Source organism: Caballeronia sp. INDeC2, assembly GCF_023631325.1.
Lineage (GTDB): Bacteria > Pseudomonadota > Gammaproteobacteria > Burkholderiales > Burkholderiaceae > Caballeronia.
In genome coordinates this window covers 1-187,665 of the sequence record NZ_JALQDG010000026.1, presented here as the reverse complement: position 1 = coordinate 187,665, position 187,665 = coordinate 1, and the positions used below count along the sequence as shown (strand labels likewise).

Here is a 187,665-nt window from a genome sequence, read left to right as displayed (position 1 = left end):
ATCTAGCCGCTCCACCTGAGGCAATCCTGCGCCCAGGCGCGGACGCCTCTACACACGGCCTAGGCGAGCCGCTTACCCCTCTCGGCCCCTCTCATCAAGAGGATCACGGCACGATGTGGTGCATTTCGGCCCCCCCTTCCTGCGAGCAGGTGACAGTTTTGGCAGTGTTAAGAAGTCGTCGGCGCGGGTGGATATCCGCGATCGCAGATTAGAATGTGTGGCGCAATCCCGCCACGACACTGACCTGTTTGTAACCGTTGCTACCTGTAACCGCACCGTCGTAGTTGATCGCTGCCGTCGTTGCGTCTTTGGTTGCGAACTGAACAATCGTCGCCACGTGTAACAACGTCCTCTTCGACAAGAGGTATTCTGCTCCGAGATTTATTTGATGCCAGGACGGATGATTGCCGCTGGCGAACGGTTTAATGCTCATCCCGTCCTGCCCCGAGCCCGACGTATAGGTGTAGCCGATCCCTACCAGCACGGATGGCGTGAGAAACTTCTTCCCATTAATTTCGTAATTGCGTAGACGGAGGCGCGTGCCGTCGCCATAAATCAGTGTCGTATTGCTGTAGACGAACGCGAGCGTTGCGAACGAGAACGCGTATGCGCCCCCCGCTGCCACAACACTTTGCCGTGCGACCGGCGAATAATTATAGAAGATGCTCGACGCGCCGAGCGTGTACTGATTTGCGGCAACCGCGCCGTCCGGGTTCGTGTTGTTGGCCGCCGATGGATTGTCGAGCCGCATATAGCTGGCAGCAAGTCTGAGCGGACCTTGCACGTAGGACGCGCCGAAATTGTATTCGCGATTGTTGGCAAAGCCAACGCCGTTCTGTCCCGACGCCTGATTACTGAACCCGTAGATCGCGCCGAATGTCAGACCAGACACGACCGGTGACTGGTACTTGATCGAGTTGTTTGTTCGCACCGTCTGATAGAGATTGTCGTTATCGCCGACATGTGCGCCGAACGGCCCAATGAATTGGTTCCATGACAGCATGGGTTGGATCATTTCAGCGAAGTCGTACTGGCGTCCCATCGTGACGGTGCCGAAGCGGTCGCTGGACAAACCGACGAAAGCCTGCCTACCAAACTCCAGTCCGCCCTGTGCGAACTTTCCGTTCATGCTGTAAAAGCCATTTTCCAGCGTAAAAATCGCATTCAGTCCGGCGCCAAGCGCTTCGGTCCCCTTCAAGCCCCAGCGCTCTCCGCTCAGGCTGCCGGAAAGCATTCTAAATCGATGTTCTCCGGGTTTTCCGACCGCGGGCGCTTCGTTGGACGTGTACGCGAATCCCGCATCGATGATCCCGTACAGGACGACGCTCGACTGCGCTTGAGCGCTTCCCGACACACCCAATAGCGATATGGCAATACTGATTGTCTTTCTCACTGCGTTGTCTCCATAATTTCGTTATACTATTTATCTCAATTACGATCACTGGTCGTCGACCGATGCATCAGGTATCGTGCGAGCGCTCTCTACTCGCCCTCGATCGCTTTTGCGACCTCGGCTGCAACCGGAGCAGGGGCATTGCCATAGCCGGTCGCCGTATCGGCTTTCAACTTATCCAGCGCACCTTTCGGGAAGTACCTTCCCTTCACAAATACGCCCGAGATCCTATCGAGATTGGTGACGTCCACAATCGGGTTTGCGTCAAGCAGAACGAGATCTGCGTTTTTCCCCGTTTCGACCGTGCCCATCGTCGATTGCCGTCCTAGAAATTCCGCGCCGTTTAGCGTCGTCATCTGCAAGACTTTCAGCGGCGTCAGCCCGGCGGCCGCGAGTTCATGGAATTCGTCGTGAAGGCTGAAACCGGGAACCACCCAAATCGACGCGACACCGGAATCGGACCCTGCCATGAGTTTTACGCCGGCGTCACTCAGCAACTTCGTCACGGCCTGTTGAAGGACAAAAAGTTGCCGCAGATCCACCCTCTGCTGCTCGGGCTGCTTGGCAAACGTCTGCTCTATCTGCGCCCATGCGGCGGCGCGCGTCTTGTCGACGTAGGTCAGGTTCGGATCGCTGGCGAACGCTGGATCGTCGCTTGCGTCGAGCGCATGTACGCGACGCAGTGTCGGCACATTCCACGTCCCGTTTTGCACGAACACCTTGGCAAGGTTTGTGCATTTCTCATTGCTGTACGTATTGAGAATACGTTCGAGCGACGCGGCATCGGAAGGAAACGCTGGCGCAGCGTTGCCTGCGGTGCTCACGATCGCCGCGCGCAGCGCGGCCTCGTCGTTGGCGCAGTCGAGCAGAATGCCGATCCCGCTGCCAAGGTGTTCGATACTCTTCCACCCCGCTTGCGACGATTCTGTCGCGCTGACAGCGGGCGTCAGATGGCCTGCGAGCGGCAAGTCCTGACGCTTCGATTCCGACAGAAAGGCGAGCATGGCGTCACGGTTCGCCCCGATGACTTTGATGAAGTCCACACCCAGCGCTTTCTGTTGGTCAACGTTTTGGGTCGCTGTGGCCGCCGAGGTCGTACCGGAGTAAATGTCGCTAGGCGCGAGTAAGGCCTCCGGTGCATCGATACGTCCGGCAGCGATGTCTGCGTTCAGCTGGCGCACGCGCTTCACCATATCCGGAAACTGTCCCGGAAAGGCCCCCATTTCTCTGAAGCCGGTGATCCCGTTTGCCAGCATCAACGGAAAGTAACTCGGTTTTTCATCGACGTGGACCATTGCGTGCGCGTGCATGTCGAGAAATCCGGGCACAACATACTTGCCCGTACCGTCGACCGTCTGCGCCGTCCCGCTCGTATGAACCGAACCGTTAGAGGCAATCTTCACGATCTTCCCTCCGTCGATCACGATCGCCTGATCGGAAGCGAGAGAACCGTCGCGGGTATTGACGACCGTCGCGCTCCGGATGACGGTGCCTTGGGTTGCTTCATAAGTCTCACTGCTTTCGTGGCCGCACGCGACCACCAGCGCGCCTATCGCAGGCATGAAAAGCAATGCGGGCAGAAGCGTTCTGGTCGATCGACCGGATCTGGAAATAGGCTTGCGCATGAATGGGGAATTTGAATTGTCGAACAGCCGAACGGCTGGGTTCAAAGTGACTCGTGATTCGTCACGAAATCTGCGGGAACCGGCGGTCCCCAAACGTACAGTGCGTCCTCCGGCGGATGATCGGCTGCGGGCCAGCGCGTGCCCGCTGCGATGAAGTCGATATCAAAGGAATATTCAGCGTAGCTGCCCCAAGGATCGCGCACGTAGCGGAAGTAATTCGAGCCCAGCACATGCCGACCGAGACCCCATCCCTCCGCGAATCCCGCCCGCGCCATTTGCTCGCTGCCGAGCGCGACGTCATCGAGCGAAGACACATCCCAGCTCGTGTGGTGCAAGCCCGCTCCATCGGACTTGGCGAGCGCGATCAGATGGTGGTCGCTGCCATGCCGTCCGTGCATGAAGGCGATGATCGACCCCGAATGATCGGACAGGCGCAGGCCCATTACGTCCTCGTAAAAACGCCGGGCCGCATCAACGTCGCTCGTGAACAACAGCACGTGGGAAAGCCGGTTTGGCTGCACGGCGTGAACCTCGCTGCGATGCGGGGCTCGCCCGGCTGCCGACGTTTCAGGCGGAAACACCCGCTTCGACTTGATGTCCGGCGCGCATTTTTCGGCGACCACCAACTGGATTGGAACGCCGTCAGGACCGTCGATCCACCTGCCGTCCTCGCCCTCTGCTTCACGAGGCGGCGCAGCGCGACCGATACCGAGGGAGTGCAACTTGTCCTCGAAGGCGCCGCCATCTCCTTCAAAGATTCCGAGCGAAAGCCAGAGCAACTGCTTTCGCGCGCCGGCGTAGATCCGCGCCCATCGATGCGGATGACCGAAGGTGTACAGCGCGAGCGCAGCGCCCTCGTGTCGCACGTCTAGGCCGAACGCGCGATAGAAATACTCGGCCTCCGCCAGATCAGGCGCGCTGAAGACGACCTCGTGCACCGAGTGGATCGCCGGCCCTCCGTGTTCCGAATGCATTGAAGCGGACATGTCCGTCTCCTTTTGCGCTGATCATTAAACGATGCGCTGTGTCTGCGTACCCAATCCGTCGATCGCAAGCGTCACCACGTCGCCGCGTTTGAGGAACTGCGGCGGCTTCATTCCGAGACCGACGCCAGCAGGTGTTCCGGTAATCACGATGTCGCCGGGCAGCAGCGTCATGAACTGGCTCACGTAGGCGACAATCTCGGCGACCGGGAAGATCATGTCTTCCGTGTTGCTCTGCTGTCTGATTTCGCCGTTCACGCGCAACTCCATCGCGAGCGCCTGCGGGTTTGGAATTTCATCGCTCGTGACGAGCCACGGCCCGACCGGTCCGAACGTATCGAAGCTCTTGCCTTTGCCCCACTGGCCGTTACGCTTGATTTGCCAGTGTCGCTCCGACACATCGTTTGCGAGGCAATACCCGGCGACGTGATCGAGCGCATTCCCGACAGAAACATTTCGCGCAGTCTTCCCGATCACAAAACCAAGCTCGACTTCCCAGTCGCCTTCGAGTGCGCCCTCGGGCAAGACCGTGTCGTCGTTCGGGCCGCACAGCGACGTGATCGCTTTCATGAAAACGACTGGTTCCTTCGGAATGTCGAGTCCTGCCTCTTCGGCGTGTCTGCGATAGTTCAGGCCGATGGCGACGAACTGACGCGCGCCCGCGACCGGGACGCCGATTCGAGGCTCACCGTCGACACGCGGCAATGTCGATAAGTCGGTCATCGAGAGCGCCGCGAGGCGTTGCGGCGCGAGTTGATCGGGCGTCCAGTCGTCTACCAGTGAGGACAGATCGCGGAGGTTTCCGTGAACGTCGAGCGCGCCGGGTTTCTCTGCCCCTGCGGGGCCAAATCGTAGAAGTTTCACTGTGATTTCCTGTTGATGGTGGGTGCTTGCGGGCGTTGCGGCGAGTCTTGCGATCGGCGATGACGGTGCTTACGTCTGCCAGCGCGGCAACAGCGTGGCCGCATTCGAGCCGCGAATCTTGCGGCGCAAGTCGTCGGGAATGTCGAGCGCCTTGAACTGGTTGACCGCATGGGCGACCGGGAAATAGCTGTAATCCGAGCCGAACAGCAGGTGCGTCGAAGGCACAACCTTGCGCACGAGATCGAACGCTTCAGGCGCATAGGCTTGCGCGCATTCAAAGTACAGCTTTGAGAATTCGGCATAGATACCCTGCGGAAACAATTCTGCGAGTCGCTGTGGCCCCACGGACTTCCAGTCGTCGAAGCCCGCGATGCGCCCGAGCAGGATCGGCATGACGCCGCCACCGTGGCAGAAGATGAACTTGATATCGGGCATCCGCTGCGTGATGCGCGCATTCCACAGGCTGAGGATCGTCCGGGCCGTGTTGGTCGGGAATTCGACCCACGGTGCCGAAATCGAGCCCTTCTCGTACGTCAGCGTCGCAGGGGTACAGCATGGCGCTTGCGCCGGATGCACGTACACCACCGCCTTACGGCGGTTCAGCTCCACAAAGATCGGTTCGAACTTCGGATCACCAAGCCACGCGTCCTGATAGTTCGTGACAAGGCCGATACCGTCGGCCTTGAGCACATCGAATACGTAGGCAATCTCGGCAAGCGCGCCGTCGACATCGTTCATGGGCAGCGATGCGAAGAGACCGAAGCGTCCCGGATGATCGACGCAAAATTGCGTGCTCCACTCGTTTGTCTTGCGTGCACGCTTGCGAGCCTCGTGGGCGTTGGTCTCGGGGATCGCCCCCGCAAAGGCGATCGCAGTGTCAACGCCATTGAGATCCAGTTGATCGACCGCGGCCTGAATCGACCACGCACTGCCATCCACGTTCTTATAGGACGGCTCAAAATGATGATGCACGTCGATCATCCGCTGCCCTGCGGTCGCCGCAGATGCGAGTCGCGGCATCATCGCCGCAGCCGCGAGACCAGCGCTTCCGGCAAGGAACTGACGCCTTCCAGGCGCCGGAGCGGAACAGCACCCGCACTGATAAACGCCCGCGTGCTGGTTCGTTTTCTGCTTCATCTTGTCTCCGAGTTTTTTATATGAAGGTGAAGTCGGCTCGACGCGCTAGCGAAAGCGCGGAAACAGCGCGAGTGCGTTTTTCCGCATAACGTCCACGCGCATGCGCGGCGACATGAGTGCAGTGGCATCGAGCTTCTTCGCGAGATCGGCTACCAAAGGCTCCGGTGTATAAGGCCAGTCACTGCCGTAAAGAATGTGTTTCGGATCGGCGATCTCAAGCAACGGGCCGATCTGACGCGGCAGCGGAAAACCCGCAAGGTCGTAATAGAGACCGCGCAGCGTCTTGTAGAAGCGAGGGACGTCGAGCGGCTTTGGCAAACCGAGCGCCGGAGACAATCCCGCCACGCGGTCGGCCAGCACCGGAACAGTCGCGCCCGCATGCGGCACGATAACCTTCACATTCGGATAGCGATCGAGCGTGCCCGAGAGAATCAGATTGAAGACCGCGCGCGTGGTCTCGAACATGAATTCGATCATCGGGAACGGATAACCAATTGGCGGCAGCGCCGTCGGATCCTGGCAGCACGGGCAATGCGGGTTAGTCGGATGGATGAAAATTTTTGCGTGACGGCGGTTCAGTTCCTCAAACACGGGGTCGAGTTTGCGATCGCCCAGATAGACACCGTTGTGATTGCTCTCAACAACAACGCCGTCGCAGCCGAGTGTGTCGAAGGCGTACTCGATCTCGGCAAGCGACCCGTCGATGTCCGGCAATGGCAACGCAGCGAAAAGTCCAAAGCGGGTCGGATGCGCACGCATCGCCTCGGCGCCTTTCTCGTTCGTGTAGCGTGCCAGCTTGCGAGCGGCGGCATCGTCGCCGAAGTGCAAGCCGGGTGCGGAGATCGACAACACTGCCGCGTCGATATTCAGGCGATCCATCATCGCAATGGCCTGTTCGACGCTCCAGTTCGGGATCCCCGGCATGCCCGATGGCTTGGAGTGACCGGCCGCCGCCAGCGCGGACCGATAATGCTCCGGTAGAAAGTGCGCGTGAACATCGATACGCCCGTTCCGCGCTTCGCCGGCGATAGGCTCGTCTCTAGTGCTTTCAGCTTGAACGGCCTTGACGCCGGTTCCGCTTGCCATCATGCTGGCCGCGCCCAGGATCCCAAGCAGCGTACTGCGTCTACGCGGCCACAGTTCATCGGGGAATGAGCCCGCGCTGCATGTAACATGCGGCGCGGATCCGCGCGTCGGTACGGTGAGCGTTTTAGGGACGCCGTTAGCGTGCTCTCTATCGTTCATGGTATTTTCTTTATTGACACCATCGGGTTGCCTTGACATGGTCGGCCTACCAGCAATCAGCATTGACCGACCACCCGGCTGCAGGAGCGTGCGCTTCCACCTGCTTGTATTTCCCGCTAAAGAAAACGAGCGGCTTGCGTTGCTCGCCTAGTTGCAGGTGCTCGATGTGACCTACATAGAGCAGATGGTCGCCTGCCTCGTGAATCGCCGTCGTGCGCGCGACGATCTGTGCAAGACTTCCGTCGATCAACGGCGTCTCGCGGCGCCATAGATAGGGAACATTCAACTTTTCGTCGCGCCTACCGCCAAAATGAGCGCTAATGGCTTGTTGACTCTCGGCGAGAAAGCTCACGCCATAGCACGTGCCGGTTTTCATCGCTTCATTAAAGCGAGATTGCTTGCGCACCGAGATCAGCACAAGCGGTGGCTCCATCGAAACCGACATGAAGGCATTGGCCGTCATGCTGACCGGCTTTCCTTCCACGACATAGCTGATGACGGTCACCCCGGTCGCGAAAAGGCCCATTACGGAGCGGTAAAGTTTGGCGTCGATATCCATCGCGCGTACCTCGATCAGACCAGTGGTGTGACGGTATTCTCGACGCCGAGAAGCGCCTTGCCATACACTTCGATTCCCACGGCCGGGAGAACTACCGCATGTCGTGCAGCGGTGTTCGAGTCACGCCAGATTCGCTGCAGCGGACTGCTCTCGGCGAACGTGCCCGCGCCATGTGCCGAAACGAGAATGTTCAGCGCTTCGGTAATCGACGTCACGACGACACCGCAATCGGCACGCACGCGCGCTCGCGTCACGTAGTCGAGCTTCTCGTCCCGTCTTGCGGCATCGTCGATATCAGCGGCTGCGCGAAGCGCATGCAAATGCGCGGTATCGATCTTCAACGACGCCTGTGCGATCTGCGCCTGGAACATCACCGACGATGTCTGTTTCTCGAACGTCGTATAGGCGATGCTACGTTGCGGTGCTTTCTCTATCACGTACTTGAGCGCAGCGCGCCCCATGCCGAGTTGTGCACCTACCAACACCAGCGCCGCGACGGGCACGAACGGGCCGCGATACTCCGCCTCGTCCTTGAACTCGGTGGGATAGTCGCTGTTGACGGCGGCATTGATATCCAGCAGACGATGGCTCGGGACGAAAACCTCTTTTGCTACTACACAGTTGCTACCTGAGGCTCGCATACCCACCGTGAACCAGGTGTCTTCAATTGTGATCTCGGTCTTTGGGATCAAGGCGAGATACTGGCCAACGAAGGCGCCGTTACTGTCATGTTCCATGACGCCGACCGTGACCCAGTCGGCATGCAGACTTCCAGAAGACCAGTACCACTTTCCCGAGACAATCAGCCCGCCATCGGTGCGCCGTGCATCCGTCGATGGCGTGAACACGCCTGCGACGCGCGCATCGGGATTCGCGCCAAATACCTCTTCCTGCGCACGCGCCGGATAAAGGCCGACGAACCATGCGCAGACATTCGTCAGTGCAGTCACCCATGCGGTACCGGCGCACCCTTCGGCGAGTGCGGACGTGACCTCAAGATGCGACTTCATCGTGCCTTGATAACCGCCGAACCGCTTCGGCACCATGAGACGGAAAATGCCCGCGTCCTTGATCGCATCGATGTTTTCCTGATGCGCCCGCCGGTCCTGCTCGGATTTGACGGAATTTTTTGTGAGCAATGGCGCCAGCGCGCGCGCACGGGCGACAAGCTCTTGATCGACGGACTGCGGTTGCTGTTGGGGCATTGAGGTGAACTCGGCTTTCATCGAAGTCTCGCTGTTTGATGGACTTGCTCGTCGCGGAATCGGCTACGCGAACGGATAGTCATTAATTCGTTCTACTATATGGTATGCCAGAAAACGTAATCACGGCCGCAGCGTTCGATTAACCGAAAGGCTCTCGCTATTACGCGGTCGGGCGTCTTATCGCAATGAACGATGTGTTCATTTTATGATTCTGGGATGCGGCGTCAATCTAGGGCTTTCTCGCCCATCAGAGTGAACAAATATGCATTTTTACGGCGTTCTCCGGTGCGCGCGGCTAGCGCGGCAGCGACCAGCCTCGTGCGACTGCGTCTGCCTGCGACGCAAGGTAGGTACGTGAAAAGGCATTTGCGGATTCAGCCTTTTGCTTGGGTACGCCGACCCCTCGGAGCGTGATCCGGATCACGTCATCGATATACGCGAACGCGTCCGTGGTACGGTCAAGCATGATTGTGCGCATGCCCTCCACCGTCGCTCCCATAACAGAATCAGCGGCGGCCTGAAGATCCGAAAAATCAAGCTGCGCTTGCGCGGCGCCAATTCGCAAATCTCCGTAGATGTACTCGAGCAGGACGGATTCGTGCGGGATGAGTTCGGCGCGAACGACAAATCCGGCCCACCGGCGATCGATTAGGGCTCGAGTTAGGAAAAGGCGCATCCCCGTACTGATTCGTTGCACAGGATCCGTCAAGACATCGTAGACCGGCAGAATATCTATGGTCATTTGGTCCGTCACTTCACGGCCCAATGCGACGAACGCGTCATCCAACGAAGAAAAGTACTTATAGAACGTGCCGCGCGATATCTGGGCGGCCTCTACGATGTCTTCAATCGATGCCGACAGGTTTTTGCGCTCGGAGAACAGGTCCATTGTCGCGTGTAGTATGCGCGTACGCATGACATCGCGTTTCTTGCGGGCGCTGATCGTCCGATGATCTTCCCGAAGACGAGCGGCTTTTCTGGCAGTGGGCGATGTAGGCATGTCTTGAATGTCGGCGCCGCCGCGATTGTTCGCGCGAGGCAGGTTGACTTGGTCCCGCATCATACAATTAACAGAATATGTATTGTGCAGCACTGTTCGCCCTGACGCTCGATAGGACACTTCGTCCAGAGGCATTCGAGCCAGCATAAGTCACGACAAACACCAGCGGCGGACCCTTGCGACGCTTCGCCAACTTCCGTTTGGGCTTCAATGCGGCTGCGTCCTCTCGAAATCCCAAACGTCGGTCCCAGAAGGCGCTTTGTCTCACCCGCCCCATTCTCCCCGTCGATGCGGACGACCGAACTGTACAACGGCAGCGCAGCGACTTCGCAGCGCACGTCCGAACGGCCGAACGTCCGAACGTCCGAACGTCCGAACGTCCGAACGTCCAATAGAACCTTTCAGCTTCCTCCGAATTCCAACGCGCAGCAAAAATTTCGCGCGTGGAATGGATCGTAGGTTGTGGATGTTGAGAGGGTTTGAGCCTGTGATGGCTGCCACCGGAAGCGGCATCCGCTCATGATATGCTGAGTCTGTGCGCCAAGGCTCTCAATGGACAGCGCGACTACATCGCCCTGCTTGAGGAACTGCGGCGGCTTCCTGCGAAGTCCCACGCCCGAGGGTGCGACGGTAGTAACGATGTCGCTAGGCAGGAGCGTCATGAACTCGCTTGAGTATGAGTCGATATAGGCGACCGAGAAGATCACGTCTTCTGTATTGCTCTGCTTCTTAAGTTCGCCATTTACGAACAGTTCCATAGCGAGGGCCTGCGGGTTCGGTATTTCGTCGCGGGTGACGAAAGACTGATCTCGACTCATCGTACCAGTGCCGCCCGATCGCATTCACGGCGACGCTTGCCTGCATGCCCGCCTATTCGTCAACGACCGGCATGCGCCTCGCGCTCGAGTCGCTCTTGGTGACTCGGATCTGCAATCGCTATCAGGCACCTAACGCGTTCGGTCAGTGAACGGCCACGCAGATCCGCGATACCGTGTTCGGTCACGATCACCCCAGCGTCGCAGCGCACGGTGCTCGTGGGCCCGGACAACGAAGCAACAATACGTGACCGCCCCGCCGCCGTCGAACGCAGCGCGATTACCGGAACGCCCCCTCGGCTCAGATGCGCGGCGCGCAAAAAATCGGGCGCGCCCCCTACCGCCCCAAGATAGTCGCCATTTGCGACTTCAGAGTTTGCCTGGCCGGTCAAATCGACTTCAATTGCAGAGTTGATGGCGACGAAGCGCTCGATCGATCGCAACGCTTCCGCACCGTGCGTTTCATCCGTGCCGCGCAAGACGATGTCGGGATTTCGGTCGGCGTAGGCATAGAGCCGCTTCGTGCCCATCAGGACGCCCGCGACGCTCCTGCCGGTATTGCGCTTCTTACGCGCGTTGGTGAGCGCACCGGATTCGGCCAGATCAACCAGCGCATCGCCGATGATACCCGAGTGGATGCCCAAATCTTTACGATCAGTCAATCGTCTGAGGGTCGCTTCCGCAACGCCCCCGAGTCCGACCTGCAGCGTTGCTCCGTCCTCGACAAGCGATGCAACGTGCTCTGCAATGCGTTCTTCGGCGGGCGACGGCACGCTGTACGGTGCTTCAAGTGGCGCAAAAGCGGCAGGAACAAGCGCGTCGATCTCGTCCGGGTGTAATCGGCGCTCGCCGTATGTGCGCGGGACACCAGGGTTGACTTCGGCGATGACTACCCTCGCCTGCTCGATGGCCGCAATGAGGAGATCGTTCGCCACGCCAAGGCTGTACAAGCCGTCTTCATCGGCCTCGGAGACTTGCACGAGAACAACGTCGATACGTTTGCTCGCGCGGGCCATCTCGCGCAATAGAAGCGAATAGGGCGTGGGAACGATCTCGAGTAGCCCCGCTTTGCCAAGCGCCCGATTGCCGCCCGCTCCACAATAACTCATGAAGCGAAAGTGATCGGCGTGTTCCGGACGCACAGTGCCGCTCAGGTCAATTCCCAAAAAAAGATTCAGGCGCCCGAACTGCGCCCGTTGCGCGACTAGCGCCCGGGTGAGGGTCAAGGGTTCGGCGGTCGCCTGTCCCCACATGACGGTATTCCCTTCACGCAAATATGGCGTAAGGTCGGGCAGTAAATCGGTATGCAAGTCGGCTCCTTGCGCCTTCGTCTAATTGTGAGGCGCGTGCTGGAAATCGGAGAGTTAGAACGCGTATCAGGCCGGCGGGCGGCCCGCGATCTTGCGATCGATCAAGGAACCCAATTGCCCGCTCGACAGGCCGAGGACATCCGTGAGCACCTGTTCCGTGTGTTCGCCAAGGCGAGGCGCGGGTTGCGCTGGGGCGCGTGCGAGCGTCGAAAATGTAAGCGGCGAAGACGGTGCAAGTATCTCGCCGACGCCGGGCTGCTCGACAGCCGAAAAGAGCGGATTCGCCAACGAGCATTCGGGATCGGTTTCGACCAGTTCGCGTACGGTCTGGTATCGGCTCCAGCAAACAGCATGAGCATCGAATACGCAGGCAACTTCCGCCAACGTTCGCGCGCCGATCCACGGCTCAAAAAGCGCGGCAAGTTCGGCGCGTGCGATAAAGCGATTACCCTCACGCCGGAGGTCGAGACCAACCGAGCGGCCGAGCTCATCGACGCGCTCGGTGAGGCCAGTGGCCACGCAAAGCGACTTCCATTGCTTCGCGGTCAAACCCACAACCATGATGCGCTGCCCGTCCGCGGTCAGGAAGTCGCGGCCGAACGCGCCGAACAGGTGGTTGCCCACTCGTTCGCGCTGCTTTCCAAGCTGCGCTTCGGCGAGAAAGCCGAGGTGACCCATCACCGCGAGCGCCGCGTCCTCGAGCGCAAGTTTGACATGCTGTCCCGTACCGTTCTGCCGCCGACTACGTTCGGCCGCCAGGATACCGAGCGCAGCCAGGTTGCCAGTCACGAGATCCCACGCGGGCAGCACGTGATTGCAGACTGTGTCGGCGGTGCCGCTACCGGTGAGGTACGGTATGCCAATGCGCGGATTGACCGTGTAATCGACCGCCGAACGGCCGTGGCGGTCGCCGGTGATCGTCAACTGAATCAGGTCGGCGCGTCGTGCACTCAATGCGTCATAGTCGAGGAAGCCGCGCGGCGGAAAGTTGGTGAGCAGAATCCCGGCGTCCGGTCCCGGAGCGGTGACGAGCGCGGCGGCAAGCTCGCGCCCCTCAGCGGTCCCAAGATCGAGTATCACGGATTTCTTCGACTTGTTAAGGCCGCACCAGAAGAGGCTCGTATTATCCGCCGTGACCGGCCACCGCAGGTAATCCAAACCGCCTGCGAGCGGGTCGATGCGGATCACTTCGGCGCCCAGTTGCGCGAGCGTCATGCCGCCGAGCGGCGCCGCAACGAAGGCCGACGCCTCGACGATACGCATGCCTTTCAGAATCGCATCAGAGAGCATGGTTCGCCTCGGCTTGCCCTTCCGCAATGCGGGTCAGCGCGCGGTCATAAAGGGCGCGCGCGACAACCTTCAACGCAAGCGTTTCCTCGGCACCTTCGAAGATCGACAGCACGCGCGCGTCGACGAAATATCGGCTCACGGCGCTCTCTTCTGCGTAGCCCATGCCACCGTGGATCTGCAATGCTTCGCGCGTGACGATCTCGGCCGAGCGGCACGCCAGCAGCTTGACGAGGCTTGCTTCCATTTGCGCGCCCTCGCTCTCGAGGTGTCGTGCAATCGCGTAGGTCAGCTTGCGGCATGCAGCATAGCGCGCGGCCATGCGTGCAATCTTCACTTGCGTCAACGGATAGGCCGCGAGCGCTTTGCCGAACACTTTACGGTCGCCTGCATAGCGGATCGCCGCATCGAGCGCGGCACGCATGACGCCGGAAGCGCGGGCAGCGGTCTGCATGCGTCCCCCCGTCATGCCCTGCATAGTAAAATAAAAGCCCTTCCCGAGACCTCCTTCGCCGCCGAGCACGTGGGTGTCAGGCACGAAGAAGCGCTCGAAATGCAGGTCGAATGAGTGCATGCCGCGATAGCCGATGGTCGGAATCGCTCGTCCGGTGAGACGGCCTCCCTCCGGCTGCGCGAAGTCAAACTCGTGCGCGTCGCTCGACGGCTTTTCGACGAGCATGATCGACAGGCCGCGATGTCCGGCCGACCGGTTAGGGTCCGTGCGGGTTACCACCATCAACAAGTTCGCCATGCCGGCAAAAGTGCACCACGTCTTCGCACCATCAAGCAGCCAACCGCCATCCACACGAGTGCTCTTGAGGCTCAGGCTCGCAACATCGGAACCGAAGTCCGGCTCGGTGATCGCGATGCCGCACAGCGCTTCGCCTGATGCGATCGCGGGCAGCCAGCGCTGCTTTTGAGTATCCGTACCGCCCGTCAGCAGCGCGCGAGAGAGAATCTCTGGACGCGTGATGAGACTGCCCGCCGCGGCCAGCGACGCCTCCGACAGCGCCTCGGTGACGGCGACCATCATCAGCGTGTCGTTACCGGTTTCCGAAGCACTGCCGCCGAGTGACTCCGGTATTGACAGCCCGAAGGCGCCCATCTCGCGCATGCCATCCAGAATTTCTGTGGGTACCGTCAGATCATGACGATGAATGCGTTCGGCGAGCGGTGCGACCACTTCCTTGGCGAAGCGCCGGAACGCCTCTTGCGCCATTGCGACGTCCTCGGGCTGTTTGATGTCGGCGATCGACTCGGCCGAGGCGAGCGCCTCGCCGAGGTGCCCAAGCGCTTCGCTACTGCAAGCCGCCTGGCGCAAGCGCGCAAACTCCGCACTTTGCGTCACTTCATGGAGACCGGCGGCGGGAATGGCCAGGTCGACATACAAAGCATCGAGACGCTGCAGCACGCTCGTCGTCGCGTCGCCGGCAAAGGCGAGCGAGAGACCTATGTCCAGGTCGGTCGCGCAGTCCGCCGGATCGGTGCGGTCGCAGGCGGTTTCCGCAGCAAGCAGTTCCGCACTTGCCAGCGCGATTTCATAGCTGGCGAACTGAAATTCGTCGAGCCGTGCTGCATCGAGCCTGCCATCGACCACACATGAGCGGACGACCGCGAGTACTGCCTCGTCGAGCAACCAGCGAACACGACGCAGCACAGTAGTCGCGGCGGTAAAGCTTTCTGAAACAGATTGATAGAGCATTGTATGGTGTTGGATAGTGGGCCAGGACTGGCTGACTCGGGCGGCTACGCCATATGGCTGGGCTTGCCCGGACTTGTTAGATGCAGGATAGGCAAGCCGCGCCTGCGCCGGTAGCGGCAGGCGCGCATGGCCGACATGCGGTAGCGGTATGGCTGGGGACGATGCTTCAGGACCTGGGTCCGAGCGTTCCTTGTGCCGCGATGCGTCGCCTGCGATGCCGTTGAGTGTTGCCAGGTGCCTAGCTGCTGTGAGCTGCCAACACATGATCGACAAACTGGCGCAGCTTGAGGGTCATACGTCCCGACGGGAACACGATATGCATCGGACGGGCCGGCACGGCGAACGCCTCCAGCACACGTACGAGCGCGCCGCGCGCCAGATGGTCCCGCACCGCGATTTCCGGGGCCATCATGATGCCAAGTCCGTCTATCGCGGCGGTGATCAGGGCCCGGGTGTCGTTGGTGCGGAGACGAGAACGAATCGGTACGGCACTGGATTGTCCGCCGTGCGCAAAGTGCCATTCCGATGCCGGCGGGGACGCGCTGTAGGCGAAACTGAGACACTCGCGGCCCGCAAGCTCGGACGGATCCGATGGTGTGCCGTGCCGGGCGAGGTACGCGGGCGCGGCGCACGCTATCAGTCGGTAAGGCGCGAGTGCGCGCGCCACCAGCGATGAATCGACGAGCGGCCCGAGCCGGATCGCCGCGTCGAAACCCTCGCCGATCAGATCGACATAGCGATCAGTCAGCGTGAGGTCCATCTCGACCTCTGGACGATCCAGCAAGTAGGGCGCGACGAGCGGCGCGAGACCGAAAAGCCCGAAAGTGACCGGCGCGGTGAGCCGCAACCGTCCACGCGGAGTCGTCGAAAGCGTGCTCGCGATCGCCTCCGCCTCTTCGGCATCGGCGAGCAGCTGCTTGCAGCGTTCGTAGAACACCACACCGATCTCGGTCAGATTCTGGCGCCGCGTGGTCCGGTTGATCAGTTGGCCGCCAATGCGCGCTTCGAGCTCGGCCACATGCCGGCCTGCCATCTGTGCCGAGATGTTGAACGCTAGCGCGGCCGCGGCGAACGACCCGGTGTCGGCGGTCTTCACAAACACCGCCATGCTGGTGAGGCGATCCATCATTGCAAACTCCCGGTTTCGTCAGCCCACGCTCAATAGCTCTTTATCACGCCCGAGCTTCGAATCATAGTGCGTCAGGCGACGAACGTTGGAGGCGCTCGCTGAATCAAACTGACCGAAGGAGTCACTGCAATGAAGATCGGAATTATTGGAGCGGGGTACATTGGCCGCTCGCTGGCTACCCTTGGCATCCGCCAGGGGCACGAGGTGATGATCAGCAACTCGCGCGGACCGGCGACGCTTGGCAGCACCGTGTCTGCGATCGGTTGCAAAGCTGGCACAGCGGAACAGGCGGCGGTATTCGGCGACATTGTCGTGTTGGCCGTTCCGTTGCGCGGCATTAGCAACGTGCCTGCAGGGCCATTCGCGGGCAAAATCCTAATTGACACCTGTAACTACTACCCCGAACGCGACGGCCGAATCGAGGCGCTAGACCGCCACGAGACGACCACCTCGCAACTCGTGGCGACCCGCTTTCCGGGAGCGCGCGTCGTCAAGGCCTTCAATGCGATTCTGGCTAAGGACATCGAGACGACAGGACAGGCGGCCGGGACTCCCAACCGTCGCGCATTGCCGATCGCAGGCGATGATGCCGACTCTAAAAGAGTTGTCGCAGCGTGGCTCGACGAGTGTGGTTATGACGCGTTCGATGCAGGCCGGCTTGCCGACAGTTGGCGCTTCGAACGCGCGAAACCGGCATATTGCATCCCGCTCGACCAACCGAGTCTGAAAACAAAACTCGCGATGGCTGAGCGGGACGTCGAATTGCCGCATGGATCGTGGCGACGCTGATCCAGCAAGTGCAACGCCTTGCCGGCTGCGCGACCTACGGGATTGCCAAGCTCGCATTTGACATACCGGTTCGGCATGACGGTCATATAGCACGAGGACTGCCGCCGACACCTGCAATGCCCTATCGTTCATTCATCCGACACGCCGTGAGCGCATCACGGCGCGATGCGGCCTTTCAACGCAACGGAGCAGGATAGTGAAGATATTTGTTTCAGTGAAACGCGTCGTTGACTACAACGTGAAGGTTCGCGTGAAGTCGGACGGAAGCGGCGTCGATATCGGGAACGTGAAGATGTCGATGAATCCATTCGACGAAATCGCGGTAGAAGAAGCGGTGCGTTTGCGTGAAGCCGGCATTGCGACCGAGGTCGTGGCCGTGTCGTGCGGCGTGACGCAATGTCAGGAGACGCTACGCACCGCGATGGCGATCGGCGCGGATCGCGGGATTCTCGTTGAATCGGCTGATGAATTGCAGCCGCTGGCGGTCGCGAAGATTCTCAGGGCGTTGGTCGATAAGGAACAGCCGCAACTGATGATCCTCGGCAAGCAAGCCATCGACGACGATTCGAATCAGACGGGGCAGATGCTCGCCGCGCTAACTGGATTGCCGCAGGCGACGTTTGCATCGAAGGTCGTCGTGGCCGATGGCAAGGCGACCGTGTCGCGCGAAGTCGATGGCGGTTCTGAAACGCTTTCGCTCACGCTACCCGCGGTCGTCACCACCGACTTGCGCCTGAACGAGCCGCGCTATGTCACGCTGCCCAACATCATGAAGGCGAAGAAGAAGCCTCTTGAAATCTTGAAGCCGGCGGATCTCGGCGTCGATGTCGCGCCGCGTCTGAAGATGCTGAAGGTCGCCGAGCCGCCCAAGCGCTCCGCCGGCGTCATGGTGCCGGACGTGAAGACGCTCGTCGAGAAGCTCAAGACCGAAGCCAAAGTGCTGTAAGGGGAAAGGACATGACGATTCTGGTAATCTCAGAGCATGACAATGCATCGATCAAGGCAGCGACGCTGAACACGGTTGCCGCTGCTTCGAAGATCGGCGGCGATGTTCACGTGCTTGTGGCAGGTTCGAATGCGCAAGCCGCAGCCGATGCCGCCGCGAAAATCGCGGGTGTATCGAAAGTGCTGCTCGCCGATGCGCAGCAACTTGCGGACGGTCTGGCCGAAAACGTCGAAGGCACGGTGCTGACGATTGTGCGAGATACGAAGGATTATTCGCATATCCTTGCGCCCGCGACGGCTTATGGCAAGAACATCGCGCCGCGCATTGCCGCGCATCTCAACGTCGCGCAAATCAGCGATATCACCGCAGTCGATAGCGACGACACCTTCGAGCGTCCGATCTACGCGGGCAACGTTATTGCGACGGTGCAATCGAGCGATCCGATTAAGGTGATCACCGTCCGTTCGACGGGTTTCGATCCGGTCGCAACGGAAGGCGGCAGTGCAACGGTGGAAAGGATCGAAGCGTCTGCGGACGCTGGCATTTCGCGATTCGTGTCGCGTGAGCTGACGAAGCTGGATCGTCCGGAACTGACGTCGGCTTCGGTCATCGTGTCGGGCGGACGCGGCCTCGGCAACGGCGAGAACTATACGAAGGTGCTCGAACCGCTGGCGGACAAGCTCGGCGCGGCGCTCGGTGCATCGCGTGCGGCGGTCGATGCGGGCTTCGTCCCGAACGACTATCAGGTGGGTCAAACCGGCAAGATCGTCGCGCCGCAGTTGTACGTGGCAGTCGGCATCTCGGGCGCCATTCAGCATCTGGCCGGCATGAAGGACAGCAAGGTCATCGTCGCGATCAACAAGGACGCTGAAGCGCCGATCTTCGGTGTCGCCGATTATGGCCTCGTCGGCGATCTGTTTACGGTCGTGCCGGAACTGGTGAGCACCCTGCCCTAATGTGTGGCACCGGCACGCCGCTAAACGGAAAATACGCGATCTGCCGGTTCCTCTCCGATGGACGTGCGCAGTTCGCGCTTCCTGGCAAGTGAAAGCGCCGCGACCATCAAGTCACCGAATCGCGCGGTTCATCGGGCCTGGGCGGCAACCCGGCGCGCCTTCAGGAGTACCGGAAGATCGACCATTTTTCCATCGACCGCCACGGCTGCGCCATTACTCGCTTCCACGGCGAGCAATACTCGATGCGCCCAATCCTTCTCCGCTTCACTCCATGTATAGGCACGATGAACGGCATCGATCTGAGCCGGATGGATGCACAGCTTGCCGCCAAACCCGAAGCGTCTGCTACGCCGAGCCTCAGCTTCTATGACGGAAGAATCCGAGATCACGGTGGATATACCATCCACCGGTGCATCGATTCCCGCGAGCCGAGAGGCCAGGACGATCTGCGAGCGAAACAGGTTCAGTTCGTCTGCATCGCCTTCAATGCCAAGGTCGATCTGAAAATCGAGCGTTCCGAAAGCCAGCCGCTTGACACGCGGGGCCGCGCAAAGCGCCGAGAGATTTGCGATACCCCTAGCCGTCTCGATCATCGGAAAAAGCAGCAGATCCCGATGAGCCCTTTTAAGCACGGCGTGCAGTTGCTCCAGCCTCTCGGCCTTTGGAACCAGGATGCCGGCGACCCCGGGACACGCGGCAAGCGCGGCAACGTCTTCTTCAAACCATGGCGTGTCGAAGCCGTTGATGCGCACTAGCGCCGGCCGGAGTGCGTCGAGCCCAGCCAGCACGGAGAAGCGCGCGCCAGGTTTCGCGTCCGCCTGCACGGCGTCTTCGAGGTCGAAGATCACCTGGTCAGCGCCGGCCGTACGCGCCTTCTCGAATCGTTCCGGACGGTTTCCCGGCACGAACAGGTACGAGCGCGGGGCTAGAATATTTGGTTCGTCCAATCGAACTGCGCTATCTATGGTCATGTCCGCGTGGTGAAAAAATGGGGACGCAAAAAATATGAAGACTTCGCATCTGCGTCGCTCATATGCAGACGTTCAAGCGAACTCGGCGCTCGCGCGCATGGTCAAGAAACCTTCCTGATCCATCGCCCATAATTCGACTGCGTTCCCGTCGTCAGAAGGCCTTCCACAAAGCGTCAATGGCCGACCCGCGAAAGCCGGTCGCACGGCTTTGAAGGTGAAACGGCGGACCGTTACGTCGGGTAATTCGCGAGCGACCAGGTCGATCAATAGAGTCGCAACAAGGGGACCATGCACCACCAGATCGGAATATCCTTCGACCTCTGTCGCATAGGGTCGATCATAGTGAATTCGATGTCCATTAAAGGTCAGCGCCGAATACCGAAACAGCATGACCGGTCCCGTATCCACCACCCGTCGCCATACCTCACCGTGCGGAGCCCGTTCGGCCGGGGATGCAACCGCGTCGGCGCGAGGTGCATCTCGATAGACGATGTCTTGCTCTTCCTCGATCTTCAGCTTTCCGTCGGTTTCGATGGCGTGTCGAACGCTCACGAATACGAGCCGCCCGGAACGCCCAGTTTTGTCCTCCACGCGCTCGATTGTGGAGGTGCGTATCAACTGCTCGCCGACTGCCAGGGGAGTATGAAAGGTGAGCCGTCCGCCGGCCCACATGCGCCGCGGAAGCGGCACCGGCGGCAAGAAGCCGCCGCGTTTCGGATGTCCGTCAGAGTCGATGTCCGTCTGCGGAGCGACTGGTAGAAAGTAGAGCCAGTGCCACAGCGGCGGCACGCTCCTGCCGGGCTCCGTACGATCGAGCGTCGCAGCGAGGGCGGACAGCGGAAAAGCCGTCACGATGTCCCTCGTTACCTTCTGCTTTGAAAGCCACTCAGTCAGTGAAATATTTGATTCGGACATGATGTGCGCCCCTTTTTCGAGTATGTCGATCCAGTACTACCGGGCCGGCCTTGCCAACGGCGGGCCAAGTTCTACGGACCAATAGTGCCGTTTGTCGGCTCAGTCCGGTAGCCGGTTCAATGTATCGTTGCCATGCTAAAACGTCATCGCTGCCTGCTTTCTTCGATGGTGCCCGCAGCGAGGAGTCGGTCATCGTAATCAATCGACACGGCAATTTCCTGGTCAACAGCGACACGGCGAACCTCACACGCCTCGATACCATGCGACGCCATCCTCTGCCAGCGCCACAGACGCCTCGCCGCGCCGAATCAAGTAGTTGAGGTGTGCAACGCTTTCGCCGGTTGCGAGACTGAGCAGCGATGGATCGTCTTGCGTAATCGCCCGTGCAAATAGCGCACTGAAGACATCGACGACCCGCTTGGGCTGCTCGAGCGCAAGTCGTAGCCGCTCAAGCGCCTGTTTCTGGCTGCGCGCCAGATGATCGAGTCGCTCGTGCAGTCCGTAAAACGGCTCGTTATGGGAAGGCAGCACGAGGACATCCTCGGGCACCTCGCGCTTTATCTTTTCGAGCGAGGCCATCCACTCGCTAAGCGGATCGGCGTCGGGTTCAGTGGGGAAGACAGACACGTTCGAAGAAATGCGCGGCAACACCTGGTCACCGGAGATAAAGAGCTTACGGTCGGGACAGTACAGGCAAGCATGCTCCGGTGAATGTCCGCTTCCAACTACGACGCGCCAACGGTGCGAGCCGATCGTGAACAGATCCCTGTCCTCAATCCGACGATAACTGTCGGGCAGCGCGTAGGTCCGTCTTCTGAAGTTGCCAAAGCGCGCACGGTACTGCTCGATGGCGTCATCGTTCCACCCGGCGCGCCGGTAAAATCGAACTCCATCTTCCGGCACCTCGCAGCCCGTGTCGGCGGCAAGCGTACGGCAGCTCAGATACTCCAGCCGGGTCATCCACAATCGACAGTCGAATTTCCAGGTCAACCAACCGGCCATGCCGACATGATCGGAATGCATATGCGTCACTAGTACGCGTGTCGGCTTTAGACCATTCAGCGAACCAGCAAACAGGCTTCGCCATGCCGTTGCTGTCTCCTCGGTTTGCAATCCGGTATCGATGAGCGCCCAACCCTCGCTATCCTTGATTGCCCAAAGATTGATATGCGACAGCGCGAAGGGCAGCGGCATGCGAATCCAGAAAACACCGGGCGCGATCTCGAGCGCCACTCCCGCTTCAGGCGGTTCTCCGCATGGATAGATCAGACCGCCGAAACGGCTCCCACTTTGTTTGTTCGTTCGATCGTTCATCGTTTCTATGTCACCGACGCCGCCTCGTGTTCTGCCTTACTTGGATGACACGCGAAATCGTCACATGTTCGGATAGTTCGGCCCGCCGCCGCCCTCCGGCGTGACCCACACGATGTTCTGCGTAGGATCCTTGATGTCGCAGGTCTTGCAATGCACGCAGTTCTGCGCGTTGATCTGCAGCCGCTCACTGCCGTCGTCGGACTTGACGAACTCGTACACAGCCGCCGGACAGTAACGGCTCTCCGGGCCGGCGTAGGTGCGCAGGTTGACATTGACCGGCACGCCGGGATCCTTCAGTGTCAGATGCGCGGGCTGATTCTCCTCGTGATTCGTGTTCGAGATGAACACCGATGAAAGACGATCGAACGTGAGCTTGCCGTCGGGCTTCGGATATACGATTGGCTTGCACTGCGACGCGGGCTTCAGCATCTCGTGATCCCAGTGCTGATGATGCAGCGTCCACGGCACGTTGCCGCCCATCACCTTCTGCTCGAGGCCAACCATGAAAGTGCCGAGATAGAGGCCCTTGCTCATCCACTGCTTGAAATTGCGCGCGCGATAAAGCTCGGTCTTGAGCCATGAACTGTCGAACGCTTCGGGGTAGGCCGCCAGTTCGTCGTTCTGACGCCCCGCCTGCACCGCGTCGAACGCGGCTTCGGCCGCCATCTTGCCGGACTTGATCGCCGCATGGCTGCCCTTGATGCGCGACGCGTTCAGGAAACCCGCATCGTCGCCCGCGAGCGCGCCGCCGGGGAACGCGAGCTTCGGCAACGACATCAGACCGCCCGCCGTGATCGCGCGCGCGCCATAGGAAATGCGCTTGCCGCCTTCGAGGAACGGACGAATCGACGGATGCGTCTTGTAACGTTGAAATTCCTCGAACGGCGACAGATACGGGTTCGAATATCCGAGCCCGACCACGAAGCCGACCACTACCTGGTTGTTGTCCATGTGATAGAGGAACGAGCCGCCGTAGGTGTCGGGGTCGAGCGGCCAGCCCGCGGTATGGATCACGAGCCCGGGCTTGTGCTTGGCCGGATCGATCTCCCACAATTCCTTGATGCCGATGCCATACACCTGGGGATCGGCGTTCTGGTTGAGCTTGAACTTGTCGATCAGCTGACGGCCGAGGTGTCCGCGCGCGCCTTCGCAGAACAGCGTGTATTTCGCGTGCAGCTCCATGCCGAGCTGGAAGTTTTCGGTCGGCTGGCCATCTTTGCCTACGCCCATGTTACCCGTGACGACGCCTTTTACCGCGCCGTCGTCGCCATAGAGCACTTCGGCGGCCGGAAAACCCGGAAAGATTTCGACGCCGAGCGCCTCCGCCTGTTGCCCGAGCCATCGCGTGACGTTGGCAAGCGAAATGACGTAGTTGCCGTGATTCTTGAAGTTGTCGGGAAGCAGCCAGTTCGGCACCTGCTTCGCGTCGTTCTGCGTCAGGAAGAGGAACCGGTCCTCCGTGACTTCGACGTCGAGCGGCGCGCCTTTTTCCTTCCAGTCGGGGATGAGTTCGGACAGCCCGCGCGGGTCCATCACCGCGCCGGAGAGGATATGCGCGCCGATCTCGGAGCCTTTCTCCAGCACGCATACGCCGATCTCGACGCCTTTTTCCTCCGCCAGTTGCTTCAACCGGATGGCCGCCGACAAGCCGGCCGGCCCGCCGCCGACGATGACGACGTCGTATTCCATCGATTCGCGGGGATCGTAGTTCTCGTAACGAAGATCAAACTGTCTTGTCATTCAAATTCAATCTACCGTTGCGATCGACGATGTCCCTCGAACGGTGACTGGCCACTGGATATGGTGCGCCGGGCACGGCATGGTTTCCGGAGCTAAGATTCGCGAAGGGACAAAGGAATCGAGCGTCCGACTGACAGGTTTGATCTCAAGAGACCTCGATACAAAGATATTTGATTACGACGTAATCATCGATACCGTAGTGCGAGCCTTCGCGGCCGAGGCCCGATTGCTTTACACCGCCGAACGGCGCGACTTCGTTCGAAATCAGGCCGGTATTGATACCGACCATGCCGTATTCGAGCGCTTCGGCCACACGCCACGCGCGGCCGATATCGCGGCTGTAGAAGTACGCAGCGAGGCCGAACTCGGTGTCGTTCGCCATCTGCACGACTTCCTCGTCCGACGAGAACTTGAAGAGCGGTGCGAGCGGCCCGAACGTCTCTTCCTTTGCTACCTTCATGTCGGGCGTAACGCCCGTGAGCACCGTCGGCTCGAAGAAACCGTGGCCGAGCGCGTGACGCTTGCCGCCCGCGACGACCGAGGCGCCTTTGGTCAGCGCGTCTTCGATGTGCGATTCCACTTTCAGCACCGCCGCTTGGTTAATCAACGGTCCGAGCGCGACACCGCTGTGCGTGCCGCGTCCGACCTTGAGCTTGCCAACGGCGTCGGCGAGCTTGGCGGCGAACGCATCGTAGACCCGCTCGTGTACGTAGAACCGATTCGTGCACACGCAGGTCTGCCCGCTGTTCCGATACTTCGACGCCAACGCGCCTTCAACAGCCGCATCGATATCGGCATCGTCGAACACGATGAATGGCGCGTTGCCGCCCAGTTCTAGCGACACTTTCTTGACCGTCGACGCGCTTTGCGCTGCGAGCAAGCGGCCGATCTCCGTCGACCCTGTAAACGAAAGCTTACGCACGGTCTGATTGCTCGTCATTTCGCCGCCGATCGCTTTCGGATCGCCGGTGACGATGCTTAGAACGCCCTTCGGCACGCCCGCGCGTTCAGCTAAAACAGCCATCGCGAGAGCGGAAAACGGCGTCACTCCGGCCGGTTTTACGACGATCGGACACCCCGCCGCGAGCGCCGGGCCGACCTTGCGCGTGATCATCGCGGCCGGGAAATTCCACGGCGTGATCGCGGCGCACACGCCGATCGGCTCTTTCGTCACGACGATGCGCTTGTCGGCGGCGGGCGAGGCGAGCGTGTCGCCCGCGACGCGTTTTCCCTCTTCCGCGAACCATTCTATGAACGACGCGGCATAAACGATCTCGCCCTTCGCCTCGGCGAGCGGCTTGCCTTGCTCGGTCGTCAGAATCAGCGCCAGATCGTCGGCGTTTTCCACCATCAACTCGTACCATCGGCGCATGATCGCGGCGCGTTCCTTCGCCGTCTTCTTGCGCCACGCCGGCCACGCGGCGTTGGCAGCGTCGATCGCACGGCGCGTTTCGGCCGCCCCCATCATCGGCACAGTGCCGAGCGACGCGCCATTCGACGGATCGACGACGTCAAAGGTGGCGCCGTTGTCGGCGGACTGCCACTCGCCGTCAATATAGGCATCGTGACGCAGGAGCGTTTGATCGTGTAATAGGTTTTTCATCGATATCCCTTCGCTGATTTCCGAAAGATACAAACTGAGGCTTGCGTCCCGCCTGGACTGCCCTCCGGGCGCGAGTTCTCGCCGATCGTAACTGCGGCTCCGTTCCGAATCGTCAGAACTTGTGGCGGATCGCGATCCGGACAGCAGCCTGGTGGTTGGTTGACGACGGCGTGATCACATTGATCGCCGCAACAGCTGGTGCGCCGGTCGACTGCGTCCCTGATGCGCGCTGATAGACGGCCGTGAAGTAGACGTCGGTGCGCACCGAGAGGAAGTAATCCGCCGAAAGGTCGAGTTGGTTGTAGGCGGCCCCGCTTTTGCCATTGATTGAACTGCCGGTGGTGCGCTCGAACTGCGCGGCGGTAAAGAGTGCCGGCGTCCATTGGTATTTGAGCGCTGCCGCATAGTTGTTAAACGTCACGCTACCGCGCACGCCGCCCGGATTCAGCACCCCGACCGTGCCGCTTAGATCTTCGAACTGGACATTCGAATATGTGCCGGACAACGTAATCTGGCCAACCGTCCATGAAGCACCGGCCGCTGCGACTTGCTGCGTCTGTGCGGAGGCAAAGCCACGTGTCGCGACGGACGACATGTTGTTTGTCTCGGCTGTCGCACCTGACACGCTCGTGCCGTAGAACGACACGTTCGGGTTGTGGATGTTCATGTACGAGGCGCCGAGCTTGAACGGCCCATACGTATAGCCTGCGCCGACGCCCCATACCTGGTTGCGAGAGAAATCGCCGGCCACGCCACCCAGTGAATACATACCGCCGAACGTCAGTCCGCCGAGATTCGGGCTTGCATACTTGATGACGCTATTGACGCGATTGCCAATCGCAAAGTTGTCCATATCGCCAGGACTCGCCGTGATATAGCCTCCATTCGTGCCAGCAAATCCGAACGGCCCGACATAGTCAACCGTGGAGTCGAACTGCCGACCGAGCGTGAGCGTACCGAGGCGATCGCTGGACAAACCCACATAGGCCTGTCGACCGAACATCAGGCCGCCCTGCCCCAGCTTGCCACTATTGACATCGAAACCATTCTCGAGCGTGAAGATGGCTCGCAAGCCACTGCCAAGATCCTCTGCACCACGAAGCCCGAAGCGGCTACCACTCAGCACGCCCGAGGCGAGATAGTATTGCCGCGAGCCATTGGCGTTACTATTGAAGATCAATCCTTCGTCGATGATGCCGTACAGGGTGACACTGCTTTGCGCGTGGGCGATACCCGATAGCGCGCCGAGCGCTGAGAGCGCCCAAACCATCTTCTTCATTGTCGCTGTCTCCTGAATCCTATTCTTCTAACGGAGTTGACCGTACCGTGGCACGAACTCGCTCGCGGTAAGTACGACTATAAGGAGCAAGCCACGTCGGCAGTAGGAGCAAGATGACATGCCGGCCATAACGGACGCGCATACCTGACGCATAAGACGAGCAGAGACTTCGCCCGATCGAATACAGCGCTACGTCTGCTGACCCTGCCTCACAGCCATTCAAAGCGATCGTGTTCTAGGGAATTCCCTGGCGAAGGCGTGTCTGGGTGCGCTGCCGCGACGGGCCAACCATGGACACGCAGGGAAAGATTCGTTACGATGGCGGCTTCTTCCCGCGATACACTTTCGACATGACTACGAGCGGTGCACCGATCGGCGAACAGTCCATTGACTGCGACTTGCTGAAGATCTTCTGCAAGGTCGCCGAATTGGAAAATTTCTCGCGCGCGGCGGTGCAACTCGACCTCGCACAACCGGTCGTCACGCGCAAGATGAAGCGTCTTGAAGAGGAACTTGGCGTAGAGCTATTCGTGCGCACCAATCGCGGCTGCCAGCTCACGCGTTCAGGCAAGCTGCTGTCCGCCAAGGCGGCCGGCATCCTTACGCAACTCGCCCAATTGCGCGAAGAGGTGATGCATTCGGCTGAGGATGTGTCCGGCTCGATCGCGATCGGCATGACGCACACGGCGGGCTCCTATCTTGCGGCGCATGTCGTCTCCACAATCGCCTCGCACTGGCCGAAGCTCCACGTGAGCCTCGTTCAGGACGTGAGTCCCCTGCTGAGCGCACAACTGCTGAACAACGAACTTTCCATCGCCGTGCTCTTCGATCCGCCGACCGACTCCCGCGTCGTCGCGGTGCCCTTGCTAATGGAACGGCTCTATCTCGTAGGAAAGCCGAACGCCGATCTGCTCGACATTGAGCGGCCCACGATGGCCGATCTTGTCAACGCGCCATTGATCCTGCCCACGCGTGGCCAGGCGTTGAGGCTACTCGTGGACGAAGCGTTCGGAGAGATTGGCGCGCCGCTCGATCCAATCTACGAGACCAACAGCACGGCGCTCCTGAAGGCACTCGCCGCGCAAGGGCTCGGCTATACGCTGCTGACCTACGGCACGATCGCCCCAGAGGTCGCGGCCGGACAACTGTCCGCCCGCGCCATCGACCAGCCCGGCATGTCCATCTGCCTGACCCTTGCCACCACGCGGGAGCACCGTCGTCTCAAAACGGTCCGCTTTGTCGGCGAACTGATTCAGCGTGAAGTCCGCCGGCTCGTGCAAAGTGGCGTATGGCAAGGTGCGCCGATGGTCATGCGAGGCTAACCACCGACTGCATCGTTCGATTTTCATCAAATCCGGAATGCGTGCTCGGTCAGACCGGGAACCGGCGAAGCCGCCGCGAACACACATCCCGCGTACGGCTCGGTGGCGAAGTCAGCTTCGGACATGCCGTCGTTCCGTGTCGTGATGTACAGAGTCTTTCGGTCGGCGCCGCCGAACGAGACCGAAGTGGGCCGGCGGGTCGGTACCTGAACCACGCAATCGAGTTCGCCGTGCGGCGTGTAGCGCGCCACGCGCGAACGGTGCACCTCCGCAATCCACACGCAGCCATCGGTGTCAGTCGCCAGACCATCGGGCTTTACACCCGTATCGGTGTAATCGACGAGCAATCTGCGCTCGCCGACATGCCCGTCGTTCACATCGAACTCATACGCCCACAACTGCCCCGGACGCGAATCCGCGAAGTACATCGAACGCTCATCCGGACTCCATCGCAGTCCGTTGGCGAGCCGGATACCGTCGGCTTCACGAGATGCCTGATCGCCCTCGAAACGGTAGATGCCGCCGATCGGTGCTTTAAGATCGACGTCGTAGGTGCCAGTCCAGAAGCGGCCGCGCGAATCGCACGCCGCGTCGTTATACCGTTCCTGCGGCGAGATCAAGCCGCTCGCCGCAAATGGAACATAGTCGTCGCTCTCGTAAGTGCCGAACGCGAGGCCGCGCGTGAACGAGAACAACAAACGGCCATCGGCGCAGAGCGTGACGCGCGCACACCGATACGGCAGCGCCTTCGAGTCGACTTCGCCGGTTTGCGGATTGCCTCGATACAGGCGCTTTCCGATCAGATCAATCCAGTACAGCACGCCATCGGCGGGGCTCCAGACGGGGCCCTCGCCAAGTTTCGTGTCGCAGCGAAACGCGAGTTCAGCGTGAATTTCATTGGTCATGTCAGTCATGGCAATTGGCGAGAGTAAGGGTTTTATCGACGGCCAAGAATCAGTCCGCTCTTATTGCCGCCGCCGCCGCCACTCGTGATGAGACAGTGTCGAGCCCCATCGACCTGGGCGGTCGATTCGCCGCGCATCTGCCGCACGCCTTCGATCACGAGGTTCAAGCCGTGCAGATAAGCTTCGGACAACAAGCCCCCCGACGTATTGATCGGTAAGCGCCCGCCCGCACGAATTTCCCCCGCCTCGATGAACGCACCGGTATCACCGCGCTGGCAAAAACCGTAGTCCTCGAGCGCCATGGGGATCAGCCCGGTGAACGCGTCGTAGAACTGCGCGACGTCGATATCCGCCGGCGTCAGTCCGCTTTGCTCATAGAGCGCTGCGGCGACGTCCCGGGAATTAATGGTGGCGTATGTGTCGAGCGGCATGTTGTGCGAGCCCATCGGTCCAAGCGTCCAGCGTGCGCCGCTGGCCTGCGCTGCCGCAAGAATCGGAACCGCAGGCCGCTGCAGCTTCTCCGCCAACTCGGCCGACGTAATCAGCACCGCGCAGGCACCGTCCGTTTCGAGGCAGCAATCGTACAAGCGGAACGGGTCGGCGACCATTCGAGCGGCACGGTAATCGTCGTGCGTCATCGGGCGGCCGTGCATCACCGCTCGCGGGTTCTTTTGCGCGTTGCCGCGAATCGTGACAGCCAGTTCCGCGAGATGGTCTGCGTTCATGCCCGACTCTTCCAGATAGCGTCGATAGACGAGCGCCATCATCATCGCCGGCGACATCAGCCCGAACGGTGCGACGTATGAGCCCCACATCGGTCGCGCACGGTATTCGCCATAACGCTCATACTGCCCCTGGCAGATCGAACGATACGCGACCGCATACTGACACTGCCCGGTCGCGACGGCCGAGGCAGCTAGCATCACCGACGCCGAACAACCCCCCCCGCCACCACCCCACACCAGCGAGGAAAAGCGCAAGCGGGGCGCGGCGAGCGCGGCTTGCACCATCACGGGCTCGTGTCGTTCGAAACCGAACGATGCATACCCATCGATCTTGTTCGCCTCGATGCCGGCATCGGTGGCTGCATTGCGGATGGCCTCAAGGCACAGCTCGAACTCGGACTGGTCGTTATGTCCGCCGCGTTTGGCGTAGGCGGTCTCGCCCACCCCGACGATGCACGGCTGAAGGCGCTTGGGCGCGTCTGCGGTCGGAAAGCTCATTATTCTCCCCCTTTGTTTTGGTTTGATTCAACGCGCTTCTTAAAGCGCGGCAACTGAACTCCGTCCGCAACGGCATCCCAATACACCGTTACCGGCAATCCGATCTTCATGTCTTCAGGCGCCACGTCGACGACGTTGCTCACGAGCCGCACGTCGCCTGCGTCGTCGAGCAGTACCACCGAAACGTTGTATGCGCCGTGCCCCTTGAGCGCGGGGTGCGTCGGGTGATGGCTGATGGTGTACGTGTACACGGTGCCGTTGCCGCTCACCTCTTTCCAGTCCATCCGGGTGGACCCGCAGTGCGGGCAGCTGGGCATCGGCGGGTGAGAAAAGCGCTTGCACTCCGTGCAATGGCGAATCAGCAGGCGACTTTCATTGCAGGCGCTCCAGAACGGCGCGTCGTCGCGCGAGGGTTGCGGAGCGGGCATCGTGTCGGGCAAATAGGGCATAGGGTGTCTCCTCGATGAGCAAGCGCAGCTGCGCCAGTGGACGTCTTGCGCCCACTATAGGCAGATCGAACTGGCAGCAGTAGCAGCCGCTCGACATGGCAGACATGCAATCAAGGCATACCTGAAACAGGACCTCAGCGGAAGACGTTCAGACGACATGCATGGCATATAGAGAGACTAAGGAAACTAGGGCTAACCCGATGTTTGATGGTTGGAGGCCTCAACGTCGCGCTGTCATGCCGTGGCCGCATGGCGGCGATATGGGTGCGCTCCTACCTGACACCGCCAGCGCCTTCTATATTTCATTCGAACCTAGCGATTCCCAACGCATGAGCGCCACCGCCATCAGGCGTTGCGAGATGAAACCGAGTCAGGAACCATGAGCCTCCAAATCCCCTACGAAGAACGTATCCTCGGCAAGCTGCTCGCGCAGGCCGCCGAGCGTCACGGCGACAAGCCCTTTCTCAGCGTCGACGGAAGAACGTATTCATTTCGCGAAACGCATGCGATCAGTAAATCGGTCGCACGTGGACTGCGCTCGCTTGGTGTCGTGCCCCACGAGCCGGTAATGGTGATGCTGGACAACTCGGCTGAATTTGTTTTTTCTTGGTTTGCACTCAGCCTGCTGAACGCGGTCTGCGTACCGATCAACACTGCCTACACGGGCGACATGCTCGCTTACGTCACCTGCGACGTGAAATCGCGAGTCGTCGTCACCAGCGCGAATCTTGCGACGGCCTTTGGTAACTTGGCGGCGATTCAGCGTGGCTCGCTGGAAACGATCGTGATCTGCGGCGCGCATGACGGGATTCCCGGCATGAAGTCACTCAGTTGGGAAGCGCTGACCGTCGAAGACGGTGATCCGGTGTGCGCGCCGGCGACCCCTGCCGACACCGCGTTTATCTGTTACACGTCGGGTACTACGGGGCCCTCCAAAGGTGTGCTTCTGCCGCAGTCGCTGACCTTCCAGACCGCGCAAAGTTTTATTAACGCGGTCGGCATGACCGCTGACGATATTGTTTTTTCGCCGCTGCCGCTCTTTCACGGGATGTCCCGAACGATGGCGACGCTGCCCGCGCTGTTGCTGGGCGCTCAGGTGCATCTTGCACCGCGATTTAGCGCCACTACCTTCTGGCAAGACGTCCGCCTTGCAAACGCAACGATCAGCACCACCATTTTCACGATTCCACCGATCCTCAAGCACAAGCCGCCGTCGGATGACGACCGGGCGCATCGCGTGCGCGTCATGTTCAATGCCCATCACGATCCGGAGTTCGAGGCGCGCTTTAACGTGCGTCTGGTCGAGGCTCACGCGATGACCGAGACCGGCATGACCGTGTTCACCCCCTTCCCGGAACGCAAGCTCGGAGCATCGGGCCGCGCGGGAGGCGACTGGGACGCCGCGATCGTCGACGAGGCTGATCGGCCGGTGCCGACCGGTTCTGTCGGCGAACTGGTGCTGCGCCCCAAACAACCCGGGATCGTGATGAACGGGTACCTTAACAAGCCGGAGGCGACGGTCGGTGCGTGGCGCAATCTGTGGTTCCACACCGGAGATATGATGCGTGCCGACGACGAGGGGTATCTATACTTCTCCGGCCGCAAGAAGGAACGAATCCGTCGGCGAGGCGAGAACATCTCCGCCTACGAGGTCGAGACTATCGCGATCCAGCATCCTCAGCTGGTCGAATGCGCGGTGCTGGGCGTGCCCGCGGGCGACAACGAAGACGAAGTGTATCTCGTCGGCGTACTGCGCGAAGCGCGGTCGGTTACCGAAAGCGAATTACACGAATGGCTAAAGAGCCGCTTACCCAAGTTCATGGTTCCACGCTTTATCGAATTTCGTGAAGCGTTACCCAAGACGGGCTCAGCCAAGATCGAGCGGCACGTTTTGGAAAAATCCGTACCTTCCGTCTCGGCGTGGGACAGCGCGACTCAGTCTGAATCTGTGCCGTCCGTCGGCGCAAAGTAGTCACTTATCCGCCACGACAGGCAATATCGGAGACAGACATGATTCTCAGCATTGATGACGCGCGAGCGCTGATTCACTCGTGCATGGTCGCTATCGGCCACCCGGCAGCCGAGGCGGACATTATTAGCGACCATCTGATTGACTGCGAGTTACGCGGTCTCTCATTCGGCGGCCTACCTCGAGCACTTTCTGTCGTTGAACGTATTCACGCAACGCCGACGCCACGCAAGCCCATCGAGATTGTCAAGGAGTCGCCCGTCTCGGCGGCGCTCGACGGCGGCGATCAGGTCGGCTATCTGGTTGCTCATCGTGCTACGGAAATCGCGCTCAAGAAGGCACGTGCGACCGGCATCGCGGTCGTCACCGCAAATCAGACCTGGTACACCGGGATGTTCTCCTACTACCTCGAGAAGATTACGGCCGCGGGATTTATGGGTCTCGTAGCCGGTAGTGGCGGGCGCCGCGTCGCGCCGCACGGCGGCAGCGAAGGGCGCTTCTCGACCAACCCGATCGCTTTTGGCTTCCCAAGCGAGGGAACGCCGATCATCTGGGACATCGGCACGTCGGCGATTATGCTCGGCGAAGTCGTACTGGCCGAGCGCATGGGCGAGTTGCTGCCGGAAGGGCTGGCGTTCGCGCCTGATGGTAACCCTACGCGTGATCCGACTGCGGCTCTCGCCGGTGCGTTCGCAGTGTGGGGCGGCCACAAAGGATCGGGACTCGCCCTCGTCGTGCAGTTGCTCGGCATGATGAGCGGCGCATCGGCGGCGCCGCCTAAACTGCGTGACTGCGGCTTCTTCATGCTTTTGGTTGATCCGAAACTCCTCACAGACGCTGACGACTACGCGCAACGGGTGTGCGCGTTTGCGAACGACCTGCGCAGTACCCGCCCGCTTGATCCGACGAGACCGGTGCGCGTGCCGTTCGAACGATCCGTGGCGGAACGCGAAAAGCGGCGCGCCCGCAACAAAATCGAAGTGACGGACCAAATCTATGAGGCGTTGAAAGCGGTCGCTGCAGGCGCCTGACACACACGGTCGAGCCCGAGCAGCATCGCTCGGCGATCGAACGAATAAACTAGGAGACAAGCATGTCGAATCCGGCTTCAGGCGTTTTTCGAACTGAAAGCGATAGTGCATACCGAAAGATCACATTGCGCATTGTTCCGCTACTGTTCATCTGCTACATGTTGAACTACATGGACCGAGTCAACGTTGGCTACGCGCAGTTGCAAATGAAGCACGCGCTCAACTTCTCAGACGCCGTCTACGGACTCGGTGCGAGCATCTTCTTTGTCGGGTACTTCATCTTCGAAGTGCCCAGCAATCTCCTGTTGCACAAGATTGGCGCACGCAAGACCCTCCTACGTATCATGCTCGGCTGGGGCTTGGCGTCGGCCTGCACGATGTTCGTCTCGACGCCGGTTCAGTTTTACGTCGTGCGCTTTTTCCTTGGCGTCTTCGAGGCGGGGTTATTTCCTGGCATCGTGCTCTATCTCACGTACTGGTACCCGCCAGCGCGCCGCGCGCGCGTTGTCGCACTGTTCATGCTTGCGACGGCAGCGGCAGGACTTGTCGGTGGGCCAACCTCCGGCTGGATCCTGCAAAACATGAACGGCGTACATGGGTTGCAGGGCTGGCAGTGGATGTTTCTGATAGAGGGGTTGCCCAGCAGCCTGCTCGGCATCGTAGCCTATCTTTATCTGGTCGACGGTCCTGCCCAAGCGCGCTGGCTCACCGACGCGCAAAGATCCCTGGTCCTGGATGAAGTGGCCTCGGCCGCTGCGGCGGCATCATCTGTGACTCGCACACACTCTCCGTTCGCCGATCCGAAAGTCTATCTGCTGAGTTTCGTACTCTTCTGCATGCTGTGCGGCTCGTACGCGCTTAGCTTCTGGTTGCCAACCGTAATTCGGGAACTGGGCGTGGGGAACCTTCAGCAAGTGGGTCTGTATGCAATGATCCCCGATGCTGTGGCGGCCATCTCGACCATTCTGTACAGCCGTCATTCCGACAAGCATTTCGAGCGTCGCTGGCACTTTATTACCGTAGCCTTTGTTGCAGCGGTCGCGCTGAGCGCCACGTCTCTCACCGCGCACAGCCTCGGTCTCTCCATATCCATGTTCGCTCTTGCGCGCGCCGCGATCGTTTCATCGCTTCCGGTCTTCTGGGCGATGACGACCAGTCTCCTTTCGACACGCTCGAGCGTCGCCGGCATTGCCGTGATTTCGAGTTTGTCGAATCTCTCGGGAATGACGAGTCCCTTTCTACTCGGCTTGATAAAGTCGGCGACCGGCAGCCTCGTCAATGGACTGCTTGCAATCTCGGCGCTAATGATCGTCGCCGCGCTGTGTGTGCTTATTTTCGTCCCGAACCAACGAAGGGCTCGGAAATTCGAAAACGGCGAAGTGTCGCGGGCGTAAGGTCTTGTTGCGCCATTCGCCTCTGTCACGTGACGGCGCAGTCCTAGGTGCGCGGGCAGTCAATTCCGACGACAAACGATATTTTTCGAAGGAGTATGACACAGCGCGATAACGCCTCATTGCCTCTCTCGCGGGAGTCCGGGCGCTAACCAGGTCCCGCGTTCTCGCGGGACCTGGTTGCGGTCATCAAGCTCGGGCATTCGGAACGCGGCGATGACACGCGTTACTGGAGCAGCCGCATTGGACAGAAGGAAACCGCGTATTTCAACAGCGTCAGTCGGATAACCGCTCGATTGCGCCGAACCTGTAATCACCGTGCTAGGCGCGGCCGTCCAGACAGTAACCAGCAGCGATGAATGGCCTATGGTCACAAATGCAGGTGGACGCAGTGAAGTCGTCGAGGCGCGCGTCGCAATTGGCGCTCACGCAACACACCGAGGGAGCACGTGCGAGGCGCAGTCATGGGCCATTCTGGTCCGGCATCCACGTGAGCGCGATCCATCTCCTCCGTAAGGTCGAACCATTCGAATGCGATATCGCAAATAGAGCGTTCGATGGTCGGCACAGATGCCTAGGATTCCATGTCTGAGTGCTTTAAGGCATCGACAAAGTGTGCTGCGATCCGGGCTGGAGCCGCAAGCGGTCCTTCCGACGAGCGAGCGCGAGAGAACCGCCTAATCATGGAAGACTATCTATCCCTAGATTTGTCGACTTGCCCCGATAATTGGATGATCGCGGGACTACAACAGTTGGCCGCGCTCCGGCGAGCAGATCGACATGGTGCTCAAACAGAACGGCACGCCGGCTGCGCGCGGCGCGGTAAAGAATTTCGCCGTCGCCGTGCACGAACCCGATGCGACTGGTCGGCGCTATCCCAAGCGGCATGCTCGCGGCTTCGCCAGCGACCGTCGTGGCGAGCGGCGCTCCGAGACGTTCACCATCCCGGTTTGGCGCAGGCGCATTGCATTCAGATCGGCGCAGTTGTCATGCAAGGGTGTGCTCGTCGTACGAGCCGCCATCGACATAATCGAAGATCGCGCGCGGAATCCTGCACCGCGCCACTTCGCACAGATCCGCGATACGAACGATGCCACGCATGGTCACTTTATAGTTGATAGTCTGGTCGCGCCACGCGATGCGGCAAATCGAGTTCACGATAGTCGGGCAGCGCGGTATCGATGAAGCGCCCGGCCCGCACGACGCGACGGTCGGCCTGCGGCCGCGAGCATGCCTCAGTGCTGTCACGCGCGCGCAGCAGCACGAGGTCCGCGGGCGCGCCCTCGCCCGGCACGCCGTCCCAGGAGAGGTTCAGCGCTCGGGCGGGCGTTGTGGTCACCGTTCCGCTCCAGCGCTCGAACGGCTGGTCCAGATGCGCTGCGAAAGATGCGACCGTGAGCGTGCTCAACAGATCGAGATCGCCGAATGGCAGAAAGGGATCGCGATGATTGTCCGATGCAAGCGCGATCTTCACGCCCTTCATGTCCGCCTCGCGCATCGGCGCGATGCCTCTGACGCGCGGCGCGCCTTCGGCATGGCGGTCCTGGAGATAAAGGTTAGTATGCGGCAGGCTCACCAGCGTCGCCCCGCTGTCCGCGAACTCATCGAAAAGCGCGTGTGCCGTATAGAGCGGAACCGTCGCGAGACTGCAGCAATGGCCGCATGTCACCCGCTCCCCCATGCGCGTCTTGCGCGCGGCGGCGAGGATGGCGCGCGTCGCATCGACGTTGGGTGCGAGATGCTCGTCGGCGTGAAAGTCGAGGCGCAGATCGAAGCGTTCCGCGAGCGCGAACACCCGCTCCACGAGGGACTGCACGCCCGCCATCGGATAGACGAATGCTCCGAGCACGCCGCCCCGCTCCGCGACCTCCCGCGCGACGCGTTCGCCGGCGGCCATGTCCACGAAAATCTCCGGCGGACACAGCGCCGCGCATTGCATATCGATGCGGCCGGCCCAGCGCTGCGCGAGCTCATGCGCGATGTCCCAGGCGAGCGGCGGTTCGCCACCGCCCCAGTCGATGTGCGTGCGCAGCGCCCGCGTGCCGTACGCATACGCACAGCGCAGCGAAAATGCCATGCGGCGCGTGAGATCGTCGCGTGTCCAACTCGCGGAGTCGGCCTGCGCCGCGGCGATCGCCGCATGCAGGCCGCCGCCCGTGCCGGCGCGCGGCGCAATGTGACCCTTGTCCAGGTGCACATGCGCGTCCACCCACGCGGATAGCAGCAGGCCATGATCGAGATCGAGACACGGCAGGCTATCTTCCGCATCGCGGCATGCCCCCGTCACGATCCGCTCGATGCGCCCCGCCCGCACCTTCAGCGAGCAGATCGGCAACGCGCCTCGTTCCCCGGCGCCCGCTAGCCTCGCGCGATGGAGCCAGTAGCCGCGCTGCTCCGCGGCATCGTTGAGTCGCTGCAGTTCATGCGCGACAGCCATGCCCGCTCCTCGTGGTCACTGCGGTCCCCAGACGTACTGAAGCGTCAGCCGGTTCTGAATGAACTTGCTGCGCACGGCGGGCGAGCTTTGTAGCGCGAAGAAATCGGCAATGCTGAAGCCCTTGAGCTTTCCGGAAAGCGAATAGATCGCATAGGCGAGATACTCCGACTGATTGAGGCTGGGCGCAGCCGGACTCGACTTGAGGTCCATGAACGAATAGCGAAAGCCGATGAACAGGTTCTCGATCGGCGCGCCATTGAGATCGAGCGCATAGGCGTTGCCCGCGCCCAGATCCTGCGTGCTCGAAAGAAACGGCTGGGCGAACAACGGTCCCGATGCGACGTTGTGCGCGTAAGGCGTAACGAGCGCGCCATTGAGGTACGAATTTCCGTTCGGCTTGATGTAGTCGTAGCCGAGACTGAGCGTGAGCGAGTTGTGCTTGAGGCCCAGTTGAAGGCCGTAGACCTGGCTATGCACCGGCCCGAGCAATTCCTTGCCGTCGCCGGTTTCGTAGAAGAACTGCGCGGCGGCGAACGGCTTGATATCGCCGTCCTTGCGGGTCACCTGTCCTTCGAGGTAGGTCATGCGCGCGTAGTCCAGATAGCCCATGTACCACGCCTGACCCTTGAGCGACACCGGGCCCGCGTCCATCGTGCGCATGCCGCCGATGCCATAGAAGCCGCTCGTTTCCTCGGTGCCGATCGGCGAGAAGGGATCGACGTTCGAGTTATAGGTAGTCAGCCGCTTGAACGAATCGTCGATGTACGACTTGAAGCGCAACATGCGAAAGGCGGTGACGTAGTTATCCGTGTCACCGTACTTCGCCGCGACGCCCTGAAACAGTTGCGGGGCCATGCGCCAGTCGTAGGTGGAGGCGAACGGCACGTCGAGCGCCTGATTTCCGGCGGTCACCGAAAACTGCCGGTATTGCCAGTTCACATAGGCCTCGCCCATGGCGGTGAGATTCGGCCCGAGATAGCCATCCACCTTCGCGGGATTGTCGGAGTGGTTGATGCCGCGTTGCAGATAGCCGCTCACGCCCAGCGAAAAGCCATAGAGGCTCGCCGTGCGGTAGCCGAGGCCGCCGCCATAGCTGATCGTGTCCTGATTCATGCCGGTCTGATAGAACGCGTTGTGCGACGAGAAATAGATCGCGCGCACATCGCCGAAGAACTGTCCCTTCGTGAACATCTCGACGAGGTTCTCCGCTGTCGCGGGACCGCCCGGCGATGTCTGCTCGGCGGCGGTCGCGGCGGCGCGCTCGATCGTGTCCTGGCCCTGCTGCTCCGCCAGCTTGACGTCCGAAGCGGAATCCAGAGGCGGGGGCGTCTGCGCGTTCGCGCAAAGCGGCAAAACGATCATGCACAGCACACTGCATTGCAAGGCACGTCGCCGTGTCGCGGCGAACGTCACATACCCGTCCATGGGTTTCTCCTATCGTCGTGTGGTCTCGCCCGCGTGATCCGTCTCTTTACTTCGTCATCCGAATTATTTAGAAAAAACCAATGCGAATCGAATTGAAGCGCCGGTAAAAGTCAGCCGCTACAGGTCGAGCACGAGGCGCGCCGTCTTCGACCTCGCACAACACAGCGCGACCTTGTCTTCGCGCTCCTTTTTGCTCAGACAGAAATCGCGATGATCGGGCTCGCCCGTCAGATAGCCCGTCACGCAGGTGCCGCACACGCCCTGCTCGCACGACGTCGTGATGTCGATCCCGGCATCAAGCAACACTTGCGCGATGGTCTCGTCCGCACCGATGTGAAACGTCTCGCCGCCGCGCCGCGCAAGCGCGACTTCGAAAGGCTGGTCGGCATGCACCCGCGCAGGCGCCGCCGGGGCGAAATACTCGCAGTGCAGGTTCGCTTCGGGCCACGCGGGCGCCGCGCGGCGCACCGCATCCATGAAGCCTTGCGGGCCGCACATATAGGCGTGGGTCGCCGGCGCCCCCGCGGCCGCGAGCTCGGCCACGAGATCGATTGCCGGCGCGGTGTCGTCGAGGTGGTAGCGCACCCGCGAGCGCCACGGCGCCTGGGCGAGCCGTGGCGCGAACGCGCGCTGCGCCGACGAGCGCGCGAAGTAGCACAGCGTGAAATCGGCGTCCCGCCGCCAGAGCGTCTCCGCCATCGCGATGAGCGGCGTCACGCCGATCCCCGCGCCGAGCAGCACGTGACGCCGCGCGGTGTCGTCGAGGGCGAAGTGATTGCGCGGCGCGCCGATCGTGAGGCGCGCGCCCACGCCCTGCGCGTGCATCCACGCGGACCCGCCGCGCCCCTGCTGCTCGCGCTTCACGCCGATCACGTAACGGCTGCGCTCCCACGGCGCATTGCAAAGCGAATACTGGCGCACGCCCGCATCGCCGGTATATACGTCGATATGCGCGCCAGCTTCGAACACGGGCAACTCGCCGCCTGCCTCGGGCACGAGTTCGAAGCTGCGAATCTCGTCCGTTTCGATCGCCACGTCCGCCACACGCACGGTCAGGGTGGAGTTCATGGTCGTCCCCTCAGCTCGGCAGCCAGGCCGTCGCCTCGACTTCCACGAGGATCGACAGATCGGGCAGCATCGCCTTGACTTCCACGACCGTCGAGACGGGCGGATCGTCAGGAAAGAAGGTCTTGCGCACAGCGCTGTAGCCCGGATACTCGCGCAGGTCGCGAAAGTACTGCACCAGCTTGAACACGTCCGACATGCGCCCGCCCGCCGCTTCGACGGTCGCGCGAATGCGGTCGAGCACGTACCACGACTGCGCGCGGATCGGCCCTTCCTTGATGTCCACCGAAAACTCGCCGGTCCAGCCGATCCCGGCGCGCACTTGCTCCGGCACGTCCTCGTAACTCCGCACGATCTTCGCCGCGGTTGGATCGACGGCGATCACGCCCGACAGAAACAGGAAGTCGCCCTTGCGCTTGTAGGCCGCATAGTTCGCGAGCGGCTTTGCGATGGTGGTGTTCATGGCTCGCTCCTTCAGTGTGCGGCGGCGGTGGATAAGGGCTTCGCAAGCAGTTCCCTGCGCAGATCGAGGCCCACGCCCTTATCGACGAATTGCGTCGATGCGACCTTGCCCGGATCGACGTCGTCGGGCTTGTAGAGGCCTGCCTTGACCATCTGGTCGTAGAAACTCTTCACACGCGCCTGATCGATCGCGCCGATGCCCTTGCTGAGCGCGTCGCCGGAATCGATCAAGCCTAGCTCGCGGATCTTCTCGACCTCGGCATCGAGCTTGGCCGGCGTCATCTCCGGATTCTGCTGCTCGATCAGCGCATAGGCCGCCGCGTGATCGCCATACAGAAACCGATACCAGCCGACGATGGACGCATCGATGAAGCGCTGCACCACGTCCGGCCTGCTCTTCACCATGTCGAGGCGGGTTTCGATCGTCGATGAATAAGTGTTCCAGCCCTGATCCGCGAGCAGGAAGGTGCGCGTCTTCACGCCCGCCGCCTGCGCATAGAGCGGCTCGGCGGTCGCGTACGCCTGCTGCACCGCGCCCGGCTCGGCGAGAAACTGCGCGATGCTGTAGTTGTACGGACGCAGTTGCGCATCGCGAAAGCCCTTCTCCTGCACCATCCATTGCCAGAAGCTGAACTGGCCGTCTTTCGAAACGAGGATGGTCTTCGCGCGGCGCAGATCGTCGAAGCTGTTGAAGCCCGCGCTGTCGTGCGTCATCAGCGCCTGCGGGTCCTTCTGGTTGATCGCGGCGACGACCACCGTCGGGATGCGGTTCTTCATGTTGTCGAACGAGAGCAGCAGATTGCCCGCGACCAGAAAATCGATCTTGCCCGCCGAGAGCATCGGACGATTGTTGACCTGCGGACCGCCCTGGCGAATCTCCACCTCCAGCCCGTACTTGTGATAGGTGCCATCGGCGAGCGCCTGATAGAAGCCGCCGTGGCCCGCCTGCGCCTGCCAGTCCGTGCCGAGCACGACCTTGTCGAGCGCGAGCGCGCGAAGCGGCGCGCACGCGATCAGCGTGACGCCCGTGAAGATTGAAAGTACACGCAGCAGCTTGTTCATGTGGATGCTCCGTATTCTGGGTAGGGGTGGATTGGTCGCTCGCAGCGCCGCCCTCTAGGCGGCGAGCTCATCCCAGCCGCGCATCTTGCCGGGATTGAGCAGACCGTGCGGGTCGGCAAGCCGCTTGAAGTCGATTTGCGCGAGGTCGATCTCCTTCATGCCGCCGTCCTCGATCGTCACCACATGAGGATCGAACGTCGCGCAGCCGTGCGACTCGAACACGCGCATGATTTCGTACTGCCGTTGCGGCGTCGTATAGCGCACGAGCGGAATGCCGAACACCTGATACTCGCCGAACTGCTTTGCGAACTCGTGATGCCAGTAGATCTCATCACCGAACTGGCGGGCGAGCTCCTCGCACAGCGCAATATCGAACGGCTGGGCGTGCGCGATCTGCAGGTAGGTCCACTGCCGGTCGGTCTTGAGCGCCTGAAGCGTCGTGTGGTTGTACGCGCATTCGTAGGCGGGCGGCAGGCCGTGCTTCTCTAGCGCCGCGGCGTTCATGCAGAGCGATTCGACACCGCCATGACGCGCCGACAGCGCGCGATACGCGTCGATCGACCGAGGGCTCACCATCGCGAACACCGCGTGTCGATTCAGGGGAAAGCGCTCGCCGAGATGCGCATAGAACGGCGCGAAACCTTTCTCGACCGAGGTGAGCAGATACAGATCGACGGCGGGCGTGCTCGCCTCTGTGCAGAAGCGCAGCGCGTCGCCGTAGGTCTCGAAGAGAGTGATCGTGTGCAGCCAGTCCTGCGCGGGTTCGAGCGTCAGATCGAGCTGCGTGATGATGCCGTTGGTGCCGAACGCGTGATGGACCTTCTGGATATCGGCGCCGCGCAGCTCGATCACGCGCGGATTATCCTCCACTGTCACCACGCGCATGCCGCGCACGTTGTCGCGGTCTTTCAGGATGCCGTGGCGAATCGAGCCGATGCCAGCATAGCCGCCCGCGATGAATCCGCCGATCGTCGCGACCCTGAGCGTGGACGGAAACATCAGCAGATCCTGACCCGACGCCCGTACGGCCTCCTGCAACTCGCCGATGCGCGCGCCCGCCTCGACGCGTACCGATCCCGGCGCGACTTCGATCACGCGCTTAAGCTCGGTCATGTCCATCACCACGCCGCCTTGCAGCGGCACGCACTGCCCGTAATTGCCGGTGCCCCCGCCGCGCACGGTGAGCGGCACGCGCCAGCGTGCGACGCAGGCCGCGACGCGCATCACGTCTTCCTCGCTGTGCGGAAACACGATCAGATTCGCGATGCAGTCCTTCAGTTGCACGTCGAGAATCGGGCTGTACCACGAGAAGTCGCGCGAGCGGCCGCGCAACTGTCCGCCGCTCGTCACCGTGCGCATGGGGTCGAGCTCGTCGGCGAGCCTGTTCCAGTCGATGTTCTTGTCGCTCATGTCGAGATCCCTGTGTGAAGTTGCCGTACTGGCGGATGCGCGTCATGCGTCGCGTTCGAGTTCGCTGTCGTGCCACCTCCTGAGCGCGGCTTTCGAAAGCCAGTTGAAGACGAGAAAGATGCCGATGCCGCAGAGCGACACGAGCAGCAGCGCCGCGAACATCTTGGGGATCTCGTTTCTGAACGTGGCTTCGAGAATGCGCGATGCGAGACCGGTCTGACGCCCCGCCGCGCCCGCCGTGAATTCCGCGACGATGGCCCCGACCAGCGACAGGCCGCCCGCGATCTTCAGGCCGCCGAGGAAGTACGGCAGCGCGCTCGGCGCGAGCAGAAAGCGCAGGCGCTGCCACGGCGTCGCGCCATAGAGTGCGAACAGGTCGCGCAGATTGTGGTCGGCGCTGCGCAGGCCGATGACCGTGTTCGAAAGGATCGGAAAGAACGCGACGATCCACGCACAGATCAGAAGCGCGGAGAACGTGCTGTCGACATAGATCAGGATCAGCGGCGCGATCGCGATGACCGGCGTCACTTGCAGGATCACCGCGAAGGGAAAGAAGCTCAGCTCGACCCAGCGCGAGAGCGCGAACAGCATGGCCAGCGCAACGCCGCCTACGATCGCGAGGGTGAGCGAGAGAAACGTCAGCTTGAGCGTGAAGAGCAGCGAAAACGACAACGATCCCCAGTTGTCGACGAGCGTGCGCAAGATCACGCTCGGCGCCGGAATGATGTACTCGGGCACATGATTCACGCGCACTAGCACTTCCCATAGGAGGAACGCGCCGAGCAGCCAGCCCGTGGGCACAAAGAAGCGCAAGAGCTTTTCGCGCCGCATGCGTTGCTTCGCGGCATCGGCAATGGCGGCGGTATTCGACGGGACATCCGCCTTCAGCGTGTGTACGGAAGAAGACATGCCGGTTCCTCTCTCAGTGGTCGATGGCGGACGAGTCCATGGCGCGATGCAGGCTCTGCGACGTCTCGCGGCAGAGTTGCGCGTAGAGCGTCGATTCCCGGAACGCATCGCCGCGCGGATACGGTGCGGGAATGTCGATCTCGTCGATCACGCGTCCCGGGCGGCTCGCCATTACCACCACGCGGTTCGACAGATAGACCGATTCATAGACGCTGTGCGTCACGAAGATCACCGTGAAGCGATGCTCCTGCCACAGCGCGAGCAGATCGTTGTTAAGCTTGATGCGCGTCATTTCGTCGAGCGCGGCGAAGGGCTCGTCCATCAGCAGCAGGCGCGGCCGCGTGACCATCGCGCGGGCGATCGACACCCGCATCTTCATGCCGCCGGACAGCTCGCGCGGATAGACGTTCGCAAAGCGCGAGAGGCCGACCATCGCGAGCGCCTCGTCCACGCGCGCCCGCGCACGTTCGCGCGATTCGCCGCGCAGCTTCAGCGGCAGGTACACGTTCTGGAACACCGAGGCCCAGGGCATCAGCGTCGGTTCCTGGAACACGAAGCTCACCTCGTGCGTATGGCCCGCGCCGCGCGCGTCCTGCGCGGCCCAGTCGATCGCGCCGCCCGAGATCGAGGACAATCCCGCGATCATCCTGAGCGCCGTGCTCTTGCCGCAGCCCGACGGCCCGAGAAAGCTGATGAACTCGTGGCTGCCTACGTCGAGTGTCATGCCGTTGAGCGCGATCGTGCCGTTCGAATAGCGCTTGTGTACGTCCCTCAGATGCACCAGCGGGGTCTGCACCATGGTCGTCTCCATGCCGTCACCGGTCGGTTAGCGAGCGTTCATTGCCATTCGGGCGCGTTGTCGAGCCACGCGAGCGGTGCGTCGGACACTTCGCTCAGCAGTTCGACGAAGCGCTCGGCCACATAGTCGATGACCTGGTGCCCCTTCTGCGCCGACGCCACGCTTGCGTTGCCGCACGCGCCCGCCGGATTGAGGTCCTGCGTCTGCCAGCCGAGCTTGCCGCTCGCACCGATCGACAGATGCCGGTAGCGCGCGCTCATCGTCTGCGTGAGCGACTCGAAGTGACGCGCCTCGTTCATCGCGACGAGGTCGGGCCGCAAGGCGAGCAGAATCGAGGTCTCCACATCGCCCGCGTGGATCCCGTGCTTCATTTCGTCGGCGCCGAAGAGTCCTTCGGGCAGGCCGAGCGTGTACCAGCTCGACGCGACGACCATCATGGCGTGATGTTCGCGCAGCTCGCGCGCGACGATGTCCATCACCGACGACTGGCCGCCGTGGCTGTTGAACAGCACGAGCTTGCGCACGCCCGCTGCGGCCACGCACGCGCCGATCTCGCTCCACAGGCGGATCAGCGTGTCGGCGGAAAGGGTCAGCGTGCCGGGGTAACGTGCGTGTTCATTGCTCTTGCCGATGCTCTGTGTCGGAAGGAACAGCGCCGGCAGATCGTCCGGCAGACGCGGCACGATGGCGTCGACCAGACCGTCGATGGTGGCCGTGTCCACCGACATCGGCAGATGCGGACCGTGCTGCTCGATGGCCCCCACCGGCAGCACGGCGACGAGCCGCTCGCGGGGTAGTGCGGCGAACGCCTTGCTGGTGTAATCGGCCCAGCGGCGATGCGTGATTGACGACATGTCCTGCTCCTCCTTGCGCGACGTTAGCGACGTTCGATAAGGCTGCGGCCTGGGCGAAACGCCCGTGGCCGGCATGCGCGGATGCGGATTCGGATGCTTTAACAGTGCTGTCTGAAACCCATGATAGAGCATTTAACCATTCGGTCAAACCGAACGGTTAAATATTTTCCGGTTGACAGTTTTTTTGGCAGCGCACCGTGAGGCGCGAGCCCTCCTGAAGGACGCAGTGCAATGCGGCAGGAAGCCGTCGACCATTTCGCTAGCGAACCTGCGAGGCCTTGCCGGCAGACGTGACGCGCTGTCCCGAAGGCTTGACGCATCGCGCAAGGAGAGCGGCGCGGTGTTCAGTCCGTGAGGGAAATCCCGCAGCCGTGCATGACGAAGGTCGTCACTTCCTCAATGATGTGCGACTGGTCGAGTGCGTGGCCCTCCTTCACACGCAACATGTAGCGCGCCTGATATTCGAAGTCGGCGAAGTACTGCGTGAGCGACCAGATGTTCATCATCAACAGCATCGGGTCGAGCGGGCGCATCAGATTCTGCTCGATCCAATTGTTGATGCATTCCACCGCGTGCGCGGTGCGAGTGCGCGGGCGGCTCATCATCGGCATCAGCACGGGCGCCCCGCGCATCATTTCGTTGGCGAAGATACGTGAAAGCAGCGGTTGCTCGAAGGAGAACTCGAGCTTCTTGCGCACATAGTCAGACAGCACGCGGCGCGGACCGAGTTCGACGTCGCCGAACGAGAACACGCGGGTCCATTCATCGACCACATGCTGGAGGATCTTTTCGTAGAGATCTTCCTTGCTCTCGATGTAGTAGTGAAGCTGGGCTTTTGAGAGTCCCGCACGCTCGGCAATGCTTTGCGTCGAAGCACCCTTCAGACCGTGCGACGCGAACTCCGCGATGGCAGCGTCGCGGATCGCGTCCATCACTTCAGGGCGCGTTCGTTTGAGTCTTGCTTGACCGTTTTGCGCCACGGAATCTTTCCTCAGTTGATCCATTGGGGGAGCCTTTCAACGAGGCATTCTAACGCACGAGCGTGCGTCGACTTGTCGAGCGCGCCCGACTGATCAGCTCCCGGGGTTCGCGTGATCATCATCGCGACAATGGACGAGAAGCGCATGCAGTATCGCGAGGTCACCAACGCGCCATTCGGTCGCTTGGGACGTCCGCTGCCTCGCGATGAACGCTTGTCGGTCGAGTCGAGATGTGGCGCGGTAGCGGTAGGTTGAGTGTGTCTGTTGCCGCCCCTTTCGTTTGGCGGCGCCCCAATAACCTCACCGTAGCCCCGTTTCCACATCCCGCTCGCCGAACCGGACGTGCGCTACTAACGCGTCCGGCTCTCGGACAAGACCTCACGGCTTCAAAACACGCCAGGCTACGCCGCCGCGCGCGCTCAGCCGTACGAGCCCATATTGCCCGTAAAGGTGCGGGAGTGGATAGCCCCCGCCCCTGCGTCGCCTGAGCTTATGCTTGTTGCGTAACCACCGGCGCAACCGCGTTGCGGTGTAGCTGTCGAGCGCGCGATAGGCTCGGCTTACGCTCCCTGCGTTGAAGTAGTTCGCCCAGCCGCGCAGCGTGCGGTTCAGCCTGCCCACCAGTTCCGTGGTCTCATGCCATGCCATCTTGAGAGCGGTCATTGGATGAATCGTTTCGATCATGCGCCGGATACTCTTCTTCGACCGTCGCATACCCATACGGGCCTGCCCCCTTTATCGCTGAGTACATCCGCCCGAACGGGAGAGTAGCCCGGAGGAGTCGCACCCCAGACTCTCGTAGAACGGTGCATGAGCATCTCGACTCACACCGCTCCTATCAGGCAAACGTACCGACCATACCGCGTCGCCAGTGCACGAAAAAGGTCCGGACGCGTATCAGCAAGCTGCTGAAGAAACTGGCTCGCCCGGATCTTGTGAGCTTTAAAGCTTTAAAGCGCTTGAACTTGCGCATCGCCCAAGCCAGCAACGTCTGATTGACGTAGCGCAGCAGAGGGGCCAGTGAAGCGCACCGGGAATCTCGGATCGAATGATCGTTTGCCCTTTGGCGAAACGTGCGTTACCTTCAGCGGCAGAAACTCGAGGTCAATCGTGTCAGGCGTCATCGTCGTTGCGTCCGCAAGTGTTGGTTGCGGACGCAAGCGTGACCCCTTTCGTTCCGTCGCGCTACGTGCGGAGAAATTCGCGCTGATATGACTTTCAATATCAACGGGAATTTGTCTTTGTTTGTTCCATAGGCGTATCGAATTTCCTGAGGGCGACGCAGCAGTAACATCGACGGTGGATCACGCTGATATCCGCGGGTTGGTTACCGCATTACAGAGGTCCGCCTCATGAGCGTGCCGCTATCCCTGTCCGCACAGGATAACCATTCTCGTAGCGATCATCGCTTGGACCAATCGACTGATGCTCGATCTCGGCGAACCGGTTGGATGACGCGGCATATCCAGTTCGGCTGTCGTCGGAACGGGCTGCCCGGCGCGCGTGCATCGCGCAGTGCCGGGGACGCGGACAAAAACGTCACGCAACCACCTTCCAGAGCGCGCTCTTTTCATCGATACAACGCAAGGTCCATTGCTTCGCCTTGATCGCTGTGCCCTTCGCCGTTACCGAGGAATCGATATTCAGTTCCAGGGTGTCGTCCTGAAGGAGCACGCACGTTCCGTTCACTCCAGCCCCATCCGACATTTCGACGGCCACCGCACCGCGCCGGCCCACGGCGGGCGGCAGGTCTTTCACGACGATCATGCAGCCCGGATAGAAATGCGTCGCGCGAGCGAACATCAGGTGTACGGTCGGATCAGTCTGCTTCGTCATGGTATCTCCCGTTTCTGGTTAGCCGTCCATGGACACATTCAAATCCGCTTCGGGCTGAACGGCGCCCGCCTTACCGACCAACTCACTGATCGAACATCGTCTATTCCGCAAAACGCGAGGCAATGATCGATCTCCTCTTCCAGCAGTTTCAGCACCGCCGATGCGCCCGGTGCTCCGGCCGCCGCCCACGCCGTAAAGCGGCGCTCGACCGCAGAGGACCGCTTCCGCACTGAGGCTCAAGTACTTCACGACGTCGCTGCCTCGCCGGACGCCGCTGTCCGCCAGGATGGCCGTCTTGTTTCCGAGCGCTTCGGCGATTTCAGGCAGTCGGTCAACCACCGTCGAGCCCGAATCGAAGTTTCGTCCTCCATGACTGGAAATCACGATGCCGTCGCGGCCATGCGCCACAGCGAGCCTTGCGTCTTCCAGGTCGAGCACGCCCTTGACGATAAGGTTACCTTTCCAGAAACGCCGTATTTCTTCCACGTCTTTCCAGGTCAACGACGCCGCAAGTTTCACGTTTTCCGCGACGGCCACTCGCCCTATGCCGGTTCGAAACTCGGCCGGATAGTGCCATAGGTCGGCAGGCCGCTGGTCGCAAGATAACGCAAGAGCACGGAGAACAGCCACGCCGGATGTGAAATCACGTCCAACGCGCCGGCGATCGAAGGTGTCAGCGGAATGCCGAAACCATTCCTGATGTTTCACTCTTTCTTGGGAGATCTCGGCGTATCAGCGGTCAATGCGATCGAATCGACACCGCCGCTTTTCGCTCGCTCCAAGATACCCTTGGTCAGCTTTCGATCTTCGAATATATAAAGCTGGAACCATAGGTCGGCACCGGCCGCGCGCTCAGCGATGTCTTCGATCGAGGTCATCGACTGTGTCGAGACACAAAACGGTATGCCCGCGTCCCTGGCTGCCCTGCCCAGTTGCACTTCGCCGTCGTGCCACATCAGGCCCGCTACGGCCGTCGGGGCGACAATCACCGGTAGCGAAAGATCGTGACCAAGCACCGAAGTCGACAGGCTTGTTTTCGATACGTCTCTCAGAATCCTTTGCCTGAGACAAAGCGATTCCAGCCTACTGTACATGGCGCGAAGATTGTGTTCGCCCTCGGTTCCACGCGCGATGTACTCGAACCATCCCTTGGGCAAACGCCAGCGCCCGCTGGCCTCGAAATCGCTGATACTCAGGTGGCTCTTCATCGACTTGTCGATTTGATTCGCATTCCGATGTATATGATTCCGGGTCAGGCAATCGTCTTCAAATTCGCATTACCGCCCGCCGCCGCCGTGTTCACGCTCACCGAACGCTCCGTCAGCAGACGTTCGAGCGCGTAGTCTTCGCCGCCGAACGGCTGCACGCCGACCACATTCCGGTTGACGTAGATGTTGCCCACTTGCGATCGCGCGATCACATGCGCGATGGTTTCGTCGATCCGCTTATGGATGCCGAGCGTGAGTCCATAGCCCGTCGAGCGAATTTGGTCGAGGAGTTTATCGAAGTTCGAACGGCGATACCGCACCACGTGAAGCACCGGGTCGAACACTTCGCGCTTCAATTCGTCGATGCTGTCGAGCTCGATCAGCGTCGGCGGCACGAACGTGCCCTGCCCGCACATGTCCGGCAGCGGCAGTTGCGTGACGTTGCGGCCCTTGTCGCGCATGCCCGCGATATGCGCGTCGATGCCGTGCTTCGCGTCCGCGTCGATCACCGGGCTGACGTCCGTCGACAGGCGATCCGGATTGCCGACCGCGAGCTGGTTCATCGCGCCGGTCAGCATTTCGAGCGTGCGATCGGCGACATCCTCTTGCAGGAACAGCACGCGCAGCGCCGAGCAGCGTTGACCCGCAGAATCGAACGACGACTGCAGCACGTCCGCGACCACTTGTTCCGCGAGCGCCGACGAATCGATGATCATCGCGTTCTGGCCGCCGGTTTCGGTGATCAGCGGAATCGGGCGGCCGTCCGGATCGAGGCGCTCGGAAAGCGTCTTGTTGATGAGGCGCGCGAATTCCGTCGAGCCCGTGAACATGACGGCGCGCGTGCGCGGATCGGCGTCGAGCGCCGCGCCCACGGTTTCGCCGTGGCCCGGCAGCAGTTGCACCGCGCCCGTGGGCACGCCCGCCTCGCGCAGAATGCGCGGCGATCAGGTCAGGTCCAAAAAAATGGCAACGCTGATTTACCGCCGGATGCCAATATAAGAGCGTCAAGGAGGCATATGCGAGCAGACCTTCTGCGGCGCGCCGAAGATGACGTTTTCCATTCTTATATATTGAATTCGCATCGCGCGGTACGCTGAAGCCAATGACCCGGCGATGCGCATTCATCCGTTGGCCACATGGTCTGTCTGCAAGGTGATGACGCCGACCCTCCGCTTATCGGTGTTGGCCAAGCTACCCCGGAAATGTCGGCATGCGACATTCGATTGCGGTGGGATTCGCAAGCTGGTTGATGGCTCGCGCGTGACGCCGGTCTTCTCCGGACGCGAAGCACTTGTGAATGCGACTGGCGCAAAAAGTGTCCTGGCAGCGAAAGGCTGATGACGGCGATGGGAATAACTTGTACGCGGGCTACCATGGACGATTGCTCTCGCGTACACGGCATGCTGGCCCTTTGCCGACCAAACATGTCAAGAACACGTTTTTGCACATTCTGTATAGTAGTAGCAGTCGCAGCACCTGCATCATCGCCGCGCTTCTAGTCCAAGTCGATAGACTGGACGATAAGGGAAACGATGAGATACAAGGACTATTACGCCGTCATGGGCGTGCCACGAACGGCGACCGAAGCGGAGATCAAGATCGCTCATCGCAAGCTCGCGCGCAAGTTTCATCCGGATCTCAACAAGGACGCCGAAGCCGAAGCGCGTTTCAAGGAAGTCGGCGAAGCCTATCAGGTGCTCAAGGACCCCGAGAAGCGAGCGGCATTCGATGCCCTCGGCACCCGCTTCAAGGACGGCGACGAAATCCGCCCGCGTCCCGACGTCAGCGGCAGTTACGAATACGACGCGGGCGGCGCGCAGGACGCCGACGACTTCTTCACCGACATGTTCGGCACGCGCGCGCGCCGTTCAGCGCACTCCTACGAGCCCGAGTGGCCGGGCGAAGACCTCCACGCGAGGGTATCCGTCAGCCTGGACGACATCTACCATGGCGCGCCGTGTTGCCTCACGGAATGATGTTACTCCCGGCTAGTTGTCACCGCCGAATCGTTTTGTGATGAGGGCTGGCGCTGCGTAGCAGCGTCAGCCCTCACCACTTCGGCGTCGGCGCCGCTGAGTATCCGGGTCACCAGCTCCCTCGCTCGATCCGATCGCCACACTTTCACCCGGCGCTGCAGGGTGCGTAGTTGCGCGCCGGAATACAGCGTGGGAGCCATTGCGGTGAGGCGCTCGTATAGCTGCTTTGCGGTAATGCCGGGCTCGGTTTCGAGCCACTCCAGTATCTTCGGCCAGGTATGTTCGAACGGATCTTCGCGAGTGCGCCAGTCATGTGGGACGCGCGCTTTGCGGTGATGCGTCGGTCGGATCTCGCCGGCTTGCCACGCGGCACCAAGACTCGACAGGAAATCGGAGAGTGGAACCTCAGGTGCTGTCTGTGTCGACGCTGGCAGACCGCCAGAAGCGCTGCTTTGTGCAACGCGCTGTTGTGCTTCGCGGATTCGATGCAGGAGATCCAATGGATCGAGCCTACGAAACCGCGCGCGAAGGCTACGTTTGGTCGCCTCGGGAATAGATGGGGACCGCAAGACGCGCTCAAGCGGCGTCAACGGTGCCTCATAGCGCTTCGTCACCTTGGCGCCGTGACGAGTCTTCGATTTCAGTTTGAATGTCGAAGACAGCCGCGTTCATGAAGGCGCTATCGTTATCGCAGTCCAGACCACGCAACGGAAACGGTAAGGCAGCGCTCACCTGCTCGATGTGCTCAAGAACGAACGCGCTGCTGCGAAACGGCATAGCGAGACACTCGGTCCAACCCGTTGCGATATCCGTCATCACGAAGCTGTGTACAAAGTCGCCGCCGATCTTGGTGCCACCGCAGTGCTCAAAGAAATCAACCTCCAGATAACCGGGTAGCGGGTCGTTCCAGTCAGTGAAGGTCCTGATCGGCACCGCGCGGCGAATCACATTGCCGATTCCGCCGGCTCGCCGGCGCTGGCCGCTGAAGGCTTGCTCGCGCACATCCCGCAGCAGCCGATCAATGGTCGCGGCGCTTATCTGCTTGAGCCGCTGGCGTAGATCCTTCGGCAGCGACAGATGACCATGCCGTGTCATCGAGTCGATCAGTGTCGGGATGAGCGCCTTCATGCGTCTGCCGCAAATCCGGTCAGCAGCCTTCCATAAGATGATCAGCGCGGCACGAACGTCATCGTCATAGCGCCGCTGCGGGCCTGGCTTCGCCCTCGGCGGCTGCGCCTCTCGGCACAGAACTCGGATTGCGTGCTTACGATGATAGCCCGTCAATTCAACGAATTCGTCCAAGATCTGGCGCTTGTCGTTCCGTTCGGAGCGGCGGTACCGCTCTCCAACTGCCTCGATCAATTCCCGTCTTGTTGTCATGCTGAGCCGCCTCGTCATAAGTCGCCCCCGCCTGCCGTCTGACAGGTAGCAAAATACTTGAGGCAACGAGCCTAGCTCGGTAACAAAAAACCTGAGTCAATGCACGCGCAACGGACCGTGACGCTGCAAACGCCCGTGATCGACGATCAGGGGCGCGTCACGTATCAAACGCGCACGCTCGATGTCGCCATACCAAAGGGCATCCTCGACGGTCAGCGGCTGCGGCTCGCAGCTCAGGGCGGCGTGGGCATCGGCAACGCGCCGCGCGGCGACCTGTATCTGGAGATCGCGCTCGACACGCCCAAGCGATACCGCGTCGACGGCCGGGATGTGACGACCGATCTTCCCCTGGCGCCGTGGGAAGCAGCGCTTGGCGCCGAAGTCGTCGTTCCCACGCCCTCGGGGGACGTCACTGTGACCGTTCCCGCGGGGTCGTCGGCCGGCCGGCGTCTCAGGCTCAAGAGGCGCGGCATTCCCGACAATCCGCCCGGCGACTTCTAAGTGATGCTGGGCATCGTGCTGCCGCCCGCGGATACCGACGCTGAAAGAGCCGCGTACGCCAGGATGCGCGAGGCGTTCGAGTTCGATCCGCGCGCGCATTTTTACGGATGATCATCATGAACGGAAACGATCCTTCTTATCTGCAAGGCGAGATTGTCGAGGAACGCATCGAGTTCACGCTGGTTGAGCTATGCCACATTACCGGCGCATCGCGCGATGATTTTGCCCGATGGGTCGCGGAAGGCGCGTTCGAGCCACAGGGCGCGCGCATGGAGGAATGGCGGTTCAGCGGCACGTGCGTGCGTCGCGCCATCACGGCGCAACATCTGAGCGCCGATCTGGAAGTGAACGCGCCCGGCGTGGCGCTCGCGCTGGATCTGCTCGATCAGATCGACGCGTTGCGCAAGCGGCTCGCCCGTTATGGCGATCGTGGCGAGGCGTCCTGCGCTGCCTGAGTCTGCCCGCCGATCGTCGATGAAGCGCTCGCGCCGTTCACTTGAAGAAAGCCTGAAGGCTGCTGACCATCATTTCCATTGCGATCGCCGCCAAGATCATGCCCATCAACCTTTGCGTGATGGCGATCGCCTTTGCAGATAAATATTTTGCAATGAACGGTGCAGAAAGCAGCGTGATCGCGAGCACGAGCACGAGCACGAGCAAGAATACGGAGAGCCCGATCGTCAGGCTGGGCAGTTTGCGCTCGGTTGCGGCTGTATGCCCAAAGACGATCAACGTGGAGATCGTTCCGGGCCCGACGAGTAGCGGGACGGTCAACCGATAGATGGCTACCGACGAAGGCGCTGCGGTCGGGCTCATTTCTTTTTCGTTCGGATGATGTTGCGGGCTCGCCGTGCCGTGGAGCATATTGAGCGCGATCAATAAGACCAGTAAGCCGCCCGCAAGCGAAACCCGTCGATGGTGACGCCAAACAAGCGTAAGACGGCACCGCCAAGGCTTACGGACACCGCACACCCGATAACAACGCCAATGAGCGTAACCAGTGCAACACGTTGCTTTTCCGCTTCGGTCGCCCTGAGTCAGCGACAGGAGCACAGGAATGTCTGCGATCGGATTCATGATCGCAAACATTGCGGCGAACACCTTCATCGCAAAAGCGAAATCGAATGTCATGGAGTGTTCCTGCGGGGAAAGTGGGTGCCGGAGGTAGCCGGACACGCGGAGCTAGCGCACTCCGAAACCAGGGTTGCTTCAGGTGTTTTACCGCATAAAACTCCGGAATCGAGCAAGTGAGAATCACGAAGTTGCGCTGCGTGGTTCGCGCCGCGCGTCGGAGTGCGGGTCGCCGTCCCACAAAGCTCTGCCCGCATAGGGTGTGCCGGCGCATCGTTCTCACCCTGCTCGAGAGGAAATGGTCGCCCCAGCAGATATCGGGCACACTCAGGCGTATGTATCCGACTGACCCGACCCAGCAGGTTTCGCACGAAACCATCTACAACGCCATCTACGCCCAGCCGCGCGGCGAACTGCGCCGTCAGCTCATCGCCTGCCTGCGCCACGGCCACAGCACGCGCATGCCGCGCACACGGGGTACAGACCGACGCGGACAGATTCCCGACATGGTCAGTATTCATGTGCGGCCGCCCGAAATCGAAGACCGACTGCTGCCCGGACATTGGGAGGGCGACTTCATCAAGGGCGCCAACAATGCCTCTTCGTCGGAGTGCTGGTCGAACGGACCAGCCGCCTGGTGCTGCTGGCGAAGATGGAAGATGCCACGGCTGCTTCCGCGCTGGCAGGCTTCTCTACCAAACTCAATTCGATTGCCGAGCCATTACGGCAGAGCTTCACCTACGACCAAGGCAAGGAAATGTCGCGACATGCAGAGCTCACCGCCGCTACCGGTGTGAAGGTGTACTTCTGCGACCCGCACAGCCCATGGCAACGCGGCACTTGTGAAAACACCAACGGACTGCTGCGCCAGTATCTGCCCAAAGGCACCGACCTTTCGGTCTACAGTCAGGACGAACTTGACGCCCTTGCCGACAGTCTGAACAGCAGGCCTCGCGCCACTCACGCCTTCCATTCGCCACTCGAGGTCTTTGCCGCCACACTCGCTTCCGCAGCTCAAACTCATGGCTCTAAACATTAAATCCGCCGTTGCGCTTCAACCTTGAAACCGCCCTCCGAAAAGTCATGGAGGAAAATCCGCGGCGCAGAGAATATCGAGGCGCTTCTGAAGGGTATCCCCTTCAAGAACGGAACCCCGGTGATTGAAAGCACACCGGCTCCTCAATCGCTGGCCGCTTGATCACGCCGTCCGAGCCGCGTACACCACTCTTGACGATTGCTCCTCAGAGCGCGTATCGAAGGATAGCGAGATGGGAACATGAGAAGGTACTTGAGGACATGCAGCGTCGCCTTGATAAGAATCCAAATACTGCAAGACTGCGACGACAGACGGTCGAACACCCATTCGGTACGCTCAAATTCTGGACGGGATCCGCGCACTTCTTGATGAGGACCCTCCCGCGCGTGCGAACCGAGATGAGCCTTCACGTCTTAGCGTACAACCTGAAGCGAGCAATCAGTATTCTAGGCGCGCCGTCGTTGATCGAAGCGATGAAGATATGAAAGCAAGCGGCGAGTCGCCTTGATCGAAAGCGAGGCGGAATTTTTTCTTTGGCGACCACACCTATCCGACCGCTCGTCGATTGACCAGGTCCGTCCGTCTGCCTCGCCGAGATACCTCACTTGTTTTCGCACAGCCTCGACCCGAAGCAGCCGGTTACCATTGCTCGTACAGCACGTCCGGTAATCCCCGGACAACCGTCACTCGTCGTGTCACGACGGCCTGACGCTCTGACCGTGAACAAAATTGAGCGTCGACGCGGACCTCTCAACTCCACTCTGCCGTAACGGTGGGAACGCTTGACTCCAGCCCAATTGCCGATCCCCGTTTCGCCGGCCAAACTGCGCGCCCCTCGCTACCAAGTACGTTTGATCCCGACCCGCCCTATGAAAGCGTGGAAAGACTGACTTCCAACCTGCCACCCGACGTTTCCCCAACCTGTCCAGCCGGCGCGACCGAGCAGGTTAAGACCGAGCTTCACCTCGTACCTGTTGCTTGGATACAGATTGGACACCCCGTACTGGTTGAAGGCGACGCCGTTGCTCACCGAGTCGTGCCACCAGTTTAGCGTGAGATAAGGCTGAGACCGTTTGCCCGACGCGTGATCGAAGGTGCCATGAAAACGGACTCCAAGCCGGGTAATCCAGCCGCTCGCGCCCGACGTGTCCACGCGCGTGCCCCCCGGCTCCTCTACGTCGCTGCCCGTCCCGTGGGCATAAATGACCTGGGCCTGAGGCTCGATGGCGAAGTTGCGCTGGATCCAGGGATACCATGCGTACCCGCCCTCCGCCGACACGGCCATGGCCTGCGTGTTGTAGCTGACCGAAGGCAACAGCTGTCCGTTAACGGAGTTGCTGTACCAGCCATACTGCGCCCAGAAATCCCCGTACCAACCCAAACGCCGCTCGTCGTTCTGGAACCACGTTGCGTAGACCCCTACGTTCACACCGTGGGTGTCGCTATCCGCCGAGTAAGGGTTGCCGGTGGCGTGGCCGGTACTATCGCCCCAACCGTAGCCGAACATGCCGCCAAGATGAAGCCGGTCGTCGCCCCGGAAGACTGACCAGATGGCGACATCCCCACCGCCCTGAAGCAGCCAGGCCTGGCTGTTTGCGTCGAAATTGCCATCCTCGCTGCGTGACGCAAAGTCCTTGCCGACGAATCGCAGCCATAGCGAATTGCGCTGGGCGTCGTCGTTATCGAATGTCTGCTGGTCCGTCCATTGGGGCTCGCCCAGGCGGTCATGCAGGCTGTGCACCAGGAAGTCTCCGATGATTCTCCTGTTGGCCAGGTACGCAGCCACCTCGGGTCTGAACAGTGGCTTGGGCGGAACAGGAGGTGTCGGCGTGGGCGGATTCGGTGGCGTAGGTGGCACAGGCGTAGGTGGCTCGGGCGGCTGGGCCGACCGGAGGTACCATGCTTGCGGATTGGACGCGTCCACGCTGCCGCGGAACAGCCGATATTCATAGGCGCCTGCCGTCACGCGGCCGTTCAGCGTGAAGGCCGTCGGCGCGGTGCTCGCTCCGCCGATCGCGTCCACCACCAGAATGCCATTCGCCGTTGTTAGCGCGCCGGGACCGATGTTGTTCGGTGCGAGCGTGTTCCGGATGCGAAGCCCGCTCTGTCCGCTCGCCGTGCCGCCATCAATCACCACCTTGTCCGATGGAGAGCCGTCGCCCCCGAGATAGGTATTGAGGCCGATCAGGCTGCCCGGTTGACCTGCGTAATTGACAACGGTGAGGGTCTTGAACGCATTGCCCGCGGGCTCCGAGAACGCGATCTCACTGCCGCTACTGGTGAGTTGGGTCAGATTCGAGTTACCCGTGAGATTCCACAGACTGCCGCTCTGCATTGTCACCATGGAGATGCTGCCTGGCAGTGTCGTGGCCGAACCCGTCATCGTTGAGCCAGAGATATTCAATGCCGCTGTCGACGACGTCGCAGCCGGGAGTGCCGCCCTTTGCGTCAGCACAGCGCTCAAACTGCTCGCGGGTTCGAGCGGGGAATCGGCGGCCGGCTGCGCGTCCACCTCGGGCAATGTGAGTGGCAGCAGCGGCGGAAAGTCCGAGGAAGCACCGACGCGCAGCCAGTCACGCGTCGATCCTGCCGCTCCCACAACTGACCTGGTCAGAGAGATGTTCGCGAGACCGGACGCTCCAATGACAGGTCCGCTCTGACTTAGCAACGTGCCGCCGGTAACCTGCGCTGCCGACGGTGCCGAGACCGAACTGGTCGCGTAGAGTGCCATGGCCTGCGGACCCGTCGCTTCGAGACGCGCCGCATTGACCGTGACCGATCCTCCTTCCGCGGCGACCGCGCCGTGCGCGGCGCTGCCCGACGTCTTGACGACCGTCGTGTCGACGGTGACCGCACTAGGTTGCGCGACCGCCATTAACCCCTGAGAGTCCGCGCCGGACGTCGTGATGGTTGAACCGCTGTCAGCCCGCACAGCGGCCCCCTCGATTGCAAGCAGTCCCACAGCAGAGTTTCCGCGCGTGACGACAGACGAGCCACTGATCGTAATCCGCGACATTTCCGGCAAAAACTTTTGCCGGGCGGCTGCCCCATGTGCGAAATCACCGCTCGTGTTGACGCTGACGCCAGAACCGGTGATCGTCGCGTTCGCAGCCGGTCCGGTCGGCTCGACGATCGAATAAAGCCCAATCGCACCCGTGTTGTCGGTGGTAATCGCGTTGTTGGCGAGCCGCACCGTGCCGCCATCGTCGGCAAGCACGCCCATGGCGTTCGTGCCGCGCGTGTGGACAGAGGTATCCGTCGCGGACAGCGTGCCGCCCAGCCTTGCAGCCAAGCCGTGAGCGCGCTCCGGCCCCGCCGTTTCGCTGCCCTTCGTTTCGACGCTCCCTCCCAATGCCGTCAGCACACCATTGGCTTGATCGGCCAGCATGCCGATCGATCCACCGGCGCCCGTCGTCGTTACCGCAACTCCATCTGCGGTGATCGATCCGTTGCGGGCCCACAGTCCCACCGAACTTTGTCCCTGCGTGAGAATGGTGGTGTCCTGGTCCAAGGTGACGGTCCCGCCGTCGAGCGCCTGCACGCCATGTCCGCGGTTATCCGCTCCCATCGTGATGGCGACGTCGTGCGCATTGATACGTGAGTTGGCACCAGCAGCATAAAGTCCGAACGCGTTATTGACTGCGGCAGAGGTCGGTGCGGGCGGAGTGATACTGATGTCCGAGCCCGCGAGGTCGGCCAGACCGCCGTTCGTCGCAGCTAGACCATAGGCGCGCAGCCCCGTCGTGCTTAACGTGGCATCCGCAATCTGAACGTGCGATCCGGCTCCGTCGACCGCCACGGCCGGGGCCGAGCGGCCTGAAGTGCTCATGGAACTGCCGCTCCCGGACACGCTAGCGGATGCCCCCGACAACACACGCAATCCCGCCGACGCGCCTCCGACATCCGCGCCCGTCGACACCAGCGACGTACTGGTCAGGGACAGCGATCCGCCCTGCTCGGCCTGCGCGGCCGCCGATGCATTCCCGCTCGCACTAACCGCAATGCCGTCTCCCTCGATCAGACTACCGGCGCCGCTCGCCAGCAGCCCGTGACTACCTGTCACGGGAGAGACGATCTGCGCGCCCGTAGTGTGGACGACAGTCCCCCGGTCCAGCAGCACGTGGCCGCCGCCGACTGCATAGACCGCGTGCGACCCGCGCGAGGTGAGCGTGGTGACCGTCCCTCCATGAAAGAGAATCTGATTTCCCGCGCCACGCGCTAGCAGGCCGTAACTCTTGCTAGTGGCGAAGCTGGTCGTCCCGTCGGTCTGCACTGTCGAATCGGTGAATTCGATCTGCGCATTCGACTCCGCTGCGACGCCCACCAGATCGTGGGCCTGGATACCGGTGCCGCGCAACGAGATCCTCGCGTTGCCAGCAACAAGACTGGCGCTCGATGCCCGGATGCCGTAAAGGTTGTTCGCCGCTGCGCCGGAAAGGTTTGCGGTGATCGTTGCACCGGTCAGCGTGACCGTGGCATTGCTCTGTTCGAACACGCCAGTAGTTCCCGCCGCCAGCAGCGAGATACCAATCTGACTGCCGGCAAGCGGACTTCCACTCACGGCCACTGCAACAGGCGCTACGGCGGTCGCCGCATAACTACTGTTTGGCGGCGGCGAACAGGAAGGGGGGCAGACGATCTGCTGGGCGTGCACAGACACCGTCATCGCTGCAACCAGCCCGAAGCAACCGGCACGTGGCAGCAGTATCAGAGACCGCTCCGGCGGCGGCACCACCAGCCTCCATGCACTCAGGTCTTTCATCACCCCTCCCATGTCAGCCCTGTCTGTGCAGGACGAAGAGAGACTGCGTCGGTAGAACACGCGTCAGGACATCGCCATGATGTTGCCGCTAGTCGACTGCGTCATTGATTTGGCACCGGCCGAATGCGCCGCGACGGATCGTCATACTTCCATTTAATGGGCTTCGGATTTTTGTTGTGCTCACGGATGTAGTGCATGAGTTTGCGATCCAGGGCTTTTACCGACGTGAAGATGCCACTGGTGATCATTTCACGCTGGACGCGCGAGAACCAATTTTCCACTTGGTTAAGCCACGACGAGTAGGTCGGTGTGAAGTGCAGACGTACATTGCGATGCGCGTTGAGGAATTCGGCGACCCGCGGGGTCTTGTGGCTATTGACGTTGTCACAGATGACGTGGGTTTCCCTGCGTTTGGGCTGACTGGCGACGACATCGATCAGAAAGGCCACGAACTGTTCGCTAGTGTGGCGCGGCGCCGTCTTGCCAAGCACTTCGCCAGTGGCGGTATTGAACGCCGCAAACAGGCTGAGCGTGCCGTTGCGCTTGTACTCGAAGCCGTGACTCTCGGCGCGCCCTGGCGACAGCGGCAACATCCGGTCCTTGCGGTCGAGTGCCTGGATCGCTGTCTTCTCGTCAACAGAGAACACCGCTGCATGTGCCGGCGGGTTCGGATACAGCCCGATCACATCGGCTGCTTTTGCCTCAAAGCCCGGATCGTTGGAGACCATGTGCCGCTCGAGCTGTTGCGGCTTGATGCCGTGCTTGCGCCAGATGCGCTGCACGGCCGAGACCGACACGTCGCCCAGCTCTGTCGCGAGCTTGTAGCTACTCCAATGTGTCGAGCTGTCGGCGGGTTTGTGCTTGAGAGTGGATTTGAGCACCCGCGCCTCAAGTCTAGCTGGCGGCTGCTTGGGCGCGCGCCCGGGATGGCGGGCGTACATGCCGGAAAGCCGCTCGCTAAGAAAGCGCCCCGACCAGCGCGCGATGAAACGCGAGTCGCAACCAAGAGTGCATATGATGCTGTCGCGCGGTTCGCCGTCCTCGAACATCAGGATCAACTTCGCGCGTCGTACGTCCGCCGCACGCACCGTTCGGCTACGCGCCGCCGACAGCAGTTGCTCGCGTTCGGTCTCGGTCAGATTCATTTTGCCCATGACCCGTATCAAAACCATATACAGGCGCCAAATCAATGACGCACTGCACTGATCAGTCCGCTCGCGTCGATACTTGCGGTCGTACCCACTGTGCGATCGCCCGTGGTAGCGGTCGTGACCACAGGCGCCGCGACTGGTCCCGGGCCGCTTGTCTGTGCAACCGCAGTTTCGACACCGGCATATCGTTAGCATTCCCATCGAAATAAAGATCTGCGGGTGCACGATGCGGATGCACGTGCGTGTAAGAATAAGGCCGAACGACGGCATCGGGTACGGCACCCGGGGATCTGCGGATAGCGGCTGGTTTTGCGCGCGGTCATCGAGTCTTGACCGAAATTGGCAAGGGCACATCCGGATGCGCCACAGACCTGGCGAACGCGGAGCCTGCGTTGAGATAGTCGGTCATCACCTTGCGCAGGATCTCGGTCGTATCACCGAGCAGCAGGCGTTGCCCATCCTGCCTGACGTGGTAGACGGTGGCCAGCCCGCGCTGGGTGTCATACAAGGCGACGATCTGATGGGAAGGCATTTCCGGATCGCTCATTCGACCAAGCAGGTAAGAGCGGTCGTCGATCCGTAGCGGCAGCATTGCCGATGCCGTAGCATACGGCGGCGTTTCACTGCGCGCGCTGCCGCCGGGAAGCTTGTCTTTGACCCATTCGGGGACGACCTCCCCGCCATGGCGAAGACTCAACGAGAGCGCATGACGAAACGGTGGTGTCGTCGCATACACCTCGTCGAACAGCGGGCATCGCGCCGCGTCCTTGCATTGACTTGCCATGTAACCGCCGCGCGGCGCAGTGTCGAACTCGCTGCCGGACGAAGTCTCAGCGGCGAACGCAGGACAAGCCAGTAAGCATAAAGCCGCACACTGTAAAACGATGCGACCGTGTAGGGCACCGGGCTGCATGTCGACTTCCCTCGTGATCAGATGGCACGAGAGCTCAGGGGCAAGCGGGAGATGCAGCCCTCTGAACCAAAGCGATTACAGTCTAGGATACCCGGGGGAAGATTAGTAAGACAAGCTGACGTTTTTTTGTAACCTTACTTCTTCAGAGATTTTTACCGTGCATTTTCAGACGGAGAACAGTTTATCGGCGCGTCGTGCCGGCAGGGCACGATTGCTGCTTTTCTCAACGTCTAGAGGTCAATGTTCGAATATCCGCATTAAAGCGCGATGCTGTGCTGGCCGATTGCTGGCTCAGTAAGCCGTATGGATCAATCCTCGCCGCTTCACGGCGCGACGGCCTGAAAGCGCTAAGCGCTAACGCGTCGGCTTTCTTCGCCATCGGCGAGCGCCCCGCACTTCAAGGTGATAAAGTCGTCTGCTAACGTTATTGCGCGTTCATGGCTTGAAAGCAACCATTTAATTTGGACAAACGCGGCTTTGCCTCTGCGATCTATCAACGCGGCCGCCTTCTCGACCAGCGCTTTGGTTTGAGCTGCTGCAAATTATCTCGCGGGCATTCCGGCGAGAGGTCGTCTCTATTTGCCGGCGCATCAGGCGGCGCGCTTCAGCTACGGATCATGCGCGGTATTTGCGGAAGCGCTACGCGAACGTGGTGGTTCGCAGCCCACTGCACTTCTAGCGGTTCGGGTATTGCCTGGGTGGGAAGGAACGCGAATGGGCGAACGCGGATATTTTCACAGCGTCGCGTTGCATCCCGACGGGACGGGCGAAGATTCTTGGGGAATCCCTCCGTTGAACGATATCGCGTTGCGCTATGGAGTTGCCGAGTTTGTGACGGACCAGGACGAGCACCACGCCGTGGTCCAACGGATCAAGCAGAACACTCCCGATATCTACGTAGATAGATATCACGATGCGATATCGCTGCTGCGCGAGCACACCGGTAGATGGAGTTCAGGGCGGAGTCGACGGATCAAACGAGTGCGCGTGAAAGCGTTCGACCAGATTGCGCTGACGGTACAACGTACGGTCATAACGACGTTGAATCTTGCGGTTCGAGCGTGGCGGAATGACGGCCTTGGCTCGACTTGCGCGAATGCCTTTGACAAAGGCGTCCGAGTCATAGCCCTTGTCGGCGATGACCGCCTTGCAGCGCAGTCCGTCGACCAGATCTTGCGCGCACGCAATATCGGCCACCTGTCCTTCGGTAAGAATCAATCGCAGCGCGCGACCACGCGAATCCACAGCCAGATGAATCTTGGTGCTCAGTCCTCCGCGCGATCGCCCGAGCGCTTGGGGTCCGTTTTTTTCCGCGCTCCGGCCGAATGCTGGTGTGCTCGGATGACGGTCCAGTCGATCAGCACATGTTCGAGTTCGCCCGCTTGTGCCAGCACAAGAGCCACGAGGTCCCAGACGCCTTTGCGCCGCCACCGGGAAGCGGATGTATGCCGTATGCCATCGAGCGAACTCCTTGGGCAAATCACGCCACGGACTGCCCGTGCGCGCGATCCACAGCACGGCCTCGACGAACAACCGATTGTCTGCGCCATGCCGGCCCACATCACCAGGCTTGCCCGGAACAATGCACTCCAGAAGTTCCCATATCTCATCGGTCGGCAACATTCGACTCATCTTGATCGCTTACATAAAAGATGAGATGTAAACACATTTCTTCAAATGTAAACAGACCCTAGTTGCTTCGAAGTTCGCGCGCCAGTTCCATAGCGATCTGGCCATTCGCTCCCAAAATCGTTTGCATTGCTCAACCTTGGTAAAAATCCAGTAAAGAGGGAAGTTAAGACAAACGGTCAATAGGTTTGACATCCGGAGGGGCTGCGCCATTGAAAGATGATCTTCCGTGGATTCAGATAGTCAAGAATGGCGCCGCCGGAAGAAGTCGTCAGGCGTTTGAGAGTGCCCTTCGTGAAAATGAACGCATCCCGCGTTCTATAAAATACGCTGATTATCTGAGTCAACGAATAATCGCCAGCTGAACTGCTCAAAGACAGTAGTCGAATGCCCTACTTTGATGCTGCACCTTTGAGCATTCGCGCGATCGCCGTGGGACCAGTCGCGGGAAGGCTTTCGCCACTCCGATTATGTGCCGCCCGCCTTGACGCTCTGGCAAGCATAGCCTTCAAGTTAACTTGAAAGTCAACTGTTTTCGGACTTGGTAGATGGAGATAGAGAACAGGCAAAACTAAGTGGACCGAGCACTTCCCGGACCCATAGGGCCTAGACGCGAGACGTGACGGAAGCGGGCTGCCGCCGAGCAACCGGGCCGGGTGGCCAGCTCGCGAATCGCTCTCCGCCGTGGCGGCGGAGTGTTCGTTCAGGAGCGCTGGAGTCTGGTGCGTCATTTCCATGCGTCTTTCGGAAGACTCGCCGACTTCGCGCTCGCGATGACACTGGGACGGCAGCGCAAGCGCGGAGCAGACGGAGAAATCGGGCCGGGGCTTTAGTCGCCGCGACGCGTTGCGCGCGTCGATCATGCCTCTCGTGCTCTCAGCCGTCTTGCGCGGGACGGAACGATTACCTTGTTGGCGGTGGCCCCAATCTCAAGCCTGAACTGCTCGGCGAGCGTTTCGGCTGCCAACGAAAGCGGCATGCCGCGCAACTTCAGTACCCCGAGCTCAAGGGTCGGCAAGTTCATTCGCAATGGAATGCGGCTGACCTGCTCCGAATACGGCTTCACGTCCAGCATGCCAGCCGGGCAAGCGAGCAGCGCATCGCTACGTGTCATGAGGTTCCAGCACACGCCGAATGTATTGGTGCGGATGATCTGTGCGGGCATGGCAAGACGCGATTTCCGGATGTAATCGAGCAAGCCGCTGTGCTGACTGCCGGGCGACAAATACATGATCCATTCGCAGTCGACGAGCTGCTTCCATTCCGTCGCTTCCGCGAGCGGGTGCCCCCGCCGGCACACGACCATCGTTTCGAGCGTCTGCAAGGACTCGAACTCGAATTCGTCGCCGATCTCCGCGACGGTAGGCGCGGCAACCGCGAAATCGATGGTCCCGTCTCGCAACGCGGGAATCACCAGCGGCATCATCCCTTCATCGAGCCTCAGTTCCGCGAGCGGCATGCGCTTGCGGAAACGCTTGATCACATCCGGCAGCACGCCGAGAAAGACCATGGGCGTCACCGCGGCGGCGACGTGCCCGCGCTTTCCGCCAAGAATCTGGTTGATGTCCTGCCGCGCCAGTTCGAGCTGAACCTGCGAGAGGCGCGCTCGCAACGTGAGCTGGTGGCCGCATTCGGTCAGCGTTACGCCTCGCGAGCCGCGCACGATCAGCGGTGCGTCGAGGTCCGCTTCGAGTTCGCGAATCGCCTTCGTGACGGCCGCCTGGCTGAGTCCCAGATGACGCGCCGCGCTGCGGATGCTGCCTGTTTCGACCAGGCCCAGCCACGCCTTCAATTGATGATCCTTCATGCACGCTCCGCCGCTTCCGGGTCGGACGACCGACAACCGAAAGTCGTCTCCGAAAAGAATTTAACGTCTTTTGGTTTCCATTTTAGCTGGATACGCTGCGTCCTGATTCAAGTCGGAGCAGGCAGCGAAACCGCGTAGGAATGCCCTCGCGGGACGCCAGCCGCACTCACATCCTCAGTCATTACAGGACATCTTCATGAGCACCGAGTTGTGGCGTCTGAGCGCCGTCGAGCTCGCGCGTTTGATCGCGACGCGGGAAATCTCGAGCGTGGAGGCCGCCGAAAGCTGCCTCTTGCGTACGCGAACAGTGAATCCTCGCATCAACGCCGTGGCCGAAGTGCTGGCCGCCAGCGCGATGGCCGCCGCACTGGAAGCCGACGCGGCGCTCGCGCGGGGCGAGCGCATCGGGCCGCTGCACGGCGTGCCGGTGACCACCAAGATCAACGTCGACCAGGCGGGCTGCGCGACCACTAACGGCGTGCGCGCGTATCGCGATGCCATCGCGCAAAGCGACAGCCCGCCGGTGGCCAATCTGCGCAAAGCCGGCGCCATCATCATCGGCCGCACGAACACCGCCGAGTTCGCGTACCGCTGGTTCACGGACAACGCCCTGCACGGCCGCACGCTCAATCCGTACGATCCCTCGCGCACGCCCGGCGGTTCGAGCGGGGGTGCGGCGGCGGCCGTCGCCGTGGGCATGGGGCCGATCGCGCATGCCAACGATCAAGGCGGATCGATCCGTTATCCGGCGTACGCATGCGGCGTGACCGGACTTCGGCCGAGCCTGGGCCGGGTGCCCGCGTTCAACCCATCGCTGCCCAAAGAGCGGCCGCTCGGTTCGATTCAGCTTGCCTCCGTCCAGGGGCCGATCGCGCGCCATGTCGCCGATCTGCGGCTCGCCCTGAAGGCGCTGTCCGCACCCGACGTGCGGGACGTCTGGTGGACGCCCGCCCCCCTGAATTTCGACACGCCCGCCCTCGGCACGAAGGTCGCCGTTTGCGCGGAGCTGCCCGGCTACCGCGTCGACCCGGCCGTCACGACGGCGGTGCGGCAAGCGGCGCGCTGGCTCGAAGACGCCGGATACGTGGTGGAAGAAACCGCGCCGCCGCCCGTGCGTGACGCGGCCGACCTGTGGCTCGCGCTGTCCATGACCGAGTCGCGCGCGGGCATGCTGCCTACCGTCCAGGAATTCGGCGGCGAGAGCATCAAACGTGCGTTCGCCAGTTTCTACCGCAACGCGCCGGAACTGGACCTGCTCGGCTATGTGGATGCCTTGTCGCGCCGCTCGACGCTGCTGCGCGCATGGCTCGCGTTCCTCGAGCGCCATCCGCTGCTCCTGATGCCCGTGTCGCTACAACGTCCGTTTCCGATCGATGCGGACCAGCACGGCGATGCGGCGATGCGCGAACTGCTCGACGCGCAAGCCCCGCTGATCGCTCCGGCCATTCTCGGGCTGCCGGGCTTGTCGGTGCCCACCGGCATGACGGAAGGCGTGCCCATCGGCGTTCAACTGGTCGCGGGTCGTTACCAGGAACCGCTATGCCTGGCGGCGGGCGAAGCGATCGAGCAACGCGCCAGCTGGAACGCCCTTGTCGACTTACCCGCCTGAATGGCGATCCTTCAGAGCGACCATGAGTAACGATCTTCTTTCTCCCGCGCTAGCAGCCGCCGTGCAGCGCTACTTCGACGTGCTCTACGAATGCGATCTGGAGAAATTCGACCGGCTTTTCCACCCGGCCTGCCATCTGTTCACGGTTGTCGACGGCGCGGAAAAGGTGCTGACGCTCGCTGCCTATCGCGAGGTGATCACCGCTCGCCAGTCTCCGATGAGCCAGGGTCATCCGCGCGAAGAAGCGCTCATCGCGGCATTCCCGTTGTCCGGCGATATCGCGATGTTTCGCCTGCGCGTGCGTCTGGGAACCGTTGTCTACCAGGACCATATCCACTTCGTGCGTTCGGGCGATGAATGGCGGATTGCCGCGAAGCTGTACGCGCCCGACTGCTAGGGATGGCGCACCGCACCGCCCTCTCGATCACATCATTCAATTAGGTTACCGAACCATCTACAACGACAAGGGAGACGAAAATCGATACGACGCTCAAACGACAGCCCATACGGGCCGCCATCGCCGCTTTGCTCGGCACCGCCATCGAGTGGTATGACTTCTTCTGCTACGCGACCGCCGCGGCGCTCGTCTTCGGCGATGTGTTTTTCGCCGTGGGCAAGCCGTTCCTCGGCACGCTCGCATCGCTCGCCACGTTCGCGGTCGGCTTCGTCGCGCGACCGCTCGGCGCGGTGCTGTTCGGGCATCTCGGCGACCGGATCGGGCGCAAGCAAGCCCTCATCGTCACGCTTCTCGTGATGGGCTTGTCGAGCACGCTGATCGGTCTCTTGCCGTCCTATCACACGGTCGGCGTGCTCGCGACCGTCATGCTCGTCCTGCTGCGCCTCGTTCAGGGAGTGGCGGTCGGCGGCGAATGGGGCGGAGCGGTGCTGATCGCCGCCGAGCACGCACCGCCACGCTGGCGCACCTTTCTCGCAGCCGCGCCTCAATACGGCAGCCCGATCGGCCTGATCCTCGCGACGACCATGTTCCAGTTGATGTCGCGGCTGCCCGAAGCCGATTTCCGCAGTTGGGGATGGCGGGTGCCGTTCCTCGTCAGTGCGCTGCTCGTGCTGATCGCGTTCGTGATCCGTCGCGGCGTCAACGAGAGCCCTGAACTGGAGGCCTATCGGCAGAAGGCGGCAGCGGCCGGAAAGACGGCGCAGACCGCGCCCTTGAAGACCATCGTCCGGCGCTTCAAGGGACGGCTCGTGCTCGGTATCGGACTGTCGATGATCGGCGTCGCGGGGTTCTACTTCATCACGACGCTGATGCTCACCTACACGACCGCCTACCTGCACGTCCCGAAAGCCGACGTTCTGCGGATCATCAACACCTTCGGCTTCGTCGAGCTGATCGTGTTCCCGATCGGTTCGCTGCTCGCGCACCGGATCGGAGAGCGCCGCTTCATCGCCGCGGTGTCCGCGCTGACCCTGCTGTGGGCGGCGCCCATGATGATGCTGATCCTCACGCGCGAGGTCGGCAACATCGCCATCGCCATCCTCGTCGCCGCCGTTTTCATGAGCGCCTATTACGCCGTGCTGGCGCCGTGCCTGCCGAAGATTTTTCCGGTCGACGTGCGCTACACCGGCATCTCGCTCAGCTACCAGATTTGCGGCGCGGTTTTCGGCGGCACGACGCCGCTCGTCGGGCTGTGGCTCGCGCAGACGTTCGGCGCGCATTGGGCCCCGCTCGCGGCGATGTTCGCAGCCATCACCGGCTGCACCTTGGTAGCAGCCCTGCTTCTGCCGGCCGACGCGCGGGAGGACGACGTCGGCCGGAATGTCCGGTTCAACCAACCGCTTTCGCGCCATACCGGCGACACCCATAAAAACAACGTTGCGAAGGAGAGTCAATGAAGAAGTATGTCACCCCTGTAGTTGTCGCGAGCCTGAGCGCAACGGCCGCCTGCGCGCAAAGCAGCGTGACGCTTTACGGAATCGTCGACAGCGGCCTGATGTATCAGAACAACGGCACGACCGTGGGTTCTGCTGCCAAGGGCCACTCGTCGCTGAAACTGTCGCCTGGAGGATGGGCGCTCAATCGCTTCGGGCTGAAAGGCAACGAGGATGTCGGCGCCGGCACGAGCGCCATCTTTCAGCTCGAATCGGGATTCAACATCGCCAACGGGAGCTCGCAGTTCGCGGGTGGCCTGTTCACGCGGCAGGCGTGGGTCGGTCTCGCCAACGAGCGTTACGGCACGCTGACGGCCGGGCGTCAGTACACGGCCTATTTCACGTTGCTGTCCCCGTATAGCCCGGCGCTCTGGCTGACGGGCGCCGGCGCTCACCCGGGCGATATCGATTCGCTCGACCTCAGCTATCGCGCGAACAATTCGCTCGTGTACATGTCGCCGGCAATCCACGGCTTCACCTTCGGCGGATCATACGCATTCGGCGGTGTGCCGGGCAGCATGAACGCCGGTTCCGCATGGAGCGCGGGCGTGCAATACGTGAATGGTCCGGCGGGCATCGCGGCGGCCTTCCAGCGGGTGAACAATGCCACCCCCGGCGGCGGCGCGTGGGGCGAGAACTCGGCGGTGTCCAATGGGGGCGCGCAGGCGGCGGTCTCGGCGATCAACTACGGGTACATTACCGCGCAGGCGCAGCAGCGCGTCGCGGTGACGGCAGGCTACCGGTTCTCCCCGGCGTGGGACGTCTCCGTGTCGTACTCGAACGTGCAATACATTCCTGGCTTGCAATCGGCGTTTCGCGACACCGCGATCTTCAATACGGCGGGCACGGTTCTGCACTATAAGCCCACGCCATCGTGGGATCTGGCGGCGGGCTACAGCTACACGCGCGCCACGCAGGCGAACGGCATTTCGAGCGAGGCCGCGTATCAGCAAGTCGTGCTCTCGCAGTACTACAGCCTCTCCAAGCGGACCGGGCTGTACGCGGTGGAAGGCTATCAGCACGCGCGCGGACAGACGCTGTCGGGCGGGAAAGTCGTGGACGCAACCGCGTCGATCGGCGACTCCTTCGCTGCGTCGCCGTCTTCGACCGGAAATCAGCTCGGGCTGCTGGTCGGTTTGAACCATCGCTTCTGAGCGGCTGAAGCGTCGCTGTTATCGAATGGGCGCGTGCGGGGCCTTGCGCACGCGCCCTCGCGCAAGATGCTCTGCTACAAGCCTCGACGCTTCAAGATACCGGAAGAGAGGCACAGGAAAAGCCGGGAGCAATCGCCCACTGCGGACGATCCATCCCGAACATCGCGTGCGCGAAGATCGCCGAAAATGGCCTGAATCGAACAGCGGACCCGCGCTTCGGAGCTACGCTCCGTCGTGCTGCATCAGACGCCGCGACACGCGGCTTTGCGTGCGCTCGCGATGCGCGAGCCACTGCGCCGCTTCACCGACGATGCCGCGCCGGAACAGCAGCACGCATGCGACGAACATGATCCCGGTGATGATGCTGACGGATTCGCCCAGTCCCTGGAACCACGCGATATGCGTCACATCCGCGAGCCAGGTGCCGAACGCGGCGAGCTTCGTCTCCAGACCGACGACGATCACCGCGCCGAGCGCCGGCCCGAAACGTGTACCGAGACCGCCCAGCAAGGTCATCAGAATGACGGCGCCCGACATCGTCCAGTGCACGTCGGACAGCGTGGCGAAGCCGAGCACGAGTGTCTTCAGCGCGCCCGCCAGGCCCGCGCAGGCGGCCGATATGACGAAGGCCAGCAGCTTGAAGCGGTCCACGTCGTAACCGAGCGACACCGTGCGCGCCTCGTTCTCCTTCAGCGCGCCCAGAATCCGCCCGAACGGCGAATCGATCACACGGCCGATGAACGCGAACACCATCGCGACAATGGCCAGCACGACGTAATAGAGCGTGAGGTCGTGGTCGAGCGCGAGCATGCCGAAAAGCCGTCCGCGCGGCACGCCCTGCATGCCGTCCTCGCCACCGGTGAACGGCGCCTGCACGCAGAAGAAATAGATCATCTGCGCGAGCGCGAGCGTCACCATCGCGAAGTAGATGCCTTTGCGCCGGATCGCGAGCAGTCCCATCACGAAGCCGAGCGTCGCGCCGGCGCCCGCGCCGAGCAGCAATGCGACTTCGGGCGGCAGGCCGTGATCGCGCAAGGCGCTGCCCGCGACGTAGGCGGCGACCCCGAAGAACACCGCATGACCGAACGACAGCAGACCGACATAGCCGAGCAGCAGGTTCAGCGACGTGGCGAACAGCGCGAAGCACATCAGCTTCATCAGAAAGACCGGATAGGCGCCGAGCCACGGCGCGGCGGCGAGCACGGCCAGGACGACGAAGAATGCAAAGCGGTTATGCATGAGACACCTCACTTCGATTGACCGAACAGCCCGGCGGGACGCACGAGCAGAACCAGCGCCATGACGGCGAACACGACCGTGGCGGAAGCCTCCGGATGGAAGAGCTTCGTCAGGCTTTCGAGCACGCCGAGCGCGAGGCTCGTCAGCACCGAGCCCGCGATCGAACCCATCCCGCCGATCACGACGATCGCGAACACGGTGATGATCATGCTCTGCCCCATCAGCGGCGACACCTGCATGACGGGCGCGGCGAGCACGCCCGCGAACGCGGCGATCGCCACCCCGAAGCCGTAGCTCAGCGAGACCATGCGCGGCACGTCGACACCGAATGCGGCGACCAGGCGCGGGTTCTCGGTAGCCGCGCGCAGCAGCGCGCCGAGTCGGGTGCGCTCGATGGCCCACCATGCCCCCGCGCACACCGCAAGCGACGCGCCGACGACCCACGCGCGATACGCGGGCAGCATCATGAAACCGAGATCGACGGCGCGCGTCAGGCCGTCGGGCGCGGCGTACGACATTCCGGAGACGCCATAAGCGGAGCGCGAAAGCCCTTCGAGGATCAGCGTGATGCCGAGCGTGAGCAGAAGGCCATACAGATGATCGAGCTTGTAGAGGCGGCGCAGCATCGAACGCTCGACCAGCACGCCGACGAAGCCGACCGCCAGCGGTGCGATCACGAGCATCAGCCAGTAATCGAGGCCGAAGTAATTCGTGCCCATCCACGCGAACAGCGCGCCGAGCATGAAGAACGCGCCGTGCGTGAAATTGATCACGTTCAAGAGGCCGAAGATGAGCGACAGGCCGAGGCTCAGCACGGCATAGAAGCAGCCGTTCATCAGCCCGAGCACGAGCTGGCCCGATACCGCGGGCAGCGGAATTCCGAAGATTTCCATGACGATGTGCTCCGGTCAGATGTTGAGCAGCGCCTGCAGCGTGGCGGCTTTCGCGGGAAGACGAGCCGACTCGAAAGCATCGGCGATGCGTCCGTGCTCCATCACGTAGAAGCGGTCGGCGAGCGGCGCGGCGAAGCGGAAATTCTGCTCGACGAGCAGAATGGTGAAGCCGCGCGACTTGAGCATCGTGATGACGCGCGCCAGCATCTGAACGATGACCGGCGCGAGCCCCTCCGAGATTTCATCGAGCAGGAGAATGTTCGCGCCAGTGCGTAGAATCCGCGCGATCGCGAGCATCTGCTGCTCGCCGCCCGACAGCCGCGTGCCCTGACTCGCGCGGCGCTCGGCGAGGTTCGGGAATATCGCGTAGATTTCGTCGAGCGGCATGGGCGTGCCCTTGGCGTTCGGCAAGCGCGGCGGCAGCAACAGGTTCTCCTCGCACGAAAGCCCCGCGAAGATGCCGCGCTCCTCAGGGCAATAGCCGACGCCGAGCCGCGCCACGCTCTGCGGCTGCATGCCGATGGTCTCCGTGCCCTCGATGCGGACCGAGCCGCCGCGGGTATCGGTCAGGCCCATGATCGCCTTGAGCGTGGTGCTGCGCCCCGAGCCGTTTCGGCCGAGCAGCGTGACCACTTCGCCTCGCGCGGCGTGCAGGTCCACGCCATGCAGGATGTGCGATTCGCCGTACCACGCTTCGAGGCCCGTCACGCGCAGCGCGTCTTCGCATGCGAGGTCGCCCTCGCCGGCATGATGGCGCGGCTCAATGTGCAAGCGATTCATTCTCGGTCCCCATGTACGCTTCCTTTACCTGCGGGTTCGCGGAGACTGCCGCGTAATCGCCTTCGGCCAGAATCGCTCCGCGCTGGAGCACGGTGATGGTGTCGGCAATGCTCGACACCATCTTCATGTTGTGCTCGACCATCAGGATCGTCCGGCCGGCGGAGACCTTTGCGATGAGCGCCGTCACGCGCTCGACATCCTCATGTCCCATGCCCTGCGTCGGCTCGTCGAGCAGCATCAGCACCGGGTCCATGGCGAGCGTCGTCGCGATTTCCAGCGCGCGCTTATGCCCGTATGACAGCGCGATCGTTGTCACGTCGGCGTAGGCGGCGAGGCCGACCTCGCCGAGTAATTCGAGCGCGCGCTCACGCAGGCGCTTCACCATGGCGCTGCTTTTCCAGAAGCAATACGACACGCCAAGCGGCCGCTGCAACGCAATCGTCACGTTCTCCACGGGCGTGAGATGCGGAAACACCGCCGAAATCTGGAAGGAACGAATCACGCCGCGACGCGCGATGGCGGCGGGCGCGGCGCGGGTGACTTCACGGCCGTCGAAGAAAATCTGCCCCGAAGTGGGCGTCAGGAACTTCGTCAACAGGTTGAAGCACGTCGTCTTGCCCGCGCCGTTCGGTCCGATCAGCGCGTGTATGGTTCCACGGCGCACGCGCAGATCGATGCCGTTGACCGCCGTGAAGCCATTGAACTGCCGGGTCAAGCCTTTTGTCTCCAGAATCATGTCTGCCTGCGTCATCGCGGCTCTCCTGGCCAGGTTTTATATCGTTAGGATTCCGACGTGTATTTAACCGACCACCGGCAGCGTCTCGATCTCGTACGCGTGACGCAGCGTACGCTCGAGGACCGGGTCTTCAAGCACCGTTTCGAAGCGCTGCGCGGGACGAATGCCGCCGATGGCCGCGAGCGTGCCGCACAGCATCGCGGTTCCATCCACGAAATCGCCGCCGCGTCGCGCGAACTCGTTCAGCAAATCGTCGGGTGAACGCATCGCGGTCACCTTGCCTTCCTGATAGAGCACGCGCTCGCCGTCGATCGTCGCGTACGAGCGCAGCAGCAACTCGTCCCAGTGACCGGCCACCTCGCTCAGGCGCCACAGCGTATTCGCGCAAGGCTTGTCACACATCTGCTTCGATACGGTGATGCCGTAAGTCTCGACCTGCCGGTCCGTATGATCCGACGCCACGCCGACATACACCTCGCCGCCGTCCTTCACCAGCACGAATTCCGCCTCGCCGCTGCTCTCCTCGCCCGTGACCTGCATCGTGGCCGCGGGGCCGAGGCGATCGGCCGCGACGCGATAAAACACCGGCGTATAGGCCGGCCGTCTGATGCCCAGTGCTTCAAGCTCGCGGATATGCTTTTCCATCGCCTCGGTGTCGCGTCCGGTCCAGCCCGCGATCACGAGCGTGTCGATGGAAATGGCGCGCGCCGTGGTCCCGTCGCGTGCTTCGATATTAAATGTGATGGCTTTCATCAGTGGCTCCGTTTATTTCGATGCGGCGACTTTGCCGCCGACCAGCGGGCAACGGCTCGCCGCGAGCGGCGCGTATGCGTCCCGCGCGGGAATGGTCTGCTTGATCGTGTAGTAATCCCAGGGCTTCTTCGACTGCTCCGGGCTCTTGACTTCGGCGATATACATGTCGTGCACCATCAGGCCGTCGGCGCGGATCACGCCGTTGGTCGCAAAGAAGTCGTTGACGGGCGTCTTGCGCATTTGCGCCAGCACGGCGTCGGAGGCATCGGTGCCGCTCGCCTGCACGGCCTTCAGGTAATGCATCGTGGATGAGTACACGCCCGCCTGAATGAAGGTCGGCATGCGGCCGGTCTTCGCGTAAAAGCGCTGCGACCACGCGCGGCTCGCGTCGTCGCGGTCCCAGTAGAACGGCGTCGTCAGCATCATGCCTTGCGCCGATTTGAGGCCGAGGCTATGCACGTCGCTGATGAACATCTGCAAGCCGGCGATCTTCTGCTTGCCCGGCGCATTGATGCCGAACTCGCGCGCGGTCTTGATCGCGTTGACGGTGTCCGCGCCCGCGTTCGCAAGGCCGATCACCTTCGCGTGCGACGCCTGCGCCTGCAGCAGATTCGACGACAGGTCCGCCGCGTGCATCGGATGCTTCGATTCACCGAGCACCTTGCCGCCCGCCGCCTCGAGCGCCGTCGCCGAATCGTTCTTGAGCGATGCGCCCAACGCATAGTCGACAGTGAGGAAGTACCACGAGTTGTCGCCGGCGCGCGCCATCGCCTTGACGAGGCTCGTCGTCAGCGCGTAGGTGTCGTACGAGTACTGGATCGTGTACGGCGAGCACGCTTCGTTGCTGAGCTTGGTCGTGCCTGCGCCGCTGGCAATCGCAATGCGATGCTTCTCCTTCGCGACGTTCGACACGGCAAGCGCAACCGACGAGGGCAGCAGGTCCTCCACCATGTCCACCTGCTGGTTGTCGAACCATTCGCGCGCGACGGTCGCGGCCACATCAGTCTTGTTCTGATGATCGGCGCTGATCACCTTGATCGGTGCGCCGAGCACCTTGCCGCCGAAATCGTCGACGGCCATCTGCGCCGCGACGACCGAGCCTTTCCCGCCGATGTCGGAAAAGATCGACGACATGTCGGTGAGCACGCCGATCTTCACGACGCCGTCGCTGATGCCGGCGGCATGGGCCGTCATCGCGACGGCGGCGGACATCGCCGTGCATGCGAGTTGCCTGAACATGGAAGTCTCCTTGATGTAATGGGAAAGCGCTGGCGTCAATGCGGCCGCACGACTGCCTCGACACCGGCGCCGATGGCCAGCAACCGGCGATCGCTCAGGTGACGGCCCATCAACATGAGGCCCACGGGCGCGTCGCCGGGCGCGTGACATGGCGTCGACAACGCGCACAGGTCGAGCATGTTGGCGATCGACGGATTGCGCAGCAGCAGGCGATTCACCGACGTGTACGCAGCCTCTTCGTCGAGGTCCGCGATGCGCGGCGCAATGACCGGCACGGTCGGGCACACGATGGCGTCGAAGGGCCGCAACTCCTCGTCCGCGCGAAGGCAAAGCTGCGCGCGCAGCGCACGATTGCGCAGATACTCCGCGGTGCTGTGCCCGCTGCCGAGCCGGATGCGCGCGAGCACACGCGGGTCGTATTCGTCGGCATGACGCTTGATGAGTCCGACGTGCCACGCCCACGCTTCCGCCGCGACAAGGCCGCCATGCTGGCCGAGCGTAGCCAGCTCCCGCCAGCTATCGAACGAGACTTCACGCACGATCGCGCCCGCTGCCGTCAGCCGCGCGATGGCCCGTTCGAATGCGCGGGCGACATCCGCATCCATGCCGTCGAGCACGATGCTCGCGGGCACCACGAGGCGCACGCCGTTCAACGGCTGCGGCACGATCGCCGCGGCATTGATGTCGCCGGACATGATCGAATCGAGCGCGGCGCAGCACGCGACGCCCGGCGCGATCGAGCCGATCGAGTCATAGCTCGACGACAAGGGCAACGCCCCTTCCAGCGGGATGCGCGCGGCCGTCGGCTTGAAACCCGCGAGCCCGCATAGCGCGGCCGGAATGCGGCACGAGCCGCCGGTGTCCGAGCCGATGGCGGCGGCGGCCATGCCATCGGTCACCGAGACCGCCGCGCCCGACGACGAGCCGCCCGGAATACGCGCCGCGTCCCTGTCGAAGGGATTCGCCGGCGTGCCGTAGTGCGGGTTGATGCCGAGTCCCGAGTACGCGAACTCCGTCATGTTGGTGCGGCCGACGAGCACCGCGCCCGCCGCGCGCAAGCGGCCGATCGCGACGGCGTCACGCGCGGCGGCGCGTTCGAAAGGAATCCGGCTGCCTGCGCGCGTCACCTCGCCTTGCACGTCGAAGAGATCCTTCACAGACACCGGTATGCCCGAGAGCGGGCCGGCGACGCCGTGGCCGCGCAAGGCGTCGCTCGCCGCGGCCTGCGCCTTGGCCGCCGCGCTCACGCCGTGCGGAAAGACCCGCCGGCCTTCGCCCGCGTGATCGCCGATCCGCTCGACGCACGACGCGAGAAGCGAGGTTGCATCGAGACGGCCATCGGCAAGCCGGGCACGCAATGTATCCAGAGCGGGCAGCATGATCAGGCCGGGTCGTAGTAATGCACTTCGAGAAGCACGCAGCCGCCGTTCGACTTGAACGGGCCGTGCCACGCGCCCGGCGGACGCACCGCGTACGTATAGCCTTCGAAGGGCTTGCCGCCCTCTCCTTTCTCGTCATTTCCGACGGTGAGATCGCCTTCGACGAGGAACACCTCCTCCCAGTAGTCGTGGACGAAGGGCTTCGTCGTGTACATGCCCGCCGGCAGGCGCAGCAAGCGCGTGCGGCTGCCGCGCTTGTGCTCGGTATCGAGCGCGCCCGACAGGATCAGTTCCTGCGCGCCGGAGCCGGGCGCATAGCCTTCGGGCAACTGCCAGCCCTGCGCCATGTCGAGTCCGTGGAACTCGTCGTGAATCTTGTTGATAGCCATGTGATTCTCCTGTGGGGAAATCGGTAAGTGAGACGAATCGATGTCAGGCGGCCTGGCGCGTCTTCGCCAGTTCGGCGTCGAGCGAATAGCTGGACAGCATGTTGTCGACAAGACCGGTGGCGCGACGCCAGTCATAGCTTCGATACGCGTGACCCTTGGTCACGAACGACGCGCCCGCATAGAACAGCTCGTACTGGTTGTGACGCGAAGCGAACTCCGAGCCGACCGCGTCCCATGCGAGCTTGAAGAACTTGACGCGCTCCTCCGCGCTGCACACCGGCGACTTCTGCGTCTTTTCGATGATGCGTGCGAGGTCCGGGTTCTCGAAGTCGTGCACGCTGGACGGCAGCATGATCATTCCGCCACCCGCGAGCTCGCGCAGCGTCGTGAGAATCTTCGAATAGAGCTGCTGCGTGAGCACCTGCGAGCTATAGAGCATGTTGCGGTCGGGCACGTAGTAGCCGTTGACCACGCTGCCCTTCGCCTCCATGCCGTACACATAGGCCTCGACCATCGACGCTTCCGATGCTAGCTGGCCCAGCGTCTCGCGCACTTGCGGAAACGCGTTGGTGCCGTTGACTTCCGAAATCCGCAGCCCGAGGCCGACGAGAAAGCGCAGCTTCGTCATCAGGCGCACCTGACACTGATAGTTCTGATAGACGTGCGCCGGCGTCGCGTGGAATTGCTTCGCGCACATCGACACATCGCCCGCGACGAAGATCCGGTCCCAAGGGACCTTGACATCGTCGAAATAGAGCACCGCGTCGTTCTCGTCATAGCGGCTCGACAGCGGGTTGTCGAACACCGATTGCGCGTTCGCCTCGTACGATTTGCGCGACATCACCTTCATGCCCTTCGCGTTCATGGGAATCGCGAACGACAGCGCATACATCTCGTCGCCTTCGCGCAGTGGCTGAATGCAACTGCAGAAGACTTCGTTGGCCATGATGCCGCTCGTCGCCAACATCTTCGCGCCGCGCACGGTGATGCCTTCCGCGTCCTGATCGACGATGCCCACCGCGAGATACTTGTCCTCCTGCTCGTGCGCCGACTTCGACTGATTGGCCTGCGGATTGACGATCACATAGGTCAGGAAAAGATCGTTGTCGCGCGCATACCGGTAGTAGTCGCGCAGCGCGCCGGCGCGCGCCGGGTCGTACTGCTCGAACAGGTCGATGCCCATGACCATGCCCGAGATGCACGAGGCCACGTGATCCGGCGAGCGGCCCATGAAGCCGAAATGCAATTCCGTCCAGGCTTCGAGTGCGTGGCGCCGCTCGACCAGTTGCTCGTAAGATGCCGGCAGTTCCCAGATGCGGCTCACGCGATCGCCCGAATCCGGCGACACGAAGGTCATCCTCTCGACGTTCTCGGGACGCGCCTGATAGTCATACAGATTCGCGTAGCTGCGAATCGAGTTGCGGAACGCGGGATGCGTGGTGACGTCGCCGACCGCCTTGCCGTCGAGATAGACCTGACGTCCGTCGCGCAGCGACGCAATGTGTTGAGTGCCGTTCTTGATCATGAGATTCTCCAGAAATGAGTTCGTCCGCCGTGTCAGGCCGACGCTGCGTGAACGCCGTTGAGCGTGTGATAGCGGCCGCCGAAGAAAATGAGCGGACGTCCTTGCGAGCGCGTCCGATGACGCGTCACGCGGCCGACGAAGATCACGTGATCGCCGCCGTCGTATTGCGCATACGGTTCGCATTCGAAGGTCGCGAGCGTGTCGGGGAGCAGGACCGGCTCGTCGCATGCGTGCGCCGCGGCGTCGCGCCATCCCCACTTGTCGCCGTTGGCTCTGGCGAAACGGTTCGACATGTCCTGCTGCGACTCTTCGAGCACGTTGACCGCGTAGCTGCCGGCCTCGCACAGATCGGCGAGGCTCAGGCTGCGCCGGTCCACCGAGAACAGGATCAGCGGCGGATCGAGCGACACCGAATTGAACGAAGCCACGGTCATGCCGATCGGCAGCCCCTCGCGCCTCGGCGCCGTGATGACCGCGACACCCGTCGCAAACATGGACAACGCGGACCGGAACTGACGTTGCGTTTCCGGATTGCCGTCCGACCGTACGATGCTGTCTTTCATCTCGCGCTCCTTCGCGCCGCCCTGGCGACGCCTTCTTCCGAACACACAAAGCATGTTTGCTTAGCTTTGGTACATAGCTTTTATTACATGACAACAAAACGCGCCGTTCAAGCTATCGTTTACCCGCGTTTTAAAAGCTTTGTATGAAAGACAACCCTACTCGGCGAATGGGTGTTGCGCGGAACAGGCGCGTGGCCGGGCTACACTGCGGCGAACTTCTGAAGACGTTGCACCGGAGCACAACAATGACCTCACGCCCCATCTACATGGATTACAGCGCGACGACGCCGGTCGATCCGCGCGTGGTCGAGAAAATGGTTCCGTATCTTTACGAGCGCTTCGGCAATCCCGCATCGCGCAGCCACGGTTACGGCTGGGAAGCGGAAGCCGCGGTGGAGACGGCGCGCCGCCATGTGGCCGATCTGCTGCACGCGGACCCGCGCACGATCATCTGGACTTCAGGTGCGACCGAGGGCAACAACCTCGCGATCAAGGGCGCGGCGAACTTCTACAAGGGGCGCGGGCGTCACATCGTGACGGTGAAGACCGAGCACAAGGCGGTGCTGGACACGTGCCGCGAACTGGAGCGGCAAGGATTCGATCTCACGTATCTGGACGTGGGGCAAGGCGGGCTGATCGACGTCGACACGGTGCGCAGCGCGTTACGCGCCGACACGGTCCTCGTATCCGTGATGATGGTCAACAACGAGACCGGCGTGATACAGCCCATCGCCGGCATCGGCGCGCTTTGCCGCGCGCAAGGCATCGTGTTCCATTGCGACGCGGTGCAGGCCGCGGGCAAGATCGCCGTCGACGTCGATGCGCTCAACGTCGATCTGCTCACGGTGACCGCGCACAAGGTTTATGGCCCGAAAGGCATCGGTGCGCTATACGTGCGGCGCAAGCCGCGCGCGCGCATCGAGGCGCAGATGCACGGCGGCGGACACGAGCGCGGCATGCGCTCGGGCACGCTGCCGGCGCATCAGATCGTCGGCATGGGCGAAGCGTTTCGTCTCGCGAAGCAAGAGATGGAGGCGGAGAGCCGGCGTGTCGGTGCGTTGCGCGACCGGTTGCTCGCGGGCCTGCTCGACCTGGACGAGGTGTACGTGAATGGCGACCTGACGCGCCGCATTCCGCACAATCTGAACGTCAGCTTCAACTTCGTCGAAGGCGAATCGCTCATCATGGGCATCAAGGGGGTCGCGGTGTCGTCCGGGTCGGCGTGCACATCGGCTTCGCTGGAACCGTCATACGTCCTGCGCGCGCTCGGCCGCAGCGATGAACTGGCGCACAGCTCGATCCGCTTCACGCTCGGGCGCTTCACCACCGAGGCGGAAGTCGACGAAGTGATCCGGCAGGTTCACGAGACCGTGTGCAGGCTGCGCGCGCTGAGCCCGCTGTGGGACATGTATCTCGAAGGCATCGATCCGGGCACGATCCAGTGGGCCGCGCACTGAGCACGCGCCCCGGCCGCGTTCACTGCTTTTCCTGACGCGCGATCAGATGCGACAGGTCGAGCGTCGCGCGATCGCCATTGGCGACGAGCCGGTCGACCACCGAGCACAGCGCCTTGAATTCGGTCCTGGTCACGCCTTCGAACAGCACGTTGTTGATGCGCTGCTGCGTCGCGGCGAGTCCGCGCAGCAGCTTCAGTCCGCCCGGCGTCACCGTCACGCGCATCTTGCGCTTGTCGTCGGGGTCCGAGCGCTTGTCGAGGTAGCCGAGCTTTTTGAGCTTGCCGGTTTCGATGGTGACGAACGCGCCGCTCAAGTGCAGATGGTCCGCGAGGCGATTCACCGTGACCGCCTCGCCGTGCGAGAGATGCGCGACGGAGACGAGCAGCGAATACTGAATGCCGGTCAGACCGACCAGCGTCCCGAAGCCGTCGCGCACGGACAGAAGGCGCGCCGCGAACGGCAGCAGGCCATTGATCAGATGGCGGAATTCCGTGTCCGTCCCATCGACGAGGCAGGCTGGATTGGTAATCGTCAGAGCGGATTCGTCGATCTGCTTCGGCATGACACTCAAACTCCCTTACACCAATTTCGTAAGCTTTTTAAAGTAATTATACGGCAAAGCCTAATGTGGAGATTTCACTTTGAATGCTGCATATTCGCCCTTCCACGTCCGATCGCTTCTTGAAAGTTACATCCGCGCGAAGGATCTGAACCAGCCGGCGCTGATCTTCGATTGCTTCGACGCCAATGCCAGCCTCACGTTCGAGATCGCGACCGATGCGATCGACTTTCCGCGCAGCGTCAGCGGCGCGCTCGCGATCGCGAAGACGCTGGTCGCCGATTTCGGTGAGCGCTTCGATCGCTGCCGCACCTATTACCTGTGCGAGGCGCCGGAAGTCGCCGACGATGGCGTGTGCACGATGCCGTGGCTCGTCGTGATGCGCCAGAAGGACAACGGCGCGCTGCGGCTCGGCAAGGGGACATACCGATGGCGGATCGGGGCGGAACGCATCGTCGGGCTGCATATCGCGATCGCGCGTATGGACGTTATCGACGATCCCAGCTCGCTCAAATTACAGGCGTTGCAGACATCGCTGAATTATCCGTGGCTGACGCACGCGGAACTGACGCGGCACATCGCCGAGCTCGCCGAGACGCCTCTGGCTTCGGGTTTCTTGCTGCCGTTCGCGCAACCCTGACGCAGCCTTCGTACAAACACGGCAGGCAAAGTTGGCCCGCGTAAGCGCAGATCGAAGAACGTGCCCAGCGGTAACTTGATCCGATCGAGGCCGCTGGGAGCTCTCAGGCCAACGGATCATATAAGGGTTACGTGCTTTACCGTCAGCTAGTACAGAAGGGATTCGACTGCATGGTGTGCGCACCGTCGTTGATTCCCAGGAAGCCCGGTGAGCGCGTCAAGACCGACCGACGCGATGCGATCAAACTGGTGCGGTCGCTGCGTGCCGGCGACCTGTCAGCGGTCTACGTGCACAGCGTCCAAGACGAAGCATTTCGCGATCTAGCCCGCACCTGGGTCAGCGGCAAGGACGATCTGAAGCGTGCGCGGCAACGGCTGAAGGCCTTCTTGCTCTCGCATGGAGTGCGCTATACCGGGCGCGCCGACTGGAGCCCGGCGCACCGGCGCTGGCTGAGCATGTATGCGCTCGACAGCGCATGGCAGCAAATGGCGTTTGAGGAACATCGGCGCACGATCGACGACCGCCTCGCGCAATGCGAACGGCTCGAGGCTGCGTTACGCGAGGCCGTTGCCAACTGGCGCTTTTATCCGGCGGTTCTTGGCCTGCAGACCATGCGCGGCGTGCAATTCACCACCGCGGTGGGCATGCTCGCTGAGCTGGGCGATCTGTCACGCTTCGCACACCTTCGCCAGTTGATGGGCTGGCTAGGCGTCACGCCGTCTGAACACTCCTCAGGCGAGAAGCGCCGCCAGGGCAGCATCACCAAGGACGGCAACAGCTATGCCAGAAAGCTGCTGGTCGAAGCAGCCTGGAGCTACCAGCACCCAGCCCGCGTAAGTCCTGACTTCCAGCGCCGTCACGAAGGCATCCCCAAGCCCATTGTTGAGCGCGCCTGGAATGCGCAGATGCGCCTATGCCTACGCTATCGCAAGCTCGTCGCACGCGGCAAGCAGAAGAACATCGCGGTGGTCGCGGTCGCCCGCGAACTCGCCGGGTTCATCTGGGACATCAGCCGTCGCCGGTGAACAGGGAAAGGTGCCGTCAAGCCGCGCCACGCGCGGCGTGAGGCGATGCGCTCAGGGTGCCCCTTGCCCATAGCAGCGGAGCCCGTTGAGAGCGCCCAGTGAGCGGCAATGGCGCACTTGCAGGCATGCGGACGTTTGCTACGGAAGCACCGGATCGTCGGTCCGTTGAGAGTTCAAGCGAATTCGGTGGAGGAGAGATGGGCGCGAGTGTTCGCCGGATGCATCTTGGCGTCACACCGAGGCTTGTAGGGGGAGAGGAAAGGATCGTCAGGCGCAGGCGCCACGGAGCGAACAATAAAGCATAACGTGGCCCATCGGACAATAAAGCATAACGTGTCCAGGTGGCCATTTTATGCTTAACGGCACACAAGTCTTTAATAATTTTAAGTAAACACTGGTGGGCCGGGTGGGACTCGAACCCACTATCGGTCGATTATGAGTCGACAGCTTATACCAATTAAGCTTCCGGCCCTCGCCATGCAAGGGGGCACCGCAAACAACAACTCAAGACCACAAAAAGAAAGCGCCGAAATCGGCGCTTTCTCTAACTTCCGAACATTGCGCGAGGCGACTGCGAAGGTCTGCGAGTTTGCCTCACAACGCCTCTCAAAACAAGTCCCGTCAGTTGCCTTCCAGGAACGATTTCAGCTTGTCCGACCGGCTCGGATGCCGCAGCTTGCGCAGCGCCTTCGCCTCGATCTGACGGATCCGCTCGCGCGTCACGTCGAACTGCTTGCCGACCTCTTCGAGCGTGTGATCCGTGCTCATCTCGATGCCGAAGCGCATCCGCAACACCTTCGCCTCACGCGGCGTCAGGGAATCGAGCACGTCCTTCACGACATCGCGCATCGACGCATGCAGCGCGGCATCGGACGGCGCCACCGTGTTCGTGTCCTCGATAAAGTCACCGAGATGCGAATCGTCGTCGTCGCCGATAGGCGTTTCCATCGAGATCGGCTCCTTCGCGATCTTCATGATCTTGCGGATCTTGTCCTCGGGCATCTCCATCTTCTCGGCAAGCGTCGCCGGATCCGGCTCGAGGCCGGTTTCCTGCAGGATCTGCCGCGAGATGCGATTCATCTTGTTGATCGTCTCGATCATATGAACCGGAATGCGGATCGTGCGCGCCTGGTCCGCGATCGAGCGCGTGATGGCCTGGCGAATCCACCACGTCGCGTAAGTCGAGAACTTGTAGCCGCGACGATATTCGAACTTGTCCACCGCCTTCATCAGGCCGATGTTGCCTTCCTGAATCAGGTCGAGGAACTGCAGGCCGCGGTTGGTGTACTTCTTCGCAATGGAAATCACGAGACGCAAATTCGCCTCGGTCATTTCGCGCTTCGCCTGCCGCGCCTTCAGCTCGCCGGCCGCCATCTGACGGTTGGTTTCCTTGAGATCCTTCAGCGGCAACACGACCCGCGCCTGAAGATCCAGCAGACGCTGTTGCTGCTCGCGAATGGCCGGAATGTTGCGCTCGAGCACCGCGCTGTACTCATGGCCTTCCGCGACGACCTTGTCCGACCATTCCAGATCCGTCTCGTTGCCGGGGAAGCGCGTGATGAACTCGGCGCGCGGCATGCCGCACTTGTCGACGACTGTGTGCAGAATCTGCCGCTCGACCTGGCGCACTTCATCGACTTGCGCGCGCAACGTATCGCACAGGCGCTCGACGGTGCGCGCCGTGAAGCGGATGTTCATGAGCTCCGTCTGAATGGCTTCCTGCGCCTTCAGATAGGCCTTCGACTTGTAGCCTTCCTTCTCGTAGGCGCGGCGCATCTTGTCGAACCATTCGCTGATGAGCGCGAACTTCTCGAGCGACTGGGCCTTGAGGGCTTCGAGTTGCGCGGCGTTCGCGCTGGCTTGCGCGCTGCCGTCGTCCTCTTCTTCCTCTTCCTCGTCGCCCTCTTCCTCGGTTTCCTCGTCTTCGGACTCGATCGCCTCGGCTTCCTGCTCGGAGAAACCGTCGGTGTCCTGGGCGTTCGGATCGATCAGGCCGTCCACCAGCTCATCGACGCGCACTTCTTCGTTCTGCACACGCTCGGCCATCGCGAGGATGTCGGCGATGGTCGTCGGGCACGCGGAGATCGCCATGACCATGTGCTTCAGGCCATCCTCGATGCGTTTCGCGATCTCGATTTCGCCTTCGCGCGTCAGCAGCTCGACCGTGCCCATCTCGCGCATGTACATGCGGACCGGGTCGGTGGTGCGGCCGAATTCGGAATCGACGGTGGAAAGCGCGACTTCGGCTTCTTCCTCGACTTCATCGTCGGACGAGGCATTCGGCGCGTTGTCGTTCAGAAGCAAGGTCTCGGCATCCGGCGCCTGTTCGTACACCGCCACGCCCATGTCATTGAACGTGCTGATGATGCCTTCGATCGCCTCGGTTTCCGTGAAGTTGTCCGGGAGGTGATCGTTGATCTCACCGTAGGTCAGGAAACCGCGCTCCTTGCCGAGCTTGATGAGCGCGCGCAGCTTCGAGCGCCGCTCCTCGAGTTCCTCTACGGTGCCAGGTGCGCTCGACGAAAACGCGTCCTTCAGGAGCGCTTTTTCCTTCGCGCGGCGATCGCGAGCCTTGGCCTTTTCGACCTTCGCCGCAGGCGCGGCGCCAGACTCTGCGTTTTGCACTGCGTCGTCTTCGACGGATACATCGTTCAGCTTTTTCGTCATGGAGTTCGCCATACCGGCTCTAGTCTCGACTCGCGGCTGCTGGACAACAGCCGATGGAACCGTGAATACCCAATACGCGCACGCTGCTTCGTCCTGCGTGCCCTGCCCGGGGCGCCATCGCGGTTCGAACGAGTGTGAATCGTCTCCTCGCCCTACCCTCAATAGCAGCCGCTTCCCTTATGCCCGTCTGTTCGTCGGCGTGCTTATCGGCCTCTTTCGTAAGAATTATGCGGCGCGCACCACTTACGACCGCACCGCATTCGAGAGCCAATTCAGCCAGCGACTTCCTGCTTTCCTCTTCTTCCCTTTGCTACGCCGGACAATCACGCCGGCACCACTGCAAATTCCACCTTGCCAAATGCCCGACCGCCTCTCTAAAGGCAACAAAAACGCCTGAACAGTTGACAAAAACAGTTCGTTTTGAACTTTTTATTATAGCATTCTCACTTTCCGGCATCCGGGCTCGCGCCCCGCCCAGCCTTGATCTGTGCGACTCTCGCCGACAGTTCCGAAAACTCCGCCACCTCTTCCGCCGACAAACTGGATTGCCTCGCCAGTTGATCGAGCCGAGCCCGGTAACTGTCATGCCGCAACTTCAATACCGTCGCCTGCAACTCTTCCGCGAGCAGGCGCTTCTGTTCCTCGACTCGCTGGGCCGCGTCCTCGTCGGACGGGTCGCGCATCAGCAAATCGCGAACGTTTTCATCATAGGCGAGAATTTCCTGGAAGATATCGTCGTACGTGGGCGCGTTTGCTGCATTTCTCAAGATCTCCGAGAGCAACTGGAACTCCGCCGCATCGCCGAGTTCGCGCGCGTGCGAGACCACTTCGCTGAACAGTTCGCCGTGCTCGGTCATCGTCACGAGGGTGCGCTCGCTGTCCTGATCGAGCGATGCTGCGATGCCCGGGTACATCACCAGATTGCGCAGCGCGCGCTGTTCCTGCCCTGTCACGCGCCGGCGCTCGCTCTTCGGCACGTTCGCGCGCGCGCCGGCCGCCGCGCGCGAGTCGATGTCGCACAGCGCGGCGATTTCGGTGAACGGCGTGTCGAGCCGGTCCGCGAGCATATGCAGGATCTGCACCCGCAACGCATTCGCGGGCAGCGCCTGAAGCAGCGGCTTGGCGTCGAAGAGCGCCTTCGCGCGGCCTTCGGGCTGCTCCAGTTCCTTGTCGTTCAGCACCTCGTTCAGCAAAAACTGCGACAGCGGCATCGCACGATCGACCTGCTCACCGAATCCGTCCGTGCCGAATTCGCGCACGTAGCTGTCCGGATCGTGCTCCTTCGGCAGAAAGAGGAATTTGACCGCCCGGTTATCGGCCGCATGCGGCAGCGCCGCTTCCAGCGCCCGGCGCGCGGCGCGACGGCCCGCCGAATCGCCGTCGAAACTGAACACCACGGTGTCCGTCTGGCGAAAAAGCTTCTGCACGTGGATCGGCGTGCAGGCCGTGCCGAGCGTCGCCACGGCGTTCGCAAAGCCGAGCTGCGCGAGCGCGACGACATCCATATACCCTTCGACGACGAGCACGTAGCCCAGTTCGCGAATCGCCAGCCGCGCTTCGAACAGCCCGTACAGCTCGCTGCCCTTGCTGAAGAGCGGTGTCTCAGGCGAGTTCAGATACTTGGGCTCGCCGCCGTCGAGCACGCGTCCGCCAAAGCCGATCACGTTGCCCTTCACATTGCGGATCGGGAACATCACGCGCTCGCGGAAGCGATCGTAGCGGCGCGGCTGTCCCTGCGAATCGGTTTTCTCGCTGACGATCACGAGGCCCGATTCGACGAGCTTGTCATCCCGGTAATCCGGAAATGCCGACTCGAGGTTCTGCCAGCCATCCGGCGCGTAACCGAGCCCGAAACGCGCCGCGACTTCGCCGGTCAAACCGCGCTTCTTCAGATACGCGATGGCTTCGGGCGCGCCGCGCAGTTGCTTGCGATAGAAATCGCACGCGGTCTGCATCACTTCCGTCAGCGCGACGCTGACCGCCTTGCTCGGCGCGCTCTCGCCGCCACTGCCGCCACGAAGGACATTCGACGATTCCTGCGGAACCGTGAGTCCCGCGCCTTGCGCGAGTTCCTTCACGGCCTCGGGAAACGTAAGGCCGGTGTGCTCCATCAGAAAGCCGATCGCGGTGCCGTGCGCGCCGCAGCCGAAGCAGTGATAGAACTGCTTGGTCGGACTGACCGTAAACGACGGGCTCTTTTCGTTGTGAAACGGGCAGAGGCCCATGAAGTTCGCGCCGCCCTTTTTCAACTGGACGTAGCGGCCCACCACGTCGACGATATCAACGCGGTTGAGCAAATCCTGCAGGAAAGCGTGCGGAATCACCGAATCAAAAGCGCGCGGAATTACTTGGCGAGTGCGGCTTTCACCTGCGCGGAGACGGCGGTCATGTCCGCCTTGCCCGCGAGCTTCGGCTTCAGCACGCCCATGACCTTGCCCATGTCCTGCGGGCCGGCGGCGCCGGTCGCGGCAACGGCGGCCTGCACTTCGGCGGCGATCGCATCGGCGGAAAGCTGTTCGGGCATATACGCCGACAACACCGCCAGCTCAGCTTTTTCCTTGTCGGCGAGATCGGTGCGGCCCGCAGCTTCGAATTGGCTGATCGAATCCTTGCGCTGCTTGATCATCTTGTCGATGACGGCGGTGATGCCCGCGTCGTCGAGCGTGACGCGATCGTCGACTTCACGCTGCTTGATTCCCGCGAGCAGCAGTCGAATTGTGCCGAGGCGCTCGGTTTCCTTGGCGCGCATGGCAGTCTTCATGTCGTCGTTGATCTGGTCTTTGAGGCTCATCGTTCACCCGGTGCAATTGCGAAAGTATGGATTCCGGCGGCGCCTGGCTATCCCGCGAAAGCAAAAACCCGCTTGGGAACGCCTCCTCAAGCGGGACTTTTAGCGGGCCGTTTTGAGGCGCGGCAAAGCGATACGGCGACCCTTGCCGCGCTAACCGTTCTAGCGCCTGCCGGAGCGGAGAAAGTCCTCCGATGACCGTCTGAGTATAGCAAACGGGTTCGCGTTTCGAGACTCGCCAAAACCCCCGGCCGGACGCGCTCAGGCGGGCGTCGCCGCGTGCCGTGCGAACTCGCCGGCGGCCTTGCCCGCCGCGACGCCCGAGGCCCACGCCCACTGGAAGTTATAGCCGCCGAGCCAGCCGGTGACATCGACGGCCTCGCCGATGAAATAGAGCCCCGCGACGCGTTCGCTCATCATCGTCGTGGACGAAAGCTCGCGCGTGTCGACGCCGCCGCGCGTGACCTCGGCCTTCCGATAACCCTCGGTGCCGCTCGGCGTGAGCGTCCAGTTGGACAGCGACGCGCCGATCGCCTTCAGCGTGCGGTCGGGCAAATCGGCGAGGCGCACATCGACGGACACGCGCTGTGCTTCGAGCCACGCGTGCGCGAGACGCGCCGGCACGTGCTCGGCCAGAAAGTTGCCGATCTGCTTCTTCGAGCCCGCTTTGGCTTCGAGCAGCGTTTCGGTGGCGTCGGCATCGGGAAGCAGGTCGACGTGAATCGGCTCCGACGTATTCCAGTAGCTCGAAATCTGCAGCACGCCCGGCCCCGACACGCCGCGATGCGTCAGCAACAGATCTTCGTCGAACACGCCGCGCGTCTTGCCGCTGCCCGTGCTGATGCGCACAGGGAGCGAAAGCCCCGAGAGCGCGGCGAACGGCGCCCAGTCCGCCGACGTGAACGTGAGCGGCACCAGCGCCGGGCGCGTGTCGACGAGCTTGTGCCCGAACTGCTTCGCAACGCGATAGCCGAAATCCGTCGCGCCGATCTTCGGAATCGACAGGCCGCCCGTCGCGATCACGAGTGCCGCCGCGCCGATTTCGCCCGCGGCCGTATCGAGCGTGAAGCGCACGCCGTCGTGGCGGATTTCATGCACGGCGACCGGACGCCGCCAGGCGACGCCACCCGCATCGCACTCGCTTTTCAGCACGTCGATGATGGTTTCGCTGGAGTCGTCGCAAAAAAGCTGGCCCTTGTGCTTCTCGTGCCACTTGACGCGGTGTTGCTTGAGCAACGCGAGAAAATCGCGCGGCGTATAGCGCGCGAGCGCGGAACGGCAGAAGTGCGGATTCGCCGACAAAAAATTGCCCGGCTGCGCGTTGACGTTGGTGAAGTTGCAGCGTCCGCCGCCGGAGATGCGGATTTTCTCGGCGAGACGCTCGGCGTGGTCGATGAGCACGACGCGGCGCCCGGATTGAGCGGCCACGGCCGCGCACATCATGCCGGCCGCGCCCGCGCCGATGACGGCGATATCGAAGGATTCCATGGCGCGCATTCTACCTTCGGCACGCTCGTCGACGCCCCCTGCTATACTTTTTTGTTCCCTCTAACGCATTGAATCCATGCTCGTTCTCGGCATCGAAAGCTCCTGCGACGAAACCGGCCTCGCCCTCTACGACACCGAACGTGGCCTGCTTTCGCACGCCCTTCATTCGCAGATCGCGATGCATCGCGATTACGGCGGCGTCGTGCCGGAACTGGCTTCGCGCGATCACATCCGTCGCGCGCTGCCGTTGCTGGAAGAAGTGCTCGAACGATCCGGCGCGAAGCGCGCGGACATCGACGCCATCGCGTTCACGCAGGGGCCGGGACTCGCGGGGGCGCTGCTCGTCGGCGCGAGCATCGCGAATGCGTTGGCGATGGCGTGGGACAAACCCACTGTCGGGATTCATCACCTGGAAGGGCATCTGCTTTCGCCGCTGCTCGTCGATGCGCCGCCGCCGTTTCCGTTCGTCGCGCTGCTCGTGTCGGGCGGACATACGCAATTGATGCGCGTGACCGATGTCGGCGTCTACGAGACGCTCGGTGAAACCCTCGACGACGCCGCCGGCGAAGCCTTCGACAAGACCGCGAAGCTGCTCGGCCTGGGCTATCCGGGCGGCCCGGAAGTATCGCGGCTCGCGGAATTCGGCACGCCGGGCGCGGTCGCGCTGCCGCGTCCGATGCTGCATTCCGGCGATCTCGATTTCAGCTTCAGCGGCCTGAAAACGGCCGTGCTCACGCAGAGCCGCAAGCTCGGCAACAACGTCTGCGAGCAGGCGAAGGCCGATCTCGCGCGCGGTTTCGTCGATGCAGCCGTGGATGTGCTCGTCGCCAAATCGCTCGCCGCGTTGAAGAAAACGGGCTTGAAACGGCTCGTCGTGGCGGGCGGCGTGGGCGCGAACCGGCAATTGCGCGAGGCACTGTCGGCGGCCGCGAAGAAACGCCGTTTCGACGTGCATTACCCCGACCTGTCGCTCTGCACCGACAACGGCGCGATGATCGCGCTCGCCGGCGCGTTGCGCCTGTCGCGCTGGCCCGAACAGGCGGTGCGCGACTACGCGTTCACCGTGAAGCCGCGCTGGGATCTCACTTCGCTGTCGCGCGCCTGAGCGTTCATCGCGGCGGATTGAAGGGCTGCACGATCGCCTTGAACACGGGCAGCGTCTCGCAGCGATCGCTATGGCCGACGAGCGTCGGCCAGCGCGTCGAGCTGAAAATCTCCGGATGCGCCTCCCGCGCGAAGCGCAGCGCGCAGGCCACGGCGATGTCCGCGTGACCGATCTCGTCGCCGAACCAGTACGGCGTCGCGCGCGCGGCGCGGTCCGCTTCCAGCGCATTCAACACGCGTTCGACCTGCCCCGTGCAGCGATCGAGCCACGCCTGCGATTTCTCCTTGTGCAGCACGCGTTCGTAGACGAGCGCGACGGCTTTGTCGGCGAGGCCCGTCGCGAGGGCGCAGACCTTCAGCGCTTCGCGGCGCTGCGGCCCGCTCGATGCGATCATCGCGCGCTCGCCCGCCTGTTCGTCGAGATAGTCGAGGATCATCGCGCTTTCGACGAGCACGTCGCCGGAATCGAGCACGAGCGTCGGCACGCGGATCAGCGGATTGAAGGGCGCGAGCTTGTCGGCATCGCCGAACACGGACCACGGTCGGTGCTCGTACGCCACTTCGTACAGATTCAGCGCGATGGCCACGCGCCGCACGAACGGGGAATCGAATTGGCCGATGAGAATCAAGATGCGCTCCGTGGTCGATTGCTCGGACGGCCAGTTTAAGGTCGCGCGGGCCTCGGAAACAACAGCAACGCCAGCGACGCGCACACGCCCGTCGCGAGCCAGACGATCGGCCACGAACTCGCCGCGAGCACGTGCGGAATGACGAGCGGGGTCACGAAGAACCCGGCGTACACAGCCGTATTGGCCATGCCGAGCGCGGTGCCGGCGCGTTCGGTGCCCGCCAGCGTCGCCAGTTCGGTGTACGCGACGCCATGCCAGGCCGACACGCAAATCCCCGCGAAAACGAGCATCGCCGAGAGCAGCCAAGGCACGTGCGCCGCGCCGCCCGCGATCGCTGCCGCCAGCACGACGAAGGACGCCGACGCCACGATCACCGAGCCGCGCAGGTACGCGCGCCGGTTGCCGTGACGATCCGTGTGACGGCCGCTCCAGACGCGCATGGCCATCGCGCCGAGCTGGATCGCGCCCATCGTCGCGCTGATCGCGGGCACGCCGAAGCGACCGGCATCGTGCAGGAACACGGTCGCGAAGGTCAGCACCGCGAATTGCGGCACGCACAGAATGCCGATGCCGAGCACGACGCGCCAGACCAGGGCGTTTTTCAGCGGCGGCGCGCCTTTGGGCGTCACCGCCCGAAGCACCGCGTTCGGCGCTTCATGCAGCCAGCGCCAGGCGAACGCGCCGGAGACCGCGCACATCGCCGCCAGCGCGCCGTAGACCGCCGCAAAACCATGCGACGATGCGAGCCACGGCAACAATGCCGCGCCGATGCCGCCGCCGAGCGGCACGGCGGTTTGCCGGATGCTCATCGCGAGGCCGCGCTCTCCGTCGGCGAACCAGGCCATCACCGCCCGCCCGCTCGATCCGTTGACGCTGCCGCCTAGGAGACCCAGCAGGCACATCGAGACAACGAGCCAGCCGAGCGTCGCCGACGACGGCCCCGCGAACAGACTCATCGCGACGAGCATCGCAGCCGTCGACAGCAAGCCGGTGAGCAAGACCGGACGGTCGCCCCAGCGATCCGTCAGCACGCCCCAAGGCAGTTCCGAGAACGCGACGCCCAAGCCCAGCGCGCCGAGCGCAAGCCCGAGTTCACCGTTGCTCAGGTGATAACCGCTGCGCATCCATACGGCCGTGGTCGGAATGCCAGCCGCCGCGGCGGAAAAACTGGCGTTGGCCGCCACGCCGACGCCCAGCACTTTCCAGCGATGCGCGTCACCGAATGCAAACGCGCCTTTGGCGAGAGGAGTAGCCATCGTGCAGTCCATGTCGAATTTGACTGCGACCAGTTTGAAGGCTTAGCATCGTCCTGAAAATCGCAAAGTTTTTCATCGACCATTCAAAAAATCAGGACGATTGCCATGAGCCAGACGACTTTCGATCTCGCGGTGCTGCGCAGCTTCGTCGCGGGGATGGATCTCGGCAGCTTCGCGAAAGCGGCGGACCGTGTCGGACGATCTACATCGGCGGTGAGCGCGCAGCTGCGCAAGCTAGAGGAGCAGGCGGGCGCGCCGCTCTTTCGCAAATCCGGGCGCGGGCTCGCGCTCACCGACGCAGGCGAGGTGATGCTCGGCTATGCGCGCCGCCTCGTCGAACTGAACGACGAAGCCGCCGTCGCGATTCGCGGCGTCGATCTGGAAGGCTGGATCCGGCTCGGTCTGCAGGAGGATTTCGGCGAAGTCGTGCTTCCGGATGTGCTCGGCCGTTTCGCGCGGGCGCATCCGAAGGTGAGGATCGAAGCGCGCGTGGCGCGCAATACCGAGTTGCTGGAGCGCATCGATACCGGCCAACTCGATCTCGCGCTCGTGTGGGGCGCGCCCGGCGTGACCGACGACAGCAACGCCGCGATGATCGCCGAGCCGATCGCCGCGCCGCCGATGCGCTGGATCGCGTCGTCGACGGTTCCGTGGCAGTTCAGCGCCGATGAGCCGTTACCGCTCATCGCGTTCGACCGTCCGTGTCTCTTTCACAGCGCGGCGGCCGCGGCGCTGGATCGCGCGGGCATCAAGTGGCGCGTGGCGTTCACGAGCCCGAGCTTGTCGGGGTTGTGGGCGGCTGCGGCGGCAGGTCTGGGCGTCACCGTGCGAACGGGCTACGGATTGCCGTCCACGGTTCGTGCGCTCGATGCCGGCGAAGGTGACTTGCCGGCATTGCCTTCGATCCCGCTCGCGTTGCATCGCGCATCGGGGAGCGCATCGCCGCCGGTCGAACGGCTGGCGTCGCTGGTGATGGCGTCCGTGCGGGCAGCGCACGTTCCCGCGGAAACGGCGCTCGCCTGAAAGCTCGCTCAGGCGTCGCGGCGCTTGTCCCGCTCGATCACCGCATACGCGCTGTGATTGTGGATCGACTCGAAGTTCTCCGCTTCGAGCACATACGCGACGATGCGCTCGTCGGCGTTCAGGCGCGTCGCGACATCGCGCACGAGATCTTCGACGAACTTCGGGTTTTCATACGCGCGCTCGGTCACGAACTTCTCGTCGGGGCGCTTCAGCAAGCCCCACAGTTCGCACGACGCCTCTTCCTCCGCGATGCGGACAAGCTCCTCGACCGCGACTTCTCCCGCGAGCTCCGCCGCGATCGTCACGTGCGAGCGCTGATTGTGCGCGCCGTATTGCGAGATCTTCTTCGAGCACGGGCACAGACTCGTCACGGGCACGAGCACTTTCATCGACATGTGCGTTTTGCCGTCGCGCTTCTCGGCGATGAACGTCGCTTCGTAATCGAGCAGGCTTTGCACGCCGGAGACCGGCGCGGTCTTCATCACGAAGTACGGCAAGCTCACCTCGATGCGTCCCGAATGCGCTTCGAGCTTCGCCAGCATCGAGGCGAGCAGCGTGCGCAGCGCGGCCTGATCGAGCGGCTCGCGATTCTCTTCGAGCAGCGCGACGAAGCGCGACATATGCGTGCCTTTCTGATCGGCTGGCAGATGCACATCGAGATTCCACACGCCGACGCTCGGCTGCACGCCGCTCGCCGTGCGCACCGACAACGGATGCCGCACGCCCTTCACACCGACGCGCTGAATCGCGATCTGACGCGTGTCGGGCGTGCTCTGGACATCGGGCATCACGAAGGCGGGATTCATCTGATTCATTTGTTTTGTCCTTATGCGCCGCGCGTCGCGCAGGACGCGAGCGGTTCGAAACTTTCAAGCGCACACGGCGCGGGACGATGCCCGCGCCGTGTGCCAAAGCGTTGATGCACGGCGCACCCCGAGCGCGCCGTTCGAGCGATGCGTCGTCAGGCGACGCGCTTGGTCAGCTTGCCGGCATGCGCGCTTTCGACGGCGCCGATGAAGCGCTCACGAATCGATTTGACGATGCCAGCCGAGTCCAGGCCGACGCTCGACAAGAGCTTGGCCGGGTCGCCGTGATCGATGAAGACGTCGGGCAACCCGAGCTGCAGCACGGGCTTCACGATCGAGCTGGCGAGCAGTGCTTCGACGCACGCGGAACCCGCGCCGCCCATGACCGCGCCTTCTTCGATCGTCACGATGGCGTCGTGCGTCGCGGCGAGTTCGCGTAGCAGGTCGGCGTCGACCGGCTTCACGAAACGCATGTTGGCGACCGTCAGATCCAGTTCTTCCGCCGCGGCGAGCGACGGCGCGACCATCGTGCCGAACGCGCAAATCGCAATGCGCTTGCCCGAGCCGAGCTTCTGCGACGACTCGCGGCGAATCTCGCCACGGCCGACGGGAATCGCGGTCATCTGCTTGACGGTCGCCACACCCGTGCCCGCGCCGCGCGGATAGCGCACGGCCGTCGGGTTCGGCTGCTGCAGCGCCGTGTAGAGCATCTGGCGGCATTCGTTTTCGTCCGATGCGGCCATCACCGTCATGTTCGGGATGCAGCGCAGGAACGCGAGATCGTAGTTGCCCGCGTGCGTCGCACCGTCCGCGCCGACGAGGCCCGCGCGATCGATCGCAAACACGACCGGCAGATTCTGCAGCGCGACGTCGTGGATCAGTTGATCGTACGCGCGTTGCAGGAACGTCGAATAGATGGCGACGACGGGCTTCATGCCGTCCGCAGCCATGCCGCCCGCGAACGTGACCGCATGCTGCTCGGCGATGCCGACATCGAAATAACGGTCCGGGAAGCGCTTTTCGAACTCGACCATGCCGGAGCCTTCGCGCATTGCCGGCGTGATGCCGACCACGCGCGAATCCTGCGCCGCGGCGTCGCACAGCCACTCGCCGAACACCTGCGTGTAAGTCTTCTTCGAAGGCGCCGTCGACGGCTTGATGCCTTCGGCCGGATTGAACTTGCCCGGGCCGTGGTAGAGCACCGGATCGGCTTCGGCGAGCTTGTAGCCTTGACCTTTCTTCGTGACGACGTGCAGGAATTGCGGGCCGCGCAGTTCCTTGATGTTCTGCAGCGTCGGAATTAGCGAATCGAGATCGTGACCGTCGATCGGCCCGATGTAATTGAAGCCGAATTCCTCGAACAGCGTGGCCGGCACGATCATGCCCTTCGCGTGCTCTTCGAGCTTGCGGGCGAGATCGAGTACCGGCGGCGCATGGCGCAGCACGCGTTCGACGCCCGCGCGCGCGGCGGCGTAAAAGCGGCCCGACATCAGTCGCGCGAGATGGCGATTCAGCGCGCCGACCGGCGGCGAGATCGACATGTCGTTGTCGTTGAGGATGACGAGCAGCGGCACGTCGTCGGCGACGCCCGCGTTGTTCATCGCCTCGAAGGCCATGCCCGCGGTCATCGCGCCGTCGCCGATCACGGCGATCGAATAGCGGTTGTCGCCCTGCAGCTTGTTGGCGATCGCCATGCCGAGCGCCGCCGAAATCGACGTGCTCGAATGCGCGGTGCCGAAGGTGTCGTATTCGGACTCGGCGCGGCGCGGGAAGCCGGAAATGCCGCCCAGCTGGCGCAGGCCCGGCATCTGATCGCGGCGGCCCGTTAGGATCTTGTGCGGATACGTCTGATGACCGACATCCCAGACGATGCGGTCATTAGGCGTATCGAACACATAGTGCAACGCGATCGTCAGCTCGACCGTGCCCAGGTTGGACGACAGATGGCCGCCCGTCTGGGACACGCTGTCGAGCACGTAGGCTCGCAGCTCGTCGGCCAGCGGTTGCAGTTGGCGGCGATCGAGGGCGCGCAAATCGGCCGGATCGTCGATGGTTTTCAGCAAGTCGTACATCGTCGTCCCATTTTAGGAAAACTGGCGTGATTCGTTCAGCGCGATTATGGCTCCTCGCGCCGTGGGGTCCGTCACGCGTTCAACAATCAATTCACCCGGTTCACGACCAGGTCGGCAAGTTCTGCCAGGCGCTGGCCGCGCGCGCCGAAGGGCTCGATCGCGGCGTGCGCGTCGCGGCCGAGCTGCGCGGCGAGTTCGCGCGACGCGTCGAGCCCGATGATCGATACGTACGTCGGCTTGTCGTGCTGCGCGTCCTTGCCGGCGGTCTTGCCGAGCGTGGCGGAATCGGCGGTGACGTCCAGGATGTCGTCGACGACCTGGAATGCGAGGCCGATCGCGGCGGCATAGCGGTCCAGCGACGCGAGCGCGTCCGCGCCCGGATGCGTGCCCGCGAGCGCGCCCATGCGCACCGACGCGCGCAACAGCGCACCCGTTTTCTTGCGATGCATCGTCTCGAGCTCGGGTCGCGACAGCTTGCGACCGACGCTTTCGAGGTCGATCGCCTGGCCGCCCGCCATCCCGAGCGAACCGCTCGCGACCGCCAACTCGCGCACGAGCGCGGCTTGCTGGCCATCGTCCAGACCATTGCCTTCGACCGTCAACGCGACGAACGCCTGCGATTGCAGCGCGTCGCCGACAAGGAGTGCCGTCGCTTCGTCATATTGGATGTGTACCGTGGGCTTACCGCGGCGCAGTGCGTCGTCGTCCATGGCGGGCATGTCGTCATGCACCAGCGAATAAACGTGAATCATCTCCAGCGCCGCGCTCGCCGCCTCCACCGCCGGCGCGCTCGCGCCGGTCAGTTCACCCGCCGCGTGGACGAGCAGCGGTCGCACGCGTTTGCCGCCGCCGAGCACCGCGTAGCGCATGGCCTCATGCAGGCGCGCCGGCGCGATCTCCGTGCGCGGAAGATAGTGTTCGAGTGCCGTCTCGACGCGATCGAGCGTCGCGCGCATCCATTGTTCGAAGTTCATAGGTCGTCGTCCCCGTTGTCGTTTGTCGCTCCGGCACCCTGGGTGGCGCGCTGTACCTCGGCGGGCAGCGGCTTGAGCGTCTCGCCATCGAGAACGCGCACCTGCTGCTCGACTTTTTCGAGCTGTTGTTGGCAAAAGCCCACAAGCGCCGCGCCGCGGCGATAGGCCGCGAGCGACTCCTCGAGACTCAGCGCGCCGTCTTCCATGCGCGCGACGAGCGATTCGAGTTCTGCCAGCGCCGCCTCGTAATTCTCCGGAAGCTGCGCGGCGTCCGCGTTTTGCGCGTCGGCGCCGGGTTGCTCGCCTGTTTCCTGGACAGCGGTCTTCGCCATGAATCGTGGATGTGCAATTGAATTTTTGGAACCGAGTCGCACATTCTACGGCAAAAGACAAATTTTCGACCCGCATCCCGTCCGCGCGGAACTGTCGGGGACTGCATTGCCGGATTGTCCGCCAATCGTCGCGGAGCGTGCCATCCGCGCGCGTTCGCGTGGCGATTGCGAGGAACTCTCGCGACAATTTATACCCAAATCAAGACCTTAAGCACCCCAAGGAGGAGGATTTCGGTATAATCGCGGGCTCCCTAAATCGAATCTTCGATGGTTGGGTTGTTCACTGCTTTCACGTTTTCATCGGGAGTGGGAATGTCCAATCTGAGCAATGCATTGCAGCTGAACGCCATTCACAGTCAGCTGCCAGTCACGGCTTACTTTGACGAAGCGCTTCTTACGCGCGAACTCGACACACTTTTCAAGCAAGGTCCACGCTACATCGGGCACGAACTCATGGTTCCCGAGGCGGGAAACTATTTCGCGCTTCCCGGCGAGGGCGAAGGGCGTGTGCTCGTCCGTAATCAGCAGAACAATATCGAGCTGCTGTCGAACGTGTGCCGCCATCGCCAGGCGATCATGCTCAATGGCCGCGGCAGCGCGGACAACATCGTCTGCCCGCTGCATCGCTGGACCTACGATCTCAACGGCCAGTTGCTCGGCGCGCCGCATTTTGCGGACAAGCCCTGCCTGAACCTCGGCAAGACTTCGCTGCAGAACTGGCAAGGCCTGCTCTTCGAATCGGAGGGCCGCAACGTCGCCGCGGATCTCGCGAGACTTGGCACGGCGCGTCATTTCGACTTTTCGGGCTTCATGTTCGATCACGTCGAAGTGCACGAGTGCAACTACAACTGGAAGACCTTCATCGAAGTCTATCTCGAGGACTATCACGTCGCGCCGTTCCATCCGGGACTCGGCAGCTTCGTGTCGTGCGACAACCTCGAGTGGGAGTTCGGCGACTGGTACAGCGTCCAGACTGTCGGCGTCCACAAGAATCTGGAGAAGCCGGGGAGCCCGACGTACCGCAAGTGGCACGACGAAGTCCTGCGCTTTCGCAACGGCACGCCGCCCGAGTTCGGCGCGATCTGGATGGTGTATTACCCCGGTCTGATGATCGAGTGGTATCCGCACGTGCTGGTCGTGTCGTGGCTCATTCCGCACGGCACGCAGAAGACGACGAACATCGTCGAGTTCTATTACCCCGAGGAAATCGCGCTCTTCGAGCGTGAGTTCATCGAGGCGGAACGCGCCGCGTATATGGAGACCGCGCGCGAGGACGACGAGATCGCCGAGCGCATGGACGCCGGCCGCCGCGCGCTGATGTCGCGCGGCGAAAACCAGGTCGGTCCGTATCAAAGTCCGATGGAATCCGGCATGCAGCACTTTCACGAGTTCTTGCGGCAGCAACTCGGGACCATATGAACGCGGTTTCGGCTTTGCGTCGGATGTCGAGAAAAGACGGGCTTTCGAGCCCGTTTTTTCTTTTAGACTATTGGCTATCCCCGCATTGCAAGCGTGCTTCAGGAGCCGTCATGCCGCACACCCACTACACCACGCTCATCTCGGCGGCGAATCTCGCCGAACGGCTCGCCGCCGCGCCCGGCAGCATCCTCGTATTCGATTGCCGCTTCGACCTCGCCGCGCCGGAATCGGGCGAGGCGGCGTATGCGCAGGGGCATATTCCCGGTGCACACTATCTCCATCTGGACCGCGATTTGTCGGGCGTCAAGACCGGCACGAACGGGCGTCATCCGCTGCCCGAACGCGCGGCGCTCGTTTTGAAGCTGGCGAGCTTCGGACTGAACGAAGGCCAGCAAGTCGTTGCATACGATGCCCACGGCGGCATGTACGCCGCGCGGCTCTGGTGGCTCTTGCGCTGGCTCGGTCACGATTCCGTCGCGCTGCTCGATGGCGGCCTGCAAGCGTGGGAAGCCGCCGGCAATCCGCTCGACAGCGCCGTGCCGCCTAAGGCCCAAGGCACGTTCAAGGCAGGCGCGCCGCTTCAGGTGACCATCGACGCGCAGGCGATCGAGCGCGGCATCGGCACGCGCGATCATCTGCTGATCGACGCCCGCGCCGCCGACCGCTATCGCGGCGAGAACGAGACGATCGATCCTGTCGGCGGGCATATCCCCGGCGCGCTCAATCACTTCTTCAAGAACAACTTGACGGCGGAAGCCCGCTTCAAGACCGCGCACGAACTGCGCGAGGCGTTCGGCTCGCTGGTCGGCACGACACCTGCCGACCGCATCGTGCTGCAATGCGGATCGGGCGTGACTGCCTGTCACAACGCGCTCGCGATGGAAATCGCGGGCCTGCATGGCGCGGCGCTCTATCCCGGCTCCTGGAGCGAGTGGAGCGCCGATTCGGGCCGGCCGGTCGCGACCGGCCCGAATCCCTGAACTCCGTTATCTGACGCCGTGCTCGCGGAACCACGCGAGCGCGCGCTTCCAGCCGTCTTCGGCGTCGGCCTTGCGATAGCTCGGACGGTAATCCGCGAAAAACGCGTGCGGCGCATCGTCGTAGACGACGAACTGCGAGTTCCTCGCGGGCGGCGGATCGTTCGCGAGCGCCTGCTTCATCTGCTCGATGGTGTCCTGCGGGATGCTCTGGTCCTGCCGGCCATACAGCCCGAGCACCGGCACCTTGAGCTGACTTGCGAGGTCGACCGGATTGTTCGGCGTGTTCTCGGTCTTGTTGCCGGCGAGCCGCCCGTACCACGCCACGCCCGCCTTCACGTCGGGATTGTGCTCGGCATAGAGCCAGGCAATGCGCCCGCCCCAGCAGAATCCGTTTATGCCGACGCGCTTCGGATCGCCGCCATGCTCGCCCGCCCATTTGACGGTCTGGTCGATGTCGGAGATCACCTGCGAATCGGGCACCTTCGACACCAGTTGCTCGTTCAGTTGCTGCATCGACTTGAACGCCGACGCATCGCCCTGACGCGTATAGAGATCCGGCGCGATGGCCAGATAACCCTGCTTGGCGAAGCGCCGGCAGACATCGGCGATATGCTCGTGGACCCCGAAAATCTCGTGAATGACGATGATCACCGGCAGATGCGTCTTGCCTTTCGGCTGTGCGCGATACGCCGGCACGAGCGTGCCGTCCGCCCCGCGTATGCCGATGGCGCCCGCTTCCAGGCCGTCGGAATCGGTATGAATGGTTTGCGCGGACACCGGCAGCACGGCGGCCGCGAAGCCGGTCCCGAAGGTCGCCTTGATGAACGTGCGCCGATTGAACGGAACGTGCGGAATGAGGCTGTCGACTTCAGGGTCTAGCATGGATAGCTCCTGCGGCGGAGCCGTCGCGTCATGTTCGCGATCGAGTGCGACGGCGTGGATCCTTGGACCCGCGCGACGTGCTCGAGGCTGCACGAAACGCGGCGCTGCACGACGATGAACGCGCGCCGTGGATAAAGCGCGCCGCCCATTCTAAACAGCTTTGAACGAATGGCGCAGGCGTTCTATTCCGCGTTAGTGCAACTTCAGTGCAGCTTCACCCGTGGCGCGGTGGAACGGCGCAGCCAGTGCGCGACGGTATCGAGCATCATGCGCGCATAGCCGTGCAGCGCGGCGACGTGCAGCCGGTAAAGCGACATGTACATGAAGCGCGCGAAGAGCCCTTCGATCAGCATGTTGCCGCCGATCAGCCCGCCCATAAGGTTGCCGACCGCGCTGTAATGCCCGAGCGACACCAGCGAGCCGAAATCGCGATACGTATATTCGGGCAGCGGCTTGCCCTGCAACATCCGCTCGAACGACTTGAACAGGAAACTCGCCTGCTGATGCGCGGCCTGCGCGCGCGGCGGCACGTTGCGCTCGTTGCCGGGCCACGGACACGCGGCGCAATCGCCGAGCGCGAAGACGTTGTCGTCGGTTTCGGTTTGCAGCGTGCGACGCACGATCAACTGGCCGAGGCGGTTCGTCGGCAGACCTTCGAGACTGGCGAGGATCGCGGGCGCCTTGATGCCGGCCGCCCAGACCGTGAGATCCGCGCGAATCGTCTTGCCGCTCGCCGTGCGGATCGCATCGCGCGACACTTGCGCGACCGTTTCGCCGGTCATTAGCTTCACGCCGAGCTTGGTGAGCAGTTCCGCCGTCGCGATGGACACGCGCTCCTGCAACGCGGGCAGAATGCGCGGCCCGGCTTCGATCAGCACGATGCCGATATCGTGCTTCGGATCGAGCTTGTGCAATCCGTATGCGGAAAGCACTTGCGCGGTGTTTCGCAGTTCCGCCGACAATTCGACGCCCGTCGCGCCGGCGCCGACGATCGCCACCTGGATGCGCGGCACCGGATCGACGCCCGGCTCGTCCTCGCCGTCTTCCACGCCCGCCGCGACGGGTTCCGGCGCGAAGTGCTCCGCGCGCATGCAGGCCGCGATCAGGCGCTTGCGAAAGAGTTCGGCCTGGCCGACCGTATCGAGCGCGATCGAGTAATGCTGCGCGCCTTCGACGCCGAAGAAATGCGTCGTACTGCCGATCGCGATGACGAGCGTGTCGTATTCCAGTTCGCGCTCGGGAAGAAGCTCGCCGGCTTCGTCATCGCGCAACGCGCCGATCGTAATGCGCTTGCCCGCGCGATCCAGCCCGACCAGTTCGCCCTGCTGAAACTCGAAACCATGCCACAGCGCTTGCGCCGCGTATTCGAGTTCCTGCGTGAACGGATCCATGCTGCCCGCCGCGACTTCATGCAGGAGCGGCTTCCAGATATGCGTCGGATTGCGATCGACGAGCGTGACTTGCGCCTTGGGCGGGGTCTTGCCATCCGTCGAGCCGAAACGGTCGCCGAGACGAGTCGCGAGTTCGAGGCCGCCAGCCCCTCCGCCGACGATGATGAAGCGATGCATGGAACTCTCCCTGTGCTTTTATATTGGATCGGCCTTCGTGCGTATCTTCCTCGATCGACTTATTGTGCGTGAGCTTCAATGACAGTCACAAGCGTGTCACCAACATGTCGGGCATATGCGACATGTGCCGCATATGCCTTGCGCAACGAATTTCAGTGCGCTTCTTCCCAGTTGTTGCCGACACCGACTTCCGCGACGAGCGGCACCTTCAGCTTCGCGACGCCGCACATCAGTTCAGGTAAGCGCTTCCTGACCTCGGGCAACGCTTCCTCGGACACTTCGAGCACGAGTTCGTCGTGCACCTGCATGATCATCTTCGCGCCGATGTCCGACGCTTCGAGCCAGTCCTGCACCGCGATCATCGACAGCTTGATGAGATCGGCGGCGGTGCCCTGCATCGGCGCATTGATCGCGGCGCGCTCAGCCGCCTGACGGCGCGGCCCGCTACCGCCGTTGATCTCGGGCAGCCACAGACGCCGGCCGAACACGGTCTCGACAAAGCCGTTCGCCTTCGCGCTCACGCGCGTGTTCTCCATATACGCCGCCACGCCCGGATAACGCGCGAAATAGCGATCGATATAAAGCTTCGCCGCATCGCGCGTGATGCCGAGATTCGATGCGAGCCCGAACGAACTCATGCCGTAGATCAGACCGAAGTTGATGACCTTCGCGATGCGACGCTGATCGCTATCGACTTCGAGCGGCGTCACGCTGAACACTTCCGATGCCGTTGCGCGATGCACGTCCTCGCCTTCCTTGAATGCGCGCATCAGCGATTCATCGCCGGAAATATGCGCCATGATGCGCAGTTCGATTTGCGAGTAATCCGCCGACACGATCTTCCTGCCCGGCGGCGCGATGAACGCTTCGCGGATGCGTCGCCCTTCGCCCGTGCGCACCGGGATGTTCTGCAAGTTCGGCTCGTTCGACGACAGCCGCCCCGTCACCGCGACGGCCTGCGCATAGTTCGTATGCACACGTCCCGTCGATGCGTTCACCATGCGCGGCAGCTTGTCCGTATAGGTGGACTTGAGCTTCGACAGCCCGCGATGCTCCAGCAGCACCTTCGGCAACGGATAATCTTCGGCCAGCTTTTGCAGCACTTCTTCATCGGTGGAAGGCGCGCCGCTCGGCGTCTTCTTCACGACCGGCAATTGCAGCTTCTCGAAGAAGATCTGGCCGATCTGCTTCGGGGAACCGAGATTGAATTCACCGCCCGCGAGTTCATAAGCTTGCGCCTGCAATTCGATGAGACGCTTCGCGATCTCGTTGCTCTGCGTATCGAGCCGCGCGCGATCGATCAGTACACCGTTACGCTCCATCTTGCGCAGCACGCGCGAGGTCGGCAATTCGATGTCGCGATACACGTGCAACAAGCCTTCCTCACGCGCCACTTGCGGATAGAGCGCGTGATGCAAACGCAGCGTGATATCGGCGTCTTCGGCAGCATAAGCCGCGGCCTTGTCGAGCGGCACTTCATCGAACCCGATCTGCGACGCGCCCTTGCCCGCGACGTCTTCGTACTTGATGGTCTTTACGCCGAGATGACGCAACGCGAGGTTGTCCATGTCGTGCGGCCGATGGGACTCGAGCACGTATGATTGCAGCAGCGTGTCGTGCTCGACGCCGCGCATTTCGATGCCGTAGTTCGCGAGCACCTGCTCGTCGTACTTCAAATGCTGACCGACTTTTTTCTTCGATGCGTCTTCGAGCCAGGGCTTGAGCTTCGCGAGCACTTCATCGCGCGGCAATTGCTCGGGCGCATCCGGCCCGCGATGCGCGACCGGAATGTAGGCCGCATGACCCGGCTCGGTCGACAACGACATGCCGACGATCTGCGCGGTCATCGGATCGAGCGATGTGGTCTCGGTATCGAACGACGTCAGCTCCGCTTCGTCGATGCGCTTGAGCCACGCATCGAACTGTTCCCACGTCTGCACCGTCTCGTAGTGATGCACGATTTCGGTGACTTCGGCAGGCGGCGTATCGGTCGGCCCTTCGACGGCATCGGCGATTTCGATTTCGCGCAACCATGTCTTGAAGCCGTGACGCAGAAAGACGTCGCGCAGTTCGTCGCGCGACTCGGGACGCGTGGCGAGCGTGTCGTCGATCGACTCGATCTGCGAAGTGAGATCGCATTCCGTGTGCACGGTGACGAGCTTTCGCGCCATCGGCAGGAAGTCCAGAGCCTTGCGCAGATTGTCTCCTACCGCACCCTTGATCTCGCCGGCATGTTCTACGATGCCATCAAGGGTGTCGTATTGCGTGAGCCATTTGAGCGCTGTCTTGGGACCGCACTTCTCGACGCCCGGCACGTTATCGACGGTATCGCCGATAAGCGAAAGATAGTCGACGATCCGCTCCGGCGGCACGCCGAACTTCGCGAGCACGCCGGCGCGGTCGAGCGTTTCGTTGGTCATCGTATTGATGAGGGTGACATGATCCGTCACGAGTTGAGCCAGATCCTTGTCGCCCGTCGACACGATCACCTTCATGCCGCGCTTCTCGGCAACGACTGCGAGCGTGCCGATGACGTCGTCGGCCTCGACGCCTTCGATCATGACGAGCGGCCAGCCGAGCGCGCGCACGGCGACGTGAATAGGCTCGATCTGTCTGGAGAGGTCTTCCGGCATCGAAGGCCGGTTGGCTTTGTATTCGGCGTACCAGTCGTCGCGGAAAGTCTTGCCTTTGGCATCAAATACGCACGCGCTATACTCTGCATTGATTTCGCGCCGCAAGCGCCGCAGCATGTTGATCATTCCATACAGAGCGCCGGTGGGCCCGCCGTCGGGGCCTCGCAAGTCCGGCATCGCATGGTAGGCCCGGTACAAGTAACTAGAACCGTCGACCAATAGCAGGGTCTTACCTTCAAGACTTAGTTCTTCAGGCATTATGAACAAGAGAAAAGTGATTCCGAGTCTGCGATCACTCGCAGATCAAGAGCGCGCGACGGCCAAGAAGGCTCGCGCATCGTGGCAGATGTTCACGATTATGGCAGAGTTTATCGAGGCGACCGAGTACCTCTCGGAGATTCGCCCTGCCATCAGCATCTATGGTTCGGCGCGCCTGAAACCGGAGTCGCCGTACTATCAGCTCACGATAGAAATCGCGCAGAAATTCTCCGACGCGGGCTTCGCCGTCATATCGGGCGGCGGGCCGGGCATCATGGAAGCGGCCAACAAAGGCGCGCATGCGGGCAAGTCGCCGTCGGTGGGTCTGAATATCGAACTGCCGCACGAGCAATCGGGCAATCAGTGGCAGGACATCTCGCTGCGCTTCCGGCACTTCTTCACGCGCAAGGTGACGTTCGTGAAGAATTCGGATGCGGTCGTGGTGATGCCCGGCGGCTTCGGCACGCTGGATGAACTCGCCGAAGTGTTGACGCTGATTCAGACCAAGAAGTCGCGTCACGTGCCGATCGTGCTCGTGGGTGCGGAGTTCTGGGCCGGGTTGCTCGACTGGTTCAAGAACACGTTGCTGACCAACGGCGTGATCAGCCCGAAGGACCTCGATCTGATGCAGGTGATCGACGATCCGGATCAGGTGCTCGATGCGGTGTTGCGGTTCTATGAAGATCGCGAAGACTCGGTCGAGCAGCCGGCGGAGAGCAAGTCGGATGAGGATCGGATGTTTTATCTTTGACCCGGTAGCACCGACCGTGCGAAAGGCCGTGTGCGCCCACGGCCTTTAAGCTTGAAATTGTCGTAACGCACTTCTCAATATCCCGGCACAACAATGCCGCGGCATCACATATTTCCACACAATATAGTTATCCGAAATGTATCCTAGCGCCCGCGCGGGCTGTTAGCCCTGCGTCTTGGCGCTCGTCGAAGCTCGCATACGACAAGCAGGCACCTGCGAGTTTTTGCGTTCGTCGATAGCTTTCACTGATTATCTGGCTTTTCGAGATAGCGCCCCAATCGGAACGCCCTTGCCTTTGCCAGAAATGGCAAGCCCGCACCCAACATGAAACATTTCTCGAATCGACCATTGCAGCTAGCCGCCGCCGCGGCTATGGCCATCTCACTGCTCACCGCCTGCGACCAATCGAAAAGCCCCTCGAATACCAAGCCGGCCTCCGTTGCTCAGGATGGCAAAATTGCGCTGCTCAAGGACATCTCCGGCGTATGGACTCCTACCGCGACTCCGGGCCTGACCACGATCTACTATGCGGATAATCGCTTGCAGATCCTTCACGGCGATACGCCGCTGGCCGTCACCTTGGGCGACGTGGACCCCGGCGAGGAAACGGTCAACGTCAACACTACGGCACACGGCAAGGAAGAGATTCTGACCATCCGCAAACAGCGGAACACCGATCACACCGCTTATAACCTGTCGATGACCGGCAGCGATGGTTACCAAGAGACACTTGGCTTCGTGCGTCGAATCAGCAATGACGATCTGAACAGGATTAGCAGGCTCACAGTGGCCAAGACGCCTGCGCCGCAGCCTTCACAGCCCGTCGAAACCTCGCCCGCTTCCATCGCTCCGAGCGATCGCGGCGCCATCGATATGTGGCTGGGCGGTATCGACATGAATATGCGCTCGTGCCCCGGCTCGACTTGCGCGGCCGTCATCATCGTGCCGAAAGATTCGAAATTGAGCGCCGATACGTCGACGATTCGCAACGTCACCGAATCGTCGGGTGCGAACACGCCTTGGGTACGTGTTACTTACGAGGGCGCGTACTGCACGCCGGCCGAGCTGGATCAACAGACCGGCTGTACACCGTCTCACGGCACCGAAGCGCCTGTCACCGGCTGGATGAACTACAGCCGACTGCTGTCGGCCCCACGCGTGCAGCAATAACTGCTTTGCGGGCGGCATCCTGCGCCGCCCGCCTGTTATCAAGCGCGTTACTGAAACGCCACCTCCGCAAAACTCCGCAACTTGCGCGAATGCAGCTTCGACAACCCGTTCTCGCGCAGCAACTCCATCGCCTTCACGCCGATCTGCAGGTGCTGATCCACTTGCGCGCGATAAAACTGATCGGCCATGCCAGGCAGCTTCAGTTCACCATGCAACGGCTTGTCCGACACGCATAGCAACGTCCCATACGGCACGCGAAAACGGAACCCGTTCGCCGCGATTGTCGCGCTTTCCATATCGAGCGCCACCGCCCGGCTCTGCGACAGCCGGCGCACCGGCTCGCGATGATCGCGCAATTCCCAGTTACGGTTATCGACGCTCGCGACCGTGCCCGTGCGCATCACGCGCTTCAGCTCGACGCCTTCGAGCTTCGTCACCTGCGCAACCGCGCGCTCCAGCGCAACCTGCACTTCCGCGAGCGCCGGCACCGGCACCCATAGCGGCAGATCGTCGTCGAGCACGTGGTCTTCACGCACATAACCGTGAGCGAGCACGTAATCGCCCAGTCGCTGCGTGTTGCGCAAACCCGCGCAGTGCCCGAGCATGATCCACGCATGCGGCCGCAACACCGCGATGTGATCCGTGATCGTCTTCGCGTTCGACGGCCCCACGCCGATGTTCACCATCGTGATGCCGCTGCCGTCCGCGCGCTTCAGGTGATACGCGGGCATCTGCGGCAGACGCCCGGACGGCGTGCCTTCCTCCGGCTGCTCGCCGAGATTCGCGTTGTACGTGACCACATCGCCCGGTTCGACGAACGACGAATACTCGCTGCGATACGCGCGCGTTTCCTCGTCATCGGCGCGCGACATCATCGTGCGGCCGAGCTTGACGAACTCGTCGATATAGAACTGGTAGTTCGTGTACAGCACGTAGTTCTGGAAGTGCGTGGGAGAGGTCGCCGTGTAGTGTCTCAGCCGATGCAGCGAGAAATCGACGCGCGCCGCCGTGAAGAGCGCAAGCGGATGCGGCTCGCCCGGACCCGGCTCGTACGTGCCGTTCACGATGCGATCGTCGAGCAACGCGAGGTCGGGCGTATCAAAGATATTGCGCATCGCGAGCAGCCGGTCCCGATCGAGGTCACCTTCGAGATGAATGCCTTCGGCGAACGCGAAGTGAATTGGAATGGGATGCGCGGATACGCCGACTTCGAGGCCCACGTGATGATTCTTCGTGAGCAGCCGCAATTGCTCGCGATAGTAATCGCCGAAGAGATCGGGGCGCGTGAGCGTAGTTTCATAGATGCCGGGGCCGGCCACGAAACCATACGAGCGCCGCGAATCGATCTGCGTGTTCAGCTCGGTACGCACGCGCACGAACGGATAGCACGCGCGCACGCGATGCGTGAAATGCTCGTTGCGGCGATAGCGCGCGAACGCGTCGCGCAGAAATGCGGTATTCGCTTCATAGATCGCCGAAAGGCGCGTGACGGCCGAGGCGGGATCCTCGAACGATTCGGTCGGAAAATCGTTGGCGGGTGTGCCTTGTGTGCTTTGAGTCCGGTCGTTTGTCATGATCTTGTGTGTTTCTTCAAGTGCCCTCGTATTGAATCGACATTAACACGGAAGAATGCGCGAACCATGAAGTCCCTTTTCATGTGAGTGCGAGCGATCACACCGTGCAACACGTTTTTGGCAGCGGACGTCAAAATTCGCGAAACCGGCGCAAAATAAGGCGTTGGTCCAGCGTGGATTACTGGGTCGGCAATCGTTTTGTTAGAATCCGGCCATCGCCTGGAGAACCATCATGAAGCCGCACCTTTGCGCCGCCGCCGCGGCAGTCCTCGCCGCAGCAAGCTTCGGCGCATTCGCGCAGCCGGCGCCGCAAGCCGCAAACGCGGCACCTCGAGAGGCGACGCAGAACATGTCGCCGGAAGAAGCCGCGGGCCTTCCCGATCTGAAATCCATCAATCGTCCGCCCGCGAATGTCAGCTCGAAAGTCGAGATTTCGCCGCCGCGCACGCCGAGCTATCACGAACTGAGCACCAACGGCACCGAAATCACCGAATTCCGCGACAAAGGCAAGCCCGTCGAAATCGATGTGCATTCGAATTTCGGCACGCGCTATCAGATGAGCGCGCCGGCGGACACATCGCCGCAAGTGCGCGACAACGGCAAGGCGAGCACGCGCCTGCCATCGATCAACCTGCGTTATTGATCCCGTATCGCTTTCGGACCCGCTCTTTCCGGGCGGGTTGCGGCACCGTGGCTCCCTGCGCGGCGCCACCGTTCACAGGCCTCTTCCTTGGCCGTCCAACCTGACCGACGTTTTCCTGCATGGCCGTATTCACTCCCGTCACCAACGCCGATCTCGGCGACTGGCTGCAAGACTACGATCTCGGCGACGTCGTCGAATTTCGCGGCATCCAGTCGGGCATCGAGAACAGCAATTTCTTTCTCACGACGACGCACGGCGAGTACGTGCTCACGATCTTCGAGAACCTCACGGCCACGCAACTGCCGTTCTATCTGGATCTGATGCGGCATCTGGCCTCGCACCGCGTGCCCGTGCCCGATCCGATGCCGCGCCGCGACGGCTCGCTCTTCGGCATGCTGCACGGCAAGCCCGCTAGCATCGTGACGAAGCTCGAAGGTGCGCCCGAGCTTCAGCCGTCGCCCGCGCACTGCATCGAAGTCGGGCAGATGCTCGCGCGCATGCATCTCGCGGGTCGCGATTTTTCGCAGCATCAGCCGAATCTGCGCAGCCTTTCGTGGTGGCAGGAGAAGACGCCCTCCATCGTCGATTTCCTGAGCCGCGAGCAGCGCGACCTGTTCGAAAGCGAGCTCGCGCATCAGGCGGCGTTCTTCGGCTCGGAAGACTACGCGTCGCTGCCCGAGGGCCCCTGTCATTGCGATCTGTTCCGCGACAACGTGCTGTTCGCTCACGGCCGCGACCACGCGCGGCTGGGCGGCTTCTTCGATTTCTACTTCGCGGGCGTCGACAAGTGGCTCTTCGACGTCGCCGTGACGGTGAACGACTGGTGTATCGACTTGGCAACAGGCGTGCTCGATCCCGCGCGCGTCGACGCAATGCTGCGCGCGTATCAGACGGTGCGGCCGTTCACGCCCGCAGAGGAGCGTCACTGGAACGACATGCTGCGCGCCGGCGCGATGCGCTTCTGGGTCTCGCGCCTTTTCGATTTCTATCGCCCGCGCGAAGCACAGATGCTGAACGCGCACGATCCCGGCCACTTCGAACGCATTCTGCGCGAACGCGTCAAAGCCGCTTCACCCGACAATCGATAACCTAGCGACATGCGACTGATCGAAGTTCCCGCCAAGACCGGCTACGTGTGGTTCCGTCAGGGCATCTGGTTGTTTCGCCGCAACCCGTTTGCGTTTCTCACGGTGTTCTTCGCCTACCTGTTCGTGATGACGCTGATCTCGCGCGTGCCGCTCGTCGGCCCGCTGCTGCCGTTGCTCTTCATTCCGGGCATCGCGGTCGGCTTCATGGCGGCGTGCCGCAACACGATCGCGGGCAAACCCGTCTGGCCGACCATACTCGTCGACGGATTCCGTTCGTACGGCAGCGTCGTCGCGCGGCGGCTGCTCGCGCTGGGCGCGCTGTATATCGTCGCGATGGCGGTGATCTTCGCGTCGTCGGCGCTCGTCGACGGCGGCACGCTGCTCAGCATCATGATGGGCGACGGCCCGAGCGGCGATCCGGAGACAGTCGCGGCGAGCTTCAGCCCGCTCGCGGTGCTCGTCGCGATGGCGTGCTATATCCCGGTCGCGATGCTGTTCTGGTTCGCGCCAATCCTCGTCGCTTGGCACGACGTGCCGCCCGCAAAGGCGCTTTTCTTCAGCGTGGTGTCGTGCTGGCGCAACCGCGGCGCGTTCATTTACTACGGCGTTCTGTGGATCGCGATCGCGCTCGCGGTGTCGTTCGGCCTCACCGCGCTAATGCAGGCGTTCGGCGCGGGCCAGGAAATGGCGCTCGCGGTGCTCATGCCTGCGTCGATCATCGTCACGACCGCGCTGTATTGCTCGTTTTACGCGACGTATCGCGGCTGTTTCGGCGTGCAGTCGTCCGACTCGCCGGACATTCCCGACGCGCCCGGCACGCCCAACGCCTGAGCGAATGCCGCGTTCCGAACGCGCGCGACGATCCTTCGTGCGCGAAGCAATGCACGTACACTAACGGCATCGGCCGCCACGGCCTTTCTCGCCGCGCCTTCGCAATGACTTCGCCCGACTTTCCGCTCGAACTCGATCAGCAACTGTGCTTCGCGCTCTATTCGACATCGCTCGCGATGACGAAAGCGTACAAGCCGCTGCTAGAAAAGCTCGGGCTGACGTATCCGCAATACCTGACGATGCTCGTGCTCTGGGAAGCCGACGATCTCACTGTAAAGGAGATCGCCGCGCGCCTCTCGCTCGACTCCGCGACGATGACGCCGCTGCTCAAGCGCCTCGAAGCGCAAGGCTATGTCGAGCGCGTGCGCGGCGTGGAGGACGAGCGCCAGGTTCATATCCGGCTGACCGATGTAGGCCGCGCTCTACGGCAATCCGCCCAGGCGATTCCGCCGGAAATCTACTGCGCGTCGGGCTCTGACCTCGACGCGATGCTGCGCCTTCGCGGCGATCTTGCGCGTCTGCGGGCGTCGATCAACGACTACTTGGGCCGTTAATCGCCGGCCATAGCGCCGCCCTAACGGCATCATTGTGATATTTTAATTTGTACGCTAATCATTAGCGCGTTATATTCATGCCGTGATGAACGGAGTACCAACCTGACAACCGACGGAGAGAAAAATGAGCATTCTGTACAAGGCAACGGCGACGAGCACTGGCGGGCGTGATGGCCGCGCGATTTCCTCGGACGAGCAATTGAACGTGAAATTGAGCGCGCCGAAGGAACTGGGCGGTTCGGGGGTGCCGGGAACGAACCCGGAGCAATTGTTCGCTGCCGGCTATTCGGCGTGCTTCCTGTCGGCGATGAAGTTCGTCGCCGGCCAGCAGAAACGCACGATTCCGGCCGAAACGAGCGTCACAGCCGATGTCGGCGTCGGTCCCAACGATGCGGGCGGCTTCAAACTCGAGATCGAACTGCGCATCGCGCTGCCGGGCCTCGACGCGACGGAAGCTCAAGCGCTGGTCCACGCAGCACACAAGGTCTGCCCGTACTCGAATGCAACGCGCAACAACGTGGATGTGCGCGTGAAAGTCATCTAAAGAAGCGCGAGTGCAAATGAAAATGCCGGCGCGCAGCCGGCATTCAATCTCTACATCGCGCAATGAAGCGGAAGCTTTCCTGCGCGTTTAGTTCGACATCCACGACGGATGACGAGCGGTCGCACGCTGATCCAGCTTTTTCATACGATATTCGAGATCGTAGATGTCCGTGGCTTCGGCGAGATAAGCGTCGTCGCGCGCACGATCGCGCTCGTCCGCGGACTTGGTAAGAAACAGGAAAAGGCGGCTGATCAGAAACATGGTGAACCTCGCTTGAACACTAGGGTTACTACCTATAAAACAAATTATAGGGTAATCCCTGATCAAACGCCAGCCCTAAACGCTAGAACGCTGATACTAAAGACTAATTTGCAACGATCGAAACGCCAGACGCCATCGTCACGCGACGTACGCATCACGCGCAGCCTCGCTCGGACGGCGCTGATGCTTGAAGAACTCCCACATCAGCGCGGCTGAATCCGGCCCCTTCGACGAATGGAAGGCGACCGTATCGTCGCCGCCAGCCCACGAGTGCCCGAGGCCGCGCACGATCGACGTCTTCACGACGCGTCTGCTGTTCTTGATGTAATCGGTCACGACACCGTCCGGATGCGTTTCCTCACGCGCCTCGCCGGCGCGGCGGTTTCCCGCCGCGTCGATGAAACCGTTCAGCCGCAGAAACTGCTTCGTTAGCTGTGCGGCGTTCGCAGCCGTCACCACGGAATCCAGTTCACCGTGCACGATGATCGCCGGCATGCCCGGATACTCACGCACGTCGACGGCGGCGTCGATCAGCGCGACGGGATCGCTACGCGCACCGCGGCGCATCACGTCCATCGCGCCGATGGCCGAGCGCGCCTCGCCGAAAACCACGCCCGAATGCAGGCCGACGGCCGCGAACATATGCGGATAGCGCACGGCAAGCAGCGCCGCGAGTCCCGCGCCAGCGGACATCCCCGCGACATACACGCGCTCCGGATCCAGCTCGTGCTGTTCGACGACCGCATTCACCAGCGATACGACCGACGCCGCCTCGCCGCCGCCTCCATTACCCGAATCGTCGTACCAGCGCCAGCAGCGATGCGCGTGATCGTGCTTCGATTGCTCGGGATACAGCACCGCGAATCCATAGCGGTCGGCGAGCAAATTGACGCGCGTCCCCTGCGCGAAATCGTCGGCGTTCTGCTTGCAACCGTGCAGCATCACGACGAGCGGCATCGGCTCGGCGCCAAGCTTCGGCGGCGTATAGAGCGCATACGACATGTGATTCACGAAGCGGCCGGCCGTTGGCGGCGCCGAATGATACGAGCGCGCCCATTTCCCGCGCGCCCAGGCCGACGCACGCGGACGCACACGCGATTCGCGCATCGGCGGACGCGCACCGGCGCGGGGCGCTGCCGCCGCTTTCGCGGTCGCGCCTGGCTTCAGTTTCGACTTGACGGTCTTCGCGCGTGCGGGCTTGGCCGCCGCGCGCGGCTTCGGTGCGCGAATTGCGTCCACTTGGCTAGCGACCAGACGTCTCAAGCCGCGCATCCAGAGCTTGGTAAGGCTCTTTGACATTGGGCTGGGTCCTCCACAAACATGTAACCGGGTGGCGCTTCGATATCGCGCCAGTTGTGCAATGCACAATAACATCAAAACCGGCTGGGCGACGCGCCCCCCGATCCACACATCGGGATGAATTAACAGCAATTCAACAAAAAAGCCAAAAATAAACAGAAGTTACGCGATGTAACGAGCACGTTAATATGAGGAACGTCGGATAATTCAGTATGTTCCCAAGCGTTATACTGGTGGGAATTTGCGGCGGCGTGTCAGATCCGCTCTGAACCAGTTCTAGTGCTATGCCGCACTGCAGCAACCCTCATTCCCAAGCAAATCAATGATCGTCGACTTACCCTTTTCCGCCTGGATCTTCGTGACCGCGCTCGGCAGTGTCGGCGTCATGGGTCCGGTGGCGCTCATCGTCGCCGCGTGGCTCGCGCTCGGCTATCGCTGGAAATATGCGGGCGCCTGGCTCGCGCTACTCGGCGCGGCAAGCGGCCTCGTCGCGTTGAGCAAGATCGCGTTCATCGGCTGGGGAATCGGCGTGCGTCATCTCGATTTCACCGGCATCAGTGGACATGCGTTAATGTCGACGGCGGTCCTGCCGGTCGCGATCTTCGTCGCGCTGCTGCCCACGCGGACCGTCGTGCGCGCAATCGGCGTCGCGATCGGTCTGGCGCTGGGCGTGTGGGTCGGCGTGTCGCGCGTCGTGCTTGACGCGCATTCGGTCTCGGAAGTGGTGGCGGGGTGCGCGCTCGGCGCGGTGGTCGCGCTCGCGTTCGTGTGGATCGCCTGGCGGGCCGAGTCCGGCAAGCTCGCGCCGGCGCCCGTCGCCGCGAGTCTCGCCGCGGTCGTCGTGGCTTTGCATGGCGTACCCGTGCCGACGCAACACTGGATCACGGAAATCGCGCTCGGGCTCTCGGGCCACGAGCGTCCTTATGTGCGGGCGAGCTGGAAGGTGAAGGTTTTTCGCGCGCCGGATCGCCGCACGGATTTGCCGCCGGACCAACGCACGGCGGCCTGAGGCGGCCGCCGCGTTCGTGGTGCGCGCCGCTTAGTCGTTCACGCCGATGATCACGCTCGACGCCTTGATCACCGCCACGGCCTTTTGACCTTGCGCGAGGCCGAGCGTATCGGCGCTCTGGTTCGTGATGATCGCGGTGATGGTCGTGCCGCCGTCAAGCGAAAGCGACACTTCCGCGTTCACCGCGCCTTTCGTCACGCTCGCCACCGTGCCACGCAACTGATTGCGCGCCGACAGCTTCGCGTTCGTGTCTTCCATCAGCATGACCCACGACGCCTTGATGAGCGCGAATGCGTCGCCGCCTTCCTTCAGCCCCAGCGATTGCGTGCTTTCGTGCGTGACGACCGCGACGATCGTCTGACCGCCCGGCAAGCCCAGCTTGATTTCATCGTTGACCGCACCGCGCGTGATTTTCGTGACCTTGCCGGCCAGCTGGTTGCGTGCGCTTGTTTTCATTCCTAGTCTCCCGATCAGTTGCCAGTCATGGGCGAAGCCGTCGATGGCCGCGCCCGCCCGTTCCAGAAATTTTCGATGCTCGCGTTCGATCGCGCGGTACGTGTCGATGAGGCGCAGCGCGGCCGGCGTGAGCACCGTGCCGCCGCCGCCCCTGCCGCCGGTCGCGGTCGTCACGAGCGGCTCGCCGGCCAGGTTGTTCATCGTGTCGACCGCGTCCCACGCGGCCTTGTAGCTCATGCCGACGGCCTTCGCCGCGGCGGTGATCGATCCGGCGTCCCGGATCGCGGCCAGAAGCGCGATGCGCGCCGCGCCGCCGAGCGTCTGCGTGCCGCTTCTGAGCCACACGGAGCCGTCGAGTCCGAGCGGATCGCGCACGTTCGACGGTGCTGTTTTACTCATCTATCGCCTTTGGACCATGCCGGAGCGGTGAACGCGTGAAGCATTATATCGATGCCTTCAGACGCGGACGATGCATCGACCGAAGCAGCCGCTCGCCCTCTTGCGCGTCCTTCTTCGCCGACGCCGCGCCCCACGCCCGCGCGAAGCCGCGCTGGTAATCGGTGGCTTCCGGGATGGACGCGAGCCGGTCGGCGGCGACGGCGGCATCGTTCGCTTCGCCGAGCACCGTCTGCAACTCGCCGAGCAGCTTGGCGGTGTCCTTGCGCGTGCGCCGCGACGTGACCGAGCGGAAGAATTCGAGCGCATAACGCAGCCGCTTGGCATGAATGCGCACGCGATGCCGCTCATGCGCTTCGAGCGACGTGAGATCGGCCACGCGCGCGATGCGCCGGTAGTCCTTGCGGATGCGCTTTTCGGCATAGGCGACGAAGCGCATCGGCGACGCGTCCTCCTGCGAGGCGACGCGCGCGAGCCATTCGACGAACGCGAGCGTGAGACGCGCGTAACGCTTCGACGCGAGCGCATCGCGCACCTTGTCGCGCGCGACGCGGCGCTTCACGTCGGCGGCGGCGATCAGCGTCTGCCAGCGCTCGGCGCTGTCGTCGGCTTCGGCGTAGGCGGGCAGCGTCTTGTCGGTGAAGACGTCCCAGTCGCGCGCAGCGCCGAGCAGGTCGCCGAACCATTTCAGGTCCGGCGCGATGCGGGTGTTCCAGGCATCGTCGACATAATCGCGAAAGAGTTTCAGCAGCGTCTTGAGTCGCCGCTGCGCGACGCGCAACTGATGAACGTGCTCGTCGCCGAGACCCGTGCGCGATGCGGCCGCGTTGCCGAACCACTGCCCGGCCACCGACGACGCGATCGCGACGAACGCCTCGCGGCGCGTCGCGTTGTGCGGAAGATCGAGCTTCGCCGCGTGAACCGGCCCGGTTTCCGATGCGTGCGCGTCATCCGGCGCGATGCAAAACGGTGCGGCGTCGATGACCTCGCCCGCGACGCTGAAGACCGCATCGAGCGCGCCGTTCACCGCCGGCGCCGCGAGCCGCAACGTCGGCAGCGTTTGTGCGGATGTTTCGAGCGTCGCGAGGATGTCCGCACCGCCCGCATCGATGCGCCATTCGATGCGCTCGACCTCGCGCTCGGGCGTCGCATCGGTGTCGGGTTCCGCATGCTGAGACGCCTTCGCGAGCGGTTCGCGCAACGCATCATCGGCCTCCGCGAATTCGATCAGCGACGCCGCCAGATCCTCGCCCGCCGGCCGCGCGAACGTCCGATAGCGCATGAAGCCGGGCAACGGCGCGCCTTCGATCCGAACGGCGCACAGCGTTTGCGCGCCTTCCAGCGTCTCGACCGATAGCCGCCACCCCGGCGCTTTTAGGGGAATCTCGCGCGTCGCGAAGCGCGTCGAGAGGGGCGTCGCGCCCGCAAACGCGGCGATGCGCTGCAAGTCCTCCGCGAGCGCGCGGGTCGACCCGTCGTGCGATCCACTCGATTGCAGCGTCACCTCGACCCACATCGTCATGACGTCTCCAGGAGCGGGCTCTCACCGCCCGTCAGTTCATACAAAAGGCTCATATTCCCCGGGTCATGAAATCGACACATGGCGCGGGAAACATGGCCATTTGAGCGTCTGAAACGCTTCTCGCCTGCTTTTCACTCTCCGATACAGCCCCGCGCAAGACCACCCAAGGACGCGACATGAACCAGATTGCCTTTCCCCAATCACGCGAAGGCCGCACGCTCGGGCAGCGGCTCGCGCTGCTGCTTTTCCTGATCGCCATCGGCGCGGGTGCCGTGTATTGCGTCCTGCATCTGTTCGAAGATCTCGCGCCGGTGCGTGAATCGTCGGCGTTTCCGTACATTCTGCTCGGCATCGCGCTGCTGATCGCGCTCGGCTTCGAATTCGTCAACGGCTTTCACGACACCGCGAACGCCGTCGCCACCGTAATTTACACGCACTCTTTGACACCAAACCTGGCGGTTGTCTGGTCGGGCGCATGGAATTTCATCGGCGTGCTGATTTCGAGCGGCGCGGTCGCGTTCGGCATCCTGCAACTGCTGCCGGTCGAGCTGATCATCGGCGTCGGCAGTTCGCAGGGCTTCGCGATGGTCTTCGCGCTCCTGATCGCGGCGATCATCTGGAACCTCGGCACTTGGGCGCTCGGCCTTCCTTCTTCCAGTTCGCATACGTTGATCGGGTCCGTGATCGGCGTCGGCCTGATGAACCAGATGCTGCACGGCACGAACGGCACGTCGGGCGTCGACTGGAGCCAGGCGATGTCGGTCGGCAAGTCGCTGCTGTTTTCGCCGCTCGTCGGCTTCGTGCTCGCGGGCTTTCTGCTCTACGTGCTGAAGCTCGTCGTGCGCGTGCCGGCGCTCTACAAGGAGCCGGAAAAGAACACGCCGCCGCCCTTCTGGATCCGCTGCCTGCTGATCCTCACGTGCACGGGCGTGTCGTTCGCGCACGGATCCAACGACGGTCAGAAGGGCATGGGTCTCATCATGCTGATCCTGATCGGCACCGTGCCGACCGCCTACGCGCTCAACAAGGCCATGACCGCCGACGAGACGCAGAACTTCGTCGCGGTGAGCCACAGCGCGTCGGAAGTGCTGCAGCGCTATGGCAACGGCGCGGCGCCCGCCGCCGACGCGCGCGGCCAGGTTGAAAAATACGTGCAGACGAAGACGCTCGCGCCGGACACGATCGCGTCGCTGAAGGCCGTGGTCGATTCGATCGAATCGCAGATCCGCCCGAGCCAGACGATCGCCGAGGTTCCGCAAGGCAATGTCCGCAATGTGCGCAACGAGATGTACATCGCCTCTGAAGCGCTGCGCATCATGGAAAAGCAGAAGTCGCCCGCTTTTTCTCAGGACGATGACGCCGTGCTCACCAACTACAAGAAGCAGCTCGATCACGCGACCAAGTTCATTCCGACGTGGGTGAAAGTCGCCGTCGCGGTGGCGCTCGGTCTGGGCACGATGGTCGGCTGGAAGCGCATCGTCGTGACGGTCGGCGAGCGCATCGGCAAGACGCATCTGACATACGGCCAAGGCGCGTCGGCGGAGCTCGTGGCGATGCTGACCATCGGCGCCGCCGATGTCTACGGCCTGCCCGTCAGCACGACGCACGTGCTGTCGTCCGGCGTCGCGGGCACGATGGCCGCGAACGGCTCCGGCCTGCAATGGCGCACCGTGCGCAGCCTCGCGCTCGCGTGGATCCTGACGTTGCCGGTGTCGATCGCGCTGGCGGGCCTGCTGTTCTGGGCGTTCCGCGGCATTTTCTGATCGATTTCTCGCGATTACCGGACGGCGCGCGAAAGCTCTCCCGCGCGCCGTGCAAGTTTTGCCCACCCCACCTCGTTTCGCCTCGCCTTTTCGACAATCGTCGGTTCAGACAAGCACTCGTTCGACACGCTGAACGCCTTGTGCGACGGGCTTTCAGGCTCGCTGGCACGGCCATTGCTCTTCAGCTCTCGTCGATCGCACTTCTGATCGTGCCGGCGGCCGCGAGCCGCCGTACATCCGGCGCATGACTGTCGATGACAGTTGGGAGGCTGCGCCGGACGCCGATCCGTCCCGCGGTCATTTGAACAAAGGAGAAGTCGAATGACGATCGGAACCATACTGCTGATCATCCTCATCCTGCTCTTGATCGGCGCCATTCCTTCCTGGCCGCACAGCCGCAGTTGGGGCTACGGACCGAGCGGGATTCTCGGCGTCGTGCTGGTCGTGGTGATCGTTCTGTTGTTGATGGGTCGGTTGTGACATCGGCGGCCCATCGGCCGCTAAAGACAAAAGGGGCGCTCCATCGGGGCGCCCCTTTTGTCTTTCGTTGCCACGCGCCAAGCGTTCTAGACCCGCATCACCTGGCCGTTCGGCTCGATTTTGCGCGGAATGACCGGCTCGGCCGGCTTCGGCGACGCAGTCTTCGCACGCGGCGTCACGGAAGACTGCTCGACGGCGCCCTTGTCGGCGACCTGCTTCACCGAAGTCGCGCTCTTGTGCTTTTTTCTCGCTGCGGTCTGCGCGGCCGCGTGCGTCTTGCTCTTGCCCTTGACGGACTGTGCTTCGGGAGGATTCCAGACTTCCGTGTAGCGCTCGGCCGCAAACAGCGACGACGAGCCGATCAGAAGAACGACGATCAGGAATACGCGCTTCAAGTGATTCGCTCCAACGGTTAGTGGCCCGCTCTGCGCGAGAGAATGGCGTCGAGCGACTGCTCGGACGTTTCCAGTTCGTGCAACGCGGCGTCGAGACGCTCCAGCGAGCGCGCGACGGATTGCCCGTCCTGCATGAAATCGGGCTCGCCTCGCGTGGCGTCGAACGCCGCGTTCACCGCGCGCGTCGCGCGCATGAAACGTTCGAGCGCAGCCGCTTCGAGCGGATCGTTGCGTGGAATCATCGGCAGGCTCCCTGTGCAGACAAGCTGTACGAATATACAGTAACCCGCCGTCGCGGCAAACAGGCGGCACGCGCCGTGGTGAAAATGCCGAAGCGCCTCTTGACCGGCGCTTTGGCAGCGTCCATTGGCGGCATTTCGTCGCGGCTCGATGCGCCGTCGCTCGTGATTAAGTCGCCCTTAATTCTTGCCCGACACACTCGTCTCGCGATCCGGCTCAATTGCCGCCGTCCGCATCGGACGGCCGGATCATCACCGTGAGGAATGTGCCATGTCAGCCAACACTGCCGCGCGCCGAAGCTTTGCCAATCTCGCACCGACGATGCGAAAACAATACGCGCTCACGCTGCGCGAATGCCGCCTGTCGCTGCCCGTCGAACCGCCGTGGGGCCCGGCGTATCGGATGGTCGAATGGGTGCTGAAGAACGACCAGCGCGTGCAGCGCCGCGTGCTTCCCGCCGATTGCACGCCCTCGCAGATCGCCGACGCGCTCAAGTCCCACGTACCCGGCCGCCGCTATGGTCCGACCGACGACGACGGCTGATCCGGCGCCGCGAGTAAAAACATTCATGGCATGCTTGTATTAATCCAAATGTGGACTAATATGTGAAACAAGTTCCTTTGGAGACTTAACGACATGTCCAACGCCGCACGCGCCGAACATGTGCCGGCCGGCCAACCGGCGCCGCGTCCGGCGCTGGATTCGAGCGATCTTTCCGCTGCCGGCTTGCGCGCGTTTTTCAACATCGCCCGCGACTGGGAGCTATCGGCGGAAGAGCAGATTATCTTGCTCGGCTCGCCGGGGCGCTCCACCTTCTTCAAATGGAAAGCCGCGCCGCAGTCCGCGCGGCTCGGCCGGGACACGCTGGAGCGCCTTTCGCTGATTCTCGGCATCTACAAGGCGCTGCAAATCCTTCTGCCCGACCCGAAAGCCGCCGATACCTGGATCCGCCGCCCCAACGCCGCGCCGCCCTTCGGCGGACATCCGGCGATCGACCGCCTGCTGGCGGGCAATATCAGCGATCTGGTCGCCGTGCGCCAGTACCTCGACGCAATGCGAGGCGGCTGGGCGTGATGGGAATTGCATTCAGCAAGGACACATCGAACTGGCGCGAGCAGTGGCCGCATAGCCTCATCCACTGGTCGCCCGCGTATCGCGTGATTCCCACTCGTTTTCCGGCCGTCAATCTGTTCGACCGTGTGGCGTCGCCGCAGGATTTCGAGGCGCTCTACGCGCTCGAGGCGATGACCAACGACCGTCTGCGCACCGAACTCGGCGAACTCGATCTCGTGCCGCCCGACGAACGCTGTTTCGGGCCGGGCTGCGGGCCCATCATGGCTGCGTTCACGCATCTGAATCCGAACGGCAGCCGCTTCTCCGACGGCAGCTACGGCGTGTTCTATTGCGGCCGCGAACGCGAGACCGCGATCGCCGAAACGCGCTATCACGCCGGCCTCTTTCTCGCGGCGACGAACGAAGCGCCGCTGCGCCAGCAGATGCGTCTCTATACGGTGATGGCGCACGGCGAAGTCGTCGATTTGCGCGGCGATGCGATCACGCGGGCCGGCCTCGATCCGCGCATCCTCGCACCGGACGATTACGGCCCGGGCAAGGCGCTCGGACGCGCGGTGCGCGCGGCGAGCGCGCCGGGCATCGTGTATCCGTCGGTGCGGGATCCGCAAGGCGAATGCCTCGCAGCCTTTCGCACGACGATGCTGCGCGATTGCCGCCACGCGGCGTATCTGGAATACAACTGGAACGGCGAGGCGATCGACTATGTATTCGAGCTGAATCAGGTCGGCTGAGTGGGCAAACGTTTCACAGGCTTCAGCGGATCGCGATCGCCGTTTCGGTGCGCGTGCGCGCGAGCTTCTTCGACGCCGGGCGCGCCGCCTTCCTCGCCGACTTCTTCGCGACATGCTCCAGCGCCTGCGCCGCCGCGTTCTTGCCGCTCGCCTTCAGCCCGCCCGCGCGCGCCTTGCGGCTCGATTCCGTCAGCATTCGGGTCAGGCGCGTGTCGCTCGTGGCGTCGCCCTTGCGGTTCTTGCGCGCCGCCTCGCGCGTGCGGCGTTTCGCTTCCTTTTCGAGGAAGATCGCGAGCGCGGCCTCGTCGGTCTTGAGGCCATGACGGCGCGACGCGGGCATCGTTTCGGCGAGCTCGCCCGCCTCGAAGGCGTCGATCACCGCGGGATGCACATAGCACTTGCGGCACACGGCGGGCGTGTTGCGCAGCAATTGCGCGACGTCCTTGATCGTGCCGACGACATGCTTGCGCGCCTCCGTCACCGTCTCCCATTTCAGCCGTCGCAGCGCCGCGAGCGCGAACACGCTGCCCGCCCACGTGCGATAGTCCTTCGCGGTGAAGTCGGCGCCCGTGATCTCGCGCAAATAATCGTTGATATCGGATGACGAGACCGAATGGCGCGTGCCATCGGCATCGAGATACTGGAAGAGATCCTGTCCCGGCAAGTCCATGCAGCGCTTGACGATGCGCGCGACCCGCGCGTCGCTCACCGAGACATCGTGCTCGATGCCGCTCTTGCCGCGAAATCTGAACCGCAGCGTCCCCGACGACACTTTCAGATGGCGCTTTCTCAGCGTCGTCAGCCCGTACGAGCGGTTCTCGCGCGCGTACTCCTCGCTGCCGACTCGAATGAGCGTCGTGTCGAGCAAACGCACGACGGTCGCGAGCACCTTGTTGCGCGGCATGCCGTCGAGCGACAGATCGCGCGCAACGCGCGAACGCAGCTTCGGCAGCACCGCGGAAAACGCGAGCATGCGCTCGTACTTGTTGGCGTCGCGGGTTTCGCGCCATTGCTGGTGATAGCGGTATTGCTTGCGCCCGCGCGCGTCGCGTCCGGTCGCCTGAAGATGGCCGCGCGCGTCGGGGCAGATCCAGACATCGGTATATGCGGGCGGAATGGCGAGCGCGTTGATGCGACGAATCTCGGCTTCGTCGTCGATCCGCTTGCCTTGCGTGTTGAAGTACGCGAATGCGCCGTCGATCCACTCGCGCGTGTAGCCGCGCCGCGAATCGTCCATGTAGCGCAGGCCCGGCGGCAAATCCTCGGGGCAGCCCTGCACGCCGCCTGTCGGAGCAACGCTGGCTCCGCCGCCCGTCTCCCTGTTCGTTCCGATTCTGGCCACCGCTCGCCTCGCCTGTTTGATCTTCGAGTGATGGCGATGCATCGAGCAACGTGCGTGCCGCAGCGCCCGGCGGCGCCAATCGGTCGAAGAAGTCAGGGCAACGCGAGTTCGCGCGCGCCTTCGGAGGCGGCCCAGCGCTCCTTCACGGACCAGCGCTCCTCGGTGCCGGCCTGAACGATCGTGAGCCGGCCTTCCGGCGCGAACGCGCACGTATCGATGTAAATCTGCGAGCCGATCTGCTTCACCGCGCGCGTCGGTGTATGGCCGCAGTACGTCGGCGATAGCCCGAGCTGTTGCTGCGGGTCCGCGTGACCGAGCGCGAGGCCGCGGCCCCACAGAATCTGGCTGCGCACGTCTTCGTGGAAATCGCCGGCGTCGAGTTCGGCATCGTTGCCGAAAAACTCCGCGTGCAGCACGTTGAAGCGCCGTTCGCCCTCGCCCACGACGCGCACGAGCGGCAACTTCGCGAGCCGCGCCGCAAGCGCGGCGAGCTGGTCGTCGGTGACGGCTTCGGCCCACGCGCCGCCGATCCCGTACCACGACTGACGGCGCATCGCGCCCGTCGCGACGGAGATCAGCGAATCCTCATGATTGCCGAGCACGGGATAGAACCACGGCTTGTCGATGAGATCGATCGCCGCGAGCGAGTCCGTGCCGCGATCGACCAGATCGCCGACTGAGAACAGCCGGTCGCGCGCACCGTCGAAACCGATTTCGTGCAGAAGATAACGCAGCGCATCCATGCAGCCATGCAGATCGCCGACCACGAAATCGCGGCCGATGTCATTGGCAGGATGCCTGCAGACGATAGGATAGGTAGGACCATTCATGAGCCGATGATAGCGCTCGTCAATGACAACGTGTGAGGGGTGGATCGCTTTTGCAAGCAATCCGCAAGCCGCATCCACACTCGTTACAACGGCGTTACCGGCGCGCTCGCTGCGCGCGTAAAAGCTGCCGCGCGATGTCTGTTCTACACGTATTTATTGCGCGATCGAGCGCAGCCGCGCGACCGCTTTTGCATCGGTCGTCGCGCGCGGATCGCCGAACTGGCGCGTGATGAAATTGCTCAGCACGGCGATCTGTTCGTCCGTCATTTGCGGGCCGAACGCGGGCATCTGTGCGTCGGCATCGCGCGTCTGGCGATTCACGCCATGCAGGATCACGAGGACGAGATTGCTCGTCGTCGCCGTACCCAGCGCGCCCGTGACGCCGTCGCGTACCAGCGACGGAAACGGCTTGCTGCCCTCGCCGGTCGTGCCGTGGCAACTGCCGCACGCGGCGGCGTAGAGCCGCGCGCCTTCGCTATCGATCGCCGTGACGTCCGTGCGTGCGGGGCGGCCGAAGCTCGTGCGCACGCGCGCGTCCTTCACCGCGATCGGCGGCACGCCACGCAGATACGCGATCACCGCGCGTAGATCGGCGGTCGTCAGAAATTGCGTGCTCGTAGCGACGACTTCGGCCATTGGTCCGAGCGCGTAGGCGCGGCCGGGCGCCGCGCCCGTCGACAAAAAGCGCACCAGTTCGTCGTCACGCCATGCGCCGATGCCCGCGACGCGCTCGGGCGTGAGATTGCCGGCCCGCCAGCCCGCTATCGTCGCGCCGCCAAGACGCTCGCTTCGATTCAATCCGCCGAGCCAGTTGCGCGGCGTGTGGCATTCGCCGCAATGCCCGAGCCCTTCGGCGAGATACGCGCCGCGATTCCACTCCGCGCTTTTCGACGGATCGGGCACGAAGCGTCCCGGCGAGAAATTGAACAGGTTCCACAGCGTCATCAGCCAGCGCTGGTCGAACGGAAACGAGAGCGTGTTGCGCGGCGGCGCGGCGCGCACGGGCGGCACGGTCGCGAGATACGCGCGCACCGCGAGGAGATCGTCGTCGGAAAGCAGCGTGTAGGCGGTGTACGGAAACGCGGGATAGAGCCGCTCGCCGTTGCGGCCGATGCCCTCGCGCATCGCGCGGATGAACTGCGGGTCGGTCCATGCGCCGATGCCCGTGTCGCGATCGCTCGTGATGTTCGGCGCGAATACGTTGCCGAACGGCGTCGCGATCGGCCTGCCGCCCGCGAACGGCCGCGCGGGATCGGCGGTATGGCAACTCATGCAGCCGCCCGCGCGCACGAGATACTCGCCGCGAGCGGCGTTCGTTTGCGCGTTGGAGAGGCCAGGCAGACACGCCAGCAGGACGATCACGCACGCGAGCCGCGCGTTCATCGCAACGACGTTTCGATCGTGCCGGCGAGCCGCAGCGACAGCGCCGCGATCGTCAGCGTGCAGTTGACCGAGCCGCCCGCCGGCATCACCGCGCTTCCGGCGATGAATAGATTCGCATGATCGTGCGCGCGGCACTCGGCATCGACGACGGAATCGCCCGGATCGCGGCCCATGATCGCCGTGCCCATGATATGGCTGCTCGCGCCGAGCGAATCGTCGTGTTCGATTTCGGTGCCCTCGAACATGCCCGCGATGCGCTCGAACTGCGCGCGGGTATCGGCGGCGCTCTTGCGCACGTAATCGTCGATTGCGTAGGCGATTTCCGGGCGCGGCAAGCCGAGCGCATCCTTTTGCGCCGACAACATCACGCGATTCTCGCCCGACGGCAATTGCTCGTGAAAGCTGCCGAACGTGAGTTTGCGCGCGCATCGTTCGCGGATTTGCCGGTCGAGTTCGCCGCCCGTCAGCCCTTTTTCGAGCAGGTTCCAGGTGACGGCGAGCGTCGGCGCGGCGTTCGACAGATGCAGCTTCTTCGCCGCCTGCCGCGCGCGAAACGGCCCGTCGCGAAAATCGACGATCGAGCTCATTTCTACTGGCCCGCGCCCCGGCCACAGCGCCTCGTTCGCGAGGAAGCTCACGCTCGCGCCGGGATGATCCATCAGATTGCGCCCGACCTGATCCGAGCCGTTGGCGATGCCTTTCGGATAGCGCGCCGACGCCGACATCAACAGAAGCTTGGGCGTTTCGATGCCGTTCGCCGCAATCACGAAGCGCTTGCCTGTCACGCGCGTGCTCTGACCGTTCGGGTCCTTGCAGTGAATCGCGACGATGTCGCCACGATTGTTCGCCTCGATGCGATACGCAACCGCCTGCGCAATCAGCGTCGCGCCCGCGCGCTCGGCTTTGTCGGCGTGCGTGGCGGCGTGATACAGCGCGCCGATCGGGCAGATCGGCATGCAATTGTTGTTGCCGCAGCACGCGGGGCGCGCATCGTACGGACGGCTGTTGCGCGCCATCGGCTCCGGCACGACACGCAACGACTGCGCGCCGAGCACATCGGCCACGCGCCGGTCCATCCACGAGAGCGGCAGCGCGGCCATCGGATACGGCGTCGAGCGCGGCGAGCCGAGATCGATATCCGGGCCCGCGACGCCCAGTTCGACTTCGGCCTGTCCGTACCACGGTTCGAGCGTCTCATAGGGAAACGGCCAGTCGCGGCCGACGCCGTACAGCGACTTCAGGCGAAAGTCCGCGGGCAACAGACGCCACGCGGCCCCGGCCCAATGCCACGTCGTGCCGCCGACGAGCCGAAGATATTGCGGTCGATACGGCGTCGCGCCGCGATCGACTAAATACGCGCCCGGATTCACAGGCTCGGGGCGCGGCGCGTGACGCAGAAGCGGATACGGCGCGCACAGGTCGCGCTTGTCGGCGACGCGGCGAAAATTGTCGACGATCTGCCAGCGCGCGAGACGCGGCCCGGCTTCGAGCAGGATCACCGACGCGCCCGCCTTCGCCAGCCGATACGCGACGAGGCTCCCCGCCACGCCCGACCCGACGACGACCACATCCGCCGAAGTGGAACCCGCCATGCGCGCCTTGTCCTTGGTCGTGATGCCGGCGCTCCGCCGCTCAGGGCTTGCGCGCCCAGTCGGCCGGCTCGCCGCGGCAGTATGAGGGAATCGTGAGCATGTCGCCGACGGGATCGAACATCAGTGCGCGTTCGTACGCAACGACCTCGACATGCGGCGGCTCGCCGACGATGCCGAGATACCACGCGCGCATCAGCGCGCTCACCGTCTTCGCGAGCTCGGGCCGCGTGGTTTCGAGCGCGGCGGTGATGACGTCGGTGGGCGTGCCGCCGTGCGTCGCGATCCACTGGTCGAGCGCGGCGATCTTCGCGGCGAACTCGGGAACGTTTCGCGTGAGCGCGGCATGCACGCGATCGGCCAGAAGCGGATCGAAGCTCGCGCGCCCGGTAAGCCGCGCCGATACCGCGACGAACTTGTCTAATCCCGCCGCTCGCGACGGCTGCTGAGCGCGCGCCGGCAGCCACGGCCACGCGACGGACGCGCACGCACCGCCCACGATTCCCCGCCGCTTCACGAACGACACGCGCTCAGGCGCTTTCATGCGGCTTTCCTCAGGTTGCCGAAAGGCGTTCGGGCAATAATCGCTGGCATCGAGCGCAGCCCGGCTCTCATGCGGATAAAAACGAAATGAAGCAGATTCTCCCGCCCGTCCTGCGCTACCGGCCGCGCGCCCTGATCGCCCTCCTGGTTGGTTGCGCCGTCGCCGCTTTGGTTCCTGCACATCTGCGGCCGACCGCGCGCGCGTTGATCGGATGGGACTCGGCGGTGTGGCTCTATCTCGTGCTGATCTGGCTCAAGATGGCGACCGCACGCCAGAGCGACGTGCAAGCGCTCGCCGAACGCGAGGACGAAAACGCCGCGACCGTCCTGATGGTCGTGAGCGTCGCGGCGATCGCGAGCATCGTGGCGATCGTCGTGGAGTTATCGACCGCGAAGAACATGGGCGCCGGCGCGGTGCTGCATTATGTGCTGACCGGCGCGACGATGCTCGGCGCCTGGTTCCTGATCCCGACGATGTTCACGCTGCACTACGCGCGGCACTACTATCAGTCGCCGGACAACGATCCCGCCCTCCGGTTTCCCGACCGGCATCTGAGGCCGGATTACTGGGACTTCCTCTACTTCTCCTTCACGATCGCGGTCGCATCGCAGACCGCCGACATCGCTCTCGCCTCGACATCGGCGCGGCGCACGGCGCTCGCCCAGTCGGTCCTGTCGTTCTTCTTCAATCTCGCGGTGCTCGGGCTCTCGATCAACATCGCCGCAAGCATGGTCGGCGGCTGAAACGTCGCTGTCACGCGGGCTCCATAAGCTCATCGGATACGCCGTGTAAAAACGCGGCGCGCGCCGCAGTCAGTTTTACACGCGGCACGCTCGTGCCGTTTCGTGATTGCCGAACGCGTGCGGCGGCGGTCTCTTTGCGCCATGGGCGCACGTGAACGTGTTGCAACGCACATGCGCGCCGGTTCGTGGCACACCGATTGCTGCATTGCGCCAGTCCATTCACACGAAACGCCGATCAGCGCTCGCATGCGCGGCTTGCCGCCCGCGCGTTCCTCTTGCTCAGGAGCCCACTTTGCCTTTGAATGTTTTGCTGGTCGCCTCCGAAGCCGTCCCGCTCGCCAAGACCGGCGGACTCGGCGACATGGTCAGCGCCTACGCCGCCGCGCTGCGCGAAGCCGGCGTCGATGCCACTATCCTGCTTCCCGCTTACCCGAACGCGATTGCCCAGGCAGAAGGCCTGAGCAAGGTCGGCACGTTGACGGGCCTGCCCGGCGGCGATGCGGTGCTGTTGCGCGGCCGCATGCCCGGCACCGGCCTGCCGGTGCTGCTGCTGCGCTGCGACGCGCTCTATGCGCGCACCGGTCTCTACCAGGATGCGCAGGGCCGCGATTATCCCGACAACGCGATCCGCTTCGCGACGCTCTCGGCCGCCGCCGTCAGGATCGCGGAAGGCGTGCGCGGCGTGAAGAAACCCGACATCGTTCATGCGCACGACTGGCATACGGGCCTGACGCCGCTCTTGATGAAACACGCGGGCGTGCACGCGAAAAGCGTATTCACGATCCACAATCTCGCATTCCAAGGCAATTACGCGCTCTCGCTTGGTGCGTCGCTAGGCGTGCCGGAAAAATGGCTGGTGCATGCGTTGAGCGATCCGAAGAGCATCGAGTTCTACGGCGCGCTGAGTCTGATGAAAGCGGGCATCGTGCATGCCGATCGCGTGACGACCGTCTCCGAAACCTATGCGCGCGAAATTCTCACGCCGCGTTTCGGTCATCTGATGGAAGGCGTGCTGCAAAGCTGTGCGGACAAACTGGTCGGCGTCGTCAACGGCATCGATGAAGAGACGTGGAACCCCGCCGCCGATCCGCTCATCGAACGCAACTATTCATTCGACGACATGCGCGGCAAGCACGCCTGCAAGCGTGCGTTGCAACGCAAGTTCGGCCTGCCCGTCGATCCGTTCGCACCGCTCATGGCGATCGGCAGCCGCATGACCGGTCAGAAGCTCGCCGATGTCGTCGTCGAGGCGCTGCCCCGGCTGCTCGAGAAACATCCGCGCCTGCAACTCGCGGTGATCGGCAAAGGCGAAGCGTACATCGAGAAGGCTTTCAGGAAACTCGCCCAGGAATGGCCGGATCGCGTGGGCGTGTATATCGGATATGACGAACGGCGCGCGCACGCCTTGCACGCGGGCGCGGATCTGCTCCTACACGGCAGCCGCTTCGAGCCGTGCGGCCTCACGCAGATGTATGCGATGCGCTACGGCACGCTGCCGGTCGCCTCCCGCGTGGGCGGTCTCGCCGACACCATCGTCGATGCGGCTCAAAACGCCGGACACGGGGAGCGCGACGCGCTGCGTCCTTCGGTTTATCTACGCGATGGCACGCATGACATGCCCATTGCTTCGATGCCCGCAGAGCGCGCCTCGCACGCGCCCACGGGCTTTCTCTTCGACGGCGAAAGCGCCGACGATGTCATCGACGCCGCGAGCCGCGCGCTCGATGCCTATATGCGTCCGCAAGTGTGGCGCGCGCTGCAGCGCAACGCGATGTCCTGCGATTTCGGATGGAACGAAGCCGTCACGACGATGGTCGCACTGTATGTCGGCCTGAGCGACGCGCGTCCGAGCCGCTCGACGTTGCGCACGCGCCGCGTTCCCGACGGCATGCAGGCGCCCGCGCAGGCGCAGGTTCGGAACGCGCATTCGCTTGCGCGCACCGCATGAGCATGGGCCGCGCAGTTGTTCCATAGTAGTGCCTTGATGCAAAGCTGAACCGGACAGTCGCCGGGCGCGGCACGCAACGTGCTGCCTCGCCCCGTGCAATGACCGAAGGAAATCCCTTCAGGGACGACCGAAGGAAATCACTTGGGATCGTGGCGCCCACCGTGAGCGCGACCAGCGCTAATCTGGATTTCGCCTGAGCTCCGCGCGATTCCGTCAGTGCGGACCGGCTCTTCAGCAGTTTGGCCCGTGAGCGTGATCGCGATTGATGCCCGCATCCCCGCCACCGCAGGACGACTCTGGAAAAGACGAACGATGGAAAACCATCAAGCTCATCATGCGTACGCGCCACGTATCTACTTCATCGATCCCCTGCTCGTCGGCCCGCTCGCGAACTGGCCCGCCCAGTTCGAGCATGCGGCCGCGCTCGGCTTCGATCACGTCCTGATCGGCTCGCCGTTCGTGCCCGGCAGCAACGGGCATCGCGAGGCGGTCGCGGATCATCATCGGCTGCATTCCGTCTTCGAATCCGATGCGAGCGCATCCGACGGCCTGCGCCAGCTCGCCGACGCCGCGAAGAAGCACGAGCTCACGTTGCTCGTCGATATCGTGATCGATCGCGTGAGCACGGAAGGCGGTCTCTATCAGGACAACAAACACTGGTTCCAGCCCTTCGAGAGCGCCGATGCGCGGCTCGATCCGCGCAAGCCGCCGAGTCAGCGCGATGTCGCCTGGGCCAACTTCGCCGATGGCGAGGCGGCGCATCATCTGACCGAATGGTGGGCGCGCGAGCTGAACTTGCTCGCCGATGCGGGCGTCGGCGGCTTTCGCTTCGATTCGCCGCATGCGGTGCCCGCGCACGTGTGGCGCAGGCTCGGTGCCGCGGTGCGCGAGAAGCATCCCGAGACACGCTGGCTCGCGTGGACCATCGGCGTCACGCGCCATGATCTGCACGGCCTCGCCGACGCCGCGTTCGACGCCGTGTTCGCCTCGACGCGCTGGTGGGACTTCAAGAGCGCGTGGCTCTTCGACGAGCACGCGGCACTCTCGCGCATCGCATCGCCGATCACATTTCCGGAAGATCCGTTCGGCGCGCGGCTCATCGCCGATCTCCCCGACACGAGCGACACCGCGCTCGTCGAACGCGCGTACACACGCGTGCTCGACACGGCCGCCGCGCTCGGCACCGGCATCATGGTGCCGATGGGTTTCGAGTACGGCGTCGCCCTGCCGATGTCGCCGCAGTACGGCATCGCCGCCGAATACGAACGTGCGAAGAACGAGAAGCGCATCGATCTCACGGCGCGCGTCAAACGCGCGAACGACTTGCAGCGCAACGTGGGCACGCTGTCGAGCGTCGGCGAACTGCGCGCGCTGACGGGCGCGGGCACGCCGTACGCGGCGCTCATTCGCGCGGATGGCGGCGATCTGCGCAACAGCAACGACGCCGTGCTCGCCGTGATCAATCCCGATCTCGTCGCGCCCGTGCATGTCGATACGCTGCATCTGCTCGAATCGGTGCCGGGCAACTACACGCGCTTTGCGCTCATCGACGATTCCATGGGCAAGGCCGAACGCCTCGCGCCGTTCACGCTCAAGGCGGGCGAAGTGCGCCTCTTCCGCGCGGAAGCCGAACCGTTCATCCTGCTCGCGCAGCCGCAAGTGAAGCGCGGCGCGAAGGCCGCCGACAAGAAGGCCGTGACCGAAGCGATCGCCGCGCCGCGCGTGTCGATCGAAAGCGTGACGCCTTCGGTCGATCATGGACGCTTTCCGGCGAAGCGCATCGTGGGCGAGGCGGTGGAGATTCAGGCCGCGATCTTCGCGGAAGGCCACGACAAGATCGCCGCCGCCGTGCAATGGCGCGCCGCCGACGAGACCGACTGGCACGAAGCGCCGATGCGCGCCGTGCAACCCGCCGGCCTCGATCTGTGGACCGCGCGCATTCCGCTCGAACGCGTGGGCCGTCACGAGTTCGTCGTGATGGCGTGGCGCGACGATTACGCGTCGCTCGTCGATCATATGCAGAAGAAGCTGAAGGCCGGGCAGACCGTCGAACTGGAAGTCGAGGAAGCGAAGCACCTGTTCGCGCTGATCCTCGCCGAAGTGAAGACCGCCGACGACGCCGACAGCGACAGCGCCCCGCTCGAAGCGATCGTCAAGGAGTTCACGAAGGCGAGCGACGCGCGCAAGCTCGAACTCACGCTCGCGCCGGCGACCGCGAAGGCCGTCGCAGCGGCGCGGCATCGTCCGTTTTTATCCCGCGATCCGGTCGTGTATCGCATCGATGCCGAACGCGCCGCCGCGCGCTTCGCGAGCTGGTACGAGATCTTCCCGCGCTCGATGAGCGACGACGTGAACCGTCACGGCACGTTCATCGACGTGATCGGCAAGCTGCCGCGCATTCGCGAGATGGGCTTCGACGTGCTCTACTTTCCGCCGATTCATCCGATCGGCGTCGCGAATCGCAAGGGCAAGAACAACACGCTGAACGCGCAACCGGGCGATGTCGGCAGCCCGTATGCGATCGGCGGCAAGGAAGGCGGGCATACCGCCGTGCATCCGGAGCTCGGCAATCTCGACGACTTCAAGCGCATGCTCGAAGCCGCGCACGAACATGGTCTCGAAATCGCGCTCGACTTCGCGGTGCAGTGCTCGCCGGATCATCCGTGGTTGAAGGAACATCCGACGTGGTTCGCATGGCGTCCCGACGGCACGCTGCGTTATGCGGAGAATCCGCCGAAGAAGTATCAGGACATCGTGAATCCGGACTTCTATGCGCAGGACGCGAAGCCCGAGTTATGGCTCGCTTTGCGCGATGTCTTCCTGCACTGGATCGCGGCTGGCGTGCGCATTTTCCGCATCGACAATCCGCATACGAAGCCGTTTCCGTTCTGGGAATGGGTGATCGGCGACGTGCGCGCGCGCCATCCCGACGTGATCTTCCTCGCCGAAGCATTCACGCGGCCGCGCGTGATGAATCGGCTTGCGAAGCTCGGCTTCTCGCAGTCGTACACGTACTTCACGTGGCGCGAGAGCAAGCGCGATTTCATCGAATACATGCACGATCTCACGCAGACCGACGCGAAGGATTTCTTCCGCCCGAACTTCTTCGTGAATACGCCGGACATCAATCCGCGCTTTCTGCAAAGCTCGGGGCGTCCGGGCTTCGTGATTCGCGCGGCGCTGGCGGCGACGTTATCGGGCTTGTGGGGCGTGTATAGCGGCTTCGAGCTCTGCGAATCCGCCGCGCTGCCGAACAGCGAAGAGTATCTCGACTCCGAGAAGTACGAGATCAAGGCGTGGGACTGGAATCGCCCGGGAAACATCGTGACCGAGATCACCGCGCTCAATCGCATTCGCCGTGCGAATCCCGCGCTGCAGACGCATCTCGGCGTGAACTTCCTGCCCGCGCATAACGATCACGTCCTGTTCTTCGAGAAGGCGAACGCATCGCGCGACAACGTCGTGCTCGTCGCGATCAATCTCGATCCGTTCAACGAGCAAGGCGCGGATATCGATTTGCCGTGGCAGACGCTCGAACGCTGGGGCGTACACGAAGCGGATGCGATCGCGGTCGAAGATCAGGTGACGGGCGAGCGCTTCGAATGGCGCGGACGGCGTCAGCACGTGCGGCTCAATCCGCATTCGCTGCCGTTCGCGATCTGGCGCATTTCGCCGACGTGGGGCTTGCCGAAGCCGCGGCCCGACGAGGAAGGATGAATCCTCAGCAACGAACGAGAGCACACCCATAACAAGGGCGAATAGCAATGCATTCGGCCCATAAGGACATTGGAGCGAAACCGTGGATACAAGGGTGAAGCGCAACAAGAAAGCCTCGATTCTCAGCGACGATCCGCTCTGGTACAAGGACGCGATCATCTATCAGGTTCACATCAAGTCTTTCTTCGATGCGAACAACGACGGCATCGGCGATTTCCCCGGCCTGCTCGCGAAGCTCGACTACATCGCGGAGTTGGGCGTCGACACGATCTGGCTGCTGCCGTTCTATCCGTCGCCGCGCCGCGACGACGGCTACGACATCGCCGACTACCGCAACGTACATCCGGACTACGGCACGCTCGCGGACGTCAAGCGTTTCATCCAGGAAGCGCACGCGCGCGGCATCCGCGTGATCACCGAGCTCGTCATCAATCACACGTCGGATCAGCATCCGTGGTTTCAGCGCGCGCGGCACGCGAAGCCGGGCTCGAATCACCGCAACTACTACGTGTGGTCCGATACGGACAAGAAGTACGAAGAGACGCGCATCATCTTCATCGACACGGAGCCGTCGAACTGGACGCACGATCCGGTCGCGGGCCAGTACTACTGGCATCGCTTCTATGCGCATCAGCCCGATCTCAACTTCGACAATCCCGCGGTCATCAAGGAAGTGCTCTCCGTGATGCGCTTCTGGCTCGACATGGGTATCGACGGGCTGCGGCTGGATGCGGTGCCGTATCTCGTCGAACGCGAAGGCACGAACAACGAGAATCTGCCCGAAACGCACGCGATCCTGAAGAAGATTCGCGCGACCATCGACGCGGAGTATCCGAATCGCATGCTGCTCGCCGAAGCGAACCAGTGGCCGGAAGACGTAAAGGAATATTTCGGCGATGAAGACGAATGCCACATGGCGTTCCACTTCCCGCTGATGCCGCGCATCTACATGTCGATCGCGAGCGAGGACCGCTTTCCGATCACCGACATCATGCGGCAGACGCCCGATCTCGGCATCACGAATCAATGGGCGATCTTTCTGCGCAACCACGACGAGCTCACGCTCGAAATGGTCACGGACTCCGAGCGCGACTATCTGTGGAACACGTATGCGAGCGATCGCCGCGCGCGCCTGAACCTTGGCATTCGCCGGCGTCTCGCGCCGCTCATGGAGCGCGACCGCCGCCGCATCGAACTGATCAATTCGCTGCTGCTGTCGATGCCCGGCACGCCCGTCATCTATTACGGCGACGAGCTCGGCATGGGCGACAACATTCACCTGGGCGACCGCGACGGCGTGCGCACGCCGATGCAATGGTCGTCCGACCGCAACGGCGGTTTCTCGCGCGCCGATCCCGAGCAGCTCGTGTTGCCGCCCGTGATGGGCTCGCTCTACGGCTATGATGCGGTGAACGTCGAATCGCAGAGCCGCGATCCGCATTCGTTATTGAACTGGACGCGCAAGATGCTCGCGGTGCGCCGCTCGAAGCATGCGTTCGGGCGCGGCACGATCCGCTTTTTGCGGCCAGCGAATCGCAAGATCCTCGCGTATCTGCGCGAGCTCGAAGGCGAGCCGCCGATTCTGTGCGTCGCGAATCTGTCGCGCGCGCCGCAAGCGGTGGAGCTCGACCTCTCGGAGTTCGATGGCTCGGTGCCGCTCGAAATGACCGCCGATTCGCCGTTTCCGGCCATCGGCAAGCTCACGTATCTGCTGACCTTCCCGCCGTACGGCTTCCTGTGGTTCCAGCTCTGCCCCGGGAACATGCGGCCGGCGTGGGCGCAGGCGCCTTCGGAGCAATTGCCCGAATTCGTGACGATGGTGATTCGCGCGGGACAAACGGGGCCGACGCCCGAAAACGTGCGTCTGCTCGAATCGGAAGTGCTGCCGAATTACCTGAGCAAGCGCCGCTGGTTCGCGTCCAAGGATCAGAAGCTGCATGGCGTGCGTCTCGCCGCGCTGACGACGATCGAAGGCGCGGGCTTCGCCTTCACCGAAATCGAAGCCGATGTCGGCGATCATTGCGAGCGCTACGTGCTGCCGCTTTCCATCGCGTGGGGCACGGAGACGACCTCGCCGCTCTACATGCAGCTCGCGCTGGCGCGCGTGCGCCGCAATCGCAACATCGGGCATCTGACCGATGCGTTCGCGGTGCCGCAATTCACCTACGGCGTGATGCGCAAGCTGAAGGAACGCGCGGTCGTGCCGACGGTGCAAAAGAGCGAGATCCGTTTCATTCCGACGGAGCGCCTCAACGAGCTCAACTACTATCCGGCCGATCTGCCCGAGATCCGCTGGCTCGCGGCCGAGCAGAGCAACAGCTCGCTCGTGATCGGCGACAAGGTCGTGTTGAAGCTCGTGCGGCGCGTCGTCGGCGGCATTCATCCGGAAGCGGAGATGAGCCGCTATCTGACGAAGCTCGGCTATGCGAACACCGGCCCGCTGTACGGCGAAGTCGTGCGTGTCGATCCGCAAGGCGTGCCGCATACGCTCATCATCCTGCAGGGTTACATCGACAATCAGGGCGATGCGTGGAACTACGCGCTCGACTATCTGCGCCGTATCGTCGATGAACTCGCGGTCGTCGTCGAATCCGAGGAGCATACGCAAGAACGCGATGCGCAGGTCGAAGGCCTCGCGGGTTACGGCAACATCGCGGGCGTGATCGGCAAGCGGCTGGGCGAACTGCATGTCGCGCTCGCGTCGCCCACCGACGACGAAGCCTTCGCGCCGCAACGCGCGACGCCCGAGGACGTGAAGGGCTGGATCGACGGCACGCTGAAGCTGCTCGAATCGGCGCTCGATATCCTTGCGCAAAAGAGCGGCGAGTTCAACGAGCACGACCGTTTCCTCGCGCAGAGCTTGCTCGATCGCCGCGCGCTGCTCGTCGATGCCGTGAAGAAACTCGTCGCGCCGGGCGCCGATGCGCTGTGCATCCGCATCCACGGCGACTTCCATCTCGGTCAGGTGCTGATGGCGCAGGGCGATGCGTATCTGATCGATTTCGAAGGCGAGCCCGCGCGCCCGCTCGAAGAGCGCCGCCGCAAAACAAGCCCGTTGCGCGACGTCGCGGGCCTGCTGCGCTCGCTGTCGTATGCGAGCGCGGCCGCGCAATCGACGACCGAAAACGCGCCCGCCCAGACGGCGGATCGCAAGCGCGCGCTGTTCGAACGGCTGCGCGCCTACGCCGAGGAGAGCTTCTTGCGGGAATACATGGCGGCGATCGCATCGTCGCCCGAACCGGTCGCGGCCAAAGACGTGTTCCAGCCGTTGCTCGATCTCTTCCTGATCGAAAAGGCCGCTTACGAAATCCGCTACGAAGCAGCGAACCGGCCGACCTGGATCGGCCTTCCGTTGCGGGGTCTCGCGTCGCTCGCGAGCCGCTTGCTGGGCGATACGGGCGAGCCGCCCGCGCCGGGCACGCGACCCGTCTTCGGAGCAACCAAGGACAATCCGGATGGAACCCACCATGAACAATCGTAGCGATCCGGCGGATTCCAGGAATCCCGCGCACGGTCTCAATCCGCTCGACATCGACGCGCTCGTCGAGGCCCGGCATCCCGACCCGTTCTCGACGCTCGGCCTGCATGAAACCGATCGGGGACATGTCGTGCGCGTTTTCCTGCCGGGCGCGTCGTCGGTGAGCGTCACGGATGCGGGCAACGGCGAGCATATCGGCTCGCTCGCGCGCATCCACGATGCGGGGCTCTACGCGGGCTTCGTCGAAAGGCCGGCGGCGTATCGTCTGCAGATCGACTGGCACGGCACGCCGCAAGAGACGCACGACACGTACTCGTTCGGCCCCGTGTTGTCCGATGAATGGCTCGCGCGCCTCTCGCATGCGGACCCGTATGCGGTGCTCGAATGCCTCGGCTCGCGGCCGGTCACGCACGGCAACGTCGCGGGCGTGCGCTTCGCGGTGTGGGCGCCGAATGCGCGGCGCGTGTCGGTCGTCGGTGACTTCAACACGTGGGACGGCCGGCGTCATCCGATGCGCCTGCGTTACGGCTCGGGCGTATGGGAGCTGTTCATTCCGGGAATCGGCGCGGGCACGCGCTACAAGTACGAGATCGTCACGCGCGACGGGCATACGCTGCCGCTAAAGGCCGATCCTTGCGCGATGCAGAGCGAGAAGCCGCCCTCGACGGCATCGGTCGTCGCGGATGCGGATGCGATCGATCACTACGCCTGGACCGATGCCGACTGGATGGCCACGCGCGGCGGCAAGCAGACGCCGCAATCGCCGATCGCCATTTACGAGGCGCATGCCGAATCGTGGCTGCGCGTGCCCGAGGAAGGCAATCGCGGCATGAACTGGCACGAGCTTGCCGAGCGCCTGATTCCGTATGCGAAGGGCATGGGCTTCACACACCTGGAATTCATGCCGATCGCGGAGCATCCGTTCGGCGGCTCGTGGGGTTATCAGCCGCTCGGGCAGTTCGCGCCGTCCGCGCGCTTCGGCACGCCGGAGCAGTTCGCGGAGTTCGTGAACCGGGCGCACGAAGCGGGGCTCGGCGTGATCATCGACTGGGTGCCGGCGCACTTTCCGAACGACGCGCACGGTCTCGTGCAGTTCGACGGCACGCCGCTCTACGAACATGCGGACCCGCGCGAGGGCTATCACCAGGACTGGAACACGATGATCTACAACCTCGGCCGCAACGAGGTGAGCGCGTTCCTGATCGCATCGGGGCTCGCGTGGCTGAAGCGTTATCACATCGATGGACTGCGCGTCGATGCCGTCGCGTCGATGCTGTATCGCGACTATTCGCGCAAGGCGGGCGAGTGGGTCCCGAACATCTACGGCGGGCGCGAGAATCTCGAATCGATTGCGTTCCTGAAGCGGCTGAATCATGAAGTGCGGCAGATTCCGGGCGCGATCACGGTGGCGGAGGAATCGACCGCATGGCCGGGCGTGACGGCGAATGTCGAGAGCGGCGGCCTCGGCTTCGACTTCAAGTGGAACATGGGCTGGATGCACGACACGCTGCATTACATGCAGGAAGATCCGGTGTATCGGCAGTACCACCATCATCTCTATACGTTCGGGATGGTGTATGCGTATTCCGAACGCTTCGTGCTGCCTTTGTCGCACGATGAAGTGGTGCACGGCAAGGGATCGCTCATCAACAAGATGCCGGGCGACCGCTGGCAGAAATTCGCCAATCTGCGCGCGTATTTCGGCTTCATGTGGACGCATCCGGGCAAGAAGCTCTTGTTCATGGGCGGCGAGTTCGGCCAGTTCGCGGAGTTCAATCACGATGAATCGCCGCACTGGCATCTCCTCGACGATTCGCTACATGGCGGCTTGCAGAAACTCGTGCGCGATCTGAACCATCTTTATACGAGCGAGCCTGCGTTGCATAAGCTGGACAGCGATGCGCGCGGTTTCGAGTGGATCATCGGCGACGACAATGCGAACAGCGTGTATGCGTATCGGCGCACGGATGCCGAGGGGCGCGATTTGGTCGTCGTGTGCAATATGACGCCGGTGCCTCGGCTGGTTTATCGGATTGGATTGCCGCGGCGCGGGCGATGGAGCGAGGCTTTTAACTCCGATGCTTCCATCTATGGCGGGTCGAATACGGGAAATGGCGGAGTTATTCATACGGATGACTATCCGAGTCATGGGAGGGAGCAGTCGGCGGCGTTGACGTTACCGCCGTTGGCGACGATTGTGTTGCGGGCCGATTAAGGGTGTGATTTCTGCTTGCGCTTGAATTGTCGCCGGTCCCGGTTTGTTCCAGGTTTATGGCTATGCAGTGCTAATGAACCGACATGAATACGGATCCGGCGAAAAATCAAGGGCATAGCTCAATCCCCTGCGCCGAACCGGCAAAAAAGGACACGCCCAATGGCAAATGCACTCCCCGATAAGTTGCTCCCGGGCGCGCCCTACCCGCTCGGAGCCAACTGGGACGGTCTGGGGGTCAACTTCGCGGTGTTCTCATCGAATGCGCATCGCATCGAAGTCTGTCTCTTCGACAGCACCGGCCGCAAGGAATTGATGCGCTTCGACCTCCCCGAGTGCACCGACGAAATCTGGCACGGCTATCTGCCCGGCGCGCATCCCGGCACCGTCTACGGTTTCCGCGCCCACGGCCCGTATCAGCCGCAGCAAGGGCATCGCTTCAATCCGCATAAGCTCCTGCTCGATCCCTACGCGAAGAAGCTCGTCGGTCCGTGGCGCTGGTCGGACGCGCTCTTCGGCTATCGCGTGCATTCGAACCGGCTCGACATGTCCGTCGATCGCCGCGATTCCGCGCCCGCGATGCCCAAGTGCATCGTCACCGACGACGCCTTCGACTGGTCGCGCGACGTGCGCCCCGACACGCCCTGGGGCGAAACCATCGTCTACGAGACGCACGTTCGCGGTGCATCCATGCTGCGCAACGACATCCGTCAGCACGAGCGCGGCACGTTCGCGGCGCTCTCGTCGCCGTGGTTCGTCGAGCACTTGCAGAAGCTCGGCATCACCGCCGTCGAGTTCCTGCCGGTGCACGCGTTTCTGAACGACCGCTTCCTCATCGAGCGCAGTCTCAAGAACTACTGGGGCTACAACACCGCCGCGTTCTTCGCGCCGGAGCCTTCCTATCTCTCGACGCATCGTCTGAACGAAATGCGCATCGCCGTGCGCCAGTTGCACGCGGCAGGCATCGAAGTGTTTCTCGACGTCGTCTACAACCACACGTGCGAAGGCAACGAGCTCGGACCCACGGTCTCGTGGCGCGGCCTCGACAACGCGAGCTATTACCGGCTGATTCCCGGCGACGAACGCCATTACATCAACGAAACGGGCTGCGGCAATACGTTGAACCTGTCGCATCCGCGCGTGCTGCAGATGGTGATGGATTCGCTGCGCTACTGGTGCACCGCGTTCAACATCGACGGCTTTCGTTTCGATCTCGGCGTCACGCTTGGCCGCGAAGGTCACGGGTTCGATCCGGGCTCGGGCTTCTTCGACGCGGTCCGTCAGGACCCGGTCCTCTCCACGCGCAAGCTCATCTCCGAGCCGTGGGACATCGGGCCGGACGGCTATCAGGTGGGCAATCATCCGCCGGGCTTCGCGGAATGGAACGACAAGTATCGCGATGGCGTACGGCGTTTCTGGCGCGGCGATGCGGGCATGCGCCCCGATCTCGCCGCGCGCCTCACCGGCTCCGCCGAATTGTTCAATCGACGCTTTAGAAAGCCGTGGGCATCGGTGAATTTCGTCGCATCGCACGACGGTTTCACGCTCGCCGATGTCACCGCCTATTCGCACAAGCACAACGAAGCGAATCAGGAAGGCAACAACGACGGCCACAACGAAAACTGCAGCGCGAACTGGGGCGTGGAAGGCCCGACCGACGACCCCGCGATCCTCGACGTGCGTGCGCGTCTCGCCCGCTCGATGGTCGCGACTACACTGCTGTCGCTCGGCACGCCAATGCTGCTCGCCGGCGACGAATTCGGCCGCACGCAGCAAGGCAACAACAACGCCTATTGCCAGGACAACGAGATTTCCTGGCTCGACTGGGACGCGGCGGCGAGCCCGCAAGGCGTCGAGATGACAGAGTTCGTCGCAAGAGTTATTGCACTGCGCAAAAACTACCCGGTGCTGCGCGAAACACGCTTCCTTTACGGCGATCGCGAAGTACTGCCGGGACTCTACGATGTGAGCTGGTTCGATGAACGCGGCAACGCGCTCGCGATCGAAGCATGGCAGGATCCGGAAGGCCGCGCGCTCACGCTGCGGCGGGCCGGGCCGGGCATCGACGGCGAGATCGACGTGCTGCTCATCATGTTCAACGCATCGTCGCAAGCGCTCGTGTTCACGCCGCCCGCGCCGCACTTGGAATGGAACGTGCTCCTTGATAGCGCGGAGCCCGACTCGGTCACGCGGCCGCTCGTCGGCAGCGAAATCGAGCTGGCCCCGCACAGCGTCGTGGTGATGCTGGCCGAGCCGACCGGCGACGCGGACTGGCAGGCGGTGTGGATGGCGGGCGCGCATCAGGGGCCGCGTCTTCTGACCGCGCTGCCGCCCGATCCCGGCACGATACCGCCGCATCGCGGGCCCGCAACCGACGCGCCGCAGTGACGCACGCAACCCGTTGCACATCCGCGGAAAATCGCCTTGATAGCAGCACTACAGCAGCACTACAGGCAGGAAATCATGTCCGAACGTCCGATCGATCCGCACAAGCATCAGCATGCGTACTGCCTTCCCTTCGGCGCTCATCTGACGGGCGCCGCGCGCGAGAATCCGCGCACGCGTTTTCGTTTCTGGGCGCCGTCGCGCGATGCCGTGCAAGTCGAAATTCAGCGCTCGGGCGGCGCGCCCGAGCTCGTCGACATGCAGCCGGCCGGCGATGGCTGGTTCGAAGCCGAGGCCGATGGCGGCGCGGGCACGCTGTATCGTTATCGGCTCGACGAAAATCTCGCGGTGCCCGATCCCGCTTCGCGTTTTCAGCCGCAAGACGTGCACGGCCCGAGCGAAGTCGTCGATCCGCGCGCGTATCGCTGGACGCACACGAACTGGCACGGCAGGCCGTGGGAAGAGACCGTGCTGTACGAACTGCACGTCGGCGCGATGGGCGGTTTCGCAGGCGTCACCGCGCGTCTGCCCGAGCTCGCGCAACTGGGCGTGACTGCCATCGAACTGATGCCGCTCAACGATTTCTCCGGCACGCGCAACTGGGGCTACGACGGCGTGCTGCCCTACGCGCCCGACTCCGCGTATGGCCGTCCCGAAGATCTGAAGCAGCTCATCGACACCGCGCACGGCCTCGGCCTGATGGTTTTTCTCGACGTGGTCTACAACCACTTCGGCCCGGACGGCAACTATCTGGACGCGTACGCGAAGACCTTCTTTCGCGAAGGCGTGCACACGCCGTGGGGTCCGGCGATCGATTTCGAACGTCCGCAAGTGCGCGATTTTTTCTTCGACAATGCCCTGTATTGGCTCAACGAATACCGTTTCGACGGCCTGCGCCTCGACGCGGTGCACGCGATCAACGACGACGAATGGCTGCGCGAGCTCGCACACCGCGTGCGCAGTTCGGTCGAGGCGAGCCGTCATGTCCATCTCGTGCTGGAGAACGAGCACAACACGGCGAACTTGCTCGAAACGCATTTCGACGCGCAATGGAACGACGACGCGCACAACACGCTGCATGTGCTCTTGACCGGCGAAGAGGAGAGCTACTACGGCGCGTATTGCGACAAGCCGATCGAGAAGCTCGCGCGCGTTCTGAAGGAAGGCTTCGCGTATCAGGGCGATCCTTCGCCGATACACGACGGCAAGCCGCGCGGCGAAACGAGCGCGCATTTGCCGCCGACGCGCTTCGTGATGTTCCTGCAGAACCACGATCAGATCGGCAATCGCGCGATGGGCGATCGCCTGCGTTCATTGACCGACGACGAATCGCTGTTCGCCGCGACGGGCCTGTTGCTGCTGTCGCCGCAGATTCCGCTGTTGTTCATGGAAGAGCAGTACGGATCGAAGCAACCGTTCTTGTTCTTTACCGACTATCACGATCAGCTCGCCGACGCCGTGCGTGAAGGCCGCCGCAGGGAGTTCGCGAAGTTCTCCGCGTTCACCGACGAAAAGCGCCGCGCGCAGATTCCCGATCCGAACGACGAGAAGACGTTCGACATGTCCTCGCCGAAGCTGTCGGATAAGCAGGACGAAGAAGATCGCCTCGAGTGGCTGCACTTCTATCGTTCGGCGCTGACGGTGCGCGCGAAGCTCATCACGCCGCGTCTGAAGGGCGCGAAATCGCTCGACGCGGACGTGCTCGGCGACAAGGCGCTCGTCGCAAGCTGGAAGCTCGGCGACGGCGAAACGCTGAGCGTCGCGCTCAATCTCGGCGAAAGCGCCGTCGCGTTGAAGGAGCAGCCGCCGGGCAAGCTCATCTTCGAGGCGCCGGCGCGCGCGCAGGACCGCGCGCGTGACGGCGAGCTCGGCGGCCGCACCTTCCTCGCATGGCTCACCGGCGAGGTGAACGAATACGCGATCGCGCACGACGCGCGCCGCTTCGAACCGGCATCGGCCGAAGGAAAAGTCTCGTGAGCGCCGCCGCAAGCAAGACGAACAAAGCGGGCGCCGCGCGCCCCGTGAGCACCATCGAGGCGCTCGCGGAACGCGCGGGCTTCGAGATCGAATGGAAGGACGCGCACAAGAACATCCAGCGCGTGCCGGAAACGACGCTGCGCATCCTGCTCGAAAAGCTCGGCCTGCCGTGCGGCAACGCCACGCAGCTCCGGCAGAGCATGGCCGCCGTCGATGCCGAAATGAGCGGGCGCAAGCTGCCGCCGCTCATCACCGCCGAAGTGGATCGCGGCATCGCGCTGCCGGTGTCGGCGGCGAAATCGGGCGCGCGCTATCGCATCGAACTGGAAAGCGGCGCAGTGATCGACGGGCGCTTCACGTCGCCCAAGGGGGAGATTGCGCTGCTCTCGCCGATCGCGGAGCCGGGCTATCACACGCTCGTCATCAACGACCATCGCACGACGCTCGCGGTCGCGCCCGCGCGCTGCTACACGATCGACGATGCGTGGCGCGCGCTCGACGAAGACGCCGCGAACGCGGATGCCGCCCCGCCGCTCTGGGGCGTCGCCGCGCAGGTGTATGGCTTGCGGCGCAACGGCGATGGCGGCATCGGCGACTTCACGGCGCTGGCGTCGCTCGCGACACAGACTGCGAAGCGCGGCGGACATGCCGTCGCGATCAGCCCGATGCACGCGATGTTCAGCGCCGAGCCGAACAAGTTCAGCCCCTATTCGCCGTCGTCGCGGCTCTTTCTCAACATCGCCCATGTCGATCCGGCCGCCGTGCTCGGTGCGCCCGCGGCGCGCGCTGCGATCGAGAAAGCGGGCGTGGCGAAGGAACTCGCCGAACTCGAAGGCCTTGCGCTGATCGACTGGCCGCGCGCATCGAAAGCGCGTATCGCGATTCTGCGCGCGCTCTTCGATACGTTCTCCGAAGACCGCGACTCGCCCTTCGCGAAGGACTTCGCCGATTTCGTCGATAAAGGCGGCCGCCCGCTCGAAGACCATGCGCGCTTCGAAGCGCTGCAGGCCGCGCAGATCGCGGAGAACGGCGAAGGCCACTGGCGCAACTGGCCCGAGGCGTTGCGCGATCCCCGCAGCGACGCGGTGACCGAATTCGCGAACGCCAACCGGCGCGAAGTCGACTTTTATCTCTTCACGCAATGGCTCGCCGCGAAGGGACTCATGCACGCGCAGCACGCAGCGCGCGATGCTGGCATGGCCGTGGGACTCGTCGCGGACCTCGCCGTCGGATGCGACAGCGCGGGCAGTCACGCGTGGTCGTATCGCGACGAGATGCTGACCGGCGTGTCGGTCGGCGCGCCGCCCGATCTCTTCAATCAGGCCGGGCAATCGTGGGGTTTGACGACCTTCTCGCCGCGCGCCATGCGCACGCAGGGCTTCGCGGCGTTCATCGACATGTTGCGTTGCGCATTCGCGCGCGCGGGCGGCATCCGCATCGATCACATTCTTGGCTTGCGCAGGCTCTGGCTCGTGCCCGAGGGCGAAAGCGCGAAGGACGGCGCGTATCTGCGCTATCCGCTGGAGGACTTGCTGCGGCTCATCGCGCTGGAATCGTGGCGGCATCGCGCGATCGTGGTCGGCGAGGATCTCGGTACCGTGCCGCCCGGCTTTACGGAGCGTTTGCAGGAGCACGGCTTGCTGGGCATTCGTGTGCTGTGGTTCGAGCGCGAAGTGGACGGCCCCGGCTTCAAGCCGCCGCGCGAATGGGATAGCGGCGTGACCGCGACGACGACGACGCACGATCTGCCGACCGTCACCGGATGGTGGCGCGGCGAGGATATCGTGTGGCGCTCGAAGATCGGCCAGACGATGGCGCGCGCCGATGGCCGCGACGCCGTCGAAGCGGCGCTCGAGGAGCGCGGCGGCGATCGCGAGAATTTGTGGCGCGCGTTCCAGGATGCGGGCGTCGCCCCCGGCGACGTGGATGCGCCCGGCATTGACAACGCGCCCGTCGATGAAGCGCTCGCCTTCGTCGCCGCGACGCCCGCGCCGCTCGTCACCTATCCGCTCGAAGACCTGCTCGCGCTCGCGGAGCAGCCGAATTTGCCGGGCTCGATCGACGAACATCCGAACTGGCGAAGGCGGCTCGTCTTGCCCGTCGACGAACTGTTTCTCGACGATGCCTTCTGCGATCGCCTGCTCGCCGTCGACACCGCGCGCAAGCGCTCCGTGCAACTGAACGAACCTTCATCGAAATCCGAATCACCATGACCGTACCGCGTTCCACGCTCAGGCTTCAGCTTCACAAGGGCTTCACTTTCGACGATGCCGCCGCGCACGTGGACTACTTCGCGCGCCTCGGCGTGAGTCACGCCTACGTGTCGCCGATCACGACAGCGACCGCCGGCTCCACGCACGGCTATGACGTCGTGGACTACACGCGGGTCAATCCCGAACTGGGCGGCGAAGACGGTTTGCGGCGCTTCGTCGAGAAGCTGCGCGCGCACGAAATGGGGCTCATCGTCGATATCGTGCCGAATCACATGGGCGTGGGCGGATCGGAAAACGCGTGGTGGCAGGACATTCTCGAATGGGGCCGGCACGCCGCGCATGCGCGCTTCTTCGACGTCGACTGGCATTCGCCCGATCCCGCTCTGCGCGGCAAGGTGCTCGCGCCGTTTCTCGGCGGCGCTTACGGTGAGGAGCTGCAGAGCGGCAACATCCGGCTCGCATATCGCGCGGACGAGGGGCGCTTCGTCATCGAGTATTACTCGAATGTGTTTCCGGTTTGTCCGGTCGATTACCCCGCCGTGTTTCAGGAGGCGCCGGAGCTTGCGCAGCGTTTCGCCGGCCTGACGACGCAGCCCACGGATCAACCGCGCGCCGCCGATGCGCGCACCGCGCTCGTCACGATCGCGCAGACCGAGGGCGGCCAGGCCGCGATCGAGGCGATCCTTGCCGCGCACGCGTCCGATACGTCCTCGGGCCGCGACCGGCTGCACCGGCTGCTGGAGCGGCAGCATTATCGCCTCGCGTGGTGGCGCACCGCCGCCGACGAAGTGAACTGGCGGCGTTTCTTCGACGTGAGCACGCTCGGCGGCGTGCGCGTCGAGCGGCCCGAGGTGTTCGAGGCATCGCATGCGCTCGTCTTCAGGCTCTTCACCGAAGGTCTGATCGATGGCGTGCGAGTCGATCACGTCGATGGGCTCGCCGAGCCGCGCGAATATTGCCAGCGCCTGCGGTCGCGGCTGGAAGAGCTGTCGGCCGAGCGGCCCGAGGCGTTGCGGCACGGCAATGGGCGCACGTATTTCGTCGTCGAAAAGATACTCGCGCGCGGCGAGCCGTTGCGCCGCGACTGGCAGGTCGATGGCACGACCGGCTATGACTTCATGAACGATGTCGGCGCGCTGCTGCACGATCCCGCGGGCGCGGAGCCGCTCGCCGCGCTGTGGGCCGAGATCACCGGCAAGAGCGCGTGTTTCGCCGACGAAGCGCTCGCCGCGCGCCGCAAGATTCTCGCGGAGAATCTGTCGGCGGAACTAGATCGCGTGACGCGTGCCTTGCATCGCATCGCGCGCGACGCGCAGACCACGCGCGATTACACGTTCACGTCGATCAGGCGCGTGGTCGCCGAGCTAGTCGTGCAGTTTCCGGTGTATCGCGTCTATCCCGTGGGCGGCGTGCGCAGCCCCGAGGACGAGCACTTCTTCTCTCAGGCGTTCGAAGCCGCGCGTAACGTGCTCGCGCGCGCCGATCATGGCGTGCTCGATCAGGTCGCGCAATGGCTCGGCGGCAAGCTGCCCGACGAGTCCCCGGCGCAGCCGGCCGAACGCAACGACCGTGGCCGCGATCGCGCGGCGGAGCGCAATCGCGAGCGCGACCGCAATCAGGCGCAGGCGAATCAGACGCCGCCGCCGTCGAGCGGCTCGCAGCGTCGCGCGGCGCAGACGCTGTTCTCGCAACTGACGTCGCCGGTGGCGGCGAAGGCAGTCGAGGATACGGCGTGTTATCGCTATGGACGCCTTATTTCGCGCAATGAAGTCGGCGCGGATCCGGGCGAGTTTGCGTTGTCCGTCGATGAATTTCATGCGTGCAATCGCGAACGGATGGATGCGTTTCCGCACGCGATGCTCTGCACGGCGACGCACGATCACAAACGCGGCGAGGACGTGCGCGCGCGCATCGCGGCGTTGAGCGAGATCCCCGATGAATGGAGCGCGACGCTCAGGCAATGGTCGACCTTGAACACGCCGCTGCGGCGCGGGCCGAACGGCGGACACGGCGAAACGAGCGATGTGAACAACTGGGCGCCGGGACCGGCCGCGGAGGCGATCCTGTATCAGACGCTCATCGGATGCTGGCCGACGACGCTCGCTCCCGACGACGAAGCGGGCGTTCAAGCGCTCGCTGAACGTGTCGCGGGTTGGCAGTTGAAGGCGCTGCGCGAGGCAAAGTTGCGCACGAGCTGGTTCGCGCCCGACGAAGCGTATGAGAACGCGTGCAAGGACTTCCTGTTCGATATCGTCGCGCCGCAGCGGCGCAATGGCTTTCTGCAGGAGTTGTCGGCGTTCGTCGCGCGCATCGGGCCGCTGGGTGCGATCAACAGCTTTCAGCAGACGCTTTTGCGACTGACATCGCCCGGCGTGCCGGATCTTTATCAGGGCACGGAGTTGTGGGACTTCAGTCTCGTGGATCCCGATAATCGCCGGCCTGTGGATTATGAATTGCGTCGACGGTGGCTTGAAGAAGTCGAAGAGAAAGGACCGCCGTCTGAACAGTTGGCCAACTGGCGCGATGGGCGGGTGAAACTGGCGCTCACGGGGCGCGCTTTGGCTTTGCGCAAGCATTGCGAGTCTTTGTTCGCTCAAGGCGAGTACATGCCGCTCGAAGTGCAAGGCGAACACGCGGGGCGAGTGATCGCCTATGCGCGGCATGCGGGGAGCGCGTTTGCAATCGTGATCGCGACGCGGCTTGCAGCGCCGTTGTTGGACGCGGGTCGGGATGTGCCGCTCGTCGCGCCGGAGCGCTGGGGGGATACGGCAATCGTGCTGCCCGAGGCGCTGCATTCGCGCGCGTTATTCGATTGGTTGAGTCCCAATGCGCCCAAGGCTGAAGAGGAGAAGTTGTTTTTGCGCGATGCGCTTGGGGCTATGCCGGTGGCTTTGCTTGTCGAAGAGGGCGTTCCTAGGCCTTGAGGAATGTATGTGCTTCTTCTTTGGAAATCCTGATTTCGTGTCGGTCTATTAACACTGCCGCCCCTCACAGGGGCAGTGCTGATAGACCAAGAACAAAACGGGATCCGGCAAGATTCGAGCGCAAGCAAAAAAGCTATTCCGCTTCCTCGAGCGCCTCTTCCCTTGGATAGACCCTCACCAAAACAATCCTCGGTCCCTTCATCTTCTTGACGACGATATCGAACCGGTCGAAAGAAACCCTTTGCCCTTCAGAAGGCAAATCCCCGAGCGCATTGATCACAAGCCCGCCCACCGACTCCGCCCGCCCTTCGTCAATATCGATGCCGAGCGCCCGCTCGAGAGAAACCACCGGCAAGCTCCCCTTCCCCATCAACGTCCCATCGTCCATTCTCGACCAGTCCGCATCGCCTTGCCGAAACTCATCGTGAATCTGCCCGACGAGCGCGCCAAGCAGATTATCGAGCGTGATGAAGCCGATGGGCTTCGCCCCCTTACGCCCAACGATCGCAAGATGCGGCGCGCCCTTGCGAAAGCGTCGGAACAGTTCGAGCGCCGACAAATCCGGCGCGACGTATTGCACCGGCCGCACGTGCCGCGAAAGCTTGTCGATCTTCCCGGCCGCATCCTTCGAAAGACTGAAGTTGAAGCCACGCGAACCGCCATCGCCCGCAAGCAATAGATCCTTCAGATGGATCATGCCGATCACGCGCTCGCCCGAGGCATCGGCGAAAAGCGGATAGCGCGAAAACCGATGCCGCGAGATCACGGCGAGGTTATCGCGCATCGGCAAATCGTTGCGCAGCCCGACGAGTTCGTGCGCCGGACGCATCAGATCCGAGACCGTCATGCGGCTGAAATCGAGCGAATGCGCGATGGTGTTCCACTCGTCCTCGTTATACGAAGACGCGCCGCCATGACGCCGTCCGCGCAGGATCAGCTTGAGTTCGTCGGTGGAGTAATGGGCGTCGTGACCATGCTCGCCCGACATGCCGAAGAGCCGCAGCACGAAGTTCGCGCTCGTATTCAGCACCCATATGAACGGGTACATCAGCCAGTAGAAACCGTAAAGCGGCGTGGCAAGCCACAGGCCCACCTGTTCCGCGCGGCGAATGGCCCACGACTTCGGCGCAAGCTCGCCGACGACGATATGCAAGAACGAAATGACCGAGAACGCGAAGAAGAGCGAGATCGTCTCGATGAGCTTTTCCGATTCCACGCCGATCAGCGCGAAGATCGGATGCAGAAGCGTCGCGAACGCGGGCTCGCCGACCCAGCCGAGTCCGAGCGATGCCAGCGTGATACCGAGCTGACAGGCGGACAGATACGCGTCGAGTTGCCCGTGCACCTTCGCGAGCAGACGGCCGGGAAGGCCGTTCGTGCGCGCAATCGCCTTGACGCGCGTGGGCCGCAACTTGACGAGCCCGAACTCCGCCGCGACGAAGAAACCATTCAGCGCGACGAGCAACATTGCGCCGATCAGCGCGACAACCTGAGCCAAAGCAACTCTCTTCGAAAGTGGAAAGCGTCAGTATATGGGCGACAGCTGATCGAAAGTCAATTTACATCCCTGCGACGGGCACGCGCACCGATAACGTGACCTCGGCGTTGTCCGCGATATCGCTATGTTCGAATGCGCCGCCATGCGCCTCCGACACGCGTTTGCACAGCGCGAGTCCCCACGCGATGCGCCCGCCCTCGCGCGGCTCCAGCGCCTGCCGGCGTGCGAACGCTTCGAGCACATGCGGCGACGCCGGATCGCCGAGCGCCTGCGCCGACGCGTTGAAGCGCACGTCCGTGCGCCACATGCTGCCTTCGATATTGCTAGACGCGCGCACGGTCGCGCCGGACGGACTCGCTTCGGCCGCGAATGCAAGCATGAGCCAGAGCGTCTGCAACAGACGTTCGGCATCGCCTTCGAGCTGCTCTTCGGCAAGCGGCGAATCTATTTCGATCGTCACGCCGCGGGCGCGCGCCACGCTGGCACGCGCGAGCGCCGCGCTCTTCTCGAGCAACGGACGCAGCGCGACGGGCGCGAGCGCGACTTGCAATGCCTTGGTTTCGGCGCGCGTCGTATCGACCGATTGTTCGATCAGCTTCACCTGTTGCTCGACGCCCGAGCGAATGCCGGCGAGCGCGCGCTGCGCGGCGGGATCGTTGGCGTCGACCTTTCGTTCGAGCACGTACCCCCAGCTATGGATCGCGTTGAGCGGCCCGCGCAGATCGTGCGACACCACCGACAGCACATGATCGCGCATGAAGAGCGCGGCCTCGGCACGCAAATGCGCGACGCGATCTGCGACGCCATCTTCTTCATTCGACGCATTCGCCGACGACACGATCAGCGTCACGCAATCCGCACCCGGCAGCGCGATGATCGAAAAGGCGCGTGGCGCGTCGTCCTCGCCGAACGTCACGTGCGCGCGGCGCGTGCCGTTGCCCGCAAGCGCGGCATCGGCGGCTGCGGTGAGCGCGGCGGTGAGCGGACCGGGCAAGGGCGTGTCGGCGAGCAGGCGGCCGCTCAGCGTGGCAGGATCGAGATCGAAGAGATGAGTGAAGACGGCGTCGGCAGAGAGGCATCGCTGGGCGGCGTCGAGCACCAGCACGCCGTCGTTTCCTGCGACGGCCGCATCGAAAGTCTTGTCGCCTTCGGGCTCGACCGTACTGGAAAAAGACGTTGTCACGGTTATGGATCCTTGCGTGTATCGGTGTTGCGGTTGATGTCGCGAAAGCATCATGCGCTGCTGCTGCACTGCTCGTCCGGCATCAAGCATAGGCCGGCGGATGGAGCCCTGCAGATCATTATATGTGAGCGCCTACGGCGCATGCGGCAGGGGTGCGATGCGCTTTGCTCGGCGCCGCTGATAGCAATTCGCGTGCACGGTCGCGTACCGTCTCATCGCTCGCGCATGCATTGCTAGCGGAAATATCGCATTGCTATTAATTCGATTTCTGAGGCTTCGATATCAGCGTCGCTGCTTTTTTTATCGCGCTATGCTGTGACAAGCTAACCAATGTCAAGCAAAGCGTGAAGTCGATTTTATTTTTCTGTTGACAGTGATTTTGTCATGCGTTCCGCAAAGAATAACGCTCTTCTATATGGGGTAACGCTTTGCCCGGCACATGATCTCGTCGAGCGTCCATCTACTGTCCATGCCCACGCACGAGCCCTACCAGCAGTTCGTGCAAATTTCAATCGAACGATCGCACGCTGGAAGGAATCTTGCGTGTGCAAGCCCACTGATGAAAGCACTTTTCTCTTGTTAAATAGCTTCTTTCATACGCTTCGCGCCTTCTCCGGAAGCTATCGACCGTCCGGAAACGACGCATTCCGTGCAATTTCAAGTGCCCCGATGCCAGGCCAAGGCGCGGGCGCGCAAACCTCTTTGGCCCCGCGTCGCATTGACGACAAGTCGCACAGACGAAACTATTCGTTCGAAGCGCTGTCATGCAAAGGCCACCCGAAACGGTCGAGCCTGCAAGGTTCATAGCCTTGCGCCATAGTCATAAAACACGCTGCGCTCCAGCCGGGGAAAAACCGTTCAATGGCTTCATTTCGAAAGAACTTCACGATTCTGATGACGTTGCAGGTGTCCACCTACCTTGCACCGCTTTTGACGCTGCCCTGGCTCGCACGCGTCCTCGGTCCCGGCGGATATGGACGCCTTTCATTCGGCCTGGCCTTTATCGCCTACTTCATCTCGATCACGAATTACAGCTTCTCTCTGACCGCCACACCGAAGATCTCGATCAATCGCGACAGCCGCGAAGAGCGCTCGAAGATCTTCTGGGAAACCATCGTCACGCAGGCCGCGCTCGCATTCGCCGGACTGCTCGTCGTGATCGCGCTGACGTCCTTCATACCTTATCTGGAAGAGTATCGCGAGTTGCTGATCATCGGCTATGGCATGGCGATCGGTGCGATGCTGATTCCGACGTGGTATTTTCAGGGCATCGAAGATCTCGGCATGTTGAGCCTATTCGTATTCATCGGACGTGCGCTCAGCATTCCCGCGATGTATCTCTTCGTGCGCGAGCACGACGATGTCTACATCGCGATGGGCGTCAATGCACTCGTGCCGCTGTTATCGGGCATTGCGATCTGCACGTATCTATATTTCCGGCGCGAGCTCGACTTCGTGCGCGTGTCGTTCAAGACTATTCTCGTTCGCCTGAAGGACGGCTGGAGCGTGTTCATGGCGACCTCGGTCGTCGATATCTATGCATCGAGCAACATCGTGCTGCTTACGTTCATCTCGGGCAATGTCGCGGCCGGCTACTTCGCCGCGGGCGACAAGCTGATCCGCGCGGCGTTGAACATGCTCTCGCCGCTCAAGACCGCTGCGTATCCGCGCGTGAGCTTTCTCATGCATCACGCAAAGGACGATGCCTTCGCGTTCCTTCGCAAGATGTTCGTCGTGCAGGGCTTGATCGTGTCGTTGATCTCCGTCTGCATCTTCTTCGGCGCGCCGCTTGCAGTAAAACTCTTGTATGGACCGAAGTTCTTGCCTACCGTAGAGGTGTTGCGCTGGATGGCCTTCGTTCCGTTGATGGTTGGTCTGACGGATCTCTTCGGTGTTCAGACCATGCTTCCGCTCGGCATGAAGGCGCAGTTCAGCCGTGTGCTGATGGCGACCGCCGTGCTGAATTTCAGTTTGCTCGCCGTGCTTGCGAAGCTTTTCGGCGAACAGGGCGCGGCGGCTACGGTGTTGATCGTCGAGACGCTCGCGGCCGCAGCGATGTTCTTCACGCTGCATCTGCAAGGCGTGTCATTGCTCAAGCGTCCGATCAGCGAAGGCGCTGGTTCAGGAACCACCTGACACCCTATGCGGAAATGCGATGAAGTTAATCAGGAGCGGCGCATTGCTTATTCGCGCTCACGACAGTGCAAAATTGGCGTGTTATAAACGGTAACAAGTGATTCGACTTGGTAACGCATTTTTCAAACGAGTGGCTTTCACAAAGCACTGTTTAGTACTTCACGCGCCCATTAGACGCATTTGATTGCGCACTACTCCGAAAGTTGCATTTAAGTATGTGAGTCAACGAACCGACCCATGCAGTTCGAGCCTTTATCTTAATGGTCCAAACAGTGTTTAAATAAGCGAGCCTGCCGAATGGAAACGGAAGAAACGACAGTCGAGCACGTGCAAAAATTGGCGGATCAAGCCGAGAACCTGCGTATGCAATCGGTTGCGGTCCCGCTCAAGGATCTGCAAATCCTTCTACAGATATGCGAGACGGCGATTGCTCAGCAGAATGCCGCCGCCGCGAAATAGGCTTCAAGAATTCTAATCGACAGCACAGCAAAGCTGGCGTCGATCAAGTCCCGAGCACGGACCGAGGAAAGTGTTCAAGCCGGCAAGCAACGACCCGGCTTTGGAAGTTCAGACCTTTGCTGACCTATCGGCTTTACGCTCGCTGCGGGGCTGTATCACTGGCCTGAGTGCGATTTCATCGGCGAGACGCAAAACAATCTTCAAAGACCGACATCGGGGCGCCCATCCGGCCAAATTGACTGGTCCGGGATTTTGCGGCAGGTAAATCCAGGCTTGAATTCAGGCTTGATGGGGGTTCCGCGCATCCGTGCGCAAGGAACGCGTAATGCTATGCCGGATCTCGTGTGTATTTTTCGCGTGCGTATGACAACTCGCGATTAGTACGTCGACACGCAAATCCCGGCCTTCCATGTTCCTAAGGCGGCTTGAACGTCCGCCTTGGATGCGTTCGCCCCGAGCGAGTGTGTCGCGTCATTTTTCCATAACGATTAGGCCATTCCTTCTCATTGCGTATTGCCGCGGGTGTTCGGCGAGACGCCAATCGAAGAGTCGAATATGAAAGAGATCGTCCATATCACCGAGGCCTTCGGCGGCGGTGTGCTATCCATGCTGACCCAGCTTGCGAACCGCGCGGCGGCGGCCGGCGTCGGCGTAACGATCCTTCATTCCATCCGGCAGGAAACACCGAATAACTTCGCGAAGCTCTTCCATCCTGCGGTAAAGCTCACCTACGTCAGCATGTTCCGCGAAGTGAGCATGAAAAAAGACGTGGGCAGTTTGTGGAACCTCGTGCGCAAGCTGAAGGAATGCGATCCGTCGGTGATCCATCTGCATTCGTCGAAGGCGGGCGTTCTCGGACGCGCCGCCGCCCGCATCGCCGCGCCGCGTGCACGCGTGTTCTATTCGCCGCATGGACTCGCGTTCCTGCGCCGCGACGTGTCGCCCGCGAAGCAGTTCGCTTATCTGAGCTTCGAGCGCATCGCGGCGCGTCTGGGCGGCACTATCGTCGCATGTTCGAACAGCGAGCTCGCGGAGATCGAGACGAAGATGCGTACACGCCGCGCGCGCGTGATCGAGAACGGCGTGAACGTGCCGGAGATTCCGCCGCGTATCGACAAGAGCGCGAACGAAATCGTTATCGGCATGAGCGGGCGCGCGATGTTTCAAAAGAATCATGAAGCGTTCGTGAAGCTTGCGACGGAGTTGCACGATTCGTCCGTGCGCTTCCTGTGGATCGGCGGCAATGAAGAAGAGCTGCCCGCGGGCACGCCGAAGGGCGCCGTGTCGTGCAGCGGCTGGGTCGGGCGCGATCGTGCGCTCGAACTCACGTCCAAGCTCGATATCTATGTGCAGACATCCCGATGGGAAGGCATGCCGATCGCGCTCATCGAGGCGCAGGTCGCGGGCATTCCGGCCGTCGTGACCGATGTAGTCGGCAATCGCGATGTCGTTCAGCACGGCGTGACGGGTTTCGTCGCATCGAGTGAAGACGAGATGGCGAAGTACATCGCGATGTTGCGCGACGACTCGCTACTTCGCGCGCGCATGGGCGCCGCAGCGAGAACATCCGCAAGCAAGCGCTTTTCGATGGACGCGATCTTCCGTCAATGGCTTTCGATGTACGAGCTCGACACCGTGAAGCACGCGCGTGCGCCGCTCGGCGCCGATGAAATCGCCTATGAAACCAGCTCCGATTCACAGTTCTGACGCCCTGAATATGGACACATCCATCGCCAGCAACAAGCTCGTTTATAACGGCCGCTTCACGAGCCAGAAGACCACCGGCGTGCAACGCGTCGCGCGCGAACTCGTCGCCGCGCTCGTGCAGTTGCCGCAGGGCTCACATGTGACGCTCGCGGTGCCGCCGCAAAGCGGACTCGATCCCGTGCAAGGTGTCGAGACCGTCAAGCTCGGCTTCGGCAAAGGCGTCTTCTGGGAGCAGATCGTGCTGCCGCTCTTCGCGGGGCGCTCGCGTATCGTGAATCTTTCGAACTCGGGCTCCATCTTTCGCTCGAACCAGATCATCTATATGCACGATGCCGCGGTGTTCGATACGCCCGCGCACTTCTCGTGGAAATTTCGCACCTGGTATCACGTGATGTTCTGGATTCTCGCGCGCACGTCGAGCTGCGTGCTGACCAATTCGAAGTTCTCGCGCGACCGGCTCGCGCATCATGTCGGTGTGCCCGCCGAGCGCATCGGCGTGGTGCCGCTCGCGGCCGATCATCTCGACCACATCACGCCCGATGCATCCGTCATCGATGAACTGAAGCTCACGAACCGCCGCTACGTGCTCGCCGTGAGCAGCATGAATCCGACGAAGAACTTCAAGCGTCTCGTCGAAGCATTCATGCGTCTGAACGATCCGTCGATCGATCTCGTGATCGTGGGTATGAAGAATGCCGCGATCTTCGGCAAGGCGCACGATCTGTCGAGCGCGCCGAACATCAAGCAGGCGGGTTATGTCAGCGATGAAAAGCTGAGAGCGCTCTATCAGCGCGCCGCATGCTTTCTCTATCCTTCGATTTACGAAGGCTTCGGCATTCCGCCGCTGGAAGCGATGCGCAACGGCTGCCCCACGCTCGTCGGACGCGCAGCCGCTTTGCCGGAGACGTGCGGCGACGCATCGATCTATTGCGATCCGTATTCCGTCGACGATATTTCGAACAAGCTGCGCGAATTGCTCGCTTCGCCGGAATTGAGCGAAGACCTGAAACGCCGCGGCCTCGCGCATGCCGAGCGCTTCCGCTGGACGGAAAGCGCCCGTCTGCTCATGCAGTTCATCGACAAGCCGTGATAGCGAACGGCAACAAGGAGGATAGCTGGTGAGGTTGGGAATTTATTGCGACTCTGGTATCAACGGCGGTCACGAAAAGATGCTCAAACGGTTCATGCTCGCGCTCGTCGCGAGCACTCATGTCAAGACGTTGCATATCCTCGTGCCGACCGCGAACGAGCCGCTCTATCGCTATGTCAGCGATCTGGCGAACGCGCATCCGAAAGTGAAAGCGATCGGGCTTCCGCATACGGCCGAATCTATACGCGGCAATGTCTTCGCGCTGTGGCGCTCGGTCCGCGCAACCGCATCGAAATTGCGCGCGCTGCGGCTGAACAAGCTCGTCATCGCGCAGGGAACGATTGCTTCCGGACTTGCCGGACTCTTCGCCGCGCGTCGGGCGCGCACCACGGCGGTCAGCTATCTGCCGCTCGTCGATGAAGCGCCCGCGAACGCGGGCGGTCCCGGCAAGATCAAATGGTTCGTCAAGCGGGCGCTTTATCGCACGCCGCATGAATACGTCACCTTGAACGATCATTTGCGCGGCAAGCTGAAGGCTCTCGCGCCCAATGCGCGCGCGATGATCCTCGAAAATTATGTCGAGGATCGTTTCAGCCGCTCATCGCTCACGAAAGAAGCCGCGCGCGCCACGTTGGGCCTTCCCGACGACGGCACGACGATCGTCGCGCATGTCGGGCGGATCAACTTTCAGCAGAAGCGTCAGGACTTCCTGATACAGGCCATCGAGCGTCACGCCGATGCATTCGCACGTACGCTCGTGCTGATCGTCGGCGAAGGACCGGATGCGGCGCGCCTGCAAGACATGATCGACGCGAGTCCCGTGCTGTCCGCGCGCGTGCGCATGGTCGGGCCGCAGAACGACGTGCTGCCGTGGATCGTCGCAAGCGATGCGCTCGTGTTGCCGTCCGCTTATGAAGGCGTGCCGCTCGTGATGATCGAAGCGGTGCTCGCGCAGCGGCCGATCATCGTGTCGCGCGTGTCGGGACTCGATTCATATCTGCCCGATGCGCTGCTTTTCGAAGCGCATGACCACGATGCATTCGTCCAGCGCATCTTTGCTGCGCGCGATCTCCCGCTCGCCGCGCTGGCGCGGGAATTCAGGCGTCGCTTTTCGCGCGAAGCATTCGACGAGCAGGCGCAACACGTGTTGCTTCACGAGAGCGCCATGCGCGACACGAGCGCTCACAACGTGCTGATCGAATGACGGCACGCACTATCCCGAGGGCCGAACATCGATGCGAACTCTGGTGGCTGCCGTATCCCTCTTCGGTGCGCTGTGCTGCGCATCGGTGCTAATCTACGCGCGCAGCGGTGCATCCGACGCGTATCACAGCACGCACACGGCGAGCCCCAAAGGGCAAACCGCGAGCGCCGCTGCACCGAAAATCGCCTGCGGCAACGGATCGAAAGGCGTGTTTTACGGCATCGCGGGGCATCTGGAACATCATGGCGCATATGGCATGAGCGACTATGACTTGCAGATTTCACAGCTCCGCGATCTCGGCGTCACGATGTATGCGCAGGATGTATCGAGCGAGCAAAGCGCCCACATGGTCGCAAATTTCGCGCGGGCTGCGGCGAAGCAATGCATCGGCGTACTTGCGCTCGTCACGCCCTTCGAGCCTGAAAAGCGCGCGAACGAACAGGAAACCTTCGAGCGCGGCTATGCGCTCGGCAAGACGGCGGGCCGCGTGCTGAAAGGCCTCGTTACGTACTATCAGGTCGGCAACGAGTACGACAACTGGACGATACTCGGCTCGGACCGCAGTGGCGAACATCCGCAGGATTACGACAATGCGATGTTCATGAAAGCGCGCGGCTCGATCCTCGGTTTGATCAAAGGCATACGTGAGACGAATCCGGACGCGAAGATTCTGCTGACGTCGTTCAGCTGGCTGCATTACGGCTTCACCGACATGCTCTACGCGGGCACGCAACCCGACGGCACGCGCGGCCATCCGGTACCGCACTGGGACATCACCGCGTGGCATTGGTATTCGAACATGGGCTCGATCACGGCGGCGGGCGACAAAAAGGTCAACGTGCTCGAGCGTCTGCGCGACAGCTACGGCAAGCCCATCTGGATCACGGAATACGGCGTGCGGCCGACGCATGCAGATCCGGGCGGCTATCTCGTCGGCAAGGATGCGTTAAAGGGATTCGTGTCGCTCGCGAAGACTTACAACATACAGAACGTAACCTTGTACGAGCTCTATGACGATCAGCGCTTCGGCGGCGATGGCAACTACGGCGTGATCCACGACGACGGCAAGACGCGCAAATCGCGCTTCGATACCGTGCGCGATTTCATCAAGGCCAACCCGATGCCATGAGCGCGACGCTTTTCGATGCTACGAATGAAACATGAGCAAAACCGGCGATTATCGCGTGAAGCGGCAGGCTCGCAAGTGGCGTTCCCGACGTTCGAACGCTAATTACGTTCGCTACTTAACAGACGCGCGCAGTTTGCGACCGGAAGATAGCCTTGACGCTTTATTTTCCGGACTTATCGTATCGTTTGACAGCAAGCGATTCGTAACGGGATTCGCGAGTTTCATCCGCCGAATCCCGAGGCGCGATGCCGAGGCACGGAGCGTGCTTAAGGCTGTTATCGCACTCCGACGAGCCGACGTGCATCGTCATGCGTACTCGAAGCAATATCCGCTTCGCCCGCTTTTCAGAGCCTCTCGCGTCTTTAGCCTGGAAGTTCCGACGGCCACGCGCCGGATCAATAACACGTAAGACGTACCGCGGCATGCCGCGCGGGCTCTCTGTTTTCTCGCAGCCCGGGAAACAACGGTCAACTTATCGAACTGAGGACGGCGCCTTTGAACACCCTCTATGTGAACTCCGGATCTTCGCGCCCCGGCAAGGACGACGGTGAATTCACCGCGAGCGACATGCTCAAGCTCCTGCGCGATCACCTTGGCATCCTCTTCCTGTTCGTCGGGATCACGGCCGCGCTCGCAACCGCGTATGCGTTCCTTGCCAGGCCGATCTATTCTTCGGATGTGGTCGTGCGCGTGGATCCACCCGATCCGAACGCGCTCGGCATCGCGCCGCAGAATCAGATGCAGATGCAGCAGGCCCAGCCCACGGTCAATCAGCTCGCGCCCGCGGAAATCTCGGTGATGCAAAGCCGCTCGGTGCTCGAGCCCGTCGTGAAGCAGTTCCACTTCGACATCAAGGTCAAGCCGGACACGTTCCCCGTGCTCGGTCAAATCGCGGATATCTTTGCGAAGAAAGGCCATCTATCTCCCGCTTGGTTCGGTCTCGATTCGTATGGCTGGGGCGGTGAATCGCTGCAAATCGGCCGCCTCGACGTGCCGCCCTCGCTCGAAGACCAGAAGCTGGATCTCGTTCTGCTCGGCAACAACCAGTACGAGTTGCGCGACCCCGACGGCGCGATGCTCTTGCGCGGCACGATCGGCCGTCCGGCATCGGCGAACGGTGTGTCGATTCTCGTCAACGGCGCGCTCGGCCATCCGGGCGTGCACTTCGACGTGACGCGCCTCAATACGCTCGACGCCATCGCGCTCATGAAGAAGTCGATGAAGGTGGCCGAGTCCGCGAAAGACACGGGCGTCGTGCAAATCACCTTCAACGCCGACGATCCCGCCTTGACCGCCGATGTCGCCAACGCGCTCGGCCAGGCGTATCTGACCGCCGCGGTTCAGGCTCGCCAGGCGAACGACACGAAGACGCTCGAATTCATTCGCGGAGAATTGCCGCGACTCGAAGGCGATCTGCGGCGCGCGGAAGGCAACCTGAGCGCGTTCCGTTCGAAATCGCAGTCGGTGCAGCCGCTCAACGAAGCGCAGGCGTATCTGCAAGGCAGCATCGTGTCGATGCAACAACTGGCGACGCTTAAGCTGCAGCGCACGCAGGCCTTGCAACGCTTCCAGCCCAACAGCCCGCAGGTGGTCAATCTGAATCAGCAGATCGCCGAGCTCGAAGCATCGAACAAGCAGATTCAGCAGCGCTTCGACAGCATGCCCTCTTCCGAGCGCCAGAACGCGACGCTCACGCGTGACGCGCGCGTGGCCGAGACCATTTACATGGGCATGGTGAACAAGGCGCAAGAACTGTCCGTGCGGCGCGCGAGCACGAGCGGCGGCGCGCATATCGTCGATAACGCGCTGCGTCCTTATCGTCCGGTGAAACCGAACAAGCCGCTCGTGATCGCCGCGGGCACGGGCCTCGGGTTTTTCATCGGCACGTTCTTCATCTTCCTGCGCCGCCACGCGATGATCGGCGTGACCGATCCGATGTTCGTCGAGCGCCGTCTCTCGGTGCCCGTGCTGGGCGAAGTGCTGTACAGCCGGCAACAAGCGATGCTCGATCACGAGATCGCCGTGTCGCCGGTCGAGCATGCGCCGCTCACCTACTCCGGTACGCAGAACGGCGGTCCACCGAAGGCGCTGCCGCACATTCATCTGCCGGAGCACGACGCGTTCGCGATGCCGCATGTCGCCGATACGGATCGCGATGCCCGCGTGCTCGCCACGCGCTTCCCGCACGATCCGGCTGTCGAGGCGCTGCGCGCGGTGCGCACGGAGCTGTATCGCGATCTCGCGAATGCGCCGAACAACATCGTGATGCTGACGGGCCCGATTCCGTCGGCGGGCAAGAGCTTCGTCGCGGCGAATCTTTCGGTGCTGCTCGCGGAGATCGGGCTGCGCGTGCTGCTGATCGACGGCGACATGCGGCGCGGCCACATCGCTTCGTTCTTCAAGCAGTCGAATCCGGGCGGCCTCTCGGAAGTGCTCAAGGGCGAACTCGCGCTCGGCGATGCGATCCGCTATGTCGGCGTGCCGGGGCTGTCGTTCATGTCGTGCGGCGCCTATCCGGAGAATCCGTCCGAGCTGTTGATGATGCCGGGCTTTCGCAACATGCTCGCGCGCATGAGCGATCAGTTCGATCTCGTGATCCTCGATACGCCGCCGTTCCTCGTCGTCACCGATGCCGCGATCGTCGCGAGCGATGCGGGTTCGACGGTGCTCGTGTTGCGCTCGGGCATTCAGAGCGAGGAAGAGATCGAGGAAACCGTGAAGAAGGTGCAGCGTTCGGGCGGCAGGCTCGTCGGTTCGGTCTTCAACGCGATTCCGCGACGCCCGAGCAATCGCCGCAGTTATGGTTATGCCGCGGCGTATACGAGCACGTTCAAGTCGGCGCACTGATTGCGCGCGCATAATGAAAGGCGGCGGTTGAAGGCATTGCGCCGCGTGGTCGTCACGCGGCGCTTTACGTTGTACACAGGGTGAACCGCAAGAGAGACGCAGATGGGCGGACCTTTTTCGTTCAGGAACCGGCTCGTGCAATGCCCGCGCTGCCGCAGGCGGGTCGCCATGGGCCTGGACGTGTGTCCGCATTGTGATTTTCATCGGGTCCGCAAAGCGGAGCCGATACCCGCGCCGGTGCCGGAGCCCATTTGCGCGCCGAGCCTCGTAGTCGAGCAGGCACCGCTCGAAGACGCGGCACACATGCCTTCGCGTTCGATGCTCGTGTTCTTGCTGGCCATGCTGGCGACGTTTCGGCGACGCGCATGAACAACCAATAACGATCGATAGCCCGCTTTGAAGCGGGCTCATCCAACCTTAGACGATGAAAGAAAAAGCGGCGCTGACCGACCTCTACTACCGAATCTGGGCCTTCGCGATGCCGGTGACGTCGTTCCTCGTCATGCCATCGATTCAGGGCACGACGATCGGCTATCTGATGTGTTTCCTCTCCGTGCCGCTCGTGCTGCTGTTCGGCGGACGCGCTCGCAAGAGCTGGATGCACTTCGTGGGCGCGGCGATCGTCGTGTGGCTGCTGATGGTCTGCACGTCGCAACTCGCGGACGTGATGGCGCCCTTCGATCCCGACTTCAGCAAGATCGCGCTCGTTGACGATACCGATCCCTTCACGTTCATCATGCGCAAGAGCATGTTCACGCAGTCCATCTATGTGGCGGCGGTCGTGCTCTATGCGGCCTACGTGTATCACTACTACAAGCCGACGTGGGACCAGTGGATTCTCGCCGCCGTCACGCTGCTCGCGCTGTACGGCATGTTCGAAGTGGCCTATTACGTCCTCACGGGCCAGCCGGGCGACTTCATCTCGAACCGCGCGTTCGGCGATCAGTTCGGCAAGGGCATCGTGCGCTCGGACGGCACGGTGAACGGCAGTTCGTTTCAGCAGATCGACATCAAGGGCATTCCGATCCAGCGCCTGAAAGCGCTGACCGGCGAGCCGTCGATGTACGCGATGTCCATCTTCCCGTTCTGGGTCTACTTCAATGCGACCTCGCGCGTGCGCTGGCCCGTATGGGTCATCGGCCTGTCGCTGTTGATGACGACCTCGTCGACGGTGCTGATCGGCTATGCGGTCTACTCGATCATCCGCGTGCGCAAGCTCGGCATCAATCCGGTCAAGGCGCTGATCGGACTCTTCGCGCTCTGCGTGATCGCTTATCTCTTGCAGGATTACATCGCCGATCTCTTCAAGCAGATGGTGATGGACAAGCTCGAACAGAAAACCGAGTCGGGCTCGGACCGTTCGCTGATGTTCGTCGAATCGATGCGCTTGTGGTTCAATGCGGCGCCGCTCAATCAGATCTTCGGCATCGGCTTCGGCTATATCCGCTCGACCGATCTGTTCTCGACGCTGCTCGTCAATACCGGTATCGTCGGCACGATCTTCATCAGTACGCTGATGCTTTATCCGGCATTCAAGCTCGACTGGGATCCGCGCGGCATGGCGCTGCGCCAGTGCTGCGCCGCGACCTGGACGATGATGATGGTGTCCGTGCCCGAGTTCGCCTATCTCGCGCCCTGGACGCTGGTCGCGATGGCGTACGTGCGCGTGCGCGCGCTCAAGCTCGCGAGGCAGCAGATCGGCGACAAGGCGGCCGCGGCCGCGATGCAGGAGGTGCAGGACGGCGCATCGATCGGCACCGCGATCGGCAGGCACGTAAGGCCCGACATCGCCACTCGCATCGGCTCCCGCTTCGGGCCGCGCGGCCGTCATCTCTGAGCTCTGCACGCCGACTCGCTTCCCTGCGACGTTCTACAATGTCGGTTTCGACCACCGGCTCATCCATCGTCGATAGCCGGGCAACCAGGGAGCAACCATGTCGATTGTCACGACCGATTCCGGTCTCAAATACGAAGACGTCAATGTCGGCGAAGGCGCTGAAGCCGTCGCGGGCAAGACGGTCAGCGTCCACTATACGGGCTGGCTCACGGACGGCCAGAAATTCGATTCGAGCAAGGACCGCAACGATCCGTTCGCATTCGTGCTGGGCGGCGGCATGGTCATCAAGGGCTGGGACGAAGGCGTGCAGGGCATGAAGGTCGGCGGCGTGCGCCGTCTCACGATCCCGCCGCAACTCGGCTACGGCGCACGCGGCGCAGGCGGCGTAATTCCGCCGAACGCGACGCTCGTGTTCGAAGTGGAACTGCTGGACGTCTGAGCGATCACGGCATGAGCGCGCCGCTTCATCGTCCGGCCGTGTCGCTGCGCCGATATGCGGCGGCGCAAGCGTCGGACGTGCACGACTTTCATCAGATCGTGCTCGGTCTCGACGGGTCGATGGACATGGCCGTTAACGGCAACGGCGCGCGCATCGATTGCAGCGGCGCGTGGATCATCCCGGCGGGCGCGCGGCACGATTACTGGGCAGACGGCGACAATCGCCAGCTCGTGCTCGATCTGCCCGCCGCGTCGGTTGCGGTGCCCGAGCGCTACTTCGAGCGGGCGCGCGCGATCGCGATCGATCCGCGCGTGACGCAGGCGGTCGCCGATGTCGCCCGTCGTATGTCTCTCTCCGACCGCTTCGCATGGCAAGCCGCGGCGCATCTATGCGGCGCGCTGATGCACGACACCGACGATTCCATCGACATGATGCGCGGGCTCGATTTCGCGCGCATCGACAGATGGTTGCGTCTGCATCTATCGGAGCCGCTGCGCATCGCCGATCTCGCCGCGCATTGCGGCTTCGGCATGCGCCGATTTCATCAGCTCTTCAATGAAGCGTTTGGCGAGACGCCGCATCGCTATTTGCATCGGCTGCGGCTCGACACGGCGTTGACGTTGCTCGCCGACCCGCGCGTGACGCTTATCGATATCGCGCTCGATGTCGGGTTTGCCGATCAAAGCGCCTTTACGCACGCTTTTTCGAAGCGTTTCGGTATCTCGCCAGGGCAGTGGCGCAGTGGCAGTGGCGGATTCAGGTCGCCGCGCGGCGGTTAGGGCATGTGGATGTTGTCGCGACTTCGCCGGGTCCCGTTTTGTTTTTTGGTCTATTAGCACTGCCCCTCCCCGGGGCGGCCCTGATAAACCAATAACAAACCGCGATCCGGCAAGAACCTAACCCAGCCCACGCGCCAGATCGGCGCGAATATCCGCGGGATCTTCAAGGCCTACCGCAAGACGGATCAGACCTTCGCGTATGCCGGCGGCTTCACGCACCTCGGGTGCAAGACGTCCGTGCGTGGTCGTCGAAGGATGCGTAATCGTCGTACGCGTATCGCCGAGATTGCCGGTTATCGAACAAAGCTTCGTAGCGTCGATCACACGCCATGCATTCGCGCGCTGCTGCTCCTGCGTGTCGCCCTTCAATTCGAACGATACGATCGCGCCGCCCGCCTTCTGCTGCTTCTTCGCGATCGCATGTTGCGGATGCGATTCGAGCCCCGGATAGAACACGCGATTCACGCCTGGATGCGCTTCGAGCCAGCGCGCGGTGTCGAGCGCATTCGCCGACTGCTTCTCTACGCGAAGCGCGAGCGTCTCCATGCCCTTTAACAGCACCCATGCATTGAACGCGGACATCGTCGGACCGGCGCTGCGCACGAACGGAAAGACCGTCTCCATGATGAAGCGCTTCGAGCCGACGAGCGCGCCGCCGAGCACGCGGCCCTGACCATCCAGAAACTTCGTGGCCGAATGCATCACGACATCCGCGCCGAGTTTCAGCGGCTGTTGCAAGGCGGGACTGCAAAAGCAGTTATCGACCACGAAAAGTGCGCCGTTATGCTTCGCAATCCTGCCGATCGCCTCGATGTCCGCGATCTCCGTCAGCGGATTCGACGGCGTCTCCAGAAAGAACATCTTCGTCTCGGGTTTCACGGCCGCCTGCCATTCGTCGGGCTTCGTCGGATCGACGAACGTCGTCGTGATGCCGAACTTCGGGAAGATCTGCGTGAACATGCCGATCGTCGAGCCGAACAGGCTCTTCGAACTGACGATGTGATCGCCCTGCTGCATCGACGCCATCACGACCGACAATATCGCCGACATGCCCGATGCCGTCGCCATGCAGGCTTCGCCGCCTTCGAGCGCGGCGAGGCGGTTCTGGAACATCGTGACGGTCGGATTGGTGAAGCGCGAATAGGTGTACGCTTCTTCGGCATTCTTGAAGCGCTCGGCCGCTTCGGCCGCGCTCGAAAAGCAGAAGCTCGACGTGAGAAAAAGCGCCTCGGCATGCTCGTTGAATTCGCTGCGCAAGGTGCCGGCGCGCACGGCGAGCGTATCGAAGTTCAGGTTGTCGTCCATGTTTTTTTCCCTTGTTTCAAAGCTCTCGACGCAAAAAAGCCCGCTTGGTCCTTGCAGACGAAGCGGGCTCTTGTGAAGCGCCGAAGCGTTACTCGACCGATAGTTGCAAATGCAACTGTGAGCGCGTCATGCCGCCCTCTTGCGCTTCGCTCGCCGCGTCGCGATCCGACTGCGATTGCGGCGCAAGACGCGCGGTTTCGATGCGATCAAGGTAATCCGTCGTCACGTCGCCGGTGATGTAGTTGCCGTCGAAGCACGATGCTTCGAATTCCTTCAGCGCCGGGTTGATGTCGCGGATCGCGTTCTTCAGGTCTTCCACGTCCTGATACACAAGATAATCCGCGCCGATCATGCGCGCGACCTCGTCGTCGCTGCGGCCGTGCGCGACGAGTTCGCCGCGCGTCGGCATGTCGATGCCGTACACGTTCGGGAACTTCACCGGCGGCGCGGCGGACGCGAAGATCACCTTGTTCGCGCCGGCATCGCGGGCCATCTGCACGATTTCATGCGAGGTCGTGCCGCGCACGATGGAATCGTCGACGATCAGCACGTTCTTGCCCTTGAACTCGATGCCCATCGCGTTCAGCTTCTGGCGCACCGACTTCTTGCGCACCGCCTGGCCCGGCATGATGAAGGTGCGGCCCACGTAACGGTTCTTGAAGAAGCCCTCGCGATATTCGACGCCGAGCTTCGCGGCCACTTGCATCGCGGCGGGGCGCGAGGAATCGGGAATCGGCATCACGACATCGATCGGCACATCGGGCAGCACGCGCTTGATCTTCTCGGCGAGGTAATCGCCCATGCGCAGACGCGCGTTGTAGACGGGCACGCCATCGAGGCACGAGTCCGGACGCGCGAGATACACGAGTTCGAAAATGCACGGGTTGAGCTCGGGCTTCTCGGCGCATTGATGGTTGTGCAGATTGCCTTCGGCGTCGATGAAGATCGCTTCGCCCGGCTCGACGTCGCGCACGAATTCGAAGCCGATGCCTTCGATCGCCACCGACTCCGACGCGACCATCCACTCGACGCCCGTCGCCGTTTCCAGCTTGCCCAGCACGAGCGGACGAATGCCGAACGGATCGCGGAATGCCACGAGCCCATAGCCCGCGATCAGCGACACGATCGCATACGAACCTTTCACGCGGCGATGCACGCCCGCGACGGCCTTCCACAGCGCGGCGGCGTCGAGCTGAAGGCCCGAGCTCGCGAGCTGCAGTTCGTGCGCGAACACGTTGAGGAGCACTTCGGTGTCGGATGCGGTGTTGATGTGCCGGCGGTCGATGCGGAACATCTCGTCCTTCAGCTGCATCCAGTTCGTGAGGTTGCCGTTATGCGCGAGGATGATGCCGAACGGCGCGTTCACGTAGAACGGCTGCGCCTCTTCCTCGCTCGACGCCGAACCGGCGGTCGGATAACGCACCTGGCCGATGCCGACGTTGCCCGGCAGGCTGCGCATGTTGCGCGTGCGGAACACGTCGCGCACCATGCCGTTGGCCTTATGCATGTGGAAGTTGTTGCCGTTCGCCGTGGCGATGCCCGCCGCGTCCTGTCCGCGATGCTGGAGCAGGAGCAGGCTGTCATAGATCAGCTGATTGACGGGAGTCTGGGAAACTACACCTACGATGCCGCACATGGCATGGTCCTTCAAAGAGTCGAAACGGGTAGACAAGGCGTTGCCCGGATCTCATCGACGCTTCTCTCGAAAATCTGGCCGAAGGAGGCCGGGCCGAAGCGTCATCGAGCCGTCGCGCGTTCCTCGTGTAGCGGGCCTTGCGTCTATTGTGCGGCGTTTGGCGCCAGGCCGCTCGGTTCGGGAGCGACGTGCACATACGCGGCGAGCGTATCGGGAAGCAGCGGTTTCAATTCGCGCACACCTTGCTCGGCCATCGGCCGCAGCAGCGCGTTGCGCCAAAAATCCTTTTCCGGCAGTTCGGTCAAGCCAGCCAGGGCGACCAGAACCACTACCAATATAGCCCCTCTCACGAGGCCGAACAGCAAGCCCAACGAGCGATCGACGCCGCGCAGGCCGGTCACTTCCGTAATGCGCGTCAAGAGCGCCGACAGCACGCTCGACAAGAGCAGCACCGCCGCGACCAGCAGCAGGAACGCCACGAGCCATTGCGTGAGCGCGCCGCCGGGCCATGTCGACGGAATGTACGGCACGACGAGCCCGACGAAGCGCCCGGCGATCAGGATGGCGGCAACCCAGCCGACCAGACCGAAGGCCTCGGCCAACAGGCCGCGCCACATCCCGCGCAGCGCGGACAGGCCGATGACAGCCATCACGCCGTAGTCGAATGCGGTGAACATCGAATCCGCTCAGTTCGATGCCCGGGTGCCGCCGCCCAGGCCGGCCTGGCGCACCTTCACGAGCGCCGCCTGCGCCGAAGCGCGATCGGGGAACGGGCCCGCGCGCAACAGCGACTTGGTCGCGCCATCCGACTGCTTGCGATGTTCGAGATATGCGGGCACACCCGCGGACTTCAACTTGTTGACCCAGTTTTGCGCGGCGGTTTCGTCGTCGAACTGGCCGATTTGCAGCACGAAACGGCTGCCCGCGGGCGACGACGGCGTGTTCGCCGCGCCTGCGGCGGCATTGGCTTCATCGGATGCTTCCGCGGGCTGCTTCGCGTTCTGGCTTGCGGCGCCGGCGGGCTTCGACGGTTTCGCGTCGGCCTTCGTCTCTGGTTTGGCTTGTTCCTTCGGTTCGGGCTTCGCTTGTGCCGTCGCGGTCGGCGCGGCGGCCTGCGGCTGCGTCACGCCAGCGGACACGCTGCTCGAAGCGCCCGACGGCGCGTCGTGCGCGACGCCGGCTTGCGTGTCCGCGTCGGTCGCGTCGCGGGACTGCTTCGCGGCAGGCGCCGGGCGATTGGGAATGTCGATGGAAATGTCGTCGGTGACGGGCTTCGGACGCGAATCCAGCACCATCGGCAGGACGATGACGGCGGCCAGCACCAGCGCAATCGCGCCAACGAGTCTGCGGCGCGCGCGTTGTTTCTCGGGCAAGGTGGGATCGAGCATCATCGCGTCGGCGTCGGTGCGCTCCGAACGGCGCGTGCGGCGTTCGGTGCGGACGGTGTGACGCGAGCCGCGAGAGGAATCGGAATATGCGTCGCGACCGGAGTCGTCTTTCTTGCCGAACGAAAAGAGTCCCATGTATCGCTTGGTGCCGACGGAGGACCGTCTGGATGATGCTGCTAGTTATGCTGCGTTCGACGGTAGGCCATGACGCCGGCCACCGTGTAGAAACTGCCAAAAACTAAAATTCTATCATTTTCGGACGCCCGCCTTAACGCATCTTGAAAAGCTGCCGCCGGGGTGTCAAAGCGTGAAACGCTGCTGTCGGGGCCGTCGTTGACACCGGCGTCGCGCAGTGCGTGCTCTAGATGTTCCGCCGACGCGGCGCGCGGAGTCGGCAGCGCGGTGAGGTTCCAGTGATCGATCTCGCCCTTCAACTGCTTCACGACGCCCTCGATGTCCTTGTCGCCCATCACGCCGAACACCCCGTAAGTGTACGGAAAATAGCCCATATTGCCGAGATTCTGCGACAAAACGGCGGCAGCGTGCGGATTATGCGCAACGTCGAGAATGACCTGCGGCTTGCCCGGTAGCACCTGGAAGCGGCCCGGCAGTTCGACATTGGCGAGCCCGAGGCGAATGTCCTGCGCCGACACAGGCAAGCGCGCGCGCAACGATTCGAGCGCAGCCAGTGCCGCCGCCGTGTTGATCAGCTGATTCGCGCCGCGCAGCGCGGGATACGCGAGCGCCGGTCGTCGCTGTTCGCGGCCGATATAGCTCCATTGCTGGCGCTCGTTGCCCGGCTGCGCTTCGTATCGGAAATCGCGTCCGACGAGCCACAGGTCCGCGCCGATCATCTGCGCATGATCGATCAGGCTTTGCGGCGGCGACGGGTCGCCGCATACGGCGGGCTTTCCCGGCCGGAATATGCCCGCCTTCTCGAAGCCGATCTTCTCGCGCGTGTCGCCGAGATAATCGGTATGGTCGATGTCGATGCTCGTAATCACCGCGCAATCCGTATCGACGATGTTCACCGCGTCCAGACGCCCGCCCAGCCCGACTTCCAGAATCACCGCGTCGAGCCCGCGCGAAGCGAACAGATGCAGGATCGCGAGCGTCGTGAATTCGAAATAGGTCAGCGAAACCGGCTCGGGCAGGCTCGCGCGCGCCTTTTCCACCGCTTCGAAATGTTCGAGCAGATCGGCGTCGCTCGCCTCGGCGCCGTCGATGCGCGCACGCTCGTTGAACGAGAGCAGATGCGGCGAGGTATGGCAGCCGACGCGATAACCCGCGCGCAGCAGGATCGTTTCGAGGATCGCGCACGTCGAGCCCTTGCCGTTCGTACCGCCGACGGTGATGACCGGGCAGTCGAAATGCAGGCCGAGCGCGTCCTTCACCTTGCCGATGCGCGTCAAGCCCATGTCGATGCCGACCGGATGCGCCGCTTCCAGATGGGCCAGCCAGGCGTCGAGGGTGGGGAAAGTGTTCATTTTCGGGATCGGGAAAAGCAAAACGCCGCGCGGAAGCTCAGGGCTCTCGCGCGGCGCAGCGCTTCATATCGGCGGGTCAGGCGACGGAATCGGCGGGCTGCCGCGTCATCAGCGCCATCAACTGGGCAAGTTCTTCGCGCATCTTGCGGCGATCCACGATCATGTCGATGGCGCCCTTCTGCATCAGGAATTCGGCGCGCTGGAAGCCTTCCGGCAACTTTTCGCGCACGGTCTGCTCGATCACGCGCGGTCCGGCAAAGCCGATCAGCGCTTTCGGCTCGCCGATCACGACATCGCCGAGGAAGGCGAAGCTGGCCGACACGCCGCCCATCGTCGGGTCGGTCAGCACGGAGATGAACGGCAGCTTCGCCTCGGACAATCTGGTCAGGAGCGCGGTGGTCTTGGCCATCTGCATCAGCGAAAGCAGGCTCTCCTGCATGCGCGCGCCGCCGGATGCCGTGAAGCAAATGAACGGCACGTTCTGCTCGATCGCGTTGCGCGCGCCGCGCACGAAGCGTTCGCCGACCACCGAGCCCATCGAGCCGCCCATGAACGAGAACTCGAAGCACGCGACGACGCACGGAATCGTGTGGATCGCGCCGCCCATGACGACCATCGCGTCGGTTTCGTCGGTATCCTCCATCGCTTCCTTGATGCGATCCGGATACTTGCGGCTGTCCTTGAATTTCAGCGCATCGACCGGCACGACTTCCTGGCCGATTTCGTAGCGGCCTTCCGGATCGAGCAGGCGATCGAGGCGCTCGCGCGCGCCGATGCGCATGTGATGGCTGCACTTCGGGCAGACATGCAGGTTCGCCTCGACGTCGTTGCGATACAGCACCGCCTCGCACGACGGGCACTTCACCCAGAGGCCTTCGGGAATGCCTTTGCGGCTTTTGGGATCCGTTTGCTTGATCTTCGGCGGCAGCAGTTTGTCGAGCCAGCTCATCGTTTTTCCTTGACTGATCGTTCGCCGCGCGGCGCACGTCCGAATCGGACGGCCCGCGGCGGCGCGTATTTTACTGTGCGGCGTCGAGTGCCTGACGAATTTCGGCGATGAAGCTCGTCAGCGACGCGGCCGCGGCATCCGGCTTCGCCTCTTCGAGCAATTGCACGAGACGGCTGCCGATGACAACGGCGTCCGCGACATCGGCGACGGCGCGCGCGGTCTGGGCGTCGCGAATGCCGAAACCGACGCCGACCGGCAGGGGCACATGCGACTTGATGGCCGGGATTTTACTCGCGATGCTGGAAACGTCCAGATTTGCCGCGCCGGTCACGCCTTTCAGTGATACGTAATAGACATAGCCGCTCGCGATCTTGCCGACTGCCGCGACGCGCTCGTCCGTCGAGGTTGGCGCGAGCAGGAAGATCGGATCGATGCCCGCCGCGCGCATTGTCTCGCCGAATTCGATCGCTTCCTCGGGCGGGTAATCGACCACCAAGACGCCGTCGACGCCCGCTTCCTGCGCCGCTTTCGCGAAAGCGTCGGCGCCCATGCGCTCGATCGGATTCGCGTAGCCCATCAGCACGACCGGCGTTTTGTCGTCGGTCTGGCGGAAGCGTTTGACATCGGCCAGCACGCTTTTCAGCGTCACGCCGCGTGCGAGCGCGCGCTCCGACGAACGCTGGATCACGGGGCCGTCGGCCATCGGATCGGAAAACGGCACACCTAACTCGATGACATCCGCACCGCCCTTGGCGAGCGCGTGCATGAACTCCACCGTCTGCTCCGGATTCGGATCGCCCGCGGTGATGAACGGAATCAGCCCTTTCTTGCCCTGCGCGGCCAGCGCCGCAAAAGTGTTCTTGATACGGGACATGGGAATTCTCTTGATCGTATTCGTTGGCGTAAGACGCCTTCGTTGGCATCTGACGCGATTAGCGAGGAAAAAGACACTATTCGGCGGCTTGCGCAGCAGTATCGGTCGTCGCGAGCGTCTTGCGGCGTGCGCGGACGGGCTCGTCCGGCTTGAGCCGCGCGGCCCGCGCTTCGGCGATGCGGCTCTCCGCGATCGCGCAGTAATCCGCGTTGATCTCGTAACCGATGAATTGCCGGCCGTGACGTGCGCAAGCCACCGCCGTCGTGCCGCTGCCCATGAACGGATCGAGCACGCGGCCGCCCGGCGGGCAACTTGCAAGCACCATGCGCTCGACGATCTCCAGCGGCTTTTGCGTCGGATGATCCACCCGCTCCGCATGCTGCCGATGCAGACGCGACACCGACCAGACATCCTTCGGGTTGTATCCGAGTTCGAGCCACTTGCTGCCTTCAAAAATCTTGCGCGAGCGCGCCTTTTTCGTCTCTGCGTCGTAGGGGATGCGCACCGGATCGAGATCGAAGTAATAATCCTTCGATACCACGAAATAGCCGATGTTGTCGTGCACCGACGTGAATTTACGCGTCGTTCCACCCATGCTCGGCACGCGCCGGTCCCAGACGATTTCGTTGATCATCAGAAGACGGCGTTTCAGGAACACGAACAGTTCGGGCGAATATTGCCAGGTGCAGAAGATGTACAGCGAGCCGCTCGGCTTGAGCTTCGGGATCGCCAGATCGAGCCAGCGATATGTCCATTCGAGAAAAGCGTCGCCGGACAGCATGTCCGAATCGTTCCCGTAGTCCTTGCCCAGACCATAAGGCGGATCGGCGACGATCAGATCGATCGACGCATCGGGAATGTGTTCGGCATCGGCCAGGAAATCGCGGTTGCGGATGTCGCTGCCGGCGCTCTGGAGGGCGCCGACAGACAACGGCTCGTCGATAACGGTGCGCATCGGTCAGGCGCTCAGAACTGAATGCCCGATCGCTCGGCGACCGTATGCATGTCCTTGTCGCCCCGGCCGGACAAATTGACGAGCAGCACCTTGTCGCGCGGCAGCGTTTTTGCGAGCTTCGCGCCGTATGCGAGCGCGTGGCTCGATTCGAGCGCCGGGATGATGCCCTCGATACGGCAGCAGTCGTGGAACGCTTTCAGCGCCTCGTCGTCGGTGATGCCGACATACTCGGCGCGTCCGGCGTCCTTCAGCCACGCGTGCTCGGGGCCGACGCCCGGATAATCGAGACCTGCGGATACCGAATGCGTCTCGATGATCTGGCCGTTGTCGTCTTGAAGCAGATACGTCCGGTTGCCGTGCAGCACGCCGGGACTGCCGCCCATCAGCGACGCCGCATGGCGGCCCGTATCGATGCCGTCGCCCGCCGCTTCGACGCCGATCAACCTGACGTCTTTATCGTCGATATACGGATAAAAAATACCCATCGCGTTCGATCCGCCACCAACACATGCGATTACCGCGTCCGGTTGGCGACCGGCCATTTCTGGCATCTGCACGCGGCATTCGTCACCGATCACGCGCTGGAAGTCGCGCACCATCATCGGATACGGATGCGGCCCCGCCACCGTGCCGATGATGTAGAACGTGTTTTCGACGTTCGTCACCCAGTCGCGCATGGCTTCATTGAGCGCATCCTTGAGCGTTTTCGAGCCGGATTCGACCGGAACGACGGTCGCGCCGAGCAGCTTCATGCGATATACGTTCGCCGCCTGCCGACGCACGTCTTCCGCGCCCATGTAGACCACGCACTCCATGCCGAAGCGCGCAGCGATCGTCGCCGTCGCCACGCCGTGTTGGCCCGCGCCGGTTTCGGCGATCACGCGCGGCTTGCCCATCTTGCGGGCGAGCAGCGCCTGGCCGATCACGTTGTTCACCTTGTGCGCGCCGGTGTGATTAAGATCCTCGCGCTTCAGATAAAGCTGCGCGCCGCCGAGCATCTCGCTCCAGCGCTTCGCGTGATAAATCGGCGACGGACGGCCCACGTAGTGCTTGAGCTCGTACTCGTATTCGGCGAGAAATTCGGGATCTTTTTGTGCCGCTTCATACGCGACGCGCAATTCATCGAGCGCGTGAATGAGCGTTTCGGAGACGAACACGCCTCCGTATTGACCGAAATGGCCTCTTTCGTCTGGCAAGTCGTACATTGCGTCACTCTCTCGGTTACGTGGCCGGCAACGCGGCTCACGTTCGACATCACCCGGCATCCGCTTCGCGCACCGCGCGCACGAATGCCGCCATTCGGGCGGGATCTTTCACGCCCTTGGCGCCCGGCACTTCGATGCCGCTCGAGACATCGACCGCGTACGGGCGCACACGCCGAATGGCGTCACTGACGTTTTGCGCGTTCAACCCACCACTCAAAACGGCCCGATGCCCGAGATCTGTTGGGATAAGTGACCAATCGAATACCTTTCCACCGCCGCCGAAGCCCTCGACGAGAGCGTCGAGCAGAAGTCCGCCTGCGGCTTTGAACTTGAAGGACGATTCTATCAAATGGCTTGTGGACGCATCAGTCCCAATTCGGAGTGCGCGCCAATAGGATAAACCCGCAATTGCCGCAAGTTGCTCGCACTGCTCGGGGGTTTCATCGCCATGAAATTGCAGCAGCGAGAGCGGCACGTTGGACGTGACTTCGCGAATCCACTCGGGCGTCGCGTTGACGAAAAGCCCGACGGCCGACACGAGCGGCGGCACATGCCGCGCCATCTCGACCGCCTGCGCGACGCTCACCGAGCGCGGGCTCGGCGGATAAAACACGAAGCCCACGGCATCCGCGCCGAGCGCGACGGCGTGCTGCACGTCCTCGACGCGCGAAAGTCCGCACAGCTTGATGCGGGTGCGATGCAAGTCTTGTTCGATCATTTCGGCTCTGCCCAAATGGCGCTCCAGGGCATGCTGGCGATATGCGGCGGCGGCACCGCGAAGTGTTCAGGATATCCGACCTCGGCGAGATACAACCCGTCGGGCATGAAAGTCGGCGCGGCGGCGCGGCGGTCGCGGGCGGCGAGGACATCGGCCATCCACGAAGCCGGATGACGGCCACGCCCGACCGCGACGAGGCATCCCATCAGATTGCGCACCATGTGATGCAGGAACGCGTTGGCGCGAAAGCGAAAGTGAATGAAATCGCCCTGCTCGCGCACGTCGATCCGATAGAGATGCTTCACCGGCGTTTTCGACTGGCAATCGGCGGCGCGGAACGACGAAAAATCATGCTCCCCGATCAGACACGCGACCGAATCGCGCATTGCGCCGACATCCAGCGGCGTGTGCACCCAGCCCGCGCGTTGGGCCAGCATGGGCGAACGCACCGGATTGACGTACAGAACGTAAAAATACGTGCGCTCGAACGCGGCGAAGCGGGCGTGGAAGTCATCGGGCATCGGCTTTGCCCATTGCACGGCGACGGTATCGGGCAAAAACGCGTTGGTGCCGCGCACCCACGAAAATTCGGTGCGATCGAGGTCCGTGTCGAAATGGACGACCTGACCGAGACCGTGCACGCCGGCGTCTGTTCGCCCGGCAACGACGGTCGAGAGCGGCGTCTGCGCGAATTCGGCGAGCGCCCGCTCCAGTTCGTTCTGCACCGTCTTGCCGTGCGGCTGAGACTGCCAGCCGCAAAACGCCGAACCATCGTACTGAATGCCTAAAGCGATGCGCATCTCAGGAATGCGGAGCGAGCGTCGACAAAAGCGTGGCCGCCTGCTGGCGTGTCGCGGCATCGTTCGATTCGATCACTTCCTGCAACAGCGTGCGCGCGCCCGAAAGATCGCCCAATTCGATGTACTCTGCGGCCAACTCCAGCTTATTGCGTGCGATCGTCACCAGTTGCGCGGGCGTGAGCGCAGGCAGCGGCTCGGTCGTGCTCGACGCGTGCCCGAGGTCGAAATCAAGACTTAGCGGTCCGAATCGCGTCGCGCCGAGACCGGCGACCGAGGCCGCGCCCGCCGTGCCCGCCTCGATTTGCGAGGCCACCGACTGGACGTGCGATTGAGTGCGCGGCGCCGCGTCCGTCTGCGCCACCGGCTGCGGAACGAACGGCACCCGTTCAATCGGCAGCGGGCCGGTCGGCGGCGGTTGCAGGGCACCGGCGGGGCGCGTTTCGTGCGACGGCGCCGTATCCGCGCTCAGCGGCAATGTCGCCGGCTCGCTCGCGCCGGGCTGCTTGATCGTCAGTTCCATACGCGGCGGCAGCTCCATTTCGAGCGATCCGAGCGCATGAATCGCATCCTGAGGGAACTTCGGCATCGGAAAACGGTGGGCGACCACGGGCTCTTCATCCGGCGCGATGCCCGATCGTTCCGCTTCACGCGCCGCCTGTTCCTCGATGTCGCGCTGCTCCGCGGCTCGCTGCTCGGCGATTTGCTCGTCCGCCGCACGCGCCTGCAGCTCGCGCAGTTCGGCCTCCCGCGCGATGATCTCGCGAGCCGCCGCCTCCCGCGCCCGGTCTTCGCGCTCGGTGACCTGACGCAACTCGGCCTCGCGCTGCCCGGCTTCACGGTCGGCCAGCTCGCGTGCGAGCGCTTCCCGCGCGGCGGCTTCGCGCGCGCGCGTCTCACGCTCTTCGGCTTCCTCTATGGCAGCCTGACGGGCCGCCGCTTCGCGCTCCTCGATTTCCCATTTCTCGGCTTCACGACGCGCCGCTTCGCGCGCCGCGATCTCGCGGGCGTGCTGCTCGTGTTGGTCCTGCGGCTCGTGATCTTGGGCTGCGCCGATCGGCGGCACGAAATCAGGATGATGTGCAGCCGGCGCAACCGGCGCGAACGGTTGTTCCTGTTCAGGACGGTTCGCCGGGTCGGGCTTCGCCTCGGTCGTCGGCGGCAGTTCGTCTTCCGAAGGGACGACGGGCGGCTGTGCCGCTTCAGCGTTGGCGATGCTCGCCGCAGCAGCCGCCAGTCCCGAACGGTCGGCCTCGACGCGTTTCTCCTCGGCGCTGACGCCCGACTCTGCCGTTGCCGCTTCGCGCGCCTTGCGCATCGCTTCGTTGCGCGCGGCTGCGTCGGCCTGTGCTTCTTCGAGACTTGCAAACGTCCTCGGCGTGCGATCGACGTCGCCGTTGCTTGCCGCGACAGGGCGTTTCTTGCCGCGCCGCATTCTGACGAGCAGGAAAGCACCCACCGCAATCACGATGGCGATGACGAGCGGCGACAACCCGATGCTCGCCGCCGTCGCACCGCTGCCGCTGCTGTTACCGCGGACTGGCGCGGACGCCGCCGGAGCGGGTGCGCTCGCGGGCGCGGCGCTTGCCGATGCGGGCACGGGCGTCGTCGGCTCCTGCGTCGCGGTTGCGCTCGCTTGCGGCTCGACCGCCGAAGCGGGCGCGCTAGCCGACGCCGTCTCGCCCGCGCTCTCCGAAACCGGCGCGGGTGCAGGCGTCTCGGCAGGCGCATTCTGCTGCGCTTCGGGCGCCGAAGCGGCGCCGGAAGCGACCGAACCGCCCAGATCGGCAGGCACGTTCAGCACCGCGCCGAGCTTCAGCTTGTTGATATCGTGATTCCCGAACGCGTTCGGATTGGCGTCGAACAGCGCACGCGCGGCCTTCGCGCGAACGTCCCGGTCTTTCGATCCGGTGAGCTCGCTGACGACATCGTTCAGCGATTGCCCCGGCTTGACCGCGTATGTCTCGCCCGTCGGGGCGGCGGCGGCGCTGCCGCTCGACTGGGCGAGCGCATCGCCGGGATTCGCCCAGAACATCGCGCAGACCGCGAAACTTGCCGCGGCGCACGCCGCACGCGATGACGAAAGGAGAGACCGGCGTGGTCGTTGGATCATTGAGGCTCCGGGTACGGCAAAAATTGAAACATACGGCGCAAAACCGTTCGATAAATCCGGTCTTGCAATAAAACAGCACAAAAACAAAAAGCGCCGCGAGAACCGCGACGCTTTTGACTTTGGCACGCGCTTCCAGGCGCGTAGTTTACTTTACTTGTCGAGCAGAATGCGCAGCATGCGGCGCAGCGGTTCCGCGGCGCCCCACAACAGTTGATCGCCGACAGTGAATGCCGACAGATACTCGCCACCCATCGCCAGCTTACGCAGACGGCCGACCGGCACCGTCAGTGTGCCCGTGACGACCGCGGGCGACAGATCGCGAATCGATGCTTCGCGCTCGTTCGGCACGACCTTCACCCAGTCGTTCGCGGACGCCAGAATGCCGTGCACTTCGTCGAGCGGCACGTCCTTCGTGAGCTTGATGGTCAGCGCCTGCGAGTGGCAGCGCATCGCGCCGATACGCACGCAGAGGCCATCGACGGGAATCGAGCCCGGCGTGCCCATTGCCGGCTTGCCGAGGATCTTGTTGGTTTCGGCGCCGCCCTTCCACTCTTCCTTCGACATGCCGTTGCCGAGATCCTTGTCGATCCACGGAATCAGCGAGCCCGCGAGCGGCACGCCGAAATTGTCGACGGGCATGCGCTCGCCGTTCATCGCGGCGAGCACGCGGCGGTCGATGTCGAGGATCGCCGACGACGGATCGGCCAGGTCTTCCTTTGCGGAACCGTAGAGCACGCCCATCTGCTGGAGCAACTCGCGCATGTTCTGCGCGCCCGCGCCCGAGGCGGCCTGATACGTCATCGCGGTCGTCCACTCGACGAGGTTCTCGCGGAACAGGCCGCCGAGCGCCATCAACATCAGGCTGACCGTGCAATTGCCGCCGATGAAGTCGCGGCCGCCCTTCACGAGCGAATCCTTGATGACGTTCAGGTTGACCGGATCGAGGATGATGACCGCGTCGTCCTTCATGCGCAGCGCCGAGGCCGCGTCGATCCAGTAGCCTTTCCAGCCCGCCGCGCGCAGCTTCGGATACACCTCGTCGGTGTAGTCGCCGCCTTGACACGTGATGATGGCGTCGCACTTTTTCAGGTCGTCGATGCTCGTCGCGTCCTTGAGCTTCGTCTCGTTTTTGGCGAACGACGGCGCGTTGCCGCCCGCATTGCTGGTGCTGAAAAACACCGATTCGATCAAGTCGAAATCGCCTTCCTGCTGCATGCGTTGCATCAGGACGCTGCCGACCATACCGCGCCAACCAACGAGACCTACGTTCATGACTAACCTTTGACTGTGGACGCTTCCCCGCATCTTTACCCGGCGTGGCCGCGCGGGGAAGACGCTCGGACACGAGGGACGATCAGCGAATCGTGATCGATTTGACGGAGATTTTCGTAATGCGCGCGAGTTTGGAAAACCCGGCCGTGGCTTTGATAGCCACGATGCGCGTGCCGATGGCGAGTTCCGTCGCGACGGCATCTGTGCCGCGTCCGATGGAATCCAGAGAGAATTTAGAGTTCTTCGCCATGACCAAAGAATATACACGATAACCCGATGTTTTCGTCACGCGCACGCGGCACGCGCGTGAAAATCGTACGGATCGTGCGTGAACATCAGTAAAAAGAGACGATCGGCCGCTCTTTTGCCTGCAACAGCCAATCGCCTTCGCTGATTACAACGCCTTCAGCACCGCATCGCCCATTTCCTTCGTGCCGACGATTTTGCCGTCCGAGGTCGCGATATCGCCGGTGCGATAGCCCTGTTCCAGCACCTTCTTCACCGCGCTTTCGATGCGGTCGGCCTGCTCCGTCTTGCCGAGCGAATAGCGCAGCATCATCGCGGCGGAAAGGATGGTCGCGAGCGGATTGGCCACGCCCTTGCCCGCGATATCCGGCGCCGAACCGTGCGACGGCTCGTAGAGGCCCTTGTTGTCCTTATCGAGCGACGCTGACGGCAACATGCCGATGGACCCGGTAAGCATCGCGGCTTCGTCGGACAGGATGTCGCCGAACATGTTGCCGGTCACGACGACGTCGAACGCCTTCGGCGCTTTCACGAGCTGCATCGCGGCGTTGTCGACATACATGTGCGACAGCTCGACGTCCGGATACTCGCGGGCAACGTCGATCATCGTGTCGCGCCACAATTGCGACGTTTCCAGCACGTTGGCCTTGTCGACGCTCGTCAGCTTCTTCTGACGCTTCTGCGCCGCGGCAAACGCGACGTGTGCGATACGGCGCACTTCGGGCTCGGAATAGCGCATCGTGTCGAAGCCTTCCTTCGCGCCGGCGAACGGGCCGTCCGGCGCCTCGCGCAAGCCGCGCGGCGCGCCGAAATAGATATCGCCGTTCAGTTCGCGCACGATCAGGATGTCGAGGCCCGACACGATTTCCGGCTTCAACGACGACGCGCCCGTAAGTTGCGGATAGCAGATCGCCGGACGGAAGTTCGCGAAGAGTTGCAGATGCTTGCGCAGGCCGAGAATCGCCTGCTCGGGACGCAGCGCGCGCTCGAGCTTGTCGTACTTCCAGTCCCCGACCGCGCCGAACAGGATCGCGTCGGCTTCCTTCGCGAGCGCCAGCGTGGAATCGGGCAGCGGATGGCCCTTCGCCTCGTAGCCCGCGCCGCCGACCGGCGCTTCTTCGAGCTCGAACTTCTCGCCGAGCGCATTCAGCACCTTGACCGCTTCGGCGGTGATTTCCGGACCGATCCCGTCGCCGGGCAATACTGCAATCTTCATCGTGTCTTCCTTCGTTGATCGTGATTCGATTTATCCGACGAGCCGGTTATTCAGCCACGGCTGCTTCGTCAAGCGTTCCGCCTCGTATTGACGAATCTTGTCCGCGTGACGCAGCGTGAGTCCGATATCGTCGAAGCCGTTCAGCAGGCAGTACTTGCGAAAGCCCGGCACGTCGAACGCGTACTCGGTGCCGTCGCCCGTGCGCACGACTTGCGCTTCGAGATCGATCGTCAACTGGAACCCGACGAACGCGTACGTTTCGTTGAACAGCTTGTCTACCTGCTGCTCCGTCAGCACCACCGGCAGCAGGCCGTTCTTGAAGCAGTTGTTGTAGAAGATGTCCGCGAAGCTCGGCGCGATGATCGCGCGAAAGCCGTACTGATCCAGCGCCCAGGGCGCATGCTCGCGCGAGCTGCCGCAGCCGAAGTTCTTGCGCGTAAGCAGGATCGAAGCGCCCTGATAACGCGGCTGGTTCAGCACGAAGTCCGGATTGAGCGGACGCTGGCTGTTGTCCTGGCCGGGCTCGCCGACATCGAGATAGCGCCATTCGTCGAACGCGTTCGGGCCGAAGCCGGTGCGCTTGATCGACTTCAGAAACTGCTTCGGGATGATCGCGTCCGTGTCGACGTTCTCGCGATCGAGCGGCGCGACGAGGCCGCTATGCACAATGAATTTTTCCATGATTTATCTCTGTATCCGTTCGATCACGCGAGCTTGCGCACGTCGACGAAGTGGCCTTCGATCGCGGCCGCCGCGGCCATCGCGGGGCTCACGAGGTGCGTGCGGCCGCCCGCGCCCTGACGGCCTTCAAAGTTGCGGTTCGACGTCGATGCGCAGCGCTCGCCCGCGTCCAGCCGGTCGGCGTTCATCGCGAGGCACATCGAGCAGCCCGGCTCGCGCCATTCGAAGCCGGCGTTCGTGAAAACTTTGTCGAGGCCTTCGCGCTCGGCCTGCGCCTTCACGAGACCCGAGCCCGGCACGACCATCGCGAGACGAATGTTCGACGCGACGCGCTTGCCCAGCGTCTTCACGACATACGCGGCCGCGCGCAAGTCTTCGATGCGCGCGTTCGTGCACGAGCCGATGAAGATCTTGTCCGGTTTGATCGATTCGATCGGCGTGTTCGGCTGCAGCGCCATATAGGTCAGCGCGCGCTCCATCGCGTCGCGTTTGACCGGGTCCTTTTCCTTCTCGGGATCGGGCACGCGGCCATCGATCGACGTCACCATTTCCGGCGACGTGCCCCACGTCACTTGCGGCACGATTTCGGCAGCGTTCAATTCAACGACGCGATCGAACTGCGCGCCATCATCCGACTTGAACTGACGCCAGTATTCGACCGCCTGATTCCACTCGACGCCCTGCGGCGAGTACGGACGATCCTTCAGGTAATTGATGGTCGTATCGTCGACGGCGACCATGCCCGCGCGCGCGCCCGCTTCGATCGCCATGTTGCAGACGGTCATGCGGCCTTCCATCGACAAGGCGCGGATGGTCGAGCCGCCGAACTCGATCGCGTATCCCGTGCCGCCCGCCGTGCCGATCTTGCCGATGATCGCAAGCACGATGTCCTTCGCGGTGCAGCCGCGCGGCAACGCGCCTTCGACCTTCACGAGCATGTTCTTGCTCTTCTTCTGCAGGAGCGTTTGCGTGGCGAGCACGTGCTCCACTTCCGACGTGCCGATGCCGTGCGCAAGCGCGCCGAACGCGCCGTGCGTGGACGTGTGCGAGTCGCCGCAGACGATGGTCATGCCGGGCAACGTCGCGCCCTGCTCCGGCCCGATGATGTGCACGATGCCCTGACGCAGATCGTTCATCTTGAACTGCGTGATGCCGAAGCTATCGCAGTTCGCGTCGAGCGTATCGACTTGCAGCTTCGAAACCGGATCGGCGATGCCGTGCGAGCGGTCGGTGGTCGGCACGTTGTGGTCGGACACCGCCAGGTTCGCGCTGATGCGCCACACCGGGCGCTCGGCCAGCTTCAGGCCCTCGAAGGCCTGCGGGCTCGTCACTTCATGCAGCAGGTGCCGATCGATATAGAGGATCGAGGTGCCGTCCTCTTCCGTGTGGATCACGTGCGTGTTCCACAGTTTGTCGTAGAGAGTCTGTGCCATGTGAGCGCTTTCGTATGTGACTGCGGGGATGTGGATGTGCGGCTTTTGATCGATTATGCCACCTTCGCGTACGCCGCGGGTACTAGGCTACGCCAAAAAACTCATTAAAAACAGTGAGTTATGGTGGTGGTACCAGTACCCGGATGAGAACTACCCGTCTATGCCCTTCGGTCATCTGTTCGGTGGTGGGATCGTGACTCACGCTCAGTATGCGCCTGCGGCCTCGACTGGCCGCAGGCTTTGTTAATACTAAGAACGGCTATGCAAGGCGTGCTGATTCCCAAGCCGTTCCTGACGCAGCTTGGCTTGGAAAACGAGCGACGGGGAGCTCGAATGGTAGCGCGCGGCGATATCTGACTCGTTGCGCTCGATCCGACGCTCGGCAGCGAAATACAGAACGCACGTCCTTGCGTCGTAGTTTCGCCTCCGGAGATGCACGACCATTTACGAACGGTCATCGTCGCGCCGATGATTTCGAAAGTCACGTCGGCACCCTTTCGCATTCCCGCGCCGTTCAAACGAAAACAGGGATTCGTTCTGCTGGACCAGCTCCGCACCGTCGATAAGACGCGTCTGGTCAGGAGAGAAGGCGCTGTCGCGGAAAATACGCTGTCGAACGCGCTTCTTACGTTGCGCGAAGTTTTCGCGGATTAGAGTCGGCCGCGCAAAAAGCAAAAAGCCCCGGCAGTCACCTGCCGGGGCCTTCATCTACTGCAACCGAAAAAACGGCTTATCGCTTCGCCAGCGGCTTCGCTTCGCGCGGCGTCTGACCGATGAACAGCTGACGCGGACGGCCGATCTTCTGCTCCGGATCCGCAATCATCTCGTTCCACTGCGCGATCCAGCCGACCGTACGCGCCATCGCGAAGATGCACGTGAACATCGACGTCGGGATGCCCAGCGCGCGCTGGACGATGCCCGAGTAGAAGTCGACGTTCGGATACAGCTTGCGCGACACGAAGTATTCGTCTTCCAGCGCGATCTTTTCGAGTTCCATCGCGAGCTTGAACAGCGGGTCGTCGTGCAGGCCGAGTTCGTTCAGCACTTCGTGGCACGTCTCGCGCATCAGCTTCGCACGCGGGTCGTAGTTCTTGTACACGCGGTGACCGAAGCCCATCAGCTTCACGCCAGAGTTCTTGTCCTTCACCTGCTTGATGAACTCGGGGATGTGGTCGACCGAGCCAATCTCTTCCAGCATGTTCAGCGCGGCTTCGTTCGCGCCGCCGTGCGCCGGGCCCCACAGACACGCGATACCGGCCGCGATACACGCGAACGGGTTCGCGCCCGACGAGCCCGCGAGACGCACCGTCGAGGTCGACGCGTTCTGCTCGTGGTCCGCATGCAGGATCAGGATGCGGTCGAGCGCGCGCACGAGCACGTCGTTGACCTTGTACTCTTCGCACGGGTTCGAGAACATCATGTGCATGAAGTTCGCGCTGTACGACAGTTCGTTCTTCGGATAGACGAACGGCTGGCCGATGCTGAACTTGTACGCCATCGCGACGAGCGTCGGCAGCTTCGCGATCATGCGAATCGCCGACACTTCACGGTGACGCGGATCGTTGATGTTCAGCGAGTCGTGATAGAACGCCGACAGCGCGCCCACCGCGGCCGTCAACACCGCCATCGGGTGCGCGTCGCGACGGAAGCCGCGGAAGAAGAAGTGCATCTGCTCGTGCACCATCGTGTGACGCGTGACCGTGTCCACGAATTCCTTGTTCTGCGCTTCGTTCGGCAGTTCGCCCTTCAGGAGCAGATAGCAGGTCTCGAGGAAGTCGGCATTCACGGCCAATTGCTCGATCGGGTAGCCGCGATACAGCAACTCGCCCTTGTCGCCGTCGATGTACGTGATCGCGGAATTGCACGCCGCCGTCGACATGAAGCCCGGGTCATACGTGAACTTGCCGGTCTGACCGTACAACTTGCGGATGTCGATCACGTCCGGGCCCATGGTGCCCTTGTAGATCGGCATTTCGACGCTCGGCGAGTTGTCGCTGAACGATAGCGTGGCTTTAACATCTGACGGGGTCATAGCACATCCTCAATCGAAGTATGGATACAGGTGTTCGATAATTTGCACGACGGAAGCTGCGCGGCAAAACTGTTCGATCGGCCTGTGTGCATTGCAACAAGCCTATTTTGCAAAAATCCGCGAATTCCTGCTGAAATCACACGGTGCGCAGCAGTTCCAGCAAGCGGATCACGTCCGGCGTCGCGAGGTCGCCTTCAGGCTCCGTGCGCGCCAGCAGCAAATCCATCAGTTCGTTGTCGCTCAGCTCCAGCAGGCGGGTCAATGCGGCCACATCGGCGTCGCTGAGGTCATGCTCATATCGGCTGAAGAAACGGTCGAAGATCAGATCGTTTTCCAGCAGGCCGCGCCGCGCGCGCCAACGAAGGCGCGCCCGGCGAAGGGGGTCGGACTGATGCGAGTTGTCTTGGTTGTCGACCATCACAGAGCCCATCTCAAACAGCCCGCCGCACCATCAATTCCTTGATCTTGCCGATCGCCTTGGTCGGATTGAGCCCCTTCGGGCACACGTCGACGCAATTCATGATCGTGTGGCAACGGAACAGACG

General features: G+C 62.7%; 156 protein-coding genes, 1 tRNA gene and 5 pseudogenes. 57 read left to right on the top strand and 105 right to left on the bottom strand.

What is annotated here, in order from left to right; genetic code table 11:
• Window positions 1–208: 208 nt before the first annotated feature.
• The 14 genes from NCS28_RS15545 to NCS28_RS15480 all read right to left on the bottom strand — a co-directional run bounded on the left by NCS28_RS15545 (window position 209) and on the right by NCS28_RS15480 (window position 16,254).
• Window positions 209–1,393, bottom strand: a complete 1,185-nt coding sequence (locus tag NCS28_RS15545; protein ID WP_250514648.1) for a porin — start codon at window positions 1,391–1,393, stop codon at window positions 209–211.
• 89 nt (window positions 1,394–1,482) lie between these two features.
• The gene (locus NCS28_RS15540; RefSeq protein WP_250514647.1) at window positions 1,483–3,063 is read right to left on the bottom strand and encodes an amidohydrolase family protein; all 1,581 of its coding nucleotides are present in this window, start codon (window positions 3,061–3,063) and stop codon (window positions 1,483–1,485) included.
• Complete coding sequence (locus NCS28_RS15535) at window positions 3,060–4,004, bottom strand: VOC family protein (protein WP_250514646.1); 945 nt, start codon at window positions 4,002–4,004, stop codon at window positions 3,060–3,062. Before NCS28_RS15535 ends, NCS28_RS15540 begins: the two co-directional genes overlap by 4 nt.
• 24 nt (window positions 4,005–4,028) lie before the next feature.
• A complete protein-coding gene (locus tag NCS28_RS15530) occupies window positions 4,029–4,865 on the bottom strand; it encodes a fumarylacetoacetate hydrolase family protein (RefSeq protein WP_250514645.1) in 837 nt (278 codons plus the stop codon).
• A gap of 69 nt (window positions 4,866–4,934) precedes the next feature.
• On the bottom strand, window positions 4,935–6,002 hold the full coding sequence (locus NCS28_RS15525) for an amidohydrolase family protein (protein WP_250514644.1): 1,068 nt from the start codon (window positions 6,000–6,002) through the stop codon (window positions 4,935–4,937).
• A gap of 45 nt (window positions 6,003–6,047) precedes the next feature.
• Complete coding sequence (locus tag NCS28_RS15520; RefSeq protein WP_250514643.1) at window positions 6,048–7,286, bottom strand: amidohydrolase family protein; 1,239 nt, start codon at window positions 7,284–7,286, stop codon at window positions 6,048–6,050.
• Window positions 7,287–7,293: 7 nt separating this feature from the next.
• On the bottom strand, window positions 7,294–7,806 hold the full coding sequence (locus tag NCS28_RS15515; protein WP_250514642.1) for a flavin reductase family protein: 513 nt from the start codon (window positions 7,804–7,806) through the stop codon (window positions 7,294–7,296).
• 14 nt (window positions 7,807–7,820) lie between these two features.
• On the bottom strand, window positions 7,821–9,032 hold the full coding sequence (locus NCS28_RS15510; protein ID WP_250514641.1) for an acyl-CoA dehydrogenase family protein: 1,212 nt from the start codon (window positions 9,030–9,032) through the stop codon (window positions 7,821–7,823).
• A 274-nt stretch (window positions 9,033–9,306) separates the two neighbouring features.
• On the bottom strand, window positions 9,307–10,146 hold the full coding sequence (locus NCS28_RS15505; protein ID WP_250514640.1) for a TetR/AcrR family transcriptional regulator: 840 nt from the start codon (window positions 10,144–10,146) through the stop codon (window positions 9,307–9,309).
• Between the two features lie 266 nt (window positions 10,147–10,412).
• Window positions 10,413–10,829 carry a fumarylacetoacetate hydrolase family protein gene (locus NCS28_RS15500; protein WP_250514639.1) on the bottom strand — a complete coding sequence of 139 codons (417 nt, stop codon included), beginning with the start codon at window positions 10,827–10,829 and terminating at the stop codon, window positions 10,413–10,415.
• Between the two features lie 59 nt (window positions 10,830–10,888).
• The gene (locus NCS28_RS15495; RefSeq protein ID WP_350029791.1) at window positions 10,889–12,136 is read right to left on the bottom strand and encodes an acetyl-CoA hydrolase/transferase family protein; all 1,248 of its coding nucleotides are present in this window, start codon (window positions 12,134–12,136) and stop codon (window positions 10,889–10,891) included.
• A gap of 66 nt (window positions 12,137–12,202) precedes the next feature.
• Window positions 12,203–13,399: a CoA transferase gene (locus NCS28_RS15490; protein ID WP_250514638.1), complete on the bottom strand. Its 1,197-nt coding sequence runs from the start codon at window positions 13,397–13,399 to the stop codon at window positions 12,203–12,205.
• A gap of 16 nt (window positions 13,400–13,415) precedes the next feature.
• Window positions 13,416–15,125, bottom strand: a complete 1,710-nt coding sequence (locus tag NCS28_RS15485; protein ID WP_250514637.1) for an acyl-CoA dehydrogenase family protein — start codon at window positions 15,123–15,125, stop codon at window positions 13,416–13,418.
• A gap of 238 nt (window positions 15,126–15,363) precedes the next feature.
• Window positions 15,364–16,254 carry a LysR family transcriptional regulator gene (locus NCS28_RS15480; RefSeq protein ID WP_350029790.1) on the bottom strand — a complete coding sequence of 297 codons (891 nt, stop codon included), beginning with the start codon at window positions 16,252–16,254 and terminating at the stop codon, window positions 15,364–15,366.
• A 129-nt stretch (window positions 16,255–16,383) separates the two neighbouring features.
• On the opposite strand from NCS28_RS15480, the gene NCS28_RS15475 reads away from it, so the two are divergent.
• The 3 genes from NCS28_RS15475 (at window position 16,384) to NCS28_RS15465 (ending at window position 18,945) form a co-directional block, all read left to right on the top strand.
• Window positions 16,384–17,043 carry an NADPH-dependent F420 reductase gene (locus tag NCS28_RS15475; RefSeq protein ID WP_250514636.1) on the top strand — a complete coding sequence of 220 codons (660 nt, stop codon included), beginning with the start codon at window positions 16,384–16,386 and terminating at the stop codon, window positions 17,041–17,043.
• Between the two features lie 196 nt (window positions 17,044–17,239).
• Entirely contained in the window at window positions 17,240–17,989 is a 750-nt protein-coding gene (locus tag NCS28_RS15470) for an electron transfer flavoprotein subunit beta/FixA family protein (RefSeq protein ID WP_250514635.1), read from the top strand.
• A gap of 11 nt (window positions 17,990–18,000) precedes the next feature.
• Entirely contained in the window at window positions 18,001–18,945 is a 945-nt protein-coding gene (locus NCS28_RS15465; protein ID WP_250514634.1) for an electron transfer flavoprotein subunit alpha/FixB family protein, read from the top strand.
• Window positions 18,946–19,073: 128 nt separating this feature from the next.
• On the opposite strand, the gene NCS28_RS15460 is transcribed toward NCS28_RS15465, so the two are convergent.
• From NCS28_RS15460 to NCS28_RS15435, 6 genes are all read right to left on the bottom strand, one after another.
• Window positions 19,074–19,916: an HpcH/HpaI aldolase/citrate lyase family protein gene (locus NCS28_RS15460; RefSeq protein ID WP_250514633.1), complete on the bottom strand. Its 843-nt coding sequence runs from the start codon at window positions 19,914–19,916 to the stop codon at window positions 19,074–19,076.
• 72 nt (window positions 19,917–19,988) lie between these two features.
• On the bottom strand, window positions 19,989–20,831 hold the full coding sequence (locus NCS28_RS15455; RefSeq protein ID WP_250514632.1) for an HTD2 family dehydratase: 843 nt from the start codon (window positions 20,829–20,831) through the stop codon (window positions 19,989–19,991).
• Window positions 20,832–21,074: 243 nt separating this feature from the next.
• Window positions 21,075–22,145, bottom strand: a complete 1,071-nt coding sequence (locus tag NCS28_RS15450; RefSeq protein WP_250514631.1) for an MBL fold metallo-hydrolase — start codon at window positions 22,143–22,145, stop codon at window positions 21,075–21,077.
• A 60-nt stretch (window positions 22,146–22,205) separates the two neighbouring features.
• Window positions 22,206–23,885, bottom strand: a complete 1,680-nt coding sequence (locus NCS28_RS15445; RefSeq protein WP_250514630.1) for an electron transfer flavoprotein-ubiquinone oxidoreductase — start codon at window positions 23,883–23,885, stop codon at window positions 22,206–22,208.
• Between the two features lie 145 nt (window positions 23,886–24,030).
• On the bottom strand, window positions 24,031–25,488 hold the full coding sequence (locus NCS28_RS15440) for an NAD-dependent succinate-semialdehyde dehydrogenase (protein ID WP_250514629.1): 1,458 nt from the start codon (window positions 25,486–25,488) through the stop codon (window positions 24,031–24,033).
• A 112-nt stretch (window positions 25,489–25,600) separates the two neighbouring features.
• Window positions 25,601–26,767 carry a porin gene (locus tag NCS28_RS15435; RefSeq protein ID WP_250514628.1) on the bottom strand — a complete coding sequence of 389 codons (1,167 nt, stop codon included), beginning with the start codon at window positions 26,765–26,767 and terminating at the stop codon, window positions 25,601–25,603.
• 266 nt (window positions 26,768–27,033) lie between these two features.
• Between NCS28_RS15435 and NCS28_RS15430 the strand changes: the two genes are divergently transcribed.
• Window positions 27,034–28,089 (top strand): LysR family transcriptional regulator, encoded by a 1,056-nt coding sequence (locus NCS28_RS15430; RefSeq protein ID WP_250514627.1) that lies wholly within the window; start codon window positions 27,034–27,036, stop codon window positions 28,087–28,089.
• A gap of 26 nt (window positions 28,090–28,115) precedes the next feature.
• Here the strand turns inward: NCS28_RS15430 and NCS28_RS15425 are convergent, their stop codons facing one another.
• From NCS28_RS15425 to NCS28_RS15415, 3 genes are read right to left on the bottom strand one after another with little or no spacing between them, the layout of a single operon-like run.
• On the bottom strand, window positions 28,116–29,003 hold the full coding sequence (locus tag NCS28_RS15425) for an SMP-30/gluconolactonase/LRE family protein (RefSeq protein ID WP_250514626.1): 888 nt from the start codon (window positions 29,001–29,003) through the stop codon (window positions 28,116–28,118).
• Window positions 29,004–29,026: 23 nt separating this feature from the next.
• Complete coding sequence (locus tag NCS28_RS15420) at window positions 29,027–30,217, bottom strand: thiolase C-terminal domain-containing protein (protein ID WP_250514625.1); 1,191 nt, start codon at window positions 30,215–30,217, stop codon at window positions 29,027–29,029.
• Entirely contained in the window at window positions 30,217–30,666 is a 450-nt protein-coding gene (locus tag NCS28_RS15415) for a Zn-ribbon domain-containing OB-fold protein (RefSeq protein ID WP_250514624.1), read from the bottom strand. Before NCS28_RS15415 ends, NCS28_RS15420 begins: the two co-directional genes overlap by 1 nt.
• A gap of 379 nt (window positions 30,667–31,045) precedes the next feature.
• On the opposite strand from NCS28_RS15415, the gene NCS28_RS15410 reads away from it, so the two are divergent.
• The 3 genes from NCS28_RS15410 (at window position 31,046) to NCS28_RS15400 (ending at window position 35,060) form a co-directional block, all read left to right on the top strand.
• A complete protein-coding gene (locus tag NCS28_RS15410) occupies window positions 31,046–32,638 on the top strand; it encodes an AMP-binding protein (protein ID WP_250514623.1) in 1,593 nt (530 codons plus the stop codon).
• A gap of 38 nt (window positions 32,639–32,676) precedes the next feature.
• Complete coding sequence (locus NCS28_RS15405) at window positions 32,677–33,666, top strand: Ldh family oxidoreductase (RefSeq protein ID WP_250514622.1); 990 nt, start codon at window positions 32,677–32,679, stop codon at window positions 33,664–33,666.
• Window positions 33,667–33,728: 62 nt separating this feature from the next.
• Window positions 33,729–35,060, top strand: coding sequence for an MFS transporter (locus NCS28_RS15400; RefSeq protein WP_250514621.1), 1,332 nt, complete (start codon window positions 33,729–33,731; stop codon window positions 35,058–35,060).
• A gap of 1,105 nt (window positions 35,061–36,165) precedes the next feature.
• Here the strand turns inward: NCS28_RS15400 and NCS28_RS15390 are convergent.
• The 15 genes and pseudogenes from NCS28_RS15390 to NCS28_RS15320 all read right to left on the bottom strand — a co-directional run.
• A complete protein-coding gene (locus NCS28_RS15390) occupies window positions 36,166–37,494 on the bottom strand; it encodes a cytosine deaminase (protein WP_250514620.1) in 1,329 nt (442 codons plus the stop codon).
• A 15-nt stretch (window positions 37,495–37,509) separates the two neighbouring features.
• Window positions 37,510–38,919 carry an OprD family outer membrane porin gene (locus tag NCS28_RS15385; protein WP_250514619.1) on the bottom strand — a complete coding sequence of 470 codons (1,410 nt, stop codon included), beginning with the start codon at window positions 38,917–38,919 and terminating at the stop codon, window positions 37,510–37,512.
• Window positions 38,920–39,036: 117 nt separating this feature from the next.
• Window positions 39,037–39,987 carry a PDR/VanB family oxidoreductase gene (locus NCS28_RS15380; RefSeq protein ID WP_250514618.1) on the bottom strand — a complete coding sequence of 317 codons (951 nt, stop codon included), beginning with the start codon at window positions 39,985–39,987 and terminating at the stop codon, window positions 39,037–39,039.
• A gap of 10 nt (window positions 39,988–39,997) precedes the next feature.
• Entirely contained in the window at window positions 39,998–40,447 is a 450-nt protein-coding gene (locus tag NCS28_RS15375; protein ID WP_250514617.1) for a RidA family protein, read from the bottom strand.
• An 11-nt stretch (window positions 40,448–40,458) separates the two neighbouring features.
• Window positions 40,459–41,508, bottom strand: coding sequence for an ABC transporter substrate-binding protein (locus NCS28_RS15370; RefSeq protein ID WP_250514616.1), 1,050 nt, complete (start codon window positions 41,506–41,508; stop codon window positions 40,459–40,461).
• 54 nt (window positions 41,509–41,562) lie between these two features.
• Window positions 41,563–42,918 carry an FAD-binding oxidoreductase gene (locus NCS28_RS15365; protein ID WP_250514615.1) on the bottom strand — a complete coding sequence of 452 codons (1,356 nt, stop codon included), beginning with the start codon at window positions 42,916–42,918 and terminating at the stop codon, window positions 41,563–41,565.
• Window positions 42,919–42,960: 42 nt separating this feature from the next.
• On the bottom strand, window positions 42,961–43,749 hold the full coding sequence (locus NCS28_RS15360) for an ABC transporter permease (protein ID WP_250514654.1): 789 nt from the start codon (window positions 43,747–43,749) through the stop codon (window positions 42,961–42,963).
• A gap of 91 nt (window positions 43,750–43,840) precedes the next feature.
• Window positions 43,841–44,638, bottom strand: coding sequence for an ABC transporter ATP-binding protein (locus NCS28_RS15355; protein WP_250514614.1), 798 nt, complete (start codon window positions 44,636–44,638; stop codon window positions 43,841–43,843).
• Between the two features lie 26 nt (window positions 44,639–44,664).
• The gene (locus NCS28_RS15350; protein ID WP_250514613.1) at window positions 44,665–45,480 is read right to left on the bottom strand and encodes a creatininase family protein; all 816 of its coding nucleotides are present in this window, start codon (window positions 45,478–45,480) and stop codon (window positions 44,665–44,667) included.
• Window positions 45,481–45,824: 344 nt separating this feature from the next.
• On the bottom strand, window positions 45,825–46,412 hold the full coding sequence (locus tag NCS28_RS15345) for a TetR/AcrR family transcriptional regulator (RefSeq protein ID WP_250514612.1): 588 nt from the start codon (window positions 46,410–46,412) through the stop codon (window positions 45,825–45,827).
• Window positions 46,413–46,838: 426 nt separating this feature from the next.
• A complete protein-coding gene (locus tag NCS28_RS15340; protein WP_250514611.1) occupies window positions 46,839–47,123 on the bottom strand; it encodes a group II intron maturase-specific domain-containing protein in 285 nt (94 codons plus the stop codon).
• 876 nt (window positions 47,124–47,999) lie between these two features.
• Window positions 48,000–48,296: a hypothetical protein gene (locus NCS28_RS15335; RefSeq protein ID WP_250514610.1), complete on the bottom strand. Its 297-nt coding sequence runs from the start codon at window positions 48,294–48,296 to the stop codon at window positions 48,000–48,002.
• A gap of 18 nt (window positions 48,297–48,314) precedes the next feature.
• The gene (locus NCS28_RS15330) at window positions 48,315–49,004 is read right to left on the bottom strand and encodes an alpha-hydroxy acid oxidase (RefSeq protein WP_250514609.1); all 690 of its coding nucleotides are present in this window, start codon (window positions 49,002–49,004) and stop codon (window positions 48,315–48,317) included.
• Window positions 49,001–49,504: an alpha-hydroxy acid oxidase gene (locus NCS28_RS15325; RefSeq protein ID WP_250514608.1), complete on the bottom strand. Its 504-nt coding sequence runs from the start codon at window positions 49,502–49,504 to the stop codon at window positions 49,001–49,003. Before NCS28_RS15325 ends, NCS28_RS15330 begins: the two co-directional genes overlap by 4 nt.
• Before the next feature lie 77 nt (window positions 49,505–49,581).
• Window positions 49,582–50,442: pseudogene (locus tag NCS28_RS15320) on the bottom strand (aldehyde dehydrogenase family protein); the annotation flags it as partial.
• A 594-nt stretch (window positions 50,443–51,036) separates the two neighbouring features.
• On the opposite strand from NCS28_RS15320, the gene NCS28_RS15315 reads away from it, so the two are divergent.
• Window positions 51,037–51,480 (top strand): DnaJ domain-containing protein, encoded by a 444-nt coding sequence (locus NCS28_RS15315; protein WP_250514607.1) that lies wholly within the window; start codon window positions 51,037–51,039, stop codon window positions 51,478–51,480.
• 2 nt (window positions 51,481–51,482) lie between these two features.
• Here the strand turns inward: NCS28_RS15315 and NCS28_RS15310 are convergent, their stop codons facing one another.
• Both NCS28_RS15310 and NCS28_RS15305 read right to left on the bottom strand, forming a co-directional pair.
• A complete protein-coding gene (locus tag NCS28_RS15310) occupies window positions 51,483–51,980 on the bottom strand; it encodes a hypothetical protein (protein WP_250514606.1) in 498 nt (165 codons plus the stop codon).
• A gap of 97 nt (window positions 51,981–52,077) precedes the next feature.
• Window positions 52,078–52,860 (bottom strand): hypothetical protein, encoded by a 783-nt coding sequence (locus NCS28_RS15305; RefSeq protein WP_250514605.1) that lies wholly within the window; start codon window positions 52,858–52,860, stop codon window positions 52,078–52,080.
• Window positions 52,861–52,959: 99 nt separating this feature from the next.
• Here NCS28_RS15305 and NCS28_RS15300 point away from each other — a divergent pair, with 99 nt between their 5' ends.
• Window positions 52,960–53,361, top strand: coding sequence for a DnaJ C-terminal domain-containing protein (locus NCS28_RS15300; protein WP_250514604.1), 402 nt, complete (start codon window positions 52,960–52,962; stop codon window positions 53,359–53,361).
• A 116-nt stretch (window positions 53,362–53,477) separates the two neighbouring features.
• Window positions 53,478–53,816, top strand: coding sequence for a chaperone modulator CbpM (locus tag NCS28_RS15295; protein ID WP_250514603.1), 339 nt, complete (start codon window positions 53,478–53,480; stop codon window positions 53,814–53,816).
• Between the two features lie 37 nt (window positions 53,817–53,853).
• Here the strand turns inward: NCS28_RS15295 and NCS28_RS15290 are convergent, their stop codons facing one another.
• Window positions 53,854–54,492, bottom strand: a complete 639-nt coding sequence (locus NCS28_RS15290) for a MarC family protein (protein ID WP_250514602.1) — start codon at window positions 54,490–54,492, stop codon at window positions 53,854–53,856.
• A 152-nt stretch (window positions 54,493–54,644) separates the two neighbouring features.
• Here NCS28_RS15290 and NCS28_RS15285 point away from each other — a divergent pair.
• Together NCS28_RS15285 and NCS28_RS15280 are read left to right on the top strand one after the other, a co-directional pair.
• Window positions 54,645–55,471: pseudogene (locus NCS28_RS15285) on the top strand (IS30 family transposase); the annotation flags it as partial.
• Between the two features lie 206 nt (window positions 55,472–55,677).
• Window positions 55,678–55,953: pseudogene (locus NCS28_RS15280) on the top strand (transposase); the annotation flags it as partial.
• Window positions 55,954–56,306: 353 nt separating this feature from the next.
• Here NCS28_RS15280 and NCS28_RS15275 read toward each other — a convergent pair.
• The 5 genes from NCS28_RS15275 to NCS28_RS15255 form a co-directional block, all read right to left on the bottom strand.
• A complete protein-coding gene (locus NCS28_RS15275; protein WP_250514601.1) occupies window positions 56,307–60,230 on the bottom strand; it encodes an autotransporter outer membrane beta-barrel domain-containing protein in 3,924 nt (1,307 codons plus the stop codon).
• Between the two features lie 101 nt (window positions 60,231–60,331).
• Window positions 60,332–61,393, bottom strand: coding sequence for an IS630 family transposase (locus NCS28_RS15270; RefSeq protein ID WP_502801195.1), 1,062 nt, complete (start codon window positions 61,391–61,393; stop codon window positions 60,332–60,334).
• Between the two features lie 307 nt (window positions 61,394–61,700).
• Complete coding sequence (locus NCS28_RS15265; RefSeq protein WP_250514599.1) at window positions 61,701–62,294, bottom strand: hypothetical protein; 594 nt, start codon at window positions 62,292–62,294, stop codon at window positions 61,701–61,703.
• A gap of 954 nt (window positions 62,295–63,248) precedes the next feature.
• Window positions 63,249–63,917, bottom strand: a complete 669-nt coding sequence (locus NCS28_RS15260) for an IS5 family transposase (RefSeq protein ID WP_250514598.1) — start codon at window positions 63,915–63,917, stop codon at window positions 63,249–63,251.
• 865 nt (window positions 63,918–64,782) lie between these two features.
• Window positions 64,783–65,730, bottom strand: a complete 948-nt coding sequence (locus tag NCS28_RS15255) for a LysR substrate-binding domain-containing protein (protein ID WP_250514597.1) — start codon at window positions 65,728–65,730, stop codon at window positions 64,783–64,785.
• A 196-nt stretch (window positions 65,731–65,926) separates the two neighbouring features.
• Between NCS28_RS15255 and NCS28_RS15250 the strand changes: the two genes are divergently transcribed.
• From NCS28_RS15250 to NCS28_RS15235, 4 genes are all read left to right on the top strand, one after another.
• Window positions 65,927–67,339, top strand: coding sequence for an amidase family protein (locus NCS28_RS15250; protein WP_250514596.1), 1,413 nt, complete (start codon window positions 65,927–65,929; stop codon window positions 67,337–67,339).
• 22 nt (window positions 67,340–67,361) lie between these two features.
• A complete protein-coding gene (locus tag NCS28_RS15245; protein WP_284504872.1) occupies window positions 67,362–67,736 on the top strand; it encodes a nuclear transport factor 2 family protein in 375 nt (124 codons plus the stop codon).
• 128 nt (window positions 67,737–67,864) lie between these two features.
• The gene (locus tag NCS28_RS15240) at window positions 67,865–69,193 is read left to right on the top strand and encodes an MFS transporter (RefSeq protein ID WP_250514594.1); all 1,329 of its coding nucleotides are present in this window, start codon (window positions 67,865–67,867) and stop codon (window positions 69,191–69,193) included.
• Window positions 69,190–70,383 carry a porin gene (locus NCS28_RS15235; protein ID WP_250514593.1) on the top strand — a complete coding sequence of 398 codons (1,194 nt, stop codon included), beginning with the start codon at window positions 69,190–69,192 and terminating at the stop codon, window positions 70,381–70,383. The genes NCS28_RS15240 and NCS28_RS15235 overlap by 4 nt, the downstream gene beginning before the upstream one ends.
• A gap of 222 nt (window positions 70,384–70,605) precedes the next feature.
• Here the strand turns inward: NCS28_RS15235 and NCS28_RS15230 are convergent, their stop codons facing one another.
• From NCS28_RS15230 to NCS28_RS15185, 10 genes are read right to left on the bottom strand one after another with little or no spacing between them, the layout of a single operon-like run.
• A complete protein-coding gene (locus NCS28_RS15230) occupies window positions 70,606–71,622 on the bottom strand; it encodes a branched-chain amino acid ABC transporter permease (protein WP_250514592.1) in 1,017 nt (338 codons plus the stop codon).
• 8 nt (window positions 71,623–71,630) lie between these two features.
• On the bottom strand, window positions 71,631–72,515 hold the full coding sequence (locus NCS28_RS15225; RefSeq protein WP_250514591.1) for a branched-chain amino acid ABC transporter permease: 885 nt from the start codon (window positions 72,513–72,515) through the stop codon (window positions 71,631–71,633).
• Between the two features lie 15 nt (window positions 72,516–72,530).
• A complete protein-coding gene (locus NCS28_RS15220; RefSeq protein ID WP_250514590.1) occupies window positions 72,531–73,295 on the bottom strand; it encodes an ABC transporter ATP-binding protein in 765 nt (254 codons plus the stop codon).
• A complete protein-coding gene (locus tag NCS28_RS15215; RefSeq protein WP_250514589.1) occupies window positions 73,276–74,046 on the bottom strand; it encodes an ABC transporter ATP-binding protein in 771 nt (256 codons plus the stop codon). Before NCS28_RS15215 ends, NCS28_RS15220 begins: the two co-directional genes overlap by 20 nt.
• A 48-nt stretch (window positions 74,047–74,094) precedes the next feature.
• Window positions 74,095–74,784, bottom strand: a complete 690-nt coding sequence (locus tag NCS28_RS15210; protein WP_250514588.1) for a DUF2848 domain-containing protein — start codon at window positions 74,782–74,784, stop codon at window positions 74,095–74,097.
• Window positions 74,785–74,796: 12 nt separating this feature from the next.
• Complete coding sequence (locus NCS28_RS15205) at window positions 74,797–76,023, bottom strand: ABC transporter substrate-binding protein (RefSeq protein WP_250514587.1); 1,227 nt, start codon at window positions 76,021–76,023, stop codon at window positions 74,797–74,799.
• A gap of 35 nt (window positions 76,024–76,058) precedes the next feature.
• Window positions 76,059–77,402: an amidase gene (locus NCS28_RS15200; protein WP_250514586.1), complete on the bottom strand. Its 1,344-nt coding sequence runs from the start codon at window positions 77,400–77,402 to the stop codon at window positions 76,059–76,061.
• A gap of 2 nt (window positions 77,403–77,404) precedes the next feature.
• A complete protein-coding gene (locus NCS28_RS15195; RefSeq protein WP_250514585.1) occupies window positions 77,405–77,791 on the bottom strand; it encodes a cupin in 387 nt (128 codons plus the stop codon).
• Window positions 77,792–77,834: 43 nt separating this feature from the next.
• Complete coding sequence (locus tag NCS28_RS15190) at window positions 77,835–79,316, bottom strand: 4-hydroxyphenylacetate 3-hydroxylase family protein (protein WP_250514584.1); 1,482 nt, start codon at window positions 79,314–79,316, stop codon at window positions 77,835–77,837.
• 32 nt (window positions 79,317–79,348) lie between these two features.
• A complete protein-coding gene (locus tag NCS28_RS15185) occupies window positions 79,349–79,879 on the bottom strand; it encodes a flavin reductase family protein (RefSeq protein WP_250514583.1) in 531 nt (176 codons plus the stop codon).
• A 245-nt stretch (window positions 79,880–80,124) separates the two neighbouring features.
• On the opposite strand from NCS28_RS15185, the gene NCS28_RS15180 reads away from it, so the two are divergent.
• Window positions 80,125–81,336, top strand: coding sequence for an IscS subfamily cysteine desulfurase (locus NCS28_RS15180; RefSeq protein WP_250514582.1), 1,212 nt, complete (start codon window positions 80,125–80,127; stop codon window positions 81,334–81,336).
• Window positions 81,337–81,355: 19 nt separating this feature from the next.
• Here NCS28_RS15180 and NCS28_RS15175 read toward each other — a convergent pair whose 3' ends face one another.
• Window positions 81,356–81,898, bottom strand: a complete 543-nt coding sequence (locus NCS28_RS15175) for a MarR family winged helix-turn-helix transcriptional regulator (RefSeq protein ID WP_250514581.1) — start codon at window positions 81,896–81,898, stop codon at window positions 81,356–81,358.
• Between the two features lie 79 nt (window positions 81,899–81,977).
• Here NCS28_RS15175 and NCS28_RS15170 point away from each other — a divergent pair, with 79 nt between their 5' ends.
• Entirely contained in the window at window positions 81,978–82,535 is a 558-nt protein-coding gene (locus tag NCS28_RS15170) for a hypothetical protein (RefSeq protein WP_250514580.1), read from the top strand.
• 83 nt (window positions 82,536–82,618) lie between these two features.
• Window positions 82,619–83,560 (top strand): IS110 family RNA-guided transposase, encoded by a 942-nt coding sequence (locus tag NCS28_RS15165; RefSeq protein WP_350029792.1) that lies wholly within the window; start codon window positions 82,619–82,621, stop codon window positions 83,558–83,560.
• A gap of 395 nt (window positions 83,561–83,955) precedes the next feature.
• Here the strand turns inward: NCS28_RS15165 and NCS28_RS15160 are convergent.
• A tRNA-Ile gene (locus tag NCS28_RS15160) sits at window positions 83,956–84,032 on the bottom strand.
• A 149-nt stretch (window positions 84,033–84,181) separates the two neighbouring features.
• Window positions 84,182–86,239 carry an RNA polymerase sigma factor RpoD gene (gene rpoD, locus NCS28_RS15155; RefSeq protein ID WP_106854451.1) on the bottom strand — a complete coding sequence of 686 codons (2,058 nt, stop codon included), beginning with the start codon at window positions 86,237–86,239 and terminating at the stop codon, window positions 84,182–84,184.
• Window positions 86,240–86,288: 49 nt separating this feature from the next.
• On the opposite strand from rpoD, the gene NCS28_RS15150 reads away from it, so the two are divergent.
• Complete coding sequence (locus NCS28_RS15150; protein WP_250514579.1) at window positions 86,289–86,624, top strand: hypothetical protein; 336 nt, start codon at window positions 86,289–86,291, stop codon at window positions 86,622–86,624.
• 46 nt (window positions 86,625–86,670) lie between these two features.
• On the opposite strand, the gene dnaG is transcribed toward NCS28_RS15150, so the two are convergent.
• From dnaG to NCS28_RS15135, 3 genes are all read right to left on the bottom strand, one after another.
• A complete protein-coding gene (gene dnaG, locus NCS28_RS15145; RefSeq protein ID WP_250514578.1) occupies window positions 86,671–88,551 on the bottom strand; it encodes a DNA primase in 1,881 nt (626 codons plus the stop codon).
• 20 nt (window positions 88,552–88,571) lie between these two features.
• Window positions 88,572–89,018 (bottom strand): GatB/YqeY domain-containing protein, encoded by a 447-nt coding sequence (locus tag NCS28_RS15140; protein ID WP_250514577.1) that lies wholly within the window; start codon window positions 89,016–89,018, stop codon window positions 88,572–88,574.
• A gap of 258 nt (window positions 89,019–89,276) precedes the next feature.
• Complete coding sequence (locus NCS28_RS15135) at window positions 89,277–90,503, bottom strand: BaiN/RdsA family NAD(P)/FAD-dependent oxidoreductase (RefSeq protein ID WP_250514576.1); 1,227 nt, start codon at window positions 90,501–90,503, stop codon at window positions 89,277–89,279.
• A 76-nt stretch (window positions 90,504–90,579) separates the two neighbouring features.
• Here NCS28_RS15135 and tsaD point away from each other — a divergent pair, with 76 nt between their 5' ends.
• The gene (gene tsaD / locus NCS28_RS15130; protein ID WP_250514575.1) at window positions 90,580–91,608 is read left to right on the top strand and encodes a tRNA (adenosine(37)-N6)-threonylcarbamoyltransferase complex transferase subunit TsaD; all 1,029 of its coding nucleotides are present in this window, start codon (window positions 90,580–90,582) and stop codon (window positions 91,606–91,608) included.
• Between the two features lie 4 nt (window positions 91,609–91,612).
• Here the strand turns inward: tsaD and NCS28_RS15125 are convergent, their stop codons facing one another.
• Both NCS28_RS15125 and NCS28_RS15120 read right to left on the bottom strand, forming a co-directional pair.
• Window positions 91,613–92,236 carry a glutathione S-transferase family protein gene (locus NCS28_RS15125; protein ID WP_250514574.1) on the bottom strand — a complete coding sequence of 208 codons (624 nt, stop codon included), beginning with the start codon at window positions 92,234–92,236 and terminating at the stop codon, window positions 91,613–91,615.
• A gap of 35 nt (window positions 92,237–92,271) precedes the next feature.
• Window positions 92,272–93,504: an MFS transporter gene (locus NCS28_RS15120; protein ID WP_250514573.1), complete on the bottom strand. Its 1,233-nt coding sequence runs from the start codon at window positions 93,502–93,504 to the stop codon at window positions 92,272–92,274.
• Window positions 93,505–93,597: 93 nt separating this feature from the next.
• Between NCS28_RS15120 and NCS28_RS15115 the strand changes: the two genes are divergently transcribed.
• A complete protein-coding gene (locus NCS28_RS15115) occupies window positions 93,598–94,515 on the top strand; it encodes a LysR substrate-binding domain-containing protein (protein ID WP_250514572.1) in 918 nt (305 codons plus the stop codon).
• A gap of 8 nt (window positions 94,516–94,523) precedes the next feature.
• Here NCS28_RS15115 and folE2 read toward each other — a convergent pair whose 3' ends face one another.
• The 4 genes from folE2 to NCS28_RS15095 all read right to left on the bottom strand — a co-directional run bounded on the left by folE2 (window position 94,524) and on the right by NCS28_RS15095 (window position 98,699).
• Window positions 94,524–95,330: a GTP cyclohydrolase FolE2 gene (gene folE2 / locus NCS28_RS15110; protein WP_250514571.1), complete on the bottom strand. Its 807-nt coding sequence runs from the start codon at window positions 95,328–95,330 to the stop codon at window positions 94,524–94,526.
• A gap of 146 nt (window positions 95,331–95,476) precedes the next feature.
• Window positions 95,477–97,393, bottom strand: coding sequence for a 1-deoxy-D-xylulose-5-phosphate synthase (dxs, locus tag NCS28_RS15105; RefSeq protein WP_250514570.1), 1,917 nt, complete (start codon window positions 97,391–97,393; stop codon window positions 95,477–95,479).
• An 86-nt stretch (window positions 97,394–97,479) separates the two neighbouring features.
• Window positions 97,480–98,367, bottom strand: coding sequence for a polyprenyl synthetase family protein (locus NCS28_RS15100; RefSeq protein ID WP_250514569.1), 888 nt, complete (start codon window positions 98,365–98,367; stop codon window positions 97,480–97,482).
• A complete protein-coding gene (locus NCS28_RS15095) occupies window positions 98,364–98,699 on the bottom strand; it encodes an exodeoxyribonuclease VII small subunit (RefSeq protein ID WP_250514568.1) in 336 nt (111 codons plus the stop codon). Before NCS28_RS15095 ends, NCS28_RS15100 begins: the two co-directional genes overlap by 4 nt.
• A 312-nt stretch (window positions 98,700–99,011) precedes the next feature.
• On the opposite strand from NCS28_RS15095, the gene NCS28_RS15090 reads away from it, so the two are divergent.
• Together NCS28_RS15090 and NCS28_RS15085 are read left to right on the top strand one after the other, a co-directional pair.
• Entirely contained in the window at window positions 99,012–100,118 is a 1,107-nt protein-coding gene (locus NCS28_RS15090; protein WP_250514567.1) for an aromatic ring-hydroxylating oxygenase subunit alpha, read from the top strand.
• Between the two features lie 110 nt (window positions 100,119–100,228).
• Window positions 100,229–101,098: a sulfurtransferase gene (locus tag NCS28_RS15085; RefSeq protein ID WP_250514566.1), complete on the top strand. Its 870-nt coding sequence runs from the start codon at window positions 100,229–100,231 to the stop codon at window positions 101,096–101,098.
• Between the two features lie 6 nt (window positions 101,099–101,104).
• Here the strand turns inward: NCS28_RS15085 and NCS28_RS15080 are convergent, their stop codons facing one another.
• The 3 genes from NCS28_RS15080 to polA form a co-directional block, all read right to left on the bottom strand.
• Window positions 101,105–101,980: a dienelactone hydrolase family protein gene (locus NCS28_RS15080; protein WP_250514565.1), complete on the bottom strand. Its 876-nt coding sequence runs from the start codon at window positions 101,978–101,980 to the stop codon at window positions 101,105–101,107.
• Window positions 101,981–102,183: 203 nt separating this feature from the next.
• Window positions 102,184–103,548: an NAD(P)/FAD-dependent oxidoreductase gene (locus tag NCS28_RS15075; RefSeq protein WP_250514564.1), complete on the bottom strand. Its 1,365-nt coding sequence runs from the start codon at window positions 103,546–103,548 to the stop codon at window positions 102,184–102,186.
• Window positions 103,549–103,700: 152 nt separating this feature from the next.
• Complete coding sequence (gene polA / locus NCS28_RS15070) at window positions 103,701–106,439, bottom strand: DNA polymerase I (RefSeq protein WP_250514653.1); 2,739 nt, start codon at window positions 106,437–106,439, stop codon at window positions 103,701–103,703.
• 1 nt (window position 106,440) lies between these two features.
• On the opposite strand from polA, the gene NCS28_RS15065 reads away from it, so the two are divergent.
• A complete protein-coding gene (locus NCS28_RS15065) occupies window positions 106,441–107,190 on the top strand; it encodes an LOG family protein (RefSeq protein ID WP_061118313.1) in 750 nt (249 codons plus the stop codon).
• Between the two features lie 324 nt (window positions 107,191–107,514).
• Window positions 107,515–108,360 carry a hypothetical protein gene (locus tag NCS28_RS15060; protein ID WP_250514563.1) on the top strand — a complete coding sequence of 282 codons (846 nt, stop codon included), beginning with the start codon at window positions 107,515–107,517 and terminating at the stop codon, window positions 108,358–108,360.
• Window positions 108,361–108,407: 47 nt separating this feature from the next.
• On the opposite strand, the gene NCS28_RS15055 is transcribed toward NCS28_RS15060, so the two are convergent.
• Entirely contained in the window at window positions 108,408–109,934 is a 1,527-nt protein-coding gene (locus tag NCS28_RS15055; protein WP_250514562.1) for an AMP nucleosidase, read from the bottom strand.
• 232 nt (window positions 109,935–110,166) lie between these two features.
• On the opposite strand from NCS28_RS15055, the gene NCS28_RS15050 reads away from it, so the two are divergent.
• The 5 genes from NCS28_RS15050 to NCS28_RS15030 all read left to right on the top strand — a co-directional run bounded on the left by NCS28_RS15050 (window position 110,167) and on the right by NCS28_RS15030 (window position 113,594).
• Window positions 110,167–110,577, top strand: coding sequence for a hypothetical protein (locus tag NCS28_RS15050; protein ID WP_250514561.1), 411 nt, complete (start codon window positions 110,167–110,169; stop codon window positions 110,575–110,577).
• Between the two features lie 119 nt (window positions 110,578–110,696).
• Window positions 110,697–111,665, top strand: coding sequence for a homoserine kinase (locus NCS28_RS15045; protein WP_250514560.1), 969 nt, complete (start codon window positions 110,697–110,699; stop codon window positions 111,663–111,665).
• Between the two features lie 9 nt (window positions 111,666–111,674).
• Window positions 111,675–112,496, top strand: coding sequence for a BPSS1780 family membrane protein (locus NCS28_RS15040; protein WP_250514559.1), 822 nt, complete (start codon window positions 111,675–111,677; stop codon window positions 112,494–112,496).
• 104 nt (window positions 112,497–112,600) lie between these two features.
• Window positions 112,601–113,050, top strand: coding sequence for a MarR family winged helix-turn-helix transcriptional regulator (locus NCS28_RS15035; RefSeq protein ID WP_250514558.1), 450 nt, complete (start codon window positions 112,601–112,603; stop codon window positions 113,048–113,050).
• Between the two features lie 124 nt (window positions 113,051–113,174).
• Entirely contained in the window at window positions 113,175–113,594 is a 420-nt protein-coding gene (locus NCS28_RS15030) for an organic hydroperoxide resistance protein (protein WP_250514557.1), read from the top strand.
• Window positions 113,595–113,681: 87 nt separating this feature from the next.
• Here the strand turns inward: NCS28_RS15030 and NCS28_RS15025 are convergent, their stop codons facing one another.
• On the bottom strand, window positions 113,682–113,855 hold the full coding sequence (locus NCS28_RS15025) for a DUF3563 family protein (protein WP_250514556.1): 174 nt from the start codon (window positions 113,853–113,855) through the stop codon (window positions 113,682–113,684).
• A 138-nt stretch (window positions 113,856–113,993) separates the two neighbouring features.
• Window positions 113,994–115,154: an extracellular catalytic domain type 1 short-chain-length polyhydroxyalkanoate depolymerase gene (locus NCS28_RS15020; protein WP_250514555.1), complete on the bottom strand. Its 1,161-nt coding sequence runs from the start codon at window positions 115,152–115,154 to the stop codon at window positions 113,994–113,996.
• A gap of 325 nt (window positions 115,155–115,479) precedes the next feature.
• On the opposite strand from NCS28_RS15020, the gene NCS28_RS15015 reads away from it, so the two are divergent.
• Entirely contained in the window at window positions 115,480–116,163 is a 684-nt protein-coding gene (locus NCS28_RS15015) for a phosphatase PAP2 family protein (protein WP_502801194.1), read from the top strand.
• A 30-nt stretch (window positions 116,164–116,193) separates the two neighbouring features.
• Here NCS28_RS15015 and NCS28_RS15010 read toward each other — a convergent pair whose 3' ends face one another.
• Both NCS28_RS15010 and NCS28_RS15005 read right to left on the bottom strand, forming a co-directional pair.
• On the bottom strand, window positions 116,194–117,018 hold the full coding sequence (locus NCS28_RS15010; RefSeq protein ID WP_250514553.1) for a TOBE domain-containing protein: 825 nt from the start codon (window positions 117,016–117,018) through the stop codon (window positions 116,194–116,196).
• A gap of 43 nt (window positions 117,019–117,061) precedes the next feature.
• Complete coding sequence (locus NCS28_RS15005; protein ID WP_250514552.1) at window positions 117,062–118,537, bottom strand: CHAD domain-containing protein; 1,476 nt, start codon at window positions 118,535–118,537, stop codon at window positions 117,062–117,064.
• A gap of 176 nt (window positions 118,538–118,713) precedes the next feature.
• Here NCS28_RS15005 and NCS28_RS15000 point away from each other — a divergent pair, with 176 nt between their 5' ends.
• Window positions 118,714–120,300, top strand: a complete 1,587-nt coding sequence (locus NCS28_RS15000; RefSeq protein WP_250514551.1) for an inorganic phosphate transporter — start codon at window positions 118,714–118,716, stop codon at window positions 120,298–120,300.
• A 321-nt stretch (window positions 120,301–120,621) separates the two neighbouring features.
• Window positions 120,622–120,780 carry a DUF3309 family protein gene (locus NCS28_RS14995; RefSeq protein ID WP_035502384.1) on the top strand — a complete coding sequence of 53 codons (159 nt, stop codon included), beginning with the start codon at window positions 120,622–120,624 and terminating at the stop codon, window positions 120,778–120,780.
• Window positions 120,781–120,866: 86 nt separating this feature from the next.
• Here the strand turns inward: NCS28_RS14995 and NCS28_RS14990 are convergent, their stop codons facing one another.
• Both NCS28_RS14990 and NCS28_RS14985 read right to left on the bottom strand, forming a co-directional pair.
• Window positions 120,867–121,175, bottom strand: a complete 309-nt coding sequence (locus tag NCS28_RS14990; RefSeq protein ID WP_250514550.1) for a hypothetical protein — start codon at window positions 121,173–121,175, stop codon at window positions 120,867–120,869.
• 17 nt (window positions 121,176–121,192) lie between these two features.
• Window positions 121,193–121,417: a hypothetical protein gene (locus NCS28_RS14985; RefSeq protein ID WP_250514549.1), complete on the bottom strand. Its 225-nt coding sequence runs from the start codon at window positions 121,415–121,417 to the stop codon at window positions 121,193–121,195.
• Between the two features lie 268 nt (window positions 121,418–121,685).
• On the opposite strand from NCS28_RS14985, the gene NCS28_RS14980 reads away from it, so the two are divergent.
• From NCS28_RS14980 to NCS28_RS14970, 3 genes are all read left to right on the top strand, one after another.
• The gene (locus NCS28_RS14980; protein WP_250514548.1) at window positions 121,686–121,958 is read left to right on the top strand and encodes a DUF2866 domain-containing protein; all 273 of its coding nucleotides are present in this window, start codon (window positions 121,686–121,688) and stop codon (window positions 121,956–121,958) included.
• A 93-nt stretch (window positions 121,959–122,051) separates the two neighbouring features.
• Window positions 122,052–122,489 carry an MbcA/ParS/Xre antitoxin family protein gene (locus NCS28_RS14975; protein ID WP_250514547.1) on the top strand — a complete coding sequence of 146 codons (438 nt, stop codon included), beginning with the start codon at window positions 122,052–122,054 and terminating at the stop codon, window positions 122,487–122,489.
• Entirely contained in the window at window positions 122,489–123,220 is a 732-nt protein-coding gene (locus tag NCS28_RS14970) for an RES family NAD+ phosphorylase (protein WP_250514652.1), read from the top strand. Before NCS28_RS14975 ends, NCS28_RS14970 begins: the two co-directional genes overlap by 1 nt.
• Before the next feature lie 22 nt (window positions 123,221–123,242).
• Here the strand turns inward: NCS28_RS14970 and NCS28_RS14965 are convergent, their stop codons facing one another.
• The 5 genes from NCS28_RS14965 to NCS28_RS14945 all read right to left on the bottom strand — a co-directional run bounded on the left by NCS28_RS14965 (window position 123,243) and on the right by NCS28_RS14945 (window position 128,908).
• On the bottom strand, window positions 123,243–124,604 hold the full coding sequence (locus NCS28_RS14965) for a DNA topoisomerase IB (protein ID WP_502801193.1): 1,362 nt from the start codon (window positions 124,602–124,604) through the stop codon (window positions 123,243–123,245).
• Between the two features lie 50 nt (window positions 124,605–124,654).
• Window positions 124,655–125,392 (bottom strand): metallophosphoesterase, encoded by a 738-nt coding sequence (locus tag NCS28_RS14960; RefSeq protein ID WP_250514545.1) that lies wholly within the window; start codon window positions 125,390–125,392, stop codon window positions 124,655–124,657.
• Between the two features lie 153 nt (window positions 125,393–125,545).
• Window positions 125,546–126,775 carry a cytochrome c gene (locus NCS28_RS14955; RefSeq protein WP_250514544.1) on the bottom strand — a complete coding sequence of 410 codons (1,230 nt, stop codon included), beginning with the start codon at window positions 126,773–126,775 and terminating at the stop codon, window positions 125,546–125,548.
• On the bottom strand, window positions 126,772–128,367 hold the full coding sequence (locus NCS28_RS14950) for a GMC family oxidoreductase (protein ID WP_250514543.1): 1,596 nt from the start codon (window positions 128,365–128,367) through the stop codon (window positions 126,772–126,774). The genes NCS28_RS14955 and NCS28_RS14950 overlap by 4 nt, the downstream gene beginning before the upstream one ends.
• A gap of 40 nt (window positions 128,368–128,407) precedes the next feature.
• Entirely contained in the window at window positions 128,408–128,908 is a 501-nt protein-coding gene (locus NCS28_RS14945) for a sugar dehydrogenase complex small subunit (RefSeq protein WP_250514542.1), read from the bottom strand.
• 86 nt (window positions 128,909–128,994) lie between these two features.
• On the opposite strand from NCS28_RS14945, the gene NCS28_RS14940 reads away from it, so the two are divergent.
• From NCS28_RS14940 to treY, 9 genes are all read left to right on the top strand, one after another.
• The gene (locus NCS28_RS14940; protein WP_250514541.1) at window positions 128,995–129,651 is read left to right on the top strand and encodes a DUF1345 domain-containing protein; all 657 of its coding nucleotides are present in this window, start codon (window positions 128,995–128,997) and stop codon (window positions 129,649–129,651) included.
• 292 nt (window positions 129,652–129,943) lie between these two features.
• Window positions 129,944–131,599, top strand: a complete 1,656-nt coding sequence (gene glgA / locus NCS28_RS14935) for a glycogen synthase GlgA (protein ID WP_250514540.1) — start codon at window positions 129,944–129,946, stop codon at window positions 131,597–131,599.
• 312 nt (window positions 131,600–131,911) lie between these two features.
• The gene (locus NCS28_RS14930; protein WP_250514539.1) at window positions 131,912–135,316 is read left to right on the top strand and encodes a maltotransferase domain-containing protein; all 3,405 of its coding nucleotides are present in this window, start codon (window positions 131,912–131,914) and stop codon (window positions 135,314–135,316) included.
• A 94-nt stretch (window positions 135,317–135,410) separates the two neighbouring features.
• The gene (gene treS, locus NCS28_RS14925) at window positions 135,411–138,797 is read left to right on the top strand and encodes a maltose alpha-D-glucosyltransferase (protein ID WP_250514651.1); all 3,387 of its coding nucleotides are present in this window, start codon (window positions 135,411–135,413) and stop codon (window positions 138,795–138,797) included.
• On the top strand, window positions 138,784–141,009 hold the full coding sequence (gene glgB / locus NCS28_RS14920; RefSeq protein ID WP_250514538.1) for a 1,4-alpha-glucan branching protein GlgB: 2,226 nt from the start codon (window positions 138,784–138,786) through the stop codon (window positions 141,007–141,009). Before treS ends, glgB begins: the two co-directional genes overlap by 14 nt.
• Before the next feature lie 159 nt (window positions 141,010–141,168).
• A complete protein-coding gene (gene glgX / locus NCS28_RS14915; protein WP_250514537.1) occupies window positions 141,169–143,394 on the top strand; it encodes a glycogen debranching protein GlgX in 2,226 nt (741 codons plus the stop codon).
• Between the two features lie 75 nt (window positions 143,395–143,469).
• Window positions 143,470–145,368, top strand: coding sequence for a malto-oligosyltrehalose trehalohydrolase (gene treZ / locus NCS28_RS14910; RefSeq protein WP_250514536.1), 1,899 nt, complete (start codon window positions 143,470–143,472; stop codon window positions 145,366–145,368).
• Window positions 145,365–147,581 (top strand): 4-alpha-glucanotransferase, encoded by a 2,217-nt coding sequence (gene malQ, locus NCS28_RS14905; RefSeq protein WP_250514535.1) that lies wholly within the window; start codon window positions 145,365–145,367, stop codon window positions 147,579–147,581. The genes treZ and malQ overlap by 4 nt, the downstream gene beginning before the upstream one ends.
• A complete protein-coding gene (treY, locus tag NCS28_RS14900) occupies window positions 147,578–150,505 on the top strand; it encodes a malto-oligosyltrehalose synthase (RefSeq protein ID WP_250514534.1) in 2,928 nt (975 codons plus the stop codon). Before malQ ends, treY begins: the two co-directional genes overlap by 4 nt.
• 133 nt (window positions 150,506–150,638) lie before the next feature.
• Here treY and NCS28_RS14895 read toward each other — a convergent pair whose 3' ends face one another.
• Together NCS28_RS14895 and NCS28_RS14890 are read right to left on the bottom strand one after the other, a co-directional pair.
• Complete coding sequence (locus NCS28_RS14895; RefSeq protein ID WP_250514533.1) at window positions 150,639–152,003, bottom strand: hemolysin family protein; 1,365 nt, start codon at window positions 152,001–152,003, stop codon at window positions 150,639–150,641.
• Window positions 152,004–152,064: 61 nt separating this feature from the next.
• The gene (locus tag NCS28_RS14890) at window positions 152,065–153,186 is read right to left on the bottom strand and encodes a sensor histidine kinase (RefSeq protein WP_350029789.1); all 1,122 of its coding nucleotides are present in this window, start codon (window positions 153,184–153,186) and stop codon (window positions 152,065–152,067) included.
• An 861-nt stretch (window positions 153,187–154,047) separates the two neighbouring features.
• On the opposite strand from NCS28_RS14890, the gene NCS28_RS14885 reads away from it, so the two are divergent.
• From NCS28_RS14885 to NCS28_RS14840, 10 genes are all read left to right on the top strand, one after another.
• Window positions 154,048–155,322 carry a flippase gene (locus NCS28_RS14885; protein ID WP_250514532.1) on the top strand — a complete coding sequence of 425 codons (1,275 nt, stop codon included), beginning with the start codon at window positions 154,048–154,050 and terminating at the stop codon, window positions 155,320–155,322.
• 297 nt (window positions 155,323–155,619) lie between these two features.
• Window positions 155,620–155,781, top strand: coding sequence for a hypothetical protein (locus NCS28_RS14880; protein ID WP_250514531.1), 162 nt, complete (start codon window positions 155,620–155,622; stop codon window positions 155,779–155,781).
• Window positions 155,782–156,336: 555 nt separating this feature from the next.
• On the top strand, window positions 156,337–157,488 hold the full coding sequence (locus NCS28_RS14875; protein WP_250514530.1) for a glycosyltransferase: 1,152 nt from the start codon (window positions 156,337–156,339) through the stop codon (window positions 157,486–157,488).
• A gap of 10 nt (window positions 157,489–157,498) precedes the next feature.
• Entirely contained in the window at window positions 157,499–158,578 is a 1,080-nt protein-coding gene (locus tag NCS28_RS14870; RefSeq protein WP_250514529.1) for a glycosyltransferase family 4 protein, read from the top strand.
• A 79-nt stretch (window positions 158,579–158,657) separates the two neighbouring features.
• The gene (locus NCS28_RS14865; protein WP_250514528.1) at window positions 158,658–159,782 is read left to right on the top strand and encodes a glycosyltransferase; all 1,125 of its coding nucleotides are present in this window, start codon (window positions 158,658–158,660) and stop codon (window positions 159,780–159,782) included.
• Between the two features lie 43 nt (window positions 159,783–159,825).
• On the top strand, window positions 159,826–160,911 hold the full coding sequence (locus NCS28_RS14860) for a glycosyl hydrolase (RefSeq protein WP_250514527.1): 1,086 nt from the start codon (window positions 159,826–159,828) through the stop codon (window positions 160,909–160,911).
• A gap of 495 nt (window positions 160,912–161,406) precedes the next feature.
• Window positions 161,407–163,758, top strand: coding sequence for a polysaccharide biosynthesis tyrosine autokinase (locus tag NCS28_RS14855; protein ID WP_250514526.1), 2,352 nt, complete (start codon window positions 161,407–161,409; stop codon window positions 163,756–163,758).
• 424 nt (window positions 163,759–164,182) lie between these two features.
• Entirely contained in the window at window positions 164,183–165,595 is a 1,413-nt protein-coding gene (locus NCS28_RS14850) for a hypothetical protein (protein WP_250514525.1), read from the top strand.
• 97 nt (window positions 165,596–165,692) lie between these two features.
• On the top strand, window positions 165,693–166,034 hold the full coding sequence (locus NCS28_RS14845; protein WP_061137610.1) for an FKBP-type peptidyl-prolyl cis-trans isomerase: 342 nt from the start codon (window positions 165,693–165,695) through the stop codon (window positions 166,032–166,034).
• 11 nt (window positions 166,035–166,045) lie between these two features.
• Complete coding sequence (locus NCS28_RS14840) at window positions 166,046–166,813, top strand: helix-turn-helix transcriptional regulator (protein WP_250514524.1); 768 nt, start codon at window positions 166,046–166,048, stop codon at window positions 166,811–166,813.
• A 117-nt stretch (window positions 166,814–166,930) separates the two neighbouring features.
• Here the strand turns inward: NCS28_RS14840 and NCS28_RS14835 are convergent, their stop codons facing one another.
• The 17 genes from NCS28_RS14835 to leuC form a co-directional block, all read right to left on the bottom strand.
• On the bottom strand, window positions 166,931–168,118 hold the full coding sequence (locus tag NCS28_RS14835) for an O-succinylhomoserine sulfhydrylase (protein WP_250514523.1): 1,188 nt from the start codon (window positions 168,116–168,118) through the stop codon (window positions 166,931–166,933).
• A gap of 88 nt (window positions 168,119–168,206) precedes the next feature.
• Window positions 168,207–169,754 carry an amidophosphoribosyltransferase gene (gene purF / locus NCS28_RS14830; RefSeq protein ID WP_250514522.1) on the bottom strand — a complete coding sequence of 516 codons (1,548 nt, stop codon included), beginning with the start codon at window positions 169,752–169,754 and terminating at the stop codon, window positions 168,207–168,209.
• 143 nt (window positions 169,755–169,897) lie between these two features.
• Window positions 169,898–170,431, bottom strand: coding sequence for a CvpA family protein (locus NCS28_RS14825; RefSeq protein WP_250514521.1), 534 nt, complete (start codon window positions 170,429–170,431; stop codon window positions 169,898–169,900).
• A gap of 9 nt (window positions 170,432–170,440) precedes the next feature.
• Window positions 170,441–171,277, bottom strand: a complete 837-nt coding sequence (locus tag NCS28_RS14820) for an SPOR domain-containing protein (protein WP_250514520.1) — start codon at window positions 171,275–171,277, stop codon at window positions 170,441–170,443.
• A gap of 41 nt (window positions 171,278–171,318) precedes the next feature.
• Window positions 171,319–172,629 carry a bifunctional tetrahydrofolate synthase/dihydrofolate synthase gene (gene folC, locus NCS28_RS14815; protein ID WP_250514519.1) on the bottom strand — a complete coding sequence of 437 codons (1,311 nt, stop codon included), beginning with the start codon at window positions 172,627–172,629 and terminating at the stop codon, window positions 171,319–171,321.
• A 76-nt stretch (window positions 172,630–172,705) separates the two neighbouring features.
• Complete coding sequence (accD, locus tag NCS28_RS14810) at window positions 172,706–173,578, bottom strand: acetyl-CoA carboxylase, carboxyltransferase subunit beta (protein ID WP_250514518.1); 873 nt, start codon at window positions 173,576–173,578, stop codon at window positions 172,706–172,708.
• Between the two features lie 70 nt (window positions 173,579–173,648).
• Window positions 173,649–174,452, bottom strand: a complete 804-nt coding sequence (trpA, locus tag NCS28_RS14805; protein ID WP_250514517.1) for a tryptophan synthase subunit alpha — start codon at window positions 174,450–174,452, stop codon at window positions 173,649–173,651.
• Between the two features lie 76 nt (window positions 174,453–174,528).
• Window positions 174,529–175,407: a DNA-methyltransferase gene (locus NCS28_RS14800; RefSeq protein WP_250514516.1), complete on the bottom strand. Its 879-nt coding sequence runs from the start codon at window positions 175,405–175,407 to the stop codon at window positions 174,529–174,531.
• An 11-nt stretch (window positions 175,408–175,418) separates the two neighbouring features.
• Window positions 175,419–176,612 carry a tryptophan synthase subunit beta gene (gene trpB, locus NCS28_RS14795; RefSeq protein ID WP_250514515.1) on the bottom strand — a complete coding sequence of 398 codons (1,194 nt, stop codon included), beginning with the start codon at window positions 176,610–176,612 and terminating at the stop codon, window positions 175,419–175,421.
• 49 nt (window positions 176,613–176,661) lie between these two features.
• The gene (locus tag NCS28_RS14790; RefSeq protein ID WP_250514514.1) at window positions 176,662–177,330 is read right to left on the bottom strand and encodes a phosphoribosylanthranilate isomerase; all 669 of its coding nucleotides are present in this window, start codon (window positions 177,328–177,330) and stop codon (window positions 176,662–176,664) included.
• Window positions 177,327–178,130 (bottom strand): tRNA pseudouridine(38-40) synthase TruA, encoded by an 804-nt coding sequence (truA, locus tag NCS28_RS14785; RefSeq protein ID WP_250514513.1) that lies wholly within the window; start codon window positions 178,128–178,130, stop codon window positions 177,327–177,329. Before truA ends, NCS28_RS14790 begins: the two co-directional genes overlap by 4 nt.
• A gap of 1 nt (window position 178,131) precedes the next feature.
• A complete protein-coding gene (locus NCS28_RS14780; RefSeq protein WP_250514512.1) occupies window positions 178,132–180,240 on the bottom strand; it encodes a FimV/HubP family polar landmark protein in 2,109 nt (702 codons plus the stop codon).
• 150 nt (window positions 180,241–180,390) lie between these two features.
• On the bottom strand, window positions 180,391–181,512 hold the full coding sequence (gene asd / locus NCS28_RS14775; RefSeq protein WP_250514511.1) for an aspartate-semialdehyde dehydrogenase: 1,122 nt from the start codon (window positions 181,510–181,512) through the stop codon (window positions 180,391–180,393).
• A gap of 82 nt (window positions 181,513–181,594) precedes the next feature.
• Complete coding sequence (locus tag NCS28_RS14770) at window positions 181,595–181,801, bottom strand: hypothetical protein (RefSeq protein ID WP_250514510.1); 207 nt, start codon at window positions 181,799–181,801, stop codon at window positions 181,595–181,597.
• Window positions 181,802–181,906: 105 nt separating this feature from the next.
• Window positions 181,907–182,974: a 3-isopropylmalate dehydrogenase gene (gene leuB / locus NCS28_RS14765; RefSeq protein ID WP_250514509.1), complete on the bottom strand. Its 1,068-nt coding sequence runs from the start codon at window positions 182,972–182,974 to the stop codon at window positions 181,907–181,909.
• 30 nt (window positions 182,975–183,004) lie between these two features.
• Entirely contained in the window at window positions 183,005–183,655 is a 651-nt protein-coding gene (gene leuD, locus NCS28_RS14760) for a 3-isopropylmalate dehydratase small subunit (protein WP_250514508.1), read from the bottom strand.
• 23 nt (window positions 183,656–183,678) lie between these two features.
• Window positions 183,679–185,088, bottom strand: coding sequence for a 3-isopropylmalate dehydratase large subunit (gene leuC / locus NCS28_RS14755; protein ID WP_250514507.1), 1,410 nt, complete (start codon window positions 185,086–185,088; stop codon window positions 183,679–183,681).
• Window positions 185,089–185,421: 333 nt separating this feature from the next.
• Here leuC and NCS28_RS14750 point away from each other — a divergent pair.
• Window positions 185,422–185,742, top strand: a pseudogene (locus NCS28_RS14750) (type II toxin-antitoxin system PemK/MazF family toxin).
• Window positions 185,743–185,818: 76 nt separating this feature from the next.
• Here the strand turns inward: NCS28_RS14750 and gltA are convergent.
• The 3 genes and pseudogenes from gltA to sdhB form a co-directional block, all read right to left on the bottom strand.
• Entirely contained in the window at window positions 185,819–187,120 is a 1,302-nt protein-coding gene (gltA, locus tag NCS28_RS14745) for a citrate synthase (protein WP_250514506.1), read from the bottom strand.
• A 136-nt stretch (window positions 187,121–187,256) separates the two neighbouring features.
• The gene (locus NCS28_RS14740; RefSeq protein ID WP_250514505.1) at window positions 187,257–187,550 is read right to left on the bottom strand and encodes an FAD assembly factor SdhE; all 294 of its coding nucleotides are present in this window, start codon (window positions 187,548–187,550) and stop codon (window positions 187,257–187,259) included.
• A gap of 1 nt (window position 187,551) precedes the next feature.
• A pseudogene (gene sdhB / locus NCS28_RS14735) lies at window positions 187,552–187,665 on the bottom strand (succinate dehydrogenase iron-sulfur subunit); the annotation flags it as partial.

What these genes read in the sequence shown, in the direction of transcription:
- NCS28_RS15400 (WP_250514621.1), top strand. Translation starts at nt 33,729, where the DNA reads ATGTCGAATCCGGCTTCAGGCGTTTTTCGAACTGAAAGCGATAGTGCA.
- NCS28_RS15420 (WP_250514625.1), bottom strand. Translation starts at nt 30,217, where the DNA reads ATGAGCTTTCCGACCGCAGACGCGCCCAAGCGCCTTCAGCCGTGCATC.
- NCS28_RS14965 (WP_502801193.1), bottom strand. Translation starts at nt 124,604, where the DNA reads ATGCATCGCCATCACTCGAAGATCAAACAGGCGAGGCGAGCGGTGGCC.
- NCS28_RS14780 (WP_250514512.1), bottom strand. Translation starts at nt 180,240, where the DNA reads ATGATCCAACGACCACGCCGGTCTCTCCTTTCGTCATCGCGTGCGGCG.
- NCS28_RS15245 (WP_284504872.1), top strand. Translation starts at nt 67,362, where the DNA reads ATGAGTAACGATCTTCTTTCTCCCGCGCTAGCAGCCGCCGTGCAGCGC.
- NCS28_RS15135 (WP_250514576.1), bottom strand. Translation starts at nt 90,503, where the DNA reads ATGGAATCCTTCGATATCGCCGTCATCGGCGCGGGCGCGGCCGGCATG.
- gltA (WP_250514506.1), bottom strand. Translation starts at nt 187,120, where the DNA reads ATGACCCCGTCAGATGTTAAAGCCACGCTATCGTTCAGCGACAACTCG.
- NCS28_RS15290 (WP_250514602.1), bottom strand. Translation starts at nt 54,492, where the DNA reads ATGACATTCGATTTCGCTTTTGCGATGAAGGTGTTCGCCGCAATGTTT.
- NCS28_RS15210 (WP_250514588.1), bottom strand. Translation starts at nt 74,784, where the DNA reads ATGAAAGCCATCACATTTAATATCGAAGCACGCGACGGGACCACGGCG.
- NCS28_RS14975 (WP_250514547.1), top strand. Translation starts at nt 122,052, where the DNA reads ATGTCCAACGCCGCACGCGCCGAACATGTGCCGGCCGGCCAACCGGCG.
- NCS28_RS15030 (WP_250514557.1), top strand. Translation starts at nt 113,175, where the DNA reads ATGAGCATTCTGTACAAGGCAACGGCGACGAGCACTGGCGGGCGTGAT.
- NCS28_RS15180 (WP_250514582.1), top strand. Translation starts at nt 80,125, where the DNA reads ATGACCTCACGCCCCATCTACATGGATTACAGCGCGACGACGCCGGTC.
- leuB (WP_250514509.1), bottom strand. Translation starts at nt 182,974, where the DNA reads ATGAAGATTGCAGTATTGCCCGGCGACGGGATCGGTCCGGAAATCACC.
- NCS28_RS15475 (WP_250514636.1), top strand. Translation starts at nt 16,384, where the DNA reads ATGAAGATCGGAATTATTGGAGCGGGGTACATTGGCCGCTCGCTGGCT.
- NCS28_RS15175 (WP_250514581.1), bottom strand. Translation starts at nt 81,898, where the DNA reads ATGCCGAAGCAGATCGACGAATCCGCTCTGACGATTACCAATCCAGCC.
- NCS28_RS15255 (WP_250514597.1), bottom strand. Translation starts at nt 65,730, where the DNA reads ATGAAGGATCATCAATTGAAGGCGTGGCTGGGCCTGGTCGAAACAGGC.
- NCS28_RS15095 (WP_250514568.1), bottom strand. Translation starts at nt 98,699, where the DNA reads ATGGCGAAGACCGCTGTCCAGGAAACAGGCGAGCAACCCGGCGCCGAC.
- NCS28_RS15265 (WP_250514599.1), bottom strand. Translation starts at nt 62,294, where the DNA reads ATGCAGCCCGGTGCCCTACACGGTCGCATCGTTTTACAGTGTGCGGCT.
- NCS28_RS14980 (WP_250514548.1), top strand. Translation starts at nt 121,686, where the DNA reads ATGTCAGCCAACACTGCCGCGCGCCGAAGCTTTGCCAATCTCGCACCG.
- NCS28_RS15345 (WP_250514612.1), bottom strand. Translation starts at nt 46,412, where the DNA reads ATGGACGCGATCCGCGACGCTGCCATCGCGGAGTTCGCGTCGCACGGT.
- NCS28_RS14885 (WP_250514532.1), top strand. Translation starts at nt 154,048, where the DNA reads ATGGCTTCATTTCGAAAGAACTTCACGATTCTGATGACGTTGCAGGTG.
- NCS28_RS15250 (WP_250514596.1), top strand. Translation starts at nt 65,927, where the DNA reads ATGAGCACCGAGTTGTGGCGTCTGAGCGCCGTCGAGCTCGCGCGTTTG.
- NCS28_RS15325 (WP_250514608.1), bottom strand. Translation starts at nt 49,504, where the DNA reads ATGAAGAGCCACCTGAGTATCAGCGATTTCGAGGCCAGCGGGCGCTGG.
- NCS28_RS15020 (WP_250514555.1), bottom strand. Translation starts at nt 115,154, where the DNA reads ATGTCAAAGAGCCTTACCAAGCTCTGGATGCGCGGCTTGAGACGTCTG.
- NCS28_RS15100 (WP_250514569.1), bottom strand. Translation starts at nt 98,367, where the DNA reads ATGAACTTCGAACAATGGATGCGCGCGACGCTCGATCGCGTCGAGACG.
- leuD (WP_250514508.1), bottom strand. Translation starts at nt 183,655, where the DNA reads ATGGAAAAATTCATTGTGCATAGCGGCCTCGTCGCGCCGCTCGATCGC.
- NCS28_RS15405 (WP_250514622.1), top strand. Translation starts at nt 32,677, where the DNA reads ATGATTCTCAGCATTGATGACGCGCGAGCGCTGATTCACTCGTGCATG.
- NCS28_RS15115 (WP_250514572.1), top strand. Translation starts at nt 93,598, where the DNA reads ATGAGCCAGACGACTTTCGATCTCGCGGTGCTGCGCAGCTTCGTCGCG.
- NCS28_RS14820 (WP_250514520.1), bottom strand. Translation starts at nt 171,277, where the DNA reads ATGGGACTCTTTTCGTTCGGCAAGAAAGACGACTCCGGTCGCGACGCA.
- glgB (WP_250514538.1), top strand. Translation starts at nt 138,784, where the DNA reads ATGAACAATCGTAGCGATCCGGCGGATTCCAGGAATCCCGCGCACGGT.
- NCS28_RS14940 (WP_250514541.1), top strand. Translation starts at nt 128,995, where the DNA reads ATGAAGCAGATTCTCCCGCCCGTCCTGCGCTACCGGCCGCGCGCCCTG.
- NCS28_RS15260 (WP_250514598.1), bottom strand. Translation starts at nt 63,917, where the DNA reads ATGTTGCCGACCGATGAGATATGGGAACTTCTGGAGTGCATTGTTCCG.
- NCS28_RS15380 (WP_250514618.1), bottom strand. Translation starts at nt 39,987, where the DNA reads ATGAACTCCACCCTGACCGTGCGTGTGGCGGACGTGGCGATCGAAACG.
- NCS28_RS14875 (WP_250514530.1), top strand. Translation starts at nt 156,337, where the DNA reads ATGAAAGAGATCGTCCATATCACCGAGGCCTTCGGCGGCGGTGTGCTA.
- NCS28_RS15490 (WP_250514638.1), bottom strand. Translation starts at nt 13,399, where the DNA reads ATGCGTATCGTCGAGGCGTCGGCCTTCGTTGCGGCGCCGCTCGGCGGC.
- NCS28_RS15340 (WP_250514611.1), bottom strand. Translation starts at nt 47,123, where the DNA reads ATGACCGCTCTCAAGATGGCATGGCATGAGACCACGGAACTGGTGGGC.
- NCS28_RS15500 (WP_250514639.1), bottom strand. Translation starts at nt 10,829, where the DNA reads ATGAGTCGAGATCAGTCTTTCGTCACCCGCGACGAAATACCGAACCCG.
- NCS28_RS15465 (WP_250514634.1), top strand. Translation starts at nt 18,001, where the DNA reads ATGACGATTCTGGTAATCTCAGAGCATGACAATGCATCGATCAAGGCA.
- NCS28_RS15205 (WP_250514587.1), bottom strand. Translation starts at nt 76,023, where the DNA reads ATGTTCAGGCAACTCGCATGCACGGCGATGTCCGCCGCCGTCGCGATG.
- NCS28_RS15335 (WP_250514610.1), bottom strand. Translation starts at nt 48,296, where the DNA reads ATGACGAAGCAGACTGATCCGACCGTACACCTGATGTTCGCTCGCGCG.
- NCS28_RS14985 (WP_250514549.1), bottom strand. Translation starts at nt 121,417, where the DNA reads ATGATTCCACGCAACGATCCGCTCGAAGCGGCTGCGCTCGAACGTTTC.
- NCS28_RS15535 (WP_250514646.1), bottom strand. Translation starts at nt 4,004, where the DNA reads ATGTCCGCTTCAATGCATTCGGAACACGGAGGGCCGGCGATCCACTCG.
- NCS28_RS14835 (WP_250514523.1), bottom strand. Translation starts at nt 168,118, where the DNA reads ATGGACGACAACCTGAACTTCGATACGCTCGCCGTGCGCGCCGGCACC.
- NCS28_RS15050 (WP_250514561.1), top strand. Translation starts at nt 110,167, where the DNA reads ATGAAGCCGCACCTTTGCGCCGCCGCCGCGGCAGTCCTCGCCGCAGCA.
- truA (WP_250514513.1), bottom strand. Translation starts at nt 178,130, where the DNA reads ATGCGCATCGCTTTAGGCATTCAGTACGATGGTTCGGCGTTTTGCGGC.
- NCS28_RS15295 (WP_250514603.1), top strand. Translation starts at nt 53,478, where the DNA reads ATGAACGGAAACGATCCTTCTTATCTGCAAGGCGAGATTGTCGAGGAA.
- NCS28_RS15235 (WP_250514593.1), top strand. Translation starts at nt 69,190, where the DNA reads ATGAAGAAGTATGTCACCCCTGTAGTTGTCGCGAGCCTGAGCGCAACG.
- accD (WP_250514518.1), bottom strand. Translation starts at nt 173,578, where the DNA reads ATGAGCTGGCTCGACAAACTGCTGCCGCCGAAGATCAAGCAAACGGAT.
- folC (WP_250514519.1), bottom strand. Translation starts at nt 172,629, where the DNA reads ATGAACACTTTCCCCACCCTCGACGCCTGGCTGGCCCATCTGGAAGCG.
- NCS28_RS15215 (WP_250514589.1), bottom strand. Translation starts at nt 74,046, where the DNA reads ATGACGCAGGCAGACATGATTCTGGAGACAAAAGGCTTGACCCGGCAG.
- NCS28_RS14960 (WP_250514545.1), bottom strand. Translation starts at nt 125,392, where the DNA reads ATGAATGGTCCTACCTATCCTATCGTCTGCAGGCATCCTGCCAATGAC.
- NCS28_RS15195 (WP_250514585.1), bottom strand. Translation starts at nt 77,791, where the DNA reads ATGGCTATCAACAAGATTCACGACGAGTTCCACGGACTCGACATGGCG.
- NCS28_RS15460 (WP_250514633.1), bottom strand. Translation starts at nt 19,916, where the DNA reads ATGACCATAGATAGCGCAGTTCGATTGGACGAACCAAATATTCTAGCC.
- NCS28_RS15085 (WP_250514566.1), top strand. Translation starts at nt 100,229, where the DNA reads ATGCCGCACACCCACTACACCACGCTCATCTCGGCGGCGAATCTCGCC.
- NCS28_RS15375 (WP_250514617.1), bottom strand. Translation starts at nt 40,447, where the DNA reads ATGAACACCACCATCGCAAAGCCGCTCGCGAACTATGCGGCCTACAAG.
- NCS28_RS15425 (WP_250514626.1), bottom strand. Translation starts at nt 29,003, where the DNA reads ATGACTGACATGACCAATGAAATTCACGCTGAACTCGCGTTTCGCTGC.
- NCS28_RS15275 (WP_250514601.1), bottom strand. Translation starts at nt 60,230, where the DNA reads ATGAAAGACCTGAGTGCATGGAGGCTGGTGGTGCCGCCGCCGGAGCGG.
- NCS28_RS15485 (WP_250514637.1), bottom strand. Translation starts at nt 15,125, where the DNA reads ATGCTCTATCAATCTGTTTCAGAAAGCTTTACCGCCGCGACTACTGTG.
- NCS28_RS15140 (WP_250514577.1), bottom strand. Translation starts at nt 89,018, where the DNA reads ATGAGCCTCAAAGACCAGATCAACGACGACATGAAGACTGCCATGCGC.
- tsaD (WP_250514575.1), top strand. Translation starts at nt 90,580, where the DNA reads ATGCTCGTTCTCGGCATCGAAAGCTCCTGCGACGAAACCGGCCTCGCC.
- NCS28_RS15505 (WP_250514640.1), bottom strand. Translation starts at nt 10,146, where the DNA reads ATGCCTCTGGACGAAGTGTCCTATCGAGCGTCAGGGCGAACAGTGCTG.
- NCS28_RS15315 (WP_250514607.1), top strand. Translation starts at nt 51,037, where the DNA reads ATGAGATACAAGGACTATTACGCCGTCATGGGCGTGCCACGAACGGCG.
- NCS28_RS15525 (WP_250514644.1), bottom strand. Translation starts at nt 6,002, where the DNA reads ATGAAGCAGAAAACGAACCAGCACGCGGGCGTTTATCAGTGCGGGTGC.
- NCS28_RS15370 (WP_250514616.1), bottom strand. Translation starts at nt 41,508, where the DNA reads ATGAACAAGCTGCTGCGTGTACTTTCAATCTTCACGGGCGTCACGCTG.
- NCS28_RS15225 (WP_250514591.1), bottom strand. Translation starts at nt 72,515, where the DNA reads ATGGAAATCTTCGGAATTCCGCTGCCCGCGGTATCGGGCCAGCTCGTG.
- trpA (WP_250514517.1), bottom strand. Translation starts at nt 174,452, where the DNA reads ATGTCCCGTATCAAGAACACTTTTGCGGCGCTGGCCGCGCAGGGCAAG.
- NCS28_RS15410 (WP_250514623.1), top strand. Translation starts at nt 31,046, where the DNA reads ATGAGCCTCCAAATCCCCTACGAAGAACGTATCCTCGGCAAGCTGCTC.
- NCS28_RS15005 (WP_250514552.1), bottom strand. Translation starts at nt 118,537, where the DNA reads ATGACGATGTGGGTCGAGGTGACGCTGCAATCGAGTGGATCGCACGAC.
- NCS28_RS14880 (WP_250514531.1), top strand. Translation starts at nt 155,620, where the DNA reads ATGGAAACGGAAGAAACGACAGTCGAGCACGTGCAAAAATTGGCGGAT.
- NCS28_RS15300 (WP_250514604.1), top strand. Translation starts at nt 52,960, where the DNA reads ATGCACGCGCAACGGACCGTGACGCTGCAAACGCCCGTGATCGACGAT.
- NCS28_RS15350 (WP_250514613.1), bottom strand. Translation starts at nt 45,480, where the DNA reads ATGTCGTCAATCACGCATCGCCGCTGGGCCGATTACACCAGCAAGGCG.
- NCS28_RS15440 (WP_250514629.1), bottom strand. Translation starts at nt 25,488, where the DNA reads ATGAAAAACCTATTACACGATCAAACGCTCCTGCGTCACGATGCCTAT.
- NCS28_RS14845 (WP_061137610.1), top strand. Translation starts at nt 165,693, where the DNA reads ATGTCGATTGTCACGACCGATTCCGGTCTCAAATACGAAGACGTCAAT.
- folE2 (WP_250514571.1), bottom strand. Translation starts at nt 95,330, where the DNA reads ATGAATCAGATGAATCCCGCCTTCGTGATGCCCGATGTCCAGAGCACG.
- NCS28_RS14955 (WP_250514544.1), bottom strand. Translation starts at nt 126,775, where the DNA reads ATGAACGCGCGGCTCGCGTGCGTGATCGTCCTGCTGGCGTGTCTGCCT.
- NCS28_RS15450 (WP_250514631.1), bottom strand. Translation starts at nt 22,145, where the DNA reads ATGAACGATCGAACGAACAAACAAAGTGGGAGCCGTTTCGGCGGTCTG.
- asd (WP_250514511.1), bottom strand. Translation starts at nt 181,512, where the DNA reads ATGAACGTAGGTCTCGTTGGTTGGCGCGGTATGGTCGGCAGCGTCCTG.
- NCS28_RS14970 (WP_250514652.1), top strand. Translation starts at nt 122,489, where the DNA reads ATGGGAATTGCATTCAGCAAGGACACATCGAACTGGCGCGAGCAGTGG.
- polA (WP_250514653.1), bottom strand. Translation starts at nt 106,439, where the DNA reads ATGCCTGAAGAACTAAGTCTTGAAGGTAAGACCCTGCTATTGGTCGAC.
- NCS28_RS15355 (WP_250514614.1), bottom strand. Translation starts at nt 44,638, where the DNA reads ATGGAGACGACCATGGTGCAGACCCCGCTGGTGCATCTGAGGGACGTA.
- NCS28_RS15435 (WP_250514628.1), bottom strand. Translation starts at nt 26,767, where the DNA reads ATGAAGAAGATGGTTTGGGCGCTCTCAGCGCTCGGCGCGCTATCGGGT.
- NCS28_RS14930 (WP_250514539.1), top strand. Translation starts at nt 131,912, where the DNA reads ATGGAAAACCATCAAGCTCATCATGCGTACGCGCCACGTATCTACTTC.
- NCS28_RS15045 (WP_250514560.1), top strand. Translation starts at nt 110,697, where the DNA reads ATGGCCGTATTCACTCCCGTCACCAACGCCGATCTCGGCGACTGGCTG.
- glgX (WP_250514537.1), top strand. Translation starts at nt 141,169, where the DNA reads ATGGCAAATGCACTCCCCGATAAGTTGCTCCCGGGCGCGCCCTACCCG.
- treZ (WP_250514536.1), top strand. Translation starts at nt 143,470, where the DNA reads ATGTCCGAACGTCCGATCGATCCGCACAAGCATCAGCATGCGTACTGC.
- NCS28_RS15230 (WP_250514592.1), bottom strand. Translation starts at nt 71,622, where the DNA reads ATGCATAACCGCTTTGCATTCTTCGTCGTCCTGGCCGTGCTCGCCGCC.
- NCS28_RS15190 (WP_250514584.1), bottom strand. Translation starts at nt 79,316, where the DNA reads ATGATCAAGAACGGCACTCAACACATTGCGTCGCTGCGCGACGGACGT.
- NCS28_RS15025 (WP_250514556.1), bottom strand. Translation starts at nt 113,855, where the DNA reads ATGTTTCTGATCAGCCGCCTTTTCCTGTTTCTTACCAAGTCCGCGGAC.
- trpB (WP_250514515.1), bottom strand. Translation starts at nt 176,612, where the DNA reads ATGTACGACTTGCCAGACGAAAGAGGCCATTTCGGTCAATACGGAGGC.
- NCS28_RS15390 (WP_250514620.1), bottom strand. Translation starts at nt 37,494, where the DNA reads ATGGCTGTCGCGCATGAACTGCAGCGACTCAACGATGCCGCGGAGCAG.
- NCS28_RS14800 (WP_250514516.1), bottom strand. Translation starts at nt 175,407, where the DNA reads ATGCGCACCGTTATCGACGAGCCGTTGTCTGTCGGCGCCCTCCAGAGC.
- NCS28_RS15040 (WP_250514559.1), top strand. Translation starts at nt 111,675, where the DNA reads ATGCGACTGATCGAAGTTCCCGCCAAGACCGGCTACGTGTGGTTCCGT.
- NCS28_RS14995 (WP_035502384.1), top strand. Translation starts at nt 120,622, where the DNA reads ATGACGATCGGAACCATACTGCTGATCATCCTCATCCTGCTCTTGATC.
- NCS28_RS14740 (WP_250514505.1), bottom strand. Translation starts at nt 187,550, where the DNA reads ATGGGCTCTGTGATGGTCGACAACCAAGACAACTCGCATCAGTCCGAC.
- NCS28_RS15035 (WP_250514558.1), top strand. Translation starts at nt 112,601, where the DNA reads ATGACTTCGCCCGACTTTCCGCTCGAACTCGATCAGCAACTGTGCTTC.
- NCS28_RS15515 (WP_250514642.1), bottom strand. Translation starts at nt 7,806, where the DNA reads ATGGATATCGACGCCAAACTTTACCGCTCCGTAATGGGCCTTTTCGCG.
- NCS28_RS15010 (WP_250514553.1), bottom strand. Translation starts at nt 117,018, where the DNA reads ATGAGTAAAACAGCACCGTCGAACGTGCGCGATCCGCTCGGACTCGAC.
- NCS28_RS15455 (WP_250514632.1), bottom strand. Translation starts at nt 20,831, where the DNA reads ATGTCCGAATCAAATATTTCACTGACTGAGTGGCTTTCAAAGCAGAAG.
- NCS28_RS15090 (WP_250514567.1), top strand. Translation starts at nt 99,012, where the DNA reads ATGTCCAATCTGAGCAATGCATTGCAGCTGAACGCCATTCACAGTCAG.
- NCS28_RS15480 (WP_350029790.1), bottom strand. Translation starts at nt 16,254, where the DNA reads ATGATGGATCGCCTCACCAGCATGGCGGTGTTTGTGAAGACCGCCGAC.
- NCS28_RS15185 (WP_250514583.1), bottom strand. Translation starts at nt 79,879, where the DNA reads ATGAAAGACAGCATCGTACGGTCGGACGGCAATCCGGAAACGCAACGT.
- NCS28_RS14870 (WP_250514529.1), top strand. Translation starts at nt 157,499, where the DNA reads ATGGACACATCCATCGCCAGCAACAAGCTCGTTTATAACGGCCGCTTC.
- NCS28_RS15365 (WP_250514615.1), bottom strand. Translation starts at nt 42,918, where the DNA reads ATGAGCGACAAGAACATCGACTGGAACAGGCTCGCCGACGAGCTCGAC.
- NCS28_RS15220 (WP_250514590.1), bottom strand. Translation starts at nt 73,295, where the DNA reads ATGAATCGCTTGCACATTGAGCCGCGCCATCATGCCGGCGAGGGCGAC.
- NCS28_RS15445 (WP_250514630.1), bottom strand. Translation starts at nt 23,885, where the DNA reads ATGACAAGACAGTTTGATCTTCGTTACGAGAACTACGATCCCCGCGAA.
- NCS28_RS15360 (WP_250514654.1), bottom strand. Translation starts at nt 43,749, where the DNA reads ATGCGGCGCGAAAAGCTCTTGCGCTTCTTTGTGCCCACGGGCTGGCTG.
- treY (WP_250514534.1), top strand. Translation starts at nt 147,578, where the DNA reads ATGACCGTACCGCGTTCCACGCTCAGGCTTCAGCTTCACAAGGGCTTC.
- NCS28_RS15305 (WP_250514605.1), bottom strand. Translation starts at nt 52,860, where the DNA reads ATGACAACAAGACGGGAATTGATCGAGGCAGTTGGAGAGCGGTACCGC.
- NCS28_RS14865 (WP_250514528.1), top strand. Translation starts at nt 158,658, where the DNA reads ATGCTCAAACGGTTCATGCTCGCGCTCGTCGCGAGCACTCATGTCAAG.
- NCS28_RS14950 (WP_250514543.1), bottom strand. Translation starts at nt 128,367, where the DNA reads ATGGCGGGTTCCACTTCGGCGGATGTGGTCGTCGTCGGGTCGGGCGTG.
- leuC (WP_250514507.1), bottom strand. Translation starts at nt 185,088, where the DNA reads ATGGCACAGACTCTCTACGACAAACTGTGGAACACGCACGTGATCCAC.
- NCS28_RS15055 (WP_250514562.1), bottom strand. Translation starts at nt 109,934, where the DNA reads ATGACAAACGACCGGACTCAAAGCACACAAGGCACACCCGCCAACGAT.
- NCS28_RS15065 (WP_061118313.1), top strand. Translation starts at nt 106,441, where the DNA reads ATGAACAAGAGAAAAGTGATTCCGAGTCTGCGATCACTCGCAGATCAA.
- NCS28_RS15510 (WP_250514641.1), bottom strand. Translation starts at nt 9,032, where the DNA reads ATGAAAGCCGAGTTCACCTCAATGCCCCAACAGCAACCGCAGTCCGTC.
- NCS28_RS15080 (WP_250514565.1), bottom strand. Translation starts at nt 101,980, where the DNA reads ATGCTAGACCCTGAAGTCGACAGCCTCATTCCGCACGTTCCGTTCAAT.
- NCS28_RS15385 (WP_250514619.1), bottom strand. Translation starts at nt 38,919, where the DNA reads ATGGACGGGTATGTGACGTTCGCCGCGACACGGCGACGTGCCTTGCAA.
- NCS28_RS14790 (WP_250514514.1), bottom strand. Translation starts at nt 177,330, where the DNA reads ATGATCGAACAAGACTTGCATCGCACCCGCATCAAGCTGTGCGGACTT.
- NCS28_RS14850 (WP_250514525.1), top strand. Translation starts at nt 164,183, where the DNA reads ATGAAAGAAAAAGCGGCGCTGACCGACCTCTACTACCGAATCTGGGCC.
- NCS28_RS15200 (WP_250514586.1), bottom strand. Translation starts at nt 77,402, where the DNA reads ATGCTGCCCGCTCTGGATACATTGCGTGCCCGGCTTGCCGATGGCCGT.
- NCS28_RS15120 (WP_250514573.1), bottom strand. Translation starts at nt 93,504, where the DNA reads ATGGACTGCACGATGGCTACTCCTCTCGCCAAAGGCGCGTTTGCATTC.
- NCS28_RS14840 (WP_250514524.1), top strand. Translation starts at nt 166,046, where the DNA reads ATGAGCGCGCCGCTTCATCGTCCGGCCGTGTCGCTGCGCCGATATGCG.
- NCS28_RS14825 (WP_250514521.1), bottom strand. Translation starts at nt 170,431, where the DNA reads ATGTTCACCGCATTCGACTACGGCGTGATGGCTGTCATCGGCCTGTCC.
- purF (WP_250514522.1), bottom strand. Translation starts at nt 169,754, where the DNA reads ATGTGCGGCATCGTAGGTGTAGTTTCCCAGACTCCCGTCAATCAGCTG.
- NCS28_RS15060 (WP_250514563.1), top strand. Translation starts at nt 107,515, where the DNA reads ATGAAACATTTCTCGAATCGACCATTGCAGCTAGCCGCCGCCGCGGCT.
- NCS28_RS15520 (WP_250514643.1), bottom strand. Translation starts at nt 7,286, where the DNA reads ATGTCAAGGCAACCCGATGGTGTCAATAAAGAAAATACCATGAACGAT.
- NCS28_RS15000 (WP_250514551.1), top strand. Translation starts at nt 118,714, where the DNA reads ATGAACCAGATTGCCTTTCCCCAATCACGCGAAGGCCGCACGCTCGGG.
- NCS28_RS15075 (WP_250514564.1), bottom strand. Translation starts at nt 103,548, where the DNA reads ATGCATCGCTTCATCATCGTCGGCGGAGGGGCTGGCGGCCTCGAACTC.
- NCS28_RS15415 (WP_250514624.1), bottom strand. Translation starts at nt 30,666, where the DNA reads ATGCCCTATTTGCCCGACACGATGCCCGCTCCGCAACCCTCGCGCGAC.
- NCS28_RS14945 (WP_250514542.1), bottom strand. Translation starts at nt 128,908, where the DNA reads ATGAAAGCGCCTGAGCGCGTGTCGTTCGTGAAGCGGCGGGGAATCGTG.
- rpoD (WP_106854451.1), bottom strand. Translation starts at nt 86,239, where the DNA reads ATGGCGAACTCCATGACGAAAAAGCTGAACGATGTATCCGTCGAAGAC.
- dxs (WP_250514570.1), bottom strand. Translation starts at nt 97,393, where the DNA reads ATGTACGACTTGCTGAAAACCATCGACGATCCGGCCGATTTGCGCGCC.